General features: G+C 64.7%; 202 protein-coding genes, 2 tRNA genes and 4 pseudogenes (1 of these 208 running past the window's edge). 98 read left to right on the top strand and 110 right to left on the bottom strand.

What is annotated here, in order from left to right; genetic code table 11:
• Positions 1-107 precede the first annotated feature (107 nt).
• From hisB to coaA, 7 genes are all read left to right on the top strand, one after another.
• Positions 108-701, top strand: coding sequence for an imidazoleglycerol-phosphate dehydratase HisB (hisB, locus tag ACVJ5M_RS04230; protein ID WP_028150158.1), 594 nt, complete (start codon positions 108-110; stop codon positions 699-701).
• 65 nt (positions 702-766) lie between these two features.
• A complete protein-coding gene (locus ACVJ5M_RS04225; RefSeq protein WP_063980268.1) occupies positions 767-1297 on the top strand; it encodes a DUF2628 domain-containing protein in 531 nt (176 codons plus the stop codon).
• A complete protein-coding gene (hisH, locus tag ACVJ5M_RS04220; protein WP_063980267.1) occupies positions 1294-1944 on the top strand; it encodes an imidazole glycerol phosphate synthase subunit HisH in 651 nt (216 codons plus the stop codon). The genes ACVJ5M_RS04225 and hisH overlap by 4 nt, the downstream gene beginning before the upstream one ends.
• Positions 1941-2678 carry a 1-(5-phosphoribosyl)-5-[(5-phosphoribosylamino)methylideneamino]imidazole-4-carboxamide isomerase gene (hisA, locus tag ACVJ5M_RS04215; protein ID WP_063985972.1) on the top strand — a complete coding sequence of 246 codons (738 nt, stop codon included), beginning with the start codon at positions 1941-1943 and terminating at the stop codon, positions 2676-2678. The genes hisH and hisA overlap by 4 nt, the downstream gene beginning before the upstream one ends.
• Before the next feature lie 10 nt (positions 2679-2688).
• Entirely contained in the window at positions 2689-3462 is a 774-nt protein-coding gene (gene hisF, locus ACVJ5M_RS04210; RefSeq protein WP_063980266.1) for an imidazole glycerol phosphate synthase subunit HisF, read from the top strand.
• 79 nt (positions 3463-3541) lie between these two features.
• Entirely contained in the window at positions 3542-3862 is a 321-nt protein-coding gene (locus tag ACVJ5M_RS04205; RefSeq protein WP_028150153.1) for a phosphoribosyl-ATP diphosphatase, read from the top strand.
• 25 nt (positions 3863-3887) lie between these two features.
• Positions 3888-4844, top strand: a complete 957-nt coding sequence (coaA, locus tag ACVJ5M_RS04200) for a type I pantothenate kinase (RefSeq protein WP_028150152.1) — start codon at positions 3888-3890, stop codon at positions 4842-4844.
• 273 nt (positions 4845-5117) lie between these two features.
• Here coaA and ACVJ5M_RS04195 read toward each other — a convergent pair whose 3' ends face one another.
• The 6 genes and pseudogenes from ACVJ5M_RS04195 to ACVJ5M_RS04170 form a co-directional block, all read right to left on the bottom strand.
• Positions 5118-7352 carry an ATP-binding protein gene (locus ACVJ5M_RS04195; protein WP_084794914.1) on the bottom strand — a complete coding sequence of 745 codons (2235 nt, stop codon included), beginning with the start codon at positions 7350-7352 and terminating at the stop codon, positions 5118-5120.
• 119 nt (positions 7353-7471) lie between these two features.
• On the bottom strand, positions 7472-7945 hold the full coding sequence (locus ACVJ5M_RS04190; RefSeq protein WP_063980265.1) for a hypothetical protein: 474 nt from the start codon (positions 7943-7945) through the stop codon (positions 7472-7474).
• A 110-nt stretch (positions 7946-8055) separates the two neighbouring features.
• Positions 8056-8964, bottom strand: a pseudogene (locus tag ACVJ5M_RS04185) (YifB family Mg chelatase-like AAA ATPase); the annotation flags it as partial.
• 14 nt (positions 8965-8978) lie between these two features.
• Complete coding sequence (locus tag ACVJ5M_RS04180) at positions 8979-9455, bottom strand: hypothetical protein (protein ID WP_346283396.1); 477 nt, start codon at positions 9453-9455, stop codon at positions 8979-8981.
• Between the two features lie 169 nt (positions 9456-9624).
• Positions 9625-9819, bottom strand: coding sequence for a hypothetical protein (locus tag ACVJ5M_RS04175; RefSeq protein ID WP_283017904.1), 195 nt, complete (start codon positions 9817-9819; stop codon positions 9625-9627).
• A gap of 49 nt (positions 9820-9868) precedes the next feature.
• Positions 9869-9967 (bottom strand): annotated as a pseudogene (locus ACVJ5M_RS04170) (ATP-binding protein); the annotation flags it as partial.
• A gap of 226 nt (positions 9968-10193) precedes the next feature.
• Here ACVJ5M_RS04170 and ACVJ5M_RS04165 point away from each other — a divergent pair.
• Positions 10194-10439 carry a PilZ domain-containing protein gene (locus ACVJ5M_RS04165; protein WP_027534981.1) on the top strand — a complete coding sequence of 82 codons (246 nt, stop codon included), beginning with the start codon at positions 10194-10196 and terminating at the stop codon, positions 10437-10439.
• A 79-nt stretch (positions 10440-10518) separates the two neighbouring features.
• Complete coding sequence (locus ACVJ5M_RS04160; protein WP_063980259.1) at positions 10519-11292, top strand: tetratricopeptide repeat protein; 774 nt, start codon at positions 10519-10521, stop codon at positions 11290-11292.
• A gap of 30 nt (positions 11293-11322) precedes the next feature.
• Here ACVJ5M_RS04160 and ACVJ5M_RS04155 read toward each other — a convergent pair whose 3' ends face one another.
• The 7 genes from ACVJ5M_RS04155 to rsmI all read right to left on the bottom strand — a co-directional run bounded on the left by ACVJ5M_RS04155 (position 11323) and on the right by rsmI (position 18451).
• Positions 11323-12615 carry an AAA family ATPase gene (locus tag ACVJ5M_RS04155; protein ID WP_063980258.1) on the bottom strand — a complete coding sequence of 431 codons (1293 nt, stop codon included), beginning with the start codon at positions 12613-12615 and terminating at the stop codon, positions 11323-11325.
• Positions 12612-13346 (bottom strand): CpaD family pilus assembly protein, encoded by a 735-nt coding sequence (locus tag ACVJ5M_RS04150; protein WP_063980257.1) that lies wholly within the window; start codon positions 13344-13346, stop codon positions 12612-12614. The genes ACVJ5M_RS04155 and ACVJ5M_RS04150 overlap by 4 nt, the downstream gene beginning before the upstream one ends.
• A 52-nt stretch (positions 13347-13398) precedes the next feature.
• Positions 13399-14916: a type II and III secretion system protein family protein gene (locus ACVJ5M_RS04145; RefSeq protein WP_063980256.1), complete on the bottom strand. Its 1518-nt coding sequence runs from the start codon at positions 14914-14916 to the stop codon at positions 13399-13401.
• Positions 14917-14929: 13 nt separating this feature from the next.
• On the bottom strand, positions 14930-15745 hold the full coding sequence (gene cpaB / locus ACVJ5M_RS04140; protein WP_063980255.1) for a Flp pilus assembly protein CpaB: 816 nt from the start codon (positions 15743-15745) through the stop codon (positions 14930-14932).
• Between the two features lie 415 nt (positions 15746-16160).
• Positions 16161-17105: a glutathione synthase gene (gshB, locus tag ACVJ5M_RS04135; protein ID WP_063980254.1), complete on the bottom strand. Its 945-nt coding sequence runs from the start codon at positions 17103-17105 to the stop codon at positions 16161-16163.
• 10 nt (positions 17106-17115) lie between these two features.
• Positions 17116-17514 (bottom strand): YraN family protein, encoded by a 399-nt coding sequence (locus ACVJ5M_RS04130; protein ID WP_063980253.1) that lies wholly within the window; start codon positions 17512-17514, stop codon positions 17116-17118.
• Complete coding sequence (rsmI, locus tag ACVJ5M_RS04125; RefSeq protein ID WP_063980252.1) at positions 17501-18451, bottom strand: 16S rRNA (cytidine(1402)-2'-O)-methyltransferase; 951 nt, start codon at positions 18449-18451, stop codon at positions 17501-17503. Before rsmI ends, ACVJ5M_RS04130 begins: the two co-directional genes overlap by 14 nt.
• A 339-nt stretch (positions 18452-18790) precedes the next feature.
• On the opposite strand from rsmI, the gene ACVJ5M_RS04120 reads away from it, so the two are divergent.
• On the top strand, positions 18791-20026 hold the full coding sequence (locus tag ACVJ5M_RS04120; RefSeq protein ID WP_354100300.1) for a penicillin-binding protein activator: 1236 nt from the start codon (positions 18791-18793) through the stop codon (positions 20024-20026).
• Positions 20027-20127: 101 nt separating this feature from the next.
• Here the strand turns inward: ACVJ5M_RS04120 and hemW are convergent, their stop codons facing one another.
• Genes hemW through rph form a run of 3 tightly spaced genes read right to left on the bottom strand, consistent with a single transcriptional unit; the run spans position 20128 to position 22629 of the window.
• Positions 20128-21282, bottom strand: a complete 1155-nt coding sequence (gene hemW / locus ACVJ5M_RS04115) for a radical SAM family heme chaperone HemW (RefSeq protein ID WP_063980250.1) — start codon at positions 21280-21282, stop codon at positions 20128-20130.
• Complete coding sequence (gene rdgB / locus ACVJ5M_RS04110) at positions 21269-21904, bottom strand: RdgB/HAM1 family non-canonical purine NTP pyrophosphatase (RefSeq protein ID WP_063980249.1); 636 nt, start codon at positions 21902-21904, stop codon at positions 21269-21271. Before rdgB ends, hemW begins: the two co-directional genes overlap by 14 nt.
• 11 nt (positions 21905-21915) lie before the next feature.
• On the bottom strand, positions 21916-22629 hold the full coding sequence (gene rph / locus ACVJ5M_RS04105; protein WP_014490830.1) for a ribonuclease PH: 714 nt from the start codon (positions 22627-22629) through the stop codon (positions 21916-21918).
• Between the two features lie 168 nt (positions 22630-22797).
• Here rph and hrcA point away from each other — a divergent pair, with 168 nt between their 5' ends.
• Complete coding sequence (gene hrcA, locus ACVJ5M_RS04100; protein WP_063980248.1) at positions 22798-23886, top strand: heat-inducible transcriptional repressor HrcA; 1089 nt, start codon at positions 22798-22800, stop codon at positions 23884-23886.
• A 96-nt stretch (positions 23887-23982) separates the two neighbouring features.
• A complete protein-coding gene (gene grpE, locus ACVJ5M_RS04095; protein ID WP_063980247.1) occupies positions 23983-24588 on the top strand; it encodes a nucleotide exchange factor GrpE in 606 nt (201 codons plus the stop codon).
• 152 nt (positions 24589-24740) lie between these two features.
• On the opposite strand, the gene pncA is transcribed toward grpE, so the two are convergent.
• Positions 24741-25463 carry a bifunctional nicotinamidase/pyrazinamidase gene (gene pncA / locus ACVJ5M_RS04090; RefSeq protein ID WP_028155509.1) on the bottom strand — a complete coding sequence of 241 codons (723 nt, stop codon included), beginning with the start codon at positions 25461-25463 and terminating at the stop codon, positions 24741-24743.
• A gap of 138 nt (positions 25464-25601) precedes the next feature.
• A complete protein-coding gene (locus ACVJ5M_RS04085) occupies positions 25602-26543 on the bottom strand; it encodes a hypothetical protein (protein ID WP_063980246.1) in 942 nt (313 codons plus the stop codon).
• Positions 26544-26937: 394 nt separating this feature from the next.
• On the opposite strand from ACVJ5M_RS04085, the gene dnaK reads away from it, so the two are divergent.
• The 13 genes and pseudogenes from dnaK to ACVJ5M_RS04020 all read left to right on the top strand — a co-directional run bounded on the left by dnaK (position 26938) and on the right by ACVJ5M_RS04020 (position 41478).
• Positions 26938-28839, top strand: coding sequence for a molecular chaperone DnaK (gene dnaK, locus ACVJ5M_RS04080; protein WP_028148797.1), 1902 nt, complete (start codon positions 26938-26940; stop codon positions 28837-28839).
• Between the two features lie 245 nt (positions 28840-29084).
• A complete protein-coding gene (gene dnaJ, locus ACVJ5M_RS04075; protein WP_063980245.1) occupies positions 29085-30212 on the top strand; it encodes a molecular chaperone DnaJ in 1128 nt (375 codons plus the stop codon).
• A gap of 88 nt (positions 30213-30300) precedes the next feature.
• Positions 30301-30900, top strand: coding sequence for a class I SAM-dependent methyltransferase (locus tag ACVJ5M_RS04070; RefSeq protein ID WP_028148799.1), 600 nt, complete (start codon positions 30301-30303; stop codon positions 30898-30900).
• Between the two features lie 57 nt (positions 30901-30957).
• Positions 30958-31537 (top strand): annotated as a pseudogene (locus tag ACVJ5M_RS04065) (NADPH-dependent FMN reductase).
• Positions 31538-31543: 6 nt separating this feature from the next.
• Positions 31544-32257 carry an orotidine-5'-phosphate decarboxylase gene (gene pyrF, locus ACVJ5M_RS04060; protein ID WP_063980244.1) on the top strand — a complete coding sequence of 238 codons (714 nt, stop codon included), beginning with the start codon at positions 31544-31546 and terminating at the stop codon, positions 32255-32257.
• A 73-nt stretch (positions 32258-32330) separates the two neighbouring features.
• Positions 32331-32633 (top strand): DUF1330 domain-containing protein, encoded by a 303-nt coding sequence (locus ACVJ5M_RS04055; protein WP_063980243.1) that lies wholly within the window; start codon positions 32331-32333, stop codon positions 32631-32633.
• Between the two features lie 409 nt (positions 32634-33042).
• Positions 33043-34344 carry a calcium-binding protein gene (locus ACVJ5M_RS04050; protein WP_231143746.1) on the top strand — a complete coding sequence of 434 codons (1302 nt, stop codon included), beginning with the start codon at positions 33043-33045 and terminating at the stop codon, positions 34342-34344.
• A gap of 122 nt (positions 34345-34466) precedes the next feature.
• Positions 34467-36182, top strand: a complete 1716-nt coding sequence (locus tag ACVJ5M_RS04045) for a type I secretion system permease/ATPase (RefSeq protein ID WP_231145447.1) — start codon at positions 34467-34469, stop codon at positions 36180-36182.
• A complete protein-coding gene (locus tag ACVJ5M_RS04040; RefSeq protein WP_354100301.1) occupies positions 36179-37540 on the top strand; it encodes an HlyD family type I secretion periplasmic adaptor subunit in 1362 nt (453 codons plus the stop codon). The genes ACVJ5M_RS04045 and ACVJ5M_RS04040 overlap by 4 nt, the downstream gene beginning before the upstream one ends.
• A gap of 178 nt (positions 37541-37718) precedes the next feature.
• Positions 37719-38801: a helix-turn-helix transcriptional regulator gene (locus ACVJ5M_RS04035; protein WP_283017902.1), complete on the top strand. Its 1083-nt coding sequence runs from the start codon at positions 37719-37721 to the stop codon at positions 38799-38801.
• 29 nt (positions 38802-38830) lie between these two features.
• The gene (locus ACVJ5M_RS04030) at positions 38831-39829 is read left to right on the top strand and encodes a M23 family metallopeptidase (protein WP_283017901.1); all 999 of its coding nucleotides are present in this window, start codon (positions 38831-38833) and stop codon (positions 39827-39829) included.
• Positions 39830-39932: 103 nt separating this feature from the next.
• Positions 39933-40748: a 4-hydroxy-tetrahydrodipicolinate reductase gene (gene dapB / locus ACVJ5M_RS04025; protein ID WP_028148808.1), complete on the top strand. Its 816-nt coding sequence runs from the start codon at positions 39933-39935 to the stop codon at positions 40746-40748.
• 106 nt (positions 40749-40854) lie between these two features.
• A complete protein-coding gene (locus tag ACVJ5M_RS04020) occupies positions 40855-41478 on the top strand; it encodes a 2,3-bisphosphoglycerate-dependent phosphoglycerate mutase (RefSeq protein ID WP_014490847.1) in 624 nt (207 codons plus the stop codon).
• A 123-nt stretch (positions 41479-41601) separates the two neighbouring features.
• Here ACVJ5M_RS04020 and ACVJ5M_RS04015 read toward each other — a convergent pair whose 3' ends face one another.
• Together ACVJ5M_RS04015 and ACVJ5M_RS04010 are read right to left on the bottom strand one after the other, a co-directional pair.
• Positions 41602-42498 carry a methylated-DNA--[protein]-cysteine S-methyltransferase gene (locus ACVJ5M_RS04015; RefSeq protein ID WP_063980239.1) on the bottom strand — a complete coding sequence of 299 codons (897 nt, stop codon included), beginning with the start codon at positions 42496-42498 and terminating at the stop codon, positions 41602-41604.
• Positions 42499-42553: 55 nt separating this feature from the next.
• Complete coding sequence (locus tag ACVJ5M_RS04010) at positions 42554-43087, bottom strand: DUF2244 domain-containing protein (protein WP_063980238.1); 534 nt, start codon at positions 43085-43087, stop codon at positions 42554-42556.
• 22 nt (positions 43088-43109) lie between these two features.
• Between ACVJ5M_RS04010 and nth the strand changes: the two genes are divergently transcribed.
• The 3 genes from nth to ACVJ5M_RS03995 are packed head-to-tail and all read left to right on the top strand — an operon-like array spanning position 43110 to position 46716.
• Complete coding sequence (nth, locus tag ACVJ5M_RS04005; protein WP_063980237.1) at positions 43110-43877, top strand: endonuclease III; 768 nt, start codon at positions 43110-43112, stop codon at positions 43875-43877.
• Positions 43878-43934: 57 nt separating this feature from the next.
• Positions 43935-45101 (top strand): HlyD family secretion protein, encoded by a 1167-nt coding sequence (locus ACVJ5M_RS04000; RefSeq protein ID WP_456679259.1) that lies wholly within the window; start codon positions 43935-43937, stop codon positions 45099-45101.
• Positions 45088-46716, top strand: coding sequence for an MFS transporter (locus tag ACVJ5M_RS03995; protein ID WP_063980235.1), 1629 nt, complete (start codon positions 45088-45090; stop codon positions 46714-46716). Before ACVJ5M_RS04000 ends, ACVJ5M_RS03995 begins: the two co-directional genes overlap by 14 nt.
• Before the next feature lie 6 nt (positions 46717-46722).
• Here the strand turns inward: ACVJ5M_RS03995 and ACVJ5M_RS03990 are convergent, their stop codons facing one another.
• The 3 genes from ACVJ5M_RS03990 to ACVJ5M_RS03980 form a co-directional block, all read right to left on the bottom strand.
• A complete protein-coding gene (locus ACVJ5M_RS03990; protein ID WP_063980234.1) occupies positions 46723-47463 on the bottom strand; it encodes a sulfate transporter family protein in 741 nt (246 codons plus the stop codon).
• A 191-nt stretch (positions 47464-47654) separates the two neighbouring features.
• A complete protein-coding gene (locus ACVJ5M_RS03985) occupies positions 47655-49682 on the bottom strand; it encodes a S8 family serine peptidase (protein WP_231143743.1) in 2028 nt (675 codons plus the stop codon).
• 63 nt (positions 49683-49745) lie between these two features.
• On the bottom strand, positions 49746-50918 hold the full coding sequence (locus tag ACVJ5M_RS03980; protein WP_063980232.1) for a phosphorylase family protein: 1173 nt from the start codon (positions 50916-50918) through the stop codon (positions 49746-49748).
• Positions 50919-51205: 287 nt separating this feature from the next.
• Here ACVJ5M_RS03980 and ACVJ5M_RS03975 point away from each other — a divergent pair, with 287 nt between their 5' ends.
• Together ACVJ5M_RS03975 and ACVJ5M_RS03970 are read left to right on the top strand one after the other, a co-directional pair.
• The gene (locus ACVJ5M_RS03975; RefSeq protein WP_456679258.1) at positions 51206-52741 is read left to right on the top strand and encodes a S53 family peptidase; all 1536 of its coding nucleotides are present in this window, start codon (positions 51206-51208) and stop codon (positions 52739-52741) included.
• Positions 52710-52850 (top strand): hypothetical protein, encoded by a 141-nt coding sequence (locus ACVJ5M_RS03970; protein ID WP_456679257.1) that lies wholly within the window; start codon positions 52710-52712, stop codon positions 52848-52850. Before ACVJ5M_RS03975 ends, ACVJ5M_RS03970 begins: the two co-directional genes overlap by 32 nt.
• Positions 52851-53010: 160 nt before the next feature.
• On the opposite strand, the gene nikR is transcribed toward ACVJ5M_RS03970, so the two are convergent.
• Positions 53011-53457, bottom strand: coding sequence for a nickel-responsive transcriptional regulator NikR (gene nikR, locus ACVJ5M_RS03965; RefSeq protein WP_063980230.1), 447 nt, complete (start codon positions 53455-53457; stop codon positions 53011-53013).
• Positions 53458-53635: 178 nt separating this feature from the next.
• On the bottom strand, positions 53636-56113 hold the full coding sequence (locus ACVJ5M_RS03960; RefSeq protein WP_063980229.1) for a heavy metal translocating P-type ATPase: 2478 nt from the start codon (positions 56111-56113) through the stop codon (positions 53636-53638).
• 50 nt (positions 56114-56163) lie between these two features.
• Between ACVJ5M_RS03960 and ACVJ5M_RS03955 the strand changes: the two genes are divergently transcribed.
• Positions 56164-56439 carry a metal-sensitive transcriptional regulator gene (locus ACVJ5M_RS03955; protein ID WP_007598521.1) on the top strand — a complete coding sequence of 92 codons (276 nt, stop codon included), beginning with the start codon at positions 56164-56166 and terminating at the stop codon, positions 56437-56439.
• 157 nt (positions 56440-56596) lie between these two features.
• Here ACVJ5M_RS03955 and ACVJ5M_RS03950 read toward each other — a convergent pair whose 3' ends face one another.
• Positions 56597-57568 carry a YiiX/YebB-like N1pC/P60 family cysteine hydrolase gene (locus ACVJ5M_RS03950; RefSeq protein WP_063980228.1) on the bottom strand — a complete coding sequence of 324 codons (972 nt, stop codon included), beginning with the start codon at positions 57566-57568 and terminating at the stop codon, positions 56597-56599.
• Between the two features lie 192 nt (positions 57569-57760).
• Here ACVJ5M_RS03950 and ACVJ5M_RS03945 point away from each other — a divergent pair, with 192 nt between their 5' ends.
• Positions 57761-59149, top strand: coding sequence for a flavin monoamine oxidase family protein (locus ACVJ5M_RS03945; RefSeq protein ID WP_063980227.1), 1389 nt, complete (start codon positions 57761-57763; stop codon positions 59147-59149).
• A gap of 179 nt (positions 59150-59328) precedes the next feature.
• On the opposite strand, the gene ACVJ5M_RS03940 is transcribed toward ACVJ5M_RS03945, so the two are convergent.
• From ACVJ5M_RS03940 to pheS, 3 genes are read right to left on the bottom strand one after another with little or no spacing between them, the layout of a single operon-like run.
• A complete protein-coding gene (locus tag ACVJ5M_RS03940; protein WP_231143742.1) occupies positions 59329-60099 on the bottom strand; it encodes a sulfite exporter TauE/SafE family protein in 771 nt (256 codons plus the stop codon).
• Positions 60096-62504: a phenylalanine--tRNA ligase subunit beta gene (gene pheT / locus ACVJ5M_RS03935; protein WP_063980226.1), complete on the bottom strand. Its 2409-nt coding sequence runs from the start codon at positions 62502-62504 to the stop codon at positions 60096-60098. Before pheT ends, ACVJ5M_RS03940 begins: the two co-directional genes overlap by 4 nt.
• Positions 62501-63583, bottom strand: coding sequence for a phenylalanine--tRNA ligase subunit alpha (gene pheS, locus ACVJ5M_RS03930; protein WP_063980225.1), 1083 nt, complete (start codon positions 63581-63583; stop codon positions 62501-62503). The genes pheT and pheS overlap by 4 nt, the downstream gene beginning before the upstream one ends.
• Before the next feature lie 136 nt (positions 63584-63719).
• Between pheS and ACVJ5M_RS03925 the strand changes: the two genes are divergently transcribed.
• Entirely contained in the window at positions 63720-64127 is a 408-nt protein-coding gene (locus ACVJ5M_RS03925; RefSeq protein ID WP_063985967.1) for a hypothetical protein, read from the top strand.
• Positions 64128-64153: 26 nt separating this feature from the next.
• Here ACVJ5M_RS03925 and rplT read toward each other — a convergent pair whose 3' ends face one another.
• Both rplT and rpmI read right to left on the bottom strand, forming a co-directional pair.
• Positions 64154-64513, bottom strand: coding sequence for a 50S ribosomal protein L20 (gene rplT / locus ACVJ5M_RS03920; protein WP_014490867.1), 360 nt, complete (start codon positions 64511-64513; stop codon positions 64154-64156).
• Between the two features lie 88 nt (positions 64514-64601).
• The gene (gene rpmI / locus ACVJ5M_RS03915) at positions 64602-64802 is read right to left on the bottom strand and encodes a 50S ribosomal protein L35 (protein WP_008539890.1); all 201 of its coding nucleotides are present in this window, start codon (positions 64800-64802) and stop codon (positions 64602-64604) included.
• 271 nt (positions 64803-65073) lie between these two features.
• Between rpmI and ACVJ5M_RS03910 the strand changes: the two genes are divergently transcribed.
• Positions 65074-65478, top strand: coding sequence for a hypothetical protein (locus ACVJ5M_RS03910; RefSeq protein ID WP_063980224.1), 405 nt, complete (start codon positions 65074-65076; stop codon positions 65476-65478).
• Between the two features lie 63 nt (positions 65479-65541).
• Here the strand turns inward: ACVJ5M_RS03910 and infC are convergent, their stop codons facing one another.
• Positions 65542-66081: a translation initiation factor IF-3 gene (gene infC / locus ACVJ5M_RS03905; RefSeq protein ID WP_071917037.1), complete on the bottom strand. Its 540-nt coding sequence runs from the start codon at positions 66079-66081 to the stop codon at positions 65542-65544.
• A 248-nt stretch (positions 66082-66329) separates the two neighbouring features.
• On the opposite strand from infC, the gene ACVJ5M_RS03900 reads away from it, so the two are divergent.
• Positions 66330-67118, top strand: a complete 789-nt coding sequence (locus ACVJ5M_RS03900; protein WP_063980222.1) for an alpha/beta hydrolase — start codon at positions 66330-66332, stop codon at positions 67116-67118.
• A gap of 150 nt (positions 67119-67268) precedes the next feature.
• On the top strand, positions 67269-67736 hold the full coding sequence (locus tag ACVJ5M_RS03895; RefSeq protein ID WP_014490871.1) for a nuclear transport factor 2 family protein: 468 nt from the start codon (positions 67269-67271) through the stop codon (positions 67734-67736).
• 71 nt (positions 67737-67807) lie between these two features.
• Here the strand turns inward: ACVJ5M_RS03895 and ACVJ5M_RS03890 are convergent, their stop codons facing one another.
• The 3 genes from ACVJ5M_RS03890 to ACVJ5M_RS03880 form a co-directional block, all read right to left on the bottom strand.
• Positions 67808-68605, bottom strand: a complete 798-nt coding sequence (locus ACVJ5M_RS03890) for an acyl-CoA thioesterase domain-containing protein (protein WP_028169709.1) — start codon at positions 68603-68605, stop codon at positions 67808-67810.
• A gap of 201 nt (positions 68606-68806) precedes the next feature.
• The gene (queG, locus tag ACVJ5M_RS03885; RefSeq protein WP_063980221.1) at positions 68807-69982 is read right to left on the bottom strand and encodes a tRNA epoxyqueuosine(34) reductase QueG; all 1176 of its coding nucleotides are present in this window, start codon (positions 69980-69982) and stop codon (positions 68807-68809) included.
• Positions 69931-70623: a glutathione S-transferase family protein gene (locus ACVJ5M_RS03880; protein ID WP_063980220.1), complete on the bottom strand. Its 693-nt coding sequence runs from the start codon at positions 70621-70623 to the stop codon at positions 69931-69933. Before ACVJ5M_RS03880 ends, queG begins: the two co-directional genes overlap by 52 nt.
• Before the next feature lie 169 nt (positions 70624-70792).
• Here ACVJ5M_RS03880 and ACVJ5M_RS03875 point away from each other — a divergent pair, with 169 nt between their 5' ends.
• The 3 genes from ACVJ5M_RS03875 to ACVJ5M_RS03865 all read left to right on the top strand — a co-directional run bounded on the left by ACVJ5M_RS03875 (position 70793) and on the right by ACVJ5M_RS03865 (position 73768).
• Positions 70793-71599 (top strand): undecaprenyl-diphosphate phosphatase, encoded by an 807-nt coding sequence (locus ACVJ5M_RS03875; RefSeq protein ID WP_063980219.1) that lies wholly within the window; start codon positions 70793-70795, stop codon positions 71597-71599.
• A gap of 99 nt (positions 71600-71698) precedes the next feature.
• A complete protein-coding gene (locus ACVJ5M_RS03870) occupies positions 71699-73024 on the top strand; it encodes an FAD-binding oxidoreductase (protein ID WP_063980218.1) in 1326 nt (441 codons plus the stop codon).
• Between the two features lie 3 nt (positions 73025-73027).
• A complete protein-coding gene (locus tag ACVJ5M_RS03865; RefSeq protein WP_354099483.1) occupies positions 73028-73768 on the top strand; it encodes an SDR family oxidoreductase in 741 nt (246 codons plus the stop codon).
• 126 nt (positions 73769-73894) lie between these two features.
• Here ACVJ5M_RS03865 and ACVJ5M_RS03860 read toward each other — a convergent pair whose 3' ends face one another.
• The gene (locus tag ACVJ5M_RS03860) at positions 73895-74860 is read right to left on the bottom strand and encodes a complex I NDUFA9 subunit family protein (RefSeq protein WP_063985966.1); all 966 of its coding nucleotides are present in this window, start codon (positions 74858-74860) and stop codon (positions 73895-73897) included.
• Positions 74861-75023: 163 nt separating this feature from the next.
• On the opposite strand from ACVJ5M_RS03860, the gene ACVJ5M_RS03855 reads away from it, so the two are divergent.
• Positions 75024-75110 (top strand) — tRNA-Leu (locus tag ACVJ5M_RS03855).
• A gap of 130 nt (positions 75111-75240) precedes the next feature.
• Here the strand turns inward: ACVJ5M_RS03855 and ACVJ5M_RS03850 are convergent.
• Positions 75241-76371: a PepSY-associated TM helix domain-containing protein gene (locus tag ACVJ5M_RS03850; RefSeq protein ID WP_187387848.1), complete on the bottom strand. Its 1131-nt coding sequence runs from the start codon at positions 76369-76371 to the stop codon at positions 75241-75243.
• Between the two features lie 631 nt (positions 76372-77002).
• On the opposite strand from ACVJ5M_RS03850, the gene ACVJ5M_RS03845 reads away from it, so the two are divergent.
• The 4 genes from ACVJ5M_RS03845 (at position 77003) to ACVJ5M_RS03830 (ending at position 84461) form a co-directional block, all read left to right on the top strand.
• Positions 77003-79042, top strand: coding sequence for a TonB-dependent receptor (locus tag ACVJ5M_RS03845; protein ID WP_354099482.1), 2040 nt, complete (start codon positions 77003-77005; stop codon positions 79040-79042).
• An 800-nt stretch (positions 79043-79842) separates the two neighbouring features.
• Positions 79843-82797, top strand: a complete 2955-nt coding sequence (locus ACVJ5M_RS03840) for a formate dehydrogenase subunit alpha (protein WP_354099481.1) — start codon at positions 79843-79845, stop codon at positions 82795-82797.
• Between the two features lie 12 nt (positions 82798-82809).
• Positions 82810-83412 (top strand): formate dehydrogenase FDH3 subunit beta, encoded by a 603-nt coding sequence (gene fdh3B / locus ACVJ5M_RS03835; protein WP_063980201.1) that lies wholly within the window; start codon positions 82810-82812, stop codon positions 83410-83412.
• A 50-nt stretch (positions 83413-83462) separates the two neighbouring features.
• Positions 83463-84461: a formate dehydrogenase subunit gamma gene (locus ACVJ5M_RS03830; RefSeq protein WP_063980200.1), complete on the top strand. Its 999-nt coding sequence runs from the start codon at positions 83463-83465 to the stop codon at positions 84459-84461.
• A 35-nt stretch (positions 84462-84496) separates the two neighbouring features.
• On the opposite strand, the gene ACVJ5M_RS03825 is transcribed toward ACVJ5M_RS03830, so the two are convergent.
• The gene (locus ACVJ5M_RS03825) at positions 84497-86482 is read right to left on the bottom strand and encodes a 4Fe-4S dicluster domain-containing protein (protein WP_063980199.1); all 1986 of its coding nucleotides are present in this window, start codon (positions 86480-86482) and stop codon (positions 84497-84499) included.
• A gap of 247 nt (positions 86483-86729) precedes the next feature.
• Here ACVJ5M_RS03825 and ACVJ5M_RS03820 point away from each other — a divergent pair, with 247 nt between their 5' ends.
• The 4 genes from ACVJ5M_RS03820 to ACVJ5M_RS03805 all read left to right on the top strand — a co-directional run bounded on the left by ACVJ5M_RS03820 (position 86730) and on the right by ACVJ5M_RS03805 (position 88695).
• A complete protein-coding gene (locus ACVJ5M_RS03820) occupies positions 86730-87191 on the top strand; it encodes a DUF3305 domain-containing protein (RefSeq protein WP_063980198.1) in 462 nt (153 codons plus the stop codon).
• 20 nt (positions 87192-87211) lie between these two features.
• Positions 87212-87847 (top strand): DUF3306 domain-containing protein, encoded by a 636-nt coding sequence (locus ACVJ5M_RS03815; RefSeq protein WP_063980197.1) that lies wholly within the window; start codon positions 87212-87214, stop codon positions 87845-87847.
• Positions 87848-87883: 36 nt separating this feature from the next.
• Positions 87884-88495 (top strand): TorD/DmsD family molecular chaperone, encoded by a 612-nt coding sequence (locus ACVJ5M_RS03810; protein WP_245328513.1) that lies wholly within the window; start codon positions 87884-87886, stop codon positions 88493-88495.
• 74 nt (positions 88496-88569) lie between these two features.
• The gene (locus tag ACVJ5M_RS03805; RefSeq protein ID WP_256376444.1) at positions 88570-88695 is read left to right on the top strand and encodes a hypothetical protein; all 126 of its coding nucleotides are present in this window, start codon (positions 88570-88572) and stop codon (positions 88693-88695) included.
• 299 nt (positions 88696-88994) lie between these two features.
• On the opposite strand, the gene ACVJ5M_RS03800 is transcribed toward ACVJ5M_RS03805, so the two are convergent.
• Positions 88995-90164: a GAF domain-containing sensor histidine kinase gene (locus ACVJ5M_RS03800; protein WP_063980194.1), complete on the bottom strand. Its 1170-nt coding sequence runs from the start codon at positions 90162-90164 to the stop codon at positions 88995-88997.
• A 130-nt stretch (positions 90165-90294) separates the two neighbouring features.
• Between ACVJ5M_RS03800 and ACVJ5M_RS03795 the strand changes: the two genes are divergently transcribed.
• On the top strand, positions 90295-90651 hold the full coding sequence (locus ACVJ5M_RS03795) for a response regulator (protein WP_231143738.1): 357 nt from the start codon (positions 90295-90297) through the stop codon (positions 90649-90651).
• A gap of 22 nt (positions 90652-90673) precedes the next feature.
• On the opposite strand, the gene ACVJ5M_RS03790 is transcribed toward ACVJ5M_RS03795, so the two are convergent.
• Positions 90674-91945 carry an MFS transporter gene (locus ACVJ5M_RS03790; RefSeq protein WP_283017896.1) on the bottom strand — a complete coding sequence of 424 codons (1272 nt, stop codon included), beginning with the start codon at positions 91943-91945 and terminating at the stop codon, positions 90674-90676.
• A 300-nt stretch (positions 91946-92245) separates the two neighbouring features.
• On the opposite strand from ACVJ5M_RS03790, the gene ACVJ5M_RS03785 reads away from it, so the two are divergent.
• From ACVJ5M_RS03785 to ACVJ5M_RS03740, 10 genes are all read left to right on the top strand, one after another.
• Positions 92246-93571 (top strand): UbiA family prenyltransferase, encoded by a 1326-nt coding sequence (locus ACVJ5M_RS03785; protein WP_084794909.1) that lies wholly within the window; start codon positions 92246-92248, stop codon positions 93569-93571.
• A 117-nt stretch (positions 93572-93688) separates the two neighbouring features.
• Positions 93689-94303, top strand: coding sequence for a ribonuclease D (locus ACVJ5M_RS03780; RefSeq protein WP_018323452.1), 615 nt, complete (start codon positions 93689-93691; stop codon positions 94301-94303).
• Between the two features lie 146 nt (positions 94304-94449).
• Positions 94450-95181: an LPS export ABC transporter periplasmic protein LptC gene (gene lptC, locus ACVJ5M_RS03775; protein WP_063985962.1), complete on the top strand. Its 732-nt coding sequence runs from the start codon at positions 94450-94452 to the stop codon at positions 95179-95181.
• A 5-nt stretch (positions 95182-95186) separates the two neighbouring features.
• Complete coding sequence (locus ACVJ5M_RS03770) at positions 95187-95897, top strand: LptA/OstA family protein (RefSeq protein WP_063980192.1); 711 nt, start codon at positions 95187-95189, stop codon at positions 95895-95897.
• A gap of 246 nt (positions 95898-96143) precedes the next feature.
• Positions 96144-97151 (top strand): LPS export ABC transporter ATP-binding protein, encoded by a 1008-nt coding sequence (gene lptB / locus ACVJ5M_RS03765; RefSeq protein WP_063980191.1) that lies wholly within the window; start codon positions 96144-96146, stop codon positions 97149-97151.
• Between the two features lie 90 nt (positions 97152-97241).
• The gene (rpoN, locus tag ACVJ5M_RS03760) at positions 97242-98855 is read left to right on the top strand and encodes an RNA polymerase factor sigma-54 (RefSeq protein WP_063980190.1); all 1614 of its coding nucleotides are present in this window, start codon (positions 97242-97244) and stop codon (positions 98853-98855) included.
• Positions 98856-98939: 84 nt separating this feature from the next.
• Positions 98940-99539 (top strand): ribosome hibernation-promoting factor, HPF/YfiA family, encoded by a 600-nt coding sequence (gene hpf, locus ACVJ5M_RS03755; protein ID WP_063980189.1) that lies wholly within the window; start codon positions 98940-98942, stop codon positions 99537-99539.
• A 221-nt stretch (positions 99540-99760) separates the two neighbouring features.
• A complete protein-coding gene (gene ptsN, locus ACVJ5M_RS03750; protein ID WP_008141251.1) occupies positions 99761-100222 on the top strand; it encodes a PTS IIA-like nitrogen regulatory protein PtsN in 462 nt (153 codons plus the stop codon).
• 214 nt (positions 100223-100436) lie between these two features.
• The gene (locus ACVJ5M_RS03745; RefSeq protein ID WP_063980188.1) at positions 100437-103778 is read left to right on the top strand and encodes an autotransporter outer membrane beta-barrel domain-containing protein; all 3342 of its coding nucleotides are present in this window, start codon (positions 100437-100439) and stop codon (positions 103776-103778) included.
• Positions 103779-103928: 150 nt separating this feature from the next.
• Positions 103929-105041, top strand: coding sequence for a tetratricopeptide repeat protein (locus ACVJ5M_RS03740; protein WP_063980187.1), 1113 nt, complete (start codon positions 103929-103931; stop codon positions 105039-105041).
• Positions 105042-105166: 125 nt separating this feature from the next.
• Here ACVJ5M_RS03740 and ACVJ5M_RS03735 read toward each other — a convergent pair whose 3' ends face one another.
• Positions 105167-105805 carry a TetR/AcrR family transcriptional regulator gene (locus ACVJ5M_RS03735; protein WP_063980186.1) on the bottom strand — a complete coding sequence of 213 codons (639 nt, stop codon included), beginning with the start codon at positions 105803-105805 and terminating at the stop codon, positions 105167-105169.
• A 278-nt stretch (positions 105806-106083) separates the two neighbouring features.
• Here ACVJ5M_RS03735 and ACVJ5M_RS03730 point away from each other — a divergent pair, with 278 nt between their 5' ends.
• From ACVJ5M_RS03730 to ACVJ5M_RS03715, 4 genes are all read left to right on the top strand, one after another.
• Positions 106084-106887: an SDR family NAD(P)-dependent oxidoreductase gene (locus ACVJ5M_RS03730; RefSeq protein WP_063980185.1), complete on the top strand. Its 804-nt coding sequence runs from the start codon at positions 106084-106086 to the stop codon at positions 106885-106887.
• A gap of 36 nt (positions 106888-106923) precedes the next feature.
• Positions 106924-108054 (top strand): DUF5938 domain-containing protein, encoded by a 1131-nt coding sequence (locus ACVJ5M_RS03725; RefSeq protein ID WP_063980184.1) that lies wholly within the window; start codon positions 106924-106926, stop codon positions 108052-108054.
• Between the two features lie 57 nt (positions 108055-108111).
• Positions 108112-109650 (top strand): AMP-binding protein, encoded by a 1539-nt coding sequence (locus ACVJ5M_RS03720; RefSeq protein ID WP_063985961.1) that lies wholly within the window; start codon positions 108112-108114, stop codon positions 109648-109650.
• Positions 109651-109823: 173 nt separating this feature from the next.
• The gene (locus ACVJ5M_RS03715; protein ID WP_063980183.1) at positions 109824-110675 is read left to right on the top strand and encodes a DUF1194 domain-containing protein; all 852 of its coding nucleotides are present in this window, start codon (positions 109824-109826) and stop codon (positions 110673-110675) included.
• On the opposite strand, the gene ACVJ5M_RS03710 is transcribed toward ACVJ5M_RS03715, so the two are convergent.
• The 9 genes from ACVJ5M_RS03710 to ACVJ5M_RS03670 form a co-directional block, all read right to left on the bottom strand.
• Positions 110672-112039, bottom strand: a complete 1368-nt coding sequence (locus tag ACVJ5M_RS03710) for a tetratricopeptide repeat protein (RefSeq protein ID WP_063980182.1) — start codon at positions 112037-112039, stop codon at positions 110672-110674. The two genes, ACVJ5M_RS03715 and ACVJ5M_RS03710, sit on opposite strands and share 4 nt — an antisense overlap.
• A 153-nt stretch (positions 112040-112192) precedes the next feature.
• Positions 112193-112465, bottom strand: a complete 273-nt coding sequence (locus tag ACVJ5M_RS03705) for a BQ00720 family protein (RefSeq protein WP_011083553.1) — start codon at positions 112463-112465, stop codon at positions 112193-112195.
• A gap of 51 nt (positions 112466-112516) precedes the next feature.
• Positions 112517-112942 carry an Hsp20 family protein gene (locus ACVJ5M_RS03700; RefSeq protein WP_018645065.1) on the bottom strand — a complete coding sequence of 142 codons (426 nt, stop codon included), beginning with the start codon at positions 112940-112942 and terminating at the stop codon, positions 112517-112519.
• Between the two features lie 308 nt (positions 112943-113250).
• Complete coding sequence (locus ACVJ5M_RS03695) at positions 113251-114336, bottom strand: sn-glycerol-3-phosphate import ATP-binding protein UgpC (RefSeq protein WP_063980181.1); 1086 nt, start codon at positions 114334-114336, stop codon at positions 113251-113253.
• Positions 114337-114356: 20 nt separating this feature from the next.
• The gene (gene ugpE, locus ACVJ5M_RS03690) at positions 114357-115205 is read right to left on the bottom strand and encodes a sn-glycerol-3-phosphate ABC transporter permease UgpE (protein WP_063980180.1); all 849 of its coding nucleotides are present in this window, start codon (positions 115203-115205) and stop codon (positions 114357-114359) included.
• Complete coding sequence (gene ugpA / locus ACVJ5M_RS03685; RefSeq protein ID WP_063980179.1) at positions 115205-116086, bottom strand: sn-glycerol-3-phosphate ABC transporter permease UgpA; 882 nt, start codon at positions 116084-116086, stop codon at positions 115205-115207. Before ugpA ends, ugpE begins: the two co-directional genes overlap by 1 nt.
• 47 nt (positions 116087-116133) lie before the next feature.
• Positions 116134-117450 carry a sn-glycerol-3-phosphate ABC transporter substrate-binding protein UgpB gene (gene ugpB, locus ACVJ5M_RS03680; protein WP_063980178.1) on the bottom strand — a complete coding sequence of 439 codons (1317 nt, stop codon included), beginning with the start codon at positions 117448-117450 and terminating at the stop codon, positions 116134-116136.
• A gap of 220 nt (positions 117451-117670) precedes the next feature.
• Positions 117671-118873: a CaiB/BaiF CoA transferase family protein gene (locus tag ACVJ5M_RS03675; RefSeq protein ID WP_063980177.1), complete on the bottom strand. Its 1203-nt coding sequence runs from the start codon at positions 118871-118873 to the stop codon at positions 117671-117673.
• A gap of 176 nt (positions 118874-119049) precedes the next feature.
• Positions 119050-119475: an organic hydroperoxide resistance protein gene (locus ACVJ5M_RS03670; RefSeq protein WP_045004850.1), complete on the bottom strand. Its 426-nt coding sequence runs from the start codon at positions 119473-119475 to the stop codon at positions 119050-119052.
• A 154-nt stretch (positions 119476-119629) separates the two neighbouring features.
• Here ACVJ5M_RS03670 and ACVJ5M_RS03665 point away from each other — a divergent pair, with 154 nt between their 5' ends.
• Entirely contained in the window at positions 119630-120088 is a 459-nt protein-coding gene (locus tag ACVJ5M_RS03665) for a MarR family winged helix-turn-helix transcriptional regulator (RefSeq protein ID WP_028149792.1), read from the top strand.
• A gap of 49 nt (positions 120089-120137) precedes the next feature.
• On the opposite strand, the gene ACVJ5M_RS03660 is transcribed toward ACVJ5M_RS03665, so the two are convergent.
• The 3 genes from ACVJ5M_RS03660 to ACVJ5M_RS03650 all read right to left on the bottom strand — a co-directional run bounded on the left by ACVJ5M_RS03660 (position 120138) and on the right by ACVJ5M_RS03650 (position 121099).
• Entirely contained in the window at positions 120138-120374 is a 237-nt protein-coding gene (locus tag ACVJ5M_RS03660; RefSeq protein ID WP_063980176.1) for a GIY-YIG nuclease family protein, read from the bottom strand.
• A 145-nt stretch (positions 120375-120519) separates the two neighbouring features.
• A tRNA-Ala gene (locus ACVJ5M_RS03655) sits at positions 120520-120595 on the bottom strand.
• Between the two features lie 96 nt (positions 120596-120691).
• A complete protein-coding gene (locus ACVJ5M_RS03650) occupies positions 120692-121099 on the bottom strand; it encodes a TIGR02300 family protein (protein ID WP_063980175.1) in 408 nt (135 codons plus the stop codon).
• A 170-nt stretch (positions 121100-121269) separates the two neighbouring features.
• On the opposite strand from ACVJ5M_RS03650, the gene aroA reads away from it, so the two are divergent.
• The 13 genes from aroA (at position 121270) to ACVJ5M_RS03585 (ending at position 134035) form a co-directional block, all read left to right on the top strand.
• Positions 121270-122607, top strand: a complete 1338-nt coding sequence (gene aroA / locus ACVJ5M_RS03645; RefSeq protein WP_063980174.1) for a 3-phosphoshikimate 1-carboxyvinyltransferase — start codon at positions 121270-121272, stop codon at positions 122605-122607.
• Positions 122604-123242, top strand: a complete 639-nt coding sequence (cmk, locus tag ACVJ5M_RS03640) for a (d)CMP kinase (RefSeq protein WP_063980173.1) — start codon at positions 122604-122606, stop codon at positions 123240-123242. Before aroA ends, cmk begins: the two co-directional genes overlap by 4 nt.
• A 266-nt stretch (positions 123243-123508) precedes the next feature.
• Positions 123509-125212 (top strand): 30S ribosomal protein S1, encoded by a 1704-nt coding sequence (gene rpsA / locus ACVJ5M_RS03635; RefSeq protein WP_063980172.1) that lies wholly within the window; start codon positions 123509-123511, stop codon positions 125210-125212.
• A gap of 372 nt (positions 125213-125584) precedes the next feature.
• On the top strand, positions 125585-126565 hold the full coding sequence (gene sppA, locus ACVJ5M_RS03630; protein WP_063980171.1) for a signal peptide peptidase SppA: 981 nt from the start codon (positions 125585-125587) through the stop codon (positions 126563-126565).
• 171 nt (positions 126566-126736) lie between these two features.
• Positions 126737-127042, top strand: coding sequence for an integration host factor subunit beta (locus ACVJ5M_RS03625; RefSeq protein ID WP_007598410.1), 306 nt, complete (start codon positions 126737-126739; stop codon positions 127040-127042).
• A gap of 71 nt (positions 127043-127113) precedes the next feature.
• Positions 127114-127506 (top strand): lipopolysaccharide assembly protein LapA domain-containing protein, encoded by a 393-nt coding sequence (locus ACVJ5M_RS03620; protein WP_063985960.1) that lies wholly within the window; start codon positions 127114-127116, stop codon positions 127504-127506.
• A gap of 66 nt (positions 127507-127572) precedes the next feature.
• Positions 127573-128244 carry a phosphoribosylanthranilate isomerase gene (locus ACVJ5M_RS03615; protein ID WP_028149799.1) on the top strand — a complete coding sequence of 224 codons (672 nt, stop codon included), beginning with the start codon at positions 127573-127575 and terminating at the stop codon, positions 128242-128244.
• Complete coding sequence (gene trpB / locus ACVJ5M_RS03610; RefSeq protein ID WP_063980170.1) at positions 128241-129458, top strand: tryptophan synthase subunit beta; 1218 nt, start codon at positions 128241-128243, stop codon at positions 129456-129458. The genes ACVJ5M_RS03615 and trpB overlap by 4 nt, the downstream gene beginning before the upstream one ends.
• Positions 129455-130291: a tryptophan synthase subunit alpha gene (trpA, locus tag ACVJ5M_RS03605; protein WP_063980169.1), complete on the top strand. Its 837-nt coding sequence runs from the start codon at positions 129455-129457 to the stop codon at positions 130289-130291. Before trpB ends, trpA begins: the two co-directional genes overlap by 4 nt.
• A 112-nt stretch (positions 130292-130403) precedes the next feature.
• Positions 130404-131345 carry an acetyl-CoA carboxylase, carboxyltransferase subunit beta gene (accD, locus tag ACVJ5M_RS03600; protein ID WP_063980168.1) on the top strand — a complete coding sequence of 314 codons (942 nt, stop codon included), beginning with the start codon at positions 130404-130406 and terminating at the stop codon, positions 131343-131345.
• A complete protein-coding gene (locus ACVJ5M_RS03595) occupies positions 131342-132685 on the top strand; it encodes a bifunctional folylpolyglutamate synthase/dihydrofolate synthase (protein ID WP_063980167.1) in 1344 nt (447 codons plus the stop codon). The genes accD and ACVJ5M_RS03595 overlap by 4 nt, the downstream gene beginning before the upstream one ends.
• A 101-nt stretch (positions 132686-132786) precedes the next feature.
• Positions 132787-133527: a metallophosphoesterase family protein gene (locus tag ACVJ5M_RS03590; RefSeq protein WP_063980166.1), complete on the top strand. Its 741-nt coding sequence runs from the start codon at positions 132787-132789 to the stop codon at positions 133525-133527.
• A 79-nt stretch (positions 133528-133606) separates the two neighbouring features.
• Entirely contained in the window at positions 133607-134035 is a 429-nt protein-coding gene (locus tag ACVJ5M_RS03585; RefSeq protein WP_063980165.1) for an SRPBCC family protein, read from the top strand.
• A 74-nt stretch (positions 134036-134109) separates the two neighbouring features.
• On the opposite strand, the gene trxA is transcribed toward ACVJ5M_RS03585, so the two are convergent.
• From trxA to ubiE, 11 genes and pseudogenes are all read right to left on the bottom strand, one after another.
• Positions 134110-134430 carry a thioredoxin gene (trxA, locus tag ACVJ5M_RS03580; protein WP_007598398.1) on the bottom strand — a complete coding sequence of 107 codons (321 nt, stop codon included), beginning with the start codon at positions 134428-134430 and terminating at the stop codon, positions 134110-134112.
• A 69-nt stretch (positions 134431-134499) separates the two neighbouring features.
• Positions 134500-138009, bottom strand: coding sequence for a double-strand break repair helicase AddA (gene addA / locus ACVJ5M_RS03575; protein ID WP_231143735.1), 3510 nt, complete (start codon positions 138007-138009; stop codon positions 134500-134502).
• Complete coding sequence (gene addB, locus ACVJ5M_RS03570) at positions 138003-141149, bottom strand: double-strand break repair protein AddB (protein ID WP_063980163.1); 3147 nt, start codon at positions 141147-141149, stop codon at positions 138003-138005. The genes addA and addB overlap by 7 nt, the downstream gene beginning before the upstream one ends.
• Before the next feature lie 232 nt (positions 141150-141381).
• Positions 141382-142104 carry a nucleotidyltransferase family protein gene (locus ACVJ5M_RS03565; protein ID WP_354099478.1) on the bottom strand — a complete coding sequence of 241 codons (723 nt, stop codon included), beginning with the start codon at positions 142102-142104 and terminating at the stop codon, positions 141382-141384.
• Positions 142105-142251: 147 nt separating this feature from the next.
• Entirely contained in the window at positions 142252-142569 is a 318-nt protein-coding gene (locus ACVJ5M_RS03560) for a PilZ domain-containing protein (RefSeq protein WP_014490931.1), read from the bottom strand.
• Between the two features lie 89 nt (positions 142570-142658).
• Positions 142659-144227, bottom strand: coding sequence for a tRNA (adenosine(37)-N6)-threonylcarbamoyltransferase complex ATPase subunit type 1 TsaE (tsaE, locus tag ACVJ5M_RS03555; RefSeq protein ID WP_063980161.1), 1569 nt, complete (start codon positions 144225-144227; stop codon positions 142659-142661).
• Complete coding sequence (locus ACVJ5M_RS03550; RefSeq protein ID WP_063980160.1) at positions 144224-146728, bottom strand: sensor histidine kinase; 2505 nt, start codon at positions 146726-146728, stop codon at positions 144224-144226. Before ACVJ5M_RS03550 ends, tsaE begins: the two co-directional genes overlap by 4 nt.
• 190 nt (positions 146729-146918) lie before the next feature.
• A complete protein-coding gene (dut, locus tag ACVJ5M_RS03545) occupies positions 146919-147377 on the bottom strand; it encodes a dUTP diphosphatase (protein WP_063980159.1) in 459 nt (152 codons plus the stop codon).
• Positions 147374-148825 (bottom strand): bifunctional phosphopantothenoylcysteine decarboxylase/phosphopantothenate--cysteine ligase CoaBC, encoded by a 1452-nt coding sequence (gene coaBC / locus ACVJ5M_RS03540; RefSeq protein WP_354099477.1) that lies wholly within the window; start codon positions 148823-148825, stop codon positions 147374-147376. Before coaBC ends, dut begins: the two co-directional genes overlap by 4 nt.
• Positions 148826-148882: 57 nt before the next feature.
• A pseudogene (gene ubiB / locus ACVJ5M_RS03535) lies at positions 148883-150458 on the bottom strand (2-polyprenylphenol 6-hydroxylase).
• Positions 150455-151216 carry a bifunctional demethylmenaquinone methyltransferase/2-methoxy-6-polyprenyl-1,4-benzoquinol methylase UbiE gene (ubiE, locus tag ACVJ5M_RS03530; RefSeq protein WP_014490941.1) on the bottom strand — a complete coding sequence of 254 codons (762 nt, stop codon included), beginning with the start codon at positions 151214-151216 and terminating at the stop codon, positions 150455-150457. Before ubiE ends, ubiB begins: the two are co-directional and overlap by 4 nt.
• Positions 151217-151297: 81 nt before the next feature.
• Between ubiE and mutM the strand changes: the two genes are divergently transcribed.
• Positions 151298-152197: a bifunctional DNA-formamidopyrimidine glycosylase/DNA-(apurinic or apyrimidinic site) lyase gene (gene mutM / locus ACVJ5M_RS03525; protein WP_283017891.1), complete on the top strand. Its 900-nt coding sequence runs from the start codon at positions 151298-151300 to the stop codon at positions 152195-152197.
• A 176-nt stretch (positions 152198-152373) separates the two neighbouring features.
• Here mutM and ACVJ5M_RS03520 read toward each other — a convergent pair whose 3' ends face one another.
• On the bottom strand, positions 152374-153117 hold the full coding sequence (locus tag ACVJ5M_RS03520; RefSeq protein ID WP_063980155.1) for a ParA family protein: 744 nt from the start codon (positions 153115-153117) through the stop codon (positions 152374-152376).
• A gap of 244 nt (positions 153118-153361) precedes the next feature.
• On the opposite strand from ACVJ5M_RS03520, the gene ggt reads away from it, so the two are divergent.
• Both ggt and ACVJ5M_RS03510 read left to right on the top strand, forming a co-directional pair.
• The gene (gene ggt / locus ACVJ5M_RS03515; protein ID WP_063980154.1) at positions 153362-155041 is read left to right on the top strand and encodes a gamma-glutamyltransferase; all 1680 of its coding nucleotides are present in this window, start codon (positions 153362-153364) and stop codon (positions 155039-155041) included.
• 244 nt (positions 155042-155285) lie between these two features.
• On the top strand, positions 155286-156383 hold the full coding sequence (locus tag ACVJ5M_RS03510; protein WP_063980153.1) for a sensor histidine kinase: 1098 nt from the start codon (positions 155286-155288) through the stop codon (positions 156381-156383).
• Between the two features lie 88 nt (positions 156384-156471).
• Here ACVJ5M_RS03510 and ACVJ5M_RS03505 read toward each other — a convergent pair whose 3' ends face one another.
• Positions 156472-157830, bottom strand: coding sequence for a serine protease (locus tag ACVJ5M_RS03505; protein WP_063985959.1), 1359 nt, complete (start codon positions 157828-157830; stop codon positions 156472-156474).
• A gap of 234 nt (positions 157831-158064) precedes the next feature.
• Between ACVJ5M_RS03505 and ACVJ5M_RS03500 the strand changes: the two genes are divergently transcribed.
• Complete coding sequence (locus ACVJ5M_RS03500) at positions 158065-158868, top strand: HesA/MoeB/ThiF family protein (protein WP_039155124.1); 804 nt, start codon at positions 158065-158067, stop codon at positions 158866-158868.
• A 9-nt stretch (positions 158869-158877) separates the two neighbouring features.
• Here ACVJ5M_RS03500 and ACVJ5M_RS03495 read toward each other — a convergent pair whose 3' ends face one another.
• A complete protein-coding gene (locus ACVJ5M_RS03495) occupies positions 158878-159885 on the bottom strand; it encodes an aldo/keto reductase (protein WP_063980152.1) in 1008 nt (335 codons plus the stop codon).
• Positions 159886-160004: 119 nt separating this feature from the next.
• On the opposite strand from ACVJ5M_RS03495, the gene ACVJ5M_RS03490 reads away from it, so the two are divergent.
• Positions 160005-160916, top strand: coding sequence for a LysR family transcriptional regulator (locus ACVJ5M_RS03490; protein WP_063980151.1), 912 nt, complete (start codon positions 160005-160007; stop codon positions 160914-160916).
• Positions 160917-160919: 3 nt separating this feature from the next.
• On the opposite strand, the gene ACVJ5M_RS03485 is transcribed toward ACVJ5M_RS03490, so the two are convergent.
• Entirely contained in the window at positions 160920-161921 is a 1002-nt protein-coding gene (locus tag ACVJ5M_RS03485) for a 2-hydroxyacid dehydrogenase (protein WP_028149823.1), read from the bottom strand.
• A 312-nt stretch (positions 161922-162233) separates the two neighbouring features.
• On the opposite strand from ACVJ5M_RS03485, the gene ACVJ5M_RS03480 reads away from it, so the two are divergent.
• The gene (locus ACVJ5M_RS03480; RefSeq protein ID WP_039155120.1) at positions 162234-162764 is read left to right on the top strand and encodes an SH3 domain-containing protein; all 531 of its coding nucleotides are present in this window, start codon (positions 162234-162236) and stop codon (positions 162762-162764) included.
• A 154-nt stretch (positions 162765-162918) separates the two neighbouring features.
• Here ACVJ5M_RS03480 and irrA read toward each other — a convergent pair whose 3' ends face one another.
• On the bottom strand, positions 162919-163410 hold the full coding sequence (gene irrA / locus ACVJ5M_RS03475) for an iron response transcriptional regulator IrrA (RefSeq protein ID WP_063980150.1): 492 nt from the start codon (positions 163408-163410) through the stop codon (positions 162919-162921).
• 351 nt (positions 163411-163761) lie between these two features.
• Between irrA and fabA the strand changes: the two genes are divergently transcribed.
• The 3 genes from fabA to fabI all read left to right on the top strand — a co-directional run bounded on the left by fabA (position 163762) and on the right by fabI (position 166486).
• On the top strand, positions 163762-164283 hold the full coding sequence (gene fabA, locus ACVJ5M_RS03470) for a bifunctional 3-hydroxydecanoyl-ACP dehydratase/trans-2-decenoyl-ACP isomerase (protein WP_063980149.1): 522 nt from the start codon (positions 163762-163764) through the stop codon (positions 164281-164283).
• A 40-nt stretch (positions 164284-164323) separates the two neighbouring features.
• Positions 164324-165547, top strand: a complete 1224-nt coding sequence (gene fabB, locus ACVJ5M_RS03465) for a beta-ketoacyl-ACP synthase I (RefSeq protein ID WP_063980148.1) — start codon at positions 164324-164326, stop codon at positions 165545-165547.
• A 138-nt stretch (positions 165548-165685) separates the two neighbouring features.
• Positions 165686-166486: an enoyl-ACP reductase FabI gene (gene fabI / locus ACVJ5M_RS03460; protein WP_231143732.1), complete on the top strand. Its 801-nt coding sequence runs from the start codon at positions 165686-165688 to the stop codon at positions 166484-166486.
• 106 nt (positions 166487-166592) lie between these two features.
• Here fabI and ACVJ5M_RS03455 read toward each other — a convergent pair whose 3' ends face one another.
• The 6 genes from ACVJ5M_RS03455 to ACVJ5M_RS03430 all read right to left on the bottom strand — a co-directional run bounded on the left by ACVJ5M_RS03455 (position 166593) and on the right by ACVJ5M_RS03430 (position 170516).
• The gene (locus ACVJ5M_RS03455; protein ID WP_354099476.1) at positions 166593-167189 is read right to left on the bottom strand and encodes a glutathione S-transferase family protein; all 597 of its coding nucleotides are present in this window, start codon (positions 167187-167189) and stop codon (positions 166593-166595) included.
• Positions 167190-167305: 116 nt separating this feature from the next.
• Complete coding sequence (locus tag ACVJ5M_RS03450) at positions 167306-168109, bottom strand: hypothetical protein (RefSeq protein WP_063980145.1); 804 nt, start codon at positions 168107-168109, stop codon at positions 167306-167308.
• Between the two features lie 19 nt (positions 168110-168128).
• Positions 168129-168368: a hypothetical protein gene (locus ACVJ5M_RS03445; protein WP_245328512.1), complete on the bottom strand. Its 240-nt coding sequence runs from the start codon at positions 168366-168368 to the stop codon at positions 168129-168131.
• Entirely contained in the window at positions 168365-168937 is a 573-nt protein-coding gene (locus ACVJ5M_RS03440; RefSeq protein ID WP_245328511.1) for a hypothetical protein, read from the bottom strand. Before ACVJ5M_RS03440 ends, ACVJ5M_RS03445 begins: the two co-directional genes overlap by 4 nt.
• A 111-nt stretch (positions 168938-169048) precedes the next feature.
• The gene (locus ACVJ5M_RS03435) at positions 169049-169513 is read right to left on the bottom strand and encodes a GNAT family N-acetyltransferase (RefSeq protein WP_063980144.1); all 465 of its coding nucleotides are present in this window, start codon (positions 169511-169513) and stop codon (positions 169049-169051) included.
• Between the two features lie 76 nt (positions 169514-169589).
• Positions 169590-170516 (bottom strand): hydrogen peroxide-inducible genes activator, encoded by a 927-nt coding sequence (locus tag ACVJ5M_RS03430; RefSeq protein ID WP_028150571.1) that lies wholly within the window; start codon positions 170514-170516, stop codon positions 169590-169592.
• Positions 170517-170630: 114 nt separating this feature from the next.
• Between ACVJ5M_RS03430 and katG the strand changes: the two genes are divergently transcribed.
• Entirely contained in the window at positions 170631-172796 is a 2166-nt protein-coding gene (gene katG / locus ACVJ5M_RS03425; RefSeq protein ID WP_354097317.1) for a catalase/peroxidase HPI, read from the top strand.
• A gap of 76 nt (positions 172797-172872) precedes the next feature.
• Here katG and pnp read toward each other — a convergent pair whose 3' ends face one another.
• From pnp to rimP, 8 genes are all read right to left on the bottom strand, one after another.
• Positions 172873-175029 carry a polyribonucleotide nucleotidyltransferase gene (gene pnp, locus ACVJ5M_RS03420; RefSeq protein WP_231143729.1) on the bottom strand — a complete coding sequence of 719 codons (2157 nt, stop codon included), beginning with the start codon at positions 175027-175029 and terminating at the stop codon, positions 172873-172875.
• Positions 175030-175392: 363 nt separating this feature from the next.
• Positions 175393-175662: a 30S ribosomal protein S15 gene (gene rpsO / locus ACVJ5M_RS03415; RefSeq protein ID WP_008131787.1), complete on the bottom strand. Its 270-nt coding sequence runs from the start codon at positions 175660-175662 to the stop codon at positions 175393-175395.
• A 2-nt stretch (positions 175663-175664) separates the two neighbouring features.
• The gene (truB, locus tag ACVJ5M_RS03410) at positions 175665-176783 is read right to left on the bottom strand and encodes a tRNA pseudouridine(55) synthase TruB (protein ID WP_063980141.1); all 1119 of its coding nucleotides are present in this window, start codon (positions 176781-176783) and stop codon (positions 175665-175667) included.
• Complete coding sequence (rbfA, locus tag ACVJ5M_RS03405; protein WP_063980140.1) at positions 176780-177211, bottom strand: 30S ribosome-binding factor RbfA; 432 nt, start codon at positions 177209-177211, stop codon at positions 176780-176782. Before rbfA ends, truB begins: the two co-directional genes overlap by 4 nt.
• 156 nt (positions 177212-177367) lie before the next feature.
• Complete coding sequence (infB, locus tag ACVJ5M_RS03400) at positions 177368-180076, bottom strand: translation initiation factor IF-2 (RefSeq protein WP_063980139.1); 2709 nt, start codon at positions 180074-180076, stop codon at positions 177368-177370.
• 72 nt (positions 180077-180148) lie between these two features.
• Complete coding sequence (locus ACVJ5M_RS03395) at positions 180149-180832, bottom strand: RNA-binding protein (protein ID WP_354099475.1); 684 nt, start codon at positions 180830-180832, stop codon at positions 180149-180151.
• Between the two features lie 23 nt (positions 180833-180855).
• Positions 180856-182466: a transcription termination factor NusA gene (gene nusA, locus ACVJ5M_RS03390; protein ID WP_028150578.1), complete on the bottom strand. Its 1611-nt coding sequence runs from the start codon at positions 182464-182466 to the stop codon at positions 180856-180858.
• Positions 182467-182468: 2 nt separating this feature from the next.
• Complete coding sequence (gene rimP / locus ACVJ5M_RS03385) at positions 182469-183227, bottom strand: ribosome maturation factor RimP (protein ID WP_063980137.1); 759 nt, start codon at positions 183225-183227, stop codon at positions 182469-182471.
• Between the two features lie 389 nt (positions 183228-183616).
• On the opposite strand from rimP, the gene ACVJ5M_RS03380 reads away from it, so the two are divergent.
• Positions 183617-184699: a DUF2336 domain-containing protein gene (locus ACVJ5M_RS03380; RefSeq protein WP_063980136.1), complete on the top strand. Its 1083-nt coding sequence runs from the start codon at positions 183617-183619 to the stop codon at positions 184697-184699.
• A 134-nt stretch (positions 184700-184833) separates the two neighbouring features.
• On the opposite strand, the gene trmB is transcribed toward ACVJ5M_RS03380, so the two are convergent.
• From trmB to tsaB, 13 genes are all read right to left on the bottom strand, one after another.
• Positions 184834-185544: a tRNA (guanosine(46)-N7)-methyltransferase TrmB gene (gene trmB, locus ACVJ5M_RS03375; RefSeq protein ID WP_063980135.1), complete on the bottom strand. Its 711-nt coding sequence runs from the start codon at positions 185542-185544 to the stop codon at positions 184834-184836.
• On the bottom strand, positions 185541-186698 hold the full coding sequence (locus ACVJ5M_RS03370; RefSeq protein ID WP_283017888.1) for a M20 family metallopeptidase: 1158 nt from the start codon (positions 186696-186698) through the stop codon (positions 185541-185543). The genes trmB and ACVJ5M_RS03370 overlap by 4 nt, the downstream gene beginning before the upstream one ends.
• Positions 186699-186784: 86 nt before the next feature.
• Positions 186785-187198: a helix-turn-helix domain-containing protein gene (locus tag ACVJ5M_RS03365; protein WP_008131807.1), complete on the bottom strand. Its 414-nt coding sequence runs from the start codon at positions 187196-187198 to the stop codon at positions 186785-186787.
• Between the two features lie 219 nt (positions 187199-187417).
• The gene (gene lnt / locus ACVJ5M_RS03360) at positions 187418-189031 is read right to left on the bottom strand and encodes an apolipoprotein N-acyltransferase (protein ID WP_063980133.1); all 1614 of its coding nucleotides are present in this window, start codon (positions 189029-189031) and stop codon (positions 187418-187420) included.
• Positions 189028-190146, bottom strand: a complete 1119-nt coding sequence (locus tag ACVJ5M_RS03355; RefSeq protein ID WP_063980132.1) for a hemolysin family protein — start codon at positions 190144-190146, stop codon at positions 189028-189030. The genes lnt and ACVJ5M_RS03355 overlap by 4 nt, the downstream gene beginning before the upstream one ends.
• A gap of 1 nt (position 190147) precedes the next feature.
• Positions 190148-190636 (bottom strand): rRNA maturation RNase YbeY, encoded by a 489-nt coding sequence (gene ybeY, locus ACVJ5M_RS03350; RefSeq protein WP_223153827.1) that lies wholly within the window; start codon positions 190634-190636, stop codon positions 190148-190150.
• An 82-nt stretch (positions 190637-190718) separates the two neighbouring features.
• Entirely contained in the window at positions 190719-191714 is a 996-nt protein-coding gene (locus ACVJ5M_RS03345; RefSeq protein WP_063980131.1) for a PhoH family protein, read from the bottom strand.
• Between the two features lie 64 nt (positions 191715-191778).
• On the bottom strand, positions 191779-193173 hold the full coding sequence (miaB, locus tag ACVJ5M_RS03340) for a tRNA (N6-isopentenyl adenosine(37)-C2)-methylthiotransferase MiaB (protein WP_063980130.1): 1395 nt from the start codon (positions 193171-193173) through the stop codon (positions 191779-191781).
• A gap of 154 nt (positions 193174-193327) precedes the next feature.
• Positions 193328-193735 carry a hypothetical protein gene (locus ACVJ5M_RS03335; protein ID WP_063980129.1) on the bottom strand — a complete coding sequence of 136 codons (408 nt, stop codon included), beginning with the start codon at positions 193733-193735 and terminating at the stop codon, positions 193328-193330.
• Between the two features lie 16 nt (positions 193736-193751).
• Positions 193752-194435, bottom strand: a complete 684-nt coding sequence (locus ACVJ5M_RS03330) for an HAD family hydrolase (protein ID WP_063980128.1) — start codon at positions 194433-194435, stop codon at positions 193752-193754.
• Positions 194436-194487: 52 nt separating this feature from the next.
• Entirely contained in the window at positions 194488-194943 is a 456-nt protein-coding gene (locus ACVJ5M_RS03325; protein WP_028150589.1) for a Fur family transcriptional regulator, read from the bottom strand.
• 39 nt (positions 194944-194982) lie between these two features.
• Positions 194983-195468 (bottom strand): ribosomal protein S18-alanine N-acetyltransferase, encoded by a 486-nt coding sequence (gene rimI / locus ACVJ5M_RS03320; protein WP_063980127.1) that lies wholly within the window; start codon positions 195466-195468, stop codon positions 194983-194985.
• Positions 195465-196160, bottom strand: coding sequence for a tRNA (adenosine(37)-N6)-threonylcarbamoyltransferase complex dimerization subunit type 1 TsaB (gene tsaB / locus ACVJ5M_RS03315; RefSeq protein ID WP_063980126.1), 696 nt, complete (start codon positions 196158-196160; stop codon positions 195465-195467). Before tsaB ends, rimI begins: the two co-directional genes overlap by 4 nt.
• 306 nt (positions 196161-196466) lie before the next feature.
• On the opposite strand from tsaB, the gene ACVJ5M_RS03310 reads away from it, so the two are divergent.
• Positions 196467-198152 carry a methyl-accepting chemotaxis protein gene (locus ACVJ5M_RS03310; RefSeq protein WP_063980125.1) on the top strand — a complete coding sequence of 562 codons (1686 nt, stop codon included), beginning with the start codon at positions 196467-196469 and terminating at the stop codon, positions 198150-198152.
• Positions 198153-198262: 110 nt separating this feature from the next.
• On the opposite strand, the gene ACVJ5M_RS03305 is transcribed toward ACVJ5M_RS03310, so the two are convergent.
• From ACVJ5M_RS03305 to murJ, 4 genes are all read right to left on the bottom strand, one after another.
• Complete coding sequence (locus ACVJ5M_RS03305) at positions 198263-198832, bottom strand: NifU family protein (RefSeq protein WP_063985958.1); 570 nt, start codon at positions 198830-198832, stop codon at positions 198263-198265.
• Between the two features lie 300 nt (positions 198833-199132).
• Entirely contained in the window at positions 199133-199627 is a 495-nt protein-coding gene (locus tag ACVJ5M_RS03300) for a universal stress protein (protein ID WP_063980124.1), read from the bottom strand.
• Between the two features lie 110 nt (positions 199628-199737).
• Positions 199738-200790: a tryptophan--tRNA ligase gene (gene trpS, locus ACVJ5M_RS03295; protein WP_063980123.1), complete on the bottom strand. Its 1053-nt coding sequence runs from the start codon at positions 200788-200790 to the stop codon at positions 199738-199740.
• Between the two features lie 75 nt (positions 200791-200865).
• Entirely contained in the window at positions 200866-202416 is a 1551-nt protein-coding gene (gene murJ, locus ACVJ5M_RS03290) for a murein biosynthesis integral membrane protein MurJ (RefSeq protein ID WP_063980122.1), read from the bottom strand.
• 125 nt (positions 202417-202541) lie between these two features.
• Between murJ and ACVJ5M_RS03285 the strand changes: the two genes are divergently transcribed.
• Positions 202542-203543, top strand: a complete 1002-nt coding sequence (locus ACVJ5M_RS03285; protein ID WP_063980121.1) for an adenosine kinase — start codon at positions 202542-202544, stop codon at positions 203541-203543.
• 141 nt (positions 203544-203684) lie between these two features.
• On the opposite strand, the gene ACVJ5M_RS03280 is transcribed toward ACVJ5M_RS03285, so the two are convergent.
• Positions 203685-205379, bottom strand: coding sequence for an AMP-binding protein (locus ACVJ5M_RS03280; RefSeq protein ID WP_063980120.1), 1695 nt, complete (start codon positions 205377-205379; stop codon positions 203685-203687).
• Between the two features lie 193 nt (positions 205380-205572).
• Positions 205573-206766: a serine hydrolase domain-containing protein gene (locus ACVJ5M_RS03275; protein WP_354099473.1), complete on the bottom strand. Its 1194-nt coding sequence runs from the start codon at positions 206764-206766 to the stop codon at positions 205573-205575.
• A gap of 347 nt (positions 206767-207113) precedes the next feature.
• Between ACVJ5M_RS03275 and ACVJ5M_RS03270 the strand changes: the two genes are divergently transcribed.
• Together ACVJ5M_RS03270 and ACVJ5M_RS03265 are read left to right on the top strand one after the other, a co-directional pair.
• Positions 207114-207434 carry a hypothetical protein gene (locus tag ACVJ5M_RS03270; RefSeq protein WP_028150598.1) on the top strand — a complete coding sequence of 107 codons (321 nt, stop codon included), beginning with the start codon at positions 207114-207116 and terminating at the stop codon, positions 207432-207434.
• Between the two features lie 112 nt (positions 207435-207546).
• Complete coding sequence (locus ACVJ5M_RS03265; RefSeq protein WP_063980118.1) at positions 207547-209040, top strand: NAD-dependent succinate-semialdehyde dehydrogenase; 1494 nt, start codon at positions 207547-207549, stop codon at positions 209038-209040.
• A gap of 12 nt (positions 209041-209052) precedes the next feature.
• Here ACVJ5M_RS03265 and ACVJ5M_RS03260 read toward each other — a convergent pair whose 3' ends face one another.
• Complete coding sequence (locus ACVJ5M_RS03260; protein ID WP_187387847.1) at positions 209053-209952, bottom strand: helix-turn-helix transcriptional regulator; 900 nt, start codon at positions 209950-209952, stop codon at positions 209053-209055.
• 30 nt (positions 209953-209982) lie between these two features.
• On the opposite strand from ACVJ5M_RS03260, the gene ACVJ5M_RS03255 reads away from it, so the two are divergent.
• Positions 209983-210903 carry an NAD(P)H-binding protein gene (locus ACVJ5M_RS03255; RefSeq protein WP_063980116.1) on the top strand — a complete coding sequence of 307 codons (921 nt, stop codon included), beginning with the start codon at positions 209983-209985 and terminating at the stop codon, positions 210901-210903.
• Positions 210904-210911: 8 nt separating this feature from the next.
• Entirely contained in the window at positions 210912-211265 is a 354-nt protein-coding gene (locus ACVJ5M_RS03250) for a nuclear transport factor 2 family protein (RefSeq protein ID WP_231143724.1), read from the top strand.
• A 45-nt stretch (positions 211266-211310) separates the two neighbouring features.
• Here ACVJ5M_RS03250 and ACVJ5M_RS03245 read toward each other — a convergent pair whose 3' ends face one another.
• From ACVJ5M_RS03245 to ACVJ5M_RS03235, 3 genes are all read right to left on the bottom strand, one after another.
• A complete protein-coding gene (locus ACVJ5M_RS03245) occupies positions 211311-213527 on the bottom strand; it encodes a SulP family inorganic anion transporter (protein WP_354097314.1) in 2217 nt (738 codons plus the stop codon).
• Positions 213528-213879: 352 nt separating this feature from the next.
• The gene (locus ACVJ5M_RS03240) at positions 213880-214794 is read right to left on the bottom strand and encodes a phosphoribosylaminoimidazolesuccinocarboxamide synthase (protein ID WP_063985957.1); all 915 of its coding nucleotides are present in this window, start codon (positions 214792-214794) and stop codon (positions 213880-213882) included.
• 78 nt (positions 214795-214872) lie between these two features.
• Entirely contained in the window at positions 214873-215790 is a 918-nt protein-coding gene (locus ACVJ5M_RS03235; RefSeq protein ID WP_063985956.1) for a pirin family protein, read from the bottom strand.
• Between the two features lie 64 nt (positions 215791-215854).
• On the opposite strand from ACVJ5M_RS03235, the gene ACVJ5M_RS03230 reads away from it, so the two are divergent.
• The 3 genes from ACVJ5M_RS03230 to ACVJ5M_RS03220 all read left to right on the top strand — a co-directional run bounded on the left by ACVJ5M_RS03230 (position 215855) and on the right by ACVJ5M_RS03220 (position 219124).
• Positions 215855-216427 (top strand): GNAT family N-acetyltransferase, encoded by a 573-nt coding sequence (locus tag ACVJ5M_RS03230; RefSeq protein ID WP_063980113.1) that lies wholly within the window; start codon positions 215855-215857, stop codon positions 216425-216427.
• Positions 216428-216489: 62 nt separating this feature from the next.
• Positions 216490-217554, top strand: a complete 1065-nt coding sequence (locus ACVJ5M_RS03225; RefSeq protein ID WP_063985955.1) for a helix-turn-helix domain-containing protein — start codon at positions 216490-216492, stop codon at positions 217552-217554.
• A 142-nt stretch (positions 217555-217696) separates the two neighbouring features.
• Positions 217697-219124 carry a serine hydrolase domain-containing protein gene (locus ACVJ5M_RS03220; protein ID WP_063980112.1) on the top strand — a complete coding sequence of 476 codons (1428 nt, stop codon included), beginning with the start codon at positions 217697-217699 and terminating at the stop codon, positions 219122-219124.
• Between the two features lie 193 nt (positions 219125-219317).
• On the opposite strand, the gene ACVJ5M_RS03215 is transcribed toward ACVJ5M_RS03220, so the two are convergent.
• Positions 219318-220685 carry an MmgE/PrpD family protein gene (locus ACVJ5M_RS03215; RefSeq protein ID WP_063980111.1) on the bottom strand — a complete coding sequence of 456 codons (1368 nt, stop codon included), beginning with the start codon at positions 220683-220685 and terminating at the stop codon, positions 219318-219320.
• Between the two features lie 124 nt (positions 220686-220809).
• Here ACVJ5M_RS03215 and ACVJ5M_RS03210 point away from each other — a divergent pair, with 124 nt between their 5' ends.
• On the top strand, positions 220810-221925 hold the full coding sequence (locus ACVJ5M_RS03210; protein ID WP_063980110.1) for an FUSC family protein: 1116 nt from the start codon (positions 220810-220812) through the stop codon (positions 221923-221925).
• 4 nt (positions 221926-221929) lie between these two features.
• Here ACVJ5M_RS03210 and ACVJ5M_RS03205 read toward each other — a convergent pair whose 3' ends face one another.
• From ACVJ5M_RS03205 to ACVJ5M_RS03195, 3 genes are all read right to left on the bottom strand, one after another.
• Positions 221930-223243, bottom strand: a complete 1314-nt coding sequence (locus ACVJ5M_RS03205; protein ID WP_283017884.1) for an SMI1/KNR4 family protein — start codon at positions 223241-223243, stop codon at positions 221930-221932.
• Positions 223244-223386: 143 nt separating this feature from the next.
• Positions 223387-224037: a 2-hydroxychromene-2-carboxylate isomerase gene (locus tag ACVJ5M_RS03200; protein WP_063980108.1), complete on the bottom strand. Its 651-nt coding sequence runs from the start codon at positions 224035-224037 to the stop codon at positions 223387-223389.
• 22 nt (positions 224038-224059) lie between these two features.
• Positions 224060-224578, bottom strand: the 3' end of a protein-coding gene (locus tag ACVJ5M_RS03195) for an MATE family efflux transporter (protein ID WP_063980107.1). 876 nt of this gene lie beyond the right edge of the window; only the last 519 of its 1395 coding nucleotides appear in the window; the start codon falls outside the window, past its right edge; the stop codon is at positions 224060-224062.

The following is a 224578-nucleotide window of genomic DNA, read 5'->3' as shown; positions in this document are numbered from 1 at the left end:
GGCAGAAGTAGAGGCCCGGCCAGCCGTTCCCGCAGTAGCGAAGGCGTCATTTGACTGTTAAAAGACCGCCGTTTTCGGTCCAAAACCAGAATGGAAACCGCTTTTCAATGCGCACCGCGACGATCAAGCGCAAGACCAAGGAAACCGACATCGAGGTCACCGTGAACCTCGATGGCACCGGCGTGTCCAATATCGCGACCGGCATCGGCTTTTTCGACCATATGCTCGATCTCCTCGCCCGCCATTCCCGCATCGACCTCACGGTCAAGGCGGTTGGCGATTTGCACATTGATCATCACCATACCACCGAGGACACCGGCATCGCGCTGGGCCAGGCGGTCAAGCAGGCGCTCGGCAACATGGCGGGCATCACCCGCTATGCCGGCGTGCACATGCCCATGGACGAGACGCTGTCGCGCGTGGTCATCGACATCTCGGGCCGTCCGTTCCTGGTGTTCAAGGCCGACTTCCCCCGCGACAAGATCGGCGAGTTCGATACCGAGCTGGTGCGCGAGTGGTTCCAGGCCTTCGCCATGAACGCCGGCGTGACTCTCCACGTCGAGACCCTATATGGCGATAACAGCCACCATATCGCCGAGTCCTGCTTCAAGGGCCTGGCGCGGGCGCTGCGCACTGCCGTCGCGATCGATCCGAAGGCCGTGGGCGAAATCCCGTCCACCAAGGGTTCGCTCGGCGGCTGACGTCTTTCGGCCCGCGGCACGCGCCGCTTGCGGTATCACTGAATTCCTAGGAACGGGGCATCACCATGCCTGTCTACACAGTTCATGCTCCCTCCCCTGCCGGAGCCGATCTGCGCGCGACCGACAAGTTCGTCTTCGTGCGCGACGGTTTTCATTTCTGGGCGATGGTTTTGGGTCCGTTCTGGCTGCTCTGGAACAGGCTCTGGCTGGCGCTGATCGGCTGGGTGATTTTCCTGGCTGCATTCGATGCAGGGCTGCATAGCCTCGGCGTTGGCCGCAGCTCGATCTTCCTGGCCAATATGATCATCGCGGTGCTGATGGGTTTCGAGGCCTCGAGCCTGCGCCGCTGGACACTGTCGCGCGGCAAGTGGCGCCAGCTTGACGTCGTCATCTCCGACGACGAGGACACCGCCGAGCGGCGTTTCTTCGAGCGCTGGAGCCTGAAGCAGCGCGGCATCGTCAACGATCAATGGGCCGTCGATCGCGGCGGCCCGCCGCCAACCCGCAACGTGCCGGGTCAGCAATTCTCAAATCCGCCACCGCTGCCGTCGGGCGGCATCATTGGATTGTTTCCGGAACCGGGAGGGTCAAGATGAGCGTCGCGATCATCGATTACGGTTCAGGCAATCTGCATTCCGCCGCCAAGGCGTTCGAGCGCGCCGCGCGCAGCCTGGAGATTCCGCAAAAGGTCTTCGTCACCAGCGATCCGGATCAGGCCTACGGCGCCGACCGTCTGGTGCTGCCGGGCGTCGGCGCCTTCGCCGATTGCCGGCGCGGGCTCGATGCCGTCAACGGCATGGTCGAGGCGATCACCGAAGCGGTCCGCGTCAAGGCGCGGCCCTTCTTTGGTATTTGCGTCGGCATGCAGCTGATGGCGAGCCGCGGCAAGGAACACGTCATCACCGAGGGCCTGAACTGGGTCGGCGGCGACGTCGAGAAGATCATGCCGCGCGACGAGAGCCTGAAGATCCCGCACATGGGCTGGAACACGCTCGACCTGCTGCAGGAGCATCCGGTGCTGGACAGGCTGCCGCTCGGCCCCAAGGGCCAGCACGCCTATTTCGTGCACTCCTACCACCTCAACGCCGCCAACGAGGCGGACGTGCTCGCGCGCGCCGATTACGGTGGACCGGTCACCGCGATCGTCGCGAAGGACACCGCCATCGGCACCCAATTCCACCCCGAGAAGAGCCAGCGTTTCGGCCTGGCCCTGATCTCGAACTTTTTGCGATGGAAACCGTGATTCTCTTTCCCGCGATCGACCTCAAGAACGGCCAGTGCGTGCGCCTCGAGCAAGGCGACATGGCGCGCGCGACCGTGTTCAACCTCAATCCCGCGGCCCAGGCGCAGAGCTTTGTCGAACAGGGCTTCGAGTATCTCCACGTCGTCGATCTCGACGGCGCCTTTGCCGGCAAGCCGGTGAATGCGCAGGCGGTAGAGGCGATGCTCAAGACGATCAAGATCCCGGTGCAGCTCGGCGGCGGCATTCGCGATCTCGCGACCGTCGAAGCCTGGCTCGACAAGGGCATCACCCGCGTCATCATCGGCACCGCCGCGGTGCGCGACCCTGAACTGGTGAAGGCGGCTGCAAGGAAATTCCCCGGCCGCGTTGCGGTCGGGCTCGATGCCCGTGACGGCAAGGTCGCCGTCGAAGGCTGGGCCGAGACCTCGCAGGTGACGGTGCTGGAAATCGCGCAGCGTTTCGAGGATGCCGGCGTCGCCGCCATCATCTTCACCGACATCGCGCGCGATGGCCTGCTCAAGGGCCTCAACCACGATGCGACCATTGCGCTGGCAGATGCGATCTCGATTCCCGTGATCGCCTCCGGCGGCCTCGCCTCGATCGAGGACGTCAAGGCGATGCTGACGCCGCGCGCCAGGAAGCTCGCCGGCGCGATCGCCGGCCGTGCGCTTTACGACGGCCGGCTCGATCCCGCCGCCGCCCTCACCTTGATCCGCAACGCGCGCACCGCCTAGGAGCCGACACATGTTCAAGGTGCGCGTGATCCCCTGCCTCGACGTCAAGGACGGCCGGGTCGTCAAGGGCGTCAACTTCGTCGACCTGCGCGATGCCGGCGATCCCGTCGAAGCCGCGATCGCCTATGACGCCGCCGGTGCCGACGAGCTCACCTTCCTCGACATCACCGCGACCCACGAGAACCGCGGCATCATGCTGGACGTGGTCCGGCGTACGGCGGAGGCCTGCTTCATGCCCGTGACCGTCGGTGGCGGCGTGCGCAAGGTTGACGACATCAAGACGCTTCTGCGCGCCGGCGCCGACAAGGTCTCGATCAACAGCGCCGCGGTGTCGCGGCGCGAGTTCGTCAAGGAAGCTGCCGAGAAATTCGGCGAACAATGCGTGGTGGTCGCGATCGACGCCAAGCGGGTCAAGCGTCCGGGCGGCGACCGCTGGGAGATCTTCACCCATGGTGGCCGCAACTCGACCGGCATCGATGCCATCGAATATGCCCAGGAAGTGGTCTCGCTCGGTGCTGGTGAAATCCTGCTCACCTCCATGGACCGCGACGGCACCCGGCAGGGCTTCGACATCCCGCTGACCCGGGCGATCGCCGACAGCGTTCCCGTTCCCGTGATAGCCTCGGGCGGCGTCGGCAATCTCGATCATCTCGTCGACGGTATCCGCAACGGCCACGCCACAGCTGTGCTGGCCGCCTCGATCTTCCATTTCGGGGAATTCACCATTCGCGAAGCCAAGGAGCACATGGCCCGGCGCGGACTGGCCATGCGCCTCGATGCCTGACGACTCCCGATCATAAAAATGCTACATAGGCCTACGGGGAATGGCCTCCGTGGCCTTGTGTGTTGTTCGAGTAATTCCGATGTCGCGTTTCACGATCCACGATCTGGCCGACACCATCGACGCCCGCGCGGCGGCCGGCGGCGAGGCGTCCTATACCCGTAAGCTCCTGGACAAGGGCGCCGAGCATTGCGCCAAGAAGTTCGGCGAGGAGGCAGTCGAAACCGTAATCGCAGCAGTCGAAAACGATCGCGCGCATCTGATCGCTGAAAGTGCCGACCTGCTCTATCACTTCCTTGTGCTGCTCAAGGCCCGCGGCGTAAAGCTGGAGGAGGTCGAGGCCGCGCTGGACAAGCGGACGAATATGTCCGGATTGGAAGAAAAGGCGTCCCGCAAGGGTTAGTAGATCCCAACGGAAAGGTCGCGTCATGGATATCCGCGCACCCGAGCAGCAGTATAATCCGTACCGCGTCTATACGCGCGAGCAGTGGTCGCGACTGCGCGACGACACGCCGATGACGCTGGAGCCCGGCGAGTTCGACCGGCTGCGCTCGCTGCACGATCGCCTGGACTTGCAGGAGGTCGAGGACATCTACCTGCCGCTGTCGCGCCTCTTGTCGATCTATGTCGATGCGATGCAGCGCCTGTACTACGCAGAGCGCCAGTTTCTCAACATCCGCGACCGCAAGATGCCCTACATCATCGGCGTCGCTGGTTCGGTCGCGGTCGGAAAATCCACCACGGCCCGCGTGCTTCAGGCACTGCTGGCGCGCTGGTCGCCGCGTCCGAAGGTCGAACTGATCACCACCGACGGATTTCTGTATCCCAACGCCGTGCTGGAGCGGCAGGGCATCATGCAGAAGAAGGGTTTTCCGGAGAGCTACGACCTGCCGCTGCTGCTCAGCTTCCTCTCCGACATCAAGGCAGGCCGCCGCCACGTGCGCGCGCCGGTCTATTCGCATCTGACCTACGACATCGTGCCGAACCAGTGGGCCGAGATCGACCAGCCGGACATCCTGATCGTCGAGGGCGTCAACGTGCTGCAAACCGGCAAGCTGCCGCGCGACGGCAAGGCGGTGCCCGTCGTCTCCGACTTCTTCGACTTTTCGGTCTATATCGACGCCGACGAGGCGGCGCTGCGGCAATGGTACATCAAGCGCTTCCTGGCGCTGCGTGACACCGCGTTCACCAATCCGAAATCCTACTTCAATCGCTACGCGCTGTTGTCGGACGAGGAAGCCACCGCCACCGCGATCGCGATCTGGGAACGCACCAACCTCGCCAATCTCGAGGATAACATCCTGCCGACCCGCCCCCGCGCGACGCTGATCCTGAAGAAGGGCGCCGACCACACCGTGGCAAGCGTGGCGCTGCGACGGCTATAGGCCGCGGTATCGTAGGGTGGGCAAAGGCGCGAAGCGCCGTGCCCACCGTCTATCTGCATTGTCGAATGTGAATAGTGGGCACGCGGAGCCTGTCATTGGGCGCGCATTCGCGCGACCCGTTGGCTTTGCCCACCCTACGGCATCGGTGATTGGCGCACGCCTGCAGCCACATCGTCATTGCGAGCGCAGCGAAGCAATCCAGAATCTTTCCGCGGAGGGATTCTGGATTGCTTCGTCGCAAGGGCTCCTCGCAATGACGGAGGAGAGACCTTCCTACACCGCCAGATGCCGCGCCGCCGCCAGCCCGGCCAGCGCCTCGTCCAGCTTGTCGCGGTCGAGCGGCTTGATCAGAAATCCGTTCATGCCCGCCTCGAAACAGGCATAGCGATCCTCCACCAGCGTATTGGCGGTGAGCGCGAGGATCGGCGTGTGGTGGCCGCCTTTGGCCGCCTCATGCGTGCGGATGCGTTTCGTCGCCTCGATGCCGTCGAGCTGCGGCATCTGGATGTCCATCAGCACGAGATCGTAGGGCGTGCCGGCGGATGACGCGGCGAGCCAGGATTCCAGCGCCGCCTCGCCATGAACCGCGATGACGACGCGGTGGCCGAGCTTGGTCAGCAGCGAGCGCATCAGCAGCGCGTTGATCTCGTTGTCCTCGGCGACGAGGATCGACAGACCCTTTGCCGTTACGACGCCGGCGGGGGAGGCGGCCGGCGGCTCCGGCGCCAGTTCGGGCGAGGCGACCTCCGGCGTCAGCGCGAGACGTGCCGCGAGCGAAGCTGCGCGCAGCGGCTTGATCAGAAAGCCGGTGAAGGAAGCTGAAAATTTCTCGTGACGCGAGCTCGACGTCAGCAGCACCAGCCGCTGCGTCGCATGCTTGCGCGCGACCTCGCCGAGATGGTCGGCGATGGCGGCGCCGATCGCACGATCGACCAGCACCGCATGCCATGAGCGCTCCGGCAGCAGCGCCTCTGCGACGGCTCCATCCGAGACGAGGCAGATCTGTCCGCCCCAGCGCTCCAGCCGCCGCGCGATCAGCGAGGCCTCGATGCCGTCGGCGATCAGGAGGATCGACTTGCCGGTGAGATCAGGGCTCGGGAACGCCGTCTGCCCCGCGCCGGATTGCGATGGCGCAAGCGGGATCGCGACGTCGAAGGTCGAGCCCTTGCCCGGCTCGCTCTCCAGGGTGATGCGGCCGCCCATGCGCTTGACGATGCGTTCGCTGATGGCAAGGCCGAGCCCGGTGCCGCCATAGGTGCGGGCGACGCGCTCGTCGGCCTGCTCGAACTCGCGGAAGATGCGCGTTCGCGCCTCGGGCGCGATGCCGATGCCGGTGTCGCGCACCAGAAAGCTGATCTCGTTCGGCCAGATGCCGGGTTCGACGATCAGCGCGACGCCGCCGGTCGCGGTGAACTTGATGGCGTTGCCGGCGAGGTTGAGCAGCACCTGGCGCAACCGCGCGGCATCGCCGACGACCTCGAGCGGCAGGCGCTCGTCGACATAGGCGGCGATCTCGAGCGTCTTTGCCTGCGCGCGCGGCGCGAGCAGCTCGGTGATCTCCTCGATCATGGTCGAGAGCGCGAACGGGCGTTGGTCGAGATCGAGCTTGCCGGCCTCGATCTTGGAATAGTCGAGCAGCTCCTCGATCAGCGCCATCAGCGCTTCGCCGGAGGTTTTCACCGCCCTGGCATAGGTCGTCTGCTCCGGCGTCAGCGTGGTGTCGAGCAACAGGCCGCCCATGCCGATCATGCCGTTGAGCGGCGTGCGGATCTCATGCGAGGCCATCGCCAGGAAGCGCGACTTGGCGCGGTTGGCGGCATCGGCCTGGTCGCGCGCGTCCGACAGCGCGCGCTCGGTCTCGGTGCGGTCGGTGACGTCGCGTCCGACGCTCTGCAATTCGGCGGGCTGGCCGGCATCGAGACGGACATAGCCCTCGCGCCAGGCGATCCAGCGCGCGCCGTGCGGGGTGGTGATCCTCTGGTCGTGAATGCGCGTGCCGTTGCTTTCGCGGGCGCTGTCGCCCTGCTCGAGGACGTCGAAATCGAAACGCGTGCCGACCAGCGCGTTGCGCCCCTGTCCTGCGAGTGCGCAATAGGCGTCGTTGGCGAAGGAGATGCGGCCCTGGTGGTCGCGCAGCACGATCAGATCGCCCTGCTGTTCGAACAGGCTGCGCGCGCGCTCCTCCGCTTCCTTCAGTTCCCAATTGCGGTCGATCAGCGTCTCGTTGTGGGCGGCGAGCTTACGCATCCGCTTGTTGACGAAGCGCAGCCGCATGCTGAGCGTGGCGAGGCCGAGGCAGGCGAGCGCGAACAGGAAGCTCGCGCCGACCGCAAACGTATTGGGATCGTAGCCGGAGTTCTCGGAGCGGCTGCCGGAGACGAAGCCATAGGCGCCGCCGAACGTCGCCGAGAAAATCATGAAGGAGCGGATCGCGAACGCGATGCGGGGATGCTGTCGCCTGAAGCGGCGCATGCGCACCTTGATCCGGAACGTCCGATCCATCGCCATCGACCCCGACTCTTGCTCCGAAACCCCGCGTCGCCAATTGCGACGATGTCTCGCCGACCTTGCGAACAGCTTGAGGCTTTGGTTCGGCCTCCAAACAGGGTTGACGAGGTGTTAACGCTTCAGAGCGAGGCGGCCTGGAGCGGGAGCGGGCGGTGGCCGCCATTGGCACCGACGATCAGCGCCGCGGCCTCGCGCTGCGAAAAGGTCTTCGAGCGCACATAGATGCGGTAATCGGCCGGCCCGTCGGTGGACAGGTAAATCACCGGACCGCCGTCGACCGGCTCCGCGGCAATCGTGATGAGGCGCGTCGCCGGATTGGCCTGACAGGAATCCGTTTCGGAGCCGAGACCGTCGTCCACGACCGCGAAGTCCGCCGCGTCCGGATCGTCGGTGATCTGAACCCGCACCGTGGCCCGCGACAGATCGTCGGTGAAGGCGACATGGACGCCGGCCGTCCAGAACAGGGATGTCAGCTCGACTGAAGTCTCGCCCAGCGCGATGCAGGGATGCGAGACCGATCCGATCTCGCCGCGGGCGAACACCGCGGCCGCCAGCAGGGGAACAACCGAGGCCAGGATCTTGAAACGCAACATGACACTCTACTCGCCCGGGCCCTGTGTGGAACTCATAGGGGAACGCTTGGGCCTTATGGTTTGCAGAGCGTAAAGGAAACTCGTTACCGCCGGGTTGATGCGCGGAAGGATCAGGCCATCTGCCGCACATCCTCCGCGAGTGCGCGGTAGGACAGCGCCTCGGCGAGATGCAGCCGGCCGATCTTGTCGGCGCCGTCGAGATCGGCGAGCGTGCGCGCCACCCGCAGGACGCGGTGATAGCCGCGAGCCGACAGCCGCATGGTCTCGGCGGCGTCGCGCAGTAATTTGGCGCCTTGCGCATCCGGCTTGGCGACGTCCTCCAACACCGAGGCCGGCGCCTCGGCATTGGTGCGAACATGCGGCAGGCCCGCATCCGCGTAACGCGCGAGCTGGATGTCGCGCGCGGCTGCCACGCGCGCGGCGACTTCCGCCGAGCCCTCCGCCGCCGGCGGCAGGATCAGATCGGCTGCGGTCACCGCGGGAACCTCGATGCGCAAATCGATGCGGTCCATCAGCGGACCGGAGATGCGCGCCTGGTAGTCGCCGGTGCAGCGATCGATGCGGCCGCGCTTGCAGGCATAGCCGGGCTCGAACGCATGGCCGCAGCGGCACGGATTCATCGCCGCGACCAGCATGAAGCGCGCAGGATAAGTCACGCGATGATTGGCGCGGGAGACGGAGACCTCGCCGTTCTCCAGCGGCTGGCGCAGCGAATCCAGCACCCGAGGATCGAACTCGGGCAGCTCGTCGAGGAACAGCACGCCCTGATGCGCAAGCGAGATCTCGCCGGGTTTTGCGCGGATGCCGCCGCCGGTGAGTGCGGCCATGCTGGCGGAATGATGCGGCGAACGGAACGGCCGCCGCGCGGTCAACGCGCCGCCCTCGATCTCGCCGGCGACGGAGGCGATCATGGAGACTTCGAGCAATTCGCCCGGCGACAGCGGTGGCAGGATCGAGGGCAGGCGCGCCGCCAGCATCGACTTGCCGGCGCCGGGCGCGCCGATCATGAGCAGGTGATTACGTCAATGACAATTTATGGATCAGGCGGTGGGCCTTGCGGTTTCAGCTCATCGGTTTTGCTGTCAGGCTCCAAATGGTCGTCGTCGACTGTGTCATCTCGCTCCGTCCAAGCCTCTAACTGTTCGGACGTCATGGGAACCTGTACGCAGCCGCAGGAAATGGCTTGGCCGCCACAGGCCGGGCATTCTTCCATGTCGCATCCGCTCACGTGAAGTTGCCCTTGGAGAGCACCGCAGTCATGGCATGTGCGAGGCAGCTTAATTTTCTTCTTTTTCTGGTCGTAGACGGGTTCCTCGTCCCCATACCTGATGCGCTCTCGGGGTGTCGTTACAAGCGAGACTGTCTGATACTGCGCGTCCTCCAGCATCTGCGGCCAATGCGCTGCCATCGAATGCGCGTTGTATCCCGCCTCGACGGCCTTGAGAAATCCACCGAGTGCCCCTGTGTGCGCGTTCTTTCCCCGGTAGGCCGACACACCGAGGTCCGTCATGTTTAGCTCGGTGTCGAGCGTTAGCCCGTGCTCAAGGGCATACTTGGCCGCCTTCTCCGTCTGTCGCTGTAGACTTGCTCCAGCGGCTTGCGAGGGCGTTGAGAACCGAACGTAGGAGTAGGCCCGTGCTTGGGCCTCGGTGCGGACAGGGGCATTCATTGGGGCCGCCTCAGGCTTTGGCGTTGGCGATCAGGGGCTCCAGCACCTTCTCGATGATCAACCACCACACGTGAGCCTGTCGCTCCGCAGCGAGCTCAAGACGCTCGCCAAGGTCTCCCAGTGCTCTCGCAGTGTGTGCTATGCCCGAAGCGAACCGAACGGCACTCCTAAGGGCGAGGATGGCGGCCGAGTTCCACAATTCCATTGCAATCTCCATGTGTTGACGCCGTATAGTGTTGGCATTCACACTCTGCAATGGCGAAAGCCGGCAGCCCGGGCGCGACCTGCACCTGCACGTCGACCGCGCGGGCCTCAATCCCCTCAAAGGCGACGGTAGAAACCCGCTGAACCATGCCCGAACCAGCCTGCCCTCTCGTACAATTAGGGGTAGCAGAGCCCGATCTTTCTTGCAAGAACAATACGAGAACAGCCCGAGGGCCCGGAAAACCCTAACCGGTCGTAAACATCACGCAGACACTACGCCTCGAATGCGAGCGGCTCTCATCAGCACATCCCAACGAATGTTCGCTACTCCTAGAGCTGCGGGATGGGCCGTGATCTAACGGGTGAACAATTCAAATGCTTGCAAATCGCCGCAGAAGCGAACGACGGGTGTGCACTCGGCTCGCCAAGATTCACTTTGGCGCGGGCTCGCTGCCGAGGGATTGCACGATCACGGATATCTCGGATGGGGGCGTGAAAGTGGTGGCGGAGTTTCTGGAAGTGCCGCCGCAATTCACCATCATCTTCGCGCCCGATTATTCCCGCCAATGCCGCCTGCGCTGGCGCATCGGCTGCGAATTCGGCGCCGAGTTCACCGATTGAGCCGGACGGGCCAGGTTCCTTAACTGGACTTTAGGGTTAATCGGTAAGCATCGCTGATCAGTCGCCGAGTGATCAGAGTATGCCCAAGCGTTCGTCCCTTGCCTCTCCGCCGGCGAGATTCCTGCTTTCCGCGCTCGTGATGCTTGCCCTCGGCGGCTGCCAGACCACGAGTCTGGAGGACATCACCGGCGCGCTCGGTGGCAAGTCGGAAACCGCTGGCAGGGCCGACCCGAAGCCGGACATGGACGCGCTTCGCGAGCGCTATCGCGCCAAGCCTTCCGATCCCAACGTCGCGCTCGAATATGGCATGGCGCTGCGCGAGACCGGCCAGCGCGCCCAGGCCGTTGCGGTGATGGAGCAGGCCGTGCTCGCCCATCCCAGCAACAAGGCGCTGCTCGCCGGCTACGGCCGCGCGCTCGCCGACAGCGGCAATTTCCAGCAGGCTTTCGATGTGCTCAGCCGCGCGCATACGCCTGAGGATCCCGACTGGCGCATCCTGTCGGCGCAAGGCGCGGCGCTCGATCAGCTCGGCCGCAACGAAGAGGCGCAGCAATATTATTCGGCAGCGCTGAAGATCGTGCCCGAGGAGCCGCAGGTTCTGTCCAATCTCGGCCTGTCCTACATGCTCCAGAACAATCTGCCGCGGGCCGAGGAAACGCTGCGCCGCGCCTATGAGCACAATCGCGCCGATTCCCGCGTGCGCGCCAATCTGGCGCTCGTCGTGGGACTGCAGGGAAAGCAGGCCGAGGCCGAGACCATCGTGAAGGCCGACCTGCCGCCGGATCAGGCCGCGGCAAAGGTCACGGCGCTACGGCAGTTGCTGGCGAAGAAGCAGCAGCGGGCGGACAAGTAGCCCGCCCTCGTTTCTCGTTCGCGTTGGTGCTTACGACACCTTGCGATGCGGGGCTGACCCGCGACCCGCCCTGCCCTTGAGCCTCTTCAGGAGCGGCCCGAGCAGCGAGCGCTTCGGCTTCTTCACCTCGCCACGCCCGGCGAGGCGGTTCGCCATGTTCTGGAACAGAAGGGTGGTGCGGTGGTTCTTGGAGACTTCCGCGATCATCTGGCCGTTATTGGCCGCGGTCGAGAACAGTTTCGAGTCGAACGGGATCGCCGCGATCGGCTGGCTCTCCATGGTCTTGGCGAACGCCTTGACGTCGATCTCCGCGCGCTTGTGCATGCCGACCTGGTTGATGCAGTACAGCGGCGGACGGTCGTTGGGCCGTGCCGCCTTGAGCACGCTCAGCATGTTCCTGGTGTTGCGCAAATTGGCCAGATCGGGTTCGGCCACGATCACGATATCGTCGGCATTGACGAGCGCGCGGCGCGTCCAGCCCGACCATTGGTGGGGAACGTCGAGCACGATGCAGGGTGTGGTCATGCGCAGCGTGTCGAAGATCGCATCAAAAGCTTCGGCGCCGAAATCGTAGACGCGGTCGAGCGTTGCGGGCGCCGCGAGGAGACTGAGGCGCTCGGTGCATTTGGCGAGCAGGCGCTCCATCAGCGCCGTGTCCGGCCGGTCCTGCGAGAGCACCGCGTTGGCGATGCCCTGCGCCGGGTCCTGGTTGTAGTCGAGGCCGGCGGTGCCGAAGGCGAGGTCGAGATCGATCACGACGGAATCAAGTGCGAGGTCGCGCGCGATGGTCCAGGCCACGTTGTGCGCGACCGTGGACGCACCGACGCCGCCCTTGGCGCCGACCACCGCGATGACGCGGCCGGTGATGATGGCTTCCGACGCCGAGAACAGGCTGCAGATGGAGCGGACGACGTCGAGGGTTTCGACCGGTCCCACCACGTAGTCGTTGACGCCGCGGCGGACCAGCTCGCGATAGGGCGCGGTGTCGTTGGGGTTGCCGATCACGACCACGCGTGTGCCGGGATCGCAGACGCCGGCGAGATCGTCGAGGCCCTCGAGGATATCGCGTGTGCCGTCGGATTCGATCACGATGACGTTCGGCGTCGGCATCGTGTCATAGACTTCGATGGCCGCGGCAAGGCCGCCGCCCTTGGCGGTGAGATGCGCCTTGGCGAGACGGCGATCCTGCCCGGCCGCGGTGATCGCGGCGAGCGTCTGCTCGGTCTCGCAAAAGGCCTGCACCGAGATGCGAGGAACCGGCGCAATGTGGTCCTCGGGGTGCCGCGGGTCGTCCGCTTCCTCGTCGTCGTGAAAACTTGTCATTTGCCGGTGTCGCTGAGTTTGGCCTTTTCGGCCTCGGGATACATGGTCGTGGTCGCCATGCCTTTGCGGTAGCGCTCGAAGGCGATCTCGCGCCGTGCAGTGTAGGCAGGCGTCTCCGCCCTCGGCTGCTCGAGGTCGGCGGGGTTGTCGATCATGGCCGCGAGGTTGCGCTGGCTGGCGCAGCCCAGATTGAAGTACGGCCGGTTCTCGTTGTAGCCGGGGTCGAGGATGTTCGGACCGACGTCTTCCGGCCACAGCCCGCAGGGGCCGGCGACCGCGGCGATCTTCGAATAGCTCAGGCGGATGGTCGGCAGCAGTCCGGGATCCTCGGGGCGATAGGGATGCTGGACGATGGCGCGCGACGGCACGCCGCCGGATGCGAGCACCGACCGGATTTCGTGATAGGTCGCCGCCGCGGCGCGTGAATTCGCAGCGTCGCTCGGCACGTCGACGACGACGGAACCGGTGCCTTCGCGCACCCAGTCCCTGGCAATGCCCGCGACGTCCGCGTGCTGCGCGGTGGAGAGGCCGCCGCGCGCCTTGCCGACGAAGATCACGATCGACTTCTTGGCTTCCTGCACCGCGATCGGGTGGCGCTGGCGATAGTCGGTCGGCACCGTCTGGGTGACGATGTCACCGGTGGTGTTGCAGGCGCCGAGCATGACGGAAAGCCCCGTCAGCGCCAGCGCGATCCGCAGGTTGCGACGTCGATCGGCGATCGTCTTCGTCATCGCTTTGTCCCCTCTTGCCCCATTTCTTGCCCCGGTCCCCAAACCGTCCGTCTCAGTCGATGATGAAGCCGAAATCGCCGCGGGTGCCTTCGATCGGATCGACGCTGCGCGCGATGCCATAGAGCCGGTTCATGCGGCCGAGCAGCGCCGTCTGCGCGTCCGAGGCCGGCGCAAAGCCGTCGTCGGGCCGCGACAATTCCTTCTGGGCGACCGCCCGCACCACATAGGGCGTCACGATCACCATCAGCTCGGTCTCGTTGTTGACGAAGTCCTGGCTGCGGAAGAGCGCGCCGATGATCGGCACCTGGTCGACGCCGGGCAGGCCGTTGATCGCCTGCTTGGTCTTCTGCTGGATCAGGCCGGCCATCGCCATCGAGCCACCGGAAGGAATCTCCAGCGTGGTCTCGGCGCGGCGGGTCTGGACCGAGGGGATGGTGATCGAGTTGCTCGAGGTCGAGGACACCGCCTGCGTCAGCGTGATCGCGTTCGTGTTCGACAGCTCCGAGACCTCGGTCATCACGCGCAGGCTGATACGGCCTTCGCTGAGCACGAGCGGGGTGAAGTTCAGGGAGATGCCGAACTTCTTGTAGGTGACCTGGGTGGTACAGACGTGGGTGACCGGATCGCAGGAATAGCCTGCAGGGATCGGGAATTCACCGCCGGCGATGAAGGTGGCGGATTCGCCCGAGATCGCGGTCAGGCTCGGTTCGGCGAGCGTGCGCATGACGCCGGCGCTTTCCATCGCGCGCATCGTGGCGCTGACGGTGGCGACACCCTTGGCGAGGCCGGCCACGCCGAGCCCGTTGCTGCCGACGATCGGTCCGCCAGAGACCGAGAACGGGTTGGAATTGTTGAAGTTCACGACCGCCGTGCCGGCATTCAGGCTGGCGCTGAGGTCGACGCCCAGCTGCTTGACGATGTCGCGGCGGACTTCGCCGACGACGACCTTGAGCATCACCTGGTCGCGGCCGCGCACGACGATGTTGTTGACGACCTTGTCAGCGCCGCCAACGAGTTTTGCGGCGACGTCGCCGGCCTGCTGGGCCTCGATCGGGCTCGACACCGAGCCGGTCAGCATCACGCTGTCGCCTACGCCTTCGATCTGCACGCCCGGCAGCGACTGGCGCAGCGCCGTGCGCATGCCGTTGAGATCGCGCTTTACCGCGATGTCGTAAGAGGCAACCTGCTGGCCGTCGGCGGTGAAGAACACGACGTTGGTCTGGCCGACCTGGCCGCCGATGATATAGGCGCGCTGCGACGAGCGGATCACTGCATTGGCGATCTTGGGATCGGCCACCAGCACGTCCTTGACCTCGCGCGGCAGATCGATGACGACGGACTTGCCGACGCCGAGCGACAGCGAGCGCGTGCGTGTAGGCGCGATGGTCGAAACCGGCGACACGCCGAGATCCGGCGCCTGCATCGGCGCCTGGTCGCCGACCGGCGCATCCGCCGCGCTGACGAAGTCGGGGGCTGCGATCAGCCCCAGCATCAGCACCGCCCCCGTCCAGAACGAGCGTGCGCGCTTCCCCCGAATGCGCAGGCCCGTCCGATCATCCCCGTAGTTCATGGTGTCCCCATCATCACTTCTGTGACGTCAGTTGCCGTGCCTGCACCCCGTAGCGGATCACGTTCACGCCGCCGGGCCGCTTGGCCGTCAGGTCTTCGATCGAAATCTCCGACGCGTTGGCATCGGCGATGCTTCGCAACGCGAGCGTCAGCGTGCCGCCCTGGCGCGAGGCCGACAGCGTCGCGACCTGGTCCGGCTTGAGCTCGAGCGTGACGGTCTTGCCGAGTACGGCGTTCTGGCCGTCTTTTTCTTTCGGCGCCTGGTCGATCGCGAGCACGCGGATGTTGCTCAGGATGACCTCCGACAGGATCAGGTCGTTGCCGCCGGTCGCGCCGTTGGCGCCATCGGGGTTCTTCAGGCGCCGCGTTAGAACGATGTCGACGCGGTCGTTCGGCAGGATGAAGCCGCCGGCGCCGGTCTCGGCTGAAATCTCGGTAGAGACGGCCCGCATGCCGGAGGGCAGGATCGCGGCCATGAAGCCCGAGCCCTCGGCCCGCACCAGCTTCTGCTCGCGGATCGGCTCGCCCTGCATCAACGGCACGCGCGCGATCGAGCCTGCGATCTGGGTCTGGGCGTCGGGCCTGCTGTCGCGGCGGATGAAGGCGCTGCTCGCGGTCGCCGCCGGCCAGGACTGCCATTGCAGATCCTCGGGCTTCACGGCCTGGCCGAGCTGGATGTCGTTCTTCGCGATCAGCACCTCGACCGTCGGCAGCTTCTCGGCGACGGGAAGGGCGGGTGCTGGCTTGTTGTCAAAGCCGCTCGCCAGATACGCAGCGACGCCGCCGGCGCCCAGCGCGATGACGAGAACGACAATGCGTGCGGTGTTCATGCGCTTCTACTCTTACGCGGGGCACTCGAACCGCACGTGGCGGGTTCCCCTGCGTCGATGAGTAGGGAGTAAAGGTATAAGGGGTGTTGCGAGGCCGAGTGTGATGGCCCGTGACGATGCGCGTTCTGGGCAGATGGTGAACGTCGCGTTATCCGCTCGGCCAATGGCCCCGTAGATTCACGCAGGGCGGGACGTTCGTTCGAACGATGCGCGCGGCGTCATGGTGAATGGGTGGTTTAGCCATGGGCGCTTCGCGCAGCGTGCGCGGTCGTCGCTCCTCTGGGTGAGGAGCGTACTTCCTCGTGTTTCAATTGATGTCCGTAGCCCGGATGGAGCGAAGCGCAATCCGGGCTCGTGCAGCGCGTTGTGAGATCCCGGATTTCGCTGCGCTCCATCCGGGCTACGAGTGAGCGCCCTACTTCGCCCGCTTCTGCTCGATCGTGTCCCAGACCTTCGCCGCGACGTCCGGGCCGCCGAGCCGCGCGATGGCGCGGATGCCCGTCGGCGATGTCACGTTGATCTCGGTGAGGTTGCCGTTGATGACGTCGATGCCGACGAACAGCAGGCCGCGCTCGCGCAGCGCCGGGCCGACGGTGGCGCAGATCTCGCGCTCGCGTGGCGTGAGCTCGGTCTCCTGCGCGGCGCCGCCACGCACCATGTTGGAGCGGAGGTCGTCGGCGGCCGGCACGCGGTTGACCGCGCCGGCGAACTCGCCGTTGACCAGGATGATGCGCTTGTCGCCGTGCTTCACCTCGGGGATGAACTGCTGGATCACCCACGGCTCCTTGAAGGTCACCGAGAACATGTCGAACAGCGAGCCGAAATTCATGTCCTGCGGCATCACGCGGAACACCGCCGCGCCGCCATGGCCGTGCAGCGGCTTCATGACGACGGCGCCGTGCTTATCCCGGAACGCGTTGATCTCGTCGAGGTCGCGCGAGATCAGCGTCGGCGGCATCAGCTGCGGAAAGTTCATCACGAACAGTTTTTCCGGCGCGTTGCGCACTGAGGCGGGGTTGTTGACGACCAGCGTCTTCGGATGGATGCGCTCCAGGAAATGCGTCGAGGTGATGTAGGCGAGATCGAACGGCGGATCCTGGCGCAGCAGCACGACGTCGAAGCCGTTGAGCGCTTCGCGCCTGGGCTCGCCCAGCGTGAAGTGATTGCCGGGCTCGTCGCGCACGGTCAGGAGCTGGATGGGCGCGACGATCTCCTCGCCGACCATCGAGAGCTTGTCGGGCGTGTAATAGGACAGGCCGTGGCCGCGCTTCTGCGCCTCCAGGAGCAGTGCAAAGGTGGAATCGCCCTTGATGTTGATACGGGCGATGGGGTCCATCTGGACGGCGACGTTCAGTTTCATGGTCTGCCTTTCAGGTCGAGGCGTCGAATGCCGCCAACACATGGCGCGGAAGTGAGCGCGGCGCAATCAGCATGGCGTCGAATCGCAGTTCGAATTCGGCATGCTCGGGATGCGCCACGAGCCAGCCTTGCGCGGCGTCGATGATGCGCTGCTGTTGGCGCGGGGTCACGGCGAAGGCGGCGTCATCTAGCGTCGCGCGGGCCTTGACCTCGACGAAGGCGATCAGGTTGCGGCGGCGCGCCACGATGTCGATCTCGCCATGTGGGGTGCGGTAGCGCCTGGCGAGGATGCGGTAGCCCTTGGCCATGAGATAGGCGGCGGCGCGGCTCTCCGCGGAGATGCCGGTGCGGAACGCGGCGACGCGCTCGGGCGAGGCGACCTTCGGTTCCGCGCCCTTAGTCTTCGCCATCGCCGTCCCTCAGGTCCTTTGCGAGCTCGAGCGCGCGGGCATAGACCTCGCGGCGCGGTCGGCCCGAGAGCGCGACCGCATGCGCGACGGCATCCTTGACGCTGTGCGCGGCGAGCTGCTCGCGCAGCAGGCCGTCGAGCGCATCCGAGGTCAGCAGCTCCGCGTCCGCCGCAGGCGGCGCGATCACCAGCACGAATTCGCCGCGCGTCTCCAGCGTGTCCGCTCCGCGTGCCAGCTCCTGCAGCGGGGCGCGCGAAATTTCCTCGTGCAGTTTCGTCAATTCGCGGCAGATCGCGGCTTCGCGCGTCCCCATGATCTCGGCAAGCTCGGCGAGCGTGTCCTGGACGCGGTTGCCGGAGTCGAACATCACGAGCGTCGCATCGATGCGGGCGAGCTCTGCAAGGCGCGACTTTCGCGCGGCGGATTTCGCCGGCAGAAAGCCCTCGAAGAAGAAGCGGTCGGTCGGCAATGCGGCGACCGACAGCGCGGCCAGCACCGAGGACGGGCCGGGCAGCGCGTAGACCGCATGGCCGGCTGCGCAGACCTCGCGCACCAGCTTGAAACCGGGGTCGGAGATCAGCGGCGTGCCGGCATCCGACACCAGCGCGATCGAGCCGCCCTGCCCCAGCGCCTCCAGGATCCTCGGACGCGCCGCTTCCGCGTTGTGCTCGTGATATTGCTTGAGCTGCGCCGTGATCGCGTAGCGCTCGGTCAGGCGCCGCGTGATGCGGGTGTCCTCGCAGGCGATGACGTCGACGCCGGCGAGCGTCTGAAGCGCGCGCAGCGTGATGTCGCCGAGATTGCCGATGGGGGTGGCGACCAGATGGAGGCCCGGCGCCGCCTTCGGCGCCGTCAGCCGATGGGCGTCGATGGAGAAACCGCGCGAGGCGGGATCCGTCGCTTCAGGTGTATTTATCGGGCTCGGCTTTACGCGCATAATGAATCGAACTTAGGCATGATCCCGGGGGCTGGGAACCGGTCCTCGGAAAAAGATCGCGCCAGGTCAGGGGTGAGGAAGGACTGGAATGTGATCCATCCGGCATCACATTGCAGAGGGAATGAAGCGTCGGCGCCACATTCGCGGCGGAAACGCCGCCTTGATGCGGGTGACGGATGGTGGACAGCTAGCCAGGGCTTGAGGTGTGGCCGCGTTAAGTGGTCATTATCCTTTTGTTTTAGTTAACTATTTGCCGACAATATGCCTGAATCCGCGGCTTGTGTCGTGGAAAGAATGTTGTGACCGGCCGGCCGACGGTCGGTCAGAAGAGAAGTTGTGATGCTGGGCCCGCGCGATCCTAAATCTCCCGTTCAGGGCTCCCGATTATCGGGGGCGACCCGGCGGAGCGCACTCGGCCTGTTACTCGGCGCCCCCTTGCTGTCGGCCTGCGCCGGCGTGCAGCAGAGTCTCAGCCAGTTCTCCAACCCGTTCAGCAGCTCCTCCCCGGCCCCGGCTCAGCCGGCCGGACCGCCGCAACAGGCCACCACCGCCGGCAGCGGCGGGGTGAAGGTTGCCGTGATCCTGCCGCTCTCGGCCGCCGGCAATGCCGGCCTTGCCGCGCAGTCGATGCGCAACGCCGCCGAGATGGCGCTGGCCGAGTTCCAGAATCCCAACATCCAGCTCCTGATCAAGGACGACAACGGCAGCCCGCAAGGCGCCCAGGCGAACGCGCAGCAGGCGGTCGACGAGGGCGCCGAGATCATCCTGGGCCCGCTGTTCGCGCAGTCGGTGCCGGCGGTGGCGCAGGTCGCGCGTACGCGCGGCATCTCGGTGATCGCGTTCTCGACCGATTCCAGCATCGCCGGCCGCGGCGTCTTTCTGCTGAGCTTCCTGCCGGAGTCCGACGTCAACCGCATAGTCGAATATTCCGCCAGCATCGGAAAACGTTCCGTCGCCGTGCTCGTGCCCGACAATGCCTATGGCAATGTCGTCGAGGCCGCGGTGAAGGCGGCGGTGCCGCGGCGCGGCGGCCGCATTGTCGCCTTCGAGAAATACGGCGCCGATCGCGCGACGCCGGCACGCACCGTGGCGCAGCAGCTCGGCAGCGCGGATGCGCTGTTCATCGCCGATGACGGCGATGCCGTCGTCGCGGTGGCCGATGCGATGACGGCCGCAGGCGCGAATTTGCGCAACATCCAGCTGCTCGGCACCGGCCTGTGGGACAATCCGCGCGTCTATGCCAATGCAAACTTGCAAGGCGGTCTCTACGCCGCGCCGGACCCGGCCGGCTTCCGCGCCTTCTCCGGCCGCTATCGCACCAAATACGGTGCCGAGCCGATCCGCACCGCGACGCTCGCCTATGACGCGGTCGCCCTCGTCGCCGCGCTCGCGCGCACGCAGGGCCCGACGCGCTTCTCGCCGGATGTGCTCACCAACCCTTCCGGCTTCGCCGGCATCGACGGCCTGTTCCGCTTCCGCGCCGATGGCACGAATGAGCGTGGGTTAGCGGTGATGAAGGTGACGACAGGTGGTGGCGTGGCGGTCGCGGGCTCGCCGAAGAGTTTTGGGGCTTGATGGCTTCGTAGTCCGGATGGAGCGCAGCGCAATCCGGGTTCTATCCGAGTGGCGAAAGCGTCCCGGATTACGCTGCGCTCCATCCGGGCTACGGCAGCTCGCTATGCCGCCAGATCCGCGACCACTGCATCAAGCACCGGAAATCCGCTGCTCGTGACCCGCAAGCGCCCCGTCGCATCCACGATGATCGCGCCCTCCTCGCGCAACAGCGCGATGCGCTTGGGATCAAGCGGGCGGCCCGACAGCGCGCTGTAGCGCTCGGGGTCGATGCCCTCGGCGAGGCGGAGCCCCATCAGCAGAAATTCGTCGGCGCGCTCCTCGCTGTTGAGGAGATCGTCGGTGACGTTGCCGTGGCCGTTGGTTTCGACCCGCATCAGCCAGGCTTCGGGGCGCTTCTCGGTGGCGGTGGCGTGCCTGATCCCGTCGATGTCGAGGCGGCCATGGGCACCGGGGCCGATGCCGGCATATTCATCGCCGCGCCAATACACCAGATTGTGCCGGCACTCGGCGCCGCGCCGCGCGTGATTTGAAATCTCGTAAGCGGGCAGGCCGAGCTTGTCGCAGGTCTCCTGCGTGACGTCATAGAGCGCGCGCGCGACGGCTTCGTCCGGCGTCTTCAATTTGCCGGCCTGGTGCAGGCCGAAGAACGGCGTGCCTTCCTCGATCGTCAATTGATAGAGCGACAGATGCTCCGCGGCTTCATCGATCGCGAGACGCAGCTCGTCGGCCCACATCGCCGGTGTCTGGTCGGGGCGTGCGTAGATCAGGTCGAAGGAGTAGCGGTCGAACGAGCGGCGCGCGATGGCGACAGCGTCGAGCGCTTCGCGGGCGCTGTGCATCCGGCCCAGCGCTTTCAGCGAGGCATCGTCGAGTGCCTGCACGCCGAGCGAGACGCGGTTGACGCCGGCGGCGCGATAGCCGGCAAAACGCGTGGCTTCGACGCTGGTCGGGTTTGCCTCGAGCGTGACCTCGACATCGCTGGCGACGTGCCAGTGCTTGCCGATGGCATCGAGCACCGCGCCGACGGTCGCGGGCTGCATCAGTGAAGGCGTGCCGCCGCCGAGGAAGATCGAGGTGACTTCACGCCCGGGCGCACGCTGTGCGGTCGTTTCGATTTCGCGCGCGAAAGCTGAAGCGAAGCGCGTCTCGTCGATCGCGGCGTGGCGGACGTGGCTGTTGAAGTCGCAATAGGGGCACTTCGACAGGCAGAACGGCCAGTGTACATAGACGCCGAAAGCTTGCTTAGCGCGGCTCAAGGCAGATCTCCGCCAGTTTCACGAAGGCGCGGGCGCGATGCGACAGGCCGAGGCCAAGCGGCGGCAGGCCGTGCTTCTCGATACTGGTCATCTCGCCGAACGTGCGATCGTGGCCATTGGGCAGGAACATCGGATCATAGCCGAAGCCGGCGGTGCCGCGCGGCGGCCAGGCCAAGGTGCCGTCGACGCGCGCCTCGACCTCTTCGAGATGATCGTCGGGCCAGGCGACGCAGAGCGCGGATACGAAATGCGCGGTGCGCTTGTCGGGCGTGGTGGCGCCGCGCTCCTGCAACAGGCGCTCGATCTGCGCCATCGCGGCGGTAAAATCCTTTGCTGGACCGGCCCAGCGCGCGCTGTAGATGCCGGGCGCGCCATCGAGCGCGTCGACCACTATGCCGGAATCGTCGGCGAAGGAGGGAAGCTTGGTCGCCTGCGCCGCCGCGATCGCCTTGATCGCGGCATTGCTGCGGAAATCGTTGCCGGTCTCGTCGGGCTCGGGCAGGCCGAGCTCACCGGCCGACACCGCCTCGATGCCGTGAGGCGCGAGCAGCTCCTTCATCTCGGCGAGCTTGCCGGGATTGTGGGTCGCGATGACGAGCTTTTCGGTGATTCGGCGGTGCATGGGCCTATTGACTACGCGACGGCCAGTTTCTGCAAGTCCACGAGACGGGCAATGCCCTTCTGGGCCAGCGCCATCAGCGCGAGGAATTCGTCTTGTGTGAACGGTTCGCGTTCCGCGGTGCCCTGCACCTCGATGATGCGGCCATCGCCGGTCAGGACGAAATTGGCGTCGGTCTGGGCTTCCGAATCCTCGGCATAGTCGAGGTCGAGCACGGGCGTGCCGTTGTAGATGCCGCAGGAGATCGCGGCGACGTTGTCGCGCAGCACCTTGGCCTTGATCATGTTGCGCGCCTTCATCCAGTTGATGCAATCGGCGAGCGCGACCCAGGCACCGGTGATCGAGGCCGTGCGCGTGCCGCCGTCGGCCTGGAGCACGTCGCAATCGACCGTGATCTGGCGCTCACCGAGCGCTTCGAGATCGACGATGGTACGAAGCGAGCGGCCGATCAGGCGCTGAATCTCGACGGTACGGCCGCTTTGTTTACCCGCGGAGGCCTCGCGGCGGGTGCGTTCGGAGGTCGCGCGTGGTAGCATGCCGTATTCGGCGGTGACCCAGCCGCGGCCTTGGCCCTTCAGCCACGGCGGCAGGCGGTCTTCCAGCGTGGCGGTGACCAGCACATGGGTGTCGCCGAATTTCACCAGGCAGGAGCCTTCCGCATATTTGACCACGCCGCGCTCCAGCGTCACGGGGCGCAATTCGTCGGGCGCACGGCGGCTTGGCCGCATGGGAAATCCTCCAAAACTCTCGGAAAAGGGCTATTCGCGGTGCTTGTAGGTGGGGTGAGGGTGGGCGGCAAGGCTTTTTCACCCCCAGTTTTCCACCCCGCAAACGCCACGCTTGTCAGAACCCTCCGGGATGGACAAATTATAAGCGTCTGAGAGGAGTTACCGTCCGTGGCCCATCACGATCCGATCCATCTGATCGCGCCGCGCGCAGGCCTCGCCCAGCTCAACGAGCGTTCCCGCGACATCTTTCGTCAAATTGTCGAAAGCTATCTCGCGACCGGCGAGCCGGTCGGGTCGCGCAATATTTCGCGGCTGATCGCGATGCCGCTGTCGCCGGCCTCGGTCCGCAACGTCATGGCCGACCTGGAACAGCTCGGCCTGATCTATGCGCCCCACACCTCCGCCGGCCGATTGCCGACGGAACTGGGCTTACGCTTCTTCGTCGACGCCCTGATGCAGGTCGGCGACCTCAATGACGCCGAGCGGCAGTCGATCCAGAGCCAGTTGACGTCGGTGGGTCACGCCCAATCGGTCGAGGCGGCGCTGTCGGAGGCGCTGACGCGGCTGTCCGGTCTCACCCGCGCCGCAGCGGTCGTGTTGACCCCGAAATCCAATGCGCGGCTGAAACACATCGAATTCGTCCGGCTGGAACCCGAAAAGGCGCTGGTGATCCTGGTCGGCGAGGACGGTCAGGTCGAAAACCGCGTGTTGTCGCTGCCGCCGGGAGTTCCCTCCTCGGCGCTCACGGAAGCCGGTAATTTCCTCAATGCGCGGATTCGCGGCCGCACGCTGGCCGAGGCGCGGCTCGAGCTCGAAACCGCGCTCGGCGAAGCCCGCGCCGAACTCGACCAACTGACGCAGAAGGTGATTTCGGCCGGTATTGCGAGCTGGTCCGGCGGCGAGAACGAGGACCGCCAGCTGATCGTTCGCGGCCACGCCAACCTGCTCGAGGATCTGCACGCGCTGGAGGATCTGGAGCGCGTTCGCCTGCTGTTCGACGATCTCGAGACCAAGCGCGGCGTGATCGACCTTCTGGGACGCGCCGAGACCGCCGAGGGCGTGCGGATCTTCATCGGCTCGGAGAACAAACTGTTTTCCTTGTCAGGCTCCTCCACCATCATCTCACCCTATCGGGATGCCGCCGGCCACATCGTCGGCGTTTTGGGCGTGATCGGGCCGACGCGGCTGAATTATGCCCGCGTAATCCCGACCGTGGACTACGCCGCGCGCATCGTCAGCCGCCTCCTGGGGGGCTGACCGGCGTTTCCTCCGATCACGGGCGCTTGATTTTCGTGAGCTTAGGCACGATATCCGGGCCAACAATCCCTTGAGACGAGTTCGAGAAGAGAGCCGATGACCGATCGAGACCGGCAGCCCGACGACACTACCCCACCGACCGACGAGCCCGTGGTGTCAAAACCCTACATCATGCCCGACGATCCGGAGCCCGGCTCGGTCGAGCTGTTGCAGAAGGAAGCCGCCGAGGCGCGTGACCGCATGCTGCGGACGCTGGCCGAGATGGAAAATCTGCGCAAGCGCACCACCAAGGAGGTCGCCGACGCCCGCCTCTACGGCATCACCGGCTTTGCCCGCGACGTGCTCGACATCGCCGACAATCTCCAGCGTGCGCTCGATGCCGTTCCGGCCGAGGCCCGTGCCGCGGCCGATCCCGGCCTGACCTCGCTGATCGAGGGCGTCGAGCTCACCGAGCGCTCGCTGCTCAATGCGCTGGAAAAGCACGGCGTCAAGAAGTTCGATCCGCAGGGCCAGAAGTTCGACCCGAACTTCCAGCAGGCGATGTACGAGGTGCCGGATGCGTCGGTGCCTGCGGGCACCGTCGTGCAGGTCATGCAGGCCGGCTACACCATCGGCGAGCGCGTGCTGCGCCCGGCGCTGGTCGGTGTCGCCAAGGGCGGCACGAAGGCTGCACCGGCTGCGAACAGCAACGAAGTGAACTGAGCGGCGCACTGGTTGATCCTCATGGTGAGGAGGCGCGTCAGCGCCGTCTCGAACCATGCAGGCCCGGCTGTTGCAGCTCGGCCTTCATCCTTCGAGACGCGTGCTAAGGAGCACGCTCCTCAGGATGAGGGTTTGGCAGCTTTTCGCGCCGCTTACGCGCTCACCGCGATATCCGCGGACTGAATCCGCTTCACGCCGGCCTTGGCCATGTCGGCCCAGGCTTTTGCGAGCGAACCCTGCGTGTCGATGCCGCGGCAGGCGTCCTCCACCACATAGACCTCGAAGCCCGCCTTGCGCGCATCGAGCGCGGTCCAGGCGACGCAGAAGTCTGTCGCGAGGCCGGCGACGAAGACGCGCTTGATCTTGCGGCCCTTCAGGTAACCGGCGAGGCCCGTCGAGGTCTTGCCGTCGGCTTCGAGGAAGGCCGAATAGCTGTCGACGTCCTTGTGAAAACCCTTGCGGATGATGAGCTCGGCATGCGGAATCGCAAGATCCTTCGACAGCGCGGCGCCGTCGGTGCCCTGCACGCAATGGTCGGGCCACAGCACCTGCTTGCCGTAGGGGAGATCGACGGTCTCGAACGGCTTCTTGCCGGAGTGCACCGACGCAAATGAAATGTGGCCTGGCGTGTGCCAGTCCTGGGTCATCACCACGTTCGCAAAGGCTTTCGCCATCTTGTTGATGACGGGAACGACCTGCTCGCCTTCCTTCACGGCGAGGCTGCCGCCGGGCAGGAAGCAGTTTTGCACGTCGATCACGAGCAGCGCGGAGGCATCGTCCGGCTTGATCGATGCGGCCGCAAGGAGCGCGGTTGGAGCAAGGGCTACGAGAGCGCTTGTCCCAAGCGCCGCGAGGATTTGTCGTCGATCAAGCATCGTTCGCCTCCCTCCAGGATGATCCAATGGAAGGAAGCCTAGTTCCGTTCGTATACGAACAGAAGCCCGAAAATGCAGCCGGCTCTGTCCAGCGCTTGGGCTAACCCTTGGACTAACCCTTGAGACTAACCCTTGAGACTAACCCTTGGGCTGGATGCCGTCGCGCACAGCGCGGAAGCGGGTGAAGGCGGCCGACCACTGGTCGCGCGGGGCGCTGGCGATGATGCGCAGCGAGGCGCCGCCGCTCGAGAAGCGGATCCACTGCACCACGGTCACGGGCGTCTTGTCCTTGCCGCTGACGCCGTCGATCCGGGTCTCGAAACCCTGCTGGCCGTTGATGCGGATCGGCTCCGACATGGTGACGCGGGATTCGCGCACGCCGGGGATCTGGAGCGCGGCCTCCTGGGCAAAGCGGGCGCGGTCGTCGGCCTGCTGCGGGGTGGCGCCGATCAGGCCGAGGATCATGAACGGCTTGGATTCATAGCCCGAACTCTCATTGCCGTCGGCCAGGATGATGCTGGAGCCCGGCGCCAGGGTGCGGATGTCCTTGAAATCGGCGAGATCGGTGATCTTGAACGGCATCAGCCCGATCTGCTCTTCGGCCGAGACCTGCTTGCGGGTGACGGCGCTCGCAAACATCTGCCGCACCGCCTCGTCGGTGTAGATCTTGGTTGCGTTCTCCGGGATCTGCACCGCGACATAGCCGGAGAAACCGGCGCCCGGCACGATCATCGAGTAGCGCTTCACCGGCGTCTCGCCGGCCTTGCCGCTTTCCATGGTGAAATAGGCAAGACCCGCGGGGGTCTCGATCTTGTCCTGCTTGACGCCGGCGGTGCCGCCGGGATTGGAATTGAAGGCGCTCACGACCTCCCCATAGGCCGCCGGCGGCAGCTCGGTGATCAGCACCTTGACGCTGCCGTCCTCGCTCTCGAAGCCCGGAAACGTCTTGGCCGTGCTCAGGCCGACCAGCGGCACCATGCCGAGGCGCAGGCCGGGCGGGAAAACGGCATCGGCCGCAAAGGCCGGAAGCGCTGTGGCGACGAGGACGGCGAGCGCGGCGAGGGGGCGAATGAGCTTCATGGGCACTCTGATTGGTTCACATTGAGGCCGTTCGATGGTCGGCCATTGGGCCGCTTTGTCGCGCAAAGCCGCCTTGATGGCGGCGGTCCGGCCGCCCGCCTTTTAACGGGTTTGGCCCGCCGGTAACAGGGCGGGCAGATCACGGTGGCGGGGGCCGGCTGACGCCTGAACCTGTTAATAATTCATCACCCGCAAGGGCGGTTGAGCCCGGATATGATCTTCCAAAACCCAATGTTTTCATGGCCGAAACTTGCGTTCGGTCCTTGCGGGCCCCTCCCCCCCTCCTATATGAGCGTCAACCATCGCAATATCGCGGATGTTTGATCTTAGGGGGTTTGGAGCGGGTGCCTCTTGGGCCCAGCCAACCTGCCGCAAAAACAAGGATATCAGGACCATGGGAAAGGTCATTGGGATCGACCTCGGCACCACGAATTCGTGCGTCGCCGTGATGGATGGCAAGAACGCCAAAGTCATCGAGAATTCTGAAGGCATGCGCACGACGCCTTCGATCGTCGCCGTGACGGACGACGGTGAGCGCCTCGTCGGCCAGCCTGCCAAGCGCCAGGCCGTTACCAATCCCGAGCGTACGTTCTTCGCAGTGAAGCGCCTCATCGGCCGCCGCTACGACGACCCGATGGTCGAGAAGGACAAGAAGCTCGTTCCGTACAAGATCGTGAAGGCTTCCAACGGCGACGCCTGGGTCGAGGCCGACGGCCAGACCTACTCGCCCTCGCAGGTGTCTGCGTTCATCCTGCAGAAGATGAAGGAGACCGCGGAAGCCCATCTCGGCCAGAAGGTCGACCAGGCCGTCATCACCGTTCCCGCTTACTTCAACGACGCCCAGCGCCAGGCGACCAAGGACGCCGGCAAGATCGCGGGCCTTGAAGTGCTGCGCATCATCAACGAGCCGACCGCGGCCGCGCTCGCCTATGGTCTGGACAAGACCAAGACCGGCACGATCGCCGTGTACGATCTCGGCGGCGGCACGTTCGATATCTCCATTCTCGAAATCGGCGACGGCGTGTTCGAGGTGAAGTCGACCAACGGCGACACCTTCCTCGGCGGCGAAGACTTCGACATGCGCCTCGTGGGTTATCTGGCCGACGAGTTCCAGAAGGAGCAGGGCATCAACCTGCGCAACGACAAGCTCGCGTTGCAGCGCCTGAAGGAAGCCGCTGAAAAGGCCAAGATCGAGCTGTCGTCGACGACGCAGACCGAGATCAACCTGCCCTTCATCACCGCGGACCAGACCGGCCCCAAGCATCTGACGATGAAGCTCACCCGCGCCAAGTTCGAGGCGCTGGTCGACGACCTCGTCCAGAAGACGGTCGAGCCCTGCCGCAAGGCGCTGAAGGATGCCGGCGTCACCGCCGGTGAGATCGGCGAAGTCGTTCTGGTCGGCGGCATGTCGCGCATGCCGAAGGTCCAGGAAGTCGTGAAGCAGCTGTTCGGCAAGGAGCCGCACAAGGGCGTCAACCCGGACGAAGTCGTGGCGATCGGTGCCGCGATCCAGGCCGGCGTGCTCCAGGGCGACGTCAAGGACGTGCTGCTGCTCGACGTGACCCCGCTGTCGCTGGGCATCGAGACGCTGGGCGGCGTGTTCACCCGCATCATCGACCGCAACACCACGATCCCGACCAAGAAGAGCCAGGTGTTCTCGACTGCCGAGGACAACCAGAACGCGGTCACCATCCGCGTCTTCCAGGGCGAGCGTGAAATGGCGGCCGACAACAAGATGCTCGGCCAGTTCGACCTGATGGGCATTCCGCCGGCTCCGCGCGGCATGCCGCAGATCGAGGTGACCTTCGACATCGACGCCAACGGCATCGTCAACGTCTCGGCCAAGGACAAGGCCACGGCCAAGGAGCAGCAGATCCGCATCCAGGCCTCCGGCGGCCTGTCGGAAGCCGACATCGAGAAGATGGTCAAGGACGCCGAGGCCAACGCCGAGGCGGACAAGAAGCGCCGCGAGGCCGTCACCGCCAAGAACGAGGCGGATGGCCTGGTGCACTCGACCGAAAAGGCTCTCGCCGAGCACGGTTCGAAGGTCGCCGAGCCCGAGCGCCGCGCCATCGAGGATGCCGTCAGCGACCTCAAGGAAGCGCTGAAGGGCGACGATGCCGAGGCGATCAAGGCCAAGACCCAGACGCTGGCCCAGGCTTCGATGAAGCTCGGCGAGGCCATGTACAAGCAGCAGGCCGAGGCCGACGCCAAGAAGGATGCGGCCAAGGACGACGTCGTCGACGCGGAATTCACCGAAGTCGACGACGACAAGAACAACAAGAAGTCCGCCTGATCCCCAAGAGGGTGATGATGCGGACGGCTTGGACCCCACACGCGCTACCGGCCTCCCCCCTCACGGGGGAGGCCGTCGTGTCGGGCTCGGCGGGGTGTGTCCCCGTTACGATCGATCAATTCCCAGCCGTTATGATGAACGTCGCCGTGCCGCCCTCTGCCGCGAAGCAAAGGGCTGCCTATATCGTCTCCTGGCGACGTTGTTCCGCTCCGACTTGAATCGCGATTGGATAGACCGAGTTCAACATGTCCACGTCCACCAAGCGCTGCTATTACGAAACGCTCGAAGTCGAACGCACTGCCGACGATTCCGTCCTGAAATCGTCCTTCCGCAAGCTTGCGATGAAATTCCACCCGGACCGCAACCCCGGGGACGACACCAGCGAAGTCAAGTTCAAGGAAATCAACGAGGCCTACGAGGTCCTCAAGGACAAGGACAAGCGCGCGGCCTATGATCGCTTCGGCCATGCGGCCTTCGAGCAGGGCGGCGGCGGCGCCGGTTTCGGTGCGGGCTTCGCCTCCTCCTTCTCCGACATCTTCGAAGACCTGTTCGGCATGGCCGGGCAGCGCGGCCGCGGCGGCCGCGAGCGTGGCGCCGACCTGCGCTACAACATGGAAATCACGCTCGAGGAAGCCTTTGGCGGCAAGACCGCGCAGATCGAGATTCCGGTCTCGGTCACCTGCGAGGCCTGCTCGGGCATCGGCGCCAAGGCCGGCACCAAGCCGAAGACCTGCTCGAGCTGCGGCGGCGCCGGCCGTGTGCGGCAGTCGCAGGGCTTCTTCACGCTGGAGCGCACCTGTCCGAGCTGCCAGGGCCGCGGCCAGATGATCGAGGATGCCTGCCCGTCCTGTTCCGGCCAGGGCCGGGTCACCCGCGAGCGGACGCTGTCGGTCAACATTCCCCCGGGGGTCGAGGACGGCACCCGGATCAGGCTCGCCGGCGAAGGCGAGGCCGGGGTTCGCGGCGGCCCGCCCGGCGACCTCTACATCTTCCTGTCGCTGGCCCAGCACCAGCTCTTCCAGCGCGACGGCGCCGATTTGCACTGCCGGGTGCCGATCTCGATGGTGACGGCCGCCCTCGGCGGCGAATTCGAGGTGCCGACCATCGACAGCGGCAAAACCAAGGTGAAGGTGCCGGCCGGAACCCAGTCGGGCCGCCGATTCCGCATTGCATCAAAAGGCATGCCGGTGCTGCGCTCGCGCCAGATGGGCGACATGTACGTTCAGGTTGCCGTCGAGACCCCGCAGAATCTCACCAAGAAGCAGCAGGAATTGCTGGCGGAATTCGAAAAGCTCTCCTCTGGCAATACCCAGCCTGAATCCGTCGGCTTCTTCGCCAAGGTCAAGGATCTATTCAGTAATCGGGCGACCTGACTCGTCTTGACCGTATCGCCTTCGGCCTATACCTGTTTATGACCATTTTCTGACACGCCGCGGTCCCGCGGTCCCGTCCGGTCCCGACATGCCATTGCCATCGTCCGCGCGTGCGTTGAAGAAGCCCCGTCTCGACGACGAGGTGCGCTTTCTAAGGTCGTGGATCGAAAAGCCGCTGCACATGGGTGCAGTGATGCCTTCGGGCAAGCTGCTCGCCCGGACCATGGCGCATTACGTCGACGTCAACTCAGACGCACCCGTGGTCGAGCTCGGGCCCGGCACCGGCGCCATCACCTCGGCCCTGGTCGAGCGCGGCGTCGACCAGAAGCGCCTCGTCCTCGTCGAATACAATCCCGGCTTCTGCGCCTTGCTGCGCGACCGCTATCCGCAAGCCAAGGTGGTGCAGGGCGATGCCTATCGCCTGCGCGACACGCTCTGGAACGTGCTCAGCGCGCCGGCCTCCGCCGTCGTCTCCGGCCTGCCGCTCGTGACAAAACCGATGCTGACGCGGCTCCGGCTGGTCCGCGACGCCTTCGCGGCGCTGACCCCGGGCGCGCCCTTCGTGCAGTTCACCTATGCGGTGGTGCCGCCGATCCCGAAATCGCTGCCCGGCGTGTCCACAGAGGCCTCGGAACGGATCTGGATGAACCTTCCGCCGGCCCGCGTCTGGGTGTATCGCAAGGACTAATTCCGTCGGCATTCCCTTTTGCGCGGCGGACTCGTTTCGCCGAACGCATGGAAGTGGATGTCCGCACCCAAAATCCTGGTCATTCCCGGCTCGCTGCGCACCGGCTCGCACAATGCGAAGCTGGCGGCGGTCGCCGCCTATGAATTCGCCCAGGCCGGCGTCGACGTCACCCGTATCTCGCTCGCCGATTTTCCGCTGCCGATCTACGACGGCGATCTCCAGGCCAAGTCCGGCGTGCCCAAGCACGCGATCAATCTCAAGCGCATGATCGGCGCGCATCATGGCGTGCTGATCGTTTCGCCCGAATACAACGCCTCGGTGCCGCCGCTGCTGAAGAACGCGATCGACTGGGTCAGCCGCGTACATGAGCTGCACGAGACGCGCGGCGACGTGTTTCGCAACCGCGCCTTCGCGCTCGCCGGCGCCTCGCAGAGCCGGCTCGGTGCGGCCCGTGCGCTCCAGGCGTTGCGGCTGATCCTGACCTCCTGCCACGCCAACGTGATTGCCAGCCAGCTCACGCTCGCCTTTGCCGACCAGAGCCTATGACGATATGGACAGGCTCAAGAACGAGGGCGACATCGCCGCGTTGAAGGAGCTGGCGCGGCAATTGATCGACATTTCCCAACGCATGATGTGAGGTGACATGACGCCAGCCGAGATCGCCCCGAAGGACCGCCTGATCGTTGCGCTCGACCTTCCCAGCGTTGACGCCGCGGAGGCGATGATCGCAAGGCTCGGCGACAGCGTCACCTTCTACAAGATCGGCTATCAGCTCGCTTATGCCGGCGGCCTGCCGCTGATCGGCAAGCTCGCCGACAAGGGCAAGAAGGTGTTCGCCGACCTCAAGATGCACGACATCGGCAACACCGTCACGCGTGGTGTGGAGAGCGTGGCCAAGCTGGGTGCTACCTTCGTCACCGTGCACGCCTATCCGCAGACCATGAAGGGCGCGGTCGAAGGCCGCGGTAGCGCGAGCCTGAAGATTCTCGCCGTCACGGTGCTGACGTCCTACAACGACGACGATCTGCATGCGGCCGGCTATCGGCTCAGCGTCTCCGAGCTGGTCGAAGCGCGCGCGCAGCAGGCGCAGGTGCTCGGCGTCGACGGGCTGGTGTCCTCGCCCGAGGAGGTCGGCGCCTTGCGCAAGATCGTCGGCCACCAGATGAGCCTCGTCACCCCCGGCATCCGGCCGGCGGGTTCTGCGAGCGGCGACCAGAAACGCATCATGACGCCCGGCCGCGCAATTGCCGCGGGCGCCGATTATCTCGTCGTCGGACGGCCGGTGGTGGAAGCCGCCGACCCCAAGGCGATCGCTGAAGCCATCCAGGCCGAGATCGCGCAGGCGCTCGGCGCATGATTCGGAAAAACCGCGCAGCGGTTTTCCGGTCGGATCATGCTTAGATAGAGACCGACAAACAGGGAGAAGAACAATGGCAAAGGGCTACTGGATCGGGCGCGTGGATGTGAGCAGCGACGAGGGCTACAAGCCCTATGCCGTCGCCAACGGTCCGATCTTCAAGAAATGGGGTGGCCGCTTCGTCGTTCGGGCCGGCAAGTTCACCACCGTCGAAGGCGCCAGCCGCTCGCGCAACGTCGTGATTGAATTTCCCGACTACGAGACCGCGATCGCCTGCTACAACTCGCCGGAATACCAGGCCAACATCAAGGTGCGCCAGCCGCACTCCATCGCCGACCTCATCATCATCGAGGGCTATGACGGCCCGCAGCCCTGAAGACGGATCGTCGCGAGAACCTATCCTGGATTGACGCGAGCATCATCCGGCTCTCGCGGACAGCACGCGCGTGCGATCATCGCACGCGATCAGGAGAGCGTCGCGGACATCTCCGCTCGCACTCACGTCGACATCATCTTGCATCACCTTGACGGACTCATTCGCTTGAACGCCTGAGGGTCGTTCGCGCCTGAGACGAAGACCGTGGCCGTCATTGGGTCCACCAGCTTGCCGTATTCTTTTGTCCCCAAATGGGGATTGCTGGATCGCTCTCGTTTCATCCAAGGTTGCTTGATCGGAGCCCACATCGATCGGTGATGGGCATCAAGCCAACCCGAAATCTGCGACGTCCGTGACGGGCCGCAAGGCGACCCGCATCGCGCATTTCCATGCAAAGGGAGTGAAGATCATGGCACTGATCATCGGAACAGCAGGCGACGATGTGTTGCCTGGCACGAATGTAGACGATCAGATCTTTGGCCTTCAAGGCAACGACACCATTACTGGCCTGGACGGCAATGATGACGTAAGCGGCGGCGCGGGCAATGATTCCATCGATGGTGGTGCCGGCAACGACATCCTTGATGGAAATGCCGGTATCGATACGATCACCGGTGGCGCCGGCGACGACACGATCAACGGCGGCGCGGGCGACGACACGCTGAACGGAAATGCCGGCGCCGACATCATCCACGGCGACCAGGGCAACGACACCATCGATGGCGGAACCGGCGCTGATCAGCTCTTTGGTGACGCCGGCGACGACGGCATCCACGGCGGCGACGGCAATGATGACATTCATGGCGGCGCGGGTGCCGACACCCTGTGGGGCGACGCCGGCGACGATACGTTGAGCGGCGACGCCGGCAATGACGTCTTGAATGGCGGCGACGGTAACGACCTACTCAACGGTGGATTCGGAGATGACACTCTGAATGGCGATGCCGGCAACGACACGCTGAACGGCGGACTTGGCAATGACCTGCTGAACGGCGGTACCGGTGACGACATCCTGAACGGCGGTTTGGGCGCCGATACGCTCAACGGTGGCGATGGCAACGACACCATGCACGGCGACGCGGGCGACGACATCATGGACGGCGGCGCCGGTAACGATACGATGTTCGGCGATGCCGGAGACGACGAGATGGCCGGCGGCGCGGGCAACGATGCCATGAGCGGCGGCGCCGGTGATGACGAAATGAGCGGCGGAACCGGCAACGACACGCTCGACGGCGACGCCGGAGATGACACGCTCGATGGCGGCGACGGCACCGATGTCCTGAACGGCGGGGCTGGGGCTGACATCCTGTCGGGCGGCGCCGGCAATGACACCCTGAACGGCGGTAACGGCGATGACGAGTTGTCCGGCGGCAATGGCGCCGACGTCCTCAACGGTGGACTCGGCGATGATGTGCTGACGGGCGGTGCTGGTACCGATACGCACAATTTCGGCGACAACACAGCTACGAACTTCGGCAACGATGAAGTCACCGATCTCAGCTTTGCCGATGGCGATGCCGTTGTTGTCGACGCTCCGCCAGGCTTTGACCCGGCTACAGTGGTAGTGGACGACGACGGCACCAACACCGTGCTGGATTTCGGCTTCGGCGCCATCCAGCTCGATGGCATCACGGGCGGCGCGACACCGTTCGAGTCGATCGCCGAAATCAACACTGCCGCCGGTTATACGGCCGTTGACGTTGTCTAGCGCCGACTAGTAGCGGGGCGGCTGTCAGGCCGCCCCGCCCTCATTTCAGTCAGTGATAGTGCCGGCAAGTTATGTATTCGCGTAACCGTGGTGTGATCCCAGCATCTGGTCAGAGATTGCTGGTGGCCTTGATTCCGGGACGATTCGCGTTGGTGTGGATCGTTTGTTTCAGCGTGTCCGTAAACCTGCTGCTGCTGGTCGTACCTTTCTATTCAATCGAAGTGTTCGACCGCGTGCTCAGCAGCGGAAGCGTCGAGACGCTTGTCGGCCTCACCGTCATCGCCGTCGGCGCTCTCGCCTTCAGCGCCGCCTTCGACACGTTTCGTAACCGCCTGTTGAGCCGGTTCGCGGTCGGGTTCGAGCACTGCCTCGCTCCGATCATCCTTGAAGGCAGCATCACCGGCGCGGCGCCGGGCGACGGCCGGCAGCACGATCTGGTCAAGCTTCGCGAGTTGAGAACTTTCCTGTCGAGCGGAACGGTCACATCGCTGATAGATGCTCCGTTCCTCCCGGTGTTTATTCTCATCCTGTTCTTCCTGCACCCCTGGTATGGCGTCATAGCCCTGATCGGGGTGGGGGTCCTGCTGGCGATGGGTGTTGCAAGCCACTGGATCGCGCGCGGGGAAATTGCGCAGGCTTCGCAAGCGGCGTTGAAGACGCAGGCGTTGCTCGATGGAATCGTCCGGCACTCCAGCGTGGTGCGGGCGATGGGCTGGACCCGGGGCGCCATCCGCGCGTTCATGAGCCTCAATGACGAAGCCCTGTCTCCGGTGGTGCGGGCCAGCGAACGCATCTACACGATTAGCGCCGCCGCGCGAATGGTCAGGACCATCCTGCAGATTGCCGCGATCGGCTGCGGTGCCTGGCTCGTGCTCCAGAACGAGGTGCTGTCCGGCAGTCTGATCGCGAGCTCGATCCTGATAGCGCGCACGTTGCAGCCCATGGAAGGGTTGGTCTCGGCCTGGCGCGCGTTGGCATCTGCGCAGGACGCGTGGACGCAAGTCTGCAACGCCGCGATGCCGGTGCTTGCGCGTCCGCGGAAGACGTTGCTTCCGCCGCCAGCCGGCATGCTCAAGGTAGAGCGGGTGACATTCCGGATTGGCGGGACGCAGCGTCCCATTCTCGCGGGCATATCCTTTCAATGCCGGCCGTCCGAGCTTGTCGTCGTGATCGGGCCGACCGGCGCCGGAAAATCCACATTGCTGCGCTTGATGGCAGGCCTCGATCGGCCGACCAGCGGTACGATCCGGTTGGACCACGCAGCACTCCATACCTGGGATCCCGACCAGCTTGGGCAATTCGTCGGCTATCTCCCCCAGGACGTGCAGCTCCTGGAAGGAACGGTGGCCGAAGCCATTGCCGGGTTTGATGAATACGCACGGGACGAGGCCATCGTCGCCGCGGCCATGCTCGCGCAGGCGCATGAGATGATCCTGTCCCTTCCGGCCGGCTACCAGACCGAGATCGGCCGCGACGGCTGCAGGCTATCCGGTGGCCAGCGTCAGCGCATTGGTCTTGCCCGCGCCTTCTTCGGCGATCGCAAATTGATCCTGCTGGATGAGCCCAATGCCAATCTCGACCCGGACGGCGAAGAAGCGTTGTGCTCCGCCATTCAATCGGCCAAAGCGCGCGGCGCGGCGTCGGTGATCGTCACCCACCGGCCGCGGCTGTTGACCATCGCCGATGCCGTGCTGCTGTTGAGGGACGGCAACCAGGTCGCCTTCGGACCGCCATATGACGTACTTCGCGCCCAGCGGCCGGCACCGGTACCGGGTTCGGCAGGGCTCCCGCGCAATGTCGAACCTCAGAGGTTGCCAGGCAGGAGGGTCATTCCATGACGCAGACCGGTCATGCCTCCGCGATGTCCGCGCCTGTTGCAGGTCCGTCGAAGACCTGGCCGACGGAGCAACCGCGATCCGACATGCGACGGATCATCGCATGGGGCTGTGTATTGCTCGTCCTGCAATTTTGCGGCTTCGGCTTGTGGGCAACCACGGTTCCGCTCCGCGGCGCCGTCGTGGCACCAGGATTCATCAAGGTCCATTCGAAGCGCAAGGCGGTGCAACATCTGGAAGGCGGAATCATCAAATCGATCTATGTCCGGGAGAACGATCACGTCGAAGCCGGTCAACTCATTGCACGGCTCGACACCGCGCAGATCGAAGGGAGCCTTGGTTCCCTCGAAACCAAGTTCTTTGCTGATCTGGCGATGGAGGCCCGGCTGGCGGCGGAGCAAGACGGTGCGAAGTCAATCCGGTTTCCGGACGAATTGCGGGAAAGTGCAACGCGTCTCTCCGCACGTATCGCCATTCAAACCCAGGAGGCCGAATTTGCCGCGCGACTGGCCGCGATTGAGAACGAGCGCAAGGTGATCGATCAGCAGATGCTGCAAAACGCGGACACCATCCGCGGCCTGCAGAGCAACACCCAAGGACTTGAACAGCAACTCAAGCTGTTGCGGGAAGAGATCGCCGACACGAGTTATCTCCTCGCAAAGGGCCTCGCCCGGAAACCACGTTTGCTGGCCTTGCAACGGGCCGAAGCCGAGGCCACCGGACAGGTCGATCGCAATGCCGCGTCAATCTCGGAGATACAGGGCAAGATCGCGGAGTTGCAGGACAGACGCAGGCAACTGGGGTTCAACCAAAATCAGGATATCGCCAAGCAGCGGCATGCGACGAGCGAGGAGATCGGCGACCTCAGACATCGAATTGCCGCGTTGCGTGCCCAGCTTGTCCGGTCTGAATTGCGTGCCCCGGAAAGTGGAAGGATCGTCGGCCTCAACAGCAGGGACCTCAATGCCGTGCTTGGACCTCGGGAAACCCTTTTGGAAATCGTTCCGATGCAAGATCGGCTTGTCATCGAGGCGACATTGAAGCCTGCCGATCGGGAAGAGGTCTATGTCGGACAGATGGCGCGTGTGCGAGTTCACGCGCTGAACATTCGCCGCCGGCCGATGCTCGAGGGAAGGGTCGTCGGCGTTGCGGCAGACGCACTGACCGACACCCATTCCGGCGACAGCTCCTATTTGGCCGAGGTTGAGCTGGACCCCAACGCGCCGACGGCCTCCTACATCTCCACATTGATGCCTGGAATGCCTGTCGAGATATTTGTCGAGACGGGGGAACGAACCTTTGCGGAATATCTTTTGCAGCCGATGACGTTACGGATCAACCGTGCGTTCAGGGAGAATTAAGCGCTGGTAAGGGGTGGGCCGGCCTATGAGGGAGGCGACCGTGCATGAGTGCAGTAAGGCACTACCTTCCGCACAGGATGATTTTCGTTCCGATTGCGTCGAGCGCGCCTCGAAGCAAGGCAATGACGGATGCGGTCCGTCTGGGTCTTGTCCGGAGCCACGCCCGCAACAGGCCGCAATGGAATATTTCGCAAAGGCCATGGCGGAATTGCTCGGCTGCCGGAGCTGCTACGTAGCCATGCTATCCGCCTCCGGGCTGGAAGAAGCCAGGATCGGAGATGCTCCTGCCGATCCGTCATGCGCGGCGATGGTTGAGCGATTTGCGCGCAAGGGTACAGCCGAGGACGTCGCCTCGCTCGAGCCGATCAATTCCCGGACCTCCTTCGTCCGCAAGTTGATCGGCGCGGAACCCCCGGTAAAGAGTCATTCAGTCATTGGCAGGTTTGCTTCCGATGAGCGAACCACGGTCGTGTTCGTGGCCGGATGGCGACCGGCCGCGCTTGCGGCATCGGAGATTCCGGGCTTGGCGCATACCGTGCGCCCGTTATGGAAGGCTGCTCATTCACTTGCCCGGCAAGCGCCGGGGCAGGTCGATGCGCAACTCTGGCTCGAAGAGCTGACCTTTCCCGCCATCGTCGTGGACCAGGGCCTGCACATTTACGCAGTCAATCGTGGTGGACGCGTGCTGCTTGCCAAGCGCGAGTTGCTCAGGATGGAAGGAGGCAGGCTTGCTGGCTCATGCGCTTCCGTGACCGAGAGCTTGCGGGGGGCAATCGGGAAAGTGCTCATCGAGAGCGGGACTCATGGATGGTTCAACACTACGGTACCGCTTTCGACGGATCGTCAGCAGTTCGCCTTCGCCAAGATCGGCGCTGTTCCAACGCATGACAAGCTGGGACAGGCCCTCATCGTCGTGCCGCAATTCGATGACGTGCAGGGCGCGCACTGCATCGCATCTGCCTTTGGCTTGAACTGGGCTGAGGAAAGAATCGTCGCCCGGATTCTTCAATTCCAGTGCCCTCGCGATATTGGAGCCGAGCTTGGGCTGACCGAGGCAACGGTGCGAACCTACACCAAGAGGATCATGCTCAAACTGGGGATCAACCGACAGTCGGAGTTCTTTCTTCTGTATCATCTCACCCAATCGCCTTTTGGCGCTGGCAGGCGCGAGAACTGGGTGAGCCGGTCGGCCTCCGATTGTCGATTGGACGAAGAGGGTCCGATGAGATTGCGGACGGCCGGCAAGCATTCGCCTGAATGAGTACGGGGTTCTCCGCGATGTCGAGGCGCATGGGCAGCGCAGGTTTCCTCTACCGGATGTTCGCTGCCCTGGCATTGGCCGGGGCCGGCTTCCCTGCCCATGCCCAGAGCATTCAATTGGCGCTGCCGATTGCCTGCGAGCCTGGCCGCACCTGCTACATCCAGAATTACACGGATCTCGATCCGTCGCGGTCGGCGCGAGATTACAAATGCGGCACGCTGACTTATGACGACCACAACGGCACCGATTTTCGTTTGCCCTCACTGCCGGTGCAAAGGGCCGGCGTGGACGTGCGCGCGGCGGCAGGCGGCCGTATTCTTCGTACACGCAATGACGCGCCGGACGGCGCTTTCACAAAATCGGGACGCGAAGCGGTGCGCGAGGCCGAATGTGGCAATGGCGTCGTCATCGAACATCCGGAGCAGTGGGAAACCCAGTACTGCCACCTCGCCGCCGGCAGTGTGTCGGTCAAGCCTGGAGACAAGGTCGACCTAGGACAGCCGCTCGGCCGTGTCGGTCTCTCCGGCCTCACGGAGTATCCTCACCTGCATTTCACCGTGAGGCACAATGGCGCGGTGGTCGATCCCTTTGCGTACGGCGTTCGCCCCGAGTCTTGCGAGGGCGGTCAATCGCTCTGGCTTGCTGCCCTCCGCCCGAAACTCGAGTACCAGGAACGAGCCATCCTCAATGCGGGCTTTACGACGGGGCCGGTCACGATGGAACTCATCGAGGACGGCAGTGCCGAGAGCCAAAAGCCGTCCGTCGGTTCGATGGCGATCGTCGCGTTCGTGCGGGCTATCGGGCTGAAGGCGGGCGACGCGCAATGGCTGCTCATCAAGGATCCCCTCGACAACGTCATCGCGGAAAATCGGTCTGCACCACTTCAGGCCAACAAGGCGCAATTCATGCTCTTTGCGGGGAAGAAGCGACCTCCCGGGGGGTGGGAACGCGGCTCCTACAAGGCCACTTATGTTGTAGAGCGCGATGGCCAGGTCGTGCTCAGGAAAGACCTGGAGCTCATGCTCTAGCGTTGCATCTGTGCTTGGGGAGACCCGCGCCACGGGCCTTTTGAAGGCCTGATCGGTTGCCGGAACGGCCCGCTCCCGCTATAGGGCGTGGAGAGGGTGAACTATGTCCGATATGCGTTTGATTGTTGCCGGGGCAGGCGGCCGGATGGGCCGGGCGCTGGCACGAGCCATTGCCGACACTGAAGGCGCGGTGCTGGCGGGAGCCCTGGAGGCGCCCGGCTCGGAGCTGCTCGGCAAGGATGCCGGCGTACTCGCGGGCCTGCCTGCCAACGGCGTCAAACTCTCGGCCGACCTCTGGGCGATGTCGAAAGATGCCGACGGCATCCTGGATTTCACCGTGCCGGCCGCGACCATCGCCAATGTCGCGATCGCTGCCGAGCGCGGCATCGTGCACGTCATCGGCACCACCGGACTGTCGGCCTCCGACAACGCCGTGATCAAGAGCGTCACCAACCGTGCGGTCGTGGTGCAGTCGGGCAATATGAGCCTGGGCGTCAATCTGCTCGCCGCGGTGGTCAAGCGCGTCGCCAAGGCACTCGACGAGAGCTTCGACATCGAGGTCGTGGAAACCCACCACCGCATGAAGATCGATGCGCCCTCGGGCACTGCGCTGATGCTGGGCCAGGCCGCCGCCGCCGGCCGCGGCATCTCGCTCGATGAGCATTCGGATCGCGGCCGCGACGGCATCACCGGCGCGCGCAAGCCGGGCGACATCGGCTTTGCCTCCTTGCGCGGCGGCACCGTTGCCGGCGAGCACAGCGTGACCTTTCTTGGTCCGTTCGAACGCCTGACGCTGTCGCATCTCGCCGAAGACCGCATGCTGTTCGCACACGGCGCGCTCAAGGCGGCGCTGTGGGCGCATGGCAAGAAGCCGGGGCACTACTCCATGGCCGACGTGCTCGGTCTCGCAGACATCTGAGCGAGCCGGAGCATGAACCGGACCCGAAGGGCCGCGTTAGCGCAAGACGTGAAGCGGCTTTCCGCCAAGATCATTCCTCAACAATAACCTGAATGGAAAGCAGTCAATGAGCGAACGTCTCCTCGTGCTCGTGCGCCACGGTCAGAGCGAGTGGAATCTGAAGAACCTGTTCACGGGCTGGAAGGATCCTGATCTCACCGAGCTCGGCGTGAAGGAAGCCACGGAAGCCGGCCGCAAGCTGAAGGCGCAGGGCCTCGTGTTCGACGTCGCCTACACCTCGGTCTTGACGCGCGCGCAGCACACGCTCGATCTCATTCTCGGCGAGCTCGACCAGAAGGGCCTGCCGACCTCCAAAGACCTCGCGCTGAACGAGCGCGACTATGGCGATCTCTCCGGCCTCAACAAGGACGACGCCCGCAAGAAATGGGGCGAGGACCAGGTGCTGATCTGGCGCCGCTCATACGATGTGCCGCCGCCCGGCGGCGAAAGCCTGAAGGATACGCTGGCGCGCGCGCTGCCCTACTACGTGCAGGAGATCCTGCCCGGCGTGCTCAACGGCAAGCGCACGCTGGTCGCCGCCCACGGCAACTCGCTGCGCGCGCTGATCATGGTGCTGGAAAAGCTCTCGCCCGAAGGCATTTTGAAGCGCGAGCTCGCGACCGGTGTGCCGATCATCTACCGGCTCAACGCGGATTCGACGGTGGCCTCGAAGCTGGATCTGGCGGGCTGAGCTTCGCCACAAGCGCGGAGTCGTAGGGTGGGCAAAGCGTAGCGTGCCCACCATGTGTCAGCGATCGCGGAAGAATGGTGGGCACGGCGCTATGCGCCTTTGCCCACCCTACGGAAGCGGGGCCTACTGCATCCCCAGCTGCCCGGCCTCCCAGCCCAGCATCGCCTGCTTGCGGGTGATGCCCCAGTGATAGCCGGTGAGCGTGCCGCTCTTGCCGAGCGCGCGGTGGCAGGGCACAACGAACGAGACCGGGTTCTTGCCGACCGCAGCGCCGACGGCGCGTGAGGCCTTCGGGCTGTTGATGTTGCAGGCGATGTCGGAATAGGACACCGCGCGACCCATCGGGATCTTCAGCAGCGTCTCCCACACCCGTACCTCGAAATCGGTGCCGATCATCACCACGCGCAACGGCTGGTCCGGCCGCCACAGCCTGGTGTCGAAGATGCGCTGTGCGAGCGGTGCGGTGCCTTCGTGATCCTCGACGTAAGTTGCGTTGCGCCATCGCCGCGTCATGTCGGCGAGCGCGACCTTCTCCTCACCGGGATCGGCGAACGCAAGGCCTGACAGGCCGCGGTCGGTGGCGATCACGATCGCCGTGCCGAACGGCGAGGGATGGAAGCCGTAGCGCAGCGTCAGGCCCGCGCCGCCGTTCTTCCATTCGCCGGGCGACATCGCTTCATGGGTGACGAAGAGATCGTGCAGCCGGCCCGGTCCTGAAAGACCTGAATCGAGCGCGGCATCGAGGATGCTCGCGGAGTCCCGCAACAGTCCCTTGGCGTGATCGAGCGTCAGCGCCTGCATGAACGCCTTCGGCGTGATCGAGGCCCAGCGGCGGAACAGATGGTGCAGCTCATCCGGCGTGACGCCCGCCGCATCGGCCATCGCTTCGATGGCCGGCTGGGTGCGCCAGTTCTCCGAGATGAACGCGATCGCCCGGCGCACGGAGTCGTAATCGCGCAACGCGGCGTTCTGGGAGCCCGGCTTGGCCAGGCGCTGGTCATTTATGGCGAGTGTCATCATGACTGGAAATGTAGGCGTGGCGCCGGGCCGAAACCACCCGATTTCCGATTCGGAGTCAGGAGACCGGGTTGTAGGTCGGGCCGCGCTTGGCGGCGTTCAGGGCCTCAACCAAGCCTTTGTAAAAACTTGCCTTTTCGTCCGGGCCGAGGAAGCGGGCGATCTGGATCTGATGGCCGCGCGAGATCAAATAGAGATGCTCGATGCCAAAATCCTCGTCGACCTCCATATCGAGGCGGACCCAGAGCGGATTGAACGTCCATTCGGCGACCTGGCCGCGATGACTGACGCGCCGCACCCGCAGTTCGGACGCCGTGACCGAAATCTCCTCGCGCGCCCGCGCGCTGCGGAAATTGGCCTTGAAGGCCCACCAGATCACCAGCACGTCGAGGCCGAAGAAGCCGAACACTGGCCACGCACCCATCATCAGGAAGGCGAGGCCGGTGGCAAAGCTCACCACGCTCAGGAACAGCATCACGGCGAGGAAGCCGGTGCGGTTCAGCGAGCGGTGCGGCGTCAGGAGCGCGGAGAAGATCTGAGGGTCCGTCTCGCTTTCAGATCGCCCGCGCTCAATTTCGTTGCCTGTGCTCATCGTCCCTCAGTATATCCGGATCATGGCGAAAATCACCCGCAAGCCGGCCCCGCGCAAAGCGTCCGTGCCGAAGAAAAAGGCAAAGGCGATAGTTGCGAAGCCGAGGGCTCCCGCCAGGAAATCGCTCAAGGCCGCAAGACCCAATTCTACCAAACCTTGGACGCCGGCCGAGATCCACGAGGTCTTCAGCCGTTTCCGCAAGGCCAATTCGGAGCCGAAAGGCGAGCTCGAGCACGTCAATCCCTTCACGCTGCTGGTCGCCGTGGTGCTGTCGGCGCAGGCCACCGATGCCGGGGTCAACAAGGCGACGCGCGCCTTGTTCGAGATCGCCGACACGCCGCAGAAGATGCTCGACGTCGGCGAGGAACGCTTGCGCGAATACATCAAGACCATCGGCCTCTATCGCACCAAGGCCAGGAACGTGATTGCGCTATCGGCAAAGGTGCTCAGCGAATTCGGCGGCGAGGTGCCGCGCACGCGCGCCGGGATCGAATCCCTGCCAGGCGCCGGGCGCAAGACCGCCAACGTGGTGCTCAACATGGCCTTCGGCGAACACACCATGGCGGTGGACACGCATGTGTTTCGCGTCGGCAACCGCACCGGGATGGCGCCCGGCAAGACGCCGCTCGAAGTCGAGCTTGGTCTCGAAAAGGTGATCCCGGCCGAGTTCATGTTGCACGCCCATCATTGGCTGATCCTGCATGGCCGCTATACTTGCCTCGCCCGCAAGCCGCGCTGTGAGGTGTGTCTGATCAACGATCTCTGCCGATGGCCGGAGAAGACGGTCTGAGGTGGCGCCGTCGTTTCGGGGGGGCGATGTGAAGCAAGCCGGTTTTGGGGGCATGTCGTGAGTCAGCAAGAACAAATCTCATCGCCATCGCCATTGCCATCGCCATCGCCACCGCCACCGCCGGCCGCGGCACCGGCTCCGCCGCCGAAGCCGACGCAGCGGCCGGCGAGCTCGCTCTGGGGCCGGCTCGCGATCCCCCTGTTCGCCGTGATCGTCGCGCTCGCCTTCGTGGCACTGGCGACGCTGCGCTTCGACGAATGGGTCGGCAACGCCGTGGTCCAGACCACCAACGACGCCTATGTGCGCGCCGATCTGACGCGGCTTGCAAGCCGCGTCTCCGGCGAAGTGCTGACCGTCGGGGTCTCCGACTTCCAGCGCGTCAAGGCCGGCGATCTCCTGATCCAGATCGATCCCGCCGACTACCAGGCCCAGGTCGCGCAGTCCGAGGCCGCTGTCGCCGCCGCGCAGGCCGTGCTCGACAATCTGAGCAACCAGGTCGAGCTGCAATATGCGACCATCGCGCAGGCGCAGGCCGCGCAGCTGTCAGCGGAAGCGTTGGAGGTCGAGGCCCGGCAGGAGCAGGATCGCCAGAAATCCCTGACGCAGACGGAAGCCGGCACGCGGCAGCGGCTGGAACAGGCCGTCGCGGGCTACGCGAAGGCGCAGGCCGACGTGCGTGCCAGTCGCGCCGTCATCGCCGCGCAGCAGCATCAACTCGAAGTTCTGCAGGGCACCAAGAAGCAGCGCGCCGCCGATGTCGCGGCGGCCAAGGCGACGCTGGCGAGCGCGAAGCTGAAGCTCGGCTATACCAGGATCACCGCGCCGTTCGACGGCGTCGTCGGCGAGCGCCAGGTGCAGCCCGGCGACTACGTCAACATCGGCACCAACCTCATCAATGTGGTGCCGCTGCCGAAGGTCTACGTGATCGCGAATTACAAGGAGACCCAGCTCACGCATGTCGCGCCGGGCCAGCCGGTCGAGATCACCGTCGATGGCTTCCCGCGCGAGAAGCTGCGCGGCAAGGTCGAGCGCATTGCCCCCGCGACCGGCGCGCAGGTGGCCCTGCTGCCGCCGGACAATGCGACCGGCAATTTCACCAAAGTCGTGCAGCGCATTCCCGTGCGCATCCAGTTCGACGACAACCAGCCGCTGCTGGCGCGGCTGGTGCCGGGCATGTCGGTCGTCACCAGCATCGACACGAAGGCCGCGAATGGCGGAAAATGACGATGCCGGCCGCGGGCCTCTCTCGCGCGGCGGCATCGCGCCACAGCCGTTGTTTGCCGTGGCGGCGGTGCTGCTCGGCTCGTTCCTCGCCAATTTCGACAGCCGGCTGACCACGGTCGGTCTGCCGGACCTGCGCGGTGCGTTCTCGCTCTCGTTTGACGAGGGCGCCTGGCTTTCGACCGCCGGCATCGGCTCGCAGATCCTGATTGCGCCGGCGGTGGCGTGGCTCGCGACGGTGTTCGGCCTGCGCCGCGTGCTCGGCATCCCGAGCCTCGTCTACGCCGCGGTGTCGCTGATCATTCCCTTCGTGCACGATTATCCGACGCTGCTCGCGCTCAGCGTCGTTCATGGCCTGCTGCTCGGCACCTTCGTGCCTGCGACGCTCATGATCGTGTTACGAAACCTGCCGATCCGATGGTGGGTGCCGGCGATCTCGCTCTATTCGATCCGGGTCGGCTTTGCGCTGGATACGTCGAGCTCCCTGGTCGGCTTCTATGTCGACCATCTCGGCTGGCAATGGATGTACTGGCAGAGCGTCGTGATCGCGCCCTTGATGGGCCTGATGGTTTATCTGGGCACGCCGAGCGAGCCGGTGAACCGCACGCTGCTGCGCGAGGCCGATTGGGGCGGCATGCTGCTGCTCGGCGCCGCGGTCTCGATGATCTATGCCGGCCTCGACCAGGGCAATCGCCTGGACTGGCTCGGCTCGGGGACGGTGATGGCGCTGCTCGTCAGCGGTGTGGTGCTGTTCGCAGGCTTCCTCGTCAACGAGTCGCTGGTGCGACAGCCCTGGGCGCATGTCAACGTGCTGTTCTCGCGCAATGTCGGGTTGGGGCTGATCTTGATCCTGCTCTACACGCTGACCAGCCTCTCCAACTCGTCGCTGGTGCCGAACTTCCTCGGCAATGTCGTTCTGCTCAGGCCGGAGCAGAGCGGGATGTTGCTGCTCACCTATGGCGCGCTGCCGATGTTCGTGCTGGTGCCGATCTCGATCTGGCTGCTGCGGCATTTCGATACGCGGCTTGTCGTGGTGCTGGGCTTTGCCTGCTTTGCCGCGGCCAATCTCTGGGGCACGCAGCTCAGCCATGTCTGGGCGCGCGAGGATTTTGTCGGCATCGTGCTGCTCCAGGCGATCGGGCAGTCGCTGCTCCTGCTGCCGATCATCATCACGCTGCTGTCGAACGCCGATCCGAGCCGCGCCACCTCCTTTGCCGCCTACATCCAGATCATGCGGCTCGGCGGCGCGGAGATCGGCATCGCGCTGATGGGAACGTGGCTGCGCGTGCGCGAGCAGGTCCATTCCTTCTATCTCGGCCAGGACCTTGTGGTCGGCAATGCCGACGTGGTGGGTAGGCTCAAGCAGCTCGCCGATTACTTCGCGGCCCATGGCACCGGAATGGCGCAGGCGCGCGCGGTCGGCACGCTCGCGGGCCTGGTGCAGCGCGAGGCCAATGTGCTCGCCTATATCGACGGCTTCTGGCTGTGCTTCTGGCTAGCGATGGTCGCGCTCGGCGTCGTCGCGCTGATCACCCGGGCGCCACCGGGCCCGTTCACGCCGGCGCCGTTCGGTTTCGCCAAGATGCTGCTGCGCAAATGCGGGGTGCAAGTGAACTGAGAGGCCTCACCGCATCTGCCGCGCCGGCTCGATCAGCTCGGGCCGCGGCCCCGACAGGCGCTTGTGCATGTGGACCATGAACGCCATGCCGAAGATCGGCGTCGCCAGATTGACGATCGGGATCGAGACGAAGGCCGCAATGAAAAGGCCGGCGGTGAAGATGGTCGCGGCGTTGTCGCGCCGCATCGCCCTGGCCTCCTCCGGCGAACGGAAGCGCATCGCGGCGAGCTCGAAATATTCGCGCCCGAGCAGCCAGGCGGCGGCGACGAAGAAGATCAGGAATCCGGCACCAGCGAACAGGACCAGCGGCAACGCCACCAGATAGACCACGATCGTCAGCAGCGCGGTCTTGACGCCCTCGTAGATCGCCTGGCTGAACGGCAGCGCAGCGCCCGGCCGCTCGGCGGGATAGTGCTCGCGCTCGACGATGTCGGCGACGTCGTCGACGAACAGGCTCGCCACCAGCGAGGTGATCGCAGGCATCAGGAACACACCGCCGAACACGACGCCGAGGCCCGCCGTGATCGAGACGATCCAGGCGAGGACCTCGAGCGAGGAATGCCAGCTCGGCCCGAGCAGGCCTTCCAGCCAGACCTCACCATAGGTCGCAAACCAGCTCAGCAGCCGCTGCAAGCCGATCGCCAGCACGATGATCAGGACCAGTGCAAGCCCGATCGATCGCCACAGGATCGAGCGCATCGGCGGCGAGATCAATTGCGACAGCGCCTTTACGGCGGCATCCAGCATCGGAGTACCTCTCAGCAAAACCACCCGCGAGAGGTAGACATGCGCGGAAGGTTCGACAAGAGGTCGAGCTTTCCGGGACAGATTGCCGCGCCTGGAGCTTGGGTTCTGAGTGAATCAGAACGGAAGCTCAAGGCGCTTGTTTTGACGCGTTTTCTTCGCGCGAACCGGCAGCCACTTCGCTTGAAGACGCTCTAGCTCACCCTGATGACGAGGGCATAGTTCTGCGGCGCGACGGCGATGGAATGAGCGATGACCGATATCACCGCTTCGCCGGCCGGCAGATTTTCGAAGATGACCTGCTCCACATTGTTCCGGCGGTCGAAGTCCTTCGAGCCGGCCGGCATGTTGCCATGGCGTTCCTGCTTGTTGGCCACCACGACGAGATCGAGGTCGCTTTGCAGGCCTTCGCCGGGCGGATCGGTCCAGACCAGCGTGACCTTCAGGCGGCTGCTTCCCGCCGGTATCGTGACCGTGCGGTCTTCGCGGTCGCCGGCGTCCAGCTTCTTCTTCTCGTCGAAGAACTGCAGCTCTTCGCTCGTGGCATGGGGGCCGACCACCGCTTGAACGTCGACCCGGCCGAAGCCCTGGCTGTTGCTCGCGACGGACCCCGCCTCCGACGGATGGTATTGTCCGGCGAGACTGCGCGCTCCGTTGATGATGAGCGCCTTGAGCAGTGCGGCGCTCGGCGACTTCAGTCCCTGGCTTTTCCTCAGGAACGCCCGGATCACCGCGACGGACCCGGCCACCAGCGGCGTCGCCATGCTGGTGCCGCCTTCGAACATGTAGAGCGGATCTTGCGAGAGCTTCCATCCCTTCGATTTCGTGGCGCGGGATCGGGTTGACAGAATGAAGGATCCCGGCGCCACGACGTCGGGCTTGATGCGTTCGTCGTTGGTGGGTCCGCGGCTGCTGAACGCCACCATCCCTTCGGGATTGTTGGCCACACGATCGGAGCTGATCGGCGTGGCCGGAAAATCGTCTGGCCATGCCCTGCCGTAGGTCATGGCCTCGCTGGGACGATTGTTCTCGCAGGCGCCGATGGTGAGGCAGTTCTTGGCCGTACCCGGCGGCGTCACGGAGTTGGGGTCGACCTGGCCATTGCCATCCTTGTCGCTACCCTCATTTCCGGCGGCGAAGCAGATCAGCATGTCGCGGTGCGCGTAGACGAACGTGTCGAGCTCGTTGGCCTGGGAGTCATACACGCCGAAATTTCCGACGCTGCCCCAGGAGTTGGAATGGATTCGCGCCTTGTCCGTCTTGTAGGGCGGGCCGAACAGCGCATCGAGGCTGTCGGGCAGGCCGCCGAGATTGCCGTCGCTGTCGAGCACGGATTGCAGAACCAGCTTGGCACCGGGAGCCGTGCCGCGGATCGGGCCGTCGCTTTTCGATACGCCGTCGCCGAGAGCGGAACCCGCGACATGGGTGCCGTGACCATCAGGATCGTCTTTGCGCCCGGGCCGGCCGAGCGCGTAGAGCTTCTTGACGCGCCCCTTGAAAGCCGGGTGCGTGTTCGTGGTCGATCCCTTGTCGAAACCGGTATCGGCGATCGCGATGATCTCGCCCGCGCCTTCGCCGCCATTGCTCGGCGTCGCCGCGGGAACGCGAAGAATGCCCCGCGCGATGTTGTTGAGCAGCTTGCGGGGAAAGACCTTCTCGACGCTGCGCACCTCGTCGAGCGCCGCGACGTCGGCAAGACGGCGCATCTTCAGCGTCACACGCACCTTGGCCGTGCCCGGGACGACGTCGTCGAGCTGCACATGCGCCGCTTCCGCAATCTTCTTTGCGGCGGCCTTCACGCCGACATTGCGGTGGAGCATGACGTCGACGGTCACGCTGGTGCGGTCGAGCGCCGCCGGCTTTGCCGCAAGCGCGCGCGCCGCGGCGACGCCTCCGGGTTGGGTGTCCAGGTTGCGCAGCGCCGGCGCGATCTTCACGATGCCCGGGTAGAGGTCTGCCCATGTCACGAACGGAAGTTTCCGCACCTTGTCGAGCCCGGCCGCCGGAAAGTGACAGATGACGGCGCTGCCCGGGACGGCTTCCAGGATCTCGGCGCCGGCCTTGGCGAGCTGCCCTCTGCGCTCGGCGTTGAGCGGCTGGTTGGTCTGCACGATGATGTAGTCGGATTCCTTCGCATTCGCATGATCCAGCGACAGCGCGGCGCGTTCCGCGTGCGGAGCCGAAGGATCGATCGTGATGCCGTTGATCGTGATCTGCGCCATGGCCGTTCCACTTTCCCTGATTGATCGCCCGTCCTTTGTCGTCTGTGCTGGCCGGATCGCTCGCTACGGCTCCGCCGCGATGCTGGCCCAGCAGGTGATGGCGCTACAGACCGTGCTCCAGCGGCCGAACCCCTTGTAGATCTGGGCCGCGATCTGCTCCTGCTGCTGCAGGGTGCCTTCGGCCTTGATCTGCGGATCGGAGACGTTGCGGATCGCGAGCCAGCGCGGTGCCTTCTCGCCCATCTCCTGCGCGACTAGGCCAAGGATGGCATCGCCCATCTCGGAGACGTCGCCGAGCCCCTGGAGATGGAAGTGGTCGTCCGAGGTGTCGAAGCCGAAGAAGTCGGTGGTGACCACGGAGGAGGACAGGCCGCTCGGCTTCACGACGAAGATCTTCGGCGCCCTTGTATTGTCCTTCGGCAATTGCCCGGCATTGGCCTTGAACAGCGTCTTGGCCTGCGCGAACTTCTTCGTCACGGCGGATCGGCTGGAAAAATGCTCCTGCGCGAATGGCTGCTTCTTGAACTTCGATAGGCAGTCGAAGCGAACGATCGGACTGACGACGACGTCGCCGACCTCGAATTCCTTGCCGATGCCGCCCGCCGTACCGGTGGTGATCACGAGACTCGGCTGCACCTCGGTGATGATCTGGCGCCAGACGTCGATGTTCGGCAGCTGCGGGCCGTCCTGCGACATGTGCGAATCGGATTTGAAGATGACGACCTTCTTCTTGCCGATCGTGGTGGTCCAGTAGGTGCCGAGCCGTTTCAGCTCCTTGGCCGGACAGCCGTTGCGCATCTTCTTGGAGATGGCCGCGTAATTATGCGTATAGGGTACGTAATCGTTGCGGGAGTCCTTGCCCGGCGTCAGCACGCGGCTGAGGGCGTGGCCCTCGTCGACGGTCCAGGTCACGACCAGCACGTCGGCGCGCGGTAGCGGTCCCTTGCCGTTGCCCTTCGGCTTCGGCCCGGTTTGCGGCGCCAGCCCCTTCGGCCAGGCAATGTCGGTGAAGCGCGACAGCCCGGTCGAGGTCGAGAAGGCCATGAACTCGCGGCCCTCGCTCGACTCGGAATCGAAATCGATGATCTCGCGCCGAAAGTCTTCGGTCGTGACCTTCGCGGATTTCTTCACCGCGCCCTTGGCCACGCGTTTCACCGCGAAGGTGTCGGGCGGGGGCGGCGTCGTGATCGGATCGAAACCGAGATTTCTCTCAACCCATTTGCGGTCAGCACGCATCGCATTGTCTCCGCCAAATTGATTTCCAGACGTCTGATTTCGACAAACGTCTTCCGTTGGTCGGCCAGACAAGCCAACGGTTGCAATTTTAAATCGAAATCCTTGTCGTCGAATGGTCGTGAATATTGACCGATTCCGTGCCGATCTGAGCCAGTCGGATGTTGCCCCTGCCAAACAAGAGGTTTTCTGAAAAAATATCGTTCAAATGCCTGAACCAATTTGGGTTTGAGATTACACCTATAGTTGAGGTGCGACAATCTGCCTTCCAATCACAAACGGAGGAAGTCATGGCAAGCTCGACCACGCGCGTGACGCTGGCGAACAGCGCACGGAAATTGCCGAAGGGGGCCAAGCTCGTCGGCGCGGCCGATCCCAAGCAGGAAATCGAGATCAGCGTTCGCCTGCGCGCGAAGCGTGCCGACGATGAGCAGGTGATGACGCTCGGCGCGCAACCGCCGCGCGAGCGGCAGTATCTCTCGCGTGCCGAGTTCGGCGCAGAGATGGGCGCGGATACCGCCGACGTCGCCAAGATCGACGATTTCGCGCATCACCACGATCTCAACGTCAAGAGCGTGCATCTGGCGTCCCGCACCGTGAAGCTGACCGGGACGGTGAAGGCCATGAGCGCAGCCTTCGGCGTCAAGCTCAACAAGGTCAGATACGAGGGCGCGACCCATCGCATGCGTAAAGGCAGCGTGCAGATCCCGGCCGAGCTCGCAGGTATCGTGGTCGGCGTGCACGGCCTGGACAACCGGCCGGTGGCGCAACCCCACTTCCGCCGCAAGCTGCCGCAGAAGGGCGCAGCCGCACGCGCCGCGCAGGGCGGCAGCTTCTCGGTCGATCAGATCGCCCAGCTCTACAATTTCCCCGGCGGCGAGACCGGCGCCGGCCAGTGCATCGCCATCATCGAGCTCAACGACATCGACCAGAAGGGCCATCCCACGGGCGCCGGCTACAAAACGTCAGACCTGCGCACCTTCTTCAAGAAGGCGGGCATCCCGATGCCGAAGATCGCACCCGCGAGCGTCGACGGCGGCGCCAACAAGCCCGGCCATTCGGACGCCGACGGCGAGGTCGTGCTCGACATCGAGGTGGCCAGTGCGATCGCGCCCGGCGCCAGGATCGTGGTCTATTTCGCGCCCAACACCACCAACGGCTTCATCGATGCGGTCAAGGCCGCCGTCCACGACACCGCGCGAAAACCTTCGGTGATCTCGATCAGCTGGGGCGGGCCGGAAGACCAGGAAGGCTCGCAGCAATTCGTCGACGGCCTGAACGAGGCGATCCGCGACGCCGCCGCGATGGGCGTCACCGTCTGCGTTGCCTCCGGCGACAATGGTTCGGCTGACATGGGCGCGGACTGGGACGGCAAGCCACATGCAGATTTCCCGGCCTCGAGCCCGTTTGCACTCGCCTGCGGCGGCACCAATCTGAAGGCGCCGAACGGCGATATCAACGAAGTGGTCTGGAACGGCGGGCCGCAGGGCGGCGCAGGCGGCGGCGGTGTCAGCGTCGTGTTTCCCGCGGCCGCAATACCAGGCCCAGGCCCATGTGCCGAAATCACCGACGCATCACAACGGCCGCGGGGTGCCCGATGTTGCCGGCGATGCCGATCCCGCGACCGGCTACCAGATCTTCCTCAACGGCGTCGGCACCACCATCGGCGGCACAAGTGCCGTGGCGCCGCTGATGGCGGGGTTGATCGCCCGCATCAACGAGGCGACGACGAAGAAATTCGGCAAGACCGTCGGCTTCATCAACCCGCTGATCTACGCCGCGCACACGCAAGGCGTGTTCCGCGACATCACGGTCGGCAACAATGACATCACCGGCGATTTGCACGGCATGTACAAGGCCGGCCCCGGCTGGGACGCCTGCTCAGGCCTCGGCGTCCCCAACGGCGAAGCGCTGCAGAATTTACTCTCGGCGTGAGGTTTGTCGTCGCCTCTCCCCGCGTGCGGAGAGAGGCCGGATCGCATCGAAAGATGCGATCCGGGTGAGGGGGAGTCTCCGCGAGTCCAACTGGTACCGCCCCCGCGGAGGCTCCCCCTCACCCCGACCCTCTCCCCGCAAGCGGGGCGAGGGAGAAGAACTACTCGTGCCGGTGCCCGTGCTTGCGCGCCTTCGCCTGCTTCCCTTCACCCGTCGGGATCATCACCACGCGGCCGTAGCGGACGCCGCGCTCGGCGATGATGTGGTCGGCGAAATGCTTGACCTCGGAGGCGTCGCCGCGCAGCGCCGTCATCTCCATGCAATTGTTATCGTCGAGATGGACATGCAGGGTGGCCAGCGCGAGGTCGTGGTGGCCGTGGAATTCCTGCACCAGGCGTTTCGAGAGATCGCGCGCGGCGTGGTCGTAGACGTAGACGAGGCCGGCGACGCAGGGGCCGGTCTGCGCGGTGTCCTCGGCGCTCTGTTGCAGGCCGGCACGCGCGAGATCGCGGATGATCTCGGAGCGGTTCTGGTAGCCGCGCGCTTCCGCTGCCGCGTCGATCTCCGCCAACAAATCGTCCTCGATCGTGATCGTAATCCGCTGCATCAGGTCCTCTCCGCGCGTACCGCTCTTGTTACCTCGCCCCGCTTGCGGGGAGAGGTCGGAGTTCAAGCGTAGCTTGAATTCCGGGTGAGGGGGACTCTCCACGAGTCCAATTGTCACCGTGGTCGCGGAAGCGGCCCCTCACCCCGTAAGAACGGGGCGAGGGAGCGCACCGTCATCCTCACAGCCGGGTCCCGCGCAGCCGCAGCGCATTCCCGACCACGCTCACCGAGGACAGCGCCATCGCCGCCGCGGCGATGATCGGGGACAGCAGGATGCCGAACGCGGGATAGAGGATGCCGGCCGCGATCGGAATGCCGGCGGCGTTGTAGATGAAGGCGAAGAACAGGTTTTGCCGGATGTTGCTCATGGTTGCCTGCGACAGTCTTCGCGCACGCACGATGCCGGTGAGATCACCGCCCAGCAGGGTGACGCCGGCGCTCTCCATCGCCACGTCCGTGCCGGTGCCCATGGCGATGCCGACCTCGGCGGCGGCCAGTGCGGGCGCGTCGTTGACGCCGTCGCCCGCCATCGCGACGCTGCGCCCGGCCTTTTGCAGCTTCGTCACCACCGCGCTCTTCTGGTCGGGCAGAACCTCGGCCTCGACCTCGGCGATACCGAGCCGGCGCGCCACCGCTTCCGCCGTCGTGCGATTGTCGCCGGTCAGCATGATGACCTTGATGCCTTCATCGGCCAGCGCTTTCAGCGCTTCCGGGGTCGAGGCCTTGACCGGATCGGCGATCGCGAACAGGCCGGCCAGCTTGCCGTCGACGGCCATGTTGATCACGGTGGCGCCGTCCTGGCGCATGCGTTCGGCCTCGGCATCGAGCGCCCTGGTGTCGATGCCGATCGACACCAGATATCTTGCGTTGCCGAGCACGATGCTCCTGCCGTCGATTATTCCGGTCGCGCCCTTGCCCGTCGGCGAGTCGAACTGTTCGACCTGAGCGAGGGTGAGTTGCTTCTCTTTCGCGGCGCGCATGATGGCGTCGGCCAAAGGATGCTCGCTGGCGCGCTCGACGCTGGCCGCAATGCGGAGGATGTCGTCCTCCGCAAAGCCGGCAGCCGGGACGATCGCGACCACCTTGGGCTTGCCCTCGGTCAGCGTGCCGGTCTTGTCGACCACCAGCGTGTCGATCTTCTCCATCCGCTCCAGCGCCTCGGCGTTCTTGATCAGCACGCCCGCCTGCGCGCCGCGGCCGACGCCGACCATGATCGACATCGGGGTCGCCAGGCCGAGCGCACAGGGGCAGGCGATGATCAGCACGCTGACGGCGGCAACGAGGCCGAACGCCAGCCGCGGCTCCGGTCCGAACCAGGCCCAGGCGGCAAAGGCGGCGATGGCGACGGCGATCACGGTCGGCACGAACCAGCCAGCGACCTGGTCGGCCAGCCGCTGGATCGGCGCGCGCGAGCGCTGCGCGTCGGCGACCATCTGCACGATCTGCGACAGCAGCGTCTCGCGCCCGACCTTGTCGGCGCGCATGATGAAGCCGCCCGATTGGTTGAGCGTCCCGGCGATCACTTTTGCACCTGGCTCCTTGGTGACCGGCATGGATTCGCCGGTGACGAGGGATTCGTCGAGCGCGGAGCGTCCCTCGAGGATAATTCCGTCGACCGGCACCTTCTCGCCTGGGCGGACGCGCAAATGGTCGCCGGCGTGGAGCGCATCGATCTCGACCTCGTGCTCGCCGCCATCGGCATCGACGCGGCGCGCGGTTTTTGGCGCAAGCTGCAACAGCGCCTTGATCGCACCCGACGTCGCGTCACGGGCGCGCAGCTCCAGCACCTGGCCGAGCAGCACCAGCACGGTGATCACAGCGGCGGGCTCGAAATAGACGGCAACGGCACCATCATGACTGCGGAAGGCCGCCGGGAAGATCTGCGGCACGACAGTCGCGACGATGCTGTAGAGATAGGCGACGCCCGTGCCCATCGCGATCAGCGTGAACATGTTGAGGTTGCGGGTGACCAGAGACTGCCAGCCGCGGACGAAGAACGGCCAGCCGGCCCACAGCACGGCGGGCGTGGTGACGACGAGCTGGATCCAGTTCGACAGCGCCGGATCGATCCAGTCGTGTGGTCCGGCGAGATGGCCGCCCATCTCCAGCACCACCGCCGGCAGCGCCAGCGCGCCACCGATCCAGAACCGCCGCGTCATGTCGGCAAGCTCGGGATTGGGTCCCGTCTCCAGGCTCGCGACCTCCGGCTCCAGCGCCATGCCGCAGATCGGGCAGCTGCCGGGTCCGACCTGGCGGATCTCCGGATGCATCGGGCAGGTGTAGATCGTGCCCGCGGGCATCTCGGGTTCGGGCGCCTTCTCTCTGACGAGATACTTTGCGGGATCGGCGGCGAATTTGGTGCGGCAGCCGGCCGAGCAGAAATGGAAGGTCTCGCCGTGATGTGTGTGGTGATGCTTCGAGGTGGCGGGATCGACCGTCATGCCGCAGACGGGGTCGAGGACTGTGGTCGCGGCGGCGCCATGGTCATGCGCGTGGTGCTGGGCATGATCGCCGTGCCCGCCGCAGCAGGAGGACGCCGCGGGCTTGTCGGCTGGCGGAGCACCCGTGGGGGCGGCCTCGGGAGCAGCCTTGGCGGAACAGCCGCATCCGGACGATGTTTCCGACGTGTGATGGTGCCCGTTTTCGGCGTCGTTCATTGCCATGCTCCGGCCTTGCAACATATACCCTAGGGGGGTATATAGAGCGCATGCGCAAGGACATCAAGGCATCCGTCGGAAAACGTCTTGGCCGGATCGAGGGTCAGGTTCGCGGCCTCTCGAAGATGGTCGAGGAGGACCGCTATTGCATCGACATCGTGACGCAGATTTCGGCCGTGCGTGCCGCGCTGCGCCGGGTCGAGGAAGAGGTTCTGAAGGATCACGTCGCCCATTGCGTCGAGCACGCGATCGCGAGCGGCGACAAGGCCGATCAGCGCGAGAAGATCGCGGAGCTGATGGCGGTGATCGGGCGGGCGGAACGGTAGGCTCTCACCATCGTCATTGCGAGGAGCGCAGCGACGAAGCAATCCAGATTGCCTCCGCCGAGGGACTCTGGATTGCTTCGCTACGCTCGCAATGACGGTGGAAAGAGCGGTGCAACGTCTCTCCTGGCCTTTGCCGGAACGACGGCAGGCGCGATGCTTACGCCGCCATCTCCTGCGCGCGTCCCCGCGCGCGGTACATCGCCAGTTCGTTCAGCAGCACAAAATGCTCGGAGCAGATGGCGCCCATCTCCGCGGGCTGCGCGCTCACTTCTTCAGCCGGAACTTCAGTCGGCGCTTCTTCGTCAACCGTCTCAGGAACGAGCGGCGGCGCACTGAGCGTTTCTGGAAACACACTGAATGTGCCCGCTACCTCCTCGAGCGGCTTCTGCTTGTCGGCCCAGTGCAGCGCGGTGTAGTCGAAGCCGTGCACGATGGTGGGTTTGACGACTTCGAAATAGGGCGAGATGTCGAAGTCGCGGGGCATGTAGAGCGAGGAATCGCGGATGTGCAGGATCTCGCGGCGGGCGGCGCGGCTGCCGGCCTTGGTGATCTTCGGCAGGATCGGATAGCGCACGGCATCGAAGGCCTGCGCGATCAGCGCCGAGCAGATGATTTTTGTCGGATCGCCCGAGCCGATCGAGATCATGCGCCGCCGCCAGCGTTGCGGGATCGGCAGCGGGAACAGGAAGCGCATCAGGTCGACGATGTTCTTGGTGTCGTAGCCGAAGCCGATGCGGTTGATCGCATAGCGGCAGACCGTGGTGCGGTCCTCATAGGACAGCCCGACCGGGCGGCAGACACGGGTGTGATACGGGAAATATTTCGACAGCGGCGCCGAGGTGACGCCCTCGCCGATATTGGCCTCGATCAGCACATGCGGCTCGCCATTGGGCTCCGTGGCGCCCTCGACCGGACCAACATAGAGCGCGGCATGGGACCAGGTCGATTGCGTCAGATATTTGATGATGCCGGAGATGCGGTTGTTGCCCTCGACTAGCAGCACGTCGCCGGGCTCGATGACGCCGCGCAGGTGCTCCGGGTCGCTCGGCGTGAACGGCTCGTAGCCCGGCACCTCCTTCGAGAGGTACGCGGCAATCAGCTTGCCGACTGAGTCCAGAACCGTCCCCATTTCAAACTCCCCCCACGGCCTTTTCCGGCCGTCTTTTTCCCTTCTCTATCATGGTCGAAACGTGTTGCAATTCGGTTCATCACTCTGTGAGATCAAGCACGATTGATTCACCATGATGGTTGCCGTGCGACACCAGATGCAGCAAGGTTCGCGGGCTGTTCCCGTTCGCCGCAAGTTCCCGGAAACCATGACATGACAATCACGCGCCGCAGCTTCCTATCGGCGTCGGCGGCTCTTGCCGCGATGCCGGTCCTGCGCGCGACTGCCGCACCCCTGCCGCGCGAGGCCGACATCGTCGTGATCGGTGCGGGAGCGGCCGGAATTGCCGCGGCGCGGCGCATCATGGCGGCCAACCGCAAGGTCGTGGTCGTGGAAGCGGCATCCCAGATCGGCGGCCGCTGCGTCACGGACAGCACGACCTTCGACGTGCCGTTCGATCGCGGCGCGCGCTGGATGCACAATCCCGAGACCAATCCGATGATCCGGCTGGCGCGCAGTGCCGGGCTCGACGTCCTGCCGGCACCGACTGGCCAGAAGATGCGTATCGGCCGCCGCAATGCGCGCGCGGGCGAGACCGAACAGTTCCTGGCGGCGCTGGTGCGCGCCAACCGCGCCATCGACGAGGCCGGACGCGGCAAGCTCGATACGGCCTGCGCCTCGGTGCTGCCGAAGGATCTCGGTGACTGGGCCGGTGCGGCCGAATTCGTGCTCGGTGCGAGCTTTGCGGGCAAAGACCTCAAGGAGCTGTCGGCGATCGACAAGGCGCGTGCGCAGGACCGCAACACCGCGATCGCCTGCCGCCAGGGCCTGGGGACCCTGATCACCAGGCTCGGCGAACAGGCGCCGGTGGCGCTGGCGACGCCGGTGAGCAGGATTGTCTGGAGCAATCGCGATGTCAGCGTGGAGACGCCATCCGGCAGGATCGCCGCACGCGCCGCCATCGTCACGGTCTCGACCAACGTGCTGACGTCGGGCGCGATCAAGTTCGGGCCTGATATTCCCAAGCGCACGCTCGATGCGGCGTCGAAGCTCACGCTCGGCAGCTACGATCGCATTGTGCTGCAACTGCCGGGTAATCCGCTGGGGCTCTCGCGCGACGACATCCTCATCGAGCAGAGCAATTCGACGCGCACGGCGCTGATGCTCGCCAATATCGGCGGCTCTTCACTGTGTTCGATCGATGTCGGCGGCTCGTTCGGCCGCGATCTCTCCGAGCAGGGCGAGAAGGCGATGGTCGCCTTCGCCAGGGAATGGATCACGAAGCTGTTCGGCAGCGAGGCGGCGGCCGCCGTGCAGAAGACCACCGCGACGCGCTGGAACGCCTCGCCCTTCGTGATGGGCGCGATGTCGGCGGCCTCGCCCGGCGGGCAGCTCTCGCGAAAAATCCTGACCGAGCCGATCGGCAACATGTTTCTCGCCGGCGAAGCCACGCACGAGACGCTGTGGGGCACCGTCGACGGCGCCTGGGAAAGCGGTGAGCGCGCAGCCGATGCGGCCTTGCGCAAGATCGGCGCGCTCAAGGACGAGTCGGCCGACGTGCCGACGCAGTCGACGAAGAAGCGCCGCGCGCCTCGACAGTAGGACAATTAAGTCGCCAAACACTCCGCTGTCGTCCCTGCGAACGCAGGGGACCCATAACCACAGGGAGTGGTTTGGCGAAAGCTAGCAGTTAGGGGTCCTTGGTCGGTACTGCCACCTGCGCTTATCGACAAATCACACGGTATGGGTCCCTGCTTTTGCAGGGACGACCGCGGAGATTGTTACCGCAAAATCCCGTCCAGCACCGGCAGCCCCGCGATCACCGCCATCGCGATCAGACCGTAGCAAATCGCGCGAAACACTTTTTCGCTGGCGCGGCCGAACAGCGACGCACCGAACGCGACGCCGATCGCATAGACCGGGCCGACGATCAGCGACAGCACCAGCGATTCGCGTGAGATCAGGCCGGTCGTCGCGTAGCTGACCATCGAGAAGAAATCCGACGCGCCGAAGAACAGCACGATATTGGCGCGCGCGACGATCGGCGCGATGGGGCGGCCGAGCCAGTAGCCGACGATCGGCGGGCCGCCGGTCTGCGCCAGACCGCTACAGAAGCCCGAGAGGCCGCCGATGCCGACCGAGAGCCAGGCGTGGTCCTTGCCGCGATAGCGCCAGCCGGACAGCAGCAGCAGCAACAGCGCAGCGACGAAGCAGGAGATGATCCAGCGCGTGGTGACGGGCTCGAGCACGCTGAGGAAATAGGTGCCCACCGGCACGCCGACCAGCGCGCCCAGCACGATTACCGCGGTGGCCTTGCGGTCCGCCTTCCGCCACGCGTCGGGCAGCAGCGGCAGGGCCGCGACGAAATCGATCACCAGGAGCAGCGCGGCAACGAGACGCGGCGCCGCGATGCTGCTCGCCAGCGGCATGAAGATCAGCGCCGAGCCGAAGCCGGAGAAGCCGCGCGCGGTGCCCGAAACGAAAGCGACGGCGCAGAGCGCCATCGCAACGGTGAGGCTGACGTCCTTCGGAAGAACATCCGCAAGGGTCATCCGCGCAAGACGCCGCCGGTCTTCTTCGTGACTTCCGCCACGATCTTCCCGGCGACGGCCTCGATCTCCTGATCGGTCAGCGTCTTCTCGCGCGGCTGGATCGTCACGGCGATCGCGATCGACTTCTTGCCGTCATCGATGCCCTTGCCCTCGTAGACGTCGAAGACATTCACGCCGGTGATCAGCTTCTTGTCGACGCCTTGCGCGGCGCGAACGATGTCGCCGGCCTTGATGGTGCGGTCGACGATGAAGGCGAAATCGCGCGACACCGGCTGGAAGGCCGACAGCTCGATCACGGGCTTGGCGCGGGTCGGCTTCTTCTTCGCCTCGGGGATGCGGTCGAGGATCACCTCGAACACCATCAGCGGGCCGTCGGCGCCGAGCGCCTCGAGCGCGCTCGGATGCATCTCGCCGAAATAGCCGAGCACGTTCTGCGGGCCGATCTGGATCGTGCCGGAACGCCCCGGATGCAACCAGGCTGGTCCGCCCGCGACGATCTGCAGCGCCTGCATCGGTGCACCGGCAACGGCAAGCACCGCGAGCGCGTCGGCCTTGGCGTCGAACAATTCGGCCTGCGCCGAACCCGACCAGTGCCGTCCCAGACCTTCGGACGAAGCAAAGCCGCGCCGAACGCCGCTGGCCGCCATGAACTGATCCTGCGGGCGGTCGCCCTTGAACAGCTGGCCGACCTCGAACAGCGCGACATCGCCGAAGCCGCGATCGGCGTTGGCCTGCGCCGCCGCGATCAGGCCCGCCAACAGGGTCGGCCGCATGTCGGAGAGATCCGAGGCGATCGGGTTGGCCACTTCGAGCTCGCGCTGGCCGCCGCCGAACAGGGTTGCCGCAGACTTCGTGATGAAGGACCAGGTCACCGCTTCGATGATGCCGCGGCTCGCGAGTGCGCGCCTGGCGCGACGGGTGCGGAGCTGCAGCGGCGTCAGCACCGGCTTGCGCGCGTCCTCGCCGCGCTCGAACGGCGTCATCGGCACCTTGTCGACGCCGTAGATGCGCACGATCTCTTCGACGATGTCGGCCTTGCCATGCACATCGGTGCGCCACGAGGGCACCGCGATCTTCACCACCGGACCCGGGCCGGCCATCATGAAGCCGAGATGGGTCAGGATGCGCTTCATCTCCGGCTGCGGCACCTCGATGCCGGAGAGCCGCTTGACCTCGGTAACAGGAAAATCGATCACCCGGTCGTCGCCGAAGGCCTTTCCGACCACGACGTTCTCGGACGGCGCGCCGCCGCATATTTCCATCACGAGCTTGGTGGCGAGCTCCAGTCCCGGCACCATGAAGGCCGGATCGACGCCGCGCTCGAAGCGGTAGCGCGCGTCCGAATTGATGCCGAGCTTGCGCCCGGTCTGGGCGATGTTGATCTCGTTCCACAGCGCCGATTCGATCAGCACGTCGGTGGTGTTCTCGTCGCAGCCCGAGGCTTCGCCGCCCATGATGCCGGCGAGCGATTCGACGCCGTGCTCGTCCGCGATCACGCAGATGGCGGGATCGAGATTGTAGGTGCGGCCGTCGAGCGCCAGCAGCGTCTCGCCGTCGCGGGCGCGGCGCACCACGAGATTGCCCTTCACCTTCTTGGCGTCGAACACGTGCAGCGGGCGCGCGCGGTCGTAGGTCATGAAGTTGGTGATGTCGACCAGCGCATTGATCGGACGCAGCCCGATCGCGGTCAGCCGCTTCTGCAGCCATTCCGGCGACGGCCCGTTCTTCACCCCGCGCACCAGGCGCAACGCGAAGCCCGGACACAGCGTGGCGTCCTCGACCGCGACCTTCACGGGGCACGGGAATTCACCCTTGATCGGCTTGATCGTGGGGTCCTTGAACTTGCCCATGTCGGCCGCGGCAAGATCGCGGGCGATGCCGTGCACGCCGGTGCAGTCCTGTCGGTTCGGCGTCAGATTGATCTCGACCACGGGATCGCCGAGGCCCGCCCATGCGGCGTATGCCGCGCCGATCGGCGCATCCGCCGGCAGCTCCATGATGCCGTCATGGTCGTTGGAGATCTGGAGTTCGGCCGCCGAGCACAGCATGCCGCGGCTCTCGACGCCGCGGATGGTGCCGACACCGAGCGTGATGTCCTTGCCGGGAATGTAGGTGCCCGGAGGCGAGAACACGCTGACCAGGCCCGTGCGCGCATTCGGCGCGCCGCACACGACCTGCACCGGTGCGCCACCATCGCCGGTGTCGACCATGCAGACGCGCAGGCGATCTGCATTCGGATGCTGCTCGGCCGAGATCACCTTCGCGATGGTGAACGGCTTCAGCGCCTTCGCCTTGTCCTCGATGTTCTCGACCTCGAGCCCGATCATAGTGAGCTTGTCGGCGAGCTTTTCCAGGGGCTCGTCGGTGTCGAGATGATCCTTCAGCCAGGAGAGGGTGAATTTCACGAGCTCAGTCCTCCCGCAAGCGTCGGCAGTTCGAGCGGCTTGAAGCCGTAATGGGACAGCCAGCGGACGTCGCTGTCGAACAGCTGGCGCAAATCGGCGATGCCGTATTTCAGCATGGCGATGCGGTCGATACCCATGCCCCAGGCAAAGCCCTGGTACTCGTCGGGATCGATGCCGCAGGCGCGTAGCACGTTCGGATGCACCATGCCGCAGCCGAGAATCTCGAGCCAGTCCTCGCCCTCGCCGAAGCGGATCTCGCCCTTGTCGCGGCGGCACTGGATGTCGACTTCCAGCGACGGCTCGGTGAACGGGAAGAACGACGGCCGGAAGCGCATGTTGATGTGATCGACCTCGAAGAACGCCTTGCAGAACTCGTGCAGGATCCATTTGAGGTGGCCGAGATGCGAGTGCTTGTCGATGACGAGGCCTTCGACCTGGTGGAATTGCGGCGTGTGGGTCGCGTCCGAATCGATGCGGTAGGTGCGGCCCGGGCAGATCACGCGGATCGGCGGCTTCTGGCTCAGCATGGTGCGCACCTGCACCGGCGAGGTGTGGGTTCGCAGCAGCATGCGCGAGCCGTCCTCCTTCGGATGGAAGAAGAAGGTGTCGTGCATCTCGCGGGCGGGATGGCCTTCCGGGAAATTCAGCTTGGTGAAGTTGTAGTCGTCGGTCTCGATGTCGGGGCCTTCCGCGACCGAGAATCCCATGTCGGCGAAGATCGTCGTCAACTCGTCCCAGACCTGGCTCAGCGGATGGATGCGGCCGGCTTCAGTCGGCGCATCGCGCAGCGGCAGGGTGACGTCGATGGTCTCGGATGCGAGCCGCGCATCGAGCGCCGCCGACTTCAGCACGTCGCGCCGCGCGGCGAGGGCCTGGGTGACCTCGTCCTTGGCCTGGTTGATCGCGGCGCCTTGCGTCTTGCGCTCGTCCGGCGACATCTTGCCGAGCGTCGCAAGCAAGGCGGAGATCGAGCCCTTCTTGCCGAGGGACGCGACGCGGACGGCTTCGAGGGCGGCTTCGTCCCCGGCAGCACTGATCTGCGCGAGGATGGATTGGACGAGACTGGCGAGGTCGGACACGGTCGGATCCTTTCAAAACGCTGCCGGTTGTGGCCGCAGCCGGGCCGGAACGTCAAGCCGTATAGCCGTCGTAAATGCAGGGCATTTGAACCCTATAGGCATGGCTGGCACCAACCTGAAGTCGAGGGAGAAGACGATGCGTTTACGATCCTGGGTGGTCGGCTTGAGCTTGGTTCTTTTGGGGAGCGCGGCTCACGCCGCGGAGGAATGCCCGGCCAAATCGACGTCGATGGATGACATCATCGCGGTCCTGAACGCGGCGCCGAGCTGCGACCGTGCCATGACGCTGTTCGATGCTTGCGCATACGGCGCCAGCGGCGACGTGCAATTCGGCGAAGCGGTCGAGAAGAAGTGCGAGGCCGATTTTGTCGGCCGGCTGAGAACGCCGCAGAAGCTCAGCTATCAGCGCGAGTTGCGGGTCTGCGACCGGAAGTACCGGAACAAGTCCGGCACCATGTATATCTCGGCCACGGCCTTCTGCCGGGCGGAGGTCGCCCAGCGTTACTCGCGACGTGCGCTGAAGGCCGGCGGAGCCGGCCATTAGTGCTGGGCTTGCTCTGAAGCAGCCGCTTAGGCGGCCAGCGCAGCCTTGGCCTTCTCGGCGATCGCCTGGAACGACGCAGGCTCGTGGATCGCGAGATCCGACAGCACCTTGCGGTCCACGGTGATGCCCGACTTGGCGAGACCGTCGATAAATCGGCTGTAGGTCAGGCCGAACGGACGCACAGCGGCGTTGAGACGCTGGATCCAGAGCGCGCGGAAAGTCCGCTTCTTGCGCTTGCGATCACGGAACGCGTACTGCTGGGCCTTTTCTACGGCCGGCTTGGCGGCGCGGATGGTGTTCTTGCGGCGGCCATAGAAACCCTTGGCGGCCTTGTAGACTTTCTTGTGCTTGGCGTGGGCGGTCACACCGCGTTTGACGCGAGACATGACAAAATCCTTCAGAGATGACTTGGTTTTCGGATCGCCGCGCGAGCGCGGCGGAGGTGGCAATGATCTTCGACGATCTTGGACGCGATCAGGCGTTCGGCAAGAAGTACTTCTTGACGTTGTCGCCGTCGGTCTTGAACAGCACGCGAGTGCCGCGCAGCTGACGGATCTGCTTCTTCGTCCGCTTGATCATGCCGTGACGCTTGCCGCGCTGGGCGTGCATCACTTTGCCGGTGGCAGTCACCTTGAAGCGCTTTTTAGCGCCCGATTTGGTCTTCAGCTTGGGCATTTGGCTCTCCTAATGGCCACAGAAACCCGCCCGCGAAGGCGGCTGGCCGTCAAAAATGCTCGTTAGAGCGTTGATTGTGCTCAGGTTTTACGAACAAGCGCGAAACCCGCACGGACACCGCCACGGCAGCCCTTAATCAGCCGGGCGATGAAGGCTGGGCTTATGACAGAGGACAAGCCAAATGGCAACGCTGAACCGCCGAAACCTGCCCGGCGACTATTCGAAGTTACCACCCATATGTCCAAGCCATGTCGCCTGGAGCAAGACCAAAATGGCCCATTTTCCCCGATCGCTTTCGTCCTTGACGGACCTCGCCCGCCCGCGCCGCCTGGCGCTGCTTGCCGTGCTGGCCACGGCCGTGCTGCCCTCGACCGCCGACGCCCGTATCGGCAGCTATGACGGCATCTGGAATGTCACTTTCGCCACCACGCGGGGCAATTGCAGTTCCGGTTACAGCGTCCCCTTCACCGTCACCGGCGGCCGGGTGTCATCCGCCGGCGGCGGCCGGGTCTCCGGCACGGTTCGTCGCGGCGGCGCCGTCGCGGTCCAGGTCTCGGTCGGCGCGTCCCACGCCAGTGGAGGCGGCCGGCTCGGCGGGGTGGCCGGTGCAGGCTCCTGGAACGGCATCATTTCCGGCGACCGGTGCAGCGGCATCTGGCATGCGACCCGGTCCTGATACACAAACGGCCCGCCGGAAATCCGGACGGGCCGTTGAACTCTCAGTCCTGAAAAACGGACGTCAGCGCGGCGCCAGCACCATGACGACCTGACGGCCCTCGAACCTGGCATCCTGCTCGACCTTGGCGAGCTCGGCGACGTCGTTCTTGATCTTGTCCAGAAGCTTGGTGCCGATCTCCTGGTGCGCCATTTCGCGGCCGCGATAGCGCAGCGTGATCTTGACCTTGTCGCCTTCTTCGAAGAACCGCTGCATCGCGCGCATCTTCACGTCGTAATCGTGGTCGTCGATCATCGGGCGGAGCTTGATCTCCTTGATCTCGACGATCTTCTGCCGCTTGCGGGCTTCGGCGGCCTTTTTCTGGGCGGAATACTTGTACTTCCCGTAGTCCATGATCTTGCAGACGGGAGGGCTGACATTCGGCGAAATCTCGACCAGATCCATGCCAGCTTCCTGGGCCATACGGATGGCCATGACGGTTTCGACCGTGCCCTTGTTGTCACCGGTCTGATCGATCAGCTGGATTTGCGCATTGCGAATATCATCATTGATGCGCGGCCCGTCTTTGCTGGCAACGGGCGGGGCTTTATTGGGACGGCGAATGGGTGGTTCTCCAAAATTGTGAAAGAGGCGGCTAGTCTGAAGGAAGATGCGTTTGCCGGCAAGCAAGTCGCGTGCGGGAGGCGAAAAAGCCTCAAATGCGAGGCATTTTGGTCACGCCCATGGGCACGCTGCAGGACATAGACACCTTGCTTCTGTTCCGCAAGCGTCCCAAAGGGCAATAGCGATGCTGGGCTGGGCCTCGGAACGCATCCAGACAGCTCAAACCGAACAACCAGAGTAAACGTTCCATGAGCAATGCAATTCCCGAAGCCGTGCTCGGCTTCATCGATGTGGGCGAGGGACCGTCCGCACGCAGGATCGCGGTGCGCAGCCGCGCCGGTCGCGGACCCGGACTGGTCTGGCTCGGCGGGTTCAAGTCGGACATGCAGGGCAGCAAGGCCGTGGCGCTGGATGCCTGGGCCGCGGACCACGGCCGCGCCGCGGTCCGGTTCGACTACTCCGGCCATGGCGAATCCGGCGGCGAGTTCGCCGATGGAACCATCGGAAGCTGGCTCGAGGACAGCGTGGCGGTGTTCGAGCGGTTCTGCGACGGCCCGCAGGTTCTGATCGGTTCCTCCATGGGCGGCTGGATGGCGCTGCTGCTCGCGCGCGAGATCAGGAAGCGGGCCAGTAAAGCGTCGCTTGCGGGCCTGGTGCTGATCGCGCCGGCGCCCGACTTCACCGAGGAGCTGATGTGGAAGAATTTTTCGCCTGCGGTGAAGAAAGAAATCGAGACCAAGGGCTTCTGGCTGCGGCCGTCGGACTATGGCGATGGCTCGCCCTATCCGATCACGCGGAATCTGATCGAGGAGGGCCGCAATCATTTGCTGCTCGGCAGCGCCATCGATCTCGGCTGTCCCGTCCGCATCCTCCAGGGCGCGCAGGATCCGGATGTGCCCTGGCAGCACGCATTCGCGCTGACGCATCGCCTGCCGGCCGACGACGTCGTGCTCACCATGATCCAGGACGGCGATCACCGCCTCTCCCGTCCGCAAGATATCGCCCGCATTCTTGCCGCGGTGGCCGAGATCGGGTGAGACTGCCGCCCAACATTCGGTGTCATCGCCCGACTTGATCGGGCGATCCAGTATTCCAGAGGCCATCGTGCTTTAGCCGAGAAGCCGCGGCGTACTGGATGCCCCGGTCAAGCCGGGGCATGACGAAGAGCGAGAATGGGAGAAATGCCAATGACCGCCACTGCCATGCTGCGCACCTTTTGCGACGCCGTCGAACAGCGTAACGGAAAAGCCTTCGCGGATCTCTTCACCGAGGACGGCGTCTATCACGACGTCTTCTACGGCGCCTTCGAAGGCCGCGAAAAGATCGCAGCGATGGTCGACGACTGGTTCTATCGCACGGCGACCGATTTCCGCTGGGACATGCATGATCCCGTCACCGACGGCACCACGCTCTATGCGCGCTACACCTTCAGCTATCGCTCGACCTTGGCCGAAGCGAACGGCGCGCGGGCGATGTTCGAGGGCGTCGCGATCATGACGCTGCGCGACGGCAGGATCGTGAGCTATCACGAGGTCGCCAACACCGCGCCGGCGTTCGTCGATCTGAAGTTTGCGCCGGAACGGATTGCGAAGATCGTCGGCAAGCAGGGTGCTGAGCTGAAAGCGCGGCCGGAGATGAAGCGGCATCTGGCGTAGCCGCGCGGCCCCTCTCCTCTTGTCATTCCGGGGCGTGCCACTTGGCGCGCGCCCCGGAATGACAGTAACGACTACCGCTTCGACGGATTCGCCATCGGCTTGCGCTGCGCCAGTGCTGCGACCGTGGCGGTGCCGATCGGGCCTTGCTCGTCGTAGAGCCAGCATTCGCCGATCGCGACACCATCGGTCGCCTGGTGATTGACCACGTCGAAGCCGATCCAGTTCGTCACTGGCAGCCGATGCAGATAGATCGTGACGTCGCTGTTGATGTAGCCGAGCCCCTTGTCGCCGGCGTTGGCAAAGGGGCTGGCGAAATCGGCGCCGACAGCGACATGGACGAACGGCGTCATCGGCACGCCGGCCACGAGCTCGCGCACCTCGCTCATCCAGAGCCGGCGCGGACCGAGCGAGCCCATATGGCCGACGATCGGCCGCGTCGTCCATTTGCCGTTCATGCCGAGCCTGGGATCGGTGGGCTTGGGAATGTCGTCCGGCTTCGGCACGTCCCAGTTCGGCGGCGACCAGACGTTGCCGTCCGGATTCTGCGTTTTGCGCAGCAGCTGGCACGAGGCACGCGCCATGCTGACGCCGCCGGAGACAAATTCGGCCTCGACCACGCGAATGCGTAGTCCGTCGCGCACCAGCCGCGTCGTCACCTCGATCGGCTTGTCGATGGTCGGCAGCCGAAACATGTCGACCGTGAGCCGCGCCGGGACGAATTCCGGGCCGGAATGGCGCTCCTCGATGGCGAAGCCGAGCAGGCCGACGATGACGCGTCCGTGCAGCGATTTCGGATCCCAGGGACCGTTGGCCACTTCCGTCGGATGGAATGTATCGCCGTCGCGGGTGAAGAAAGGCATGTTTGTCATGACGCGCGACTTTGAGGAAACGCGTGAGGAAATCAAGGTCCCCCAATCCTCAGGGTGAGGAGGCGCGAAGCGCTCTCATCACAACAACGGTGTCATCGCCCGGCTTGACCGGGCGATCCAGTACTCCGAGACGATTGTGGTTCAATCGAGAGGCCGCGGCGTACTGGATGCCCCGGTCAAGCCGGGGCATGACACCGAGAATTAGGAAGCGGCCTGCCACTCTTCACGCACGCTGTCGTCGTGCTCGTTGCTCGCCGTGGCAAACCTCATCGCCTCAAACTCTCCGCGCGACACCAGCTGCTCCAGCGCCCACACCGCAGCGCCACGCACCAAAGCGCTCTCATCGCCGAGCAATCGCCGCGCCTCCTCCGCCAGCATCGCCTCACCGGAGTTACCAATCGCGATCAGCACGTTCCGCAAAAACCGGTCGCGGCCGATGCGCTTCACCGGCGACTTCGTGAACAGCGCGCGAAACGATGCATCGTCGAGCCGTGCGAGTTCGGCGAGCGACGGCGCGCGCAATTCGTCGCGCGCGGCGAGCTTTGCCTCGCGTCCCTCCTGCGCGAACTTGTTCCAGGGACACGCTGCAAGGCAATCGTCGCAGCCATAGATGCGGTTGCCGATGGCCTTGCGAAACTCGCGCGGGATCGGTCCCTTGTTCTCGATGGTCAGATACGAGATGCAGCGCCGCGCATCGAGCTTGTAGGGCGCCGGAAACGCCGACGTCGGGCAGATGTCGAGGCACGCCTGGCATGAGCCGCAATGATCGATCTCGGCGTCGTCGCGCGGCAGCTCGAGCGTCGTGTAGATCGCGCCGAGGAATAGCCAGGAGCCGAACTCGCGCGAGACGAGATTGGTGTGCTTGCCCTGCCAGCCCAGATGCGCGGCTTGCGCCAACGGCTTCTCCATCACCGCCGCGGTGTCGACGAACACCTTTACGTCCGATGGCGCGGTCGCGACCAGCCAGCGCGCCAGCGCCTTCAGGCGCTTCTTGATGAGATCGTGGTAGTCGTCGCCCTGCGCATAGACCGAGATCGCCGCGCGCGTGCGCTGCTGCAGGATCGCGAGCGGATCCTGGTCGGGCCCGTAATTGACGCCGAGCATGATGACGCTGCGCACGTCCTGCCATAGCCCGCGTGGATCGACGCGGCGCTCGGGGTGTGCTGCAAGCCAGTCCATGTCGCCATGGCCGCCCGAGGCGATGAATTCGAGAAAATGCTTTCCGGCGTTTTCGATCGTGCCGGATGCGGTGATGCCGATGCAGTCGAAGCCGAGCGCGCGTGCCTCGTTTGCAAGCGCCGCCTTCAATTCGGTCGGATCCGAGTTCAGAAGTCGAGGTCCACGTAGGTCCGCGATGCCGGCACGCCCGCCAGCCATTCGCTCAGCAGCGGACGGAACGACGGGCGGGATTTCACCCGCGCGTACCACGCCTTTGCTGCGTCGTCCTCGCTCCATGGCACGTCGCCCAGATAGTCGATCGCCGAGAGATGCGCCGCGGCGGCGAGGTCCGCGTAGGTGAGCCGGTCGCCGGCGAGGAAGTTCCGCGTCTGCGCCAGCCAGCCGATATAGGCCAGATGATAGCGCACGTTGGCCTTGGCGGCTCGCATCACGTCGGCCGAGGGTGCGCCGCCGCCGTTCTCCTCGCTCATGAAGCGCTTGTAGATGCGCTCGGTGACCAGAGGATGCGAGACCTCCTCGAAGAATTTTTCGTTGAACCAGGCCATCAGCCGGCGCACCTCGACGCGCTCGGCGACCGTTTCCGGCATCAGGCGCTTCGGTCCCATGTCGGCGCCGTAGGCCTCATCGACATATTCGGCGATGATCGCGGCGCCCGGTATGGGCGATTGTTCCTTGTCCACCAGGACGGGCGTGGTGCCGGCCGCATTGAGCAGCAGAAATGCCTCGCGCCGCTCCCAGCTGCGTTCTTCGACCAGCCGCAATTCGAGCCCGTATTCTCCCGCGATCAGGCGGATGAAACGCGAATGCGGGCAGAACGGATGATGAAACAGCGTAAACATGAAGCCTTTGACTATTTGATGGTGATTAAGAATCCATCAATGTTTGTGCGGCGCCACACTAGTCCTTCAAAACCGCGAGGCAAGGGCGTGACGTCGCATTTTGCGATTGCGAGAGCAGGACGAATAGGCGAGAAGAGCCCCGCTTTTCCAGCGGAAATGGACCGTAAATATGTCAGACGCAATACGGGCAGTGATCCTCGGCATCATCGAGGGTGTGACCGAGTTCCTTCCCGTGTCCTCGACCGGCCACCTTCTGCTCGCGGAGCGCTTCTTCCATCTCGGCGAAGGCGCCTTCTGGGATTCGTTTACCGTTCTGATCCAGCTTGGTGCGATCCTCGCGATCGTCGTGCTGTACTTCAAGAAATTGTGGGACGTCGCGATCGGTATGTTCACCGGCGACGCCTATGCGCGCCGCTTCGTGATCGGCGTGCTGGTGGCGTTCCTGCCCGCGGTCATCGTCGGTCTCGTCGCCGGCAAATACATCAAGAGCCTGCTGTTCAATCCGTGGGTCGTGTGCTTCTCGCTGATCGTCGGCGGCGCCATCCTGCTGTGGGTCGATCGGCTCGATCTCAAGGCGCGCGAGCATGACGCCACCCGCTTTCCGCTGCTGATGTATCTCTATATCGGCATCGCGCAGTGCATCGCGATGATCCCGGGCGTGTCGCGCTCCGGCGCCAGCATCGTCGCCGCGATGTTTCTGGGCGCCGACAAGCGCGCGGCGGCGGAGTTCTCGTTCTTCCTCGCCATCCCCACCATGATCGGCGCGTTCGCCTACGATTTCTACAAGAACCGCTCCGAGATGACGATGGACCACATGGGCATCGTCGCGATCGGTTTCGTGGTGTCGTTCATCACCGCGATCATCGTCGTGAAGACTTTCTTGAGCTACGTCACCCGCCACGGCTTCGCGGTGTTTGCCTGGTGGCGCGTGATCGTCGGCACGCTCGGCCTGATCGCGCTGGCGCTCGGCCGTTAACCTCTCGAAAACTCACTGACGCGCCTCAACGCAATATAAGCTTTTGATCGGTAGGCAGTTTCCAGAGCAGGGCGGCGCGCCCGGCACAGGAGCTGAACTATGACCCTCGTCAGCGGCTGGGGGCGTTTCCCGGTCGTCGATAGCGAGCTGCTGCGGCCGCGGTCGTTCGAGGCCGTGGGCGAAGCCGTGGTGACGGGCTCCGTGGCCAGGGGCAACGGCCGCGCCTATGGCGATGCCGCGATCGGCGCCGCAAGGACCATCGCGATGACGGGGTTCGACCGGGTCCGGTCGTTCGATCCCGTGACCGGACGCATCCGGCTCGAAGCCGGCGTGCTGCTGTCGGACCTGATCGACACTTTTGGCCCGCGCGGCTTCCTGCCCTTCGTCGTGCCGGGTACGCGCTTCGTCTCGGTTGGCGGCGCCATTGCCGCCGATGTCCACGGCAAGAACCATCATTGTGAGGGTGGTTTCGGCCGCTATGTCGACAGCATCCTGCTGCGCACCGGGCAGGGCGAGACCATCGAGGCCTCGCGCGAACAGAATTCCGATGCCTTCTTCGCGACCGTCGGCGGAATGGGCCTCACCGGGGTGATCCTCGAGGCGACGATGCGGCTACGACCGGTCGAAACGGGGTGGATCCGCGAGCGGGTGATCTCCGCATCCGATCTCGATGCCGCGATGCGCGCGCTCGATGCGGGCGATTCCGCGACCTATTCGGTGGCCTGGATCGATTGTGCCGCACGCGGCAGCGATCTCGGCCGCTCGCTGATCTATCTCGGCGAGCACGCAAGGACGGGCGAGATTGCCGACGGCGCCGGTGCATTTCCCGCCGGCAAAAATCCCGGCCTCGCGGTGCCCGTCGACCTGCCGTCGATGACGCTGAACCGCTACAGCATCCGCGCCTTCAACGAGCTCTACTACCGCATGGGCGCGCGGCGCGCCGGCGCCAGCCATGTGGTCTCGCTCTATCCGTATTTCTTCCCGCTCGACAGCATCAGTGACTGGAACCGCATCTACGGCCGGCGCGGTTTTCTCCAGCATCAATGCGTGATCCCGGAGCTGGGCGCCCGCGCCGTGCTCGGCGAGATCCTCGATCGCGTCGCCCGGCGCGGCGATGCCTCCTTCCTCGCGGTGCTCAAGAAACTCGGCCAGGGCGACGGCATCCTGTCGTTCCCACTGCCCGGCTACACGCTGGCGCTGGATTTCCCGGTGAAGGGCGACATCCTGAATTTCCTCGACGAGATCGACCGCCTGGTCGTCGCCGCCGGCGGCCGGCTTTATCTGGCCAAGGATGCACGCCAGTCGCGCGCCACGTTCGAAGCTGGCTATCCGGCCTTGCGGCGCTTCAACGCAATCCGCAAATCGCTCGATCCCGCCGGGACCATCCGCTCAAAACTTTCACAACGCCTGTTCGATGAGGTTTAAGCCGTGACGTCACGCAAGTCCGCAATTGTGCTCGGTGGCTCCTCCGATATCGGCCGCGCCGCCGCGCGCGCCTTTGCCAAGGCCGGATACGATGTCGCCCTCGCGGGCCGTGACGTCGCCGCACTCGAGCCTGACGCCGCCGATCTGCGCGCGCGCTACAATGTCGAGGTTGGCCTCCACACATTCGATGTGCTCGATACCGCTTCGTTCGAGGGTTTTGTGAGCGGCCTTCCTGCGTTGCCTGATGTCGTTGTCTCGATCGTCGGCCTACTGGGCGTGCAGCAAAATGCCGAGAGCGATCTCGCGCACGCCACCACGATCATGCGCTCGAACTACGAGGGCCCGTCGCTGATCCTCGGCCTGTTCGCAGAGAAATTTTTGGCGCGCGGCAGTGGTACGCTCGTCGGCGTCTCGTCCGTCGCCGGCGATCGCGGCCGTGCCTCCAATTATGTCTACGGATCGGCCAAGGCAGGCTTCTCCGTCTTCCTGTCGGGCCTGCGCGCCCGCGCCAGCCGCGACGGCGTCCATGTCGTCACCGTAAAACCCGGCTTCGTCCGCACGAAAATGACGGAAGGCATGAAGCTGATCGGCCCGCTCACCGTCGAGGCGCCGGTCGTCGGCGATGCGATCCTCAACGCCGTCGAGAAGAAGACCGACGTCGTCTATGTCAGCGGCAAATGGCGTCTCGTGATGCTGATCATCAAGACGCTGCCGGAAGCGGTGTTCAAGAAGCTGAAGTTTTGAGGCGGTTGCGACCCACACCACAGTCTCGTCACGCCCGGCCTTGTGCCGGGCATCCACGTTCTTGGTGGCCGCGGTGAGAAAGACGTGGATGGCCGGGTCAAGCCCGGCCATGACGCTGCGGAAACCTCAAACGCTCATTCGCTGGAACTGCCCGGCCGCGCGAAAACGCCAGAGATATTGCGGGGCGATGGCCTCCAGCGAATCCGCGGCAATGCCGAGGCCTTCCAGCGTCAGCCCCGCCGCCTTGGCCGCCTCCGACACGACATTGTCGTGCTCGAGCAGCGTAACCTGGTCCGGCGTAAGCTTCAGCGCACCCGGCGCGAATTGCAGGAAGTTGGCCTGGAAGCGAGCAAGGCCGAACGACAGCGGGACCAGCGCCCGCTTGCGGTCGGTGATGGCCAAAATGGCCTCGATGATCTCGCGCATGGTCAGCACTTCCGGCCCGCCGAGCTCGTAGGTCGCGCCCGCCTTGGCCTTGCCGTCGACGGCATCCGCGATCGCGGTGGCGACGTCGCCGACATAGACCGGCTGCATCCTGGTCTCGGCGCCGATCAGCGGCAGCACCGGCGACATCCGCGCCAGCGCGGCAAAACGGTTGGTGAACTGGTCCTCGGGGCCGAACATCACGGAGGGACGGAAGATGGTGGCCGAGGGCACCGCGGCCAGCACAGCCGCTTCGCCGGCCGCCTTGGCCTTGGCATAGCGCGAGGGCGATTCCGCATCGGCGCCGATCGCGGAGACATGCACCAGGCGTGCCCCGGCGGCGGCCGCCGCCTTGGCGACGGTCTCGGCGCCCCTGGCCTGGACGGCGTCGAAGCTCTGCGCGCCGCCCTCGGTGAGGATGCCGACCAGATTGATCACGACATGCGAATCACGCAGCGCCGCCTCGACCGAGGCCGGATAGCGCAGATTCGCCTGCACGGTGTGGACCTGCCCGACCTTGCCGGACGGCTGGAGGTACCCGGCCAGTTCCGGCCGCCGCACCGCGACGCGGACCCGGTAGTCCCGCCGGCACAGCGCGCGGACGACATTCCGGCCCAAAAACCCCGATCCGCCGAAAACCGTGACGAGAGTTTCCAGATTCGATGCCATGGGATCCATTCCTGGGGTCCATTCCTGCGGAAAGAGTGCGTGTTATCAGGCTTGTATCGGGCCGGTTTGCGATGCGCAATCCGCATCCCCGCGCAGGTGCCAAGCAGCATTTGACAACCGCGTCACCGAACCGTAGTAACCGCCTCCGTGCCCCAAACGGCATGCCCAGGTGGTGGAATTGGTAGACGCGCTGGCTTCAGGTGCCAGTGGCTTAACGGCCGTGAAGGTTCGAGTCCTTTCCTGGGCACCATACAATTCTGGAAAATGAGCAATTCCAGTTAGTTGAGCCCCATCTGCGTGCTTGGACGGCTCCCTTGGCCACGGGTGGTTTGGCTCCTTGGCTTGCAAGAATGCGCTCGCCGTGTCGGCACCGGCGCTTCCTATTTCGCAGAGCGTTTGCGCTGGATGCGACCGCCCGGTTTGCTGGCCCACAAATACAAACCGCTCACCAGCACCATGATCGTCACGATGTCGAAAAACGCCCAGACGAGCTTGGGCGCCAGGCCGGGAAACGTCGTCGGAAAATGCAACGGCTCGGCGATCAGCAGCGCCTTCGTGACACCCGTCGGCTCGAATACATCAGACACGCCACCGGTATGGGCGTCGATGAGCACCGCGTAGAAGAGCTCCTGTGTCATCATTTGTCCGTCCTTCATCAGAACCACGTAGTGGTTGGACGGACTGATCTCAGCGTTCGGGAACAACAACGACATCACTCGCGCTGCTGGCACCTTGCCGCGGGCAGCAGCGATCGCAGCTTCGATTGACCCAGGCCGATCGACTTCTTCCATACGCCCTGCCTGTGTCATGACGACCCGCCGCCGAATCTCGTCGGACATGGCTGTCCTTACCGAAGTGGAAACGGGGCCATGCAGGGTGTTGATTGCTCCGGTCGTGGCAACGAGGAGCAGCCATGCCATCGTAATGATGCCCGTCAGATTGTGCAGGTCGAGCCACAATAGTTTTCGGCTCTTGTTCGTGCGAACCGTGCCAAATCCAAATCGGCGGACGAATGGCGGATAGAGTATCAAGCCCGAGACGACAGAGGCGATGACGACGAGTGCCGTGCCGGCAAGGAACAAGCCGCCGGGCAGCCCCAGATACAAATCCGCGTGCAGCGTGTGCAGGAATTGCATCACGGGACTACGCCGTTGCGGCATCGTTGTGAGCTGACCGGTGCGAAGGTCGATCGCCTCGCGGTGTATCCGAGTGGGTCCGGCATCCGGGGTTGGCGCCGAGCGCGTCTCCACGATCGGCCACCGCTTTGCAAATTCGAGTGAGATCATCGTATCGCCGGGGTGTCGCGCCAGCGCTGCCGAGACGATGGAATCAAGCGTTGGCGCGCCCTTGCTTTCCGGGACTTCGGCCAACATTCCCGATGAACCAAACGCCTCGTCGATCTCCTTTTGGAATATCAGCGGCAAGCCCGTCAGGGAGAGGATCAGCAGGAACAGCGTCGAGATGATGCTCGTCCAGCGGTGGATGCCGGCCCACGTCCGCAGCGATCGCATGTTGGGTCGCTTCCGCGCGGCGGTACGCGACGCATTTACCAGTAGCGATGTCATGTCGGGTCTTGAGTCCCCAGCAATTGCGCGTCTGTGACAATTGACCGCGGTGGTTTCGCGCGGTCTGCCTCATGGCTCGTCGCGATCACATCCGGCGCGTTGCGGTCTTACGAATTTTTTCGAATCGTGCGTTCGGGCGGCAGCAAAAGGCTTTCGCGCTTACCAACAATCGATGCGATGTGAAATCGAAACGTAGAGCGGCGCGCCAGGATCACCTGGAAGCTTAGACGCCTTCTAGTTGGCATGGATTTTCCCGAATGCTTAGTCGCTCTCGTCCCAAGCGATTCGTGTCTGGGACGGGGCATCAAGAAGAAAAGACTCCGGGGACTGCATGCTTAACGACGTGACCTTCTCGCGCGCATTCGGGCTTGCGTGCGTGTCAGTGTTTTTGACCACGACCTCATCCGTCGCACAGCAATCGGGCCGCCAACAATCGGCGACGTCCGGACAGTCACTCCCTCCCGTGACCGTCGCCGCGCCTGAGCAGCGAGCCTCTCCCGCGCGGCGACAGCGGTCATCCAATACATCGCGCGCTGCGACGACGCGGCGGGCAGAGCGACGTGAGAACGCGCCAGTGATGACCGCGCCTGCCACGCTTGGAGCAAAACAGGCAGCGTTGCCGGTGCCGTATGTTGGAGGGCAAGTCGCAAGGGGCGGACAGGTCGGCCTCCTCGGCAACAGGGATTATATGGAAACGCCATATAGCCTCACGAGCTACACTGAAAAGACCATCCGCGATCAGCAGGCGACCAGTGTCGCCGAGGTCCTGACCAATTCCGATTCGTCGGTACGGGCGGCGATCGGTAGCAGCAATCGCTATGACGCGCTGACCATTCGCGGCTTCCGGGTCGAGAACAGCGAGATCGCGCTGAATGGGCTGTACGGCCTCGTGCCGGCTTACCGGATCAACCCTGCGCCGATCGAGCGCATCGAGCTGCTCAAGGGACCCGGGGCGTTCCTCAATGGCATGGCTCCGTCCGGCAGCATCGGCGGCAGCGTCAATGTCGTGACCAAACGGGCAAACGAGGACCTGACGCGTCTGACTGCCGGCTACATCTCGAATGCGCGGTTTGGCACGGAGATCGACGTGGCGCGCCGTTACGGCGAGCAGCGGGAATGGGGCGTTCGTTTCAACGGCGGGATCGATGGCGGCAATACGACGATCGACCGTCAGTCGGTACGCGACGGAGTCGGTTCGCTTGGCGTTGACTATCGGGGCGAGCGCTTCAGGTGGTCCGCCGATGTCATCTATCAGGACGACTGGATGAAAGCGGCAGCTCGCGGCTACACGCCCGTCACTGGCATCGCGGTGCCGAACGCTCCGGACCCCCGCATCAACCTCGCCCAGCCGTTCGACTATGCCCGCGCGAAGAGCCTCACCGGGCTTACGCGCGCCGAATATGATGTGTCGAATAATGTCACCGTGTTCGGCGCAATCGGCGCCAACCAATTCACCTTCGACAAGCAGGAAGCCCCCGGCGCCACCATTCTAAACACGGCAGGCGATGCCCTCTCGACCTCTCGCTTCCAGACCGGCAAAAACGACGGCGTATCGGGCGAAGCCGGCGTGCGGGCGCGTTTCGACACAGGTCCGGTCGGTCATGAGGTCGTTGTCAGCGGCAGTGCCTTGAACCGCACTGACTGGCTCGGTCAGACCAATTACGGAAACTATCTTACCAACATCTACACGCCGAACCTGCTGGCGAGTCCGGGCACCCCGCTGTCTTCATTCCCTGAGGGGAAGTCGGCCTTCCTTGGTCTGAGAAGTGTCGGCGTCGCCGATACGCTCTCGATGATGAACGGGATGCTTCAGGTGATCGTCGGAGCGCGACAGCAGCAGGTTATCGCGAACAGCTATGCCCCCGTGAGCGGCCTGGAAGCGACCCACTACGATCAGAGCGCCACGTCGCCTTCCGTGGCGCTGGTGGTTCGGCCGATCAAGGAGCTGTCCTTCTACGCCAACTACATCGAAGGCCTCACGCCTGGACCAACGCCGCCGTCCGGCGCCGCCAACACCAATGCGGTGTTCGCGCCCTTCAAGACAAAGCAGTATGAAGTCGGAACCAAGCTTGATCTCGGAGGCTTCGGCGCGAGCCTCGCGGCATTCCAGATCAGCCTGCCGAGCGGCGCGACCGATCCGGTTACCAGGATCTTCAGTCTCGATGGTGAGCAAAGGAACCGGGGCATCGAGTTCAATACGTTCGGTGAAGTCGGGCCCGGGATCCGCGTCCTGGGAGGGGTGACTTACCTCGACGCGCGGCTGACAAAGACTGAAGGGCACCTCCATGATGGCAACCGTGCCATCGGCGCTCCGGAATGGCAGAGCAATCTCGGTGTCGAGTGGGACACTCCGTTCCTGCCCGGGCTGACTACGACGGCGCGTACCATCTACACCAGCCAGGCCTATGTCAGTGCTGACAACATCCAAAGTGTTCCGGCCTGGATGACGTTCGACATTGGTGCACGTTACGCAACCCAACTGGCGGGACGACCCACCACGTTCCGTGCTTCTCTCACCAACCTCTTCGACAAACGCTATTGGATCGGCAATCCGACCGGTTATGTGATCAGCGGCATGCCGCGTACGTTGTGGTTATCAATGACGGTTGACTTCTGACGCTGCCAGAGAGGCGCATCGTCCTGCGCCAAGCGCGTCACCGAACCATGGTAACCGCCTCCGTGCCCCAAACGGCGCGCAGGTGGGTGGAATTGGTAGACGCTCTGGCTTCAGGTGCCTTCGCGGCCGTGAAGGTTCGAGTCCTTTCCGGGGCGCCAGCTTTTTCTGGATACCCAGCATTTCCAGATAGATAAATCGCATCCTTGTGTTGCGTGATCTCAAACGCGCAACGAAGGGGCGCGGCCCCGCCGACCCGACGCGGATTTCCGCGATCGCTCACGATGTCGACGTATCATTCGTATCGATCGCGAGTCCGTCACTCGCGACGCGTGTGACGTCACCCGTCCGGCAATCATCTGCTCGATGTTTCGGCGTTTCCAATTCGCACGACAATCTGCGGAGCCGAACGGCTGATAACAATGATGTTGACGGCGATTGACCGCTTGTTGCGGTAACACGAGCAGCAAAGCTGCGTGCACGGCTGCTCCTGCAGATTATGCAACGCAGGTCTGTGATTGATGTCCGGCGCAAAACTCGGATAGCCTTCGGGAAGGCCTGACCCCGACAGGGAGTGTGCTTCGTTGAAGAATGATCAAGCGCCAAAGCTTCTTCGACGTGACTTGCTTCGGCTGACGATTGTCGGTGCCGGTGCGTTGGGTGCCGGCCAATTGTTGCCGGCAGCGGCTTCCGCAAAGCCCGTTGATCTCGATCAGAAGCGGAAGGCTCGCTATCGACCTGACTCCCGGGAAGTCAGGAATTTCTACCGCGTCAACAGCTATCCCGCTCGATAGGAGACTTCCGTGCTGATCAGGAAGTCCGAACGTCGTCCGGAGCGTGCCAGGCTTTTCGATGCGGCGGCCGACGAAGCATCGGCGAAACTGGACCGGCGGACGTTCCTGAAGCGCTCGGGAGTCACGGCTGGCGCGTTGGCCGCGGTGGGTGAGATCGCGCTGCACAGCGTGCGCAAGGCCGAAGCCGGTCCGCCGCCACCCGTCGGCGCAACGGTCACGACCCGCAAGAACGTCTGCACGCACTGCTCGGTCGGTTGCTCGGTGATCGCCAAGGTCGCCAACGGCGTATGGATCGGGCAGGAGCCCGACTACGACAGTCCGATTAATCGCGGCTCGCATTGCTGCAAGGGTGCGGCAGTTCGCGACGACGTGTTGAACGAACGACGCCTGCGTTACCCCGTAAAGCTCGTCAACGGACAGTGGACGCGCATCTCCTGGGAGACGGCGATCGACGAGATCGGCGACAAGCTGCTGGATATCCGCCAGAAGGCGGGGCCCGACTCGGTCTATTGGCTTGGCTCCGCCAAGTTCACCAACGAGGCCGCTTATCTCAATCGCAAGCTTGCGGCGTTTTGGGGCACCAATAATTCCGATCATCAGGCGCGGATCTGCCACTCCACGACGGTCACCGGTGTAGCCAATACCTGGGGCTACGGCGCGATGACCAACAGCTACAACGACATCCGCAACGCCAAGACCATCCTGCTGATGGGTGGCAATCCGGCCGAGGCCCATCCGGTTTCGCTGCAGCACATTCTTGAAGGCAAGGAGCTCAACCGCGCCAACATGATCGTGGTCGATCCCCGGATGACGCGGACCGCTGCGCACGCGACCGAATATGTCCGGGTTCGCCCCGGCACGCATATCGCCACGATCTACGGCATGCTGTGGCACATTTTCGAGAATGGCTGGGAGGACAAGGAATTCCTCGCTCAGCGCGTCTATGGCCTGGATGAGGTCCGGAAGCAGGTTGCGAAGTGGCCGCCCAAGGAGGTCGAGCGCGTGACCGGCCTGCCGGAGGCGCAGGTCAAGCACGTCGCCGAACTGTTCGCCAAACAGAAGCCGTCCACCCTGATCTGGGCGATGGGGCAGACCCAGTTCACCACCGGCACCGCCAATGTCCGCGCCAGCTGCCTGTTGCTGCTCGCCACCGGCAACATGGGGCTGCCCGGCGCAGGCGCCAACATTTTCCGCGGCCACACCAACGTGCAGGGTGCAACCGATCTCGGTCTCGATGTCACCTCGCTGCCGCTGTACTACGGTCTTGCCGAGGAGGCCTGGCGGCATTGGTGCCGGGTATGGGAGGTCGACTACGACTGGATGAAGTCGCGCTTCCCCGACAAGAAGCTGATGGAAACGCCTGGCATTCCCAGCACGCGCTGGTTCGACGCAACCCTGCTCCCGAAGAATCAGATCAGCCAGCCCAATCCGGTGCAGGCCATGTTCATCATGGGCCATGGCGTCAACACCATCACGCGGATGCCGGAAGCGGTGAAGGGCATCGAGAAGCTGGAGTTGCTGGTGGTCTGCGATCCCTATCCGACCGCATGGTCGGTGCTGTCGGAGCGCAAGAACGGCACTTACCTCCTGCCGGCCTGCACGAGCTTCGAGATGGAAGGTTCGCGCACCAACTCCAACCGCTCCCTGCAATGGGGCGAAAAGATCGTCGATCCGGTCTTCGAATCGAAGAACGACTACGACACCATGTACCTGTTCGCCCGCAAATTCGGATTTGCCGACCTGATGTTCAAGAACATCAAGGTCGAGAACGGCGCGGTCTCGGCGGAGGACATCCTGCGCGAGATCAACCGCGGCGGCTGGTCGACGGGCTATTGCGGCCAGTCGCCGGAGCGGCTCAAGGCCCACATGAGAAACCAGCATAAGTTCGACCTGGTGACGCTGCGGGCGCCGAAGGATGATCCGGAGGTTGGTGGAGATTATTACGGCCTGCCATGGCCGTGCTGGGGCACGCCCGAGTACAGGCATCCGGGCACGCCGATCCTCTACAATACCAACGTTCCGGTGAAGGAGGGCGGCGGTACCTTCCGCGCGCGGTTCGGAGTCGAGCGCGTCGTGAAGCGCAAGGTGATGGAGAACGGGCAGGAGGTGGAGCGGGAAGATCACGATAATCTTCTTGCCGAAGGCTCGTACTCCGTTGGTTCGGAGATCAAGGACGGTTATCCCGAGTTCACCCTTGGCGTGCTGAAGAAACTCGGCTGGGACAAGGACCTCACGACGCAAGAACGCGAGGTGATCGAGCGCATCAATCCGGCCGATCCCGACAAGGTGTCATGGTCGACCGATCTTTCCGGCGGCATCCAGCGGGTCGCGATCGAACACGGGTGTTCGCCTTACGGAAACGCCAAGGCACGCATGATTGCGTGGAATCTTCCCGATCCGGTTCCGGTGCATCGCGAGCCGATCTACACGCCGCGTCCCGACCTCGTCGCCGACTATCCGACCTTGCCGGACGCGAAGCAATTCCGCGTGCCCAATATCGGCTTCTCCGTGCAGAAGGCGGCCGTCGATCGCGCGATCTCGAAGCAGTTCCCGCTGATCCTGAGCTCGGGCCGTCTGGTTGAATACGAAGGCGGTGGCGAGGAAACGCGGTCCAACAGATGGCTCGCCGAACTGAAGCAGCACATGTACGTCGAGATCAACCCGGCGGACGCAGCCGAGCGCGGCATCGTCGATGGCGGCTGGGTTTGGGTGACCGGTGCAGAGAACAGCTCGCGGGCCCGGATGAAGGCGCAGGTGACTGAACGCGTCGGCAAGGGCGTTGCCTGGATGCCGTTCCATTTCGCCGGCTGGTACGAGGGAACCGACCTTCGGGCGAAATATCCAACGGGGGCCGATCCCATCGTGCTCGGCGAGAGCAACAACACGCTGACGACCTATGGCTATGATCCTGCCACCGGCATGCAGGAGCCGAAAGCCACGCTGTGTCAGATCAGGGCCGCATGAGAGGTTAGACCAATGGCACGCATGAAATTCCTGTGCGATGCGGACCGTTGCATCGACTGCAATGCCTGTGTGACCGCCTGCAAGAACGAGAACGAAGTGCCTTGGGGCATCAATCGGCGGCGCGTCGTCACGATCAATGACGGCAAGCCCGGCGAGCGGTCGGTGTCGATGGCCTGCATGCACTGTACCGATGCGCCTTGCGCGTCGGTGTGTCCGGTCAAGTGCATCTATCCGACCGAAGACGGTATCGTCCTGCACGACAAGGATCTGTGCATCGGCTGCGGCTATTGCTTCTACGCCTGCCCGTTCGGAGCGCCGCAATATCCCCAGGTCGGGAATTTCGGCTCGCGCGGCAAGATGGACAAGTGCACCTATTGCGCGGGCGGCGGCGGTCCGGAGGCACCGGGCAGCGCTGAAGAATATGCGAAATACGGCTCGAACCGGTTCGGCGAAGGCAAGCTGCCGTTGTGCGCCGAGATGTGCTCGACCAAATCACTGCTCGCAGGCGATGGCGACATCATCGCCCAGATCTACGAGGAGCGCGTCGAGAAGCGCGGCTATGGTTCCGGAGCCTGGGGCTGGACAACCGCCTATCACGAGGACGTCAAGTCGTAAGGGGACCTGCGTTTACCGCGACGATTAGGGACGAAGATTGGGTATCCGTCATGACGGCTTTCGCACGCATTCGCTTCGTAGCGCTGTTGTTGATGCTGTTCGGTCTCACGACAGCCCCGGTGCTCGCCCAGAAGCTCGGTCCCGACGGGGCGCCCAATCCGACCGCCAGTGTGGCCAATCAGAAGACGCTTCTCGAGCAGGCGCCGCGCATCCAGGGCCGGATCGACATTCCAGATGTCAAAGCCAGCGTGCTGATGCAGCCGGCGGGACGGACCTGGGATTATTTCCACGAGGTCCTGCTGCACTGGGGTGGGGCGGTGGTGATCGTCGGCATGCTTGCCGTGCTCGCGCTTGCCTATCTGATCATGGGCCGGCTTCGCATCGAAGCGGGGCGCTCCGGCCAGAAGATTGTCCGCTTCAAGGCTTTCGAGCGGTTCGCGCATTGGCTGACAGCGGTTTCGTTCGTGCTGCTCGGATTGACCGGCCTGAACATCACCTTCGGCAAGGTCCTGCTGCGGCCGCTGGTCGGCCCGGATCTGTTCTCCGACATCTCCCAGGTCGCCAAGTACGTGCACAATTTCACGAGCTTCGCCTTCGTGGCGGGCCTCGTTCTGATCACGGTGCTTTTCTTCAGGGACAATCTGTTCAAGCGAGTCGATATTGACTGGGTCAAGCAGGGTGGCGGCTTCATCAAGTCGAAGCATGCGCCTGCAGGCCGCTTCAATCTCGGTGAGAAAATGGTCTATTGGCTGTCGGTCGCGGCCGGCCTCCTGGTCTCCGCATCGGGATTCGTGCTGCTGTTTCCCTTCTACGGCACTAACATTGCCGACATGCAGATCGCCCAGGTCGCCCACGCCGTCATCGCGATCCTTTTCATCGCGCTGATCCTGGGACACATCTATATCGGCACGCTCGGCATGGAAGGCGCATTCGAAGCCATGGGTACCGGCGAGGTCGATATCAATTGGGCGAGAGAGCATCACGACCGCTGGCTCGCCGAAAAGCTCGAAGCGGAAGGCCGGCAACCCTCGGCCACGCCGGCTGAATAGCGCGATGGCGCTCGGACCAACCTGAACCGGGCAATTCAGTTGGAGCGGCCGTCCGGGTCTCGCTTCCCGTCCCGGTCACGCAGGTAATCGTCGGTGGTGCGGACGGTCGGGCTCTGCGCGCCATAAGATTCAAAACCTTGTTCGGCGACGAAGCCGACGCGGCAGTCGCCGCACATCTTGACGGCGTCGAGCCGCTGCGCCGAGCCCGAATACATCCAGTGCTGGCCTTCGAGCTTCGCGACCACACGCTCGATGCTGCTCTTGACGCCGAACGGCTTGCCGCAGCGGATACAGCAAAACGGCTCCTCTTCCTTGAGAACCCGGGTTGGCGCGCGGCTGGCGCGGAAGTCGATCTGCGGAACCAGGGTGATGACGTTTTCCGGGCACGTCGTCCGGCACAGGCCGCACTGGACGCAGGAGTCTTCGACAAAACGCAATGCCGGGCGCTCGGGGTCGTCGCGCAGGGCACTCGTCGGACAGACCGACACGCAGGACAGGCAAAGCGTGCAGCCGGCAGCATCGATCTCGACGGCCCCGAACGGCGCGCCTTCGGGCAACGGAACGACATCGACGGGTGCAGGCGCCGCGCGGTGCAGTTCGGCCAGCGCAAAACGCAGCACGTCGCGCTTGCCGCCCACGGCGCGGAAGCTCGCAGGGCGCGGAGTGGGGGCGTCGGCCGGCGCGGTACGGAGCGCTTCGATCAGACCGTCCGGATCGTCGGTCGCGATGACGGAAAGCCGGGCCGGGCCGAAGCCGAGTCCGGCAAGGATCGGATCGGCGAGCGCGATCGTCCGCGTCAATCCGGAGACGTCGTGGCGCGGCTTGGCCCGTAGCAGGAAATGCACCGCCGACACGCCATAGGCAAAAGCCGCGATGATGCTCTCCAACCCGATTTGCGTGACCTCGTTGACCGCGAACGGCAGCACGTTCGCGGGCAAGCCGTCGCCGAACCGCGACAGCGCGTCGATCAGCGGCGCGCCGTTGCTTTCGTCATGGACGAGGACAACGGCCCGCTCGCCGCCCGCCTGACGGTATGCGAGCAGCATGGCACGCAGCTTTCTGACCAGCGCGTCTTCCGCCGGCAGCGCATAGGACGCGGCGCCGGTGGGACAGGCCGTCGCGCATTGGCCGCAGCCCGCGCAGATGTTGGCGTCGATCGCCACATGGTTGCCGGCAGGTGTGATCGCGCCGGCCGGACAGGAATCGAGACAGCGGGTGCAGCCGGTCCGCTTCGAGCGCGAATGTGCGCAAAGCCCGGCGTCGAAGGTGATGTAGCGCGGCTTCTCGAAGGTCCCGACGAGGTCGCGCGCTTTCAGCACGGCCTGGAGGATTGCTGCGGGACTGCCGGGATCCGCGCGCAGATAGCCGTCGCGCAAGTCGGCAGGAACCAGCGCAGGCCCGCCGGTCAAGTCGAGGACGATGTCGCAGCTCGAACGGGCGTTGTTGCGTGACGAGCCGAACGTCAGGGCGCGACGTGAGGACGGTGCGGCTTCGGCGAAATCGTCGACCACCACATCGAACGCGCCCAGATGTCCTTTGACACTCGTTATCCGGCCTTTGGCAATCGGATAGTCGGCGCTACGTGGCGGTGCGATCGCGGCTGGTGGCGCAATCAGCACGGTGACGTCGAGATGTTCCTTCAGCAAGTCGCCAGCCTCGATCGCGGCCTCGTCGCGGCCGTAGATCAGGATGACCCCGCTGCTTTCCAACTGGACCATCGGCGCGGGTGCGGCGACTTCGGCCGCGGCGGCCAGCAGCGCGGCCATCTTCGGTCCCGCGCGGTCGGCATCGCCGGACCATCCGGCGGTCTCGCGGATGTTGGCAAACTGTATCGAATTCGCACGATTATTTTCGGAAGCAACCTGCGAAAACAACGCCGCCTGCTGCGTGCAGGCCACCGTGAGCGGACCATCTTCGGCGGCGACAGCCTTGAATCGGCCGAGTTCGGCGCCGCAGAGCTGCGTCGCTGCCGTCACTTCACCGCGGCAGCCGCGGCGAATTGCGTCTGCATCGAGCGGCATCGTCCCTTCGCACGAGCAGATCAGGTGGCGCCTGCCGGTATCAGATATGACGGTCACAATATCTCGCGGCTCCCAAAATAGAGCGGCCACCTACTGGCCCGTTCACCCCCGAAGTATATACTCCGCGTATCGGAAAAGACGACGCCCGTATCATGAGCGCACGATTATCGCTCTCGCCGGGCGCGAGCGCAGCTTCGCAGGATTGGCTTCGGAAGCGGGAACCACATCTCGATCTCGAGAGGGCACATTGATATCGACAAGTCTTGCACGCATTGCTGTCGGTGTCGCAATCGAGCGGCGCAAGGCGAAGAGTGCGTGGGCCGATTTTCTGTGGCGGCCCGTCTCGGTATTCGCGGGAGAGCCGACTGCGAAGCCGTGGACTCCGATTGGTGGCGAAGGCGAGGTCACGTTGTTCTACGCCGGTGATGCCGTGATCGAGCTGCACCGGACCGAAACCACCAACTATCGCGAAAATCTCACGTCAGGCTCGCCCACGCTGTGGGTCAATTTGCGTCCGACCGGCTCCGAGCCGCCCTACGAGCTGCTCGCGGTCACGGCCGATCCGGCGGAGGGCGAGGCGTTTACCGATGCAGGCAGCAATCTGGTCGAAGCCGTGCCGATGCCACCAGGCATCTCCGAGATCGTCGGCCGGTTCATCGCCGAGCATCATGTCGAACGACCATTCGTCAAACGGCAGCGCAATCGTTAGCAGCGGCATGAGAGAGATCGATGTCAGAGACTAACGTCTTCGTTCGCTGGGCGCGGCTCAAGCAAGCCTCGAAAAGCCAAAACGCTGAACTTGCCCCGGCCGACAAAGAGCAGGCTGCCGAGCCGTCCGTAGCGAATGACGAGACAGACCGGCCTTTCGATCTCGCCAGTTTGCCGTCGATCGAATCGATCACCGCTCACACCGACATTGCGGCGTTCCTGCAGACGGGCGTTCCGGCCGAACTGACGCGCCTGGCATTGCGCCGTGCCTGGGCGGCCGACCCTGCGATCCGCGACTTCATCGGGATTGCGGAGAACCAGTGGGATTTCAACGATCCCAACGCAATTCCAGGATTTGGCCCGCTCGATCCGGCGGACAACGTCGCCGATCTCGTTGCGCAGATGTCGAAGGGGCTGGAGCAGGTGGGTGACGCGCTTGCGGACGTGCCGCCGCCAACCGAGCTCATTCCGCAAGGGCGGCCCGATGCCGAACAGCCCATTCTCGAACCGACGATAGTGGCAGCTCAATCGCTGCCCGATGATGCCACGGCACGACCGGACCAGGACCGGAATGAGAGCATGCAGTCCGTCAGTCCTGCTGCCGGAGAGCCGCCCTCCCAGCGAGCACGACGTCATGGCAGCGCATTGCCCCGCTAGCAACCGGCAGGATCATATGTCTTGCGCGATCGAACAATGATGGATCCAACTTCAACAATCGCTTCAGTGCGTATCGTCGATGAATTCGACCTCGCCCGGGCGCAGGAATATGCCCTGTTGGCGACGTTGCTGACGCGCAGCCCGGACGCGCAGCTGCTGCGCCGGATCTCTGCATTGCACAGCGATGCGAGTGCGATGGGCAAGGCGCACATGGCGCTGGCGGATGCAGCGCGCCGGACCAATGAGCAGGCCGCATCGAGCGAGTTCTTCGCCCTCTTTGCAGGGTTGGGCAAGGGGGCGCTGCTGCCTTATGCGTCACACTACCTGTCCGATACCCTGTATGGCCGTCCACTCGCGCGGTTGCGGGAAACTCTCGAGGGTCTCGGCCTCGAAGCGGCTCCGGAACGTACGGAGCCCGAAGATCACGCGGGATTTCTCTGTGAGATCATGGCAGGCTTCGCCGGCGGGAGCATTCCAGCGCCAGCGGATGCCGAGCGCATTTTCTTTGATCAGCATGTTTCACGCTGGATGAGGCGCTTTTTCGTTGATCTCGAGCGGGCCAGTTCGGCGGACTTCTATGCGGCGGTCGGCGCGCTCGGACGGACGTTCATCGATATCGAGGCGGAGGCCTTCGCACTTCCAGGTTGAACACAGCGTTTTGTACGGCCGCTGCACAAATCCGTTTGGAAGCGTGCTAGGTTGCAGGGGTAGGGATCAACAGAATGCGCGTTTTCATAATTGCCTGTCTGTTCGCCGCCGTCGTCGCACTTGGTGCCGCCGGCATCCTTGATCATTTCGTGCAGGAGTCCGCCACAACGGCGTTCGCTGAGTCGAGCGCCCGCGTTTAGCGGTCATTATTGTTTGTTAAGCTTTCTGTTCTCCACATAGACGTGGGAGACGCCATATGCGCCGGTCGCTGATCGCTTGTTTCGTCGTTGCAGCTCTGATCGCCGCTTCTGCCCTGATCTTCAGGACGCAACCTCGCTCGATAGAGCTATCCGCAGCGGCCATGCCGCCCTTGGTCGAGCTGCACGCCATGGCGGGCGTCCATCAGCTCCCGGATCAGGAGATCGATGATCAGTCGCTCATTTTTCCCGGCCAGCGTAAAGCAATAACCTGGCTCCAGACGATCTTGCTCCCGGCCCGCTTAGATCGGCATCTCGAAAGAGAAGGTCGTTTCGCGTCCGGTCGATATCGCACTCAATTTGCCGCCATGGGCCTGGGCGATTTGCGAAGCGATGTAAAGACCAAGTCCCAGACCCTGCTGACTGGGCCGGTCGCCTCGCGTGTATGGCTTGAAGAGGTTTGCCAGCGCCTTTTCGGAGATTGGCGGGCCTTCGTTGGACACCGTCAGATCGAACGTTCCGTCCAAGGTTCTGGCTACGACGTGGATCGGCCTACTCTGGTCACCGTACGTAATTGCATTCCCGAGCAGGTTCGAGAAAAGTTGGCCCATCTTGCTCCGATCGCAGCTGATGGGCTCTTCGATTTGGACCGATGAACTGATCGTCACGGTCGGCCAAGCCGTCCTGAACTCCGCGATGATTTGCTCCAGCACCGGCGCCAAAGGCAGCGTCGCATCTCGCTTGATCGTAAGGCCTCCGCCAAGTCGGCCTCGCGCGAAGTCCATGACGTTTTCGACGATGCCGGCCATGCGATAGACGGCTTTTTGAACGCCGAGCGCGATTTCGGGCGCCCGCCCGGTGTCGAGGTTCTTCAGCAGCACGCGCATGCCTGCATCGACGGCTGCGAGGGGATTACGAAGATCGTGCCCCAATACGCCGATGAACTGCTCGCGAAGCTCTGCCGTTTTTCGCTCGTCGATGAGATCGGCCTGACTCCGCTCCAGACGTTGATTGAGTTCGAGCTGTGCAGCGATCAGTTCGGCCAACAGCTGAAACGTGTCGAGGATTTCAGGCGTACGAAGTTGTCGAGGCGTGGGGTCGATGGCGCACAATGTTCCCCAGACGGCTCCGTCGATCAGGACGATGGGAGCTGAGATGTAGCTGCGAAATCCATACATGGCCGGTGTCGGATGATTGCAGAAGTCGCTGTCCGTCTGCACATCGTTGATGACGACCGTGTTGCCGTGCTGCCGGATCTCGTTGCAGATGGTCGTCTCGACACGCAGTTCTCCGCCCGGCTCAAGGCCAAAGGCGATGCTGTCCCGAACGGCGCAGCAAATCCATTGATCTGAAGTTACGCGCGCTATGGCGACGAAGCCCATGCCCGTTATGCGTGCGGCCAAATCCAGAACTTTGGGAACTGCCCCAATCTGCTGGACGGCATCCACGTCCGCCTTGATGTCAATTGCCATGGTGAACCCTAACGCCCTGCTCTAACAAACGCGATCCTTTGCAAGACGTTCTGTGGAACAAAGAAGCCGTTCAAACCTTATGCTCGGTTATGCCGGAGCATAAGTGTCCAATCTCAGCCAGCATAGGGACGTGATCCTCATCGTGGAAGATGACTTCCTCATCCGCGTGAACGCGGCTGACATGGTGCGGGATATGGGCTTCGATGTCTTCGAGGCGGCCGACGCGGACGAGGCTGTCAATCTGCTGGAGACGGAACCGGCGATCACCGTCGTCTTTACCGACATCCAGATGCCGGGCTCGATGGATGGCCTTCGGCTGGCGGCGGTGATCAGAGACCGATGGCCGCCCGTGCGGCTCCTCATTACGTCCGGCCAACTCAGCCCGGCAGCGGATGACATCCCACTCGGGGCGAGGTTCATCCCCAAGCCGTATCTTCCTGCGCAGCTTCACGACCAGCTTGAAAGGCTGGCCGGCGGGCGGGCATAGCGGGCTTTTTCAAGTCGAGCCCTCAGACCACCCGTCTCCCGGTCCGCTCTGCCACAGCCTTCTGCACAAAGTACATCGCGACCAGCGAGACGATTGCCGACGCGACCACGACGTAGCCGATCCGGTCGAAATGGAGCAGCGAACCATCCGGTTGTTGCGCGATGATGGCGGCGGCGAGGACCGAACCGAGCCCACCGGAGAGTTGCTGAAGCGACGCGCTGACCGCACTGAACGAGCCGCGCTGGCTGGGGTCGGGGATCGCCGACATCAGCGCCTGCGACGGGATCATGCGCGAGAAGATGCCGACGAACATCAGCACGTTGACGAGGATCGCGGTCGCGAGCGAGACGTGGCCGAGATGGGTGTAGATCAGCACCATGATGACAGACACCACGCTGCCGAAGACGAAGGTCGGGTACTTGCCGAACGCGTCGCTCGCCCTGCCGACCAGCGGTCCCGTGACGATGCTGAACAGGCCGGAGACGAGATAGATCGTCGGCAGATGCAGGATGTCGATGCCGAGATTATGCACGGTGAAGGCGCTGGAGAACGGCATCAGCATGTACCCGCCCGTCGCCAGCAACGTCGTGACGGCGAAGGCCAGCGTATAGCGCGGCTGTCCGATGGTCGCGATCAGATGGCGGAACGGGTTTCTGTCCTGCTTCAGTTTCAGATGCGCGTCGACCGGCTCCATCGCGAAGGCGATGACGGCGATCGCGACGATCGACAAGCCGACGATCGCAACGAAGCAGACATGCCAGTTCCAGTGATTGGCGAGAAACAGCCCCGCGGGAATGCCGAGCACCTGGCTCGCGGCGAACGCCGTCTGGACGAAGCCCATCACGCGGCCGCGCAGGTGCAGCGCGAACAAATCGGTGATGATGGCCAGCACGACCGAGCCGATCACGCCGCCGAACAATCCGGTCACGATCCTGCCGAGCAGCAGCACGTGGTAGGTCTGCGCGGCGGCACAGAGCAGGGTCCCGAGCGTGAAGCCGACATAGAAGAACAGCAGCAGGCGCTTGCGGTCGAAGCGATCGGCAAAGCCCGCGGCCAGGATCCCCGACAGTCCCGCGCTGAACGCGTAGGCCGACACCGCGACGCCGAATTGCCCGGCCGTGATGTCGAGCGCCGGCATCAGGATGGCGCCGAGCGGCGACATGATGATGAAATCGAGAATGATCGTGAACTGCGTGAACGCGAGCAGTGCGATCAGGAGCGCCTGGTAGCGCGTAAAGCCGCGCTGGCGTTCCTGTTGGTCGTCGATAGGCGCAGCGAGCGTCTGTTCGGTCATGACACCTGATTTCATTGTGGGCGGCGGGCGAGCGCGCGAAAACTCGCAGATGGGGTCGGCCGGGAGGATTTTCACGGGGCGCGCGGCAAAAGCCCCGCCGGAACATGAAGCTGGCGCCGGGTTGTGGGATCCATGCAACAGCAGGGTGCATGGCCTGGACCCGGCATCCCCCAGGGGCGCCGGCCCTTCTCCCCCCGGTTAAGTCGCCCTTAGCGAATGCCCCCTAGGCTCTCGGCCGTCCATTTCCCTGCTCCCCGGCCTCAGGGCCGGTCATGTTGCGGCAAGTCAGAGCGTTTTCGGATGGAGCAGCCTGCCTGGCACTACGATTCGGGCGTCCCCACACCGTCGGCGGTTCCCGCCGCGGCGCGGACGCTTGTCATCGATCTCGAAGGCGCCCTGCTCCGTTCCGAGCTGCTGCTGGAAGCGCTGTTCTCCAGCCCCGGCCGGATGCTGGCCCGCTTCGGCGCGGGTGGACGCCCGGGCATGGCGGCGCTCACGGATATCCTGGCGCAGGCCGAGCTCGACTACGCCCATCTGCCCTATGATGCCGACGTGCTGAACCAGGCCCTGGCGGCGCGGGCGCGGGGCGACAAGATTTATCTGGTGGCCGGCCGGTTTGCGCATCACGCGGCGGGCATTGCCGCGCATCTCGGGTTCGATGGCGTCGTTGCGCCGGCCGATCTCGCGGCGCCTGACCGGCTGCCGTTCGACCGCGCCTCCATGGAGCGCATCGAGACGCGCGGCAGCAGCCGTGCCAGCCTCAAAACCTGGGCGCAGGCGCTGCGCGTCTATCAATACGCCAAGAACACGCTGGTGTTCGTGCCGGCGATCACGGCGCATCAGATGAATCTTGCGACGCTCGGCTACGCGTTGCTGGCGTTCCTCGCGTTCTCGGCCTGCGCGTCGGGTGCCTACCTGATGAACGATCTGCTCGATCTCTCAGCCGACCGGCAGCATCCGACCAAGCGCCATCGCGCGCTGGCGGCAGGTCGACTGCCGATGTCCTCGGCGCTGCTTGCGATTCCCGCGCTGTGGCTGCTCGCGGTTGCCGCCAGCCTCTGCATCTCGCCTCTGTTCCTCGGCGTGCTCGGTGGCTATCTCGCCACCACGATCGCCTATTCGCTCGTGCTCAAGCGCAAGATGCTGGTCGACGTCGTGACACTCGCCGGCCTCTACACGCTACGCATCATCGCCGGCGCGGTCGGCGTCGGCGTGGTGCTGTCGGAATGGCTCTTGATCTTCTCGCTGTTCGTGTTCACCTCGCTGGCGCTGATCAAGCGCTTCAGCGAGCTCAGCATGCGCGAGAGCGCCGGCCTCGCCGATCCCTCCAACCGCGATTACAGGATCACCGACCTGCACATCATCGGCGCGATGGCGGCGGCGAGCGCCATGAACGCGGTGACCGTGTTCTCGCTCTACGTCTCCTCCTCCGCGGTGACGCCGCTCTACAGCCGTCCCTGGATGTTATGGCTGCTCAATCCGCTGCTGCTCTACTGGTTCGGCCGCGCCCTGATGATGGCGCATCGCCGCGAGATGCCCGACGACCCGATTCTCTACACTTTTCGCGATGGTGCCAGCCGCACGACGGTGGCGGCGATGATCTGCATCATGCTGGCGGCGATCTGACCGCGCCCCGGCGGGCACAGCTGCCGCTTGCGCGGCCCGCCGCCAGTGGCTACATCGCGGGCAACCCGATTAGCTTATGATGCCGACCGACCAATTCGATTGAGGTTTTGAAACGCCATGACCGTACGCCTGCATCGCGGCGACCTGCCCGACCTGTCCCGCTACACCGGAGCGGTGGCGATCGACACCGAGACCATGGGGCTGAACCCGCACCGCGACCGGCTCTGCGTGGTGCAGCTCTCGCCCGGCGACGGCAGCGCCGACGTGGTGCAGATCCCCAAGGGCCACACCGACGCGCCGAACCTGAAGGCCCTGCTGGCCAATCCTGCGATCACGAAGATCTTCCACTTCGCGCGGTTCGACGTCGCGGTGCTGTACCAGACGTTTGGCGTCATGACCGGCCCGATTTATTGCACCAAGATTGCCTCCCGCCTGACCCGCACCTACACCGACCGGCATGGCCTCAAGGACCTCGTGCGCGAGGTGCTCAATGTCGACCTCTCCAAGCAGCAGCAATCCAGCGACTGGGGTTCCGACAGCCTGACCGAGCCGCAGCTCGCCTACGCCGCCTCCGACGTGCTGCACCTTCATGCCCTGCGCGAGCGGCTCGACGCCATGCTGGTGCGGGAAGGCCGCACCGCGCTGGCAAAAGCCTGTTTCGACTTCCTGCCGACCCGCGCTCTGCTCGATCTCCAGGGCTGGGCGGAAGAGGACATTTTCGCGCATTCCTGAGGCCTCGGGCCGCTGTTAGCTTAGGGCTGCCGCCCCGTTTCGGACACTTTCGTGCGGCCTGTCGCAGGCTGCATATTCAGGCGGCGCCGGATACAATGGCGTGCGCCCGTCAACCGGACGAGACGAGCGACACCTCGGGAGCTCAGGTGAATTCGGCCCAGAATCCAACCTACGACGCCGCGCTTGCGGCGAAGTTTGCCAGCGCGGCGCGCCACAGCCGCCTGGTGCGGATTCTGCGCATCGCGGTGCCGGTGACGGTGGCTGCGTCCATGGCCGCGATCGTCGCCGTCTCGACTTTCCTCAATCCCTTCCAGATCCCCGTGAAGCTCGACTCCGGAAATCTCGTGGTGACGGGCACCAAGATCACGATGGAAACGCCGCATATGTCCGGCTTCACCCCGGACCAGCGGCCCTACGAGCTCTGGGCCAAGACCGCGACGCAGGACATCACCGACCCCGATCATGTCGATCTCAATGATTTGCGCGCAAAGGTGCTGATGGAAGACAAATCCACTTTGCTGCTCGATGCGCGCACCGGCCGCTTCGACAACAAGCAGCAGCAGCTCGACCTGCACAAGGATATCTTCCTGCGCACCTCGTCCGGCTATGAGGCGCGGCTGAACTCGGCCTTCGTCGACATGGGCAAGGGAACGGTCTCCTCGGATGAGCATGTCGACGTCAAGCTGACCAACGGAACGCTGACCGCCGACCGGCTGCGGATCACGGAAGGCGGCGACGTCATCCGCTTCGAGGGCAATGTGGTGATGCATCTGGACAAGCTGGACGATCCCGCTGCCGCCCAGCCTGCGCCGGCCGAGCAGCCCGCGCCGCCGGTGAAGACACGCACGCCTCAGAACAAGTCGGCCAATTCAAAGTGATTTTCATGATGAGATTCTTTTCGCGCAACGAAGACAAGCGGTGCGCCATTCTCGGTGTGGCCGCGCTCACCGTCGCGCTGGTCGCAACCGGTGCGGCCGTCGCGCAGAGCACGATGCAAGGCGTGCCCAACGCAATGCAGGGCTTTTCGCAAAACCGCGACCAGCCGATCCAGATCGAAGCCGCCTCGCTCGAGATGCGCGACAAGAAGAAGGAGGCGACCTTCTCCGGCAATGTGAAGGTCATCCAGGGCGACACCACCATGACCTCGAAGACGCTCGTGGTGTTTTACGACTCCGGCGGCGGCGACAAGCCGGCCGCGCCGCAGCCCGCGGCGAAGGGGACCAAGGGTGCGCCGATGCAGTCGGCGCAGCCGGGGCCGGGCGGCAGTTCCTCGATCAAGCGGCTGGAAGCGCGCGGCAACGTCGTCGTCACCCAGAAGGACCAGGTGGTAACAGGCGAGACCGCCGTGTTCGACACCAAAACCAACCTCATCACCATGCTCGGCGGCGTCGTTCTCACGCAGTGCAGGAACGTGCTGCGCGGCGACCGTCTGGCGGTCGACATGACCACGGGCGTCTCGCGGGTGGAATCCGACAGCGGCAGGGTGCAGGCATTGCTGCCGCAGGGCGGCAGCAATGATTGCGGATCGGGGAGCCCGGGCAAGCCCGCTCCGGCGCCGCCTCTGCAATTGCCCGGCGCAGGCAAACAAAAGTAAATTCCTGAAGTAACTTCAATCGCTTGGGCCAGATTCTCCCGATCCGAGGTTGAAGCTTGCCCGGCGAGGCTGTATCTAGCGCGAAGGGCTTTCCAAGCGGGGTTCGCCGCTTTTCGGGCGTGTTTCACTGGGCATGAGACATCCCTTCACTCATGCTGTGCCGGCGAATCGCAAGGCCGGTGCGGCAGATCGCGGGATCACGCGCGGATCATCGCGCAGGATTGTCGTGAAAGGCTAGAAGGCGGGATGGTCGATCTCTTCAGCATGTTCCGTCGGCGCCCCGCCAAGCGCGGCCGGCCAGGATTTGCGCGCCAGGACATCACTGCCCTCGGTGACAGCGTCGGCGGTCTCGTGCCCAGCCCGGTGCGGGATGCATCGCCGATCGCGCGCGACCAGATGCGCGCGCCCGACCATTTCCAGGCCGACTACCAAGCCGACTACCAGACCGAACCGCCGCGTGCCCAGGCGGTGCATCCCGTGAGGGCCGCCAGCAGGCCCAACGGCGCCGGCGGACCGCAGCTTCTGAAGCGGCCGGGTTTCCTGGCTGTGCATAGCGTGGAAAAGAGTTTCGGCAGCCGCCAGGTGGTGCGCGGCGTCAGCATCTATGTGCGCCGCGGCGAAGCGGTCGGCCTGCTCGGCCCGAACGGCGCCGGCAAGACCACCGTGTTCTACATGATCACCGGCCTGATCAAGCCCGATCGCGGCGCGATCGAGCTCGACGGCCACGACGTCACCAAGCTGCCGATGTATCAGCGCGCGCGGCTCGGCATCGGCTATCTGCCGCAGGAAGCCTCGATCTTTCGCGGCCTCACCGTCGAGCAGAATATCCGCGCCGTGCTCGAAGTGGTCGAGCCCTCGCGCAAGAAGCGCGAGCAGCAGCTCGACTCGCTGCTCGACGAATTCAACATCACGCGCTTGCGGAAATCGCCGTCGATTGCGCTGTCAGGCGGCGAGCGCCGCCGCGTCGAGATTGCGCGCGCGCTGGCGACGCGTCCGAACTACATGCTGCTCGACGAGCCCTTCGCGGGCATCGATCCGATCGCGGTCGGCGACATTCAGGACCTCGTCCGCCATCTCACCAACCGCGGCATCGGCGTGCTGATCACCGACCACAATGTGCGCGAGACGCTCGGCCTGACCGATCGTGCCTATATCGTCTATGCCGGTGAAATCTTGACCGAGGGTAGCCCGGATGAGATCGTCGCCGATCCCGACGTTCGCCGGCTTTACCTTGGCGAGGAATTCCGCCTCTAGCCCTTTTTTCCCGTTCGTCAAGCCGTGTACATCGCGCCAAGACTAGGATAAGCAAAAATCGGACCAACTTTTGGGATCGGTTCTTGCTTCATGGCGCTCACGCAGAGATTAGAGTTCCGGCAATCGCAGTCGCTGGTCATGACGCCGCAGCTGATGCAGGCGATCAAGCTGCTGCAATTGTCCAACCTCGATCTCACGACCTTCGTGGAAGAGGAACTCGAGCGGAACCCCCTGCTGGAGCGGGCCAACGACGAGCCGCCCGCGGGTGAAGCCCCGGCCGAGACCGGCCAGTTCAGCGACTCCGACGGTGGCCACAACGACGAGCCGGGTGGCGGTCCGGGCGAGGCGTTCGAGCCGGGCCAGGAAGAATGGATGAGCAAGGATCTCGGCACCCGCGCCGAGATCGAGCAGACCCTGGATACGGGCCTGGACAACGTCTTCTCCGAGGAACCGGCCGAGGCCGCCGCGCGCAACGCCCAGGATGCGGCGCCGACCACCTATACCGAATGGGGCGGCGGGGCCTCCGGCGACGAGGACTACAATCTCGAAGCCTTCGTCGCCGCGGAGATCACGCTCGGCGACCATCTTGCCGAGCAGCTCTCGGTCGCCTTCACCGGCCCGGCGCAGCGCATGATCGGCCAGTACCTGATCGACCTCGTCGACGAGGCCGGCTATCTGCCGCCGGATCTCGGCCAGGCCGCCGAGCGCCTTGGCGCATCGCAAGCCGACGTCGAGGACGTCCTTGCCGTGCTGCAAAAATTCGATCCGCCCGGCGTCTGCGCGCGCAATTTGAGCGAATGCCTGGCGATCCAGCTCCGCGAGCTCGACCGCTACGACCCGGCGATGCAGGCCCTCGTCGAGCACCTCGATCTGCTCGCGAAGCGCGACATCGCTTCGCTGCGCAAGCTCTGCGGCGTCGACGACGAGGACATCGCCGACATGATCGGCGAGATCCGCCGCCTCAATCCCAAGCCCGGCATGAAGTTCGGCTCGGCGCGGCTCCAGACCATGGTGCCCGACGTCTATGTCCGCCCGGGCCCGGATGGCGGCTGGCATGTCGAGCTCAACAGCGACACCTTGCCGCGCGTGCTGGTCAACCAGACCTACTATTCGCAACTCTCGAAGAAGGTCGGCAAGGACGGCGACAAGTCCTATTTCACCGACGCGCTCCAGAACGCGACCTGGCTGGTGCGCGCGCTCGATCAGCGCGCCCGCACCATCCTGAAAGTTGCGACGGAGATCGTGCGCCAGCAGGACGGCTTCTTCACCCATGGCGTGGCGCACCTGCGGCCGCTGAATCTGAAGGCCGTTGCCGACGCCATCCAGATGCATGAATCGACCGTGTCGCGCGTCACCGCCAACAAGTACATGGCGACAAATCGCGGCACATTCGAATTGAAATATTTCTTCACGGCCTCGATCGCCTCCGCCGACGGCGGCGAGGCGCATTCCGCCGAGGCCGTGCGCCACCACATCAAGCAGCTGATCGATTCGGAAGCTCCGTCGGCGATCCTGTCGGACGACACCATCGTGGAACGCTTACGCGCCTCGGGAATTGATATTGCCCGCCGCACGGTCGCGAAGTACCGCGAAGCCATGCGCATTCCCTCTTCGGTGCAACGCCGCCGTGACAAGCAGAGCGCTCTTGGTAACGTCCTCTCCACCGCAATGCCCGATCGCTCCCGCAACACCGAGCCGGCCTGATTGCGCTGGCGCGAAATCGCGCTACTCTCGATCCCCCATCGAGACCGATCCAAGCTGGGCACTTAAAACCAAGCGAGGCATCACATGACCCTCAGAATCTCGGGAAAGAGCGTCAGCGTCGGCGACGCCCTGCGCGGCCGCGTGACCGATCGGACCGACGAGGTCCTGCGTAAATATTTCGACGGGAACTATTCCGGCCACATCACCCTGAGCAAGGATGGCTTCGGCTTCCGCACCGACTGTGCCCTGCATCTTGATACGGGAATTACGCTGGAGGCCGATTCGAACGCGCCGGATGCCTATGCCAGCGCCGACCAGGCGCTCCTGATGATCGAGAAGCGGCTCAAGCGCTACAAGAGCCGGCTCAAGGACCGCTCGGCCCGCAAGGCCCATGTCGCCTCCGCGGCGCTGGCCGCCATGGACGCCACGAGCTACGTGCTGGAGGCGCCGGGCGAGGGTGAGGACGAGGACGAGGTCACCGGCTACAGTCCCGTCATCATCGCCGAGGCCACCACCTCGCTGAAACAGCTATCGGTGAGCGAGGCGGTGATGGAGCTCGACCTCAGCGGAGCGCCCTGCCTGGTATTCCAGCACGGCTCCAGCGGCCGGGTGAACATCATTTACCGCCGGGCCGACGGCAATGTCGGCTGGATCGACCCGCCGGGGCCCAAACCGGACGGTTAAGGGCTGGAACCGGCCCCCGTACCAACCGCAGCCCTTAACAATGAGCGGGGCAAAGCCGCACGCAGCAGTTGGCACCGGGATTGCGTTGGAGTAGAAGCGCCCCACATCAGGATCGGGGCTAAGTCCCCCTCCTGCTTCACCTTCTTGATGCCGGCCAGGCATGGTTTGACCAAGCTGGCCAATTCGGAACCTGACGGTTTAATTCACCTCGGAAACCTTCCATGCCGATTACCGATCTGGTCGCACCCGAGGCGATTCTCCCGGCATTGAAGGTCAACAGCAAGAAGCAGGCGCTTCAGGAGCTCGCGGCCAAGGCCGCCGAGTTGACCGGGCAGAACGAACGCTCCGTGTTCGAGGTGCTGCTGCAGCGTGAGAAGCTCGGCACCACCGCGGTCGGCTACGGCGTCGCCATTCCGCACGGCAAGCTGCCCAAGCTGGAAAAGATCTTCGGCCTATTCGCGCGCCTCGATCGTCCGATCGATTTCGAGGCGATGGATGGCCAGCCGGTCGATCTCGTCTTCCTGCTGCTCGCCCCCGAAGGCGCCGGCGCCGATCACCTCAAGGCGCTCGCCCGCATCGCCCGCCTTCTGCGCGACCAGGACATCGCCAAGAAGCTCCGCGCCTCGCGCGACGCCCAGGCGATCTATTCGGTGCTGGCGCTGCCGCCGGCGACCGCGGCGTAACGTCGCCTGTCCTCGTCGTCCGCTGAGAAGCGGAATCGATCCACGCAATTGCCAATGCACGCCGGCCATCCTCGTGGCATGCGCGCGCGGGATGTGGTGATCCTGCAAGAACCGACAACGCGAAAACTTTTCCGCTTGAGACGCCCGGCACATTGTACCGCGCCCGAGTCCCTTAAGGTCGCCCCAGGACGCAAGGGGCACGCGGGTGGACGTGATGGGGAAGAAAAAGGTGCCGTTGCGCTTCGGCGCAACCGCGGGACGGCGGCAAGACGATCGGGCGCGATTCGCCCGACTTGCCGAATCGGATCTTACCAACGACCGCGCTCCTGCCGGCGAAGGGGCGAGCACGTTCCAGGCGCTGAGCGCGAGCCGTGGCTGGCGCGTGGCGCTGCTTGGGACAGCGGCCAGCGGCGCGCTGTGGCTGATGGAACCGCGGCCGGCGCAAGCCGGACCAAATGGCTGCACGACGGCCGGGACGACCGCGAGCTGCACCGGCGATCAATCGGCCGGGATCGGTGCCGCTGATTTCAACCAGGCCCTCGTCGACACGCTCAACGCCAATTCGCTGACGACCAATATCGCGCCGGCCGCCGGCACGTCCGGTATAGAATTCGTGCGCTCGAGCGGCGCGGTCACCATCAACAACGACATGGCGCCCCATTCCATCATCGTGACCGGAGCCGCCGATGGCATTCGTGCCTCGTCCGCCGCGACGGGGTCGTGGGAAACCGGGGTGGTGACGATCAACCACACCGGCGACATCAGCTCGGCTGGCGGTTTCGGCATCCACGCATCCACAGTTGGCCTTTTCGGCATCGTCGACATCAACATCACCAGCCGCGGCACAATCACTGCATATCTTGATGGCATTTACGCTAACGCCCATTCCGGCTATGGCGACGCCATCACCATCACGAACAGCGGCGACATCACCTCCAGCAATGGTAGCGGCATTTATGCCAAGACGTACACCTACGGCATCTCTGTCACCAATGTCGGAAATATCAACGCGGCCAGTCTCGGTATTTACGCGTTCGCTGACTTTGGTGCCACGATCGACAGCATCGGAAACATTGCCGCGACCGCCGGCATCCTCGCCTCCGCAGATCTTGGCGATGCAGTGATCCGGCACAGCGGAAACATCTCTGCCCTTTTCGGCATTCAAGGGAACTCGGGGCGAGGATCCGTAAGGATCACGCATGATGGAGGTAACATCACGTCCGACCGCATGGCTATCTATGCGGATGCTCTGAACGACGTCTACATTACCAACCGCGGCAATCTCGTCGGCAACGACTACGGCATCCTCGCGGGCGCCCAGATCGGCACCAACGTGGACAGCATCGGCGACATTACCTCGCGCAACGGCACCGGCATGTATCTCGTGGGGACGAATGCCGTCGTGGTGACGAGCCGGGGAAACATCGGCGCGCGCGATTACGGCATTTACGCGTTTGCGGGTGGGATGCTCGGGTACTACGTCACGGTGGACAGTACCGGCGACATCACCTCGTCCGGCGCTGAAGGAATTCATGCCGTTGGCTATGCCGGCTACACGTCGGTCATCAGCCGGGGAAATGTCAGTGCGTATGGCGACGGCATCCACGCCGAGAGCGTGGGCACCACCACGCTGAACAGCACCGGCAACGTCACCTCGACAACCGGCAACGCGATCTATGCGAGTGCGGGCGGCAATATCGGCGTCACGGTCAATGGCGGTGTCTTATCCGGCGCTGCTGCGGGCGTTAATATGGCCGGCGGCGTAACCAATACCTTGACCATCGGTGCGACAGCGACGGTCGCGGGAGGCCTTTACGCCATCGTTGCCAGCACCGGCAACGACACGGTGAACAATGCCGGCACGGTCACCGGCAATGTCGGTCTCGGCAGCGGCACGAACGCCTTCAACAATCTTTCGGGCAGCGTGCTCAACAGCGGCGCGACGGTCGATCTCGGCGCCGGCAACATGCTGGGCAATAGCGGCATCCTGGCTCCATCAGGTCTCGGCACTGTCGGCACCACGACGCTCACCGGCAATTTCGTTCAGAGCGGGGGCGGCAAATTCATCGTGGACGTTGACCCCCACAGTGCCGACCGGCTCAACGTCAGCGGTACGGCTGGCCTCGCCGGCAAGGTGATGGTGGATCCGCTGGCGCGCGTCGCGGCGACCACGACCTATACGATCGCGACGGCGGGCACGGTGAACGGCACCTTCTCCGGTGTCGACTTCCTCACCGCCACCAGCTTCGCCCGCAACGCGCGGCTGAGCTATGTCGGCAACGACGTGCTGCTGACGCTCGATGCCGGCCTGCTGTCGCCGTCGCTGCCGGGCAACGCCAACGTCAATCAGAGGAACGTCGCGGCGGGCATCGATAGTGCGCTGATCGGCGGCGCTCCCCTGCCGGCCGGCTTCAACCCGCTGTTCGCGCTCTCGGGCAATGCTCTGCTCAATCCGCTGACGCAGGTTTCGGGCGAGACGGCGGCCGGCACGCAGCAGACCACGTTCAACGCGATGAACCAGTTCATGGGCGTGCTGACCGATCCGTTCGCCGCCGGGCGCGGCGATCCGCGTTCGTCGTCCGGTGCGACGGGCTACGCAACTGACGACAGCGATGCGCTCGCCTATGCCGGCGGCCGCAAGCGCACGAGCGCCGAGCGCGACGCCTATGCCGCGATGTCGCGCAAGGCGCCGGCGCAGACCTTCGCGCAGCGTTGGAATGTCTGGGCCGCTGGCTTCGGCGGCTCGCAGACCACGGACGGCGATGCGACGCTCGGTTCGAACAGCACCACCAGCCGCATCGCAGGCACTGCGGCGGGAGCCGACTACTGGTTCTCGCCCAACACCGTCGCGGGCTTTGCCCTTGCCGGCGGCGGCACCAGCTTCTCGGTGGCGAATGGCGGCACTGGCCGCTCCGACCTGTTCCAGGCCGGCGCGTTCGTGCGGCACAATGCCGGGGCGGCCTATGTCACGGGCGCGCTGGCCTATGGCTGGCAGGACGTCACCACCGATCGCACTGTGACCATCGCCGGGGCCGATCACCTCCAGGCCCGCTTCAATGCCAACGCCTGGTCCGGCCGGCTCGAAGGCGGCTATCGCTTCGTGGCGCCCGTGATCGGCGGCGTTGGCCTCACGCCCTATGCCGCAGTCCAGTTCACCACGTTCGACCTGCCGTCCTATACGGAGCAGGCAATCACGGGGACCAGCACCTTTGCCCTGAGCTACGCTGCGAAGAGCGTCACCGACACCCGCAGCGAATTCGGCCTGCGTGCCGACAAATCCTTTGCCGCGGCGGACGGCGTCACCACGCTGCGCGGCCGCCTCGCCTGGGTCCATGACTTCAACCCCGATCGCGCGATCGGAGCGACCTTCCAGACGCTGCCCGGCGCGAGTTTCGTCGTCAACGGCGCAGCGCAAGCCACTGAGGCCGCGCTCGTCACGGCCTCAGTGGAAAGGCAATGGCTGAACGGCTGGTCCACGGCAGCGACGTTTGAAGGTGAGTTCTCGAACCTCACGCGCAGCTACGCCGGCAAGGGCGTCCTGCGCTACGCCTGGTGAGACCGCAGAGGCGGCACTTACTCGTTCGAACCGAAGCCCCGCCGTCTGCGACTTATTTTCGCAGCCGGGCGCTGCGATGTTTCTCCGCCGGATACGACCGTCACCCGCTTGCGCGACCCGGCGCGGGTTCGATGCAGGGTTTTTTGAGCCATGAATTGCGGTTCGATCGGCCGGATTTTCGGTCTGTTTTGCGCGGTCACCATTGCCGTGACGGTTGCCGTTCATGCCGATGATACGTCCAACGACCGCGTCATCGCCGAAAAGACCGAGATCATTGCGGCTGATCCGACAAACGCGGTTGCTTACGAGCTGCGTGGCGAAGCCTGGTACCTCAAGCGGGACAGGGATCGCGCCTTCGAGGATTGCAGCGCCGCGATACGGATCGATCCGAATTTCGGGCGGGCTTATAACTGCCGCGGCCGCGCCTATTCGGCGAAGGGCGAACGGGATCGCGCTTTGGCCGATTACAACGAGGCCATTCGCCTCGATCCCGGCTACGGTCCGTCCTACACCTCCCGTGCCCTCGAATATTTCAACCAGCGCGACTTCGATCTGGCGATCGGCGCGTTTACCGAGGCCATCGAACGCAATCCCAAGCAAGCCTACTTTGCTCTTATCAAGAGAGGGGAAGCGTATGCGGCGAAGCGCGACTCCGATCATGCCGTCGCCGATTACAACGAGGCGATGCGGCGCAATCCCGCCGCCGCATGGCCCTACGAGCTGCGAAGCACCGTCCATTTCAACAAGGGCGAGATCGACGAGGCTCTCGACGACTGCAACACCGCCGTCCGTCTGGAGCCCGGGAGCGCTGGCGGCCATTATTGCCGGGCCATCGTTCTCCTGAAAAAGGACGACACCGACAATGCCATCCGCGAGCTTGATGACGTCACCAGGATCATGCCTTCCTTCGAGAAGGCCTACTTCGTTCGTGCAACCGCCTGGCGCAAGAAGGGTGATGATCGTCGCGCCATTGCCGATTTCGACGAGGGCATCCGGCTGCAGCCGGGAAATTCGATGGCCTACAGCAATCGCGCCAGTGCGTTTCGCGACATGGGCGAGAACGACCGCGCGCTCGCCGACTACAACGAGGCGATCCGGCTCGATCCCGGCAATCAGATCGCGCTCGTCAATCGCGGCATCCTCTACATGAAGCTGTCCGACTCCGCCAAGGCGCGCGCGGATTTCAAAAGCGTGCTCGCGCTGCCGCCGGGCGACCAATGGGCCGTGGACACGGCGCGCGAAGGACTTGGCTTTTTGAAGTGATGCGTCTCGAAAGAGCGTGCATCTCCGCTCTAGTCCCCCGGACGCAGCGCAGCGCTTCCCTCGCGATGCGAAGCATCGTCGAGAGCGGTGCGCTGCAGAGCCTTCGCCGGCGCCGCTCGTGCGCTTCAGCAGACCGTCGGCAACAGGCGCCGGACTTCGTCGAGCAGTTCGGGAATCGCCGTCTTGTCACCCGCGAGGTGCTTAAGCAGCGCACTTTGGAATAGACCGTCGAACAGCGCATAGAGCGCGGCGGACGACGACGCCGGCCGCTTGCCGCCGAGCTCGGCATAGCGGGAGGCGATGCGCCAGATCATCGCTTCCAGGCTCTTGTCGATCTCGAGTACATCCTTGCGAAACGCCGCCTCGAACATCGCCTGCGAGCGCAGGTCGTACCAAAGGCGGTGCATACGGGCTTCGTTCTGCAGCGTTGCTGCGAGCTTGGCGAGGAAACCCTCCGTCAATTCGTCGCGGCTCGTTGCTGTCGCGACGACATCGTCATATCGCGTCACGCACTTCGCCTTGTAGTGGCGGACGCAGCAGCAGATCAGGTCGAGCTTGTCGCTGAAATAATAGTGGAACACGCCGTGCGTGAACGCCGAGTTCTGCGCGATTTCGCGCAGGCTGGTGCGTGCGAAGCCGAGCTCTCCAAGCGTTTCGAGCGCGGCCTCGGCAAGCTCGACGCGCCGCGCGTTGAACTTCTCGTCGCGCAGCACCTCGGCCGCATCAGCCACACGCCGGGCCGCTCCCGTCACCTGCCGCGCCATCTCGTTCCTTCCTCAGTCCCGTTCTTTCAAGGACTTATACCGCGTCGACCGCGGAATGCTCCATCCCTCACAACCACTTCCTTTGACAACTGTCAAATTCGTTCTTGACAAGTGTCAAGATTTTGGCGGAGGTTCGCACCAAGAATTTGGACAGTCGTCAAGACGTCCGACCATGGAGGAACGCTTCGCTGGGTGCCGCCGAAAGGCCTGCGCCCATCGACCTGGTGCGCGCCGATTGGCGCAGCACGAATCGATCACCAGCAACGGAGGAGTGCGTCATGAGTGGGAAGAGCCTTGCAGGCAGGAACGCCCTGGTCACCGGCGGTGCTAGAGGAATCGGCGCGGCCATCGCGCAAGCGTTGGCGCGAGCCGGCGCCTCGATCATGATCGCCGACATCCTGGAAGAGACCGGCCGCGCCAGCGCAGCCGCTATCGCGAAGGAAGACGTCGCCACGGGCTTCGTCCAGCTCGACGTCACCGACGACGCTCAATGGGAGCAGGCGGTTGCCAAGACCGTCGCAACCCTCGGCGGCTACGACATTCTGATCAACAATGCCGGCATCGAGATCACGTCGCTGATCTCCGAGGTCAAGGCCGAGGACGCGCGGCGGATGTGCGACGTCAATATCGTTGGCACCGTGCTCGGCATGAAGCACGCCTTCCGTGCCATGCGCCCGGGCGGGCCGGCCGGCAAGGGCGGCGCCGTCGTCAACATCGCCTCGGTTGCGGCAACGATCGCCTTCCCGAGCATCGCGGTCTATTCGGGCACCAAATCCGCGGTTGACCGCATGACGCGGGTCGGAGCGATGGAAGCCGGCAAGCTCGGTTTCGGCGTGCGCGTAAACTGCATCTATCCGGGCCTGATCCCGACCGACATGGGCATGCAGCTCGCCAACGACATCGTCAAGGTCGGGCTCGCGGCCGACGTCAACGCCGCAGTCGGCTCGGTGGTGGAGCAAACCCCGCTCGGCCGTCTCGCCGAGGTCACGGACATCGGCGATGCCGCGGTGTTCCTGTGCTCGAACGAGGCGCGCTTCATCACCGGCATCGGACTGCCGGTCGATGGCGGCATGGGCATGTAACGACAAAGCCGACAACAAGCATTTCGGAGGAACGCAATGAGCGAGAAGAAGCCCGTCATCGTCTATGGCGCTTCCGGCTATACCGGCCGGCTGGTCTGTGAATACTTACGCGAATACAACATCCCCTTCATCGCCGCCGGCCGCAGCAATGAGAAGCTCAACGCCGCGATGAAGTCGAATGTAGCGGGCATCGAGACCGCCGACTACGAGGTGGTCAAGGTGCCGCACACCGTGGCTGCGCTGACTGAATTGTTCAAGGGCGCCTCGGTGGTGCTCAACACCGTGGGTCCCTTCGCCAAGTTCGGCGGCGAAGTGGTGCAGGCTTGCCTCGCTTCCAAGTGTCATTACACCGACACCACCGGTGAGCAGGACTGGCTGATCACGCTCGAGCAGGAGTGGGGCACGAAGTTCGCCAATGCCGGGCTGCTGTTGGCGCCAGGCATCGCGCAGATGTACACCACCGGCGAGATCGCCGCGCAGCTGTGCCTGGAGACGCCCGGCCTCGACACGCTGGACATTGCCGTGTTCTGGGGTGGCAGCCCGACCATCGCATCGACGCAGACCATCCTGGTCAACGCCGCGATGGCCAAGGCCTACTACCTGGAGCAGAACAAGTACGTCGAGCATCAGCCCGATGCCGGCCTCTACAACCTCGCCATCCCTGGTCAGCACGAGCTGGCGCTGGCGTTGCCCTGGGGAGGCACCTCGCACCCGGTGTGGTTCAAGCGCGATCCGCGCGTGGCCAACGTGAAGGTGCTGGGCGGCGTGTTCAATCGCGCGCTGATGCTGGGCGTGCCGCAGATCGTCGCGGCCGCGCTGGAGGCGACCAAGGATATGAATCCCGACGACCGCTACGCCGCATTGGCGCAGACCGCCGCCGGTGTGATGAACACCATGCCGCCGCGCGAGAACCCGCGCGTCAACAAGTCGATGGATTCGGTACATGCCTCCGGCCCGTTGGGGCGCGCGCACTGCGTCATCAACGGCAACAGCAACTACAAGCAGACCGGCATGTTGCAGGCCTATGCTGCGGCCCATCTGTTGCAGCAGCCGCCCAAGCGCGTAGGCTTCGCCTCCGGCTGCCAGGCGTTCGGCCATCACGAGCTGCTCGGGCAATTGCGCAGCTTCGGGCTCGTCAGCAAGCCTGTTCTGACCGTGCACGATTAAGTCAATCGCGGGTGGCGCGGACCTCCGCGTCACCCGCTACCGCTTCGGGTGTTGATCATGCGCTTCATCGATTACCTGGACAAAGGTGCCTCGCTCGGCGCCGACGCGCCGTGCCTCACCATGGATGGACGCGACCTCAGCTATGGCGAGGTGCAGGGGCTGAGCTACCGCGTCGCGCGCGGGCTCGCGCGATCGGGCATTGCTGCCGGCGAGAAGGTCGCAATCCTCTCCGGCAACGATCCGGTCGCGTTTGCCTGCGTGTTCGGCATTTCCCGCGCAGGCGCGGTCTGGTGCCCGATCAATCCGCGCAACGAGGCGGTCGAAAATCGGCTCATCCTCGAGCAATTCGACTGCAGCCTGCTGTTGTTTCATTCAAGCTTCGCGCCGATGGTCGAGGCGGTGCGTGCAGAGCTGCCAAAGCTGCGCGCCGTCGTCTGCCTCGATGCTGAGTTGCCCTTCGCGCCTTCGTTCGACAGCTGGCTCGCCGGCCTCGCCGACGACCATTATCAACGCGAGGCGGTCGACGATCTCGCGATGATCCCGGGCACCGGCGGCACCACAGGCAAGCCGAAGGGGGTCATGCTGTCGGGCCGCAACATCGAGGCGATGACGGCCCTGACGCTGATGGGCTATCCCTTCAAGGGCCGCCCGATCTACCTCGCGCTTGCGCCGCTGACCCACGCGGCCGGCGTGCTGTGTTTCCCGATCATGGCGCTCGGCGGCCGCATCGTGATCATGCATCACCCCGACATCGCAGAATTTCTCGATCTGATCGAGCGCTACCGTATCACGCACACCTTCCTGCCGCCGACCGTGATCTACATGCTGCTCGATCATCCGAAGCTCGACTCCGCGAGGCTCGGGTCTCTGCAATGTTTCTGGTACGGCGCGGCGCCGATCTCGGCCGCGCGGCTTGCGGAAGCGCTCCAGCGTATCGGGCCGATGGCGCAGTTGTTCGGTCAGACCGAAGCGCCGATGATGATCTCGATGATGGCACCTAGCGAGCATTACAATGCCGACGGCACGATCGCGATGGAGCGTCTCGCCTCGGCCGGGCGGATCAGCCCGCTGGTGCAGGCCGGCATCATGGATAGCGACGGCAATTTGCTGCCGACCGGCGCCCGCGGCGAGATCGTGGTCCGCGGTTCGCTGGTGATGGAGGGCTATTACAAAAATCCCGAGGCTACGGCGGAGGCCTCCGCGCATGGCTGGCACCACACCGGCGACATCGGCTACATCGACGACGACGGCTACCTCTATATCGTCGATCGCGCCAAGGACATGATCATCACCGGCGGGTTCAACGTCTACTCGATCGAGGTCGAGAACGCGCTGCGGGCGCATGAGGCGGTGCAGGATTGCGCCGTGATCGGGCTGGCGGACGAGAAATGGGGTGAGCGGATCGTCGCCGTGGTGCAGCCCCGCGCCGGCCAAAGCGTCGATGCGACGGCGCTGGCTGCCTTCGTCAAGGCGCGGATCGGCAGCGTCAAGACACCGAAGCAGATCGAAGTCTGGGACGACCTGCCGCGTTCCAAGGTCGGCAAGGTCTTGAAGCCGGACATCCGCGCGCGGCTGGCGGAGCGTTCAGGCGGCTGAGGCGCATCTTATTGCAGCGCCCATCGCTTCGAAGATATCCGCGAGACGCGCTGACGCGGACATTCGCGCGGGCCTGGAACTCTCATCCGTGTCCGGGCAGGCAAAGGCATGTTTCCGCTTTTCGATGCGCGTTTTGGGTGTCACCATGCTTTTGAACGGACGGGAGGGCCGCCATGCGCTGGTGTGTCTCGGTCGGGGCGGTGCTTGTTGCGGGGGCGATCGTCGGAGGTGACGTTGCCAGCATTGCCGCGCCGAGCCCGAAATCAGGGATAGCCGACGCCAGGCACAGCGCACTGTCCGTCAATGTCGAGCTCGTTATCGCCGTCGACGTCTCCTATTCGATGGATCTGGACGAACTCGCCATTCAGCGCGAGGGCTATGCACAGGCCATCGTCTCGAAAGACTTTCTTCAGGCGCTAAGGGCCCGTCCGGCCAGCAAGGTGGCTCTGACCTATTTCGAGTGGTCGATGTCGGGCGACGACAGGATCATCATTCCGTGGCGCGTGATCGACGGCCCGGAATCGGCGGACGCCGTGGCCGCCGAGATCATGAAAACGCCGATTCGCCGAGGTTCGAGCACCTCGATTTCCGGCGCGATCAATTTCGCAGTGCAGCTGTTCGAAGAAAATCCCTATCGCGGGTCGCGGCGCGTCATCGACATTTCCGGCGATGGGCCGAACAACGACGGAGCCCCCGTCACCGGCGCGCGCGACGCTGCCGTTGAGAAAGGCATCATCATCAACGGCCTGCCGATCATGGTGAAGGAGCCGTCCTATTTGACGACCGATATCGAGAATCTCGATCTGTATTACGAGGACTGCGTGATCGGAGGGCCGGGTGCCTTCATCATGACAATCAAGGATCGCGAAAAATTCCAGGAAGCGATCCGGACCAAGCTTGTTCTCGAAGTTGCGGGCCTCGCGCCGGAGGGGAGGATCGTCCCAACTGCCGAGAATGAGCCCCGGGTGTCCTGTCTGGTCGGCGAAGAAAAATGGCGGGAGCGCGGGCGACGGATCATGCGCTAGTTGCCCGTCAGCAAAGCGAACCGACGTCGGTCGATCGCCTCACGCGCCACCAGCCCTGCCGCCTTGCAAAGATCTGGCGCATAGAGTTGGCAGCGCCGTTCCTGCTTCTCGATAGCCTTGTCGATCAACTCCAGCAGTCGTGCGGGGGCCATTCCCGCGGGAGCGGCAATTCGCCCCGTGACGACGTGCTTTTCTATTGCCTCGTGACGGTCGTGATCGAGATCGGGGTCGCGCCAGCAATTCGCGCATATCATCACGAAGCTCTCGGAATGCGAATAGACGACGGCGTCCTCATCCAGCTCTGCGGTCAAGTCCGCCAGTTGCCGTGCCGAATCCTGTGTGCCGGCGAAGTCGAATAGCTGATAGTTCCGCCGCTCCAGCGTCGCCAAATGTGGAAAAACCGGGACCTGCACCTCACCATACGTGTGATGTGTAATCGGCGCGCCGTCGATCAGGATGACGTCGCCATAGTCCACGCCGAGCTTCTGGTAGAGCACACTGCGGACGATGCCGTGGCACGGGCTCAACCGTTCGATCCAGATGGTTTCCTCCGCGCCCGGATCGTCCTGATCGGCCGTGCGCTCCGCCAGGGGCCGCTCCGCCAGCTTGACCTTGCATTGAGACAATGAGCATTCCGGCAAGCCAAAGCGCCCGATCTCGATCGCAAGCCCCATGCGCCTCCAGACATCCAGTGCCAGAGAGGCATTCTTTGCGCCGGTGGCGCAGATACCAAGATTCCACTCGTAACTCTCGGTGACTTCGTCCGCGAGGCTGGCTGCGATCTGGTTTGCGGTCGCGCCATCTGCGAATCTGCCGCGTGTCTTGTAGAAAAGACCCAGATTGTAATGGTGGGTGCTGTTTTGCGGATTGAGTTCGGTGAGTTTCCGATAGCTGCTCTCGGCAATCGCATCTTGCTGGCGCGACAGCATTCGCGCCGCAGTGGCCAGACCTTCGAGAATCGGTTCCTGTTCGGGTTGCCCCTCGTGGACCTTGGCCAACCCGCTCAGTTTTTCGACGACCAAACGGAACAATGCAATATCGGGCGGCGGTGCATTGAGATCGTCAATGTCGCGCGCTGCTTCAAGGCAGAGCCCTACAGTCGAGAGAATCCAGAAGTCCTGATCGTGAGATTGTGCGACCTCTGACAGAACGTCTATCGCGGCTTCTCTTTGCAAGCATCGATCATGGACGACCCGCAGCAATGCCATGGCGGCTTCGGGCTGCCGGGGCTGCGCTTTTCGCAGCGGCATCAGCTTGTGCAACGCGGCCTGTGTTCTTCCCGCCTGAGCTTCCGCAATGGCATCGCGCGCAATCGCCTCGATCTCTTCGGATGAGAGCACCGCACTTGGACCGTCCGACGTCATTCTCGATTCTCTTCTCAGAGCACCCCGCTTCGGCGTTGAGCCCGATGCTAGGCCGGAACGTCGACGCTTCGCCAGATGGCCCATAAAAAATGCGCGGGCCGCCTTGAGGCATGCCCGCGCATTTGAATTCGCAGATGTCGCGCTAAGCGTGCGTCAGTGCACGCTCACGGCTTGCAGCTCGTTGCTCCAGGCGTTGGCGACCGCGGCTTCGCGGCTGTCGGTCAGCATGATCGGCGTGCCGTCGGCGGCGTGGAGCGCGAAGAGCTTGAGGCCCGGCGCGATTTTCGGCGCCTCGGGAAACAGGCCCGGCACATCCTCGGAGCGGATCTGCTTCACATAGGCGATATGACCTTCGCCGAGGGTTGCCAGCGTCTCGGGCGAGACGTTCTTGGCTTCGTATTCGAACGCAACGTGACCTTCACTCATGGTCTCGACTCCTTCACAGAAACTAAGCGGTCGAGTCCGCTACTCGTTCCATTATTCGTGCTCATTGATAGCGATTGTCTTAACGATCCTCTCCGGTTCAGGCCGGGCAAGATCGACCGACAGCAGCCCGTTCTTCAGATCCGCACCCAGCACCAGCATCCCCTCCGCCAGCACGAAGGTGCGCTGGAAGTGGCGCGCGGCGATGCCGCGATGGATGTATTGCCGGGACTTGTCGTCCTGCTGACGCCCGCGAATCACGAGCTGGTTTTCCTCAATGGTTACATCGAGTTGGTCGCGGGTGAATCCGGCGACCGCCAGCGTGATCCGCAGCCGCTCGGGCTGGCCGTCCGATCGGTCGCACCTCTCGATATTGTAGGGAGGGTAGCCGTCGGCGCCTTTGACGACGCGGTCGAGCACGCGCTCGATCTCGTCGAAGCCCAGAAGGAACGGACTGGAAAGCGTGGGAACACGAGACATAGTTTACAAAGTCCTCTCGAAGCGACTTTGGCATTTCGGGGCCCGGAAGCGGCGCCCCTTGGTCAGCAATATGGTCATAACCCCGTGTCGGTTCAAGGACGTAGCGGGAGCCTGTGGATTGCCCATTTTCGCGCCTGACCCCGCCCGCGGTCGCGCGGAAGCGCCCAATTCGTCACCGGGAACGCAAATGCTCGGACAAGCCCGGGCATGACGAGTCGGCCGCCGATTTATCTCAATGAAATCAAACCCCCGGCTACTGTGCATGGGGTTGTTTTTCGCGTTTTTGATCGGCCGGCCCTCGGAACCGGTCAGGCCTCGATCCGCGTCCGCCCGTCGCCGCTGAAAAGGTGCAGCTTCGGCCGTACCGCGGCGACGCGGATCCTCTCACCGATGGCTGGGGCCTCGGTTCCGGGAATGCGGACGATGACCTCGCCGGGCGGCAGCTCGCCGGGGGTGGCGGCGACGCGCTGCTCGTCCTGGGCCCGCGTGCCGTAGACGAAAGTTTCGGCGCCGACGCGCTCGATCGCTTCCACGGTCAGCGGCAGTGCGACACCGCCGGCCGGGGTCTGGTCGGTGATGACGAAATCTTCCGGGCGGATGCCGAGGATGCCGGCCTCGGTCGCGCTGCCGTCGAGCTGCGATTTGATCTCATCGGCGCGCGTCGACATCAGGTTCATCGGCGGTGCCCCGATGAAGGAGGCGACGAAGGTCGTCGCCGGCTTCTCGTAGATCGCCAGCGGATTGCCGACCTGCTCGACCTGGCCGCCATTCATGACCACGAGAATATCGGCGAGCGTCATCGCCTCGAGCTGGTCGTGGGTGACGTAGATCGAGGTCGTGTTGAGCCGGCGCTGCAATTTGCGGATCTCGACCCGCATCGCGATGCGCAGCTTTGCATCGAGGTTCGACAGCGGCTCGTCGAACAGAAAGACTTTCGGCTGGCGCACGATGGCGCGGCCCATGGCGACGCGCTGGCGCTGGCCGCCGGAGAGCTGGCGCGGCTTGCGCTCCAGCATCGGCGTGAGCTCGAGCACGCGTGCGGCCTCGTCGACGCGGGTCTTGACCTCGGCCTCCTTCATGCCGCGGTTGCGCAGGCCGTAGGCCATGTTGTTGAAGACGCTCATATGCGGATAGAGCGCGTAGTTCTGGAACACCATCGCGATGTCGCGATCGGCGGGCTCGATCTGGTTAACGATTCGGCCGCCGATGTCGATCTCGCCGCCGGTGACGGTCTCGAGACCTGCGACCATGCGCAGCAGCGTGGACTTGCCGCAGCCGGAGGGACCGACCAGCACGCAGAACTGGCCGTCGCCGACATCGACGTTGACGCCCTTGATGGCCTCGAAGCCGCCGGGATAGGTCTTGCGGACGTTGCGCAGGGTGACGTTAGCCATGAAAACTCATTCCCAAAAACCTACTTCTCGGTCTCGACCAGGCCGCGCACGAACAATTTCTGCATGGCGACGACGACGAACACCGGCGGCAGCATGGCGAGCACGGCGGTGGCCATCACGATCGGCCATTCGGTCAGCGCATCAGTAGTGGTGATCATCTTGCGGATGCCGACCTGGATGGTCTGCATGTCGTCGCGCGTTGTGATCAGCAGCGGCCAGAGATATTGATTCCAGCCGAGGATGAAGAGGATCACGAACAGCGCCGCCATGTTGGTGCGCGACAGCGGCAGCAGCGTATCCCAGAAGAAACGCAAGGGGCCGGCACCGTCGATGCGCGAGGCCTCCAGCAACTCGTCCGGCACGGTCATGAAGAACTGGCGGAACAGCAGCGTCGCGGTGGCCGACGCGATCAGCGGCAGCGCGAGGCCAGCATAGCTGTCGAGCATGTGCAGATCGGCGACGATCTTGTAGGTCGGATAGATGCGCACCTCGACCGGCAGCATCAACGTGATGAAGATGATCCAGAAGATCGCCATCCGGAACGGAAAGCGGAAATACACGATCGCATAGGCCGAGATGATCGAGATCGCGATCTTGCCGATCGCGATTGCCAGCGCCATCACCAGCGAGTTCAGCATCATGTTGCCGACGGGCTCGCGGGTCGAGCCGCTCGTGCCGACGAAGATGGTCTTGTAGTAGACCTCGAAGAAATGGCCGCCCGGCAGCAGCGACATCTGCCCGTTCGCGATCAGGGCGTTGTCCTGGGTCGAGGCGACGATCGCGATGTAGACCGGGAATGCGACGATCGCGATCCCGATCCAGAGAATCGCGTGGGCGACGTAGCGCCGAAAGCCCTCTTCTTCGACCATCAGTAGGTCACCTTGCGTTCGACGAAGCGGAACTGGATTCCCGTCAGCACGATGACCATGACCATCAGGATCACCGACTGCGCCGCCGAGCTGCCGAGATTGCCGCCGAGCAGGCCGTCAGAATAGACCTTGTAGACCAGCGTGACCGTCGATGTGCCGGGACCGCCGCGGGTCATGGTGTCGATGATGCCGAAGGTGTCGAAGAAGGCGTAAACGATGTTGACGACCAGCAGGAAGAAGATCGTGGGCGACAGCAGCGGGAAGGTCACTGTCCAGAACCGCCGCATCGGACGGGCGCCGTCGATCGCGGCGGCCTCGAACACGCTTCGGGGGATGGCTTGCAGGCCGGCGAGGAAGAACAGGAAATTATAGGAGATCTGCTTCCACGCCGCGGCGAGGATGATCAGCCCAGCCGCCTGGTTGCCGTCAAGCAGCGGATTCCAGTCGACGCCCAGGTTGCGCAGATAGCGCGACAGCACGCCGAGCGAAGGATGCAGCATGAAGATCCAGAGCACGCCGACGACGGGCGGCGCCACCGCATAGGGCCAGATCAGCAGCGTGCGGTAGAGCATTGAGCCGCGCAGCGGCTTGTCCGCCATCACGGCGAGCAAGAGCGCGAAGGACAGCGACGAGACGGCGATGGCGAACGAAAAGACGAACGTACGGACAACCGCCTCGAAATAGGCCGGGTCCTTGAACAGGTCCTGATAATTCTCGAACCAGACGAAGCTTGTCGACAGACCGAAGGCGTCCTGGAGCAGGAAGGATTGGATCACCGCCTGCGCGGCCGGCCAGTAGAAAAAAATCAGGACGATCGCGAGCTGCGGCGCAACCAGCGCGTAGGGCAATAGTTTTGCTTGGAAAATGGCTTGCTTTTGCATGATGTCAGGTGAGCGGCAGGCCGGCTTGCGGCCTGCCGCTCATCGCCTCACTTGACGGCAGTCTTTTCGAACTGGCGCAGCATCGTGTTGCCGCGCTCGACGGCAGCATCCAGCGCCTGCTTGGCGGTCTTCTTGCCGGCCAGCGCCTGCTCGATCTCTTCCGACCAGACGTCACGGAGCTGAACCATGTTGCCGAGGCGCAGACCGCGCGAATTGTCGGTCGGCTCCTTGTTGGTCAGCTCGATCAGCGGGGTCTCGAGATAGGGCTGATCCTTGTAGAAGCCTTCTTCCTTCGCCTTGGCGTAGGCCGCCTTGGTGATCGGCAGATAGCCCGAGGCCTTGTGGATGTAGACTTGGCGGTCGGTGTCCGAGAGGAAGGTCAGGAACTTCGCGACACCCTTGTATTCGTCGGCCGACTTGCCGCCCATCACCCAGAGCGAAGCGCCGCCGATGATCGAGTTCTGCGGCGCGCCCTTGACGTCCGGATAGTATGGCATCGGCACGGCGGTGAAGTTGAACTTGGCCTGCGCCTTGACGTTGCCGAAGAACGCCGACGAGGTCAGGTAGATCGGGCATTCGCCGGAGGTGAAGCGGCCTTCGCCGGTGTTGGTGCGGCCGGCATAGTCGTAGGTCTTGGTCTTCTGCAGCTCGACCAGGGTTTCGAGATGCTTGACCTGGAGCGGGCCGTTGAACTCCAGCACGGTGTCGAAGCCGTCGAGGCCGTTGGCCTTGCTGGCGAGCGGCACGTTGTGCCAGGCGGAGAGCTGCTCGAGATTGACCCAGGTGACCCAGGAGCCGGAGAAGCCGCAGGTGTCATGACCCGCAGCCTTCAGCTTCTTGGCGGCCTCGAACGTTTCGGGCCAGGTCTTGGGGATCTCGACGTTCGCCTTCTTGAGCTCGTCGAGGTTGACCCACATGACGGTCGACGACGAGTTGAACGGGAAGGACAGCATCTCGCCCTTCGAGGTCGAATAGTAGCCGGTGATGGCGGGCAGGTAGATCTTGGGGTCGAACTTCTCGCCGGCCTCGGCCATCAGCTTGTAGACGGGTTTTACGGCGCCGGTCGCGGCCATCATGGTCGCGGTGCCGACTTCGAACACCTGCATGATGTGCGGGGCGTTGCCGGCGCGGAACGCCGCGATGCCGGCGTTCATCGTATCGGGATAGTTGCCCTTGTAGGTCGGGATCACCTTGTAGTCGGTCTGAGAGGCGTTGAAGTCGGTGGCGAGCTTGACGATGACGTCGTTGTTGGCGCCGGTCATCGCGTGCCACCACTGGATTTCGGTCACTGCCCACGCCGGCGAAGCGCCAAAACCAACGGTGACTGCAAGCGCGGCAGCCGCGCCAAAGTGTCGAAGAGCCATCAAGAAACCTCCCTTGGGCCGTCAAAAAGAAGCGCTTGCGCTAGCAGCGCCATATGACGTTCACATGACTGTGTAAGCGGGAGAAACGAAAGCAGCAAGCGCGGCCAAATGGGAAGCCGTCAAATAGGCGAATGCCGAGCGCGCAGCCTCCTCCGTTCGCGGCGCACATGCGTGCCCGCGCCGCAGTGCGGCATTTGCTCGGGTGAGGCGGCGAGGGCGTTTAGCGCTTGCGCTCGGGGCCGCAGACGGTGCCCTTTTCGACCATCGCGTCGATCTCCGATTTGGAGTAGCCGAACTCGCCCAGCACCTCCTGGGAGTGCTGGCTGAATTTCGGCGGCAGGCGGCGCAGGCTCGGCTTGCTGCGATCGAGCCGGATCGGCGAGGCCACGCCCTTGTACCAGTCCTTCTCGATGACATCGCCGCGGGCGATCGTGTGCGGGTTGGTCAAGGCCTGGTCGATCTTCTGCACGGGACCTGCGGGCAGGCCGGCGGCGAGCAGACGATTGCACAGCGGCTCGGCCTCGTGCTGGCTGAACACGGCGGCAAGCTCGGCCCGCAGCGCCTCGCGATTGGCGATGCGGTCCTTGTTGCGGGCAAAGCGCGGATCGGTGCCGAGCTCGGGCTTGCCGATCTCCTTGGCGAGCTTGCGGAAGGTGCCGTCATTGCCGACGCCGATGAAGATGTTGTCGGTCCTGGTCGGGAAGATCGCGTAGGGCACGAGGTTGGGATGCTCGTTGCCGGTGAGCGACGGCGGCTTGCCGTGCATGAAATAATTCGCGGTGTGCGGATGCATGATGGCGAGGCCGGTCTCGTACAGCGTCGTCTCCAGGAACTGGCCCTGGCCCGAGCGCTGCCGTTCCGACAGCGCCATCAGGATGCCGATCGCCGCATAGAGGCCGGTGGTGATGTCGACCAGCGGCACGCCGATCCGCATCGGTCCGCTCTCCGGCGAGCCGGTCGCCGCGATCATGCCGGTCATGGCCTGGATGATGGCGTCATAGCCGGGATTGCCGCCGCGCGGACCGTCGGCGCCGAAGCCGCAGATCCGGCAATGCACCAGGCGCGGGAATTTCTTGCTGAGCACATCGTTGCCGATGCCCCATTTCTCCAGCGTGCCCGGCTTGAAATTCTCGATCAGGACGTCGGCGGTCTCGAGCATCTTGAGCAGCACGAGGCGGCCGCCTTCGGAGGCGAGGTCGAGGCCGATCGAGCGCTTGTTGCGGTTGATGCCGATGAAATAGGCCGCGTCTTCCTCGTGGAAAGGAGGGCCCCAGTCGCGCACCTCGTCGCCGGCGGGCGGCTCGACCTTGATCACGTCGGCGCCGTGGTCGGCGAGGATCTGGGTGCAGTAGGGACCGCCAAGCACGCGCGTGAGATCGATGACGCGCAGTCCGCTCATTGCGCCCAAAACGGCTTCAGTCATGCCTTCGCTTCCCCTGTGTCGATCATTGATCACAGGCCTAGCGAGGTTTTTTTGCGCCAGCAATGGCTTGCTGCGTAGGGCCGCATGCGCCGCCGCTGCGCTATCCCGCAACGTGGCAAATCAAGCGGAAGCGGCCGGCCCGAGGGGGATCTCGGGCCAGCCAATCCGCCGTTTGATCAGACGACCGTCAGGCGAACGTCGACATTGCCGCGCGTGGCATTGGAGTAGGGGCACACCTGGTGGGCCTTCTCGACCAGCGCCTCGGCTTCCGCGCGGGCAAGGCCCGGCAGCGAGACGGCCAGATCGATGTCGAGACCGAAGCCGCCGGCCGCGCGCGGGCCGATGCCGACGGTGGAGGTGACCGAGGCGTCAGCCGGAACCTTCGGGCCGCCCTGCGAGGCCACGAACTTCATCGCGCCGATGAAGCAGGCGGCATAGCCGGCCGCAAACAGCTGCTCGGGATTATTGCCGGCGCCGCCTCCGCCGCCGAGTTCCTTCGGCGTGGTGAGCTTGACGTCGAGCGCGCCGTCGAGGGTCGCCGCATGGCCGTCACGGCCGCCGGTGGCTTTGGCGCTGGTCTTATACAGGACGTTTACTGACATTTTCGTCTCCTTAGGTCTTCGGGTTGGGGTGGAACCTACATCGCAAACAATTAGATTGCGCGCAATTGAAATTTGCATGCCTCACATTTAATTGTTCGCAATTGAATGTACGGCCGCCCGGTCCCAGAATGGAGGAAACCGCGTGAGATTCTCGATGCCCCGGAAATTATCGGCGCTGGACCCGCAGCGCCTCGACAATCAGATCTGCTTCGCGGTCTATTCGGCCGCGCATGCCTTCAACCGGGTCTACAAGCCGCTGCTGGACCGGCTCGGCCTGACCTACCCGCAATATCTGGTGATGCTTGTGCTGTGGGAGCGCGACGACGTGCCGGTCAAGGACATCGGCGAAAAGCTGTTCCTGGATTCGGGCACGCTGACGCCGCTGCTCAAGCGCCTCGAGGCCGCCCACCTCGTCAGGCGCACGCGCTCGCGCGAGGACGAACGTCAGGTGCTGATCGCGCTGACCCCGCAGGGCCATGCCTTGAAGGAAAAAGCGCGCGCCGTGCCGCAATCGATCCTGGCGGCGTCGGATTGCTCGGTCTCGGAACTGGTCGCGATGAAGGACGAGATCGTGGCGCTGCGGGATCGGTTGAATGCGGTGATCGGGGAGTAGGGGGGGCGGCGAGCTCAATCCTCTCGTACCTCGCCGCGAGTTTCTCTCCTCAAAGCCGCTTCTTTGCAAATGCGCGGCCCGAAGCCGATTTCAGATATTTCTCGAACGCAACAGCCTTAGCCTCATCGCTGAAAGCGATGCAGGTCTTGATGCGCCATGGGCCATACTTTGATGTATGTGGCACTTCGCCGGCGTTGTGCTTTGCGAGCCGGGCTCGCAGATCATCAGTGATGCCGATGTAGAAATGGCCGGAATCGAGGCTTTCGAGAATGTAGACGTACTTCATCCTATCCCCCGCCTTGCGCAGTGGATGGACAGTATCTCTCAGGATCAGCTTTTGCCGAGGCCCGGCTTCGCCCTTCGGGCTACGCCGCGGCAGCCTTCGCTACGATAGGGCTTGCCGAGCCGAAGCTGGCGAAGCCAGCGAAGGCTGGTGGAGCCAGGCGGGATCGAACCGCCGACCTCTTGCATGCCATGCAAGCGCTCTCCCAGCTGAGCTATGGCCCCTTAGTCTTCCAGTTGGGAGGATCCTGGTGGATCACTCCCGACCGCCGAGCCTGGTGACTCGCGCGGTGCACCCTTTTTCACAGATCAGGGCTGATCTCAAGTCTCTTCATCACCTCCGACATCACCAATGATGTCCGTGACGTCCTCATCGCCCTCTTCGTCGTCGGCGATAAAGGTCGAATCATCGTCGTCATCGTCCTCGATGGTCTCGTCGACCTCGATGTCGTCCTCGGATTCGGGCACCGCGGCCTTGACCTTGCCGGTGTTTTCCTCGGCGTCGGCCTCCTCGAGCGAGACCTCTTCGACTTCTGCCGGCTCCGGCGTGGTGTCGGCAGCCGGCGTGTGGCGAGGTTCGGCGCCGCGAGTCGCGCGGGCCGGCGCCACAGGCGCGATCGGGACGACTTCGCCGGTATAGGGCGAGATCACCGGATTCTTGTTGAGGTCATAGAACTTCTTGCCCGTGGTCGGGCAAATACGTTTGGTTCCGAGTTCGGACTTGGCCACGGCAGGAATCCTGGGAATGTCTGAAAAGCGGTGTTTCACTTGGCTAGTTGGCGGCCCGCTGTCAATAGCGCATTACGGGAGAAAGACATGCCCGTGACGGCGGGCAGACCTTGTGGTACCTGCCCCGCGAGCCCCGCAGGGACGTTTCGGGCCTATCCAAGGACACAAACTTGACTGATTCCGACAAGCCGACGCCGCTTCAGTCGCGCGCAAGCGGTCCCCTGACCGGGAAAGTACGGGTCCCCGGGGACAAGTCGATCTCCCACCGCGCCCTCATCCTGGGCGCGCTCGCGGTCGGCGAGACCCGGATTTCGGGCTTGCTCGAGGGCGAGGACGTCCTCAACACCGCCAAATCCATGCAGGCGCTGGGCGCCAGGGTCGAGCGCACCGGCGATTTCGCCTGGAGGGTGAACGGCGTGGGCGTCGCCGGCTTCGCCGAGCCCAGGGCGCCGCTTGATTTCGGCAACTCCGGCACCGGCTGCCGGCTCGTCATGGGCGCCGTCGCCGGCTGCCCGATTTCGGCGGTTTTCGACGGTGATGCCTCGCTGCGCAGCCGGCCCATGCGCCGGATCCTCGACCCGCTCGAGAAGATGGGCGCCAAAGTGGTGTCCGGCGGCGAGGGCGGCCGTCTGCCGCTGACCGTCCAGGGCGCGCGCGATCCGCTGCCGATCACCTACAAGACCCCGGTCGCCTCGGCCCAGATCAAATCCGCCGTGCTGCTGGCGGGCCTGGCCGCGCCCGGCACCACGACGGTGATCGAGACCGAGGCCAGCCGCGACCATACCGAGCTGATGCTGAAGCACTTTGGCGCCGACATCACCTCCGCGCAGGAGGGTCAGCACGGCCGCCGCATCACGCTCGTTGGCCAGCCCGAGCTGCACGGCGCCACCGTCGTTGTGCCCGCCGATCCCTCTTCGGCGGCCTTCCCGGTCGTCGCGGCGCTGATTGTCGAAGGCTCGGATGTCGTCCTGTCCGACGTGATGACCAATCCGCTGCGCACGGGCCTGTTCACCACGCTGCGTGAAATGGGTGCCTCGATCGAGGAAAGCGAAGTCCGGGGCGATGCCGGCGAGCCCATGGCGCAGCTGCGCGTGCGCGCGTCGAAACTGCGCGGCGTCGAGGTGCCGCCGGAGCGCGCGCCCTCGATGATCGACGAATATCTCGTGCTGGCGGTGGCGGCTTCCTTCGCCGAGGGCACGACCATCATGCGCGGCCTCCAGGAGCTGCGCGTCAAGGAATCCGATCGGCTTGAGGCCACCGCCGACATGCTCCGCGTCAACGGCGTCAAGGTCGAGGTCTCCGGCGACGACCTGATCGTCGAAGGCCGCGGCCATGTCCCCGGCGGCGGCACAGTCGCCACGCACATGGATCATCGCATCGCGATGTCCGCGCTGGTGATGGGCTGCGCCTCCGACCAGCCCGTGACCGTCGACGACACCGCCTTCATCGCCACCAGTTTCCCGGACTTCATCCCGATGATGCGTTCGCTTGGGGCCGAGTTTTCATGATCATCGCCATCGACGGGCCCGCGGCCTCGGGCAAGGGGACGCTCGGCAAGCGCCTCGCCCACCATTACGGCTATCGTCATCTCGATACCGGCGTCATTTATCGCGCGGTGGCCTACGCCGTGGTGGAATCCGGTCATGATCTCCGGGACGAGGCGGCTGCGGTGCAGGCTGCGCTGGAGCTTGATCCCGAAAAGTTCGGCAATCCCGCCCTGAAGACCCAGGAGGCCGGCGAGGGCGCCTCGATCGTCTCGGCGATCCCCAGGGTTCGCGAGGTCCTGCTCAATTTCCAGCGGCAATTCGCCGCCGATCCGCCCGGCGCCGTGCTCGACGGCCGGGACATTGGAACCGTGATCTGCCCCCATGCCGACGTGAAGATCTTCGTCGTGGCCGACCCCAGGGTCCGCGCCCACCGCAGGACCATGGAGGCCAAGGCGAGGGGCGAGGAGGCGGACGAGGCGGCGGTGCTCGCTGACATCATCCGGCGCGACGAGCGCGACAAGAACCGGCCGATTGCGCCCTTGAAACCGGCCCCGGATGCTTACTTGCTAGATAACTCCCAACTGGATATAGAAGGCGGCGTCCGGGCCGCCATCGACATTATCGAGGCCGTCCGAGCGGGCCGGTCGCGGGGTTAAGCCGCCGCCGTCATTGGAGGAAGCGCCCGCTCCCGCTCTTTGAGGTCGATAACCCCGGTCCCCTGTTTGGGCCCGGCGCGATCCAGGCTCCGGACCAAGATTTCCACGTATCGAACGCGCGGGCCTCAGCCGGCCCGCCTCCGCTGTTCCGCCTCCATGCCGGAGCAACGAGCGGTCGCTCGAAGGTCTTGCGGACCTTCCGACACTGCGTGTGCGATGCGCCCATGAACCCAACGGCCGGCACGACATCCGCAACTGGAGAACAAATGGCTTCGATTTCTGCTGATACCTATAGCCCGTCGCGCGACGATTTCGCCGCGATGCTCGACGAGTCCTTCGCAGGTGGCAACCTGCAGGAGAGCTCCGTCGTCAAGGGCAAGGTGGTTGCAATTGAAAAAGACATGGCCGTCATCGACGTCGGCCTGAAGACCGAGGGCCGCGTTGCCCTGCGCGAATTTTCCGGCCCCGGCCGTGAGAGCGAGATCAAGGTCGGCGACGAGGTCGAAGTGTTCCTCGATCGCATCGAGAACGCCCTCGGCGAAGCCGTGCTGTCGCGCGACAAGGCGCGCCGCGAAGAGAGCTGGGGCAAGCTCGAGAAGGCCTTCCAGAACAACGAGAAGGTCAACGGCGTCATCTTCAACCAGGTCAAGGGCGGCTTCACCGTCGACCTCGACGGTGCCGTGGCCTTCCTGCCGCGCTCGCAGGTCGACATCCGTCCGATCCGCGACGTTGCGCCGCTGATGAACAACTCGCAGCCGTTCCAGATCCTCAAGATGGATCGCCGCCGCGGCAACATCGTCGTCTCCCGCCGCACGGTGCTGGAAGAGACCCGCGCCGAGCAGCGTCAGGAGCTGGTGCAGAACCTCGAAGAGGGGCAGGTCATCGACGGCGTGGTCAAGAACATCACCGATTACGGTGCGTTCGTTGATCTCGGCGGTATCGACGGTCTGCTGCACGTCACCGACATCGCGTGGCGCCGCGTCAACCACCCGACCGAGGTGCTCTCGATCGGCCAGACCGTGAAGGTCAAGATCATCAAGATCAACCACGAGACGCACCGCATCTCGCTGGGCATGAAGCAGCTGCTGGACGATCCGTGGCAGGGCATCGAAGCCAAGTACCCGCTGGGTGCCCGCTTCACCGGCCGCGTCACCAACATCACCGACTACGGTGCGTTCGTCGAGCTCGAGCCGGGCATCGAAGGCCTGATCCACGTCTCCGAGATGTCGTGGACCAAGAAGAACATGCACCCCGGCAAGATCGTTTCGACCTCGCAGGAAGTCGAAGTGCAGGTGCTGGAAGTCGATTCCGTCAAGCGCCGCATCTCGCTCGGCCTCAAGCAGACCATGCGCAACCCGTGGGAGGTCTTCGTCGAAGGTCACCCGACCGGTTCGGTGGTCGAAGGCGAGGTCAAGAACAAGACCGAGTTCGGTCTGTTCCTGGGCCTCGAGGGCGACGTCGACGGCATGGTCCATCTCTCCGACCTCGACTGGAAGCTTCCGGGCGAGCAGGTGATCGACAACTACAAGAAGGGCGACGTGGTGAAAGCCGTGGTGCTCGATGTGGACGTCGAGAAGGAGCGTATCTCGCTCGGCATCAAGCAGCTCGAAGGCGACCCCTTCGCCGAGCCGGGCGATGTCAAGAAGGGCGCGGTCGTGACCTGCGAAGTGCTCGAAGTGAAGGAAAGCGGCATCGAGGTGAAGATCACCGGTACCGACTTCTCGACCTTCATCAAGCGTTCGGAGCTCGCCCGTGACCGCAACGACCAGCGCGCCGAGCGCTTCGCCGTCGGCGAGAAGGTCGATGCCCGCGTGATCCAGTTCGACAAGAAGGCCCGCAAGGTCCAGGTGTCGATCAAGGCGCTCGAAGTCGCCGAAGAGAAGGAAGCCATCGCGCAGTACGGCTCCTCCGATTCGGGGGCGACGCTCGGTGACATTCTCGGCACCGCGCTCAAGAACCGCGACAAGTAAGCGAAACGCCTGTTTCGCAACCATCAAAGCCCCGGCGCGAGCCGGGGCTTTTTTGTTGCGGCGGCATACCATTGTCGTCCCGGACAAGCGCAGCGAAGCGGAGCGCCGATCCGGGGACGCATACCCACGGGGAGTGGTTTGACGAAGACTCGGAGTGGGCGCCTCGCGTCACACTCCTTCTTGTGGTTATGGGTCCCCGCGCCCCGTGCGCAATTGCGCACTAGGCGGGGATGACATCTGAGTGCTTGGCTACCATCCGGGCTACGCCAGCCTTGTTCTCTTCAAATTACGCCGCAATTGATGTATCCAGATAAGCCAATGGTCACGCTGTGACGGCACAACGCGCCCAGCCTTTCATTTGGAGATATTCCGATGTCGCTCGATTCGGACATCATCGTCGATCGTCGCAGGATACGTCGCAAGCTGACGTTCTGGCGCGTGATGGCTGCGCTGATCGCGATCGCGGCGATTGCGGGCTTTGCGCTGATCGCAACACCCGGTGCGCGCGGCACGTTCGCATCCGCCGGCTCGATCGCGCGGGTCCAGATCGATGGCCTGATCCGCAGCGACTCCGATCGCACCCAGGCGCTGGAGCGACTGGAGAACTCGCAGGCCGCCGCCGTCATCATTCACATCAACTCGCCGGGTGGCACCACCGCCGGTTCCGAGCAGCTTTACGATTCGCTTGTGAGGCTAAAGGCGAAGAAGCCGCTCGTCGTCGTGGTCGAAGGCCTCGCCGCGTCCGGCGGTTACATCACCGCGATCGCGAGCGACCACATCATTGCCCAGCAGAGCTCGCTGGTCGGTTCGATCGGCGTGCTGTTCCAGTTTCCCAACGTCACGGAGCTGCTGAAGACCGTCGGTGTGAAGGTCGAGGAGGTCAAATCCTCGCCGCTGAAGGCCGCGCCGAACGGTTTTGAGCCGACCAGCCCCGAGGCACGCGCCGCGCTCGATGCGCTGGTGAAGGATTCCTATGCCTGGTTCAAGGGATTGGTGAAGGAGCGGCGTGGCATGGATGACACGCAGCTCGAAAAAGTCGCCGATGGCCGCGTCTTCACCGGACGCCAGGCGATCGATCTCAAGCTGATCGATCAGCTCGGCGACGAGAAGACCGCCGTGACCTGGCTGGTCGAGCAGAAGGGCGTCAAGAAGGGCCTCACCGTCCGCGATTACAAGCTCCAGCCCCGCTTTGGCGATCTGCCGTTCCTCAAAACGGCTGCTGTCGTTACGCTGGAAGCGCTTGGTTTGGGCTCGATTGCGCATCAGATCGGGCAAACCGGCGTCACGCAGGCCGTCGATCGGCTCGGAATGGATGGAATGCTGGCCCTGTGGCAGCCGGCCGCGTCAAATTGATGGAACCGGGCGAGCTTCAGAGGCTTTTCCCGTCTGGCGGGTAGCGGGGCAGCCCGCTTTTTCGGCATTTGTCACGCATTTTCCCGACGCTCAACCTTCATTTAGCGTCTTGACAGATCACAGTATTTTCACGGAAATGGTCATCCGCACGCTTCCGGGTCCTATCTCTCGATGATCAAATCCGAACTTGTTCAGCGTATCGCCGAGCACAACCCGCATCTGTACCAGCGGGATGTCGAGAACATTGTGAATGCGATTCTCGAAGAGATCGTAGCGGCTCTCGCGCGCGGTGATCGCGTCGAGTTGCGCGGCTTCGGTGCCTTCTCGGTCAAGCATCGCCCTGCGCGCGCAGGGCGCAATCCGCGTACCGGCGCCCATGTGCCCGTCGATCAGAAGAGCGTTCCGTTCTTCAAGACCGGCAAGGAAATGCGCGAACGGCTGAACCGCGACCATCCGGATCCAGGCGCGCCAGACTGAGACCGGCGTCAGGGTTTTCCGCGGTCGCGAGCGATGCGGCCGGAAGCTTGATTCAAGGCGAGCGAAGCGAGATGCGAAAGTTCCTGACCGCGCTGATCGTGATTCCGCTGGGCCTGATCCTGGTGACCTTCGCCGTCGCCAACCGGCATTTCGTCACGGTCTCATTCGATCCCTTCATTACGAACGACCCGTCATTCTCGGTGACGCTGCCGCTGTTCCTTCTCCTCATCCTGGTGGCTGCCCTCGGGGTCCTCGCGGGCGGCTGCGCGGTCTGGTTCGGCCAGCGGCGCTGGCGGCGCGCGGCGCGCCGGAATGATGCGGATGCACGGGCTGCCAGGACCGAATTGGCCGATCTGCGGGCCCAGGCGGCCGCAGCGAAGCCCCAGCCCCAGCGCCTCCCCGTTCCCTCCGGGGTGGGCCTTTACGGGCCCATCGGACGAGACAAGCAGCGCGCGACGTTGTAGAAGCGGCCGCAACCGAAAACCCGGTTTTCCGGCCGCAGACCCGCGGCCTTCACCTGCTTCGAGACCATGTCCCTGCTCGTCAAAATCTGCGGCCTGTCCACGGGCGAGACGCTCGAAACAGCGCTCGACGCCGGCGCCGACATGGTGGGGTTCGTGTTCTTTCCGCCGTCGCCGCGGCACGTCTCTCTCGAGCTTGGCCGCGACCTCGGCCGCCAGGTGAAGCGGCGCGCGCTCAAGGTCGCGCTCACGGTCGATGCCGATGACGCCACGCTCGACAACATCATGGACGCGCTGTCGCCGGATATCCTTCAACTTCACGGCAAGGAGAGCGTCGCACGGCTGCGCGACATCAAGCAGCGGTTCGGCCGCCCGGTGATGAAAGCGGTGCCGGTCGCAACCGCCGCCGATCTCGCCGTGCTGCCTGGCTACGCAGAGGTTGCCGATCGCATCCTGTTCGACGCGCGGGCGCCAAAGGACGCGACACGTCCCGGCGGCCTCGGCGCGGCCTTCGATTGGCGCCTGCTCGAAAACCTGGAACTCAAGCTGCCGTATATGGTCTCGGGCGGACTTGACGCCCACAACGTCGCCGAGGCCCTTCGGGTCACGCGCGCCGGCGGCGTCGACGTTTCCTCCGGTGTCGAGAGCGCCTCCGGCGTCAAGGATCCCGAGATGATCAAGGCCTTCATTCGCGCCGCGCGCGCCACCCAAGATGCAAGTCAAGAGTTGAGCGTTCGATGAACATCGCCAAACCAAACTCCTACCGCAGCGGCCCCGACGACCGCGGGCACTTCGGCATTTTCGGCGGCCGCTTCGTCGCCGAAACCCTGATGCCGCTGATCCTCGATCTGGAGAAGGCCTACACGGCGGCCAAGGCCGATCCGGCCTTCCAGGCCGAGATGAACGGCTATCTCAAGAACTATGTCGGCCGGCCTTCGCCGCTCTATTTCGCCGAGCGCCTCACCGAGCATCTCGGCGGCGCCAAGATTTACCTCAAGCGCGAAGAGCTCAACCACACCGGCTCGCACAAGGTGAACAACGTGCTCGGCCAGATCATGCTGGCACGGCGCATGGGCAAGAAGCGCATCATCGCCGAGACCGGCGCCGGCCAGCACGGCGTTGCTACCGCGACGCTGTGCGCGCGCTTCGGCCTCGAATGCGTGGTCTATATGGGCGCCGTCGACGTCGAACGGCAGCAGCCCAACGTCATCCGCATGGAGATGCTGGGCGCAACCGTGGTCCCGGTGCAGTCGGGCACGCGCACGCTGAAGGACGCCATGAACGAGGCGCTGCGCGACTGGGTCACCAACGTGCACAACACGTTCTATTGCATCGGCACGGTGGCGGGCCCGCATCCCTATCCGACGCTGGTGCGCGACTTCCAGTCGATCATCGGCAACGAGACCAAGACGCAGATGCAGGAGGTCGAGGGACGCCTGCCGGACTCGCTGGTCGCCTGCATCGGCGGCGGCTCGAACGCGATGGGCCTGTTTCATCCGTTCCTCGACGATCCCTCCGTCGAAATCTTTGGCGTCGAAGCCGCCGGCCATGGGCTCACGCAACTGCATGCGGCCTCGATCGCAGGCGGCCGTCCCGGCGTGCTGCACGGCAACCGCACTTATCTCTTGATGGATGCGGACGGCCAGATCCAGGACGCGCATTCGATCTCCGCCGGCCTCGACTATCCCGGCATCGGCCCCGAGCATTCCTGGCTGCACGAGATCGGCCGCGTCAACTATCTCTCCGCGACCGATGACGAGGCGCTCGCAGCATTCCAGTTGCTGTCGCGGCTGGAAGGCATCATCCCCGCGCTCGAGCCCGCGCATGCCATCGCCAAGGTGATGGAGCTCGCGCCGAAGCGGCCGAGAGATCACCTGATGGTCGTCAATCTCTCCGGCCGCGGCGACAAGGACGTCCCGCAGGTCGGCGACATCCTGAGGGGCAAGAGCAAGTGACCACGCGTATCGACACCCGTTTCGCCGAGCTGAAGAAAGCGGGCCGCTCGGCCTTCGTCACCTATGTGATGGCCGGCGATCCCGATCTCTCGACGTCGCTCGATATCGTCAAGGCGCTGCCCAAGGCAGGCGCCGACGTCATCGAACTCGGCATTCCCTTCACCGATCCGATGGCGGATGGTCCCTCGATTCAGGCTGCAGGTCTGCGCGCGCTCAAGAACGGCATGACCTTGAAGAAGACGCTGGAACTGGTGGGCGACTTCCGCAAGGACGACAACGTCACGCCGCTGGTGCTGATGGGCTATTACAATCCGATCTACATTTACGGCGTCGACAAGTTTTTGGCCGATGCCAAGACGGCCGGCGTTGACGGCCTGATCATCGTCGATTTACCGCCGGAGGAAGACGACGAGCTCTGCATTCCCGCGCTGAAGGCGGGCCTGAACTTCATTCGCCTCGCGACCCCGACCACCGACGACAAGCGCCTGCCCGCGGTGCTCGCGAATACATCAGGCTTTGTCTACTACGTCTCTATCGCCGGCATCACCGGAGCCGCGGCGGCGGACGCGAATGCCGTCGGTGAAGCTGTCGCGCGCATCAAGCGGCATACCAAGCTGCCGATCTGCGTTGGTTTTGGCATCCGCACGCCAGAGGCGGCGCGCGCCATTGCCGAGAAGGCCGATGGTTCGGTGGTTGGCACCGCGCTGGTCGACGCGCTCAAGAACAGCCTCGACGCCGAGGGCCGGGCGACCGCCAAAACCGTTAACGCCGTAGCCGAGCTGACGGCGGCCCTGGCCCAGGGTGTCAAGGGCGCGAAAGCTGCGGCCGAATAGGCCATAATTCCGCTTCTGGGGCGGGCGAACACGGCGGCTTGCCGGGCAGAGGCCCGGCCGCCATATATCCTTCAGGCGGTCCCTCCGCGGGGCTCGCACATCGGAGCAAACCATGAACTGGCTTACCAATGTGGTCCGGCCGAAGATCCGCAACATGCTGCGGCGGGAGACGCCGGAGAATCTGTGGATCAAGTGCCCGGATTCCGGACAGCTCGTGTTCTACAAGGACGTCGAGGCCAACCAGTTCGTCATCCCCGGCTCGAACTACCACATGCGCATGGGCGCGGTGGCGCGTCTGAAGTCGATCTTCGACAACGAGACCTGGTACGACGTCGCGTTGCCCGACGTCACGCCCGATCCACTCAAGTTCCGTGACGAGAAAAAGTACGTCGACCGTATCAAGGATGCCCGTGCGCGCACCAATCTGAACGATGCGATCAAGGTCGGCTATGGCAAGCTCGAAGGCGCCGCCGTCGTCGTCGCCGTGCAGGATTTCGATTTCATGGGCGGCTCGCTCGGCATGGCCGCAGGCGAAGCGATCGTGCGCGGGCTGGAGCTCGCCGTCGAGAAGAAGTCGCCGTTCATCGTGTTCGCCGCATCGGGCGGCGCGCGCATGCAGGAAGGCATCCTGTCGCTGATGCAGATGCCGCGCACCACGGTCGCGGTGCAGATGCTGCGCGAAGCAAAACAGCCCTACATCGTCGTGCTGACCAACCCGACCACCGGCGGCGTCACAGCGTCCTACGCGATGCTGGGCGACGTCCAGATCGCCGAGCCCGGTGCGCTGATCGGCTTCGCCGGCGCGCGCGTGATCGAGCAGACCATCCGCGAGAAATTGCCGGAAGGCTTCCAGCGCGCCGAATATCTGAAGGATCACGGCATGGTCGACATGGTCGTGCACCGTCACGAACTGCGCCCGACCCTGGCGCGGCTCTGCCGCCTGCTGACCAGGGCGCCGGCGCAGGAAGGCGCATCGAAATCGGTGCAGCCGGTCGTCAGTCCGGCGCAGATCGTCTCGGCCGCCGAGACGGCGCCGGCCGCGCCGCACGCGTGAACGCGTCCTCTGACAGCGCAAAGCCGCCGCTCGGTGAATTGATCGGGCGGCTGTCGGCCCTGCATCAGAAGCGCATCGATCTCGGGCTGGAGCGGATGCACCGCCTGCTCGAGCGGCTCGACCACCCTGAACGCAAGCTACCGCCGGTGATCCACATCGCCGGCACCAACGGCAAGGGCTCGACGCTCGCTTATCTGCGCGCGACGCTGGAGGCCGCGGGCCTGCGGGTCCATGCCTACACCTCGCCCTATCTCGTCCGCATCAACGAATGTTTTCGTCTGGGCCGTGTCGGCGGCGGGGTGCTGGTCGGCGACGATGAATTGCGCGCGGTTCTGGAAGAGGTCGAGCGGGTCAATGCCGGCGAAGCCGCGACCGTGTTCGAGCTGAAGACCGCGGCTGCCTTCCATCTGTTCGCGCAGAACCCTGCCGATGTCGTGCTGCTTGAGGTCGGCCTCGGCGGTCGGCTCGATTCGACCAATGTGGTCGACACACCGGCAGCCTGCGTGATTACGCCCATCAGCATGGACCACATGGATTTCCTCGGCGATACGCTGACCTCCATCGCCGGCGAGAAGGCGGCGATCATCAAGCGCGGCGTGCCCGTGATTTGCGCCGAGCAGACGGGCGAGGCGATGGCCGTGATCGAGGCGCAGGCGAGGCACATGCGCGCGCCGCTGTTTGCCGCGGGCGAGAGCTGGCACGTCAATGTCGAGCACGGGCGTCTGGTCTATTCCGACGATCGCGGCCTGATGGATCTGGCGGCGCCGCGCCTGTTCGGCCGCCACCAGTTCGACAATGCCGGTCTTGCGATCGCGACGCTGCGCGCGATTCCGGCTTTCAAAGTCAACCAGGCGGCCTTCGAGGCGGGCATCGTCGGCGCCGAATGGCCGGCGCGGATGCAGCGCATCACCTCGGGCGAGCTGCTCGCGCTCGGACCGCAGGGCTCGGAGATCTGGCTCGACGGCGGCCACAATGCCGAAGGCGGGCGCGTCGCGGCGGCCGCGCTCGGCGATCTCGAAGAGCGGGTGTCGCGTCCGCTGGTCGTGATCGCGGGCATGATGGCCAACAAGGACGCGCAAGGTTTTCTCGCCAATTTCGCCGGCCTGACCCGTCACATCATCGCGGTGCCGATCCCCGACACCGAGAATGCGATGGCGGTCGACCGCCTCGCGGATGCCGCGCGCAGCCTCGGCATGCGCGTCGAGACCGCGCCCGGCATCGAAGCCGCGCTACGCGGCTTGGCGAAGCTCGCCTACGAGGTGCCACCGCGCATCCTGATCACCGGCTCGCTTTATCTTGCCGGCCACGTGCTGGGCATCAACGGCACGCCTCCTGCATAGAGGGGCGTAGCCCGGATGGAGCGAAGCGCAATCCGGGATCACGCCGCAAGCGATCAAGGCCCCGGATTACGCTTCGCTCCATCCGGGCTACAGGAATCTCAATGCGTTTCGCCGCGATCGCCGACGTTCACGGGAACCATCTCGCGCTGGAGGCGGTGCTTGCCGACATCCGCGCGCAGGGCATCGCCGACATCGTCAATCTCGGCGACATGCTGAGCGGCCCGCTCGATGCGCGCCGGACCATCGAGATCCTGATGCAGCTCGACGCCGTGCACGTGCTCGGCAATCACGACCGCTACCTGCTCGATCGCCCGCCGGAACAGATGGGATCGTGGGACCGTCCAGCCTACGAAGCGCTCAATGCCGCGCAACTCGACTGGCTGCGCGCGCAGCCGATGACGCGGGTGTTTCGCGAGCAGGTTTTCCTCTGTCATGCGACGCCCGATGACGATGAGGTCTATTGGCTCGATACCGTGCATCCCGACGGCACGGTGGCGCTCTCGCCGCTCGACCGCATCGAGCAGTTCGCGCAGGGCGTCACGCAAACGCTGATCCTTTGCGCGCACACCCATCTTGCCCGCGCGGTGCGGTTGCGCGACGGCCGGTTGATCGTCAATCCCGGCAGCGTCGGCAGCCCCGGCTATCGCGACGTGCATCCATTCCCGCATGTCGTCGAAGCCGGCACGCCGCACGCGCGCTATGCGATCCTTGAGCTCGTTGACGGTGTTTGGCAGGTGACATTCCGGCACGTCGCATATGACCACGAGGCGATGGCCGTACTCGCGCGCCGCAATGGCCAGCCGGAGCTGGCGAATGCATTGGCGACGGGGTGGGTTGGATAGAGGCGCTTCGTCCCGGTTGCCTCGACTCCTCAATAAGCGCGCTTATGATGAGCGTACATATTAAGGAGGGCAGCGTGCGATGAACGACGACAATGTCTGGCGGGGCGAATACGCGGTCGAGACATCGGCAGCCCCGGAGACGGTCTGGAGCATCTTCCGCGATGTGCCGGGTTGGAAAACCTGGAACGCAGGTATCGAGCAGATCGACATTGACGGGCCATTTGCGGCAGGGACCTGGTTCACGATGAAGCCTCCCGGCGAGGAGGCGCTGCGCTCGCAGTTGATCGAGGTCCGCGAGAACGCGTGCTTCATCGACGAAACGCGAGTCGGCGATCTCGTCATTAAGGTCGCCCATCGCATCGAATCCCTTGGGGCAGGGCGCACACGGATCGTTTACGCCGTCGACGCGCGAGGGCCGCAAGCGTCCGAGATCGGTCCGGCTGTCGCGTCGGACTTTCCCGATGTTCTCGCCAGTCTCGCCAAACTCGCCGAAACGAGATCGGCATGATTGACGTCGAGCAAAAATAAAACGGCCGGCGTGTTGCCGGCCGTTGAAGAATTCTCAGTTACACGTGCCGCGGATCAAACCGCGGACGTGATCCACTGCTGAAGCTTCGCCTTCGGCGCGGCGCCGACCTGACGGGAGGCCATCTCGCCGCCCTTGAAGATCATCAGCGTCGGGATCGACATCACGCCATACTTGGACGCGGTCTTCGGGCTCTCGTCGACGTTGAGCTTGACGATCTTGACCTTGTCGCCCATCGCGCCGGCGATCTCGTCGAGGGCGGGTGCGATCATGCGGCAGGGGCCGCACCATTCGGCCCAGAAATCGACGACCACAGGGCCGTTCGCCTTGAGCACTTCGGCTTCGAAATCGGTATCGGAAACCTTGCCAACGGCCATTGGAGCACCTCGTACGGTTGAAAGAGAATCGGCGCGACGTGGAATCGCGCCCGGGATCATGGCGTCAACCTATGAACGGCTCCTTGCCGGGTCAAGGACGCTCACGCCGACATGAAGGGATGCCAGCGCCGCGTCCAGCGCGGGGGCTGAAATCTCCATATATTCAAGGGCCTCGGTCCAGAGCAGGACGGCCCGGATCGGCTTTTGGGGATAAAGCCGGGCCAGCACCGCCCGGTACAGCGCGAGCTGCCGGACATAGGCGGCGGGCGCCTCCGCGGCGCTTTTGGGCGCCGCCTGGTTGGTCTTGAAATCGACGATCAGAACCTCGTCCGGACGGACGACCAGCCGGTCAATCTGCCCCGACACCAGCGCTGGCGGCCGCCCCGGCCGGTCCACTCGGCCGACGATCGAGACCTCGGCACGGCTGCCGGCGGTAAACACCGGGGCAAAGCGCGGTTCGGCGATCAGGGCGAGAACCTTGTCGGCCAGCGCGGTCCGGTCGGCCTCCGTCCAGTCGGGCGCGTTGCGCGCCATGAAGCCAAGCGCGGCCTCGCGCCGGCGCTCGGGGGCGATGTCGGGGAGGGATTGCAGCAGCCGGTGCACCAGCGTGCCGCGCTGCAGCGCCACCGCGCGCGACTGCACCGATTCGCCTGGCCGCACGCTTCGGCCGTCCTCGGCCGACTGGCCGGAGGGGCGCACTGGATCGTCATCGACGCTCTCGTGCGGTAACGGCGTCCGCAGCCAGTCCGGCAATGCGATCGATTGGTCCACCGACATCGCAGGCGTGCCGAGCGCCCCGACATCCTCCGGCCGGGCGAATCGGGTCACCTTACCGAGCGGCGTCTCGATCGTCTGCTTGTCCAGGCCCGAGCCGGTGAGCCCGGTGTCGATGAGGTCATACCAGCTCAGCTTGCGGACCGTCTTCATGTTACCGGGCATGCAGCCGCCGACGATCAGCCGATCGGCCGCGCGCGTCATCGCGACATAGAGCAGGCGGCGATACTCGTCCTCGGTCTCCTCGATCATGGCCTTGCGTGCGTCGGCGACGGGCTTGGGATCGTCGGCCTTGCGCCCGGCCCAGACCACGACCTCGCCGCCATTGCCGCGCGGCACGTGGATCAGCCGGACCCGCTGCGAATCCGCGGGCGATGATGTCGTGTCGACCATGAACACGACGGAGGCTTCGAGGCCCTTGGCGCCGTGCACCGTCATCACCCGCACCTCGTCGCGCGAGATCTCCATGTCGCGCTTCACCTCGGTGTCGGCCGAGCGCAGCCAGGCCATGAAACCCTGCAGGGAGGCCGGTGCCTTGCGCTCGTAATTCAGCGCCAGCTCCAGGAACTCGTCGAGCGCGTCGTTGGCCTCATGGCCGAGCCGGCGCAGGATCCGCGCACGTCCGCCGTCGCCGCCGAGCAGCCAAGCGTAGAAGGCGAACGGAGTCTCGTCGCGCGACCGCGCCTCGCAGGCTTCAAGCCGCCGCAGTGCCGTGGCGAACGTCTCGCTTGTGGCGGCATGTTCGGCAAGCGCGCGGCGCAGCGACCCCTTGCGGCCCCAGGCGAGCTGAAACAGGTCGTCGTCATCGAGCCCGAACAGAGGGCTCTTCAGCGCAACCGCGAGCGCGAGATCGTCCTGCGGCAGCAGCAGCGCGTCCGCGAGATTCATCAGGTCGATGATCGCGATGTGCTCGGTCAGCTTCAGCCGGTCGGCGCCGGCGACCGGAACATTGGCGTGCTTCAGCGCCTGGATCACGGCGTCGAACGCATTGCCGCGCCGGCGCACCAGGATCAGCATGTCGCCGTAACGTAAGGGGCGGCGCTCGCCTTCGTGTCCCGTCAGCGTGCCGCTCTCGACCAGTTGCTTGATCTCGGTCTGGATGCGGCGGGCGAGCTTCACCTCGGGGCTGGTGGCGGCGACGCCATCGAACGGCGCGCGCCAGCCCTCGATCTCCTGCCTGTCATCGGGCTCGGCGAGATCCCACAGCTCGATCACGCTCGGGCCCGCATCGGCGAGCGCATTGTGCAGGGGATGGCCGATCTCTGCCGAATGGATGCTCTTGTAGATCTGGGGCTCGCGGAAGACGTGGTCGACCGAGTGCAGGATCGCCGCGCCCGAACGGAACGAATAGGTGAAGGCGACCGGATCGAACTTCAGCCCGGCGGCGGTGAACTTGCTGCGCAGCTCGCGCCGGCGCGCGTCGAATTCTCGGGGTTGGGCGCCCTGAAAGGAGAAGATCGACTGCTTCTCGTCGCCGACGGCAAAGACGGTGCGGTTCAACCCTTCGCGCGCGCCTTCGCCCGCGGTGAACTCGGAAATGATGTGCGCGACGATGTCCCACTGCCGCGGGCTCGTGTCCTGGGCTTCGTCGATCAGGACGTGATCGACGCCGCGGTCGAGCTTGTAATGCACCCAGCCTGAAGAGACGCGGTTCAGCATCGCCAGCGTCTTGTCGATGAGGTCGTCGTAGTCGAGCAGCCCGCGCTCCTGCTTCTCACGGCGGTAGTTTGCGGCGGCCGCGGTCGCGATGTGCAGCAGGGCCGCGGTGCGGTCACGCATGGTCACCGCGCGGCGCTTCTCGATCAATCCGCCGAGGCGCTGCCCCTCGTTCTCGAACAGGCGGGCGACGGATGGGTTGTGATCGCCAAACTTCTTCGTCAGCACCGCCTTGCGCGGCAGCTTTTCGTCGGTGAGGAAGACGCCGAGATAGGCATCGACCTGTGCGGCACCGGAGAAGACCTTCGCCTCGCGGAGGCGACTCGCCTGGTCGTTGTCGGACTTGCTGCCGTCTTCCAGCGCGAAGGCAATGTCGTCCCAACGCGACCGCGGCAGGAAGGGACCGTCGAGAATTTCCGTCTCGACGTCCTCGATCCGATCGCTCGCCTCCACGCCCAGCACCGCCGCCATCTGCTCAGCAGCTGCCCCGGCGTTGCCGGCCTCGTCGGTCCAGGCCATGAAATGATCGCGGCTGAGACAGGCTTCGCGCACGACCTCCTTGAAAGTGACGTCGGCCGCACTCGCCATCGCGGTGAGCAGCGCGCGGCCGGTGACGGTCTCCGGATCGCGCGCGGCTTCCAGCAGCACCTTCAGATTGGCGCGCTCCATCATGTCGGTCTGGTCGCGCTCGTCGATCACGGCGAAGCGCGCGGGAACATTGGCCTCGAACGGAAACTGCTGGAGCAGCCGGGTGCACAACGCGTGGATGGTCTGCACCTTCAATCCGCCCGGCGTCTCCAGCGCGCAGGCGAACAGCTTTCGTGCTTCGCGGCGCAGTTTTCGGTCCGGATGGGGAATGCCGACGTCGCGGATCGCTGCATCAAGCTCCGCATCGTCCAGCGTCACCCAATGGCCAAGCGTGGTGAAAACGCGTTCAGCCATGTTGGCGGCCGCCGCCTTGGTGAAGGTGATGCAGAGGATCTTTTCCGGCGGCACACCTGACAACAGCAGCCGGATCACGCGCTGCACCAGCACATGCGTTTTGCCTGAGCCAGCGTTGGCCGACACGAAGGCCGACGCGGTCGGGTCCGACGCGCGCCTCTGTGTGTCGCGCACAGCATTCGGGATGGGGCGTAGCGCTTTTACCATTCTTCGATCCCCAGGCCGCCGGCCGCCGACCATTCCTTGATGCGGGCGAGGTCGTCATAGGTGCCGTAGCGGTTGGTCCACATCGGCAGGTTCAGCGAGGTGTACGCCTGGTTCTCGTCCTCGAAGGCACGGATCAGCGCCTCCAGCTTGGCCCGTGCTTCGGCGGCGGCCGTGTCCGGCGGCTGCGGCTCGTCGCCTTGCCTATATTTGAGCTCGAGGATGCGCTCTTCACCGGGGGGATTGTTGCCGCTCAGGCGCACATAGACGAGCTGGCTGACGGACGAACCCGCGTCGATGTCAGGGAAGCCGCCCTCGCGCAGGATCGCCGCTTCCAGCGTGAGCTGCGGTGACAGGCCCATGCGGACCTGCTTGCCGGTCGGCGGCTGCCCGGTCTTGTAGTCGAGGATAGCATAGCTGCCGCCCTGGCGCCGCTCGATGCGGTCGGCGCGGGCGGAGAGCTGGAAGCTGCGCTCGTGGTCGAGCCGGATCGAAATCTCGCCACGCGTCTCCGCCGTGATGACCTCGATCACGTCGCGACGCGCCGTCTCCCATTCGCCAAACCAGCGCGCGATGCGCTGGAAACGCGGCCACCACAGCGCGCGCGCTTCGGGGCGCTCCATCAGCGGCTCAAAATACTTCTTACCGATCGCGTGCAGCACGCGGGCGGGATCGTCGGGCAGGCGCGCGGCGTAGCTTTCCGTGAACTCGCCGAGCGCATCGTGAATCGCCGAGCCGCGGTCGGCGGCCGACAGAGGCATGTCGACGGGGTCGAGCGCGTCGAGCCGCAAAATGTGCTTTGCGTAGATCGTGTAGGGATCACGCAGCCAGTCCTCGATCGCGGTGACCGACATCTTGAGCGGCCGCGTCGCGCGCGGCGGCCGCGGCTCGGGCTGCTTGACCGGCCTGACCTCGTCGGGCTGGTCCAGCGCGCCCGCAAACTGCACGTATTTTTCGCCCGCGCGGATGGCCGTCTTCCAGAACTCGCCGCCCGCGACCGCCTCTAACCGGTGCAGGAAGCGCGAGGCGACCGCTGGTGCGCCGCCGGCCTTCGCGGAATGGGTCAGGATCACCTCGCCGCCGCCGAGCAGTTGCGCGAAATCGTGTGCGGAGAGGCCGATACGGCGCTCCGGCAGATCGAGGCCAAGCTCGTGCCGCATCGGCCGGCTGAGCCAGGGATCGATGCGCGGCGCCGGCGGCCAGACGCCTTCGATCAAGCCGCCGATGATGATCCGGTCGGCCTGCATCAGGCGCGATTCCAGCGGGCCGTAGATCTGCAGCCGCGCGCCGGGTCTGTCCCGCCGCCGCACGGCCCGGTCGCTGAACGCGGTCTGGAAAACGTCGGCATAGTCAGACAGCGTCACCATCAACCCGCTGGTGGTGCCGCCGCGCAGGAGGTCGTCGAAGGCGGCTGCGAGCGCCAGGCCCTCGCGCTCCTCGAAAGCGAGCGGGATGCCCTGCTCGTCGCGCGACAGTTCGATCATGATCTCGCGATGCCGGTGCGCGAGCTCGGCGAAGTCGTACGGTTTCGATGACGCGAGACTCTCGATCGGCGCCAACGCTTGTCGCAGGGCATCGATCAGCGCCTGGATGCGATCGAGGTCCTCTGCCTTCAGACGCGCACGTGGCTCCGCGTGGTGGAGCGCAGAGACCTCCTTGCGCCACAGCTTTGCCAGCTCCTCGCGGAAACGATTGAATTCGCGCAGCAGGCCTGCGGTGCCCGCAGGCGGCCGCGTGCCGCGCAGGACTGCAAGCTCGAGGCCCTCGATTGCCGCCTTCCATGCGCCAGGCAGCCGGCCAAGCCGGCACAGCGGATGCTTCAGCATCGCCAATAGCGTCGGCGGCTCCAATCCCTTGGTCGCAGCCTCGGCCGCGAGGCGCGCAAAAACGCCGGCGGACGTTTCCATCAGCACGTCGCCGCCGGAATCGTCGAAGGCGAGATCCCATCGCGTCAGCGCGGCCATCACCCGCCGCGCCAGCGCGCGGTCCGGCGTCACCAGCGCCGCTGATTTGTCGAGATGGCGCGCCTCGCGCATCGCAATGGCGATCGCGAGGGCCTCCATTTCGGGATTGGGCGCCTCGACCACCGCGAGGTTTGACATGCCGCCGGCGATCTTCGCTGCGACATCCGGTTGCTTCAGCCGGTCGTGCCAGACTTCCGTCTTGGCAGATGGCCGCATCGATTCGGAGGCGAGCAGATCGCGGCCGCCGTCCGCTGCCGGTTGAAGCAGCTCGACATCGCCGCGCTTGATGCCGAAGCGATCCAGCAGCGCGTGCATAGCATATTGCGGATGGTTCGACGCCGGATGCTCGGCGAACTTGCCGAGCGAATCGCGCACGCCGCCGATGCTGCGCCAGGCGTCGTCGTCGAGGTCGGTGTCGAGGCCGGGCAGCACCACGGCACCATGCGGCAGCGATGCGACCGCATGCAGGAATTTTGCGGTGGCCGGCATCGAGCCGGTCGAGCCCGCCGCGATCACGGGGCCATGGGGATGCGCGGTCAACCGCCTGGCTTCCGCCGCGATCAGGAGGTCGCGCCGCGCCGCGGGCTCGATCCGGTTGATCTCGGCGAGATGGCCGGGCCACGCGATGCGCGCGATCCGCAAAAATTCGAGCGAGTGCTGCCAGTAGCGGTCGAGCATGTCGGGCACGAGGCCGTCGAGCGCGCTCCAGTCGACGCCGCGCGTCACCATGTCGTCGATCAGGCGCGCGAGGTCGCCGGCCAGCGCCAGCGTCGAGGCGGGGCCGCCGACCACCAGCGGGGACAGCACCGGGCCCTTGGCCCAGGCGGCGACGAGCTGCGCCAGCGTCAGCCGCCGTTCCAGCTCGCCAAGCCGCGGCGGAATGTCGAGCGGCGCTGCGCCGGAGAACTGCTCGCCCTCGTCGGCGAAAGCGAGCTCGTCCTCGTCGATGTCGCCGAGCGCGACGATGCGGGGCAGGACCACCGCATCGGCGGCCATCTCGTCGAGAAAGATCTCGCGCACGACGCGCATGGCGCGCCTTGTCGGCAGGTACAGCGTGGCATCCGCAAGCCGCGCCGGTTCCTTGCGCGCCTCGAATCCGTCGACCAGCCGGCCGTCGAGCAGGCTCGAGACGACCGTGCGCAGGAACGGAACTGAGATGGGAACGCTGAAAACGCGCATGGGCTGCCTGATTCGGGAATCAGGCGCCAATATAGGGAGGCGGATTCAAATGGATATGGGTGGAGGGGAGATAGTCCCCGCTGTTCGCCTGACTAGGATCAGGTGTCGTAGGGTGGGCAAAGGCGCACTCGCGCCGTGCCCACCATGTATCCCCGATCTCTAAGCAGAGAGATGGTGGGCACGCTTCGCTTTGCCCACCCTACGGTACTCGCGTCCGGGACACGAGAGCAGCTTACGCCACGCTCTCCAGAAACGCCTCTTCCGCCGCATGCACGGCATCGGGCGTGCCGACATGCATCCAGACGCCGTCGAGGCGGAGGCCGAACAGCCGTTCCTGCTCGTTGGCGCGGTCGAACATCTTGGTCAGCGAGAACTCGCCCGTCGGCGCGTCGGCGAAGATCGAGGGCGACAGGATCGCCGCGCCGGCATAGACGAACGGAACGACCTCTTTTTCCTTGCGCTTGCGCAGGGCGCCGTCGGGCAGCATGCCGTAATCGCCACGGCCGCTATAGCCGATGCTGGTCGCGGTCGGCGCCATCAAGAGCAGGATGTCCATGCGCTCAGGGTCGAAGTTTTCCGCAAGCCGCGCCAGGTTCGAGCGCACGCCGTCGATCCACAGCGTGTCGGAATTGACATGGAAGAACGGCGCGTCGCCGAGCAGCGGCAGCGCCTTGACCACGCCACCGCCGGTGCCGAGCACCTGGTCGCGCTCGTCCGAGATGGTCACGCGCGGATGCTGGCGGGATGCGGTGTGGTTGATGATCTGGTCCGGCAGATAGTGCACATTGACGATCGCCTCGGTCACGCCGGCGTCGCCGAGCTTGTCGAGCACATGGTCCAGCAGCGGCTGGCCGGCCACCGGCACGAGCGGCTTCGGCATCTTCTCCGTCAACGGACGCATGCGCAGCCCGAACCCCGCAGCGAGCACCATGGCTTTGGTCGGTTTGGCGGACATCGTGCGCTTTCTCAGACTCGTCTTTCCCGGAATCGAGAACTTTTGAAGTTCGCGTACGCAGCAATCCTAACACGGACCGCAATTGGCCGCACCGCGTCTTAACCGCCTTAACCACCTGCCGTGACGGTTGTACGACGGGTGTGGCCGTCACGCCCCAACGGATGTGGAACGCGCCTTCTTCTTCTTGTCGCCGAGCTTGAGAAAATTGACGCCGATCTGGTCGCCATTGACCCACGCCAGCTCACAGCGCCGGTACGCAAGTCCGGTAGACGACAGCAGGAGAAAAAATTCCTTCAGATGCAGGCCCTCGACCGAGCCGTCGATGGTCAGCTTGGCGCCGCTCTCGGAGACGTCCTCCATGGTGCACTCGCGCCGCCAGGTGCCGTCGATCCCCATCATCTGGGCCGGTATCCCGCGCTCGAAAACAACCCGGCTGTTGCCACGATGGTCCGTCTTGACCGCCATCTGCCCTTGCTCCAGCCCCGTCTTTGTCCGGCTGCCTGCGGGCGATGATACCGATGCGATGGCTAACAGGCGGTAAATCGGGCCGCGAATCAGGCTTGGGGCTGCTCTTGAGGCTGCTCTTCGGACGGCTCTTGGGACGCCCCCCGGGGCGGCGGGACGTTGGCGAGATACCAGTCGCGCAGGCGAGCCAGCGCGGGATGTGCCAGCGAGCGCTGGAGGTAGGTCCAGATCCGCGGCTGGTGGCGAAGATAATGCGGCTTACCGTCGCGGCGGTTGAGGCGGGCGAAGGTGCCGAGCAGGCGCGTGTTCCGCTGCGCCGACATGATGGCGTAGAGTTCGGCGAAGCCGGCCGGATCGAAGCTCGCATCGGCCGTGCGCCGCGCCTTGATGTAGCGCGACAGCAGTGTCAGCTCGAGGGTCTCAGGGACGTCGATACGCGCGTCCTGCAGCAGCGACACTACGTCATAGGAGTGCGGCCCGAGCACGGTGTCTTGGAAGTCGATCACGCCGACGCGCGCCATGCCAGTACGATCGGCGAGCCAGATCAGATTGGGCGAGTGGTAGTCGCGGATGATCCAGGTTCTTGGCGCGGCCAGCGGCTTCTTCAGCAGCTCGCGCCACATCGCGAAGAATTCCGCGCGCTTCTCGTCGCTCAGTGGCGCGTTGCGATCGGGCAGATACCATTCCGGCATCAACCCGATCTCGATCAGCAGCGCCTCGGTGTCGAAGGCAGGAATGGTGTAGGTCTGATCCGCCAGCCGCAGCGTCTCCGGCAATGTCTTGCCGTGCAGCACGGCCAGCACGTCGGTCGCAGCTTCGTAACGTTCGGCGATCGGGCGCGGCGGATCGCCTTCGATCACGCCGTCGCTGCCGAAATCCTCGGAGATCAGGAAGCCGTGGTCGAGATCGTAATGGTGGATCGCGGGCGCTGAGACTCCCGCCACGCGCAGGCCTTCGTCGACGGCAACGAACGGCTTGATGTTCTCGGCAAGATGCACTGCCGCGCTGTAGGATTTTCCGTTGTACATCGCAGCGCCGTCGGGCCGCTGCGGAAAGTTCATGAGGATGACGATCTCGTCGTTACGCTGCAGCCGCGCATAGGAGCGGGTCGAGGCATCGCCGGCCATGTGCTTGCGCGTTGCATCCATGTAGCCGGATGCCTCGAGGAATTCCCGTAGCGCCTTCAGCCGCGCGACTTGCGCGGCGGCCTTGCCGTAACCGGTGATGTCGGCGGCGCGCGCATTCGAGCCCAGCGCCGGCCGGTGCGTCAGCGCGATGTCGATGCGGTCTTGCGGCATCGCCGACGGTGCGCGCTCCGGCCATTCGATCAGGACGAGCGTGGCATCGGGAAGCGGCGACAGGCCGATCTCCTCGAGCTCGCTCTCGTCCTCGACGCGGTAGAGATCGGCATGCATCACCGGAAACGGCGGCAGCTCGTAACCCTGCACCAGCGTGAAGGTTGGGCTCGGAACTTCCAGCGTCTCGTCGCCGGCGAGATAGCGGATCATGGCTCGCGCAGCCGCAGTCTTGCCGGCGCCGAGATCGCCGGTGAGGGTGATGACGTCGCCGGGGCCGACCAGCAGCGCAAGGTCGGCCATCAATTGCGCAGTGGCCGTCTCGTTGACAAGCGCGACGGAGAATGTGGTCGGTTCAGTCATTCGGCGGCGTCGCGATGCGCCGCCTGGTCGGTCGGGAAGTCGCAGATCACGACCGTGCCCCTGCCCACGATCGAATCCACCCGCACCTTGCCGCCATGCAGCTCGACGAAGGAGCGCACCAGCGACAGGCCGAGCCCGGCGCCGCGGTGACGCGACCCCTGCGAGCGGCTTTCGAACCAGTTGAACACCTTGTCCTTCATGTCGGCAGGTATTCCAGGCCCGGAATCTGTCACAGTGAAGACCACGCTGCGTTCGGTGCGGCGTGCGCTGATGCCGACGGTGGAATCCTGTGGAGAAAACCCGACGGCGTTGGCGAGGAGGTTATAGAGCACCTGCACCACGCGCTTCTCGTCGCCGACGAAGCTGCCGATATCGGGCGCGATCTCGACCTTGAGACGGATGCGGTCGGTGGCGAGGCGGTCCTGGATGCCCTCGGCGGCGAGCTCGATGGCCTTGCTGACGTCGACCGGGCCGAGTTCGAGCTTCATGGCGCCGGCGTCGATCGTGGCGAGATCCAGGATGTTGTTGGTCAGCGCCAGCAGGGCGTTGGTCGATTTGGTGACGTAGTCGAGATATTCGGCCTGTTTCGGCGTCAGCGGCCCGGTCGAGGGATCGCTGAGGAAATGCGCGAAGCCGATGATGGTGGTGAGCGGCGAGCGCAGCTCGTAGGAGACGTGGTGGACGAAATCCACCTTCATCTGGTCGGCGGCCTCCAGCGCCTCGTTGCGCTCGCGCAGCGCACGCTCGACATTCTCGGTGTCGGTGATGTCCTGGAACGTCAGCATGGTCGCGCCGTCATGCAGCGGACGGATCATGCCGTCGAGCACGCTGCCGTCCTTGCGCTCCAGCTTCAGCGGCACGTCGGCGCGGCTCTCGATCGAGGTGACGGCCTCGCGGATCTGGCGCCAGACTTGCGGGTCGTCGAACAGCTGATGGCACCAGCCTTCGACCGTCTGGATGTGCGGCTCGTCGCGCATGGCGTCGCTCGACAGCTTCCACATCCGGACGAAGGCCGGGTTGAACAGCTGCGCCCTGCCGTTGCTGCCGAACACCGCGACGCCCTCGGCGAGGCTGTCCAGCGTCTCGCGCTGGACGCGAATCATGCCGTCGAAGCGGCGGGCGAGCTCGAGGCTTTCGGTGACGTCGTCGAACAGATAGGTGACGCCGCCTTCCGGATTCGGGGTGGTGACGACGGAGAGCGCGCGGCCATCGGGCAGGTACCAGGTGTCCTTGGCGGCCTCGACCGCGCGATAGGCCTCGTGCAGCTTGGCCTTCCAGGCGCGGAAGTCCGGCTGCTCCGGCAGCTTGCGCGCTGCGCGGAGCTGGTCGAGCACGCTGGAATCGTCGGGATTGGCGTCGAGGAAGATGCGGTCGAGGTCCCACAGCCGGCGGTAGGAATCGTTGTAGAAGGCGAGCCGGCGCTGGCCGTCGAACACGGCAACGCCCGAGGAGAGCTGGTCGAGCGTGCGCCGATGCGCCTCCGCCATCCGCACCAGCGCCGAGCTCAGCGCATCCGCCTCGCTGGCATCGATGGCGACGCCGACATTGCCGCTGCCGACATTGACCGCGCGGACGTCGTAGATGCGCCGCTCACCGCCGATCACGATCGGCAGCCGCGAGGTGAAACTGGCCGCGTCCTTCAGGCCCCGCTCCATCGCGGTCCGGTCGGCACTGTCGAGCAGCTCGAGCTTGCGCTGCTGGGCGTCGGTGACGCTGCTTGCCTCGGTCGCGCGCACATAGGCCGGATTGGCGTAGCTCAGCGCGCCGTTCTCGGCCTTGGCCCAGATCGGCCAGGGCGCGGCGGCGGCAAAGCCGCGCAGCATCTCGGTCTCGTCGGCGAGGGCCTTGTAACGCAAATTGGTCTCGGCCAGATCGCGCCGGAGTCCGGAGAGTTCGCGAATCCTGACAATGGCCTGGCCGCCGATGGCACGGCCGATGGCCTCCAGCGTGTGGCCGTGCGCGGTGGTCAGCGTCAGCTGGAACCCGTCGCCGCGATCACGCAGCGCATCGACCGCGTGATCCATTTGGAGCGCGGGCTCCGGCGGCAGCCATGTTCCGAACGCGAGGACGCGCTGGGGGGAGGAATCGCGCGGCAGCACCATGGAGATGTCGCCGGAAATCTGCGCGCGATTGTCGCCGGCCGGCCAGGAGATCAGGATCTGCGGCTCGGCGAACAGCAACGCGCCGAAGCGATCGGACTGGAGTTGCAGTTCCCCGATCCGCGCGCGCAGCCGCGCCTCGTTGTTCGCCGTGCGCACGCGCGTGCGCATCAACAGGATCGCGGCCACGACCGAGAAGCCGAGCAGCGCGAGCGCGGTGGCCAGCACCGCGAGTTCCTGCCGGTTGAAGTCCAGCATTATGGAAAGTGTGTCGACGAGGTCGGCAGCCTCAGCCGGCGCAGCCGGCAGCAGCGCCGCGAGAGCGCCTCCCAACAAGCCGTTGCGCGCCAACGATGTGCACGACAGCAGCGTCCGACGCATCGACACGATCACGCCTGACATAGTTGCCCCAGATCGCACGAATTTGCGCGCGGCGACCCCCGTCGCGCGCGAATCAAACGACAATACCCCCACCGTGACTCCAGCGGTAAGAGTCCAGATCGTGAACGCAAAGGCGGTCCCACAAAAATGCCGGGCGCGCGGTTCCAATCCACGTCGTTCTTCGGGATGATTCGGCTGGAGTTGCCGTGTGTTAGCGGCCGGTCGAGCCGAAGCCGCCGGCGCCGCGATTGGTCGCGGACAATGTCGCCACGGGAACCAGCGCTGCCTGCACCACCGGCGCGATCACCATCTGCGCGATGCGCTCGCCGCGCTTGACCACGAAGGGCGCCGCGCCGTGGTTGATCAGGATCACCTTGATCTCGCCGCGATAGTCCGCATCGATCGTGCCGGGCGAGTTCAACACGGTGACGCCGTGCTTGGCCGCAAGGCCCGAGCGCGGCCGCACCTGCGCCTCGTGGCCGGGCGGCAGCGCGATCGCGAGGCCCGTCGGCACCAGCGCATATTGGCCGGGGGCGAGCGTCATCGGCTCGCTGTCGGGAACTGCGGCCATCAGGTCGAGGCCGGCGGCTTCGGAGGTCTGATAGGCCGGCAGCGGAAGGCCTTCGGCGTGGGCCAGTTGCTGCAGTTCGACCGTGACTTTCGTGCTCAAGATGCCGGCTCCCGGGATTTGTCGGTCACGCTCTTGACGACATGCGCGACCAGCTCGATGGCGACCTGTTCCTTGGTCATCACCGGCCAGGAATCAACTGCGATCTCGCCGTCCTCCTCACCATTCTTGCGACTGATCAGATGCACGGTGTTGCGGTCGCCGCCCATCACGCCGGTGGCCGGCGAGACGTCGTTGGCGACGATCCAGTCGCAGCCCTTGCGGGCCAGCTTGGACTTGGCGTTGTCGATGAGGTGCTCGGTCTCGGCGGCAAAGCCGATCACCAGCGGCGGGCGCCGGTCGGTCAGCTTCGAGATCGTGGCGAGGATGTCGGGATTCTCGACCAGCTGAAGCGGCGGCATGCCGGCCGAAGTCTTCTTCAGCTTCTGCTCGCCCTCACTGGCAACCCGCCAGTCCGCGACCGCGGCCGCGAAGATCGCGATGTCGGCGGGAAGCGCCGCCTGCACCTGCTCCAGCATCTGCCGCGCCGATTCCACGCGCTTCACCGTCACGCCCGGGGGACCGCCGAGATCGACCGGGCCGCTGACCAAAATCACCTCGGCACCCGCAGCTTGCGCGGCGGCGGCGATGGCAAAGCCCTGCTTGCCGGAGGAGCGGTTGGCGATGTAGCGCACCGGGTCGATCGGCTCGTGGGTGGGACCTGCGGTGATCAGCACGCGCTTGCCGGCGAGCGGGCGCGGCACCGGCGGCCGCAGCAGGCGCTCGGCGGCGGTGGCGATCTCGATCGCCTCGGACATGCGGCCGATTCCGGCTTCGCCCGCCTCGGCCATCTCGCCTGAATTCGGGCCGATCAGCACCATGCCGTCACGCTGAAGCTGCGTGACGTTGCGGCGGGTCGCGGCATTGTTCCACATCAGCGGATTCATCGCCGGCGCCAGCAGCACCTTGCGGTTGGTTGCGAGCAGGATGGCGCTGGCGAGATCATCGGCGTGGCCATTGGCCATCTTCGCCAGGAGATCGGCGGTCGCGGGCGCGACGACGATCAGGTCGCACTCGCGCGCCAGGCGAATGTGCCCGGCGTCGAACTCGCTCTGCGGGTCGAACAGGTCGGTGTAGACGCGTTCATGCGACAGCGCGCTCACGGCCAGCGGCGTGACGAATTGCTGAGCCGCCTTGGTCAGGACGCAACGGACCTCGATCCGGCGCTCCTTGAGCCGGCGGATCAGGTCGAGCGACTTATAGGCCGCGATGCCACCGCCGATGATCAGGGTGACGCTGGCCTCGGGAAGGGCGCCGGTCCGTTGCGGCGTGGGGGCGGTAGATTGGGCCGGCGGCAGCGCAAACGGCGTCAGCGGCTCCTCGCGGCCCTCGATCAGCTCCCCGAGGATGACCCGGACCTCTTCCTCGACCGACCTGCGGTTCCTGGCCGAGCGCAGGCGCAAATAGGTTTTGACGCCCTCGTCGAGCTTGCGGATGGTCAGGCTTGCCATGACGCCCCTCCAGCACGGAATGATAGCGATGCTATCGTTTTCGTGATTGCAGTGCAATCACAGATTCCGAACGGCGATCAGGATTCCGATGAAGGTGGCGGCGATGATCCAGAAGCGCCACGGTGCGCCAGCGATTCTTGCGGCCTTCGCTGCGGCCCATCGCGGCGATGCTCTCCGGCGACAGCCGGATGCCTTCCCGCGTCATGGTCTCGAGCTGCTCGAGCACCGCGACCGAGCGCTGCGCGATGTCGGGCAGGCGCATCAGCACGCGGGCGAGGTCGCTGCCGCCGGAGAGCGCGCCCTGCACGCGGCCGATCGGGCCGAGATTGCGCTCGATCCATTCGCGCACCACGGGGTCGGCGACCTTCCAGATGTCGAGCTTGGGATCGAAGGCGCGCGCCACGCCCTCGACCACCACCATGGTCTTCTGCAGCAGGATCAGCTCGGGCCGCGTCGTCATGTCGAACAGGCCGGTTACCTCGAGCAGCAGCGTCAGCAGCCGCGCCATCGAGATCTCTTCCGCCGTGCGGTTGTGAATGGGCTCACCGATGGCGCGGATCGCTTGCGCGAAATTCTCGACCGAGTGATGCGCCGGCACATAGCCCGCCTCGAAATGCACCTCGGCGACGCGGCGATAATCGCGCGTGATGAAGCCGAGCAGGATCTCGGCGAGGAAGCGCCGCTCCTTCATCCCGAGCCGGCCCATGATGCCGAAATCGACCGCGACCAGACGGCCGGCGTCATCGAGGAACAGATTGCCCGGATGCATGTCGGCGTGGAAGAAGCCGTCGCGGAGCGCGTGGCGCAGAAAACTCTGGATCACCTTGCGGCCGAGATCGGGCAGGTCGACCTGCGCCTCTGCAAGGCGCTTGTGATCGTTCAGCGCGATGCCGTCGATCCACTCCATCGTCAGCACGTTGTGCGTGGTGCGGTCCCAATCGACGGTTGGCACGCGAAAATCAGGATCGTCGCCCGTGTTCTCCGCCATCTCCGACATTGCAGCCGCTTCCAGCCGCAGGTCCATCTCCATCGCGACCGAGCGCGACATGGTGTTGATGACTTCGATCAGGCGCAAACGCCGCGCCTCGCTCGAATAGGTCTCGGCCTTGTGCGCGACGTAGAAGAAATCGGAGAGGTCGCGGCGGAATCGCGAGGCCACGTTCGGCCGCAGCACCTTCACCGCGACAGGCTTGCGGACACCGTCGCGCGACACCTCGCCGCGATGCACCTGCGCGATCGAGGCGGCGGCGACCGGCGGGCCGAGGCTCGTGAACACGTCCTTGAGCGCACGCTCCAGCGAGCTCGCGATCGCGGCTTCCGCTTCGGCTTGCGAAAACGGCGGCAAGCGATCCTGGAGGCTTTCCAGATCACGCGCCATGACGACGCCGACGACGTCGGGACGCGTGGCCAGAAACTGCCCGAGCTTGAGATAGGCTGGGCCCATCCGGGTCAGCGCGCGCGTCAGCCGTGGTCCGTGCTTTGGACCGCGCCGTTCGACGAGGCGCGCAAGCTTCAGCGCGAGTTGCCCTGGCGGCGGCACCAGGGTCGGATCGACGGAACCGAACACGCCCTCGCGCGCAAACACGAACGCGGCGCGGATCAGGCGCGAAATGTGGGTAATGGAAGAAATCACAAACGCCAGCCCGAATGCAGTGCGACGATGCCGCCGGACAATGTCTGCCAGCCGACGCGGGCGAAGCCGGCGTCGCGGATCATGTCGGCGAAGGCGTTGGGTTTCGGAAACTTGCGGATCGATTCGACGAGATACTGGTAGGACTCGGCGTCGCCCGTGACCATGCGGCCGAGCGGCGGGATCACCTTGAACGAGAACAGGTCATAGATCCGGTCGAGCCCGGGCATCTCGACGGTGGAGAATTCCAGGCACAGGAAGCGGCTGCCGGGCTTCAGCACGCGATAGGCCTCGCGCAGCGCCAGGTCGATCCGCGGCACATTGCGAATGCCGAAAGCGATCGTATATGCGTCAAAGCTGCGGTCGGCGAAGGCGAGCGCTTCGGCATTGCCCTCGACGAAATCGACCTGGGTCTCGAGATGCCGCTTCGCGGCGCGCTCGCGGCCCACGGCCAGCATCTCGGCGTTGATGTCGCAGACCGTGGCATGGAAGCCGGGACCTGCCGCCTTGGCAGCGCGGAACGAGATGTCGCCGGTGCCGCCGGCAACATCGAGCAGCGCGAACGGCCGGTCACCCCTCGGCGGGTTGAGCGCGTTGATCATGATGTCCTTCCAGACCCGGTGCAGGCCACCGGACATCAGGTCGTTCATCAAGTCATAGCGCGACGCCACGCTGTGAAACACATCGTTCACCAGCGTCTGCTTGTCCCCCAGGGGAACGTCCCTGAAGCCAAAATGCGTGGTTTCGCCCGGCCGATCCATTACTCTACTCCACTGGGCGGACCATAGCGCGGCCGCCGCAATGGCGCTATCACACCGCCCTCATAAGGTGAATGCCTGACCATGCCTGAATTGCCCGAAGTCGAGACCGTCCGCCGCGGCCTTCAGCCCGTCATGGAGGGTGCGAAAATCCTCGTCGCGGAGGCCCGCAGGCCGGATCTGCGCTTTCCGTTCCAGCCCGATTTCGTGGCCCGGCTCCAGGGGCAGGTCGTCACGGGGCTTGGCCGCCGTGCAAAATATCTCATGGCCGATCTCGCCTCCGGCGACGTGCTGCTGATGCATCTGGGCATGTCGGGCTCGTTCCGCGTCATCAAGCCGGACAACGAGGCCGCGCCGGGCGAGTTTCACTACCCACGGGCTAAGGACTCCACGCACGACCACGTGCTGTTTCGGATGTCCTCCGGCGCCGACATCGTGTTCAACGACCCGCGCCGCTTCGGTTACATGAAAGTCATCGCGCGCAACGCGCTTGAAGACGAGCCACTGCTGCGCGATCTCGGTCCCGAGCCGCTCGGCAACGAATTCGACGCCGCGATGCTGGCGCGGTCGTGCGAGGGCAAGACGACGAGCCTGAAAGCCGCGCTGCTCGACCAGCGCGTGGTCGCCGGGCTCGGCAACATCTATGTCTGCGAAGCGCTGCATCGCTCGCATCTGTCACCGCGCCGCATTGCTGCGACGCTCGCGACCAAGGGTCGCAAGGGTGTTGGCGGCGGCGAGCCGACCGATCACGCGAAGCGGTTGGTGATTGCCATTCACACCGTGCTGAACGACGCGATCAAGGCCGGCGGCTCCAGCTTGCGCGACCATCGCCAGACCTCGGGCGAACTCGGCTATTTCCAGCACTCCTTCAAGGTCTATGACCGCGAGGGCGAGACCTGCAAGACGCCAGGGTGCGGCGGCACCGTGAAGCGATTCACCCAGAACGGGCGCTCCACCTTCTGGTGTCAGAAATGTCAGAAGTGAAGATCGGGCCTGCCGCCGATAGGCCGTGAGTCTCGGCGAAGGCGACGACCCCACCACGCCGTCATTGCGAGCGCAGCGAAGCAATCCGGCCGGGCTGGTGGCCGGATTGCTTCATCGCTTGGACTCTTCAACCGGATAAGTGAAGAGGCCGCCTGTCGTCCGAGCGATCGCCCCGCTCAGGACGCCAGTGTCGTGGTCTCGTCCGCCGCGTGTTTGGCGGCGACGCGCAGCATCCCGTCCGCGACCGAGATGACCTGGTCGATCAGGACATTGGTCGTGGCTTCGAGCTCGAGACGGGTCTCGATCCAGCGCCAGAGGCCGCGGATCTCGTCCGCCGACTTGCCGTTCGGCGCGAATTCGCTGACGGCGAGGCCGCTCGCGAGCGAGTCCTGGTGGTCGTTGCGCATCACAATCAGCGGGCGCGCGAGCACCTCGGCGAGATCGAGCGCGGCTTCCTCGGCGAGCGTGTTGGCGGCGTTGTCGATGCGCTGGCCGCGGATTGGCGCCTGGTTCAGCACGAAGCCGTAGGGCCGCTTCCAAGCGCGCGCGACGCTCAGCGTCGAGACGGTCGCCTCGATGTCGGCAACGCTCGGGCGAGCCGGAATCAGGCAGAGGTCGGAATGGCGGATCGCGGCGGTGGTCGCGGCGCTGAGGCCGGCCGCGGTGTCGACGATCGCGAGCTGCAAGCCGCTGTCGGCCAGCATCTTCAGGCGCGGCGCGATGTCGGCGGCGTGATAGATCGGCTCGACGACGAGATCGTCAGCGTGGCGGCGACGCAGCCAGTTGGACAGGGTACCCTGCGGGTCGGTTTCGATCAGGCGGACGGTGAAGCCGGCCTGCTTGGCCGCCAGCGCGAGGCCGATGGCAAGCGTGCTCTTGCCACTGCCACCCTTTTGGGTGGCCAGTACGATCGTGTGCATGGAAAGTTGAATCCTTTGGAATGCTTGGGTCTGTGGGGTAACGCCACGCGAACGTGCATCGCTTCTCGATGCTGAGCTCTACTCGCTCAGGACGTGCCCTGCCCGATCCAAAGGGGACCGCGGATGTCCGAATCAACGCTAACGATGATGGCAGAATCGGGAATGCCAGCTAATCCGTACCAATACTGGACCCGTCATCGCGCGTATGATGTGCTTGCCGCCGTGAATAAAAGGGGCAGGCGGCATGGGCGGAAACTGGCGCGACCGGACGGCAACGATCTTTGAATGCGAGAAGATGCCGGCGGTCTCGAGCCGCGGCATGGTGGTCAGCAACCATCCGCTGGCCTCCAGCGCCGGCGCCGAGATGCTGGCCGCGGGCGGCAACGCCATCGACGCCGCGATCGCGACCCTGTTCACGCTGACCGTGGTCGAGCCGATGATGGTCGGCATCATCGGCGGCGGCATGGCGCATATACGTCTGGCTGACGGCAGCCACCGTTTCATCGACGGGCAGAGCACTGTGCCCGCGGCGGTACGTGACACCAGCTATACCTCCGCGCCAGGCGCGGCGCATGACGTGTTCGACACCGTCGGCAACGAGAACCTCAACGGCCCGAAGGCGGTCGCCACGCCGGGCTCGCTGAAAGCCTGGTGCGAGACGCTGCGCCGCTTCGGCACCATGAGCCTCGCGGACGTCATGCAGCCCGCGATCAAGCATGCCGCGCGCGGCTATGCGGCGACGCCGTATTTGCACGAATGCATCAGCGAGAGCGCTGCCGAGATGCGCAAGGACAAGCCAATTGCGGCGATCTATTTGCCTGATGGCGAGCCGCTCAAGGTCGGCGAACGCGTGGTGCAGGCCGAATATGCCGAGACGCTCCGCACCATCGCCGACCACGGCGAGACCGCGCTCTACGAGGGGCCGCTTGGTGACATCCTCGTCGACTACATGGAGAAGGCCGGCGGCTTCATCCGCCGCAACGATCTGACCGGCTACAAGACCGTCGAACGGCAACCGATCCGCGCCGACTATCGCGGCTGGACCATCCTTGGCCCGCCGCCGCCCGCGGCCTCCGGCGTGCACATCGCGCAGATGCTGAACATTCTGGAGGGTTATGACATCGGAGGCCTCGGCTTCGGCACGCCGGAGACGATCCACTATCTCGCCGAAGTCCTGAAGATCGCCTTTGCCGATCGCGCCGCGGCCAGCGGCGATCCGGATTATGTCGGCGTCCCCGTGGAGCGGCTGACGTCGAAGGCCTATGCCGAGGAACGCCGCCGCGCCATCGATCCGGCGCGGGCCCAGGCCTGGGGCGCCGGCGTCTCGCAGCTCGAAGGCGCGCACACCACGCACATGACAGCGGCAGACGCGTTCGGCAACGTCGTCGCGACCACGCAGACCATCAACAATCTCTTTGGCGCCAAGATCATGATTCCGGGCCTGGGCGCCATCGCCAACAACTACATGAACCTGTTCGATCCGCGTCCCGGCCACGCGCTGTCGCTGGCGCCGGGCAAGCGCGTCACCACCTCGATGTCGCCGATGATGGCGCTGCGCGACGGCAAGCTGCGCTATGCGCTCGGCCTGCCCGGGGGAAAACGTATCTTCCCCAGCGCGATGCAGGCGCTGGTCAATCTGATCGACCACGGCATGAGCCTGCAGGAAGCGGTCGAGGCGCCGCGCATCTGGACCGAAGGTAACGCGCTCGAAGTCGAGCAGAAGGTGCCGGAGGCCGTGCGCGCGAAGCTTGCGGGCCTCGGCCACAAGGTGCAGCCCGTTGCGACGGTGGCGGGCGGCATGAATGGCATTGCCTTCCACGACGACGGCACCATGACCGGCGCCGCCTGCTGGCGCGCGGACGGCACGCCGGTCGGGATCTCTGGAGGGCTTGCGCGGAGCGGTGTCAGGTTCAGGTTGAGCTGACCGCGCATTCACAAGGACGGTGCGCTCGTACCTCTTGTGCAACTGACGTCGTCCAATCGCCGGCAGGTGTCGCGACCGCAAATCCAGCGGTTCGCGGTTTTCGAACCTCCGCGGTATTTTTCGGTGCGAGGCAGATGTCGCCTATGCGGCCCGATCCGCGCAGATGACGGCACAAGTTCGGCAATGTAGGGTGCGGAACACTGGCGGCAGGCTCGTCGATCAGCGTCTGAGTAAGGCTGTGCGTATGGGCGGCGATATAAGCGGCGACTTCCTGGCCGGCGGCGGCGAGATGGGCGCTTTGACGCGAGCGTTTGACTGGTCGAGCACATCCGTGGGCTCTCCGGACACTTGGCCCCAAAGTCTTCGAGTTACAGTGCGGCTCGTTCTCACCTCGCGGCACCCGATGTTCATTTGGTGGGGACCAGAACTCATCCAGTTCTACAACGATGCATACCGGGAGACGATGGGGCCGGAAAGGCACCCAAGCGCTTTGGGCGCGCGCGGCCGTGAGTGTTGGGCCGAGATCTGGGACATCATTGGTCCCCAGATCGAGTACGTCATGTCGGGCAAGGGGGCGACCTGGAATGAGGACCAGCTGGTACCGGTGACTCGTCACGGGCGCCGCGAGGACGTTTGGTGGACGTACAGCTTTGGTCCAATTGATCTTGAAGGCAAGGTGGGCGGCGTGCTTGTCGTCTGCAGGGATGTCACGTCCGAGCATATGGCAAGGGAAGCGCTGAACCTCATCAATGAGGAGCTGAAGCACCGCGTCAAGAACACGCTCGCAGTGTTGAGCGCGGTAGCTGCCCAGACATTTCGTGACCCGACGAGCAAAGCCGATCTCGAAAAGTACCAGGCACGGCTCGGCGCGTTTGGACGAGCGCAGGATCTGCTGACCGCATCAAATTGGGCGGCCGCGCCACTCCACGATGTGATCGGCACTGCTCTTGCACCTTATCGGACAGGCGAAGGCCGCTTCATCGTCTCGGGTCCTCCACTCGTCGTGAAATCTCGACAAGCGCTGGCTCTGTCATTGGCGCTCCACGAGCTCGCGACCAACGCTTCGAAGTACGGCGCTCTGACCGTAGCGGGAGGCTGCGTATCGATTACATGGTCAACCGAGGCTCAGGATGGCGAGTCAAAATTTGTCTTTGTCTGGCAGGAGATTGGCGGTCCGTCCGTATCGAAACCCGTCGGCACAGGCTTTGGCTCCAGGCTGATTTCCCGGGTGCTGAAGGACGATTTCAGCGGTTCCGTTGACGTTTCGTATGGCGCAGCCGGGCTTACATGCAGGCTGACCGCGCCCCTCGAAAATCTGGGACCTTCGCCAAAGAGCACGTGAGACCGTGTAGGAGCTGCGTGGCTCAACGGAGAGGGCATTGCGTTCCGCACCGCGTCCGGGACACGAGAGAAGTGTTATTCTCTCTCGCCTACTTCCGCACGCAGATCACGCGGACGACGGCCGCCTTCGCATCCGTCGACGTGCCGTTCGCCGTGACATCGTTCGCCTTCAGGAAATTACGCACCGCTTCTGCAGACACCATCACCGCCTGCGACGCCGGCACCGATGTCGCGGGCCCCGCGACCATCGCCGGCTTCAACAGCGCGACGCCGGCGAACTTGCCGTCGCCGTCGATGGCCGGGCTGCCCGAGAAGCCGACCGCCGGTGGAGGCGACAGCGCGGAATCGCTTGCTGTGACCGGCGCCAGCGCGCCCTTGAGGCTCGATACGCCCGCAGCTCCGCCCTGGCTCTGCGGATCGGCAATGCCGATGACATCGACGCTCGTCTTCGCTGTGCCACCGGTGAGGCTGAGCGGCTTCAGGCCGCGCGCGCCGTAGATGTGCAGGAGCGCGAGATCGTGCTCCTTGTCCTCGGCGAGACGGTCGGCGCTGCCATAGCCGGCAATCGTGATCGCGAGACAGCTATCGGTGACGAGGCGGTCGGTGACAATCGCACCATCGTCGCTGACGACGACGCCGGTGCCGTATTCGACGGTCTTGCGCGGCGGCGGCCCGGCCTGCGGGCCCGTCGGAAACGCATTGAACGCGCTCGACATCGCGATCACGACCGGCTCGACGGTGTTCTCGGTCGCCTGGTCGTAGAGGATCGTCATGGTGCGGACTTCGTCGCCCTTAAAGGTGCCTCGCACGTAGAATTTCTTGAGGCCCTGCAATCCCGACAGCACGAAGAAGTCGGGCTTCACCACGGTGTAGTCGACCTTGCGCCCCGACGGCTCCTTCTCCAGCTCGGCGAGTTTCGCCGTGGTCGGGTTCGCTTCCTTGCGGCGGCTCAGCAGCACCTGCACCGTGCCGGTCGGCGAAGTCCATTTCGAGCCGTTGGCGTCGGTCGCCTGCTGCGGCACCAATTTGCCGGGGATGCCGAGCCGGGCGCCGCTGGTCGGCTCCATCACGATTTTCCAGCCGACGCTCTCCTGCTTGCGCCGCGCGGTCTCGGCGAGCGCAGCGCGCTCCTGCGGATTGAGCACGCCGGTCGGCTTGCCACCCTTGGCCTTCTGATATTCCTTGATCGCCTCGACCATGCGCGCGCTGACGTCGCCGGTGATGGCGCCGTTATATTGGCCGACCCAGGCGAGGTCGGACTGGAGCGACAGCCGTTCCGCCTGCGCCATCGCATCGGCCGTCGCCGACGGCGTCTGCAGTGCGGGAGGCCGGATCGGCACGGTCTGGACCGGCTTCGGCTTGGTGCCGGGGATCTCTGGCGTCGTCATCTGGGCGCTAGCGCCTGTGGCAGCCGCGAACATCAGTGTTGCCGCAAGCATCGATCTCATGACAAATCCAGCCAGCCCATTGAACGTGCTACCATTGAAGCACATCTCGTTGGTCGCGAACAATGTTGGGGTGGTTCAGGCAAAGAGCTGAGCCACACACCCAGGTCCTCATCCTGAGGAGCGGTCGAAGGCCGCGTCTCGAAGGATGGCTGCAGGCGAGATCGAGGCCTTCATGGTTCGAGACGGCGCTTTGCGCCTCCTCACCATGAGGGTTTGAGAGAACGAAGGACGACGATGCTGAGCCCGGACGAACTGGAACGCTATGCCCGCCATATCGTGCTGCGCGATGTCGGCGGGCCGGGTCAGGCCGCGCTGAAGCGGGCCTCCGTGCTGGTGATCGGCGCCGGCGGGCTCGGCGCGCCCGCGCTGATGTATCTGGCGGCCGCCGGCGTCGGCACGCTCGGCGTGGTCGATGACGACGTGGTCTCGCTGTCAAACCTCCAGCGCCAGGTGATCCATACGACGCCCGATATCGGCCGGCACAAGGTCGAGAGCGCGGCCGAGCGGATCTCCGCGCTCAATCCGCATGTCCGCTTCGTCGGCCACGCCACCTGGCTCAATGCCGACAATGCGCTGAGCATGATCGGAGACTACGATCTCGTGCTCGACGGCTCCGACAATTTCTCGACGCGTTATCTGGTCTCGGACGCCTGCTTCTTCGCGAAGCGGCCGCTGATCACGGCGGCGCTCGGTACCTTCGACGGCTCGCTCACCACCATCCGCGCGCATGAGAAGAACGAGCAGGGCGTGTTCAATCCGACCTATCGCTGCCTGTTTCCGGAAGCGCCGCCGCCCGGCACGGTGCCTGCCTGCGCCGAGGCCGGCGTCATGGGCGCGCTTGCTGGCGTGATGGGCTCGATGATGGCGCTGGAGGCGATCCGCGAGATCGTCGGCTTCGGCGACGGCCTCGTCGGCCGCCTCCTGATGATCGACGCGCGCGCGATGCGCTTCGAGACGCTGCGCTACGCGCGCGATCCGGCCAATCCGCTCAACGGCGATGGGCCTGTGATCACCGATCTCAGCGCCCATCGCACCTGATCGCCGCCGCTACCGCGTGGCCGGCTTCTCGCTGTCGAGATGCGCCATCTGCTCGGCCGCGTAGCGCGTGCCGGAAGCGACGTCGGGCGGAAATGCTTTTGCAAGCGCCGCGAGATGAGCCGGCGTCAGCGTTACCTTCGCCGCGCCGAGCGCTTCGGTGAGACGGTTGCGCGTGCGTGCGCCGACCAGCGGCACGATCTCCTTGCCTTGAGCCGCCACCCAGGCGATTGCGACCTGCGCCGGCGTTGCGCCGATCTCTGCGGCGATCGCCCGCAGGGATTCCACCAGCGCGAGATTGGCGTCGAGATTTGCGCCCTGGAAGCGCGGCGTCATCAGCCGGTAATCCCTGCCGGTCTTGCCGGAGTCCTTCGACCAATGGCCGCTGATCAGGCCGCGCGCCAGCACGCCGTAAGCGGTGATGCCGATGCCGAGTTCGCGGCAGGTCTTGAGGATGCCGCGTTCGATGCCGCGCTCAATCAACGAATATTCGATCTGGAGATCGGCAATCGGATGCATGGCGTGCGCGCGGCGGATGGTGTCGGAGCCGACCTCGGACAGGCCGATATGCCTGATGTAGCCGGCCTTCACGAGATCGGCGAGGCCGCCGATGGTCTCTTCGATCGGGACGTTGGGATCGAGACGCGCGGGACGGTAGACGTCGATGTAGTCGGTGCCGAGGCGTTGGAGCGAATAGGCGAGGAAGTTTTTGGTCGCGGCCGGCCTTGTGTCCATGCCGGAGAATTCGCCGGCGGGACCGCGCAGCGCGCCGAACTTCACGCTGATCTGCACTTTTTCGCGCGACACATCCTTCAGGGCCTCGCGCACCAGCATTTCATTGTGGCCCATGGCGTAGAAATCGCCGGTGTCGAGCAGCGTGATGCCGGCATCGAGCGCCGCATGGACCGTGGCGATGCTTTCGCCGCGGTCGGCGGGGCCATAGACCTCCGACATGCCCATGCAGCCGAGACCAAGGGCGGAGACGGTCGGACCGGTTGAACCGAGTTTGCGCTGTTCCATGATGGCTCTCCTCAAAAGGCGGCAGGCTGATCGCGCCGCGTGACGAGGCCAGATATGCGCCTGACCGATTAGGCCGATAAGCTGGACAATCCAGAATAGCTTGTTCATCATAGCGAACAATGACCGAGCCCGATCTGCGTGATCTCGACGTCTTCGTGGCGGTTGCCCGCACCCGCAATTTCCGGCGTGCGGCGGTCGAAATTCGCGTGTCGGTGTCGAGCCTTAGCCAGCGGCTGCGGGATCTGGAGGAGCGCCTTGGCGTCCGCCTGATGAACCGCACCACCCGCAGCGTCGCGCTGACCGAGGCGGGCGAGCTGCTGTTGTCCCGCATCGCTCCGGCGCTGCGCGATGTCGGCGATGCCCTGGATCAGGTCCGCGGCTTGCGCGAGGTGGCCTCGGGCCGCCTGCGCATCAACGCGCCGCCGCCGGCGGTGGACCTCGTGCTGGCGCCGATGGTCGGGCCGTTTCTCGCGACCTACCCGCAGGTCGATCTCGACATCGTTTCCGAAAGCGGCTTCGTCGACATCGTCAGCGCGGGCTACGATGCCGGCGTGCGTTATGGCGAGCACCTCGCGCAGGACATGGTGGCGATCCCGCTGAGCGGTCCGCAGACCTATGTCGTCGTCGCATCGCCTGCGTACATCGCGCGCCGCGGCACGCCGAAGCATCCGAAGGATCTGCTCGACCATGACTGCATCCGCGCCCGCTACTCGAGCGGCGTCATGCATGATCTGGAGTTCGAGAAGGCTGGCCAGATCGTGAAGGTCGATCCGCCCGCAAAGCTGATCTCGACCAACATGGGCCTTGCCATGCGCGCTGCGCTCGACGGCGCCGGTATCTGGGCGACGCTCGATGGCTACGTCCATGACGCGGTGAGGTCCGGCGCGCTGGTCAGCTTGATGGAAGATTGGTGCGAGCCGTTTCCGGGCCCGTTCCTGTACTATCCGAGCCGGCGCCAGACGCCGCCCGCGCTACGCGCGTTCATCGATTTCGTCGCGGATTGGCGCAAGCGCGAAACGCGCGGCAAATAAACCTCAGAGCATGCTCGGCAGTACGCGGTCCGGCGGCTTGTGCGCGTCGAGGAAGGTGCGGATGTTGATGATCACCTTCTCGCCCATCTCGACGCGGCCCTCGATCGTGGCCGAGCCCATATGCGGCAGCAGCGTCACCTTGCCGGCCTTGGCGAGCCGCACCAGCTTTGGATTGACCGCGGGCTCGTGCTCGTAGACGTCGAGGCCCGCGCCGCCGATCTCGCCGCCCTCGATCAGCTTGATCAGCGTGTCCTCGTCGGTCACCTCGCCGCGCGCGGTGTTGACGATGTAGGCGTCCTTGCGGATCAGCTTCAGCCGCCGCGCCGACAGCAGATGATAGGTCGCCGGCGTGTGCGGACAGTTCACCGAGATGATGTCCATCCGCGCCAGCATCTGGTCGAGGCTTTCCCAATAGGTAGCCCCTAACTCTTCGGCGATCTTCGGGGCCACGGGGCGACGGTTGTGATAGTGGATCTGGAGGCCGAAGGCGCGGGCACGGCGCGCGACCGCCTGGCCGATGCGGCCCATGCCGATGATGCCGAGACGCTTGCCGCCGATGCGGTGGCCGAGCATCCAGGTCGGCGACCAGCCGGGCCAGGGCTTTCCTTCGGTCAGGATCGAGGCGCCTTCGATCATCCGGCGCGGCACCGCCAGGATCAGCGCCATGGTCATGTCGGCGGTGTCTTCGGTCAGAACTTTTGGTGTGTTGGTGACGGTGATGCCGCGGGCATGCGCGGCCTCGACGTCGATGTTGTCGACGCCGTTGCCGAAATTGGCGATCAGGCGGAGCTTGCAGTCGGGCTGGTTGACGATGTCGGCGGTGATGTGGTCGGTGACGGTCGGAACCAGCACGTCGGCGGTGCGCGCGGCCTCGGCGATCTGCTCGGCCGACATCGGTGTGTCCTCGAGATTGATCCGCGCGTCGAACAGCTCGCGCATCCGGGTCTCGATCGAGTCCGGCAGCTTGCGCGTCACCACCACGAGGGGCTTTTTCTTCACCGACATGTCATGCCCTCATGAGGCGCCGCAAGCCGCCTCTGTTACCAAAGGCCGGCCGTTGAGGCCTCATTAACCCGGTTGTTCGACACTGCCTTTGCCGTGTCGTCCCCGGCGCTTCCTTCAAGCTCTCCCGACATTTCCGGCTGGAAAATCGGGGCAAACTGGTTGTTCAAGTGTCCGTCCTCTCTAGCAGAAGGCCGGGCCAAGACAAGAACCACGGGTTAAGGCTTCGGGAACACTGGCGAGGGGCTTGCGCGGCAGGTTCGGAATTTAGGGTGAGGGCCCGGCGCGGCGGGGCCCTCGACAGGAGACGGGTTGATGGCGTTGGGGCGTTTTTGTTCGGTGATGGCGCTCGTTTGCACCTGGTTGAGCGCCTCGGTCAGCCCCTCCCATTCGGCGAAGGACAGCACCCCCCAGACCGCGAGCGGCCTGCCGGTGCCGCGTTATGTCAGCCTCAAATCGGACCACGTGAACGTCCGCGCCGGCCCGACCAAGGACAATGACGTCGCCTGGGTCTACACCCGCGCCGGCCTGCCGGTCGAAATCACCGCCGAGTTCGAGAACTGGCGCCGGGTGCGCGATTCCGAAGGCGCCGAGGGCTGGGTCTATCATTCACTGCTGTCGGGCCGCCGCACCGCGGTCGTCACCATGAAACACAAGGACGAGCTCGCGCCGATCTACGACCGGGCCGATCCTGACAGCGCGGTTGCGGCCAAGCTCCAGGCCGGCGTCGTCACGCAGGTCAAGAAGTGCACTGCAAACTGGTGTCGCGTCACCGGCAACGGCTTTGACGGCTGGATCCAGCAGGAGCGCCTCTGGGGCGTCTATTCGGACGAGCAGGTCAACTGACGCCGTAGGCGTCATCCCGGGGCGATGCGCAAGCATCGAACCCGGGATCTCGAGATTCCGGGCCTGGTCCTTCGGACCATTCAGGAATGACCGTGCAAATAGCAATGGCCGGGACAAGCCCGGCCATGACGATCAACTCAACAATGTTGGATATTCAGCGCTTCTTGCGCAGGCGCACGACCATGTCGATGCGCGCGATCTCGTAACCCTCGGGCACCTCCGGCATCTTGGACAGTGCCAGATGCGGATCCTCGATATCGACCAGCTCGTGGCTGTTCTCGAGGTAATAATGGTGGTGGGTGGTGACGTTGGTGTCGAAATAGGTCTTGGTGCCGTCGACGCTGACCTGGCGCAGCAGGCCGGCATCGGTCAGCTGGTTCAGCGTGTTGTAGACGGTCGCGAGCGACACCGGCACCTTGGCCAGCGTCGCCTCCTCATAGAGCATTTCAGCCGTGAGGTGGCGAGCACCCTTGCCGAACAGGAGCCAGCCGAGCGCCATGCGCTGGCGCGTCGGACGAAGCCCCGCGGACTGGAGCATTTCGTTGACGTCGTGCCACGGGCAGCCGGTCAAGGCCGGCTGGCGGCCGGACAGGAGGGCGGCGGAATGGACGTCGTCGTCGTGATGGGGCGCGGGATTCTCGCTCATTTCCAGATTTCGGGCACGCGTGGACACTGCATCTATATGCATATATGGACAGATAGATGCAGATGCAAGTTTCTCGCAAGTAGAGAGGTTCTAATGAGAAATGGAACCGGGCGAGCAGGTGGTCACTTTACCTTCATGAGATCGCTTTGCCACCCGAAATGCCTGTGTTAGAGAGCCCGCGGTTCCGCTTGGCCGATTATGGCGCAGCCGGGCATTGAGGCCCGGCCCGCAGTCCATCCTGGCTCGTGGCAGTCGCGCCTGATGACGGGAATTGGCGCGGCTTTCCGAACGAAACGGGGCCCATTTTCGCCAGAAACGCCGCTCAATCGGGATTTGAACAGAGGCTTCCGCATGCTGAACAGGCGCAACGGCTACGAATACGAAGATCTGCTGGCATGTGGCCGCGGCGAAATGTTCGGCCCGGGTAATGCCCAGCTGCCGCTGCCGCCGATGCTCATGTTCGACCGCATCGCGGAAATCAACGACAATGGCGGCGAGTTCGGCAAGGGAATGGTGCGGGCCGAGCTCGACGTGAAGCCCGACCTCTGGTTCTTCGGCTGCCACTTCAAGAACGACCCGGTCATGCCCGGCTGCCTCGGCCTCGATGCGCTGTGGCAGATGGTCGGCTTTTATTTGGGCTGGAGCGGCGGTGAAGGGCGTGGCCGCGCGCTTGGCCTGAACGAGCTGAAGTTCAGCGGCCAGGTGCTGCCCGAGGCCCGTAAGGTTGTGTACAACATCGATATCAAGCGCGTGATGCGTTCAAAGCTGGTGCTCGGCATCGCCGACGGATGGCTTTCGGTCGATGACCAGATTATCTATCGCGCGAAGGATCTGAAGGTCGGCCTGTTCAAGCAGGGCGTGAGCCTGGGCTGAGCGCATCACCAAGAAAGACAATGATTTAGGCGAGGCTGTCATGAGGCGGGTTGTGGTCACCGGGATGGGTATCGTCTCGTCCATCGGAAACAACACCCAGGAAGTGCTTGCGAGCCTTCACGAGGCGAAGTCAGGCATTACGCGGGCTGAAAAATATGCCGAACTCGGCTTCCGTTCGCAGGTGCAAGGTGCGCCGACGATCGATCCCGCGACGGTTGTCGACCGGCGTGCGATGCGCTTCCTCGGCCAGGGCGCGGGGTGGAATCACATCGCGATGGAGCAGGCGATCCAGGACTCCGGTCTGTCGCCCGAAGAAATCTCCAACATCCGCACCGGCATCATCATGGGTTCCGGCGGCCCGTCGGCCCGCACTATCGTCGAATCCGCCGACATCACCCGCACCAAGGGGCCGAAGCGCGTCGGACCGTTTGCCGTGCCGAAGGCGATGTCGTCCACGGCCTCCGCGACGCTCGCGACGTGGTTCAAGATCAAGGGCGTGAACTATTCGATCTCCTCGGCCTGCGCGACGTCGAACCATTGCGTCGGCAACGCCTATGAGACGATCCAGATCGGCAAGCAGGACATCATTTTCGCCGGCGGCTGCGAGGAGCTGGACTGGTCCCTCTCGGTGCTGTTCGACGCCATGGGCGCGATGTCGTCGAAGTACAACGATACGCCCGCCACCGCCTCGCGTCCCTATGACGTCAACCGCGACGGCTTCGTGATTGCCGGCGGCGCCGGCGTGCTGGTGCTGGAAGAGCTCGAACATGCCAAGGCGCGCGGCGCGCGCATTTACGGCGAGATCGTCGGCTACGGCGCGACGTCGGACGGTTACGATATGGTCGCGCCCTCCGGTGAAGGCGCCGAGCGCTGCATGCGCATGGCGATGTCGACGGTGAAGACCAAGGTCGACTACATCAATCCGCACGCGACCTCGACGCCAGCAGGCGATCCGCCGGAGATCGACGCGCTCCGCAGGGTGTTCGGTGCCGGCGAGAAGTGCCCGCCGATCTCGGCGACCAAGGCGCTGACCGGCCATTCGCTCGGTGCGACCGGTGTGCAGGAGGCGATCTACTCGCTGCTCATGATGAACAACGGCTTCATCTGCGAGAGCGCTCACATCCAGGAGCTCGATCCCGTGTTCGCCGACATGCCGATCGTGCGCAAGCGCATCGACAACGTCAAGATCGGCACCGTGCTGTCGAACTCCTTCGGCTTCGGCGGCACCAACGCCACGCTGGTGTTCAGCCGGCTGGATGTGTGAGCCCAGCACTCTGTCATGCTCCGCGAAAGCGGGGCATCCAGTACGCCGCGGCATCTCGGCCTATAACTGCTGTCTCTGGAATACTGGATCGCCCGCCTGCGCGGGCGATGACGTCGGAATGATGGGAGCCGCTGGGCAATGGAAGGACTGATGAAAGGCAAGCGCGGTCTGATCATGGGCATCGCCAATGATCATTCGATCGCCTGGGGCATGGCGAAGGCGCTGCATGCCCACGGTGCCGAGCTTGCCTTCACCTTCCAGGGCGAGGCACTGGGCAAGCGCGTCAAGCCGTTGGCGGAGCAGCTCGGCGTGGAATTGGTGCTGCCTTGCGACGTCGAGGACATTGCCAGCGTTGATGCGACCTTCGCCGTGCTGCGCGAGAAATGGGGCAAGCTCGATTTCGTCATCCACGCCATCGGCTTTGCCGACAAGAACGAGCTGAAGGGCCGCTACGCCGACACCAGCCGCGAGAACTTTTCGCGCACCATGGTGATCTCCTGCTTCTCGTTCACGGAGGTGGCAAAGCGTGCCGCCGAGCTGATGACGGAGGGCGGCAGCATGATCACGCTGACCTTCGGCGCCTCGGAGCGCGCGATGCCGAACTACAACGTGATGGGCGTCGCCAAGGCGGCGCTGGAGGCCTCCGTGCGCTACCTCGCCTCCGATTTCGGACCGCGCGGCATCCGCGTCAACGCCATCTCCGCAGGCCCCATCCGTACGCTCGCCGGCTCGGGCATCGGCGAGGCGCGTGCGATGTTCGGCTTCATGCAAAAACATTCGCCGCTCCGCCGCGGCGTCACGCTCGACGAGCTCGGCGGCTCGGCGCTGTATCTGTTGTCGGATCTCTCCGGCGGCGTGACCGGCGAGATCCACTATGTCGATTCCGGCTACAACATCGTCCTGATGCCAAGGCCGGACGATCTGAAGGCGTCAGAGTGATTTCGTAGGGTGGGCAAAGGCGCAGAGCGCCGTGCCCACCATCTCTCCATGACCGCAGAAAGACGTGGTGGGCACGCTCCGCTTTGCCCACCCTACGAGAGTTGGTTTATCCCGCGGCGATCTGCTCTGCACGCTGGAACGCCGGCCCCGCCATGCAGCGCGCGAGATAGGCATCGAACGCCGGGCGGGACGGCACCATCTTGAACAGGCGCACCGCAAAATTCAGGCCGGAGCCGACCGTGATGTCGGCGGCGGAAAATTCCTCGCCGAGGATCCACGGTCCCTTCGCGAGCGCAGCTTCCAGCACGTCGAACACCTGCGTGGCGCTGCCCCAGGCCGCCGTCGAGGTCGGGATCTCGATCTTGGTGAAGATCTGGATGATGGCAGGCTCGATGCAGCCAGGCGAAAAGAACAGCCATTGCAAATAGCGCGCACGACGCGGATCGGTTACCGCGGGCGCGAGCTTCGCTTCGGGATAGCGGTCGGCGATGTAGGCGCAGATCGCGGCGGCCTCGCCGAGCGCGGCATCGCCGTCGGCGAGCGCCGGCACCTTGCCCATCGGATTGACCTTGAGGAAATCCGGCGCCTTCTGCGCGCCGGTCGAGATGTCGGTCAGCACGCGCTCATAGGGCAGGCCGCTCTCTTCCATCAGCCAGAGCGTCGTGAACGAGCGCGAGCGGGGTGACCAATAGAGCTTGATCATGGCGAGAACTTTCCATTGGCGTAACGGCGGGCGAGGGCAGATTCATTGCGTGTTTGCGCCCGATGCGCAACGCACTATGCCTAGATGGATGCGCCGTTCTGCGAGCGATATCTTGGTCAACGTGACGGCGACGGACGTTGCAGCAGGGCCGGCAGCGTCTTGTCGAGACTCTTCGTCAGCATCGTGCGTACCCCGTCGCGCAGCACCGGGTTGTTGACTGCGTCCGCCGGCTTCTCCGGAAACATCGCGCGATCCAGCTCGCTTGACGGACCGCCGAGCGGATTGTGCAGCAAGCGCTCTACATACGTGTCCTCGGTCATCAAGGCGGGTGCCTCCTTGATCAACGCGAAGGTGGTACCGTCATAGACCCGGATGTACATCATCGCGAAGAGATGGACTGGCCCACCGTAAGGGTATTGTGAGATACCGATGCCGGATTCCCGATGCGTTCCGTGATTCCGGTGGACGACGATGTAGCGCTCACACCGCAGTTTGGGCGCGAGGAAGCGAACGAAGTTTCCGATGTCGGTCGCTGCGCTGTAAAAAAACGGATGCTGCTTTTCGCGACCACCGGACTTGAGCTCTTCGACGGTGTAGGGGATTCTCTTCACGGAACTGCCGGCCGCAGCGGCGCGAACGCGCGAGACGACGAGGTCGTCGAGTGCCCACGCCGCAATCGAGACCCGCGCACGTTTGTCCATGAACGTGAAAGGCCCAAACTTCTCGACCACGAATAGGTCACCGCCGACCGGTATCACGCCGATTTGGCACGGGCCGCTTTCAACCGGTCCGCTTGGCTTGACGCCTGCCGGTTTCCTGATCGCGGGCTTGACCACTTCCGGCTTTGGCGCCGGTTGCACCTGCCCGCCTGTCGGCGACAGCAGCGCGTATGATACCAATGCGCCGGCAAGCAGATTCATCGTCGTACGCCAACGCGCCTTATTGCGCGAAATACGGCGGCAAGATCTTGTCCAGCCGTTTGGTCAGAAAGTCGCGGGTGGTGTCGCGCAGGGCGGTGTTGTTGGCGGAGTCCGCGGCCGTCTCCGGAAACATGGACTTGTCCACCTTCTGCAAAAGCTCGTTCGAAACGAAGTTGTCAGCCATATGCTTCATGACACCTTCGAACGTTACGGCGGGGCCTTTCATGATTTCGAAGGTGCGGCCGTCGACCCACGTCACGCCGATATAGGAGAAGACATATGCATATGAGATGAGACCGACACCCCGGCTGAAGATGCCGACGCCGCTGAGCGACTGATTGGTCCCGTCAAGCTGTCCTTCGCTGCGCATGACGACGAGATAGCGTTCGCAACCAGCAGTGGCGCGACCTGCCGGATCAGGTTCGACAGCTCCTCGCGCTGATTGCGAAACAGGCCGGATTTGGGGTGGTAGCAGGAATCGAGTGCACCCTTGGCATAAGTGATCCGTCGCACCGGCGTGTTGCCTGCTGCGGCCCGCACCCGCGCAAAGACAAGATCGTCAAGGCCCCAGGATACCGGGACTTCGGCATAGTCGTTGCCGAACACGGTCAAACCGATCTTCTGGACGACGAAGATGTCCCCGGTCCCCGCAATCACGCCGGCGCCGCAAGGACCGGCAGTCGCCGACTCCGCAGGCTTCGGCGTCGCCTTCGCCGTCGCTTTCTTGGCTGTCGGCTTTGCCGATGGTGCGGTCTGAGCGGCGGGAGCGGTGGTTGCGGGAGGGGTTTGCGCTGCTGCCGAAGTCAGGAAGGACAGCAGGATGAGCACCGGGGCAGCAAGTCGAAACATGGATTCCAAGGATCAGAGGCGGGAGGTCATCGGACGCGCCACACTAGGGTGGGATCGCGACAACCGCAAGCTGCACCCGGAGGTCGCCGTCTATTCGGTGGGCCGCTGCCGCTTCCACCGATAATACTTCATCACGAACCCATTCGACGGCTCGATCTCTTCCTTCTCGAACACAAAGCCTTCGCGTTCGTACCAGCGCCAGGCTTTTTCGTTCTCGCGCACGCAGCGCAGGTGCATCTCGTCGGGCATTTCCGTGCGGGTGAAGGCGAGCAATTGCCGTCCGAGCGATTGCCCCTGGTAGGCGGGCCCGACGAAAAGCATGTCGAGATAGAGTTTTGGCAGATGCAGCGCCAGCATGGCGGCGATCGTGCCGTTGTCGTCGGCGACGAACAGGCTCCAGCCGTTCTCGATCTCGCGCCTGATGCGTGCGCGCAGATTTGCCAGCAGGAACTCGCTCGCCTCGGCGAGGCCGGTCGAGGCCCAGCTTTCCATCCAGACGCGGCCGATCTCGTCATATTCGTCGGTGCGCGCGGGACGGATGACGGGATCAGACATTGGTGCTCTCAGTTCGATCTGCCGCCTTGCGCCGGGGCTCGCTTGAATGATCCCGGCTATTCAGGAAAATTCCCGCCTACCCACGTTGGCCGCGCGTGGCTTGCCGCGGGCGCGCCTTGCCGGCCGACAGGCACACCACCTCGGAGATCTGCAGCAGCTGCCGCGCCAGCGGGCTGGTCTTGCGCCAGACCATGCCGATGGTGCGCGAGGGCTCGGGATCGCGGAAGCGCGACAGCGAGACCGAGGCCGATCGCGTCTCCACCGACACCGCCATTTCCGGGATCAAGGTGACGCCGATTCCGGCGCTGACCATCTGGACCAGCGTCGACAGCGAATTCGCATCCAGCATCTCGCGCGGCGGCGCCGATTGCATGTTGCAGAACGACAGCGCCTGATCGCGGAAGCAGTGCCCTTCTTCAAGCAGCAGCAGCCGCATCTCGCGCATCATCTCGCGCGATGGCACCGGTGTGCCTTCGTCGGAGCCCGGCCGCACCAGCAGGAATTTTTCGTCGAACAGCGCGACTTCGGTGAGCGAAGGCTCGGACACCGGCAGTGCGACGATGGCCGTGTCGAGCCGGCCTTCGACCAGTTCCTGGATCAGCCGCGGCGTCATCGTCTCGCGCACGCGGATGTCGAGCTCCGGATGCATGCGCGTGAGATTCTTGGTGATCTTCGGCAGCAGATAGGGCGCGATCGTCGGGATCATGCCGATCCGCAGCCGGCCCGCAAACCGGTCCTGCGAGGCGCGCGCGAAATCGCCAAGCTCATCGACCGAGCGCAGGATGTCGCGGACGCGCGGTGCGAGCTCCTCGCCGAACCGGGTCAGCGCCACCTGCCGGGCGCTGCGCTCCAGCAGCAGGCCGCCAAGCGCCTCCTCCAGTTCCTTGATCTGCATCGACAGGGCCGGCTGGGAGATCGAGCTTGCCTCCGCCGCGCGGCCGAAATGGCCGTGACGCGCCAGCGCGTCGAAATATCTGAGCTGGCGCATCGTCACGTTGGCCATCAGAAAATCCTATCGCAGCGATCATTAAAGTCAACTTCCCCTGATCGAATGCGAAGCCTAGAGTAATTCTACCTGGTCAAAGGCGCGAGTTCGACGCCACCAGAGGAGGTATTCATGGATGACACTTCGAAGTGCCCGTTTTCGGGCGGAAAACCCACGCGCGTGAACCGCGACTGGTGGCCGACCCAGCTCAGCATCGAGATGCTGCACAAGAATTCGACCCTGTCCGACCCGATGGGCAAGGAGTTCGACTATGCCAAGGAGTTCAAGTCGCTCGACCTGAATGCCGTCATCAAGGACCTGACGGCTCTGATGACGGACTCGCAGGAATGGTGGCCTGCCGATTTCGGCCACTATGGCGGCCTCATGATCCGCATGGCCTGGCACAGCGCGGGCACCTATCGCACCACGGACGGCCGCGGTGGCGCCGGTGCCGGTCAGCAGCGTTTCGCACCGCTGAACAGCTGGCCTGACAACGCCAATCTCGACAAGGCGCGCCGTCTGCTCTGGCCGATCAAGCAGAAATACGGCCGCAAGATCTCCTGGGCCGATCTGATGGTGCTCGCCGGCAACGTCGCGCTGGAATCGATGGGCTTCAAGACCTTCGGCTTCGCCGGCGGCCGCGCCGACGTGTGGGAGCCGGAAGAGCTCTATTGGGGTCCTGAAGGCACGTGGCTGGGCGACGAGCGCTACAGCGGCGAACGCCAGCTCGCCGAGCCGCTCGGCGCGGTGCAGATGGGCCTGATCTACGTCAATCCGGAAGGCCCGAACGGCAAGCCTGACCCGGTCGCCGCGGCCAAGGACATCCGCGAGACGTTCGCCCGCATGGCGATGAACGACGAGGAAACCGTCGCGCTGATCGCCGGCGGCCACACCTTCGGCAAGACCCACGGCGCGGGCGATCCGTCGCTGGTCGGTCCGGAGCCGGAAGCGGGCGCGCTCGAGGATCAGGGCCTCGGCTGGAAGAGCAAGTACGCTTCCGGCCTGGCGGGCGATTCCATCACCAGCGGTATCGAGGTGACATGGACGACGACGCCGACGAAGTGGAGCAGCAACTTCTTCGAGAACCTGTTCAAGTACGAATGGGAGCTGACGAAGAGCCCGGGCGGTGCGAATCAGTGGACGGCTAAGGGTGCCGACGCGATCATTCCTGATGCCTTCGACAAGTCGAAGAAGCACCGGCCGACGATGCTGACGACCGACCTCTCGCTGCGTCTCGATCCGGCCTACGAGAAGATCTCGCGTCGCTTCTTCGAAAACCCGGATCAGTTCGCGGACGCCTTTGCCCGCGCCTGGTTCAAGCTCACCCACCGCGATATGGGTCCGATCCAGCGCTATCTCGGCCCGCTGGTGCCGAAGGAAACGCTGATCTGGCAGGATCCGATTCCGAAGGTGAACCACGAGCTGGTCGGCGACCAGGACATCGCTGCGCTGAAGACCAAGATACTGGCTTCGGGCCTCTCGGTCTCCGAGCTGGTCTCGACCGCCTGGGCGTCGGCTTCGACGTTCCGCGGCTCCGACAAGCGCGGCGGCGCCAACGGCGCGCGCATCCGTCTGGCCCCGCAGAAGGATTGGGAGGTGAACCAGCCGGCTCAGCTCTCCAAGGTTCTCGGCAAGCTCGAAGCGATCCAGAAGGACTTCAACGCATCGGCAGGTGCGAAGAAGGTCTCGCTCGCCGACCTCATCGTCCTCGGCGGTTCTGCCGCGGTCGAGAAGGCCGCGAAGGATGCCGGCGTTGACGTGAAGCTTGGCTTCACGCCGGGCCGCATGGATGCTTCGCAGGAGCAGACCGACGCGGAATCCTTCGCCCCGCTGGAGCCGCGGGCCGATGGCTTCCGCAACTACGTCGGCAAGAAGCATCAGTTCCTGCAGCAGGAGGAAGCTCTTGTCGATCGCGCGCAGCTGCTGAAGCTGTCCGGTCCCGAGCTGACCGCGCTCGTCGGCGGTCTGCGTGTGCTCGGCGCCAATGCGGGCGGTTCGAAGCACGGCGTCTTGACCTCGAAGGTCGGAACGCTGAGCAACGACTTCTTCATCAACCTGCTCGACATGAGCGCGCAGTGGACGCCGGCGGCTGACGGCACCTACGAGGCCCGCGACCGCAAGACCAACGCGGTGAAGTGGACCGGCACGCGCGCCGACCTGATCTTCGGTGCGCACTCGCAGCTCCGCGCCTTCGCCGAGGTCTATGCCTCGTCGGACGCCAAGCAGCAGTTCGTGCAGGACTTCGCCAAGGCCTGGACCAAGGTGATGAACCTCGACCGGTACGACCTCGCGGCCTGATCCCCGGGCTTAAGCAAGCGACAAACAAAAAGGGCGGCCGCGAGGCCGCCCTTCGTGTTTCTGATGTGCGGATCGATTACTCGCCGGCGGCTTCGCGCGGGGTCTTCTCGCCGTCGCCGCCCTTGCCTTCGAGGTCTTCGCCGGTGGTCTGGTCGACCACCTTCATCGACAGCCGGGTCTTGCCGCGGTCGTCGAAGCCGAGCAGCTTGACCTTGACCTTGTCGCCTTCCTTGACGACGTCGGAGGTCTTCTGCACGCGCGCCGAAGCGAGCTGGCTGATGTGGACGAGGCCGTCCTTGGAACCGAAGAAGTTCACGAAGGCGCCGAACTCCATCACCTTGACGACGGTGCCGTCATAGATCTGGCCGACTTCCGGATCGGAGGCGATCGACTTGATCCACTTGATCGCGGCCTTCATCGCCTCGCCATCGGAGGAGGCGACCTTCACGGTGCCGTCGTCCTCGATGTTGACTTTGGCGCCGGTCTTCTCGACGATCTCGCGGATCACCTTGCCGCCGGTGCCGATCACTTCGCGGATCTTGTCGGTGGCGATCTTGAAGGTCTCGATGCGCGGCGCGTACTCGCCGAGCTCGGCGCGGGCGTTGGTGAGCGCCTTGGCCATTTCACCGAGGATGTGGATACGGCCATCCTTGGCCTGACCGAGCGCCACCTTCATGATCTCTTCGGTGATGCCCTCGATCTTGATGTCCATCTGGAGCGAGGTGATGCCTTGCTCGGTACCGGCGACCTTGAAGTCCATGTCGCCGAGATGGTCCTCGTCACCGAGGATGTCCGAGAGCACCGCGAAGCGCTTGTCCTCGAGGATCAGGCCCATCGCGATACCCGCGGTCGGCCGCTTCAACGGCACGCCGGCATCCATCAGCGCCAGCGAAGCGCCGCAGACCGAAGCCATCGAGGACGAGCCGTTCGACTCGGTGATCTCCGACACCACGCGCGTGGTGTAGGGGAACTCGTGATGCGGCGGCAGCACCGGGTGGATCGCGCGCCAGGCCAGCTTGCCGTGGCCGATCTCGCGGCGCTTGGTGCCGCCGAGGCGACCGGTCTCACCGACCGAATAGGGAGGGAAGTTGTAGTGCAGCAGGAACGTCTCTTTGTACGTTCCGGACAGCGCGTCGATATACTGCTCGTCCTCGCCGGTGCCGAGCGTGGTCACGACCAGCGCCTGGGTTTCGCCGCGGGTGAACAGCGCCGAGCCGTGGGCGCGGGGCAGCACGCCGACTTCGGCGATGATGTTGCGCACGGTCTTGCTATCGCGGCCGTCGATGCGCTTGCCGGTGTCGAGAATGTTCCAGCGAACGATCTTGGCTTCCAGCTCCTTGAACACGCCGGAGACGCGCAGCTTGTCGTATTTCGGCTCCTGCCCTTCGGGGAAGTAATGGGCGATCACCTTTTCCTTGACCTTGCCGACCGCGGCGTAGCGATCCTGCTTGACCGGAATGGCGTAGGCGGCGCGCAGCTCCTGCTCGACGAGGCCGAGCATTTCCTTCTCGAGCGCCGAATTGTCGATCACCGTGACTTCGCGCGGTTCCTTGGCGGCCTTCTCGGCGAGCTCGATGATGGCGTTAATCACCGGCTGGAAGTGGCGGTGACCGAACATCACGGCGCCGAGCATGATGTCCTCGTTGAGCTCCTTGGCTTCCGATTCCACCATCAGCACGGCGTCGGCCGTGCCGGCGACGACGAGGTCGAGCTGGGTGTCGACCATCTCGTCGAGCGTCGGGTTGAGAATGAACTCGTCATTGGCGAAGCCGACGCGCGCTGCGCCGATCGGGCCCTTGAAGGGCGCGCCGGACAGGGTCAGCGCAGCCGATGAGGCCACCAGCGCCACGATATCGGGATCGTTCTCCATGTCGTGCGACAGCACGGTGACGATCACCTGGGTCTCGTTGCGCCAGCCGTCGACGAACAGCGGACGGATCGGACGGTCGATCAGGCGGGAGACCAGCGTCTCCTTCTCGGTCGGACGACCCTCGCGCTTGAAATAGCCGCCGGGAATGCGGCCGGCTGCGTAGGTCTTCTCCTGGTAGTCGACCGTCAGCGGCAGGAAGTCGACGCCTTCGCGCGGCGCCTTCGCCGCGACGACGGTGGCGAGCACCACGGTCTCGCCATAGGTGGCGACGACGGCACCGTCGGCCTGACGCGCGATCTTGCCGGTTTCAAGCTTGAGAGGGCGTCCACCCCAGTCGATCTCGACTGAATGCTTATTGAACATAGATGTCTTCTTTCATGGGTTCTCGAAAGAAGGACGGCCCGAAAAACAAAAACCATGCGCAAGATTGCGGGACGTTGATCGAAGCGGGCGATCAGCGTCCTGCGATCCTGCCATGGTTTTCGGATTTCGGATGGCGTCCATCCTTTCGGGTCATACGGGCGCCTTGCCCGTTGTGCCCAGCCGCCGGATTGCTGCTGGACTGTCAGTCGGCACGAACGCGAACACCGGATTGCGGTCCTCGCCCATCGTGCCCGGGTGCTAGCCGTCAACGGCTCGCACCCGACGCGCACGCAGCCTCGATCAAAAACCTTTAAACAAACGCTTTCGCTCGAAACCGCGCGCCAGTGGCGCGCGCAGGAACACTTAACGACGAATGTTGTGCTTCTCGAGCAGCGCCTTGTAACGCGCCTCGTCCCTCTTCTTGAGGTAGTCGAGCAGCGAGCGGCGGGTCGAAACCAGCTTCAAGAGGCCGCGACGCGAATGGTTGTCCTTCACGTGGGTCTTGAAATGGTTGGTGAGGTTGTTGATGCGTTCCGACAGGATCGCGACCTGAACCTCCGGCGAGCCGGTGTCGCCGGCCTTGTTGGCATTCGTCTTGATGACTTCCGCTTTGCGTTCTGCGGCAATCGACATCGTCAATTTCTCTCGTTGCGACCGGTGCTGGCAGTCAGACCGGTCAGGTTGAACACACGCTTGGGGATGATTTCGCCGTTGCCGACTTCAGCAAGCGCCAATAGACGGCCTGCCACCGTGACATAGACTGTGCCGCTACTAGTGGGCGCATCCCGTCCGCGCAATAAAACGGCCTGGCCCCGATGGAGCCTTGCCGCATCAGCCCGAGTGACGGCCAGTGCCGGGATGTCGTCCAGCGCGGTCTCAACGGGCATAAGCGCGTCGGCGAGGCTGCCCTCGCCGGACGCGGCTCTATCGCATAAAGCCTCCAACTGATCCAGCGGAATCATGTCGTTCTCGTCAAATGGGCCGACCAGGGTCCGCCGCAGCGCGCAGATGTGGCCGTAAGTGCCGAGAATCCGGCCCATATCGCGGGCCAGCGCCCGGACATAGGTGCCCTTGCCGCACTCCGCCTCGAACACTGCCCGGTCGCTATCCGGTTGATCCACAAGGGTTAAATGATGAATTTCGACGGGACGGGGGGCCAGTTCCACAACCTCGCCGTCGCGGGCGAGGTCGTAGGCGCGCTCGCCCTGGACCTTGATCGCGGAATAGCGCGGCGGGATCTGCTCGATCACCCCGGTGAAGCGGGGCAGCAGGGCCAGGATGGCCTCCTGGGTCGGGCGCTGGTCGGAGGTCGCGGTGACCCGGCCCTCGATATCATCGGTGTCGCGCTCCTCGCCCCAGCACACGGTGAACTGGTAGCGCTTGCGGCCGTCCATCACGAAGGGAACGGTCTTGGTGGCCTCGCCGAGCGCAATCGGCAGGCCGCCGGAGGCGAGCGGGTCGAGCGTGCCGGCGTGTCCCGCGCGCTTGGCGTTGAACAGGCGCTTGAGCACGGCGACGGCTTGCGTCGAGGTCATGCCGATCGGCTTGTCGAGCACGACCCAGCCATGGACGTCGCGGCGGTCGCGGCGCGGCTGGTTGCCCTTCTGCTTGTTGGCGCGGGGATCGTTGTTGACGCGGCGCGGCTCCTGATGCGGCTGCGAATCGCCGCCGAGATCCGCAAAATTATTTTTCTGCACGTCGCGCTGATCGGTCTCTTCGCCGCCGATCGTGCCGTGAGCCGGGTCCATCGTCATCGCTCTTCTTCCCGATCCGAATCCGGATCCTGTTCCAGGTCCTTCTGCACCGCAGGTGTTCGCAAAAGCTTCTCGATCCGTTCCGCTTCGTCGAATCGTTCGTCGACGCGGAAACGAAGGTCAGGTGCAAATTTCAGGTTAACGCGCCGCGCGACTTCGCCGCGCAGGAATTTCTTGTTGCGCTCGAGCGCAGCGATGATGACCTCGGTGTCGCGGCCACCGAGCGGCATCACGTAAACCGTTGCGAGCTTCAGGTCGGGCGACATCCGAACCTCCGGCACGGTGATGATGTGACCTTCGAGGTCCACATCATGCACATTGCCTTGCGCCAGAATCTCGGCCATCGCGTGGCGAACCTGCTCGCCGACACGCAACTGGCGTTGCGAGCCGCCCGGCGCGGAACTTTTCTTCTGATGGTGGCGGGGCATGGTTGAAAATCACCTCGTCGTGCCCGCGTTTGGGACACGAGCATTGTCATTTGTCCTGTTGAAACGAATGCGGCGCGGATGGCCGGAATAAATCCGGCCATCGCACTCCCGCAATTTCAGCTCAAAAAGATCCGGGCGCTTCGGTAAGATTTGGACTTACAGGGAGCGCTGGATCGTCTCCACGCGATAACACTCGATCACGTCACCGGCACGCATGTCGTGGTAGTTCTCGAAGGCCATGCCGCACTCCTGACCGGACTGGACTTCCTTCACTTCGTCCTTGAAGCGCTTCAGCGTCGACAGCTTGCCTTCGTGCACGACGACGTTGTCGCGGATCAGGCGCACATTGGCGCCGCGTTCCACGGTGCCGTCGGTGACGCGGCAGCCGGCAACCTTGCCGACCTTGGAGATGTTGAAGATCTCCAGGATCGCGGCATTGCCCAGCATGGTTTCACGCAGGGTCGGCGCGAGCAGGCCGCTCATCGCCTTCTTCACGTCGTCCACGAGGTCGTAGATGATGTTGTAGTAGCGGATCTCGATGCCGTTGCGCTTGGCGGCCGCAGCCGCCTCCTTGTTGGCACGAACCGAGAAGCCGATGATCGCGGCGTTGAAGCCTTCCGCGAGCGTCACGTCCGATTCCGAGATGCCGCCGACGCCGGCATGCAGGATGCGGGCTGCGACTTCATCGGTGCCGAGCTTCTCCAGCGAGCCGAGGATCGCTTCCAGCGAGCCTTGCACGTCGGCCTTGATGATCAGCGGGAATTCCTTGCGGCCCGCCGTCTTCAATTGCGACATCATCTGCTCGAGCGAGCCGCGCATGCCGGAGATCGAGGCAGCCGCGTTCTCGCGCTTCTGGTGCGCGCGATAGCTGGTGACCTGGCGGGCGCGGGCTTCGTTCTCGACCACCGCGAGACGATCGCCGGCCTCCGGCGGACCGTTGAAGCCGAGCACCTCGACCGGAACCGAAGGACCGGCCTCATGCACCGTCTCGCCCTGATCCGAGATCAGCGCGCGGACGCGGCCCATCTCGGCGCCGGCGACAATGATGTCACCGACACGAAGCGTGCCGCGCTGGACCAGCACGGTCGCGACCGGGCCACGGCCGCGATCGAGCTTGGCTTCGATCACGGTGCCTTCGGCCGGACGCTCCGAATTGGTCTTCAGGTCGAGGATGTCGGCCTGGAGCGCGATCATCTCGAGCAGCTTGTCGAGATTGGTCTTGTTCTTGGCTGACACTTCGACGTCGACGACTTCGCCGCCGAAGGATTCGACCTGCACCTCGTGCTGGAGCAGCTCGGTGCGCACGCGCTCGGGCTTCGCATCGGGCTTGTCGATCTTGTTGATGGCAACGATGATCGGGACCCGCGCCGCCTTGGCGTGGTTGATGGCTTCGATCGTCTGCGGCATGACGCCGTCATCGGCAGCAACCACCAGCACGACGATGTCGGTCACCTTGGCGCCGCGGGCGCGCATCGCGGTGAACGCGGCGTGGCCGGGCGTGTCGATGAAGGTGATCTTCTTGCCGCTTTCGGGCGACAGCACCTGATAGGCGCCGATATGCTGGGTGATGCCGCCGGCTTCGCCGGAGACGACGTTGGCATGGCGGAGCGCGTCGAGCAGCGAGGTCTTGCCGTGGTCGACGTGACCCATCACGGTCACGACGGGCGAACGCGTCTCGGTGTCGGTGGAATCGTCGGTGGCGTCGAACAGGCCTTCTTCAACGTCGGACGCGGCAACGCGCTTGACGGTGTGACCAAGCTCTTCGGCGATCAGCTGCGCAGTGTCGGCGTCGATCACGTCGGTGATCTTGTGAATCGCGCCCTGCTTCATCAGCATGCGGATGATTTCCACCGCGCGCTCGGCCATGCGGTTGGCGAGCTCCTGGATGGTGATCGCTTCCGGAATGACCACCTCGCGGATGAGCTTTTCCTTCGGCTCGTTCGCGGCATGGCCCTTCAGGCGCTGAGTGCGGCGGCGGAACGAGGCGATCGAGCGCTCGCGCACGTCGTCGGCATTGAATGCGGTCACGACCGTCAGGCGACCGCGCTCCTTCTGCGGGCCGGGTTTGTGGGTGGGCTTGGGGGCTACCACAGGACGCGCGGCGCCGCCGGGACCGCGACGGATCTGGCGCGGACCATCGTCCTCGTCCGGTCCGGCTGCGACCGCGGGAGCGCGACCCAACGGGCCGCCTCCCGGCCTCGCGGTGGTCGTTCCAGGGCGCGCGGTGGTTGTTCCCGGGCGTGCCGTGGTCGTGGTGGTGCCGGGGCGTGCTGCGGGCGCGCCAGGACGTGGCGTGGGAGCGGCCGGGGCGGCAGTTGCAGGGCGCGCGGCTGACGCCGGCTGTTCGCCTTCGCCAAAACGCTTCTTGGCCTCGGTTTCGGCCTTGCGCTTGGCTTCCTCTTCGTGGCGGTGGCGCTCATCCTCGGCCTTGCGGCGGGCCTCGGCGGCTTCGCGCTCGACGCGTTCGGCGGCTTCGCGGACAGCGCGGCGCTGGGCTTCGTCTTCGGCCTGGCGGCGCTCTTCGACTTCGCGCACCTTGGCGTCGGCCAGCGCGCTGGCGCGGGCGGAACGTTCGTCCTCGGTCAGCGTGCGCAGCACCACGCCGGAGCCGGCGTTGCGCGGCGGAGCCGGGCGTGCCGGAGCGGGAGCAGGCGCGGCCGGTGCCGGCTTTGCAACAACCGCGGGAGCTTGCGGTTCGGGGCTGCCGTCGACGCGGCGCTTGCCGCGCTTCTCGACCACGACCTGCTTGCTGCGGCCATGGCTGAAGCTCTGACGCACAGTGCCCGTTTCGACGCGCGGCTTGAGCGATAGCGTCTTGCTCGGAACGCTCAGCTTCTTGTCGTCAGGGGTCTTGGTATCAACCATTCAGCAGTCCTAATCCTGATCTTTGTTAACGTTGTGCGTTGCCGCACCGTCCTATCGGGTCGTCGTTGTCTCTCAGAAATCCTGGCCGGGCTTTTCGGCAGTCTTGTCATCGTCCGCCATCCGGTATCGGACCAGCATCTGGCTACGTGACAGGAATGACTTGCTCGCCGGGCCCGCGAGCAGGGCAGCATGTATCACATTTGACCGGGTAAGTGCCAAATCCAATTCTATCGATTTCAACGCAGTGACGACGGGAATCTGCGGCTTGGCGCCGCGATTCCCGTCATTTTGACGTGCCAGCATGTCCAATTTGCGGATTCCGTCCGCGGCCCCGTCGCTGGCATGGATCAGGACCTCGGCCGTGCTTTCCCGCAGGGCGCTTTCGACCTTGCCGAAGCCGGCCACAATCTGGCCCGCCTTGGCGGCAATCCCAAGGGCTTCCGTCACACTCCGAACCAGGAGCGCCTCGATGTCGGCGGGAAGCGTCTGGGGAGTGCGCAGCTCGCGCTTGAAGGCTTTGCTAAATTGGTGACGCCGCACGGCTTCCGCAACCACCTCGCGCGAGGCGGTGACCCACATGCCGCGTCCGGGCAGCTTGCGCTTGAGATCGGGAACTATGTCGCCTTGCGGCGAAATGACGAAGCGGATCAGCTCGTCGATCGGCCGGACCTCGCGACTGACCGCGCACATCCGCATGGTCGCGGACCTTTCGGTCCGCGGTCCATGGTCGAGATCGTGGTCAGTATCTGCGAGCATCCGGGCGACATTCTCCTTCGTCCTTAAGCCGGCTGATCTTCGGTCGCCTCGGCCTCTTCGGCGGGCTTCGCGAGATCGGCTTCGGTGATCCAGCCGGCTTTGACGCGGGCCTGCATGATCATGGCTTCGGCATCGTCACGGGAGATCTCGATACCGTCGAGCGCACCAGGGAATTTGGTCTGCTCGCCGCCTTCCTTGCGCTCGGTCCAGCCGACCAGATCGTCAGTGGCGCAGCCGGCGAGGTCTTCGACGGTCTTGATGTCGTTCTCGCCGAACTTGACCAGCATCTTGGAGGTGACGCCCGGCACGTCCTTGACGGCGTCCTCGACACCGAGCTCCTTGCGCTTGGCCTCGATCTCGGCCTCCTGCTGCTCGAGATATTCGCGGGCACGGTTCTGGAGCTCTTGCGCGGTCTCCTCGTCGAAGCCTTCGATGCCGGCGAGTTCCTTGAGGTCCACCATCGCGAGTTCCTCGACCGAGGTGAAGCCTTCGGACGCCAGCAGCTGGCCGACCACCTCGTCGACATTGAGCGATTCCATGAAGACGCGGGTGGAGTTCTCGAAGTCGGCCTGGCGGCGCTCCGATTCCTCCTGCTCGGTCAGGATGTCGATGTCCCAGCCGGTGAGCTGCGAGGCCAGACGCACGTTCTGGCCGCGGCGGCCGATCGCCAGCGAGAGCTGGTTGTTGGTGTCGGGCACGACGACCTCGATGCGCTCGCGGTCTTCGTCGATGACGACCTTGGAGACTTCGGCCGGCGCCAGCGCGTTGACCACGAAGGTCGCGATGTCGGGCGACCACGGAATGATGTCGATCTTCTCGCCCTGCAGCTCGTTCACCACCGCCTGCACGCGCGAGCCGCGCATACCGACGCAAGCGCCGACCGGATCGACCGAGGAATCGCGGGAAATCACGCCGATTTTCGCGCGCGAGCCGGGATCGCGGGCCACCGCCTTGATCTCGACGATGCCGTCATAGATCTCAGGCACTTCCTGCGCGAACAGCTTCGCCATGAACTGCGGATGGGTGCGGGAGAGGAAGATCTGCGGGCCGCGGGTCTCGCGGCGGACGTCGAAGATGTAGGCGCGGACGCGGTCGCCGTTGCGGAACACTTCGCGCGGCAGCATCTCGTCGCGGCGGATGATGGCTTCACCGCGGCCGAGGTCGACGATCACGCTGCCATATTCGACGCGCTTGACGACGCCGTTGACGATGTCGCCGATGCGGTCCTTGAATTCCTGATATTGCCGGTCGCGCTCGGCCTCGCGCACCTTCTGCACGATCACCTGCTTGGCCGATTGCGCGGCGATGCGGCCATATTCCAGCGGCGGCAGCGTATCGGCGATGGTGTCACCGACCTGGGCGCCGGGATTGGCGCGCTGCGCATCCACCAGCGAGATCTGGTTGGAATGATTTTCGACCTTCTCGACCACCAGCATGTGGCGCGACAGCCGCAGCTCGCCCTTCTTCGGGTCGATCTCGGCATGAACGTCAGTCTCGCTGCCGTAACGTGCCCGTGCCGCCTTGGCGATGGCGTCTTCCATTGCCGCGATGACGATGCCGCGGTCGATCGATTTCTCGCGCGCGACGGCATCGGCGATCTGGAGCAATTCAAGTCGATTGGCGCTGACTGCCATGGCTAGTCTCCTTCGTCAGGCTCGATCTCGCCCCGCCGCGCGCGTTCGGCGGCCAGGCGGTGCTTCTTCGTATTGGTCGGTGCCGGCTTCTTTTTTTGCGGCTTGGTGTTCTTGGTGATCTTCGCACTGATTTCCGCGTGCGGTGCAGCCGGCGGCTCGATGCCGAGATCGCGGCGCATCTGGCGCTCCTCGGCCTTGCCGCGGCGCATGGATTCCGCGATCAGCTCGTCGGTCAGCACCAAGCGTGCCTCACCGATGTCTTCCATCGTCAGGAGAACGTCGGGATTATCGTTCGCCTTGACGTCGTCGCGATGCAGGTGCACGCGGTCGCCTTCGACGGCACCAAGCATGCCACGGAACCGCTTCCGCCCCTCATGGGCGACCGCCATGTCGATCTTCACCAGATAGCCGGAATAGCGCTCGAAATCCGAGCGGCGCACCAGCGGACGGTCGATCCCCGGCGAGGAGATTTCCAGCCGATAAGCGCGGTCGATGGGGTCCGCGACGTCGAGCACGGGCGACAGCGCCCGCGAGATCGCTTCGCAATCCTCGAGCTGCATCGAGCCGTCCGGCCGCTCGGCCATGATCTGCACGGTGCAGCCGGCCTCGCCGGAGATGCGGATCCGCACCAGGCGGTAGCCCATGCCCTCGAGCACCGGACCTGCGACCGCAGACACACGTGCCGCCACGCCCGGCTCGACCACGAGCCTCGGCTCGGCCAGCAACTCGGCATCCGTGGAACCAGTGTTCGGTTCGGTCATATCAGGGGTCAAGGCGCTCGATGGTTAAGGCTTGGTTAAGGACTTGAACAGGTTAGGATCCGCAGAGCCTGTTTCGGAACTCTTTATCCCGGCAGCTCGCCGGGCCGCATATCTTCAACCAAGCCGCGTTCAGGTAATAAAAAAGAGCGGGTCCTTTCGGGCCCACTCTCACTACGCGGATCGTATGAGAAGATGAATTGGCGCTGATATAGCCCTTTCCGTCCTCCCGGACAAGGCCCATCGCGGGAAAGACGAGGCTTTTTGCGCCCGGCCTGTGGCCCCCCCCCCCGCGCAACGCTTCCTTCATCTAGCAGGCCTAAATTCCCTGATTGTGGGGCGGCTTGGACCAAGGGCGCACCCGCGGCGTGCCCTGTACGAGTTGCGTTTTCATGACCGCTGCCACGTCGCTCATTCCCGGACTGGACGAGATCGTCAAACGCGGCGACCCCCGGCGTCGCGGTGAGATCGCGCGCGCCATCGCCCAACTGTTCTTCCAGGACGCCGAGAAGCTCCGTCCCGATCTCGTCGATCTCTTCGACAATCTGCTGATCGATCTCGTTCCGCATGCCGAGCTTGCCTCGCGCGTCGACCTCGCCGAGCGCTTCTCGCGCCTGAACAATGCGCCGCCGCATCTGGTGAGCCAGCTCGCGCGCGAAAACGAGATCATGGTGGCGGGCCCTGTGCTGCGCCGCTCGCCGGTGCTCGACGACGCCGCTCTCGTCGAGATCGCGCGGCTGAAGGGTCAGGGCCATCTGCTGGCGATGACCGAGCGCCCCGCACTGTCGGCCGCCATCACCGACGTGCTGGTCGAGCGCGGCGATCGCGACGTGGTGCGTCGCGCCGCGGGCAATGCCGGCGCGGAGTTCTCGCAAGGCAGCTATTCCGAGCTGATCAAGCGTGCGTCGCAGGACGGCGTGCTGACGCTCAAGATCGGCCAGCGCAACGATCTCTCGGGCGAGCACCTGAAACAGCTGCTCGACGGCACGCTCGACGTCATCCGCCGCCGCCTCTCGAGCGTGGTCAATCCCGTGCGCCAGGTCGAGATCAAGCGCGCCATGGCGGCGATCGAGGAGGCCGCGCTGCCGCCGGGGCCGCGCCGCGATTTCTCGGCGGCACAGCGCACGGTGCTGACCTTGCATCGCGAGGGTCATCTCGGCGAGAGCGCGCTGCTCGGCTTCGCCAAGGCGCTCAAATATGAGGAATCGATCGCCTCGCTCGCGGCGATGTCCGGTGTCCGCCTCTCGATCCTCGATCGCCTGGTCGCGGGCGACCGCTACGATCCGATTCTGATTCTGGGGCGCGTGCTCAATCTCGGCTGGCCCACGGTGCGCGCGCTGATCCTGATGTGGTACGGCCCGCATCGCACGCCGGCTGATGCCGATCTCGAGCAGGCGCGCGTGAACTTCACGCGCCTGATGCCGTCAACGGCCGAGCGCGTCGTGAAATTCTGGCGCAACCGCCAGACGATCTAATCAAAGTACGGATCTTCGTCGTCATGGCCGGGCTTGTCCCGGCCATCCACGTTCTTGCTGCCCACAGGAGGAAAGTACGTGGATGCCCGGGACAAGCCCGGGCATGACGATTATCGATGGATCGCGCGAAGAATCTATGCGCGCCTGAACCGCAGATATGTGGTCTTGCGCCCTTCGCGCGTGGCCTTCCGGCCGTAGCGCGTCATGGTGTAGCCGTCCCATGGCCGACGGAAATCGTCGGCGCATTGGGCGAGCCACTGAAAATCCGTCGACCGCGACAGATGCATCAGCGTCCACGCGCAGTAATCGTCGATATCGCAGACGAAACGGAATTCGCCGCCCGCCTTCAGCACGCGTGCCATCGCGGCGATGGTGCGGTCCTGGACGAAGCGCCGCTTCCAGTGCCGCCGCTTCGGCCAGGGATCGGGATGGATCAGGTCGATCCGCGACAGCGATGCCTGCGGCAGCCAGGCCAGGAGCTCGGCGGCATCGCCCGCGAACAGGCGGATGTTGCCGATGTTGGCGGCCTCGATCTGCGCGAGGATCTTTGCCATGCCGTTGACATAGGGCTCGCAGCCGATGAAGCCGGTCGTGGCGAAGTTCTGGGCCTCGGCCGCAAGATGCTCGCCGCCGCCGAAGCCGATCTCGAGCCGGACATCGTCGGCCGCGGGATCGAAGATCTCGTTGGCATTCGCCGGCTTCTCGCCCTCGATGTCGAGTGAAAGATGCGGCAGTAGATGATCGATCAGCTCGGCCTGGTGCTGCCTGAGCTTGTGGCCCTTGCGGCGCCCAAAGAAGGCGCGTTCGCTGTCATCGCGATCGGGATCTGATTTTCGTTCGCTCATCGCAGCGTCTGGTACAGGCGATGGAGCAGCCGCGCGCGGGGTTCGAGCGACGAGAGGTAGATCTGCTCATAATGGGTGTGTGCGCCCTTGCCGTCGACGCCGAGTCCATCGAGCGTTGCGGTGTGGGCGGCGGTGAAATTGCCATCCGAGCCGCCGCCGGTGTGGGTGTCGATCAGCTCGAAGCCGATCTCGGTGGCAAGCGACTTCGCATGCTCGTACAGCGAGGCGCCTGCATTGCTCTTCTCGTAGGGCGGACGGTTGAGTCCGCCCGTGACCTTGACCGTGACGCCATCCGTCTTCGACCTCAGCCCGAGGATCTTGCCGACGAACTCCTCCGCGTCGGCAAAGCTCGGCACGCGCAGGTCGACTTCGGCATAGGCCTCCTCCGGCGTGACGTTGGGACGCGTGCCGCCGCGTGCCACGCCGACATTCACCGTGACGCCGCGTGCCAGATCGTTCATCGCTTCCAGCGCCAGGATGACGTTGGCAAGCTCGCGGATCGCGCTGCGGCCATCCTGGGGCCGCGTGCCGGCATGTGCGGGCACACCCTTGATGAATACTTCGAATCGTCCGACGCCCTTGCGCCCGGTGACGATCTTGCCGCCGTCGCGCGCGGGCTCCGTCACCAGCACGTATTTGGCCTTGCGCCCTTCCGCCTCGATCAGCGCGCGCGAGGTCGGGCTGCCGATCTCCTCGTCGGAGGTGAACAAATGGGTGATGCCGAGCGGCGAGCGATCGCCGGCGGCGCAGAGCGCGCGAAAGGCGTGATGGGCGATATAGGCGCCGCCCTTCATGTCGTAGATGCCGGGACCGAACGCGCTGTCGCCCTCGACCTTGAACGGCAGGCGCTCGATGAATCCCATGGGATGAACGGTATCGAGGTGGCTCAGCACCAAAATGCCCGGCCGGTCCTGGCCCCAGGTCGAGCGTGCAGCGAGATGATCGCCGCAGCCATCGACGCCGGCGACGCGCTCGAGCGTAACCGGCAGATCGCGGTATTGCTCCGCGACCACGGAGATCAGCTTGTTGACCTGTTCAGGTGTGTCCGTCGGCGTCTCGATCTCCACCCAGCGGCGGATGCCATCGAGAATAGTTTGTGAATCGAACCAATTGGACTTGGTCATGAACGCATCTGTGCCTTTGAACCGCATCATCGAAGAGGGCGCGCACCAAAAACGCGCCCGCAAATGACGACATAGGCCAGATTTGACGCAGTCTCAAATCGGATTGAGCCGTCGCGTCAGCGTTTGTCGGGACCTTCGCGGGCGGCGATCTGCTCGACGAGATCGACGATCGAGCGGCGCATCTTCGAATCAGTGATTCGGGTGAACGCCTTGGTCAGAGCGAGACCTTCGGAGGTCGCGAGGAAGTCCGACACATACGACGGCGAGGCGCCTTCGGCGAAGCCGTCCGGGCCAGCTACGCCGCTCGGTCCGCCCTCGAACAGGAACGACACCGGCACCTGCAGAATCTCGGCGATCTGCTGGATGCGGCTTGCGCCGACGCGATTCGTGCCCTTCTCGTACTTCTGGATCTGCTGGAAAGTCAGGCCCAAAGCTTCACCGAGCTTTTCCTGGCTCATGCCCAACATGATGCGGCGCATACGCACGCGGCTGCCGACATATTTGTCAACAGGGTTGGGCGCTTTCGACATTTCCTCAGCCTCCAAACATCACCTTCGGCGCAATCACAAGAATGCCTCCGGTGCCAGCAGCGTCAAAATCAAACCCTGTTATTGGGAAACATTGCGGAGAAATTTAGCAACGCCCACTGTCTTTTGCAGCCGGTGCAGAATGAGGAGGGCGCGTGCAGTCTGTCAACCGTGGGACTACGGTTGTCAAAGGATTCCGGTCGCGGCGGCCGCGAGGCGTGATCAGGGGTGCCGTTTGGCAACACGTCGGCGGACCGCCAGAAACACGGCCAGCGCAACGAGCATGGCTGCGGGCACGTCGCCCACCCGCGCATAGACGGTCGGCGGAATTGCGGCGGGCAGGTTTGCATCCAAAATGCCTTCGACGCCGAGGCCGAGGCTGGCAACGGTTCGTCCCACCGGATCGATCACCGCTGACACGCCGGTATTGGCGGACCGGACCAGCGGCAATCCGAGCTCGATCGCACGCATCCGGGCCTGCTCGAGATGCTGATAGGGACCGGTCGATATGCCGAACCAGCCGTCATTGGTGAGGTTCACGATCCAGCCCGGACGCTCATTGCGGCCGGCGACCTCGCCTGGAAAAATTGCTTCGTAACAGATCAGCGGCAGCGCGGGCGGCGCGCCGGGCACCGATAGCGCATGTCGCACGCTGCCCGGAATGAATCCGCCGCGCACGCGCGTGAGTTGCTCAAAGCCGAGCTTCTCCATCAAGTCCTGGTAGGGCAGGAATTCGCCGAACGGCACGAGGTGCAGCTTGTCATAGACCGAAAGCACGCTGCCGTCGTGATCGATCACGTAGATCGAGTTGTAGGCGCGCGTGATCGGCGTGCCCCGCGGCAGGTCGGGGGCGCGAACCGAGCCCGTGATCAGCACCGTACCCTTCGGCAGCAGCTCGGCGATCTGCGCCATCGCGTCGGCTTCGCGGGTCAGGAAGAACGGAAAGGCGGATTCCGGCCAGATCAGGATGGTGGCATCGCGCACGCCGGTCGATTGCGGCCCCGAGGCGCGGTCCGACAGCGCCAGGTATTTCTTCATCACCTCCGCCTTGGCGGCGTAGTTGAATTTCGCGTCCTGCTGGAGGTCCGGCTGCATCAGGCGCAGCTTCGCGCCCGCGACCATCGTGGTCGGATGCAGCGACAGGCGGATCGCGCCGAAGATGCTCATGACAATCAGAAGGGCAATCGCAGCAGCCGGCGCGCGCCATGCCGGGCGGCGATCGGGCGTACGGTCGATCAGCGCCGCCGGGCTTGCGAAGATCGCAACGCTAAGGAACGTCATGCCCCACAGGCCGATCAGCGACGCTGTCTGCGCCAGCGGCAGCGGCTCTGACAGGGCATAGCCGAACGCGTTCCAGGGGAAACCGGTCAATGCGTGACCACGCAGCCATTCGGCGATGGTGAGACTTGCGGCGAGCGCGAGGATGCGCGTGGCATCCTTGGTCCAGAGCAGGCGGGCCAGCGCGAATCCGATCGCGGTGAAGATGGAGAGATAGGCCGGCAGGCCAAGCACGGCGAACGGCGTCAGCCACGCGAACACGTCGGCGTCGACGAAGAAGGCGTAGCCGATCCAGTAGAGGCCGGGGACGAAATAGCCGAGCCCGAACCAATAGCCCGTCAGTGCCGCGGCAGGGACGCCGCGATATCGTCCGGCGCCCGCGCCGTCGATCAGCCAGACCAGCACCGGGAAGGTGATGAATAGCACCGGAAAGACATTGAATGGCGCCAGCGCCAGCACCGACAGCGCACCGCATCCCATCGCGATGAGCGCACGCTTCCATCCCCAGGTGAGGATGATGGCAAGCGCAATCTGCCGAAACCGCTGGAACGGGCTCACTGCGAACCGGTCCCGTCGCTTGGCGGCGGGACGGGCGTGTCGCTGGAAGGCGGTTGACCGCTCTCCGGCGTGGCTTCGCGGCGGCGGCTCTCGCGCTGGGTACGCGGCGCAGGGCGCTCCTTCCGTGTCGAGATGCGCAGCCGCTTGACGCGGCGCGGATCGGCATCGAGCACCTCGATCTCGTAATGGCCGGGGCCGGAGATCACCTCGCCGCGCACCGGCAGGCGCCCGACGAAGCTGACGAGATAGCCGCCGAGCGTCTCGACTTCCTCACCCGCCTCGCCGGTGACGAAATCCTCTCCGATCACCGTGCGGACGTCGTCGAGGCTGGCGCGGGCGTCTGCAATGAAGGCGTTGTCGGGCAGCCGCACGATCGAGGGCGGCTCGTCGCTGTCATGCTCGTCGTCGATCTCGCCGACGATCTGCTCGACGATGTCCTCGAGCGAAACCAGTCCGTCGCTGCCGCCATATTCGTCGACCACCAGCGCCAGATGAATGCGCGTCGCCTGCATCTGCGCCAGCAGGTCGATCGCCCGCATCGACGGCGGCACGTAGAGCAGCTTGCGGATGATGCGCGCATCCTGCAGCGGTAGCGCCAGGTCGACCGTACGCAGGTCGAGGCCGGCCGGCAGCGGTTTCTTGCGCTTGGTTTTCGTGGCCTCGGACACCCGTGCGCGCGCGGTCATGAAAGCGAGCAGATCGCGGATGTGGACGATGCCGACGGGGTCGTCCAGCGTCTCGTTGTAGACGACGAGACGCGAATGGCCGGCGCTCTCGAAGCGGTCCATCAATTCGCCGAGCGGGATGTCGCGCTTCACCGCGATGATGTCGGCACGATGCACCATGACGTCGGCGATGCGGCGCTCGTGCAGACCGAGGATGTTGCGCAACATGGTGCGCTCGACGGTCGAGAAGCCGGTGTCGTCAGGCGTCGTGGCATCGAGCACGACCTGGAGATCGTCGCGCACCGATCCCGCCTTCCAGCCGAACAGGGTGCGAATGGCACGCAGCAGCCAGCCTTCCGCGGTCGGCCGCATCACCTCGCCTGATGTCACCACGACCGGCAAATTGGCGGTATTGCGCGGATTGTCGTGAATAGGGTCGGAATCGGGCATCTCAATGCGTCCCCGGGCGGTCTGCATAGGGATCGGGTATGCCGAGATGAGACAGGATCTCTCGTTCGAGCGCTTCCATCTCCTCCGCGTCGCCATCGTTCTCGTGATCGTAGCCGACCAGGTGCAGGAAACCATGCACGGCGAGATGGCTCAAATGATGATCGAACGGCTTCTGTTCCTCGTCCGCCTCGCGCCGCATGGTCTCGTAGGCGATCGCGATGTCGCCGAGCATGCGCGGCGCATCGCCTTCCTTCCACTCGCCCTCCGGCTGGAGCGCGGGAAACGACAGCACGTTGGTCGGCTTGTCGATGCCGCGCCAGTTGCTGTTGAGCGTACGGATACCGGCATCATCGGTCAGCATCACGGCCACTTCGGCGTCGGCAACGTCCTCGTCGACACTCTCGGCGGCGGCCGCCACCGCACGCTGGATCACCGCTTCGGAATCGGGTTCGCGCTGCCAGCAATCGGCAACGACGAGGACCTCGGTCATGGGAAGGTTTGGATGTGACATCTTGTCTGTTCGGAACCAAAGGACGCCCTGTCCGCGCCCGTATGGTCCGGTTGTTGTCTCGTCAGGATTTACCGGCGGCCGGCCGCTGCGGCTGCCCCTCATAGGCAGAGACGATTCGTGCCACGAGCTCGTGGCGGATCACGTCCTCGGCTTTGAAATGAACTTGTGCAATACCTTCGACGCCGCCCAGCAGGCGCGTCGCTTCCGCAAGGCCCGAAGTCTGGCCGTTCGGCAGGTCGATCTGCGAGGGATCGCCGGTCACGATCATGCGGCTGTTCTCGCCGAGACGGGTCAAGAACATCTTCATCTGCATAGACGTGGTGTTCTGCGCCTCGTCCAGGATGATCGCGGCGTTGGTCAGCGTGCGGCCGCGCATGAAGGCGAGCGGCGCGATCTCGATCTCGCCGGTCTGGAGCGCCCGCTCGACGATGCGCGCGTCCATGAGATCGTAAAGCGCGTCGTAGATCGGACGGAGATACGGATCGACCTTCTCGCGGAGATCGCCGGGCAAAAAGCCGAGCCGCTCGCCGGCCTCGACCGCCGGACGCGACAGGATGATCTTGTCGACTTCCTTGCGCTCGAACAGCTGCGCGGCATGCGCGACCGCGAGCCAGGTCTTGCCGGTGCCGGCGGGGCCGATGCCGAACACCAGCTCGTGGCGCTTCAGCGCGCGGATGTAGGAATCCTGCGCGGCAGTGCGTGCGCGCACCGGGCGCTTGCGCAAATTGATGCTGTCGAAGGTGGATTTGGCCGATTTGGCGTCGAATTCGAACAGCGAGCCCTGTGCGATCACGGCGCGGATCGCGCCTTCGACTTCGCCCTGGTCGAGATCCTGCCCCTTCACGGCCTGCGCGTAGAGTGTCTCCAGCACGCGGCGCGCGGCGTCGCAGCCGTCGCGCGTGCCGCCGATGGTGATGTGGTTGCCCTTGGAGTCGACCACGACGCCGAGCCGCCGCTCGATCTGGGCGAGATGCTGGCCGTAGGGGCCGACCAACGCGGATGCGGCGCGGTTGTCGTCGAAGTCGATGACGACCTGGGTCTCGGGCGGAACTTGCATGTCGCGGTCAAATTTGCGGCTGGGAGCGAACGAAGACGAATCCGATGCGCTTTTTGGCAAGGGTTCAGGCTCCAATGGCTTGCGATAAAGCGGGCTCGCGCGCGTTACGCGGCGTCACGAGCTCACCGAGGAAACTATAGCGTTCGAGGCTGTCGATCCGGACCGGCAGGATTTGTCCGATGATGTCGGGCGAGGCCATCACATGCGCAGGCTGGAGGAAGGCAGTGCGGCCGACGATCTGGCCCTCCTTGCGGGCCGGACGCTCGAACAGCACATCGACCGTTGAGCCAATCGCGGCCTTGTTGAAGGCCGATTGCTGGCTGTCGATCAGTTCCTGGAGCCGCTCCAATCGCTGGTCCATCTCGGCGGGGGACACCGTCTCCTGCATATCCGCGGCCGGCGTTCCCGGCCGGGCGGAGTATTTGAACGAATATGCGGCAGCGTAGCCGATTTGCGTGACAAGCGCGAGGGTGGCGAGAAAATCTTGCTCGCTTTCACCGGGGAAGCCCACGATAAAATCTGATGAAAAAGCAATGTCTTGGCGCGCGGACCGGAAACGGTCGATGACACGCCGATAATCATCGGCGGTATGTTTCCGGTTCATGGCGGCAAGAATCCGGTCCGAACCCGACTGCACCGGCAGGTGCACGAACGGCATCAGCTCGCCGAGATCGCGATGGGCTGCAATCAAACTGTCATCGACATCGCGGGGATGGCTGGTCGAATAGCGCAGCCGCGCGATGCCGGGAATCTTCGCCAGATGTTCGAGCAATCGGCCGAGCGGCCAGCTTGTCCCGTCCGGTCCCTCGCCATGATAGGCGTTGACGTTCTGCCCGATCAGCGTGAGCTCCCGGACGCCGTTGTCAGTCAGCCGCTTCACGTCATCGACGATCTTCGCCACGGGACGCGAGACTTCGGCGCCGCGCGTATAGGGCACCACGCAGAAGGTGCAGAATTTGTCGCAGCCCTCCTGCACCGTGACGAAAGCGGAAATGCCGCGCGCGCGGATTGCATCGGGTTTTGGCTGGGCCAGGAAGCCGAACTTGTCAGCCGCGGGAAATTCGGTCTCGATCGCGCGGCCTTCGTCGCGCGCTCGCTTCAACAACTCCGGAAGGTGATGATAGCTCTGCGGGCCGACCACGACGTCCACCACCGGCGCGCGGCGCGTGATCTCAGCACCCTCGGCCTGCGCCACGCAGCCCGCCACCGCGATCTGCATCGCCCGGCCCCCGCGCGCGGCCTCGTCCTTGGCAACCCGCAGCCGGCCAAGCTCGGAATAGACCTTTTCGGAGGCCTTCTCGCGGATATGGCAGGTGTTGAGGATGACGAGGTCGGCATCCTCCGCGTTGGCCGTCTCCACGAATCCTTCCGGAGCCAGCGTGTCCACCATGCGCTGGGCATCGTAGACGTTCATCTGGCAGCCATATGATTTGATGTGCAGCTTGCGCGGCGGCGTCATGGAACCCGGAATTGAGGTGGAGGACGCCCCTCAGATATAGGCTGGAGGGGCGAAAATCCAGCGAATGGAGCCCTCAACGGGATTCCGGGCGCTCCCAAAGGGGAGACAGGTCCCAAAACCCCTCGAATCGGGCCCGCCTGGCGTGGATCCAGCACTACACGCGAGGGGCGGCGAGCCATTCCGGAAAAAACTCTTCCTGCGCGTCGACCGAGGCCGGGGTCACATCAGGCCCGGTGTCGAAGATTTCGACGAGGTCGGCCATGCGCGCATGGACACCTTTCTTCATCCGGTATGCCTTCAGCCCGGCTCCCATGTCCCTCGCCATTGCGGACGGATACACATTGAGGCTGGCGCCGTAGCAGAATGGGATAAGCCCTTCACGCTCGAGCTGACGGCGGATCAAGCACAGGGCCTCGAAGAAATCGGGGGCTTCAGCTTCGATCATCTTTCCGCGATAGGTGCAGGTCAGCTTGCAGACGACAGGATCAATTTCGTACTCGGTGATTACTGCCCTTTCGTCGTTACTGCCGCCGATCAGAGCGATGTTGTGTTGCTCGTCCATGGTCCCGACACGCTCTTTACGACCGAAGCTCGGCCATACCGACGTTTCGCTGGACCAACTCCGGCAACTGATGCATGTCGGCAAAGGTCAGGTCGGCCCCGGCCTTGCGCAGGGTCTCGGCATGGCCGTCCCCGCAATGGCTGCCCCCATGGAAGCCGAACACGGTCATGCCGGCCGCTCGCGCCCCGGCGATGCCGGCCAGGCTGTCCTCGATCACGACGCAGCGCTCGGGCGCCACGCCCATTTCCTTGGCCGCGAACAGGAACAGGTCCGGTGCCGGCTTGCCGTTCTTGACCTGCGAGGCCGAGAAGATGTTCGGCGCGAGGCGCTCATAGAGGCCCGTGCTTCCCAGGCTCACCTGCATGCGCTGATGCGAGCCGCTCGAGGCGACGCAGACGGCCTGCGTGACGACATCGAGCACATCGTGGATGCCGCGGATCGCTTCGAGGTCGGCTTCGAACGAGCGGAACAGCTCGTCCTGCAGATCGCTGTGATAGGCCTCGGGCAATTTGCGACCGAGCTCGGTCTCGATCTCCAGATTGGCCTGCCGCGTCGAGCGACCGAGGAAGCGCGCGAATACCTGCTCCGAGGTGATGGAATAGCCGTGCCGCGTGAGTACATCGGCATGGGCGCGACAGGAGATCACCTCGCTGTCCACGAGCACGCCGTCGCAATCGAAGATGATGAGATCTATAGGCACGAGGGCATGATCCGGAAAAGTGTGAAGCGGTTTTCCGACAAGATCATGCCACTTAAGACGTCGGCTTGTCGTCGTCGAGCGGGACGCAATAGAGCTCGAGCCGATGGTCGACCAGCTTGTAGCCGAGCTTGCGGGCGATCTCCGCCTGCAGCTTCTCGATCTCCTCGGAGGTGAACTCGATCACCTTGCCGTCGCGCAGATTGATGAGGTGGTCGTGATGGCTGTCGCGCATCGTCTCGTAGCGCGCGCGGCCCTCGCGGAAATCATGGCGCTCGATGATGCCGGCATCCTCGAACAGCTTGACGGTGCGATACACGGTCGAGATCGAGATCTTGTCGTCGACGGCGACGCAGCGCCGGTACAGTTCCTCGACGTCGGGGTGGTCGACCGATTCCGCCAGCACGCGGGCGATGACACGGCGCTGCTCGGTCATGCGCATGCCGGTGGCGGCGCAGCGAGCCTCGATGCCGGTCGCCTTGGAGGCGGAGGAAGGTTTAAGTCCAGTCATAGTGTGTCTGCCTGACGGGGGCGCTTTCTGCCATCAATGTTACGACAAGTCACGTCGCATCAGAAGTGCGTTCAATTGTTCCCCGTTGGGCTGCTTATAGTAGCGTTCGCGGCGCCCGACCACCATGAATCCGGCCCGATCGTAGAGCCGCCGCGCCGGCTGGTTATTTTCCTCGACTTCGAGAAATATTGTGCGCACGCCGCGCCCTGCGAGGTGGCCGAGATGCGTCATCAGCAGCGTGCCGGACAGCCCGCGGCCGCGGTGAGCCTGGTCGACCGCGATGGAGAGGATTTCCGCTTCGTCCGCGCCGATCCGCGACACCGCGAATCCGATGGTCTTGCGGCCGAGCCGCAACCGGTGCACGAGCGTGTTGCGCTCGCCGATCATGCCTTCGAACTCGCCTTCGCCCCAGCCGCGGGCAAAGGATTGTCCGTGCAGCTGCGCCAGCCGCGCGGCGTCGCGCGTGGAGGCCGGCTCGACGGCGGCCGTGCCGCCGCGCCACCATTCCGAAAGCCATCTCATCATGAGGTTGCGGCTTGTGCTGCGAACGGTGGCTGTGCGGCCGGCTTTGCGTCGGGTGCCTTCAGATAGAACGGCCGCGCCGGCGTGGTTTCGGGATTGGCCGCGGCGCCGAGCCAGGCGACCCAGCCGATGTCGGGCGCGGGCTGGGCGTCGACCGCAACGGGTTGCGGACCGTCCTTCGGCCAGCGATCGGCGAGGATCTTTGCGGCATTGCCGACCAGATGCGGCGCACCGAATTGCGAGGCCGCGATCGCCGCGTCAATTGGCACGACGCTCGGCCGCACCAGCGGGCTACCGTCGCCGGCTACGATCTGGAAGTAGACGTGATCGTGCCGCGCATCGATCGCCGAGATCACCGGCGCCGTTCCGCTCTGGCCGACGACGGTGGCGGCATAGGCCGAAAGCGTCGTCAGCCCGACCGCGGGCCGCTTCGCCGCAAGCGCAAGGCCGCGCGCCGCCGAAATGCCGACCCTCAGGCCCGTGAAGCTTCCGGGACCGACGGTGACGGCGATGCGGTCGAGCGAGGTGAAGGCAAGATCGGCCGATTGCATCACACGCGCGATCATCGGCATCAGCGCTTCGGCGTGGCCGCGCTTCATCAGAAGCGATTCCTCCGCAAGCAGCTGGACGGCGTCGGTGTCGAGAACGGCAGCCGCGCACGCTTCCAGCGCGGTATCGATGGCAAGGATCAGCATCGAATCAGCTTAGTCGGTCGAGCCGCGGTCGAACCAGTCCAAGTTTGATTTCTCGACAGGCGCACGATCGGCCCCGTAATTCTACGTGGACGCGAAGGCGACAAAATTTTCGCTCCCCATTTTCGATGCGGATGCATCAATTTGCAACCTTAGAGATAGCTAAGTGATTGAAATGTTGGCATTTTAAGTAATCATTAGCAAACCAATGACACCGTCAACGGGCGGGAGAGTGAGTCAACGACGACTCAGACGGGGCGCTTTGGCAGATCAAGCCGCGCCTGTTCGGTCATTTGGAAGGGTTCATTTATGTCTTTTTGGCGAAGCGGTTCTTCGGCTAGGGAGGCTTTGGCTCAGGTCATTGCACTCGGCAAGTCGCAGGCGGTCATCGAATTTAATCTCGACGGCACCATTATCACGGCCAACCAGAATTTCCTGGACGCGATGGGCTACCGGCTCGACGAGATCGCCGGCAAGCACCACAGCATGTTCGTGATGCCGGAGGAGCGGGGCAGCGCGGCCTATCGCGAGTTTTGGGCGCAGCTCGGCCGCGGCGCATATCAATCAGCCGAATACAAGCGGCTCGGCAAGGGCGGCCGCGAGATCTGGATCCAGGCGTCCTACAATCCGATCATCGACGAGGCCGGCAAGCCGGTGAAGGTCGTCAAGTTCGCGACCGACATCACCGCGCGCAAGATCCGCAGCCTCGAAGATGCCGGCAAGATTTCCGCGATCGGCCGCGCCCAGGCGGTGATCGAGTTTAATCTCGACGGCACCATCATCACCGCCAACGAGAATTTCCTGAGCACGGTGGGGTATCGGCTCGACGAGATCCAGGGGCAGCATCACAGCATATTCGTGGGGGCAGGTGAGCGCGATAGCGCAGCCTATCGCGAATTCTGGGCCAAGCTCGGCCGCGGCGAATTCCAGTCCGGCGAATACAAGCGCTTCGGCAAGGGCGGCAAGGAGGTCTGGATTCTCGCTTCCTACAATCCGATCCTCGATGAGACCGGCAAGCCGTTCAAGGTGGTGAAGTTCGCGACCGACGTCAGTGCGCAGAAGCTGTCGAATGCGAATTTTGCCGGGCAGATCGAGGCGATCGGCAAGTCGCAGGCCGTGATCGAGTTCAGCATGGACGGTAAGGTTTTGACAGCCAACGAAAACTTCCTCGGCGCGCTCGGCTATACGCTGTCCGAGATCGTCGGCAAGCATCACAGCATGTTCGTGGGCACTGACGAGCGCGACAGCGAAGCCTATCGGGCCTTCTGGGCCAGGCTGAACGCCGGTGAATTCCAGTCCGGCGAATATCAGCGCGTCGGCAAGGGTGGCCGGCAGGTCTGGATCCAGGCCTCCTACAACCCGATCCGCGACCTCAACGGCAATCCGTTCAAGGTCGTGAAATACGCCTCCGACACCACCGCCCAGGTGATCGCGCGCAAGCGCAGCGAGAAGGTGCGCGATATGATGGAATCGGTCGCCGCTGGCGCCGAGGAGCTCAACGCCTCGGTGCGCGAGATTGCCGAGGCAATGACGCGCTCGCGCGAGACCGCATCGACCGCGGTCGATCGGGTCGAGGCGGCGGACCATCAGGCGCAGCGGCTGACGCAGGCGGCGGAGTCGATGAGCATGATCGTGCAGCTGATCGGCAGCATCACCGGTCAGATCAATCTGCTGGCGCTGAACGCCACCATCGAATCCGCGCGCGCCGGCGAGGCCGGTCGCGGCTTTGCCGTGGTGGCATCTGAAGTGAAGAACCTCGCCAATCAGGCCAAGCAGGCCGCCGACCGGATCGAGCAGGAGATCGGCAATCTGAACGGCATCTCGGTCGACGTGGTCGCCGCGCTGGGGGCGATCCGGGGCGCGATCGAGGGCGTCAGCGAATATGTGTCGTCAACGGCCGCCGCCGTCGAGGAGCAGAGCACCGTCACCAGCGAAATGTCGGCGAGCATGCGCAAGGCCGCGGAAGAGGCGGCGAGCATCGGCCAAGCGGCGTAGGAGAGATCTCGTAGGGTGGGCAAAGCGAAGCGTGCCCACCTCTTCTTTTCGCGATGATTGCATGGTGGGCACGGCGCAAGCGCGCCTTTGCCCACCCTACGGCACTTCGCCTACATCGGCCGAACTTCGACCACGTCGGGCACGAAATGCTTCAGCAAATTCTGAATGCCGTGCTGGAGCGTCGCGGTCGACGACGGGCAGCCGGCGCATGAGCCCTTCATGTTGAGATAGACGATCCCGTCCTTGAAGCCGCGGAAGGTGATGTCGCCGCCGTCATTGGCGACCGCGGGCCGCACGCGGGTCTCGATCAGATCCTTGATCATGTCGACCGTCTCGGCATCGGACTCGTCGAAGAACTCATCCTCGTCGTCGAGATCGGCATCGCTTGGAGCCGCGCCATCGGCGAGCAACGGCGCGCCGGACATGTAGTGCTCCATGATGGCGCCGAGGATCGCGGGCTTGAGCTGCTGCCATTCACCGTTCGCCTTGGTCACGGTGATGAAATCCGATCCATAGAACACGCCGGTGACGCCGGGCACGTCGAACAGCTTTTCGGCCAGCGGCGAGCGCGTGGCCGATTCGCGGCTCGAAAATTCCATCGGGCCGCCGTCGACGACGACGCGGCCGGGAATGAACTTCAGCGTGGCGGGATTGGGGGTGGCTTCGGTTTGAATGAACATGGTTTTCTCCAGACGTCGCCGGTTCAAGGCCGGCGCGCAAGCTATCCAGTAGCAGATGGCGACGGGGAACGCACGGTCAAGGGGTGGGTAGGACGTTTCGTTGCGATATCAGCGGGTTAGGACACTTTAATATTCCCGCGCCGTCATGGCCGGGCTTGACCCGGCCATCCACGCCTTGCTTCGTGGCGCCAAGAACGTGGATGCCCGGGCCTTCGCCGCGCCGAAGCGGCTTCGGCCGCGCAGGCGGGACAAGCCCGGGCATGACGGATATCTGGTTGGCCGCAGTCCAGATAGGGACGCCTACGACAGCGAATCCACGCTTCCATCGCTCAGCGCGCCCGAGATGATCGTCACCGGCACCGGGAACGTGCCCAGTTCATGCGCCAGCAGCGAGACCAGCGGTCCCGGACCCTCCGCGCCGGGATTGGCGGCGAGCACCAGCATGGCGATGTCAGGGTCCTCGTCGATCACGGCGAGCAGTTGTTCCATTGCATCGCCTTCGCGGATCACCCGCTCCGGCGTGATCGCGGCGATGCCGTTGGCGCGGCCGGCGGCGCGGTCGAGCGCGGCTTCCGCCGCCTCCTGCGCCTCGGCGCGCATGATCTCGGCCACCCCGAGCCATTCCTGACTCTGCTGCTCGGGCTCGATGATGCGCAGCATGACCACACCGCCGCCGGCGCGGATCGCCCAGCGGCTGGCATAGTAGACCGCGCGATCCCATTCGGCGGTGTCATCGACGATCACGAGGCATTTGGGCTTGTGACCCGGCTCGAAGCAAAGTCGCTTGCTGGTCATGCATGTCCCGGAATGTGCACGGCCGGCATGCTGCCACACTCCCTCACGCTTGGGGAGAGGAGAAGCTGCCGGCGCAGTGGGCGCCGGCCGGGTCTCGCAAATGCGGGAAATCAGCGCCGGCGGATGAAGCCGACGATGTCCTTCGAGAGCTTCATGGTCTCGTCGGCGATCGCGCGGGCCCGGTCGGCGCCATCGTTCAGGATCGCGTCGATATGGCCGGGGTCGGCGACGAGGCGCTTCATCTCGCCGGCGATCGGCGAGAGTTTCGTGACGCACAGATCCACCAGCGCATTCTTGAAGCTGGAGAACTGGCCGCCGCCGAATTCGCGCAGCACGTCAGCCTTGGAGCGGCCGGAGAGCGCGGCGAAGATGCCGACGAGATTGTCGGCCTCGGGGCGCGCTTCCAAGCCCTTTTCCTCTGACGGCAGCGGCTCCGGATCGGTCTTCGCCTTGCGCACCTTCTGCGCGATGGTGTCGGCGTCGTCGGTCAGATTGATGCGCGAATTGTCGGACGCGTCCGACTTCGACATCTTCTTGGTGCCGTCGCGCAGGCTCATCACGCGCGTCGCGGGGCCCGTGATCAGCGGCTCCGGCAGCGGGAAGAACAGGCCGTCATTGGCGCCGAGGTTGCGGATCGAGTCGCCAAAGTCGTTGTTGAACTTCTGCGCGATGTCGCGAGAGAGCTCGAGATGCTGCTTCTGGTCCTCGCCGACCGGAACGTGGGTGGCGCGGTACAGCAGAATGTCGGCGGCCATCAGCACGGGATAGTCGAACAGACCCACGGAAGCGTTCTCGCGGTCCTTGCCGGCCTTCTCCTTGAACTGGGTCATGCGGCCCAGCCAACCCATGCGCGCGACGCAGTTGAAGATCCAGGCGAGCTCGGCGTGGCCGGAGACCTGGCTCTGGTTGAACACGATGTGCTTCTTCGGATCGATGCCGCTCGCGATGAACGCCGCGGTCACCTCGCGGGTGTTGCGCGCGAGCTCGACCGGTCCGCCCCAGACGTCCACGCCTTGCGTGATTGCGTGCATGTCGACGACGCAATAGATGCAGTTGTGGGTTTCCTGCATCTTCACGAAGTTGACGATCGCGCCGAGGTAATTGCCGAGATGCAGATTGCCCGTCGGCTGGACGCCCGAAAAGACCCGTTCAACGAATGCCATGGTAAGTCTTCCTGGAAGGTATTCGGCCGTCGTTTCCAACAGCGGCGCTGCCCCGTCAAGGGTAATTCGATGGCGTCAAGCCTCGGACTCGGTCCGGGCCGGGCGCTTCAGCGCGTTAGCCGCCTCGCGCCACGAGGCCGCGCCGAGGACCTGCAGGAGCACGCCATAGACGGCGATTCCGGCTGCGATCTGCACGCCCAGGACGATGAAGCGGATCAGCCCATGCGCCTCGGCGGGCGTCAGACCGGTCGTGAGCCAAAGCAGGGCGCCCATGGCAGCCGCGGCGAGCATGATCCGCGGCAGCCGGTTGCGGGCGGCCGCATCGACCGAGAAGCCGAACTCGCTGGTGCCTTTCCGCAGCAGCGAGATCGCGCTGCTCCAGGCGCCGGCCGCGATGCTGGCAGCGATTCCGCTCGCGCCAAGGACGTGTCCGAGCACGACAGCGAGGGCGATCGCGACCACAAAGCCCTTGGCGGTCGCCAGCAGCGGCGTCATCGTGTCGCTGCGGGCAAAGTAGGCCGGCGACAGCGCCTTGATCAGCACATGCGCCGGCAGGCCCAGCGCCAGCCACATCAGCGCATGTGCGGTGGCCGTGCTGTCGTCCGCGCCGAATGCGCCATGCTCGAACAACAGTCGCACGATCGGTTCGGCCAGAACGATCAGGCCGAGCGTCGCGGGCAGCGCCAGCCCGGTCGCCAGTTCCAGCGCGCGCGATTCCGCATGCGCCACGGCGTCACGGTCGCCGCTACGCACCGCGCGCGTCAGCTCCGGCACCAGCACCGTGCCCATCGCGACGCCGACGATACCGAGCGGCAGCTCGATCAGGCGGTTGGCGAAATAGAGCCAGGACACGGCGGAGGGCGTTGCAGAGGCGATGATCGCGCCCGCGACCATCAGCCATTGCGGGCCCGAGCTTGCGATCATGCCGGGGATTGCCTTGGCGAAAAAGCCGCGCATCTCCTGGTCGAAGCTGATCCGCAGCGGCGTCGCCAGTCGCGCGCTTCGCTGCGACAGCAGCATCAGCAATTGCAGCAGTCCGGCCACGCCGACGGTCGCCGCCAGCATCCATGCTGCGAAGCCGGCGTCGGCATGCCAGACGAGCAGCATCGCAATGGCCGCAATCAGCGCGATGTTGAACAGCAGCGGCGAGAATGCTGTGAGTGCAAAGCGCCCCTGCGCATTGAGCAGCCCCATCAGCACGGTGACAGGTCCGGCGAAGGCGAGATAGGGCAGCATCAGCCGCGCGTTCGCGACGGCAAGATCGAGCGTGCCGCTGCCGAGAAAACCCGGCGCGATGATCGTGATGATCAATGGCATCAACAGCGCAATCACGATCGAGATCGCGATCAGCGCCGCGCTGACCGTGCCGAGCACGCGTCCGGCGAAGGCGGAAGCGGCCGCTTCGCCGTCGCGGTCACGGACGCGTAGCCAGGCCGGGATCAGGGCAGCGTTCAGCGCCCCCTCGCTGAGCAGTCGCCGAACCACATTGACGAGCTGAAACGCGGCCAGAAACGCATCGGCCACCGCGCCCGTGCCCAACAGTGCAGCAATCATCGAATCGCGTGCAAAACCAAGCAGCCGCGAGGCCAGTGTTCCCGTTGAAACTGTCAGGAAAGAGCGGATCATTGCGCCGACATAATACCGTTGCTTGCCCGCTTGGGGCCGGTCGTGATAGGCCGCGAGCCAGATTTCAGACCGACAGGAAGCGGATTTCCGCGGGTATCGCAATCCGCCAAACAGGATCAAGGTGAATGGCTGACGTGAAATATGACGTTCTCGGCATCGGCAACGCGCTGTTCGACGTGCTGGTCCGGACTGACGAGGCTTTTCTGGCCAAACACGCCATGACCAAGGGCAGCATGTCCCTGATCGACGAGGCGCGGGCCGCCGCCATCTACAAGGACATGGGCCCGGCGACCGAAGTCTCGGGCGGCTCGGCCGCCAACACCATCGTCGGCATCGGCAGCCTCGGGGCACGCGCGGCCTATGTCGGCAAGGTCAAGGACGACCAGATCGGCAAGCTCTATGTCCACGACATCCGCGCCGCCGGCGTCGCCTTCAACACGCCCGCCGCGAAAGACGGCCCTGCGACCGGCTGTTCCTACATCCTGGTCACTGATGACGGCGAGCGCACCATGAACACCTATCTCGGTGCCGCACAGGACCTGTCGCCCGCCGACATCGATCCGGCCGAGATCGCGTCGGCCGGCATCGTCTATCTCGAAGGCTATCTCTGGGATCCGAAGAACGCCAAGGACGCCTTCGTCAAGGCGGCCCAGATCGCGCATGATGCCAAGCGCAAGGTGGCGCTGACGCTGTCGGATTCGTTCTGCGTCGACCGCTATCGCGACGAATTCCTCGGGCTGATGCGCAACGGTACCGTCGACATCGTGTTCGCCAACGAATCCGAGCTGCATTCGCTCTACACGACCTCGGACTTCGACACCGCGCTGAAGCAGCTGCGCAACGACGTCAAGCTCGGCGTGGTCACCCGCAGCGAGAAGGGCTGCGTGGTGGTGACGCCGACCGAGGCCGTCGCCGCGCCGGCCTCGCCGATCGCGAAGCTGGTGGACACCACCGGCGCCGGTGATCTCTTCGCCGCCGGCTTCCTGTACGGTCTCGCGCGTAACCTGGCGCACAAGCAGTGCGGCGAGCTCGGCGCGCTCGCGGCTGCCGAAGTGATCCAGCACATCGGCGCGCGGCCGCAGGTGTCGCTGAAGGAGCTGGCGCAGCAGCGCGGGTTGACCGTTTAAGGAAGTCGCGCCCCAACCGCGCTGTCGTCGCCCGGCTTGACCGGGCGATCCAGTATTCCAGAGGCGGTTGTGATTTAATCGAGACGCCGCGGCGTACTGGATTCCCCGTTTTCGCGGGGAATGACAGTTGCGGCTCGCGGCCTAAGCCGTCTTCGCCGCCTTCAATCCCAGCCGCTGCTCCACCGCATCGCGCATCACGAATTTCTGGATCTTGCCGGTCACGGTCATCGGAAACTCGTCGACGAACTCCACATAGCGCGGGATCTTGTTGTGCGCGATCTGGCCGTCGCAGAACGCGCGAACCTCTTCGGCCGTCAGCGTCTCGCCCGGCCTGACGCGGATCCAGGCGCAGAGCTCCTCGCCATAGCGGGTGTCGGCCACGCCAAAAATCTGCACGTCCTGAATCTTGGGGTGGCGATACAGGAATTCCTCGATCTCGCGCGGATAGAGGTTCTCGCCGCCGCGGATCACCAGATCCTTGATGCGGCCGACGATGTTGCAATAGCCCTCGTCGTCGATGGTGGCGAGATCGCCGGTGTGCATCCAGCCATTGGCATCAAGCACGTCCGCCGTCTTTTCCTTCTCCTCCCAATAGCCCAGCATGATGCTGTAGCCGCGGGTGCAGAGCTCGCCGCGTTCGCCGCGCTTGACGATCCTGCCCTCGAGATCGACGACCTTGACCTCGACATGCGGATGAATCCGCCCGACGGTAGAGACACGCCGTTCGAGCGGGTCGTCCGTCGCGCTCTGGAAGCTGACCGGACTGGTCTCGGTCATGCCGTAGGCGATGGTGACCTCGCGCATGTTCATCTCGGTGTTGACGCGCTTCATCACCTCGATCGGGCAGGGCGCGCCCGCCATGATGCCGGTGCGCAGCGATGTCAGGTCAAACTTTGGGAATTCGGGGTGATCGAGCTCCGCGATGAACATCGTCGGCACGCCGTACAGCGCCGTGCACTTTTCCTGCTCGACCGCGCGCAGCGTCGCGAGCGGATCGAAGCCCTCGCCGGGATATACCATCGTCGTGCCGAGCGTGACGGAGGCGAGGTTGCCCATCACCATGCCGAAGCAGTGATAGAGCGGCACCGGAATGCAGATGCGATCCTGCTCGGTCAGGTGCATCGCACGTCCCGTGAAATAGCCATTGTTGAGGATATTGTGGTGCGTCAGCGTCACGCCCTTGGGCGATCCCGTGGTGCCGCTGGTGAACTGGATGTTGACGGGATCGTCGAATTGCAAGGCAGCGCCGAGTGCAGTGAGCTGCTCGCGATGCTGCGCTCCGCCCATGCGCGCGACCTCTTCGAACGGGATCGTACCTGATGCCGCGGGGCCACCGATCTGGATCACCATCCGCAAGTCCGGCAGTCGCGCTGCGTTGAGTTGTCCGGGCTTGGCGCCGGCCAGTTCCGGCAGCAGCGTGTTGAGCATCTCAATGTAATGACTGGTCTTGAACACGGTCGCCGTGACGATCGCCTTGCAGCCGACCTTGCGCAGCGCGAACTCCAGCTCGCTCAAGCGGTAGGCGGGATTGATCGTCACCAGGATCAGGCCGGCCTTGGCGGCGGCGAACTGGGTCAGCGTCCATTCCGGCCGGTTCAGCGACCAGATGCCGATCCGCTGCCCTCGCTCGAGGCCGAGCGCGAGAAAGCCGGCGGCGAGCGCGTCGACCCGTTCGGCGAATTCGGTCCAGGTCCATCGCACGCCGTGGCTAGGCGAGACCAGCGCCTCGCGATGGCCCCAGCGCCGCACGGCGCGGTCAAGGCTGCGGCCGATGGTTTCGCCGAGCAGCGGCGTGTCCGAGATGCCGCAAACATAGCTGTCGGCTTTATCAGACAATTCGAAATCCTCTCGTCAAAGATAGTCAGTGCGATCTTTTTCGGTCGTCATGCCCGGGCTTGTCCCGCCTGCGCGGCCGAAGCCGCTTCGGCGCAGCGAAGGCCCGGGCATCCACGTTCTTCGTGCAGCAAGGTCAGGCGTGGATGGCCGGGACAAGCCCGGCCATGACGTGTGGGGAGAGCTCGGCTCTCCCTTAGGCCGCCTTCTTCCCGCTGCCCGCATCGAGCCCGGCATACACGCCACGCTCGAATCCCGTGAAGGCCTCGATGCACTTGGCGTCGACGAACGGCAACACCTGCATCAGGATCACGCCGGAAACATCGCGCGCCGGGTCGATCCAGAAATAGGTGTTGGCGAGACCGGCCCAGGCGAGGCTGCCGGCGCTGCGGCCCTCCGGCGTCTTGGCAGTATTGATCAGGAAGGACAGCCCCCACTTCTTCACGATGTCGGGGAAGAGATCGACATCGTTGGTGTACATGGGCGCAACCGTCGTCATCTTGCCAATGGTGAGATCGCCGATGTGGTTCTGGCCCATCAGCGCGACCGTCTCGGGCTTCAGCACCTGGTTGCCGTTGCCGCGGCCCTTGTTGAGGATCATCTGGGTGAACTTGATGTAGTCGCCGGCACTGCCGTAAAGGCCGCCGCCGCCCATGCAAAATTCCGGATTCTGCTCGATCTCGAACGGGATCGGCGCCAGCGATCCATCCTCGCCGCGAGCATGGGTGGCGACCAGCCGCTGGCGCATGTTGTCGGTGATCTTGAAGCCGGTGTCGCTCATACCGAGCGGAGTGAAGAGATTGTCGCGCAGATAGGCATCGAGCCGCTTGCCGCTCACGGCTTCCACTGCCTTGCCGACGAAGTCGATGTTGATGCCGTATTCCCAGCGCGTACCGGGATCAGACATGATCGGCGTCTTCAGCGCGACGTCCTGGCAGGAGAAGATGTTCGGGGTTCCGGTCTTCTCCAGATAGACCGCGAGATCGCCGTTCCACACATTGTAAGCAAAACCAGCGGTGTGGGTCATGAGCTGGCGCAGCGTGATCGCGCCCTTCGCCGGCCGCAGTTTCGGTTCGCCCTTGGCATCAAAACCTTCGAGCACCTGCGGCTTGGCGAGGTCGGGCAGCACCGAACCGATCGGCGCATCCAGCGACAGCTTGCCCTGCTCGACCAGCTGCATCGCGCCTGCTGAAGTCACCGCCTTGGTCATCGAGGCGATCCAGAACACGCTGTCGTCAGTCATCGCATCGGGCTTGGACAGGTCGCGCTTGCCGAACGCGCTTTGATAGATCACGTCGTTGCCGCTGGCGGCGATCGCGACGACGCCGGGAATCTCCTTGGCGTCGCTCTTCTGGCGCAGGATCTCGTCGATCTGGGCTTTGCTTTGCATACGCGTTTCCTCCGGTTTGATGATTGTTGGAAGCGAATGATTGTCCTCCTGCACGGTCCGCGCGGCAAGCGCGTCCAGATGCCCGCGCCGGTCGCGATGTCGTGACTTGACGGTGCGTGGCGTGCGCAGGACGAGAGAGGGCTGAACTGCAACACTCCGTCACAATCTGCGGTGGATGGCCGCAACTCACCGTGACCGTGGATAGGCTCTGGCGATATGTTTCACGTGTTTGAAGCACTTGAAACATTTTGTGCGTTGCGGCGTTTCCGCACGCGGCCAATCGACGGCCAACGTTAAGACTTGATGCAAATATTGGCGGTCGTTCATGACCGCGAGGGGGACCTCAGATGATTTCGACTTGGAGCGAATGGAAGCGCTATCCCCGTCCCGGACGGGGCGACAATCTCGAGGCGCCGATTTCGCCCGGCATTTACGAGGTCCGGATCGCCGGCACCGGCGCGCTCTATTCGTTCGGCGCTGTCGATAATCTGGCGCAGGCGCTGGCGCTGCTGCCGGTGGGCTCGAAATCCTGGTTCGGGCGCCGTGACACCTCGGACGTTCCCGATCTCGAATACCGTACGTGCGCGACGTCCTCGAAGGCCGACGCCAAGGCGGCCGCCGAGCGCATGATCGGTCGGCGCGAGACGTATATGAGTGGCGCGGCATAACCGCGCCGTTGCCACTTTAACTCCCAGCAGATGTGCGTTGCGGGACGGTGCATTGCGCGCCGTCTGTCCCTATATTCGGGGCCGATCCGATCGCGCCCCGAGGAACAATGCCATGACCCCGACTGCCGCCGCACGCGCCCCGCAAGCCACGTCCAATCTGCGCGACCGGTTGAAGGATCCGTCGTTGCTGAAGGAGGCCTGCTACATCGACGGCGCCTGGGTCGGCTCGCCGGTCTTCGCGGTGAACAATCCTGCGACCGGCATCGAGCTCGCGAAGGTTCCGCAGCTTGGTGCGGACGATACGACCAAGGCGGTCGAAGCCGCCGAGCGCGCCTTTCCGGCCTGGGCCAAGCACACCGCCAAGCAGCGCTCCAACATCCTGCGTAAATGGTTCGAGCTGATCATCGCCAACCGCGAGGATCTCGCGCTGATCCTCACCTCCGAGCAGGGCAAGCCGCTCTCCGAGGCGCTCGGCGAGGTCGATATCGGTGCCGCCTATATCGAATTCTTCGCCGAGGAAGCCCGTCGCGTCTATGGCGAGACCATCCCGACGCAGCGGCCCGATGCGCGCCTGCTCGCGATCAAGCAGCCGATCGGCGTCTGCGGCGCGATCACGCCGTGGAATTTCCCGAACTCGATGATTACCCGCAAGGTTTCGCCGGCGCTGGCGGCCGGCTGCACCGTGGTGCTGAAGCCCGCCAACGAGACGCCGCTCTCGGCGCTGGCGCTGGCCGTGCTCGCCGAGAAGGCCGGCGTGCCCAAGGGCGTGCTCAACATCATCACCGGTGACGCGCCGCCGATCGGCAAGGTGCTGTGCGAGCACCCGGCGGTGCGCTTCGTCGGCTTCACCGGCTCGACCGCGGTCGGCAAGATCCTCTACCAGCAGGCCGCCGTCGGCGTGAAGCGGCTCGGCCTCGAGCTCGGCGGCAATGCGCCGTTCGTGGTGTTCGACGATGCCGATATCGATGCCGCGGTCGAAGGCGCGATCGTCTCGAAATACCGCAATATGGGTCAGACCTGCGTCTGCGCCAACCGCATCTACGCCCAGGACAAGATCTACGACGAGTTCGTGCAGAAGCTCTCGAAGAAGGTCGCGGCGATGAAGATCGGCGATGGCACCGAGAGCGGCGTCACGCAGGGCCCGCTGATCAATTTGAAAGCGGTCGACAAGGTCGAGCGCCACATCGCGGACGCCGTCAAGCGCGGCGCCAAGGTCGTCACCGGCGGCAAGCGCAGCGAGCTCGGCCGCTCCTTCTTCGAGCCGACGGTGCTTGCCGACGTCAAGTCGGACTCGCTGGTGGCGCAGGAAGAAACGTTTGGCCCGCTCGCGCCGGTGATCCGCTTCAAGGACGAAGCCGATGTGATCGCGATGTGCAACGCCTCGCCGTTTGGCTTGGCTTCGTACTTCTACTCCCGCGATCTCGGCCGCGTCTGGCGCGTCGCCGAAGCGCTGGAATCCGGCATGGTCGGCGTCAACACCGGCCTGATCACGACCGAAGTCGCGCCCTTCGGCGGCGTCAAGGAAAGCGGCCTGGGCCGCGAAGGCTCGCGTCACGGCATGGAAGAATATGTCGAGATCAAATACGTGATGATGGCGGGGGTTTAAGACCGTCGCCGATCAGTCCTTGCTTCGACGCAGTTCGCTCGGACTGCGTCCGAGCTCGCGTCGCATCCATTTGGCCAGATGAGACTGATGGGCAAAGCCCGCTTCGAGGGCAACATCGCTTAGCTTGCGATCGCCTTGAAGGAGGAGCTGGCGCGCGTGCTCCACTCTCCTTCTCAGGATGTAGCGATGAATCGTGACATCCATGGCCGCCTTGAACCATGTACGCAGATGTGAGCTGCTGACGCCGGCCTCGCGGCTGAGAATGTCGATTGTGAGCGGCTGGTCGAGATTTGCATCGATATAGGCGAGGACTCTCTGGAGCTGCGCGTTCGAGAGGCGGATGGCCTCTCCCGGCGGATCATTCGCCAGGTTGATCAATTCGACCGCCAGGGCCATTCCCACGTTTTCGGCAAACAACGGGCCGCTCGGCGAGCCCGCTTTCACGTCGCTTTCGAGAGCCTGTCCAAGCAGAACGATGCGGTCATTCCGCAGCATATGATGATGCGTGAGCCGGGCGGCTGCCAATTGTCGACTCCTTGATGCTGCATGGTCCAGCATGCCTGGTGCGAGCCGGATCTGAAGCGACTGGTAGGGCGTCTCAGCCACGAAGCCGCCGATGGCGCCGGACGGAACCACATCGATATCGCCGGCCTGACGTAGAAACTGCTCCCCGGTCTCGAGACAGAATGAGCGCGTCGCCCGGCTGAGGTGGATGATGATGCGGTGATCGCCGATCGGCTCCAGCGCAACGGCGTCAGGCTCGGTTCGCCTGGCCGCAGCGGTGGCGCCGGCCGATGTTGACGCCGAACTCGGTCTCGCACGCATGGGCCAGGCTCCAGATCTTGGCGGAACGTGTTCGATATTTGGCGGATCGTGCGCGATTTTCAACGGCGCGGGCGTCAAAGAACTCATCTGTCGTTTCCCGACAAATGAGGATGCCAAGTGAGTCACTACGTGATTGTGGGAGCCGGCCCGGTCGGGCGCGAAACCGCGCGCCTTCTGGCGGAAGAAGGACACAGTGTCATCCTGACCAGCAGGAATGCCGGATCGCTCAATGCCGGCGATGTGCGTACGGTTTCGTCAGATGCCACCGATGCCGCACAGCTGGCGGTACTCAGCAAGGGCGCGGATGCGATCTTCATGTGCGCGATGGCGGCCTATCATCGTTGGCCGACCGACTTCTTTCCGATCATGGACGGAACGGTCAAGGCGGCCGAGCAGGTTGGTGCCAGGCTGCTCGTGGTCGGGAATGTCTATGGCTATGGCGCGGGATCTGCGAGCCCTCTCACGCCGGACCTGGAGCCGGACCCGACCACCCGAAAGGGCACGACCCGGCACATCATGTGGCAGCGTGCGTTGCGATCGAGCGTTCCCGCCCTTGAAGTGCGGGCGAGCGATTATCTCGGCGAGGGCGCAGTCGCCTATTTTTCCCTGCTGGCGTTGCCGTCGCTGCTTAGGAACGAGCCGGTTGCCTTCCTCGGCGATCCGGATGCCGCGCATGCCTGGTCTTTCACCAAGGACACGGCGACGACGCTGGTTGCAGCGTCGCGCTTCACTGGAGAATGGGGCCGCGCCTTTCACGTGCCGTCGCAGTCGGCGTCGGTGCGCGAACTGGTACGGAGATTCGCAGCCGCGCTGAAGATCGACGCTCCTGGCCTGTCGCGACTCGCCCCGGCTGAGCTGGAAGGCATCGGCTTCAGCGAAGGGATCGAGATGGCCTATTTGTTCGAAAAGCCGCTTTTGCTCGATGCCGGCGATACAGAGAAACTGCTGGGCGTCACCGCGAGCAGTCTGGACACCATGGTTCGCGACACACTTTCGCAAGTAGCAGACATGGTTGCGACAGGGAAGGAAGCAAAATAAGTGAACAGGTGACCAATCTCGTCCAGAACTACATCGCGGTCTGGAACGAGAGAGATGCCGGGAAGCGCCGGTTGCTGATCGACAGAGTCTTCAGCGACGCGTGCGTCTATATCGATCCGAATGACTCGGTGGCTGGAAAGGATGCGATCGAGCGCCTGGTGCAAGCCTTGCAGGCGAGACTTCCGGATCTCCGCTTCACGCTCGCCGGTCACGTGAATGCGCATCACGATCAGATCCTGTTCGGCTGGACGCTGGCTGCGCCCGGAGCCGCAACACCTGCCGCCACAGGCGTCGACATGGCGGTGTTGGACGGTGACCGCATTCGGCAGCTTCATGGATTTGTAAATCCGCGGGACCAATAGCGTGTAGCCCGGATTGCGCTCCGCTCGATCCGGGCTACAGGTCCGTCACCGCCGCAACACCGCAATCGTCCGGTTCGCGAACGTCAGCCGCTCGGCCATGACCGACACGAAATAGGTCAGCAGCTTGTGGCTGAGCGTGGGGTCCTCGTCCCTGATCGCGTCGAACTGGAGCGTGTTGAGCACGTAGAGCACGCTGGCGACCTCGGCCTGGATCGTCGCGCTGCGCGGCGTGTTCGACACCAGTCCCATCTCGCCGATCGTGGTGTAGCGCCCCAGGCTGCGCACGCGCGTGGTGCGGTCGTCGTCGGCGGGGACCATGATGCCGACGCGGCCGTCGAGGATGAAATGCATGGAATCGGCGGGGTCGCCGGCCTGCACGATGATGTCGCCGGCCTCGACCTCGAGGCGCTGGCAGCGGTGGATCAGCGCGTCGGCGTCGGCCTCGCTGTCGAGTATCCCCGTGAACCAGTCGCGCAGGCTGGCTTCTTCCTGCTCCCGCCCCTGATGCTGCGAGATGATCTCGTTCTCGCACCATTCCAGCGCATGATCGAGCTCGCCGATGATGGTGACGCCCTCACCGACGAAGTCGCTGGAGCGCAGCACCTTCTCGGCCGCCGCCGACAGATGCACCAGGATCAGCTCGACGCCGAGGTCATGCGCGCTGCGCTTGATCTGGGCGAAGCTGTAGGCGGCCGAGGAGTCGACGCCGGTGACGAGCTTGAAGTCGAACAGCAGATAACGGCACTCCGGGCGCTCCTGGAGCAGCTGTTTGACGTGCTGGTAGAGCCGGTTGGCGGAGCCGAAGAACAGATAGCTCTGCAGGTTGAGGCCCTGGATGTTGCCGCCATGGGCCAGCAGCACGTCCTGGTCGTCGCGCGAGCGGTCGAGCGAGGAACGATATTCCGAGCCGTCGAAACTGTACTTGATCGACTCCACCCGTGCGGCGCTGAACGCAAACGTCGCGCAGCCGATGATCACGCCGATCAGGATGCCCGGCACGAAGCCCCAGGCGACGATGATCGCGATGATGGCGATCAGCGAGAGATATTCGAGCTTCGAGAGCCGCTTGCGCGACTCGATGATCCATTTGTGGAGCTGGTCGGCGCCGAGATAGAGCAGAAGGCCACCGATGACGAATTTCGGGATGAAGCCGAGCAGATCGGGCGCGACGGCAAGCATCAAAAGGGACAACGCCGCGACCGTAAGGCCGGACAAGCGTCCGCGGCCGCCGCTGGAGAAATTGAGGATCGTGCGGCTGATCGAGCTGCAGCCGGCATAGCCACCCAGCATGCCGGTCAGGATATTGGCGGCGCCGGTGACGTTCAGCTCGCGCTCCAGATTGGCCTCGCGATGCACGGCAACCTCGATGCCGGTGGTGTTGAACAGCGTGCTGGAGGCCGTGACGAAGATGACGGCAACCACGTTGCCGAGCAGGTCCGGCACGGCAAACCAGGGATAGCGGGCGAGATCGTCGGTGTGCCAGGGCAGCATGAAGACCGCCTGCGGCGGCGGCTGAAACGTCCAGCCCAGGGCGCGAGCGTGATCGAATGAAACGCCGGTGATCCAGAACGCCAGATGCGCCGTGAGCACGCCACCGACCAGGATGATCGGCAGTCCGAACGGGCTGCGCGAGCGATGCCAGGTCAGGTACAGCACCAGCGCCATCGCGCAGGCGGCGCCCAGCTCCAGCAATGTGGTGCCGTTGGCGAAGTGCGTCAGCGTCGTGAACTGGAGCGGGTGGTTGGTGATCACCCGCACCGCGCCCAGGGCGATGAGAAGCCCGGTGGCGCCGAGGAAGCCGCCGACGACGGGATAGGGCACGTAGCGGATGGCGCGGCCAAGCCGCGTCAGGCCCAATCCGCACAGCACCAATCCCGTCAGCACCGTCGACAGGCCGAGCGTGATCAGAACCGGCGAGAGCAGCGGCGTCGACAGGTTCGCCGTCTTGAGGCGTTCGACCACCGAGGCCGCCAGAATTCCTGTCACCGCCGCGGTCGAGCTGTCGGGGGCACCAATTGCGAAGGGCAGGGAGCTGCCGAGCCCGATGACGACCGCAAGCACCGCGGAACTGACGAACGTCGCCGTGATTCCGTAGGACAGGTAAGGCGAGAGCGGCCCGGCGAAGATCAGCAGCGAATAGGACAGCCCGAAGGTGACGGTCAGGACGCTGGCCGCCGTTCCGCCCAATATATCATTCAACGCACGCTTGAGGGCCGGATTGAATCGCGAAGCCGGGCTGAAAATAATTGCTGGATCGGTCACGCCGTTGCGCTCGCCCCTGAAAAGTCCCGTCCCGAGACGTAGACGAGTACGGGCTTAGCGCAACTGGATTCTTGTAACTGTGAAACATCCGACAGTTTTGCGGCGGTTTGGCGTGTGAACGGCCAATCACACGCGGCGGGCCATCCACGTCATTGCGAGCGCAGCGAAGCAATCCAGTCTGTGTGTTCCTCATCCTGAGGAGCGCGGAACGCGCGTCTCGAAGGATGAAGGCCCCGCTGGTGGCCTCGCCCTTCGAGACGCGCGCAAAGGGCGCGCTCCTCAGGGTGAGGAGCAGCAGCTCTGGATTGCTTCGCTTCGCTCGCAATGACGGAGCGAGACGAAACAGCCGGGCTTAGATCTTCAGCTCTTTCCCCGTCACGCGCCTGTAAGCTTCGAGATAGCGCTTGCTGGTTGCATCCACGACGCTGGCGGGCAGCGGGGGCGGCGGCGCGTCGCCGTTCCAACGGCCGGCGTGGCGCTCGACGTCGAGATAGTCGCGCAAAGGCTGCTTGTCGAAGCTCGCCTGCGGCTGGCCGGGCTTGTAGGCATCGACCGCCCAGAAGCGTGAGCTGTCTGGCGTCATGACTTCGTCGATCAGGATGATGCGGCCGTCCTTGTCGCGGCCGAACTCGAACTTGGTGTCGGCGATGATGATGCCCTGCTCGCGGGCGAGCTCCTCGCCGAGCGTATACACCGCGCGCGTCATGCTCTCGAGCGTGTAGGCGACCTCGTCGCCGACGACTTCTCGCATCTTGGCGATGGTGATGTTCTCGTCATGGCCAGTCTCGGCCTTGGTCGCCGGGCTGAAGATCGAAGGCTCCAGCTTCTCGCTCTCGACGAGGCCCTCCTTCAGCTTCTCGCCGGCCAGCGTGCCGCTGGCGGCATATTCCTTCCAGGCCGATCCCGAGAGATAGCCGCGGATCACGCATTCGATCGGGAAGACGGTGGTGCGGCGCGACAGCATGGCGCGGCCGAGGATCTCGGCGCGATGCGGCTTCAAGGCCGGCACGGCGGCAATGATCTCGTCGGCGTCGGCGCTGATCATGTGATGCGGCACCACGCCTTCGAGCTCGTTGAACCAGAATGCGCTGATCTGGGTCAGCACCGCGCCCTTCATCGGGATGGTCTCGCCCATCACGACGTCGAAGGCGCTGATGCGGTCGGTGGTGACGAGCAGCAGGCGGTCGTCGTCGACGGCGTAGATATCGCGCACCTTGCCGCGTCCGATCTTGGGTAGGGGCAGGTCACTGGAGAGCATGGCGGTCATCGGCAGGGCCTTCGCAGACAAGTCCTTCGGACAGGGGATTCAGGCCGCACTGGATGGTACGGCCTAAATCGGGATAGCCTATTCCGGCAGCGGAATGAACTCATGTTCCTGCGGAACCCCGGCGAAGCGGCCGGTTTTCCAGTCCTCCTTGGCCTGCTCGATCCGCTCCTTGCTGGAGGAGACGAAATTCCACCAGATGTGGCGCGGGCCTTCCAATGCATCGCCACCGAGAAACATCATGCGCGTTGCCTTCAGCGCCTTCACGGTGATGCGGTCGCCGGGCCGGAAGATCAGGAGCCGCGGCCCCTCGTACCGCTCGTTCGCGATCTCGACCTCGCCGTCGACGACGTAGATGGCGCGCTCCTCGTGGTCGGGGTCGAGCGGCACGCTGGCGCCCGCGACCGCCGTGACCTCGGTGTAGAACCAGGGCGACACCATCGTAACCGGCGAGGTGATGCCGAACGCGGAGCCCGCGATCACCCGCGCGGTGAAATCGCGCTCGGAAATCATCGGCAGATCGCCCGCGCCGTAATGCTGGAACGACGGCGCGATCTCTTCGGATCCGGCCGGTAGCGCGATCCAGCTTTGCAGGCCCAGCATCTGCTGCCCCGAGGCGCGCTGTGCGTCCGGGGTGCGCTCGGAATGGGCGATGCCGCGGCCGGCGGTCATCAGATTCATTGCGCCGGGCGCGATCTCCTGGACGTTGCCCTCGCTGTCGCGATGCATGATCGAGCCGTCGAACAGATAGGTGACGGTGGCAAGCCCGATATGCGGATGCGGCCGCACGTCCATGCCCTTGCCGGAGACGAACTGCACCGGGCCGAAATGATCGAAGAAGATGAACGGCCCGACCATCTGCCGCTTGCCATGCGGCAGCGCGCGCCGCACCACGAATCCGTCGCCGAGGTCGCGGGTGCGTGGCACGATGACGAGATCGAGTGCGTCGCAGGACATGGGATCGCCGAGCACGGGATCGTTCGAGGGTTGCCAGCTCATGGTGGTCTCCTGTTTCTTGCTGGTATGATCGTAACAGAACAATGTCGGGAACGGGAGAAGACCGATGATCCCACCGCTCAAGCCAGGCGCCAGGCTGCTCGAGGTCACAGGCCCCCGAATCGAGACGGAACATTTGATCCTGCGGCCATGGCGCGCCAGCGACATTGCGCCGAATGCCGCGATGTTGTCCGACCCCGGCACCGCCCGCTTCATCGCCGCCGACGGCAAGCCGGTCACGACCGAGATTGCCGGCTGGCGTAACGCGGCCGTGATCTCCGGACACTGGGCGCTCCACGGCTTCGGCATGTTTGCGGTCGAGGAGAAATCGAGCGGCAGCTACATCGGGCGGGTTGGTCCGTGGTGCCCGCCGGGCTGGCCCGGCTTCGAGGTCGGTTGGGGCATCGCCAGGGATTTCCGCGGCAAAGGTTATGCGGTGGAAGCGGCCAGCGCATCGATCGACTGGGTGTTTGACAGCTTTGAGATCGACGAGATCATGCACTGTATCGAGAGCACGAATACGCCGTCGCAGGGCGTGGCGCGCAGCCTGGGCGCCCGGAAGGAGCGCGAAATCGATCTGTTCGGCAAGCCGGCCGACGCCTGGATCACGTCGCGCGCCGCGTGGACCCGGCGAAATTGAATCGGTCTTTGATTTGAACTAGGTTCGCGTCACGCGCGTGCGTGCGCGATCGGGTCGACCGGATGCTGCTTGCCAATCTCGAACTTGCCTTTCGCGCCGGCGCCGTGGCGCTGCTGTTGGTGTTGGCGGCATCGTTGTTCTCGGACTTCCGCAACGTGCTGGCGGCTCGCCTCGGCGCCGCCTTCGCGCTCGGCTCGGCCGCGCACGCGGTGAGCTATTCGGTCGGCGTGACGTCGCTAGTGCCGGCCTGGCATGCGCCGCTGATCGCACTGTCGACCGGCAATATCGTGGTGTTCTGGCTGTTCACGCGCGCGCTGTTCGACGACGATTTTCGCCTGCGCTGGTGGCATGGGCTGGTCTGGGGACTGGTGACGGCCTTCAGCTTCGCCGGGTGCGTCTGGATCGCGCCGGGCGGCCATGTGCGGTTCTCCGTCACCGTGGTGAACCTGATCGTGCTCGGCTTCATCGCGCTCGCGGTAGGGCAGACGATCGCGTCGTGGCCGGCGGATCTGGTCGAGCGCCGGCGGCGTGCCCGCGTCTTCATCGTCTGCGCCGCCGCGCTCTATGGCGGACTGAACGCGCTGCTCCAGATTGCCGTTGCCGGCAGTGACGTCGGCGATGTCGCCAACACCATCAATGCCGGCGTGCTGGCCTGCGTCGTTGCGGCCATCGCCTACGCGATGATGCGCGTCGATGGTGCGGACCTGTTTCCGGCGAACGCGGGCGTCACGCCAGCGGTCATTCTGAGCCATCCCACAGCCACCGATGAAGCCGCCGACCAGAAGCTGATCGACGCCCTGATGCGCCTGATGGCGGATGAGCGGGTCTATCGCCAGGAGAACATCACCATCGGCGTGCTGGCGGGCCGGCTGAAAATTCCCGAATACAGGCTGCGCCGGCTGATCAACCAGCGGCTCGGCTACCGCAATTTCAATGTGTTCCTGAACAACCACCGGATCGAGGAAGCCAAGGCGGCGCTCGCCGATCCCGCCCAGGCCGAGGTCCCCGTCATCACCATCGCGATGGACGCCGGCTTCCAATCGCTCGGTCCCTTCAACCGCGCCTTCAAGGCGGTGACGGGCGTGACGCCGACGGAATACCGGCGGCTCAAGGTGAGTGCGGCGTAAGTTCTAACCCTTTCCAATCACGCCGAAATTCCAGAATCGACCAGCCCGGTTCAGTTTCAGCCAGTCTATTTTCCAAATCCGGCGAGCACTCCTCCGCCCACTCCGGCTTCCTCCCGGCACACGCCCCAGCCGGAGAAAGCCCGTGACCCGCCGCCGCAAGATCATCCTCCTGACCACCGCCGTCGCCTGTATTGGCCTCGCATTCGGCGCCGCTCGCGCGCGCAACGCGCCGCAGGTCGCCACCGGCTTCCTCGCCGACATCCTCTGCGCCGAGACATTTATCTCCGGCCTCGATCCGCAGCGCACCTTCACCGAGACCACCGACGCGATGCCGGGCTCGGGCCTGATCACCTGGGCGATGGACTACCGGATCGACCGGGTGCGCAAGGACGTCACCGTGACGCTGTTCGGCCTCGGCCGTAGCCATGCCGTCTATCGCGAGGGGCTGGGCTGTACGCTCGAGCACGGCGCTGATATCGCCGACGTCGCGCCGCCGGCCGACGACAAGCAGCCCGCATTGCTCCCCGAGATCGCGGGACCCTCGATCGTGCCGCCACAAAGCCCGGAGCTGTCGGCCGCACTCGATCGCGCCTTCACCGAACCCGCGCAACCGCCCGCCCGCCGCACCCGCGCCATCGTCGTCATGAAGTCAGGCCGCGTCATCGCCGAGCGTTATGCGGATGGTGTCGGGCCCGAGACGCCGCTGCTCGGCTTCTCCATGACGAAGTCGGTGATCTCGGCGCTAACAGGCATTCTCGTGCGCCAGGGCAAGCTGAAGCTCGACGGGCCCGCGCCGGTCGCGGCGTGGACAAATCCGGATGATCCGCGCCACGCCATCACCGTCGACCAGCTGCTGCGGCACACCGCGGGCCTCGCGCTCGGCAGCTCGCTGCAGGCTTCGCTCGGCTCCGCCTTCGAGCCGGTCAATCGCATGAAATTCATCGAGGACGACATGGCCGCCTATGCCGCGAGCATGCCGCTTGCCACCGCGCCGGGCGCGGTGTGGAATTATCACGACGGCAACACCATCATGCTCGCGCATCTGATCCGCAATGCTTCCGGCGGCAGCCCCGCGGACGCGCTGCGCTTCGCGCGCCGTGAATTGTTCGCGCCGCTCGGCATGCGCCACGTCACGCTCCAGCTCGACGGCGCCGGCACGATCGAGGGATCGAGCGAGATGCTGGCCTCCGCGCGCGACTGGGCGCGCTTCGGTCAGCTCTATCTCAATGACGGCGTCGCCGGCGGCAAGCGTATCCTCCCCGAGGGCTGGGTGAATTACGCGGCGTCAGCCACGCCGAATGCCTTGGTCGGCATCGGCGCCGGCTTCTGGACCAACCGGGGCGACAGCTTTGGCGCGAATTTCCGCGTGGAGCACGGCTGGCCGCGCGATGCGTTTTTCGCCAAGGGCACGATCGGGCAGTACACGATCATCATTCCCTCGGAGCGTCTGGTGATCGTGCGGCTGGGCCGCTCGTCCAACTGGCCGCCGGAAGCGGATGGCGTGTTCGATCTGGTGCGGGATGTGGTGGCGGTGACGCGCGAGAAGGGGAAAATGGCGGGGGTGGATTGATGACAGCAGCAGAGCGCTGTCTCTTACCCTCCCCTGGAGGGGGAGGGTCGATCGCGCGCAGCGCGAGCGGGGTGGGGTGAACCCTCCGCACGGGCACTGTTGAATGCGGAGGGACCGTCACCCCACCCCGTCTCATATTTCGCTGCGCTCTATATGAGCCGACCCTCCCCCTCCAGGGGAGGGTAAGCAGCTCCTACCTCCCCAGCTCCGTGGCTTTCGCCACGCGGTCGAACCGCTCCAGTGTCATGATCGCGTCCGCAAACTTCTCCGCGCGCGCGTTCAGCACCGGGCGCGCCAGCGTCAGAAACTTCTGCTGCATCGCCTGCGCGTCGGGGAACGAATTCGGCTCGCCCGAGGGATCGGCATAGAGCCGCTCATGCACGCCATCGTCTGTCGTGATGCTGACGCGCGCGCCGAACGGGTGGGTGCGGCCGACCTCGAGCCGATCGTCCTGCACCACGTCGAACTTGTCGGCGAGCGCGTCGATGGCGGCGTCACCAAGGCGGTTGTAATCGTCCCAGCCGAACGAGCCCTGGTCGAGCGCGAGCGCACCGGTGAAGAACATCGAGAACTGGCCGCCGACGATCGAGGTGGGATGCCGCTTGGTCGCGACATCGCCGGTCAAGGTGATGCCGTTCCGATGCAGGCCGATCTCGACGCGCTTGACCTGGTCGGGCGTCAGATTGTGCTCGCGCCGCATCGCGATCAGCGCGTCGATCGCCGCATGGGTGTAGCGGCAGCTCGGATACGGCTTCACGCCGATCTTCATCGTCTCATAGGTCTTGCCGAGCCCGGCGACCGCCTTGTCCGGATGCGCGTTGTCGGTGTAGCCGGCGAGCAGGCCGTGCTTGCCCTCGACCGATTCGCTCGCGCCGACGAAATCGTTGCGCGCCAGCGTCGCGGCGATCACGCCATTCATCGCGGCGGCGCCGACCTGGTAGCGCTTGTTCCAGGCGCCGTTGACCAGGAATTGCAGCGAGCCCGCGGCCTGGCTGCCGGAGACGCCGAAGGCGGCGATGATCTGTTGCTCGGACAGGCCGAACAGTTTGCCCGCGGCGGCCGCCGCGCCATAGGTGCCGGCGGTCGCGGTCGGGTGGAAGCCGCGCGCGTAATGCGAGGTCGGGTCGAGCGCGTTGCCGAGCCGGCAGCAGACCTCATAGCCCGCGACGATCGCGGTCAGCACGTCGCGGCCCGACGCGCCGACCATCTCGCCGACGGCGAAGGCGGCCGGAACCACCGGCGCGCTCGGATGCAGCGAGGAATCCGCGTGCGTATCGTCGAAATCGAGGGAATGGCCGAGCGCGCCGTTGAGCAGTGCCGCGACCGCCGGCGTCCAGGTCTTGCTGTCGCCGAACACGGTGGACTCGCCCTTGGTGTCGAGCGCGAGCGCTTCCAGCATCTTCAGGATCGAGGGGGTGGATTCCGCCTCGCTGCGGGCCCGGATGGCGCTGCCGAGGAAGTCCAGCGTCAGCACCTTGGCGCGATTCAGCACTTCCGCCGGAATATCCTGGTATTTCAGATTGACGACATAAGCGGCGAGCGTTGCGGTTTCGTGAGCCATCGTGTTTCCTCGTTTTGGCGCGCAAGTTAGGCGGGCTGATTTGGCCTTTCAAGCGGCCTTGGGGCCGCGGGCATCAGCCATGCTTTTGGCAGGCTCCAAGAGGATCGGACCGGGACATTCGACGATGGCATTCGCAAGACAAATGTTCGACCGGATCCGATCACGGCGCACGCAGTTGGGGCTGGCGATCCGGGTCACGGTGGCCGCAGTGGCGGCCTATGCGATCGCCACCGCGCTGCATCTGCTATTGCCGCTCTGGGCCGTGCTGACCTCGCTGATCGTGACCCAGATGAGCGTCGGCCGCTCGCTGAAGGCGACGCGCGACTACGTGCTCGGCACGATCGGCGGCGCCATCTATGGCGGCGCCATCGCGATCCTGATCCCTTATTCCACCGAGGCGGGCCTGTTGGGGCTGCTGGTGCTGGCGGTCGCGCCGCTCGCCTTCGTGGCCGCGATCAACCCAAGCCTCAACGCCGCCACGGTGACCGCGATCATCGTGCTGCTGGTTCCGACCATGCATCATTCAGATCCCCTGGCGTCGGCGATCGACCGCGTCAGCGAGGTCGGGGTGGGCGCCATCACTGGCCTGCTGGTCTCATTCCTAGTGCTGCCGTCCCGCGCCGTGCGGCAGATCCGCGCCAGCGCGGCCACGCTGCTCGAACTGATCGCGGATGCCTTCACCGAACTGCTCGCGGGGCTCACGCGCGGCCGCGACAACGACGCGCTGCACCGGATCCAGGACGGCATCGGCACGGCAATGGTGGGCATGAACGCGATCGGCGCCGAAGCCGAGCGTGAACGCTCCGTGCGACTGTCGAGCGGCCCCGACACCGGCCCGCTGCTGCGCACCGTGCTGCGGCTGCGCCATGACGTCGTGATGATCGGCCGTGCCACGGTGGTGCCGCTGCCGGCCGAGGTGCAGATGCGGCTTGCAGCCCCGCTGACGGAAGTCTCGACCGTGATCGCGCGATTCCTTCGCTCCGCCGCCGCGGCGCTGCGCGAGGGCGCCGGCGCGCCGGCGATCCATCCGGTCCACGTCGCGCTCCAGCATTATGCCGAGGCCGTCGCCGCCGTCCGTCATGACGGCCTGATCCGCGGCCAGCCCGGCGACACCGCCGAGCGCTTCTTTGCCATCGGCTTCTCGCTGGAGCAGATGCACCAGAATCTCTGCGATCTCGATCGCGTCGTCGGCGAATGGTCAGAGGCTTCGACCGACAAGTCCGCGCGCGTGGCGGAGTGATTCTTTAGAGGTCGAAGAAAGCGAGCGCTGCCGCGTCGCGCTGCTCGATGCCGTCGGTCAGCGCCTTCAGCGCGACATCGAAGCCGGGCTGCTTCTGCTCCAACTCCCATGCGCCGTCATGGTCCCACTGAAAGCACTGGCCATGTCGCTCGCCCGGCTCGACATGGAGCAGCAGGCAGCGACTGAGCTGTGATGGCTCGGCGATGGGCACCAGGTGTTTCAGCGACACGCCATACTCCTTGCGGAAATAGGCGCAGGCCTCTTCGAGCTCGTCCTCGGAATGAGCAATGAAGTCGAGGACGTTGCGCAGCTGCGTGGCCAGCTCGTCCGGTGCGTAGAAGCGTAGCTCGGAGGACGATTCAGGCAGCCGTACCAGCAGCTCGGTCTCGCCGCGGCTCAGCAGGAAATTGCGATAATCGTCGGGCAGTTTGACATCGATGGCCTGCTCTGCCGCGCTGACATCCGCTTCGCTGGCCGGCGTGCCGGGCTTCCAGCGCCAGCCCTTTGCGGTCGTGCCTGCCTTGCGCCGGGCTTCATATTCGGCGTAGCCGGGAAACAGCGTGATGACATCGTAGCCGCCGAACCGTGACCATTGATAGGCATCGTCAAAGGCTTCCTCCCGTCGCTCCGGAAAGAAGCCGCAAAGAATCTCGGCACGCTGGAGAATGCGATCATGGTTCGGAGCGATCTTGCAGAGATGCTCGATCGTCGCGAGCGCCGCGACCGGATTTTCCGCGAGAAGATAGACGTCGCTGAGCAATTCGAGGATGCGACCTTCAAGGTCGCCTTCGTACATGGACCAGGCGTAATGCGACTGTCCCGCAGCCCGCCGTGCGCGGAGCGCGTCACGCGCCTGTTCGGCAAAGCGCAGGGTCTGCGTAAAATCTTCGCCTGCGGCCTTGCCGTGATGAGCGGCGAGCCAGAGATACAACGGCTCATGTTCGGCCGGAGTGCCCTTGAGCGCGTCGAGCTGCGCGGCCTGCTCGGCCATCGGCGCGCTGAGCGCCAGGATCATCAGCTCATCGAGCCCCTTCTGCCAGTCCGGCTTGGCTCGCGGATTGGGACCGAGGTCGCGCAGCGTGTAGTTGGTATGATCCGTCTCGACATAGCCGGCTGCGACCAGCTTGGCGACATGGCGGCGGAAAGCCGCTGCGGCGCCGGCGATATCAGGAAATTCCTCGCGCAGGAATTCGTTCGCGTCGGGCTCGCCCTTCCAGTTCATATGAATGCCGATCACCATGGGATCGCTGCCCGGGACCAGCATCAGCTCGCGATCGTCATCGCCGGGTGCGCGGTGGAAGAACTTTGCCAGATACATGCGACCCTCCGAACGCGCCGCCGGGATCGGGGCGCCACGTCTCAGTCGCAGTTTCAGGGAAACCGGTTCATGCCGGCCGGCAAGAGCGTTTTCGAGCGAAGCGGATAGCGGTTCGCGTGAAGAAAACGCGTCCTAAACAACGGTCAGCGCTTTTTCAGGCCCTTAGCCACCATGCGCCAGAGCAGCAGGTCGATGCGGTCCTGGCCGAAGAACGGCTCGTTCTCGAACACGAAGGTCGGCACGCCCCAATGGCCGGAGGCGGCATGGTCCTTTTCGTTCTCGGCGATCACCCGCTCGTAGCGATCGGGGTCGGCACTGATCGCTTCATCCATCGCGGCGAGATCGAAGCCGGCCGCTTCAGTGGCGCGCGCGAGGTGATCGCCTTCGTTCCAGCCCGCCACCGAGCCGTCCCACAGCACGCGCGCGATCGCATCGGTGAATGCGAGCGAGCGGCCTTCGAGCTGCGCCATCGCACCCAGCCGGGTCAGGCGGTGGATGTAGGGCTGCTCGGCCGCAACATCGAACGTCGTCTTGTCCTGCACGATCGGATCGGGCCTCGGAAAGCGGAACGGGATGCCCTCGTGCTGCGCCACGCGCGTGCTGTCGAGCACCACATAGCGAATGAAGTTCGGACTGGCCTTCTTGAAGAAGCCGGGCACGCGGACGGCGAGCGGATAGACCGGCCGCAAATTCACCGCGAGATCGTACTCTTCGACGAGCTTGAGCGTCTTCGGCAGCGCCAGATAGCTGAAGGGACTGCGGTAGGAGTAGAAGAGATCGACGGACAGGGTCATTGCACCGGCTCCATGATCCCGATCATCCCGCCAGTCTGCGCGTCAGCATGCGGAAGCGCAAGATCAGGAGGCCAGCATAGACGAACGTGCCGGTCGAGAACCCGATCCAGACGCCGACCGCGCCGAGCCCGGCATTGAAGGCCAGCACCCAGGCGATGGGAAAGGCGACGCACCAATAGCCGATCGCCGCGAACAGCAACGTCATCCTGGTATCGTTGATGCCGCGCAGCGCGCCGGCCATGATGGTCTGGAGGCCGTCGGCGATGAAGAAGGTCGCTCCGACCAGCAGCAGGGTCGCCGTCAGCTCGACGGTGGCCGCGCTGGCCTCGCTGCTCCCGAAGAACAGCCGTCCGAGCGCGTAGCGGCCGAGGATGATGGCAACGGTCAGGGCCGAGACCAGCGCTACGCCAAGCACCGCCGCGACGAGGCCCGCTCGCCTCACCGCGGCCGGGTCGTCGCGGCCGAAAGCATGGCCGACGCGGACCGTCGCCGCCATGCCGATGCCAAGCGGGACCATGAACAGCACGGCGGTGACCTGGAG

The organism is Bradyrhizobium sp. S3.7.6, assembly GCF_054061875.1.
Note: the sequence above shows the minus strand (reverse complement) of the source record. Positions and strands in the feature narration are given on the sequence as shown.

What these genes read in the sequence shown, in the direction of transcription:
- rpsO (WP_008131787.1), bottom strand. Translation starts at nt 175,662, where the DNA reads ATGTCGATTGCCGCAGAACGCAAAGCGGAAGTCATCAAGACGAATGCC.
- rsmI (WP_063980252.1), bottom strand. Translation starts at nt 18,451, where the DNA reads ATGCGCGTAAAGCCGAGCCCGATAAATACACCTGAAGCGACGGATCCC.
- ACVJ5M_RS03365 (WP_008131807.1), bottom strand. Translation starts at nt 187,198, where the DNA reads ATGTCGAAAGCGCCCAACCCTGTTGACAAATATGTCGGCAGCCGCGTG.
- ACVJ5M_RS03725 (WP_063980184.1), top strand. Translation starts at nt 106,924, where the DNA reads ATGAGCGAGAAGAAGCCCGTCATCGTCTATGGCGCTTCCGGCTATACC.
- ACVJ5M_RS03590 (WP_063980166.1), top strand. Translation starts at nt 132,787, where the DNA reads ATGCGTTTCGCCGCGATCGCCGACGTTCACGGGAACCATCTCGCGCTG.
- ACVJ5M_RS04165 (WP_027534981.1), top strand. Translation starts at nt 10,194, where the DNA reads ATGCTTGCAAATCGCCGCAGAAGCGAACGACGGGTGTGCACTCGGCTC.
- ACVJ5M_RS03485 (WP_028149823.1), bottom strand. Translation starts at nt 161,921, where the DNA reads ATGTCGGTGAAGAAAAAGCCCCTCGTGGTGGTGACGCGCAAGCTGCCG.
- ACVJ5M_RS03700 (WP_018645065.1), bottom strand. Translation starts at nt 112,942, where the DNA reads ATGTCTCGTGTTCCCACGCTTTCCAGTCCGTTCCTTCTGGGCTTCGAC.
- accD (WP_063980168.1), top strand. Translation starts at nt 130,404, where the DNA reads ATGAACTGGCTTACCAATGTGGTCCGGCCGAAGATCCGCAACATGCTG.
- ACVJ5M_RS04145 (WP_063980256.1), bottom strand. Translation starts at nt 14,916, where the DNA reads ATGAACTACGGGGATGATCGGACGGGCCTGCGCATTCGGGGGAAGCGC.
- ACVJ5M_RS03260 (WP_187387847.1), bottom strand. Translation starts at nt 209,952, where the DNA reads ATGAGTTCTTTGACGCCCGCGCCGTTGAAAATCGCGCACGATCCGCCA.
- gshB (WP_063980254.1), bottom strand. Translation starts at nt 17,105, where the DNA reads ATGAAACTGAACGTCGCCGTCCAGATGGACCCCATCGCCCGTATCAAC.
- irrA (WP_063980150.1), bottom strand. Translation starts at nt 163,410, where the DNA reads ATGAGCGAGAATCCCGCGCCCCATCACGACGACGACGTCCATTCCGCC.
- ACVJ5M_RS03825 (WP_063980199.1), bottom strand. Translation starts at nt 86,482, where the DNA reads ATGCCGCTCGATGCAGACGCAATTCGCCGCGGCTGCCGCGGTGAAGTG.
- ACVJ5M_RS03625 (WP_007598410.1), top strand. Translation starts at nt 126,737, where the DNA reads ATGATCAAATCCGAACTTGTTCAGCGTATCGCCGAGCACAACCCGCAT.
- sppA (WP_063980171.1), top strand. Translation starts at nt 125,585, where the DNA reads ATGTCGCTCGATTCGGACATCATCGTCGATCGTCGCAGGATACGTCGC.
- ACVJ5M_RS04225 (WP_063980268.1), top strand. Translation starts at nt 767, where the DNA reads ATGCCTGTCTACACAGTTCATGCTCCCTCCCCTGCCGGAGCCGATCTG.
- ACVJ5M_RS03495 (WP_063980152.1), bottom strand. Translation starts at nt 159,885, where the DNA reads ATGGAACAGCGCAAACTCGGTTCAACCGGTCCGACCGTCTCCGCCCTT.
- ACVJ5M_RS03270 (WP_028150598.1), top strand. Translation starts at nt 207,114, where the DNA reads ATGATTTCGACTTGGAGCGAATGGAAGCGCTATCCCCGTCCCGGACGG.
- ACVJ5M_RS03900 (WP_063980222.1), top strand. Translation starts at nt 66,330, where the DNA reads ATGAGCAATGCAATTCCCGAAGCCGTGCTCGGCTTCATCGATGTGGGC.
- ACVJ5M_RS03720 (WP_063985961.1), top strand. Translation starts at nt 108,112, where the DNA reads ATGCGCTTCATCGATTACCTGGACAAAGGTGCCTCGCTCGGCGCCGAC.
- ACVJ5M_RS03505 (WP_063985959.1), bottom strand. Translation starts at nt 157,830, where the DNA reads ATGAGATCGATGCTTGCGGCAACACTGATGTTCGCGGCTGCCACAGGC.
- ACVJ5M_RS03890 (WP_028169709.1), bottom strand. Translation starts at nt 68,605, where the DNA reads ATGACAAACATGCCTTTCTTCACCCGCGACGGCGATACATTCCATCCG.
- ACVJ5M_RS04175 (WP_283017904.1), bottom strand. Translation starts at nt 9,819, where the DNA reads ATGGAATTGTGGAACTCGGCCGCCATCCTCGCCCTTAGGAGTGCCGTT.
- ACVJ5M_RS03940 (WP_231143742.1), bottom strand. Translation starts at nt 60,099, where the DNA reads ATGACCCTTGCGGATGTTCTTCCGAAGGACGTCAGCCTCACCGTTGCG.
- ACVJ5M_RS03785 (WP_084794909.1), top strand. Translation starts at nt 92,246, where the DNA reads ATGGAGCAGCCTGCCTGGCACTACGATTCGGGCGTCCCCACACCGTCG.
- pyrF (WP_063980244.1), top strand. Translation starts at nt 31,544, where the DNA reads ATGACGCCAGCCGAGATCGCCCCGAAGGACCGCCTGATCGTTGCGCTC.
- infB (WP_063980139.1), bottom strand. Translation starts at nt 180,076, where the DNA reads ATGGTTGATACCAAGACCCCTGACGACAAGAAGCTGAGCGTTCCGAGC.
- ACVJ5M_RS03335 (WP_063980129.1), bottom strand. Translation starts at nt 193,735, where the DNA reads ATGGACGAGCAACACAACATCGCTCTGATCGGCGGCAGTAACGACGAA.
- ACVJ5M_RS03815 (WP_063980197.1), top strand. Translation starts at nt 87,212, where the DNA reads ATGTCAGAGACTAACGTCTTCGTTCGCTGGGCGCGGCTCAAGCAAGCC.
- ACVJ5M_RS03395 (WP_354099475.1), bottom strand. Translation starts at nt 180,832, where the DNA reads ATGCTCGCAGATACTGACCACGATCTCGACCATGGACCGCGGACCGAA.
- coaBC (WP_354099477.1), bottom strand. Translation starts at nt 148,825, where the DNA reads ATGGCAAGCCTGACCATCCGCAAGCTCGACGAGGGCGTCAAAACCTAT.
- ACVJ5M_RS03450 (WP_063980145.1), bottom strand. Translation starts at nt 168,109, where the DNA reads ATGAATCTGCTTGCCGGCGCATTGGTATCATACGCGCTGCTGTCGCCG.
- trpS (WP_063980123.1), bottom strand. Translation starts at nt 200,790, where the DNA reads ATGGCATTCGTTGAACGGGTCTTTTCGGGCGTCCAGCCGACGGGCAAT.
- ACVJ5M_RS03960 (WP_063980229.1), bottom strand. Translation starts at nt 56,113, where the DNA reads ATGAACGACGCCGAAAACGGGCACCATCACACGTCGGAAACATCGTCC.
- addA (WP_231143735.1), bottom strand. Translation starts at nt 138,009, where the DNA reads ATGGTAAAAGCGCTACGCCCCATCCCGAATGCTGTGCGCGACACACAG.
- rpoN (WP_063980190.1), top strand. Translation starts at nt 97,242, where the DNA reads ATGGCGCTCACGCAGAGATTAGAGTTCCGGCAATCGCAGTCGCTGGTC.
- ACVJ5M_RS03310 (WP_063980125.1), top strand. Translation starts at nt 196,467, where the DNA reads ATGTCTTTTTGGCGAAGCGGTTCTTCGGCTAGGGAGGCTTTGGCTCAG.
- trxA (WP_007598398.1), bottom strand. Translation starts at nt 134,430, where the DNA reads ATGGCCGTTGGCAAGGTTTCCGATACCGATTTCGAAGCCGAAGTGCTC.
- ACVJ5M_RS04040 (WP_354100301.1), top strand. Translation starts at nt 36,179, where the DNA reads ATGACGCAGACCGGTCATGCCTCCGCGATGTCCGCGCCTGTTGCAGGT.
- ACVJ5M_RS03805 (WP_256376444.1), top strand. Translation starts at nt 88,570, where the DNA reads ATGCGCGTTTTCATAATTGCCTGTCTGTTCGCCGCCGTCGTCGCACTT.
- ACVJ5M_RS03510 (WP_063980153.1), top strand. Translation starts at nt 155,286, where the DNA reads ATGGGCGGCGATATAAGCGGCGACTTCCTGGCCGGCGGCGGCGAGATG.
- rimP (WP_063980137.1), bottom strand. Translation starts at nt 183,227, where the DNA reads ATGACCGAACCGAACACTGGTTCCACGGATGCCGAGTTGCTGGCCGAG.
- ACVJ5M_RS03210 (WP_063980110.1), top strand. Translation starts at nt 220,810, where the DNA reads ATGGCATTCGCAAGACAAATGTTCGACCGGATCCGATCACGGCGCACG.
- ACVJ5M_RS03980 (WP_063980232.1), bottom strand. Translation starts at nt 50,918, where the DNA reads ATGCGTGCTGACCGCAAATGGGTTGAGAGAAATCTCGGTTTCGATCCG.
- ACVJ5M_RS04015 (WP_063980239.1), bottom strand. Translation starts at nt 42,498, where the DNA reads ATGATGACACTCGCCATAAATGACCAGCGCCTGGCCAAGCCGGGCTCC.
- ACVJ5M_RS03215 (WP_063980111.1), bottom strand. Translation starts at nt 220,685, where the DNA reads ATGGCTCACGAAACCGCAACGCTCGCCGCTTATGTCGTCAATCTGAAA.
- ACVJ5M_RS03370 (WP_283017888.1), bottom strand. Translation starts at nt 186,698, where the DNA reads ATGATGCGGTTCAAAGGCACAGATGCGTTCATGACCAAGTCCAATTGG.
- ACVJ5M_RS03735 (WP_063980186.1), bottom strand. Translation starts at nt 105,805, where the DNA reads ATGGCGCGGCAGGTGACGGGAGCGGCCCGGCGTGTGGCTGATGCGGCC.
- ACVJ5M_RS03520 (WP_063980155.1), bottom strand. Translation starts at nt 153,117, where the DNA reads ATGCACACGATCGTACTGGCCACCCAAAAGGGTGGCAGTGGCAAGAGC.
- ACVJ5M_RS03790 (WP_283017896.1), bottom strand. Translation starts at nt 91,945, where the DNA reads ATGACCGAACAGACGCTCGCTGCGCCTATCGACGACCAACAGGAACGC.
- ACVJ5M_RS03665 (WP_028149792.1), top strand. Translation starts at nt 119,630, where the DNA reads ATGCCCCGGAAATTATCGGCGCTGGACCCGCAGCGCCTCGACAATCAG.
- ACVJ5M_RS03670 (WP_045004850.1), bottom strand. Translation starts at nt 119,475, where the DNA reads ATGTCAGTAAACGTCCTGTATAAGACCAGCGCCAAAGCCACCGGCGGC.
- ACVJ5M_RS03355 (WP_063980132.1), bottom strand. Translation starts at nt 190,146, where the DNA reads ATGCCCGATTCCGACCCTATTCACGACAATCCGCGCAATACCGCCAAT.
- fdh3B (WP_063980201.1), top strand. Translation starts at nt 82,810, where the DNA reads ATGGCACGCATGAAATTCCTGTGCGATGCGGACCGTTGCATCGACTGC.
- ACVJ5M_RS04035 (WP_283017902.1), top strand. Translation starts at nt 37,719, where the DNA reads ATGGAATATTTCGCAAAGGCCATGGCGGAATTGCTCGGCTGCCGGAGC.
- ACVJ5M_RS03675 (WP_063980177.1), bottom strand. Translation starts at nt 118,873, where the DNA reads ATGACTGAAGCCGTTTTGGGCGCAATGAGCGGACTGCGCGTCATCGAT.
- ACVJ5M_RS03225 (WP_063985955.1), top strand. Translation starts at nt 216,490, where the DNA reads ATGCTGCTTGCCAATCTCGAACTTGCCTTTCGCGCCGGCGCCGTGGCG.
- ACVJ5M_RS03910 (WP_063980224.1), top strand. Translation starts at nt 65,074, where the DNA reads ATGGCCCATTTTCCCCGATCGCTTTCGTCCTTGACGGACCTCGCCCGC.
- ACVJ5M_RS03870 (WP_063980218.1), top strand. Translation starts at nt 71,699, where the DNA reads ATGACCCTCGTCAGCGGCTGGGGGCGTTTCCCGGTCGTCGATAGCGAG.
- dnaJ (WP_063980245.1), top strand. Translation starts at nt 29,085, where the DNA reads ATGTCCACGTCCACCAAGCGCTGCTATTACGAAACGCTCGAAGTCGAA.
- ACVJ5M_RS03780 (WP_018323452.1), top strand. Translation starts at nt 93,689, where the DNA reads ATGACCGTACGCCTGCATCGCGGCGACCTGCCCGACCTGTCCCGCTAC.
- ACVJ5M_RS03200 (WP_063980108.1), bottom strand. Translation starts at nt 224,037, where the DNA reads ATGACCCTGTCCGTCGATCTCTTCTACTCCTACCGCAGTCCCTTCAGC.
- ACVJ5M_RS03740 (WP_063980187.1), top strand. Translation starts at nt 103,929, where the DNA reads ATGAATTGCGGTTCGATCGGCCGGATTTTCGGTCTGTTTTGCGCGGTC.
- katG (WP_354097317.1), top strand. Translation starts at nt 170,631, where the DNA reads ATGGATGACACTTCGAAGTGCCCGTTTTCGGGCGGAAAACCCACGCGC.
- ACVJ5M_RS04160 (WP_063980259.1), top strand. Translation starts at nt 10,519, where the DNA reads ATGCCCAAGCGTTCGTCCCTTGCCTCTCCGCCGGCGAGATTCCTGCTT.
- ACVJ5M_RS04190 (WP_063980265.1), bottom strand. Translation starts at nt 7,945, where the DNA reads ATGTTGCGTTTCAAGATCCTGGCCTCGGTTGTTCCCCTGCTGGCGGCC.
- ACVJ5M_RS03800 (WP_063980194.1), bottom strand. Translation starts at nt 90,164, where the DNA reads ATGGCAATTGACATCAAGGCGGACGTGGATGCCGTCCAGCAGATTGGG.
- coaA (WP_028150152.1), top strand. Translation starts at nt 3,888, where the DNA reads ATGGATATCCGCGCACCCGAGCAGCAGTATAATCCGTACCGCGTCTAT.
- hisB (WP_028150158.1), top strand. Translation starts at nt 108, where the DNA reads ATGCGCACCGCGACGATCAAGCGCAAGACCAAGGAAACCGACATCGAG.
- rimI (WP_063980127.1), bottom strand. Translation starts at nt 195,468, where the DNA reads ATGATGAGATGGCTTTCGGAATGGTGGCGCGGCGGCACGGCCGCCGTC.
- ACVJ5M_RS03585 (WP_063980165.1), top strand. Translation starts at nt 133,607, where the DNA reads ATGAACGACGACAATGTCTGGCGGGGCGAATACGCGGTCGAGACATCG.
- ACVJ5M_RS03875 (WP_063980219.1), top strand. Translation starts at nt 70,793, where the DNA reads ATGTCAGACGCAATACGGGCAGTGATCCTCGGCATCATCGAGGGTGTG.
- grpE (WP_063980247.1), top strand. Translation starts at nt 23,983, where the DNA reads ATGACCGATCGAGACCGGCAGCCCGACGACACTACCCCACCGACCGAC.
- ugpA (WP_063980179.1), bottom strand. Translation starts at nt 116,086, where the DNA reads ATGCAAAAGCAAGCCATTTTCCAAGCAAAACTATTGCCCTACGCGCTG.
- ugpE (WP_063980180.1), bottom strand. Translation starts at nt 115,205, where the DNA reads ATGGTCGAAGAAGAGGGCTTTCGGCGCTACGTCGCCCACGCGATTCTC.
- rdgB (WP_063980249.1), bottom strand. Translation starts at nt 21,904, where the DNA reads ATGCACCGCCGAATCACCGAAAAGCTCGTCATCGCGACCCACAATCCC.
- ACVJ5M_RS04010 (WP_063980238.1), bottom strand. Translation starts at nt 43,087, where the DNA reads ATGAGCACAGGCAACGAAATTGAGCGCGGGCGATCTGAAAGCGAGACG.
- ACVJ5M_RS03435 (WP_063980144.1), bottom strand. Translation starts at nt 169,513, where the DNA reads ATGTCTGATCCCGTCATCCGTCCCGCGCGCACCGACGAATATGACGAG.
- ACVJ5M_RS03925 (WP_063985967.1), top strand. Translation starts at nt 63,720, where the DNA reads ATGCGTTTACGATCCTGGGTGGTCGGCTTGAGCTTGGTTCTTTTGGGG.
- ACVJ5M_RS03345 (WP_063980131.1), bottom strand. Translation starts at nt 191,714, where the DNA reads ATGCAAGTTCCGCCCGAGACCCAGGTCGTCATCGACTTCGACGACAAC.
- ACVJ5M_RS04155 (WP_063980258.1), bottom strand. Translation starts at nt 12,615, where the DNA reads ATGACAAGTTTTCACGACGACGAGGAAGCGGACGACCCGCGGCACCCC.
- dapB (WP_028148808.1), top strand. Translation starts at nt 39,933, where the DNA reads ATGTCCGATATGCGTTTGATTGTTGCCGGGGCAGGCGGCCGGATGGGC.
- ACVJ5M_RS03845 (WP_354099482.1), top strand. Translation starts at nt 77,003, where the DNA reads ATGACCGCGCCTGCCACGCTTGGAGCAAAACAGGCAGCGTTGCCGGTG.
- ACVJ5M_RS03730 (WP_063980185.1), top strand. Translation starts at nt 106,084, where the DNA reads ATGAGTGGGAAGAGCCTTGCAGGCAGGAACGCCCTGGTCACCGGCGGT.
- tsaB (WP_063980126.1), bottom strand. Translation starts at nt 196,160, where the DNA reads ATGCTGATCCTTGCCATCGATACCGCGCTGGAAGCGTGCGCGGCTGCC.
- ACVJ5M_RS04055 (WP_063980243.1), top strand. Translation starts at nt 32,331, where the DNA reads ATGGCAAAGGGCTACTGGATCGGGCGCGTGGATGTGAGCAGCGACGAG.
- ACVJ5M_RS03480 (WP_039155120.1), top strand. Translation starts at nt 162,234, where the DNA reads ATGGCGTTGGGGCGTTTTTGTTCGGTGATGGCGCTCGTTTGCACCTGG.
- rplT (WP_014490867.1), bottom strand. Translation starts at nt 64,513, where the DNA reads ATGTCTCGCGTCAAACGCGGTGTGACCGCCCACGCCAAGCACAAGAAA.
- mutM (WP_283017891.1), top strand. Translation starts at nt 151,298, where the DNA reads ATGCCTGAATTGCCCGAAGTCGAGACCGTCCGCCGCGGCCTTCAGCCC.
- nth (WP_063980237.1), top strand. Translation starts at nt 43,110, where the DNA reads ATGGCGAAAATCACCCGCAAGCCGGCCCCGCGCAAAGCGTCCGTGCCG.
- ACVJ5M_RS03745 (WP_063980188.1), top strand. Translation starts at nt 100,437, where the DNA reads ATGGGGAAGAAAAAGGTGCCGTTGCGCTTCGGCGCAACCGCGGGACGG.
- ACVJ5M_RS03305 (WP_063985958.1), bottom strand. Translation starts at nt 198,832, where the DNA reads ATGTTCATTCAAACCGAAGCCACCCCCAATCCCGCCACGCTGAAGTTC.
- dnaK (WP_028148797.1), top strand. Translation starts at nt 26,938, where the DNA reads ATGGGAAAGGTCATTGGGATCGACCTCGGCACCACGAATTCGTGCGTC.
- ACVJ5M_RS03770 (WP_063980192.1), top strand. Translation starts at nt 95,187, where the DNA reads ATGATGAGATTCTTTTCGCGCAACGAAGACAAGCGGTGCGCCATTCTC.
- ACVJ5M_RS03550 (WP_063980160.1), bottom strand. Translation starts at nt 146,728, where the DNA reads ATGTCAGGCGTGATCGTGTCGATGCGTCGGACGCTGCTGTCGTGCACA.
- ugpB (WP_063980178.1), bottom strand. Translation starts at nt 117,450, where the DNA reads ATGGCTCTTCGACACTTTGGCGCGGCTGCCGCGCTTGCAGTCACCGTT.
- ACVJ5M_RS04205 (WP_028150153.1), top strand. Translation starts at nt 3,542, where the DNA reads ATGTCGCGTTTCACGATCCACGATCTGGCCGACACCATCGACGCCCGC.
- hisH (WP_063980267.1), top strand. Translation starts at nt 1,294, where the DNA reads ATGAGCGTCGCGATCATCGATTACGGTTCAGGCAATCTGCATTCCGCC.
- ACVJ5M_RS03880 (WP_063980220.1), bottom strand. Translation starts at nt 70,623, where the DNA reads ATGTTTACGCTGTTTCATCATCCGTTCTGCCCGCATTCGCGTTTCATC.
- ACVJ5M_RS03810 (WP_245328513.1), top strand. Translation starts at nt 87,884, where the DNA reads ATGATGGATCCAACTTCAACAATCGCTTCAGTGCGTATCGTCGATGAA.
- ACVJ5M_RS03265 (WP_063980118.1), top strand. Translation starts at nt 207,547, where the DNA reads ATGACCCCGACTGCCGCCGCACGCGCCCCGCAAGCCACGTCCAATCTG.
- ACVJ5M_RS03830 (WP_063980200.1), top strand. Translation starts at nt 83,463, where the DNA reads ATGACGGCTTTCGCACGCATTCGCTTCGTAGCGCTGTTGTTGATGCTG.
- trmB (WP_063980135.1), bottom strand. Translation starts at nt 185,544, where the DNA reads ATGAGCGAACGAAAATCAGATCCCGATCGCGATGACAGCGAACGCGCC.
- ACVJ5M_RS03205 (WP_283017884.1), bottom strand. Translation starts at nt 223,243, where the DNA reads ATGTATCTGGCAAAGTTCTTCCACCGCGCACCCGGCGATGACGATCGC.
- ACVJ5M_RS04030 (WP_283017901.1), top strand. Translation starts at nt 38,831, where the DNA reads ATGGGCAGCGCAGGTTTCCTCTACCGGATGTTCGCTGCCCTGGCATTG.
- nikR (WP_063980230.1), bottom strand. Translation starts at nt 53,457, where the DNA reads ATGCAGCGGATTACGATCACGATCGAGGACGATTTGTTGGCGGAGATC.
- ACVJ5M_RS03490 (WP_063980151.1), top strand. Translation starts at nt 160,005, where the DNA reads ATGACCGAGCCCGATCTGCGTGATCTCGACGTCTTCGTGGCGGTTGCC.
- ACVJ5M_RS03235 (WP_063985956.1), bottom strand. Translation starts at nt 215,790, where the DNA reads ATGAGCTGGCAACCCTCGAACGATCCCGTGCTCGGCGATCCCATGTCC.
- ACVJ5M_RS03380 (WP_063980136.1), top strand. Translation starts at nt 183,617, where the DNA reads ATGACCGCTGCCACGTCGCTCATTCCCGGACTGGACGAGATCGTCAAA.
- ACVJ5M_RS03430 (WP_028150571.1), bottom strand. Translation starts at nt 170,516, where the DNA reads ATGGCCAACGTGACGATGCGCCAGCTCAGATATTTCGACGCGCTGGCG.
- ACVJ5M_RS04130 (WP_063980253.1), bottom strand. Translation starts at nt 17,514, where the DNA reads ATGGCGAAGACTAAGGGCGCGGAACCGAAGGTCGCCTCGCCCGAGCGC.
- ggt (WP_063980154.1), top strand. Translation starts at nt 153,362, where the DNA reads ATGGGCGGAAACTGGCGCGACCGGACGGCAACGATCTTTGAATGCGAG.
- rpsA (WP_063980172.1), top strand. Translation starts at nt 123,509, where the DNA reads ATGGCTTCGATTTCTGCTGATACCTATAGCCCGTCGCGCGACGATTTC.
- ACVJ5M_RS03565 (WP_354099478.1), bottom strand. Translation starts at nt 142,104, where the DNA reads ATGTCCGCCAAACCGACCAAAGCCATGGTGCTCGCTGCGGGGTTCGGG.
- ACVJ5M_RS03500 (WP_039155124.1), top strand. Translation starts at nt 158,065, where the DNA reads ATGCTGAGCCCGGACGAACTGGAACGCTATGCCCGCCATATCGTGCTG.
- cmk (WP_063980173.1), top strand. Translation starts at nt 122,604, where the DNA reads ATGATCATCGCCATCGACGGGCCCGCGGCCTCGGGCAAGGGGACGCTC.
- fabI (WP_231143732.1), top strand. Translation starts at nt 165,686, where the DNA reads ATGGAAGGACTGATGAAAGGCAAGCGCGGTCTGATCATGGGCATCGCC.
- ACVJ5M_RS03560 (WP_014490931.1), bottom strand. Translation starts at nt 142,569, where the DNA reads ATGGCGGTCAAGACGGACCATCGTGGCAACAGCCGGGTTGTTTTCGAG.
- tsaE (WP_063980161.1), bottom strand. Translation starts at nt 144,227, where the DNA reads ATGACTGAACCGACCACATTCTCCGTCGCGCTTGTCAACGAGACGGCC.
- ACVJ5M_RS03275 (WP_354099473.1), bottom strand. Translation starts at nt 206,766, where the DNA reads ATGCAAAGCAAAGCCCAGATCGACGAGATCCTGCGCCAGAAGAGCGAC.
- ACVJ5M_RS03230 (WP_063980113.1), top strand. Translation starts at nt 215,855, where the DNA reads ATGATCCCACCGCTCAAGCCAGGCGCCAGGCTGCTCGAGGTCACAGGC.
- ACVJ5M_RS04070 (WP_028148799.1), top strand. Translation starts at nt 30,301, where the DNA reads ATGCCATTGCCATCGTCCGCGCGTGCGTTGAAGAAGCCCCGTCTCGAC.
- queG (WP_063980221.1), bottom strand. Translation starts at nt 69,982, where the DNA reads ATGGCTGGCGGGCGTGCCGGCATCGCGGACCTACGTGGACCTCGACTT.
- ptsN (WP_008141251.1), top strand. Translation starts at nt 99,761, where the DNA reads ATGCCGATTACCGATCTGGTCGCACCCGAGGCGATTCTCCCGGCATTG.
- ACVJ5M_RS04180 (WP_346283396.1), bottom strand. Translation starts at nt 9,455, where the DNA reads ATGACGGACCTCGGTGTGTCGGCCTACCGGGGAAAGAACGCGCACACA.
- ACVJ5M_RS04150 (WP_063980257.1), bottom strand. Translation starts at nt 13,346, where the DNA reads ATGACGAAGACGATCGCCGATCGACGTCGCAACCTGCGGATCGCGCTG.
- ACVJ5M_RS03710 (WP_063980182.1), bottom strand. Translation starts at nt 112,039, where the DNA reads ATGACGTCGGACGGTCCAAGTGCGGTGCTCTCATCCGAAGAGATCGAG.
- ACVJ5M_RS03695 (WP_063980181.1), bottom strand. Translation starts at nt 114,336, where the DNA reads ATGGCTAACGTCACCCTGCGCAACGTCCGCAAGACCTATCCCGGCGGC.
- lptB (WP_063980191.1), top strand. Translation starts at nt 96,144, where the DNA reads ATGGTCGATCTCTTCAGCATGTTCCGTCGGCGCCCCGCCAAGCGCGGC.
- ACVJ5M_RS03945 (WP_063980227.1), top strand. Translation starts at nt 57,761, where the DNA reads ATGACAATCACGCGCCGCAGCTTCCTATCGGCGTCGGCGGCTCTTGCC.
- ACVJ5M_RS03240 (WP_063985957.1), bottom strand. Translation starts at nt 214,794, where the DNA reads ATGACCGCCATGCTCTCCAGTGACCTGCCCCTACCCAAGATCGGACGC.
- addB (WP_063980163.1), bottom strand. Translation starts at nt 141,149, where the DNA reads ATGCGCGTTTTCAGCGTTCCCATCTCAGTTCCGTTCCTGCGCACGGTC.
- ACVJ5M_RS03895 (WP_014490871.1), top strand. Translation starts at nt 67,269, where the DNA reads ATGACCGCCACTGCCATGCTGCGCACCTTTTGCGACGCCGTCGAACAG.
- fabB (WP_063980148.1), top strand. Translation starts at nt 164,324, where the DNA reads ATGAGGCGGGTTGTGGTCACCGGGATGGGTATCGTCTCGTCCATCGGA.
- ACVJ5M_RS03955 (WP_007598521.1), top strand. Translation starts at nt 56,164, where the DNA reads ATGCGCAAGGACATCAAGGCATCCGTCGGAAAACGTCTTGGCCGGATC.
- ubiE (WP_014490941.1), bottom strand. Translation starts at nt 151,216, where the DNA reads ATGGATCGGCCGGGCGAAACCACGCATTTTGGCTTCAGGGACGTTCCC.
- trpB (WP_063980170.1), top strand. Translation starts at nt 128,241, where the DNA reads ATGAACATCGCCAAACCAAACTCCTACCGCAGCGGCCCCGACGACCGC.
- ACVJ5M_RS03620 (WP_063985960.1), top strand. Translation starts at nt 127,114, where the DNA reads ATGCGAAAGTTCCTGACCGCGCTGATCGTGATTCCGCTGGGCCTGATC.
- hisF (WP_063980266.1), top strand. Translation starts at nt 2,689, where the DNA reads ATGTTCAAGGTGCGCGTGATCCCCTGCCTCGACGTCAAGGACGGCCGG.
- ACVJ5M_RS04020 (WP_014490847.1), top strand. Translation starts at nt 40,855, where the DNA reads ATGAGCGAACGTCTCCTCGTGCTCGTGCGCCACGGTCAGAGCGAGTGG.
- rbfA (WP_063980140.1), bottom strand. Translation starts at nt 177,211, where the DNA reads ATGCCCCGCCACCATCAGAAGAAAAGTTCCGCGCCGGGCGGCTCGCAA.
- ACVJ5M_RS03985 (WP_231143743.1), bottom strand. Translation starts at nt 49,682, where the DNA reads ATGGCGCAGATCACGATCAACGGCATCACGATCGATCCTTCGGCTCCG.
- ACVJ5M_RS04050 (WP_231143746.1), top strand. Translation starts at nt 33,043, where the DNA reads ATGGCACTGATCATCGGAACAGCAGGCGACGATGTGTTGCCTGGCACG.
- ACVJ5M_RS03990 (WP_063980234.1), bottom strand. Translation starts at nt 47,463, where the DNA reads ATGCTGGATGCCGCCGTAAAGGCGCTGTCGCAATTGATCTCGCCGCCG.
- ACVJ5M_RS03975 (WP_456679258.1), top strand. Translation starts at nt 51,206, where the DNA reads ATGGCAAGCTCGACCACGCGCGTGACGCTGGCGAACAGCGCACGGAAA.
- ACVJ5M_RS03455 (WP_354099476.1), bottom strand. Translation starts at nt 167,189, where the DNA reads ATGATCAAGCTCTATTGGTCACCCCGCTCGCGCTCGTTCACGACGCTC.
- cpaB (WP_063980255.1), bottom strand. Translation starts at nt 15,745, where the DNA reads ATGAACACCGCACGCATTGTCGTTCTCGTCATCGCGCTGGGCGCCGGC.
- ACVJ5M_RS03285 (WP_063980121.1), top strand. Translation starts at nt 202,542, where the DNA reads ATGGCTGACGTGAAATATGACGTTCTCGGCATCGGCAACGCGCTGTTC.
- ACVJ5M_RS03660 (WP_063980176.1), bottom strand. Translation starts at nt 120,374, where the DNA reads ATGAAGTACGTCTACATTCTCGAAAGCCTCGATTCCGGCCATTTCTAC.
- ACVJ5M_RS03300 (WP_063980124.1), bottom strand. Translation starts at nt 199,627, where the DNA reads ATGACCAGCAAGCGACTTTGCTTCGAGCCGGGTCACAAGCCCAAATGC.
- ACVJ5M_RS03715 (WP_063980183.1), top strand. Translation starts at nt 109,824, where the DNA reads ATGCGCTGGTGTGTCTCGGTCGGGGCGGTGCTTGTTGCGGGGGCGATC.
- ACVJ5M_RS03705 (WP_011083553.1), bottom strand. Translation starts at nt 112,465, where the DNA reads ATGAGTGAAGGTCACGTTGCGTTCGAATACGAAGCCAAGAACGTCTCG.
- ACVJ5M_RS03850 (WP_187387848.1), bottom strand. Translation starts at nt 76,371, where the DNA reads ATGCGATCGCTGCGGACGTGGGCCGGCATCCACCGCTGGACGAGCATC.
- miaB (WP_063980130.1), bottom strand. Translation starts at nt 193,173, where the DNA reads ATGACGCCGCCGCGCAAGCTGCACATCAAATCATATGGCTGCCAGATG.
- rph (WP_014490830.1), bottom strand. Translation starts at nt 22,629, where the DNA reads ATGCGGCCAAGCCGCCGTGCGCCCGACGAATTGCGCCCCGTGACGCTG.
- ybeY (WP_223153827.1), bottom strand. Translation starts at nt 190,636, where the DNA reads ATGACCGAGGTCCTCGTCGTTGCCGATTGCTGGCAGCGCGAACCCGAT.
- rpmI (WP_008539890.1), bottom strand. Translation starts at nt 64,802, where the DNA reads ATGCCCAAGCTGAAGACCAAATCGGGCGCTAAAAAGCGCTTCAAGGTG.
- ACVJ5M_RS04120 (WP_354100300.1), top strand. Translation starts at nt 18,791, where the DNA reads ATGCTGGGCCCGCGCGATCCTAAATCTCCCGTTCAGGGCTCCCGATTA.
- ACVJ5M_RS03615 (WP_028149799.1), top strand. Translation starts at nt 127,573, where the DNA reads ATGTCCCTGCTCGTCAAAATCTGCGGCCTGTCCACGGGCGAGACGCTC.
- ACVJ5M_RS03325 (WP_028150589.1), bottom strand. Translation starts at nt 194,943, where the DNA reads ATGACTGGACTTAAACCTTCCTCCGCCTCCAAGGCGACCGGCATCGAG.
- pncA (WP_028155509.1), bottom strand. Translation starts at nt 25,463, where the DNA reads ATGCTTGATCGACGACAAATCCTCGCGGCGCTTGGGACAAGCGCTCTC.
- truB (WP_063980141.1), bottom strand. Translation starts at nt 176,783, where the DNA reads ATGACGATGGACCCGGCTCACGGCACGATCGGCGGCGAAGAGACCGAT.
- ACVJ5M_RS03950 (WP_063980228.1), bottom strand. Translation starts at nt 57,568, where the DNA reads ATGGGGACGGTTCTGGACTCAGTCGGCAAGCTGATTGCCGCGTACCTC.
- nusA (WP_028150578.1), bottom strand. Translation starts at nt 182,466, where the DNA reads ATGGCAGTCAGCGCCAATCGACTTGAATTGCTCCAGATCGCCGATGCC.
- pnp (WP_231143729.1), bottom strand. Translation starts at nt 175,029, where the DNA reads ATGTTCAATAAGCATTCAGTCGAGATCGACTGGGGTGGACGCCCTCTC.
- ACVJ5M_RS03995 (WP_063980235.1), top strand. Translation starts at nt 45,088, where the DNA reads ATGGCGGAAAATGACGATGCCGGCCGCGGGCCTCTCTCGCGCGGCGGC.
- fabA (WP_063980149.1), top strand. Translation starts at nt 163,762, where the DNA reads ATGCTGAACAGGCGCAACGGCTACGAATACGAAGATCTGCTGGCATGT.
- ACVJ5M_RS04195 (WP_084794914.1), bottom strand. Translation starts at nt 7,352, where the DNA reads ATGGCGATGGATCGGACGTTCCGGATCAAGGTGCGCATGCGCCGCTTC.
- ACVJ5M_RS03860 (WP_063985966.1), bottom strand. Translation starts at nt 74,860, where the DNA reads ATGGCATCGAATCTGGAAACTCTCGTCACGGTTTTCGGCGGATCGGGG.
- murJ (WP_063980122.1), bottom strand. Translation starts at nt 202,416, where the DNA reads ATGATCCGCTCTTTCCTGACAGTTTCAACGGGAACACTGGCCTCGCGG.
- hpf (WP_063980189.1), top strand. Translation starts at nt 98,940, where the DNA reads ATGACCCTCAGAATCTCGGGAAAGAGCGTCAGCGTCGGCGACGCCCTG.
- ACVJ5M_RS04085 (WP_063980246.1), bottom strand. Translation starts at nt 26,543, where the DNA reads ATGAAGCTCATTCGCCCCCTCGCCGCGCTCGCCGTCCTCGTCGCCACA.